216 protein-coding genes, 6 tRNA genes and 1 pseudogene (2 of these 223 running past the window's edge) are annotated in these 230,686 nt (G+C 37.4%); 98 read left to right on the forward strand and 125 right to left on the reverse strand.

The genetic code is table 11. The features are described from left to right. The 17 genes from sov to ACZZZC_RS03290 form a co-directional block, all read right to left on the reverse strand. Window positions 1–4,570, reverse strand: the 5' portion of a protein-coding gene (gene sov, locus ACZZZC_RS03210; RefSeq protein ID WP_463484810.1) for a T9SS outer membrane translocon Sov/SprA. It extends 2,627 nt beyond the left edge of the window; the window shows 4,570 of its 7,197 coding nt (coding positions 1–4,570); it begins with the start codon at window positions 4,568–4,570; the stop codon falls past the left edge of the window. A gap of 12 nt (window positions 4,571–4,582) precedes the next feature. Further along, window positions 4,583–5,167: a Holliday junction branch migration protein RuvA gene (gene ruvA, locus ACZZZC_RS03215; protein WP_463484811.1), complete on the reverse strand. Its 585-nt coding sequence runs from the start codon at window positions 5,165–5,167 to the stop codon at window positions 4,583–4,585. A gap of 81 nt (window positions 5,168–5,248) precedes the next feature. Next, window positions 5,249–7,567: an NADP-dependent malic enzyme gene (locus ACZZZC_RS03220; protein ID WP_463484812.1), complete on the reverse strand. Its 2,319-nt coding sequence runs from the start codon at window positions 7,565–7,567 to the stop codon at window positions 5,249–5,251. 336 nt (window positions 7,568–7,903) lie between these two features. Further along, window positions 7,904–10,432 carry a phosphocholine-specific phospholipase C gene (locus ACZZZC_RS03225; RefSeq protein WP_463484813.1) on the reverse strand — a complete coding sequence of 843 codons (2,529 nt, stop codon included), beginning with the start codon at window positions 10,430–10,432 and terminating at the stop codon, window positions 7,904–7,906. 118 nt (window positions 10,433–10,550) lie between these two features. Beyond that, entirely contained in the window at window positions 10,551–11,954 is a 1,404-nt protein-coding gene (locus ACZZZC_RS03230; protein WP_463486599.1) for a lytic transglycosylase domain-containing protein, read from the reverse strand. A 170-nt stretch (window positions 11,955–12,124) separates the two neighbouring features. Continuing rightward, window positions 12,125–13,546: an Asp-tRNA(Asn)/Glu-tRNA(Gln) amidotransferase subunit GatA gene (gene gatA / locus ACZZZC_RS03235; RefSeq protein WP_463486600.1), complete on the reverse strand. Its 1,422-nt coding sequence runs from the start codon at window positions 13,544–13,546 to the stop codon at window positions 12,125–12,127. Between the two features lie 18 nt (window positions 13,547–13,564). Then, window positions 13,565–13,765, reverse strand: coding sequence for a Sec-independent protein translocase subunit TatA/TatB (locus tag ACZZZC_RS03240; RefSeq protein ID WP_200926302.1), 201 nt, complete (start codon window positions 13,763–13,765; stop codon window positions 13,565–13,567). Between the two features lie 11 nt (window positions 13,766–13,776). Continuing rightward, a complete protein-coding gene (locus ACZZZC_RS03245) occupies window positions 13,777–14,139 on the reverse strand; it encodes a Sec-independent protein translocase subunit TatA/TatB (protein ID WP_463484816.1) in 363 nt (120 codons plus the stop codon). A gap of 46 nt (window positions 14,140–14,185) precedes the next feature. Continuing rightward, window positions 14,186–15,490 carry a murein hydrolase activator EnvC family protein gene (locus tag ACZZZC_RS03250; RefSeq protein ID WP_463484817.1) on the reverse strand — a complete coding sequence of 435 codons (1,305 nt, stop codon included), beginning with the start codon at window positions 15,488–15,490 and terminating at the stop codon, window positions 14,186–14,188. A gap of 121 nt (window positions 15,491–15,611) precedes the next feature. Beyond that, window positions 15,612–16,403: a lipoprotein insertase outer membrane protein LolB1 gene (gene lolB1, locus ACZZZC_RS03255; RefSeq protein WP_463484818.1), complete on the reverse strand. Its 792-nt coding sequence runs from the start codon at window positions 16,401–16,403 to the stop codon at window positions 15,612–15,614. Next, on the reverse strand, window positions 16,381–18,075 hold the full coding sequence (locus tag ACZZZC_RS03260; RefSeq protein WP_463486601.1) for a tetratricopeptide repeat protein: 1,695 nt from the start codon (window positions 18,073–18,075) through the stop codon (window positions 16,381–16,383). The genes lolB1 and ACZZZC_RS03260 overlap by 23 nt, the downstream gene beginning before the upstream one ends. A 75-nt stretch (window positions 18,076–18,150) precedes the next feature. Next, a complete protein-coding gene (dut, locus tag ACZZZC_RS03265) occupies window positions 18,151–18,585 on the reverse strand; it encodes a dUTP diphosphatase (protein WP_463484820.1) in 435 nt (144 codons plus the stop codon). A 50-nt stretch (window positions 18,586–18,635) separates the two neighbouring features. Next, on the reverse strand, window positions 18,636–20,120 hold the full coding sequence (locus tag ACZZZC_RS03270) for a lipopolysaccharide biosynthesis protein (protein ID WP_265799696.1): 1,485 nt from the start codon (window positions 20,118–20,120) through the stop codon (window positions 18,636–18,638). Window positions 20,121–20,258: 138 nt separating this feature from the next. Then, window positions 20,259–20,543, reverse strand: coding sequence for an acylphosphatase (locus ACZZZC_RS03275; RefSeq protein ID WP_463484821.1), 285 nt, complete (start codon window positions 20,541–20,543; stop codon window positions 20,259–20,261). Window positions 20,544–20,582: 39 nt separating this feature from the next. Further along, window positions 20,583–21,539: an NAD(P)H-dependent flavin oxidoreductase gene (locus tag ACZZZC_RS03280; RefSeq protein WP_463484822.1), complete on the reverse strand. Its 957-nt coding sequence runs from the start codon at window positions 21,537–21,539 to the stop codon at window positions 20,583–20,585. Window positions 21,540–21,542: 3 nt separating this feature from the next. Beyond that, complete coding sequence (locus ACZZZC_RS03285) at window positions 21,543–22,709, reverse strand: amidohydrolase family protein (protein WP_463484823.1); 1,167 nt, start codon at window positions 22,707–22,709, stop codon at window positions 21,543–21,545. 121 nt (window positions 22,710–22,830) lie between these two features. Further along, window positions 22,831–22,903 (reverse strand) — tRNA-Thr (locus ACZZZC_RS03290). A 671-nt stretch (window positions 22,904–23,574) separates the two neighbouring features. On the opposite strand from ACZZZC_RS03290, the gene ACZZZC_RS03295 reads away from it, so the two are divergent. The 3 genes from ACZZZC_RS03295 to ACZZZC_RS03305 all read left to right on the forward strand — a co-directional run bounded on the left by ACZZZC_RS03295 (window position 23,575) and on the right by ACZZZC_RS03305 (window position 25,718). Next, a complete protein-coding gene (locus ACZZZC_RS03295; protein WP_056087216.1) occupies window positions 23,575–23,889 on the forward strand; it encodes a hypothetical protein in 315 nt (104 codons plus the stop codon). A gap of 114 nt (window positions 23,890–24,003) precedes the next feature. Further along, a complete protein-coding gene (locus ACZZZC_RS03300; protein WP_265799702.1) occupies window positions 24,004–24,318 on the forward strand; it encodes a hypothetical protein in 315 nt (104 codons plus the stop codon). A 68-nt stretch (window positions 24,319–24,386) separates the two neighbouring features. Beyond that, window positions 24,387–25,718 (forward strand): sigma-54-dependent transcriptional regulator, encoded by a 1,332-nt coding sequence (locus tag ACZZZC_RS03305; RefSeq protein WP_463484824.1) that lies wholly within the window; start codon window positions 24,387–24,389, stop codon window positions 25,716–25,718. 313 nt (window positions 25,719–26,031) lie between these two features. Here ACZZZC_RS03305 and ACZZZC_RS03310 read toward each other — a convergent pair whose 3' ends face one another. Further along, window positions 26,032–28,506 (reverse strand): hybrid sensor histidine kinase/response regulator, encoded by a 2,475-nt coding sequence (locus tag ACZZZC_RS03310; protein ID WP_463484825.1) that lies wholly within the window; start codon window positions 28,504–28,506, stop codon window positions 26,032–26,034. A gap of 173 nt (window positions 28,507–28,679) precedes the next feature. On the opposite strand from ACZZZC_RS03310, the gene ACZZZC_RS03315 reads away from it, so the two are divergent. The 7 genes from ACZZZC_RS03315 to ACZZZC_RS03345 all read left to right on the forward strand — a co-directional run bounded on the left by ACZZZC_RS03315 (window position 28,680) and on the right by ACZZZC_RS03345 (window position 35,560). Next, the gene (locus ACZZZC_RS03315; protein WP_265799707.1) at window positions 28,680–29,369 is read left to right on the forward strand and encodes a helix-turn-helix transcriptional regulator; all 690 of its coding nucleotides are present in this window, start codon (window positions 28,680–28,682) and stop codon (window positions 29,367–29,369) included. Between the two features lie 59 nt (window positions 29,370–29,428). Then, a complete protein-coding gene (locus ACZZZC_RS03320; RefSeq protein WP_463486602.1) occupies window positions 29,429–30,376 on the forward strand; it encodes a stage II sporulation protein M in 948 nt (315 codons plus the stop codon). Next, a complete protein-coding gene (locus ACZZZC_RS03325; RefSeq protein ID WP_463484827.1) occupies window positions 30,376–31,260 on the forward strand; it encodes a hypothetical protein in 885 nt (294 codons plus the stop codon). Before ACZZZC_RS03320 ends, ACZZZC_RS03325 begins: the two co-directional genes overlap by 1 nt. Before the next feature lies 1 nt (window position 31,261). Next, the gene (locus ACZZZC_RS03330; RefSeq protein ID WP_463484828.1) at window positions 31,262–31,993 is read left to right on the forward strand and encodes a DUF4129 domain-containing protein; all 732 of its coding nucleotides are present in this window, start codon (window positions 31,262–31,264) and stop codon (window positions 31,991–31,993) included. Continuing rightward, complete coding sequence (locus ACZZZC_RS03335) at window positions 31,990–33,180, forward strand: DUF4350 domain-containing protein (RefSeq protein ID WP_463484829.1); 1,191 nt, start codon at window positions 31,990–31,992, stop codon at window positions 33,178–33,180. Before ACZZZC_RS03330 ends, ACZZZC_RS03335 begins: the two co-directional genes overlap by 4 nt. Continuing rightward, window positions 33,161–34,138 (forward strand): AAA family ATPase, encoded by a 978-nt coding sequence (locus ACZZZC_RS03340; protein ID WP_463484830.1) that lies wholly within the window; start codon window positions 33,161–33,163, stop codon window positions 34,136–34,138. Before ACZZZC_RS03335 ends, ACZZZC_RS03340 begins: the two co-directional genes overlap by 20 nt. Before the next feature lie 75 nt (window positions 34,139–34,213). Then, a complete protein-coding gene (locus tag ACZZZC_RS03345; protein ID WP_463484831.1) occupies window positions 34,214–35,560 on the forward strand; it encodes a DUF58 domain-containing protein in 1,347 nt (448 codons plus the stop codon). Between the two features lie 92 nt (window positions 35,561–35,652). Here the strand turns inward: ACZZZC_RS03345 and ACZZZC_RS03350 are convergent, their stop codons facing one another. After that, window positions 35,653–36,711 carry a nucleoid-associated protein gene (locus ACZZZC_RS03350; RefSeq protein WP_463484832.1) on the reverse strand — a complete coding sequence of 353 codons (1,059 nt, stop codon included), beginning with the start codon at window positions 36,709–36,711 and terminating at the stop codon, window positions 35,653–35,655. A 241-nt stretch (window positions 36,712–36,952) separates the two neighbouring features. On the opposite strand from ACZZZC_RS03350, the gene ACZZZC_RS03355 reads away from it, so the two are divergent. Next, on the forward strand, window positions 36,953–37,354 hold the full coding sequence (locus ACZZZC_RS03355; RefSeq protein WP_463486603.1) for a hypothetical protein: 402 nt from the start codon (window positions 36,953–36,955) through the stop codon (window positions 37,352–37,354). Here ACZZZC_RS03355 and ACZZZC_RS03360 read toward each other — a convergent pair. Further along, window positions 37,344–37,916 (reverse strand): TlpA family protein disulfide reductase, encoded by a 573-nt coding sequence (locus tag ACZZZC_RS03360; RefSeq protein WP_463486604.1) that lies wholly within the window; start codon window positions 37,914–37,916, stop codon window positions 37,344–37,346. The two genes, ACZZZC_RS03355 and ACZZZC_RS03360, sit on opposite strands and share 11 nt — an antisense overlap. Window positions 37,917–37,946: 30 nt before the next feature. Beyond that, window positions 37,947–39,617 carry a urocanate hydratase gene (hutU, locus tag ACZZZC_RS03365; protein WP_463486605.1) on the reverse strand — a complete coding sequence of 557 codons (1,671 nt, stop codon included), beginning with the start codon at window positions 39,615–39,617 and terminating at the stop codon, window positions 37,947–37,949. 63 nt (window positions 39,618–39,680) lie between these two features. On the opposite strand from hutU, the gene ACZZZC_RS03370 reads away from it, so the two are divergent. From ACZZZC_RS03370 to ACZZZC_RS03380, 3 genes are all read left to right on the forward strand, one after another. Continuing rightward, window positions 39,681–40,013: a hypothetical protein gene (locus ACZZZC_RS03370; protein WP_463486606.1), complete on the forward strand. Its 333-nt coding sequence runs from the start codon at window positions 39,681–39,683 to the stop codon at window positions 40,011–40,013. A gap of 126 nt (window positions 40,014–40,139) precedes the next feature. Further along, entirely contained in the window at window positions 40,140–42,458 is a 2,319-nt protein-coding gene (locus ACZZZC_RS03375; RefSeq protein WP_463486607.1) for a TonB-dependent receptor, read from the forward strand. Between the two features lie 242 nt (window positions 42,459–42,700). Continuing rightward, window positions 42,701–43,417 (forward strand): metallopeptidase domain-containing protein, encoded by a 717-nt coding sequence (locus tag ACZZZC_RS03380; RefSeq protein WP_463486608.1) that lies wholly within the window; start codon window positions 42,701–42,703, stop codon window positions 43,415–43,417. 111 nt (window positions 43,418–43,528) lie between these two features. Here ACZZZC_RS03380 and ACZZZC_RS03385 read toward each other — a convergent pair whose 3' ends face one another. From ACZZZC_RS03385 to ACZZZC_RS03395, 3 genes are all read right to left on the reverse strand, one after another. Then, window positions 43,529–44,611: an NADH:flavin oxidoreductase/NADH oxidase gene (locus ACZZZC_RS03385; protein WP_463486609.1), complete on the reverse strand. Its 1,083-nt coding sequence runs from the start codon at window positions 44,609–44,611 to the stop codon at window positions 43,529–43,531. A gap of 67 nt (window positions 44,612–44,678) precedes the next feature. Next, window positions 44,679–45,668, reverse strand: coding sequence for an aldo/keto reductase (locus ACZZZC_RS03390; protein WP_463486610.1), 990 nt, complete (start codon window positions 45,666–45,668; stop codon window positions 44,679–44,681). A 2-nt stretch (window positions 45,669–45,670) separates the two neighbouring features. Then, entirely contained in the window at window positions 45,671–46,066 is a 396-nt protein-coding gene (locus ACZZZC_RS03395) for a DoxX family protein (RefSeq protein ID WP_463484840.1), read from the reverse strand. 169 nt (window positions 46,067–46,235) lie between these two features. Between ACZZZC_RS03395 and ACZZZC_RS03400 the strand changes: the two genes are divergently transcribed. The 4 genes from ACZZZC_RS03400 to ACZZZC_RS03415 are packed head-to-tail and all read left to right on the forward strand — an operon-like array spanning window position 46,236 to window position 49,120. Next, entirely contained in the window at window positions 46,236–47,063 is an 828-nt protein-coding gene (locus tag ACZZZC_RS03400) for an ABC transporter ATP-binding protein (protein ID WP_463484841.1), read from the forward strand. A gap of 3 nt (window positions 47,064–47,066) precedes the next feature. Further along, entirely contained in the window at window positions 47,067–47,876 is an 810-nt protein-coding gene (locus tag ACZZZC_RS03405) for a hypothetical protein (protein WP_463484842.1), read from the forward strand. A gap of 17 nt (window positions 47,877–47,893) precedes the next feature. Continuing rightward, entirely contained in the window at window positions 47,894–48,268 is a 375-nt protein-coding gene (locus ACZZZC_RS03410) for a GntR family transcriptional regulator (protein WP_463484843.1), read from the forward strand. A 3-nt stretch (window positions 48,269–48,271) separates the two neighbouring features. Further along, window positions 48,272–49,120 (forward strand): hypothetical protein, encoded by an 849-nt coding sequence (locus ACZZZC_RS03415; protein WP_463486611.1) that lies wholly within the window; start codon window positions 48,272–48,274, stop codon window positions 49,118–49,120. A gap of 52 nt (window positions 49,121–49,172) precedes the next feature. Here the strand turns inward: ACZZZC_RS03415 and hutH are convergent, their stop codons facing one another. After that, window positions 49,173–50,654 carry a histidine ammonia-lyase gene (gene hutH, locus ACZZZC_RS03420; RefSeq protein WP_463484845.1) on the reverse strand — a complete coding sequence of 494 codons (1,482 nt, stop codon included), beginning with the start codon at window positions 50,652–50,654 and terminating at the stop codon, window positions 49,173–49,175. A gap of 90 nt (window positions 50,655–50,744) precedes the next feature. Here hutH and ACZZZC_RS03425 point away from each other — a divergent pair, with 90 nt between their 5' ends. Further along, window positions 50,745–51,731: an alpha/beta fold hydrolase gene (locus tag ACZZZC_RS03425; protein ID WP_463484846.1), complete on the forward strand. Its 987-nt coding sequence runs from the start codon at window positions 50,745–50,747 to the stop codon at window positions 51,729–51,731. A 36-nt stretch (window positions 51,732–51,767) separates the two neighbouring features. Here ACZZZC_RS03425 and ACZZZC_RS03430 read toward each other — a convergent pair whose 3' ends face one another. The 3 genes from ACZZZC_RS03430 to ACZZZC_RS03440 are packed head-to-tail and all read right to left on the reverse strand — an operon-like array spanning window position 51,768 to window position 54,573. Next, window positions 51,768–52,682: a DUF6263 family protein gene (locus tag ACZZZC_RS03430; RefSeq protein WP_463484847.1), complete on the reverse strand. Its 915-nt coding sequence runs from the start codon at window positions 52,680–52,682 to the stop codon at window positions 51,768–51,770. A gap of 41 nt (window positions 52,683–52,723) precedes the next feature. Continuing rightward, a complete protein-coding gene (locus tag ACZZZC_RS03435; RefSeq protein ID WP_463486612.1) occupies window positions 52,724–53,497 on the reverse strand; it encodes a M90 family metallopeptidase in 774 nt (257 codons plus the stop codon). Between the two features lie 50 nt (window positions 53,498–53,547). Then, window positions 53,548–54,573: a Gfo/Idh/MocA family oxidoreductase gene (locus ACZZZC_RS03440; RefSeq protein ID WP_463484849.1), complete on the reverse strand. Its 1,026-nt coding sequence runs from the start codon at window positions 54,571–54,573 to the stop codon at window positions 53,548–53,550. A 123-nt stretch (window positions 54,574–54,696) separates the two neighbouring features. Between ACZZZC_RS03440 and ACZZZC_RS03445 the strand changes: the two genes are divergently transcribed. Beyond that, window positions 54,697–55,041, forward strand: a complete 345-nt coding sequence (locus ACZZZC_RS03445) for a hypothetical protein (protein WP_463484850.1) — start codon at window positions 54,697–54,699, stop codon at window positions 55,039–55,041. On the opposite strand, the gene ACZZZC_RS03450 is transcribed toward ACZZZC_RS03445, so the two are convergent. From ACZZZC_RS03450 to ACZZZC_RS03480, 7 genes are all read right to left on the reverse strand, one after another. Further along, window positions 55,038–55,424, reverse strand: a complete 387-nt coding sequence (locus ACZZZC_RS03450) for a helix-turn-helix domain-containing protein (protein ID WP_463484851.1) — start codon at window positions 55,422–55,424, stop codon at window positions 55,038–55,040. The genes ACZZZC_RS03445 and ACZZZC_RS03450 overlap by 4 nt on opposite strands. A 10-nt stretch (window positions 55,425–55,434) precedes the next feature. Further along, window positions 55,435–55,644: a type II toxin-antitoxin system HigB family toxin gene (locus ACZZZC_RS03455; RefSeq protein ID WP_463484852.1), complete on the reverse strand. Its 210-nt coding sequence runs from the start codon at window positions 55,642–55,644 to the stop codon at window positions 55,435–55,437. A gap of 229 nt (window positions 55,645–55,873) precedes the next feature. Continuing rightward, entirely contained in the window at window positions 55,874–56,551 is a 678-nt protein-coding gene (locus ACZZZC_RS03460) for an OmpA family protein (protein ID WP_463484853.1), read from the reverse strand. Window positions 56,552–56,726: 175 nt separating this feature from the next. Continuing rightward, window positions 56,727–57,419 (reverse strand): ABC transporter ATP-binding protein, encoded by a 693-nt coding sequence (locus ACZZZC_RS03465; RefSeq protein WP_056848199.1) that lies wholly within the window; start codon window positions 57,417–57,419, stop codon window positions 56,727–56,729. Between the two features lie 2 nt (window positions 57,420–57,421). Next, on the reverse strand, window positions 57,422–58,894 hold the full coding sequence (locus tag ACZZZC_RS03470) for a DUF5687 family protein (RefSeq protein ID WP_463484854.1): 1,473 nt from the start codon (window positions 58,892–58,894) through the stop codon (window positions 57,422–57,424). 57 nt (window positions 58,895–58,951) lie between these two features. Beyond that, window positions 58,952–60,232 (reverse strand): replication-associated recombination protein A, encoded by a 1,281-nt coding sequence (locus tag ACZZZC_RS03475; protein ID WP_463484855.1) that lies wholly within the window; start codon window positions 60,230–60,232, stop codon window positions 58,952–58,954. A 178-nt stretch (window positions 60,233–60,410) separates the two neighbouring features. After that, window positions 60,411–61,718, reverse strand: coding sequence for an MFS transporter (locus tag ACZZZC_RS03480; RefSeq protein ID WP_463484856.1), 1,308 nt, complete (start codon window positions 61,716–61,718; stop codon window positions 60,411–60,413). A 160-nt stretch (window positions 61,719–61,878) separates the two neighbouring features. Here ACZZZC_RS03480 and ACZZZC_RS03485 point away from each other — a divergent pair, with 160 nt between their 5' ends. Then, a complete protein-coding gene (locus ACZZZC_RS03485; protein ID WP_463484857.1) occupies window positions 61,879–62,610 on the forward strand; it encodes a class I SAM-dependent methyltransferase in 732 nt (243 codons plus the stop codon). A 100-nt stretch (window positions 62,611–62,710) separates the two neighbouring features. Here ACZZZC_RS03485 and ACZZZC_RS03490 read toward each other — a convergent pair whose 3' ends face one another. The 6 genes from ACZZZC_RS03490 to ACZZZC_RS03515 form a co-directional block, all read right to left on the reverse strand. Further along, entirely contained in the window at window positions 62,711–63,697 is a 987-nt protein-coding gene (locus tag ACZZZC_RS03490) for a pyruvate dehydrogenase complex E1 component subunit beta (RefSeq protein ID WP_056848203.1), read from the reverse strand. A 254-nt stretch (window positions 63,698–63,951) separates the two neighbouring features. Then, on the reverse strand, window positions 63,952–64,509 hold the full coding sequence (locus tag ACZZZC_RS03495) for a GNAT family N-acetyltransferase (protein WP_463484858.1): 558 nt from the start codon (window positions 64,507–64,509) through the stop codon (window positions 63,952–63,954). 191 nt (window positions 64,510–64,700) lie between these two features. After that, window positions 64,701–67,622 (reverse strand): PD-(D/E)XK nuclease family protein, encoded by a 2,922-nt coding sequence (locus tag ACZZZC_RS03500; RefSeq protein WP_463484859.1) that lies wholly within the window; start codon window positions 67,620–67,622, stop codon window positions 64,701–64,703. 3 nt (window positions 67,623–67,625) lie between these two features. Then, on the reverse strand, window positions 67,626–70,889 hold the full coding sequence (locus ACZZZC_RS03505) for a UvrD-helicase domain-containing protein (RefSeq protein ID WP_463484860.1): 3,264 nt from the start codon (window positions 70,887–70,889) through the stop codon (window positions 67,626–67,628). A 118-nt stretch (window positions 70,890–71,007) separates the two neighbouring features. Then, entirely contained in the window at window positions 71,008–71,802 is a 795-nt protein-coding gene (locus ACZZZC_RS03510) for a tRNA threonylcarbamoyladenosine dehydratase (protein WP_463486613.1), read from the reverse strand. 217 nt (window positions 71,803–72,019) lie between these two features. Further along, the gene (locus ACZZZC_RS03515; protein WP_463486614.1) at window positions 72,020–72,676 is read right to left on the reverse strand and encodes a TatD family hydrolase; all 657 of its coding nucleotides are present in this window, start codon (window positions 72,674–72,676) and stop codon (window positions 72,020–72,022) included. A 109-nt stretch (window positions 72,677–72,785) separates the two neighbouring features. Between ACZZZC_RS03515 and ACZZZC_RS03520 the strand changes: the two genes are divergently transcribed. Then, entirely contained in the window at window positions 72,786–73,319 is a 534-nt protein-coding gene (locus tag ACZZZC_RS03520) for a thioredoxin family protein (RefSeq protein ID WP_463486615.1), read from the forward strand. A gap of 87 nt (window positions 73,320–73,406) precedes the next feature. Here ACZZZC_RS03520 and ACZZZC_RS03525 read toward each other — a convergent pair whose 3' ends face one another. Both ACZZZC_RS03525 and hisS read right to left on the reverse strand, forming a co-directional pair. Next, window positions 73,407–73,616, reverse strand: a complete 210-nt coding sequence (locus ACZZZC_RS03525) for a hypothetical protein (RefSeq protein WP_463486616.1) — start codon at window positions 73,614–73,616, stop codon at window positions 73,407–73,409. 79 nt (window positions 73,617–73,695) lie between these two features. After that, window positions 73,696–75,087, reverse strand: a complete 1,392-nt coding sequence (gene hisS, locus ACZZZC_RS03530; protein WP_463486617.1) for a histidine--tRNA ligase — start codon at window positions 75,085–75,087, stop codon at window positions 73,696–73,698. A 361-nt stretch (window positions 75,088–75,448) separates the two neighbouring features. On the opposite strand from hisS, the gene ACZZZC_RS03535 reads away from it, so the two are divergent. After that, window positions 75,449–75,664, forward strand: coding sequence for an addiction module protein (locus ACZZZC_RS03535; RefSeq protein ID WP_463484866.1), 216 nt, complete (start codon window positions 75,449–75,451; stop codon window positions 75,662–75,664). A gap of 553 nt (window positions 75,665–76,217) precedes the next feature. On the opposite strand, the gene ACZZZC_RS03540 is transcribed toward ACZZZC_RS03535, so the two are convergent. Beyond that, window positions 76,218–76,961, reverse strand: a complete 744-nt coding sequence (locus ACZZZC_RS03540; RefSeq protein WP_463484867.1) for a LytR/AlgR family response regulator transcription factor — start codon at window positions 76,959–76,961, stop codon at window positions 76,218–76,220. 1 nt (window position 76,962) lies between these two features. Further along, window positions 76,963–78,582 carry a sensor histidine kinase gene (locus ACZZZC_RS03545; protein WP_463484868.1) on the reverse strand — a complete coding sequence of 540 codons (1,620 nt, stop codon included), beginning with the start codon at window positions 78,580–78,582 and terminating at the stop codon, window positions 76,963–76,965. A gap of 575 nt (window positions 78,583–79,157) precedes the next feature. Here ACZZZC_RS03545 and fumC point away from each other — a divergent pair. The 4 genes from fumC to ACZZZC_RS03565 all read left to right on the forward strand — a co-directional run bounded on the left by fumC (window position 79,158) and on the right by ACZZZC_RS03565 (window position 82,578). Further along, window positions 79,158–80,555 (forward strand): class II fumarate hydratase, encoded by a 1,398-nt coding sequence (gene fumC, locus ACZZZC_RS03550; protein WP_265798624.1) that lies wholly within the window; start codon window positions 79,158–79,160, stop codon window positions 80,553–80,555. Between the two features lie 302 nt (window positions 80,556–80,857). Further along, the gene (locus ACZZZC_RS03555; protein WP_463484869.1) at window positions 80,858–81,214 is read left to right on the forward strand and encodes a hypothetical protein; all 357 of its coding nucleotides are present in this window, start codon (window positions 80,858–80,860) and stop codon (window positions 81,212–81,214) included. After that, window positions 81,201–81,770, forward strand: a complete 570-nt coding sequence (locus ACZZZC_RS03560; protein WP_463484870.1) for a fumarate hydratase — start codon at window positions 81,201–81,203, stop codon at window positions 81,768–81,770. The genes ACZZZC_RS03555 and ACZZZC_RS03560 overlap by 14 nt, the downstream gene beginning before the upstream one ends. A gap of 1 nt (window position 81,771) precedes the next feature. Further along, window positions 81,772–82,578: a S1/P1 nuclease gene (locus ACZZZC_RS03565; protein ID WP_463486618.1), complete on the forward strand. Its 807-nt coding sequence runs from the start codon at window positions 81,772–81,774 to the stop codon at window positions 82,576–82,578. Between the two features lie 81 nt (window positions 82,579–82,659). Here ACZZZC_RS03565 and aspS read toward each other — a convergent pair whose 3' ends face one another. From aspS to ACZZZC_RS03585, 4 genes are all read right to left on the reverse strand, one after another. Then, window positions 82,660–84,405: an aspartate--tRNA ligase gene (aspS, locus tag ACZZZC_RS03570; RefSeq protein ID WP_463486619.1), complete on the reverse strand. Its 1,746-nt coding sequence runs from the start codon at window positions 84,403–84,405 to the stop codon at window positions 82,660–82,662. A 395-nt stretch (window positions 84,406–84,800) separates the two neighbouring features. Next, window positions 84,801–85,205: a hypothetical protein gene (locus tag ACZZZC_RS03575; RefSeq protein ID WP_463486620.1), complete on the reverse strand. Its 405-nt coding sequence runs from the start codon at window positions 85,203–85,205 to the stop codon at window positions 84,801–84,803. Window positions 85,206–85,310: 105 nt separating this feature from the next. Beyond that, window positions 85,311–87,752 (reverse strand): TonB-dependent receptor, encoded by a 2,442-nt coding sequence (locus ACZZZC_RS03580; protein ID WP_463484874.1) that lies wholly within the window; start codon window positions 87,750–87,752, stop codon window positions 85,311–85,313. Between the two features lie 420 nt (window positions 87,753–88,172). Continuing rightward, complete coding sequence (locus ACZZZC_RS03585) at window positions 88,173–89,852, reverse strand: dipeptidyl-peptidase 3 family protein (protein WP_463484875.1); 1,680 nt, start codon at window positions 89,850–89,852, stop codon at window positions 88,173–88,175. 113 nt (window positions 89,853–89,965) lie between these two features. Here ACZZZC_RS03585 and ACZZZC_RS03590 point away from each other — a divergent pair, with 113 nt between their 5' ends. Continuing rightward, window positions 89,966–90,802, forward strand: a complete 837-nt coding sequence (locus tag ACZZZC_RS03590; RefSeq protein WP_463484876.1) for an N-acetylmuramoyl-L-alanine amidase — start codon at window positions 89,966–89,968, stop codon at window positions 90,800–90,802. Window positions 90,803–90,982: 180 nt separating this feature from the next. On the opposite strand, the gene ACZZZC_RS03595 is transcribed toward ACZZZC_RS03590, so the two are convergent. Further along, complete coding sequence (locus ACZZZC_RS03595) at window positions 90,983–92,638, reverse strand: glutamine--tRNA ligase/YqeY domain fusion protein (protein ID WP_463484877.1); 1,656 nt, start codon at window positions 92,636–92,638, stop codon at window positions 90,983–90,985. A gap of 385 nt (window positions 92,639–93,023) precedes the next feature. On the opposite strand from ACZZZC_RS03595, the gene ACZZZC_RS03600 reads away from it, so the two are divergent. From ACZZZC_RS03600 to ACZZZC_RS03645, 10 genes are all read left to right on the forward strand, one after another. Continuing rightward, window positions 93,024–93,443 (forward strand): cobalamin B12-binding domain-containing protein, encoded by a 420-nt coding sequence (locus ACZZZC_RS03600; protein WP_463484878.1) that lies wholly within the window; start codon window positions 93,024–93,026, stop codon window positions 93,441–93,443. Window positions 93,444–93,446: 3 nt separating this feature from the next. After that, the gene (locus tag ACZZZC_RS03605) at window positions 93,447–94,226 is read left to right on the forward strand and encodes an enoyl-CoA hydratase/isomerase family protein (RefSeq protein ID WP_463486621.1); all 780 of its coding nucleotides are present in this window, start codon (window positions 93,447–93,449) and stop codon (window positions 94,224–94,226) included. 160 nt (window positions 94,227–94,386) lie between these two features. Continuing rightward, window positions 94,387–95,799 carry a sigma-54-dependent transcriptional regulator gene (locus ACZZZC_RS03610; RefSeq protein ID WP_463484880.1) on the forward strand — a complete coding sequence of 471 codons (1,413 nt, stop codon included), beginning with the start codon at window positions 94,387–94,389 and terminating at the stop codon, window positions 95,797–95,799. A gap of 61 nt (window positions 95,800–95,860) precedes the next feature. After that, window positions 95,861–96,910 carry an AI-2E family transporter gene (locus tag ACZZZC_RS03615; protein ID WP_463484881.1) on the forward strand — a complete coding sequence of 350 codons (1,050 nt, stop codon included), beginning with the start codon at window positions 95,861–95,863 and terminating at the stop codon, window positions 96,908–96,910. A gap of 71 nt (window positions 96,911–96,981) precedes the next feature. Beyond that, a complete protein-coding gene (locus tag ACZZZC_RS03620) occupies window positions 96,982–97,248 on the forward strand; it encodes a YtxH domain-containing protein (protein WP_056848231.1) in 267 nt (88 codons plus the stop codon). Window positions 97,249–97,301: 53 nt separating this feature from the next. Beyond that, the gene (locus tag ACZZZC_RS03625) at window positions 97,302–97,682 is read left to right on the forward strand and encodes a phage holin family protein (RefSeq protein WP_056848232.1); all 381 of its coding nucleotides are present in this window, start codon (window positions 97,302–97,304) and stop codon (window positions 97,680–97,682) included. Continuing rightward, the gene (locus ACZZZC_RS03630) at window positions 97,669–98,103 is read left to right on the forward strand and encodes a hypothetical protein (protein ID WP_463484882.1); all 435 of its coding nucleotides are present in this window, start codon (window positions 97,669–97,671) and stop codon (window positions 98,101–98,103) included. Before ACZZZC_RS03625 ends, ACZZZC_RS03630 begins: the two co-directional genes overlap by 14 nt. A 105-nt stretch (window positions 98,104–98,208) precedes the next feature. Further along, on the forward strand, window positions 98,209–98,637 hold the full coding sequence (locus ACZZZC_RS03635) for a hypothetical protein (RefSeq protein ID WP_463484883.1): 429 nt from the start codon (window positions 98,209–98,211) through the stop codon (window positions 98,635–98,637). Then, window positions 98,618–99,073 (forward strand): low molecular weight protein-tyrosine-phosphatase, encoded by a 456-nt coding sequence (locus ACZZZC_RS03640; RefSeq protein WP_463486622.1) that lies wholly within the window; start codon window positions 98,618–98,620, stop codon window positions 99,071–99,073. Before ACZZZC_RS03635 ends, ACZZZC_RS03640 begins: the two co-directional genes overlap by 20 nt. Before the next feature lie 37 nt (window positions 99,074–99,110). Then, window positions 99,111–99,845: a ThuA domain-containing protein gene (locus ACZZZC_RS03645; RefSeq protein ID WP_463484884.1), complete on the forward strand. Its 735-nt coding sequence runs from the start codon at window positions 99,111–99,113 to the stop codon at window positions 99,843–99,845. 86 nt (window positions 99,846–99,931) lie between these two features. Here the strand turns inward: ACZZZC_RS03645 and ACZZZC_RS03650 are convergent, their stop codons facing one another. Both ACZZZC_RS03650 and ACZZZC_RS03655 read right to left on the reverse strand, forming a co-directional pair. Then, window positions 99,932–100,336: a hypothetical protein gene (locus ACZZZC_RS03650; protein WP_463484885.1), complete on the reverse strand. Its 405-nt coding sequence runs from the start codon at window positions 100,334–100,336 to the stop codon at window positions 99,932–99,934. Between the two features lie 47 nt (window positions 100,337–100,383). Then, a complete protein-coding gene (locus ACZZZC_RS03655; RefSeq protein WP_463484886.1) occupies window positions 100,384–101,073 on the reverse strand; it encodes a hypothetical protein in 690 nt (229 codons plus the stop codon). 198 nt (window positions 101,074–101,271) lie between these two features. Here ACZZZC_RS03655 and ACZZZC_RS03660 point away from each other — a divergent pair, with 198 nt between their 5' ends. Then, window positions 101,272–101,727, forward strand: coding sequence for a PA2169 family four-helix-bundle protein (locus ACZZZC_RS03660; protein ID WP_056848236.1), 456 nt, complete (start codon window positions 101,272–101,274; stop codon window positions 101,725–101,727). A 66-nt stretch (window positions 101,728–101,793) separates the two neighbouring features. Here ACZZZC_RS03660 and cphA read toward each other — a convergent pair whose 3' ends face one another. After that, complete coding sequence (cphA, locus tag ACZZZC_RS03665) at window positions 101,794–104,409, reverse strand: cyanophycin synthetase (protein ID WP_463486623.1); 2,616 nt, start codon at window positions 104,407–104,409, stop codon at window positions 101,794–101,796. A gap of 294 nt (window positions 104,410–104,703) precedes the next feature. Here cphA and ACZZZC_RS03670 point away from each other — a divergent pair, with 294 nt between their 5' ends. The 4 genes from ACZZZC_RS03670 to ACZZZC_RS03685 all read left to right on the forward strand — a co-directional run bounded on the left by ACZZZC_RS03670 (window position 104,704) and on the right by ACZZZC_RS03685 (window position 109,641). Further along, complete coding sequence (locus ACZZZC_RS03670) at window positions 104,704–105,579, forward strand: cyanophycinase (protein ID WP_056848238.1); 876 nt, start codon at window positions 104,704–104,706, stop codon at window positions 105,577–105,579. 63 nt (window positions 105,580–105,642) lie between these two features. Continuing rightward, window positions 105,643–106,485: an isoaspartyl peptidase/L-asparaginase gene (locus ACZZZC_RS03675; protein ID WP_463484888.1), complete on the forward strand. Its 843-nt coding sequence runs from the start codon at window positions 105,643–105,645 to the stop codon at window positions 106,483–106,485. A gap of 29 nt (window positions 106,486–106,514) precedes the next feature. Continuing rightward, window positions 106,515–107,198 (forward strand): hypothetical protein, encoded by a 684-nt coding sequence (locus ACZZZC_RS03680; RefSeq protein WP_463484889.1) that lies wholly within the window; start codon window positions 106,515–106,517, stop codon window positions 107,196–107,198. 274 nt (window positions 107,199–107,472) lie between these two features. Further along, window positions 107,473–109,641, forward strand: a complete 2,169-nt coding sequence (locus tag ACZZZC_RS03685) for a carboxy terminal-processing peptidase (RefSeq protein WP_463484890.1) — start codon at window positions 107,473–107,475, stop codon at window positions 109,639–109,641. A 68-nt stretch (window positions 109,642–109,709) separates the two neighbouring features. Here the strand turns inward: ACZZZC_RS03685 and ACZZZC_RS03690 are convergent, their stop codons facing one another. Continuing rightward, window positions 109,710–110,642, reverse strand: a complete 933-nt coding sequence (locus ACZZZC_RS03690) for an SPFH domain-containing protein (RefSeq protein ID WP_463484891.1) — start codon at window positions 110,640–110,642, stop codon at window positions 109,710–109,712. A 92-nt stretch (window positions 110,643–110,734) separates the two neighbouring features. On the opposite strand from ACZZZC_RS03690, the gene ACZZZC_RS03695 reads away from it, so the two are divergent. Both ACZZZC_RS03695 and ACZZZC_RS03700 read left to right on the forward strand, forming a co-directional pair. Continuing rightward, on the forward strand, window positions 110,735–112,780 hold the full coding sequence (locus ACZZZC_RS03695) for a M13 family metallopeptidase (protein ID WP_463486624.1): 2,046 nt from the start codon (window positions 110,735–110,737) through the stop codon (window positions 112,778–112,780). A gap of 155 nt (window positions 112,781–112,935) precedes the next feature. After that, window positions 112,936–113,121, forward strand: coding sequence for a hypothetical protein (locus ACZZZC_RS03700; RefSeq protein ID WP_265798593.1), 186 nt, complete (start codon window positions 112,936–112,938; stop codon window positions 113,119–113,121). 3 nt (window positions 113,122–113,124) lie between these two features. Here ACZZZC_RS03700 and ACZZZC_RS03705 read toward each other — a convergent pair whose 3' ends face one another. The 3 genes from ACZZZC_RS03705 to ACZZZC_RS03715 form a co-directional block, all read right to left on the reverse strand. Further along, a complete protein-coding gene (locus ACZZZC_RS03705) occupies window positions 113,125–113,307 on the reverse strand; it encodes a hypothetical protein (protein ID WP_463486625.1) in 183 nt (60 codons plus the stop codon). A 21-nt stretch (window positions 113,308–113,328) separates the two neighbouring features. Further along, entirely contained in the window at window positions 113,329–114,456 is a 1,128-nt protein-coding gene (locus ACZZZC_RS03710; RefSeq protein WP_463486626.1) for a CapA family protein, read from the reverse strand. A 97-nt stretch (window positions 114,457–114,553) separates the two neighbouring features. Further along, window positions 114,554–115,111, reverse strand: a complete 558-nt coding sequence (locus ACZZZC_RS03715) for a C40 family peptidase (RefSeq protein ID WP_056848253.1) — start codon at window positions 115,109–115,111, stop codon at window positions 114,554–114,556. A 1,166-nt stretch (window positions 115,112–116,277) separates the two neighbouring features. Between ACZZZC_RS03715 and pdhA the strand changes: the two genes are divergently transcribed. After that, window positions 116,278–117,273 carry a pyruvate dehydrogenase (acetyl-transferring) E1 component subunit alpha gene (gene pdhA / locus ACZZZC_RS03720; protein WP_056849234.1) on the forward strand — a complete coding sequence of 332 codons (996 nt, stop codon included), beginning with the start codon at window positions 116,278–116,280 and terminating at the stop codon, window positions 117,271–117,273. Between the two features lie 29 nt (window positions 117,274–117,302). Further along, window positions 117,303–118,967, forward strand: coding sequence for a 2-oxo acid dehydrogenase subunit E2 (locus tag ACZZZC_RS03725; protein WP_463484895.1), 1,665 nt, complete (start codon window positions 117,303–117,305; stop codon window positions 118,965–118,967). 158 nt (window positions 118,968–119,125) lie between these two features. On the opposite strand, the gene ACZZZC_RS03730 is transcribed toward ACZZZC_RS03725, so the two are convergent. Continuing rightward, complete coding sequence (locus tag ACZZZC_RS03730) at window positions 119,126–119,503, reverse strand: GxxExxY protein (RefSeq protein WP_463484896.1); 378 nt, start codon at window positions 119,501–119,503, stop codon at window positions 119,126–119,128. Between the two features lie 489 nt (window positions 119,504–119,992). Here ACZZZC_RS03730 and ACZZZC_RS03735 point away from each other — a divergent pair, with 489 nt between their 5' ends. The 4 genes from ACZZZC_RS03735 (at window position 119,993) to ACZZZC_RS03750 (ending at window position 122,983) form a co-directional block, all read left to right on the forward strand. Next, window positions 119,993–120,544: a cupin domain-containing protein gene (locus ACZZZC_RS03735; protein WP_463484897.1), complete on the forward strand. Its 552-nt coding sequence runs from the start codon at window positions 119,993–119,995 to the stop codon at window positions 120,542–120,544. A gap of 68 nt (window positions 120,545–120,612) precedes the next feature. Beyond that, window positions 120,613–121,845, forward strand: coding sequence for a serine hydrolase domain-containing protein (locus ACZZZC_RS03740; RefSeq protein WP_463484898.1), 1,233 nt, complete (start codon window positions 120,613–120,615; stop codon window positions 121,843–121,845). A gap of 103 nt (window positions 121,846–121,948) precedes the next feature. Further along, the gene (locus ACZZZC_RS03745) at window positions 121,949–122,254 is read left to right on the forward strand and encodes a YbaB/EbfC family nucleoid-associated protein (protein WP_056848259.1); all 306 of its coding nucleotides are present in this window, start codon (window positions 121,949–121,951) and stop codon (window positions 122,252–122,254) included. Window positions 122,255–122,305: 51 nt separating this feature from the next. Continuing rightward, window positions 122,306–122,983 (forward strand): metal-dependent hydrolase, encoded by a 678-nt coding sequence (locus ACZZZC_RS03750; protein ID WP_463484899.1) that lies wholly within the window; start codon window positions 122,306–122,308, stop codon window positions 122,981–122,983. A gap of 125 nt (window positions 122,984–123,108) precedes the next feature. On the opposite strand, the gene ACZZZC_RS03755 is transcribed toward ACZZZC_RS03750, so the two are convergent. Next, entirely contained in the window at window positions 123,109–123,447 is a 339-nt protein-coding gene (locus ACZZZC_RS03755; RefSeq protein ID WP_463484900.1) for a hypothetical protein, read from the reverse strand. A gap of 87 nt (window positions 123,448–123,534) precedes the next feature. Then, entirely contained in the window at window positions 123,535–126,342 is a 2,808-nt protein-coding gene (gene polA, locus ACZZZC_RS03760) for a DNA polymerase I (protein WP_463484901.1), read from the reverse strand. Window positions 126,343–126,451: 109 nt separating this feature from the next. Between polA and ACZZZC_RS03765 the strand changes: the two genes are divergently transcribed. Next, a complete protein-coding gene (locus ACZZZC_RS03765) occupies window positions 126,452–127,222 on the forward strand; it encodes a hypothetical protein (protein ID WP_463484902.1) in 771 nt (256 codons plus the stop codon). Window positions 127,223–127,268: 46 nt separating this feature from the next. Continuing rightward, complete coding sequence (locus ACZZZC_RS03770; RefSeq protein ID WP_463484903.1) at window positions 127,269–127,949, forward strand: hypothetical protein; 681 nt, start codon at window positions 127,269–127,271, stop codon at window positions 127,947–127,949. A 6-nt stretch (window positions 127,950–127,955) separates the two neighbouring features. Here the strand turns inward: ACZZZC_RS03770 and ACZZZC_RS03775 are convergent, their stop codons facing one another. The 4 genes from ACZZZC_RS03775 to trmB form a co-directional block, all read right to left on the reverse strand. Next, window positions 127,956–128,540 (reverse strand): DNA-3-methyladenine glycosylase I, encoded by a 585-nt coding sequence (locus ACZZZC_RS03775; RefSeq protein ID WP_463484904.1) that lies wholly within the window; start codon window positions 128,538–128,540, stop codon window positions 127,956–127,958. 173 nt (window positions 128,541–128,713) lie between these two features. Continuing rightward, a complete protein-coding gene (locus ACZZZC_RS03780; protein WP_463484905.1) occupies window positions 128,714–129,058 on the reverse strand; it encodes a carboxymuconolactone decarboxylase family protein in 345 nt (114 codons plus the stop codon). Window positions 129,059–129,156: 98 nt separating this feature from the next. Continuing rightward, window positions 129,157–129,486 carry an MGMT family protein gene (locus tag ACZZZC_RS03785; protein ID WP_463484906.1) on the reverse strand — a complete coding sequence of 110 codons (330 nt, stop codon included), beginning with the start codon at window positions 129,484–129,486 and terminating at the stop codon, window positions 129,157–129,159. Continuing rightward, entirely contained in the window at window positions 129,486–130,136 is a 651-nt protein-coding gene (gene trmB, locus ACZZZC_RS03790) for a tRNA (guanosine(46)-N7)-methyltransferase TrmB (RefSeq protein ID WP_463486297.1), read from the reverse strand. The genes ACZZZC_RS03785 and trmB overlap by 1 nt, the downstream gene beginning before the upstream one ends. 117 nt (window positions 130,137–130,253) lie before the next feature. Here trmB and fcl point away from each other — a divergent pair, with 117 nt between their 5' ends. From fcl to ACZZZC_RS03825, 7 genes are all read left to right on the forward strand, one after another. Beyond that, the gene (fcl, locus tag ACZZZC_RS03795; RefSeq protein ID WP_463484907.1) at window positions 130,254–131,180 is read left to right on the forward strand and encodes a GDP-L-fucose synthase; all 927 of its coding nucleotides are present in this window, start codon (window positions 130,254–130,256) and stop codon (window positions 131,178–131,180) included. A gap of 65 nt (window positions 131,181–131,245) precedes the next feature. Then, on the forward strand, window positions 131,246–132,178 hold the full coding sequence (locus ACZZZC_RS03800; RefSeq protein ID WP_463484908.1) for a LysR substrate-binding domain-containing protein: 933 nt from the start codon (window positions 131,246–131,248) through the stop codon (window positions 132,176–132,178). A 230-nt stretch (window positions 132,179–132,408) separates the two neighbouring features. Continuing rightward, window positions 132,409–134,109: a glycoside hydrolase family 3 protein gene (locus ACZZZC_RS03805; RefSeq protein WP_463484909.1), complete on the forward strand. Its 1,701-nt coding sequence runs from the start codon at window positions 132,409–132,411 to the stop codon at window positions 134,107–134,109. Window positions 134,110–134,316: 207 nt separating this feature from the next. Continuing rightward, window positions 134,317–134,892 carry a pentapeptide repeat-containing protein gene (locus ACZZZC_RS03810; protein WP_463484910.1) on the forward strand — a complete coding sequence of 192 codons (576 nt, stop codon included), beginning with the start codon at window positions 134,317–134,319 and terminating at the stop codon, window positions 134,890–134,892. Between the two features lie 134 nt (window positions 134,893–135,026). Next, window positions 135,027–137,918, forward strand: coding sequence for a DEAD/DEAH box helicase (locus ACZZZC_RS03815; protein ID WP_463484911.1), 2,892 nt, complete (start codon window positions 135,027–135,029; stop codon window positions 137,916–137,918). Between the two features lie 56 nt (window positions 137,919–137,974). Next, on the forward strand, window positions 137,975–138,292 hold the full coding sequence (locus ACZZZC_RS03820; protein WP_463484912.1) for a YgaP family membrane protein: 318 nt from the start codon (window positions 137,975–137,977) through the stop codon (window positions 138,290–138,292). Between the two features lie 67 nt (window positions 138,293–138,359). Next, window positions 138,360–139,142 carry a 3-keto-disaccharide hydrolase gene (locus tag ACZZZC_RS03825; RefSeq protein ID WP_463486627.1) on the forward strand — a complete coding sequence of 261 codons (783 nt, stop codon included), beginning with the start codon at window positions 138,360–138,362 and terminating at the stop codon, window positions 139,140–139,142. Between the two features lie 89 nt (window positions 139,143–139,231). Here ACZZZC_RS03825 and aat read toward each other — a convergent pair whose 3' ends face one another. After that, a complete protein-coding gene (gene aat / locus ACZZZC_RS03830; RefSeq protein WP_463486628.1) occupies window positions 139,232–139,882 on the reverse strand; it encodes a leucyl/phenylalanyl-tRNA--protein transferase in 651 nt (216 codons plus the stop codon). 73 nt (window positions 139,883–139,955) lie between these two features. Here aat and ACZZZC_RS03835 point away from each other — a divergent pair, with 73 nt between their 5' ends. Together ACZZZC_RS03835 and ACZZZC_RS03840 are read left to right on the forward strand one after the other, a co-directional pair. Continuing rightward, window positions 139,956–141,398 carry a DUF1800 domain-containing protein gene (locus ACZZZC_RS03835; RefSeq protein ID WP_463484915.1) on the forward strand — a complete coding sequence of 481 codons (1,443 nt, stop codon included), beginning with the start codon at window positions 139,956–139,958 and terminating at the stop codon, window positions 141,396–141,398. 23 nt (window positions 141,399–141,421) lie between these two features. Then, entirely contained in the window at window positions 141,422–142,621 is a 1,200-nt protein-coding gene (locus tag ACZZZC_RS03840; protein WP_463484916.1) for a DUF1501 domain-containing protein, read from the forward strand. 158 nt (window positions 142,622–142,779) lie between these two features. Here ACZZZC_RS03840 and ACZZZC_RS03845 read toward each other — a convergent pair whose 3' ends face one another. Next, window positions 142,780–143,133 carry a hypothetical protein gene (locus ACZZZC_RS03845; protein ID WP_463484917.1) on the reverse strand — a complete coding sequence of 118 codons (354 nt, stop codon included), beginning with the start codon at window positions 143,131–143,133 and terminating at the stop codon, window positions 142,780–142,782. Window positions 143,134–143,249: 116 nt separating this feature from the next. On the opposite strand from ACZZZC_RS03845, the gene ACZZZC_RS03850 reads away from it, so the two are divergent. Next, window positions 143,250–143,618, forward strand: coding sequence for a YccF domain-containing protein (locus ACZZZC_RS03850; protein ID WP_265798565.1), 369 nt, complete (start codon window positions 143,250–143,252; stop codon window positions 143,616–143,618). A 119-nt stretch (window positions 143,619–143,737) separates the two neighbouring features. Here the strand turns inward: ACZZZC_RS03850 and ACZZZC_RS03855 are convergent, their stop codons facing one another. After that, window positions 143,738–144,712: an App1 family protein gene (locus ACZZZC_RS03855; RefSeq protein WP_463484918.1), complete on the reverse strand. Its 975-nt coding sequence runs from the start codon at window positions 144,710–144,712 to the stop codon at window positions 143,738–143,740. Between the two features lie 60 nt (window positions 144,713–144,772). On the opposite strand from ACZZZC_RS03855, the gene ACZZZC_RS03860 reads away from it, so the two are divergent. Continuing rightward, window positions 144,773–145,627: a diacylglycerol/lipid kinase family protein gene (locus ACZZZC_RS03860; protein ID WP_463484919.1), complete on the forward strand. Its 855-nt coding sequence runs from the start codon at window positions 144,773–144,775 to the stop codon at window positions 145,625–145,627. Between the two features lie 38 nt (window positions 145,628–145,665). Here ACZZZC_RS03860 and ACZZZC_RS03865 read toward each other — a convergent pair whose 3' ends face one another. The 8 genes from ACZZZC_RS03865 to hflX form a co-directional block, all read right to left on the reverse strand. After that, a complete protein-coding gene (locus ACZZZC_RS03865) occupies window positions 145,666–146,040 on the reverse strand; it encodes a type II toxin-antitoxin system death-on-curing family toxin (protein ID WP_463484920.1) in 375 nt (124 codons plus the stop codon). Next, window positions 146,037–146,225, reverse strand: a complete 189-nt coding sequence (locus tag ACZZZC_RS03870; RefSeq protein WP_463484921.1) for a hypothetical protein — start codon at window positions 146,223–146,225, stop codon at window positions 146,037–146,039. Before ACZZZC_RS03870 ends, ACZZZC_RS03865 begins: the two co-directional genes overlap by 4 nt. A 48-nt stretch (window positions 146,226–146,273) precedes the next feature. Continuing rightward, entirely contained in the window at window positions 146,274–146,669 is a 396-nt protein-coding gene (locus tag ACZZZC_RS03875) for a hypothetical protein (protein ID WP_463484922.1), read from the reverse strand. Beyond that, the gene (locus tag ACZZZC_RS03880) at window positions 146,670–147,323 is read right to left on the reverse strand and encodes an energy transducer TonB (RefSeq protein WP_463484923.1); all 654 of its coding nucleotides are present in this window, start codon (window positions 147,321–147,323) and stop codon (window positions 146,670–146,672) included. Window positions 147,324–147,454: 131 nt separating this feature from the next. Further along, the gene (locus ACZZZC_RS03885; protein ID WP_463484924.1) at window positions 147,455–148,150 is read right to left on the reverse strand and encodes a peptidoglycan DD-metalloendopeptidase family protein; all 696 of its coding nucleotides are present in this window, start codon (window positions 148,148–148,150) and stop codon (window positions 147,455–147,457) included. Continuing rightward, the gene (gene trhA, locus ACZZZC_RS03890; protein WP_463484925.1) at window positions 148,150–148,785 is read right to left on the reverse strand and encodes a PAQR family membrane homeostasis protein TrhA; all 636 of its coding nucleotides are present in this window, start codon (window positions 148,783–148,785) and stop codon (window positions 148,150–148,152) included. The genes ACZZZC_RS03885 and trhA overlap by 1 nt, the downstream gene beginning before the upstream one ends. Before the next feature lie 5 nt (window positions 148,786–148,790). Next, entirely contained in the window at window positions 148,791–149,168 is a 378-nt protein-coding gene (rbfA, locus tag ACZZZC_RS03895) for a 30S ribosome-binding factor RbfA (RefSeq protein ID WP_056848286.1), read from the reverse strand. 85 nt (window positions 149,169–149,253) lie between these two features. Continuing rightward, window positions 149,254–150,444: a GTPase HflX gene (gene hflX / locus ACZZZC_RS03900; protein WP_056848287.1), complete on the reverse strand. Its 1,191-nt coding sequence runs from the start codon at window positions 150,442–150,444 to the stop codon at window positions 149,254–149,256. Window positions 150,445–150,825: 381 nt separating this feature from the next. Between hflX and pnuC the strand changes: the two genes are divergently transcribed. From pnuC to ACZZZC_RS03915, 3 genes are all read left to right on the forward strand, one after another. Continuing rightward, entirely contained in the window at window positions 150,826–151,383 is a 558-nt protein-coding gene (gene pnuC, locus ACZZZC_RS03905; RefSeq protein WP_463488227.1) for a nicotinamide riboside transporter PnuC, read from the forward strand. Further along, window positions 151,380–152,348, forward strand: coding sequence for an AAA family ATPase (locus ACZZZC_RS03910; RefSeq protein ID WP_463484927.1), 969 nt, complete (start codon window positions 151,380–151,382; stop codon window positions 152,346–152,348). The genes pnuC and ACZZZC_RS03910 overlap by 4 nt, the downstream gene beginning before the upstream one ends. A 127-nt stretch (window positions 152,349–152,475) precedes the next feature. Then, a complete protein-coding gene (locus tag ACZZZC_RS03915) occupies window positions 152,476–152,655 on the forward strand; it encodes a hypothetical protein (RefSeq protein WP_463484928.1) in 180 nt (59 codons plus the stop codon). 78 nt (window positions 152,656–152,733) lie between these two features. On the opposite strand, the gene ACZZZC_RS03920 is transcribed toward ACZZZC_RS03915, so the two are convergent. From ACZZZC_RS03920 to ACZZZC_RS03950, 7 genes and pseudogenes are all read right to left on the reverse strand, one after another. Then, complete coding sequence (locus tag ACZZZC_RS03920; protein WP_463484929.1) at window positions 152,734–153,411, reverse strand: Rossmann-fold NAD(P)-binding domain-containing protein; 678 nt, start codon at window positions 153,409–153,411, stop codon at window positions 152,734–152,736. A gap of 32 nt (window positions 153,412–153,443) precedes the next feature. Then, window positions 153,444–154,196 carry a peptidase associated/transthyretin-like domain-containing protein gene (locus ACZZZC_RS03925; protein ID WP_463484930.1) on the reverse strand — a complete coding sequence of 251 codons (753 nt, stop codon included), beginning with the start codon at window positions 154,194–154,196 and terminating at the stop codon, window positions 153,444–153,446. Between the two features lie 109 nt (window positions 154,197–154,305). After that, on the reverse strand, window positions 154,306–156,450 hold the full coding sequence (locus tag ACZZZC_RS03930) for a S9 family peptidase (RefSeq protein WP_463486629.1): 2,145 nt from the start codon (window positions 156,448–156,450) through the stop codon (window positions 154,306–154,308). Window positions 156,451–156,611: 161 nt separating this feature from the next. After that, window positions 156,612–156,696 (reverse strand) — tRNA-Ser (locus ACZZZC_RS03935). A 3-nt stretch (window positions 156,697–156,699) separates the two neighbouring features. Next, on the reverse strand, window positions 156,700–156,942 hold the full coding sequence (locus tag ACZZZC_RS03940; protein WP_463484932.1) for a GIY-YIG nuclease family protein: 243 nt from the start codon (window positions 156,940–156,942) through the stop codon (window positions 156,700–156,702). 193 nt (window positions 156,943–157,135) lie between these two features. Then, window positions 157,136–158,567, reverse strand: a pseudogene (gene pyk, locus ACZZZC_RS03945) (pyruvate kinase). Between the two features lie 150 nt (window positions 158,568–158,717). Beyond that, the gene (locus tag ACZZZC_RS03950) at window positions 158,718–159,137 is read right to left on the reverse strand and encodes an IPExxxVDY family protein (RefSeq protein ID WP_056848295.1); all 420 of its coding nucleotides are present in this window, start codon (window positions 159,135–159,137) and stop codon (window positions 158,718–158,720) included. A gap of 157 nt (window positions 159,138–159,294) precedes the next feature. On the opposite strand from ACZZZC_RS03950, the gene ACZZZC_RS03955 reads away from it, so the two are divergent. From ACZZZC_RS03955 to rnc, 3 genes are all read left to right on the forward strand, one after another. Beyond that, entirely contained in the window at window positions 159,295–159,531 is a 237-nt protein-coding gene (locus tag ACZZZC_RS03955) for an acyl carrier protein (protein ID WP_008508386.1), read from the forward strand. Between the two features lie 21 nt (window positions 159,532–159,552). Next, entirely contained in the window at window positions 159,553–160,806 is a 1,254-nt protein-coding gene (gene fabF / locus ACZZZC_RS03960; protein ID WP_463484933.1) for a beta-ketoacyl-ACP synthase II, read from the forward strand. Window positions 160,807–160,900: 94 nt separating this feature from the next. Continuing rightward, complete coding sequence (rnc, locus tag ACZZZC_RS03965) at window positions 160,901–161,629, forward strand: ribonuclease III (protein WP_056848297.1); 729 nt, start codon at window positions 160,901–160,903, stop codon at window positions 161,627–161,629. A gap of 127 nt (window positions 161,630–161,756) precedes the next feature. Here the strand turns inward: rnc and ACZZZC_RS03970 are convergent, their stop codons facing one another. Together ACZZZC_RS03970 and ACZZZC_RS03975 are read right to left on the reverse strand one after the other, a co-directional pair. Continuing rightward, entirely contained in the window at window positions 161,757–162,467 is a 711-nt protein-coding gene (locus ACZZZC_RS03970) for a hypothetical protein (RefSeq protein ID WP_463484934.1), read from the reverse strand. A 5-nt stretch (window positions 162,468–162,472) separates the two neighbouring features. Then, the gene (locus tag ACZZZC_RS03975; protein ID WP_463484935.1) at window positions 162,473–163,186 is read right to left on the reverse strand and encodes a hypothetical protein; all 714 of its coding nucleotides are present in this window, start codon (window positions 163,184–163,186) and stop codon (window positions 162,473–162,475) included. Between the two features lie 169 nt (window positions 163,187–163,355). On the opposite strand from ACZZZC_RS03975, the gene ACZZZC_RS03980 reads away from it, so the two are divergent. The 3 genes from ACZZZC_RS03980 to nadD all read left to right on the forward strand — a co-directional run bounded on the left by ACZZZC_RS03980 (window position 163,356) and on the right by nadD (window position 165,563). Continuing rightward, a complete protein-coding gene (locus tag ACZZZC_RS03980; protein WP_463484936.1) occupies window positions 163,356–164,219 on the forward strand; it encodes a YicC/YloC family endoribonuclease in 864 nt (287 codons plus the stop codon). A gap of 68 nt (window positions 164,220–164,287) precedes the next feature. Further along, window positions 164,288–164,857, forward strand: coding sequence for a guanylate kinase (gene gmk / locus ACZZZC_RS03985; RefSeq protein ID WP_056848300.1), 570 nt, complete (start codon window positions 164,288–164,290; stop codon window positions 164,855–164,857). Window positions 164,858–164,990: 133 nt separating this feature from the next. Continuing rightward, window positions 164,991–165,563, forward strand: a complete 573-nt coding sequence (gene nadD, locus ACZZZC_RS03990; RefSeq protein WP_463484937.1) for a nicotinate (nicotinamide) nucleotide adenylyltransferase — start codon at window positions 164,991–164,993, stop codon at window positions 165,561–165,563. 156 nt (window positions 165,564–165,719) lie between these two features. Here nadD and ACZZZC_RS03995 read toward each other — a convergent pair whose 3' ends face one another. From ACZZZC_RS03995 to dapF, 4 genes are all read right to left on the reverse strand, one after another. After that, a complete protein-coding gene (locus ACZZZC_RS03995) occupies window positions 165,720–167,120 on the reverse strand; it encodes an efflux transporter outer membrane subunit (protein ID WP_463484938.1) in 1,401 nt (466 codons plus the stop codon). Between the two features lie 12 nt (window positions 167,121–167,132). Then, on the reverse strand, window positions 167,133–170,315 hold the full coding sequence (locus tag ACZZZC_RS04000; protein ID WP_463484939.1) for an efflux RND transporter permease subunit: 3,183 nt from the start codon (window positions 170,313–170,315) through the stop codon (window positions 167,133–167,135). A gap of 46 nt (window positions 170,316–170,361) precedes the next feature. Beyond that, window positions 170,362–171,531, reverse strand: a complete 1,170-nt coding sequence (locus ACZZZC_RS04005) for an efflux RND transporter periplasmic adaptor subunit (RefSeq protein ID WP_056848304.1) — start codon at window positions 171,529–171,531, stop codon at window positions 170,362–170,364. Window positions 171,532–171,953: 422 nt separating this feature from the next. Continuing rightward, window positions 171,954–172,736 carry a diaminopimelate epimerase gene (gene dapF, locus ACZZZC_RS04010; RefSeq protein WP_463484940.1) on the reverse strand — a complete coding sequence of 261 codons (783 nt, stop codon included), beginning with the start codon at window positions 172,734–172,736 and terminating at the stop codon, window positions 171,954–171,956. A gap of 396 nt (window positions 172,737–173,132) precedes the next feature. On the opposite strand from dapF, the gene ACZZZC_RS04015 reads away from it, so the two are divergent. Continuing rightward, window positions 173,133–174,686, forward strand: coding sequence for a trypsin-like peptidase domain-containing protein (locus ACZZZC_RS04015; protein ID WP_265798540.1), 1,554 nt, complete (start codon window positions 173,133–173,135; stop codon window positions 174,684–174,686). A gap of 62 nt (window positions 174,687–174,748) precedes the next feature. Here the strand turns inward: ACZZZC_RS04015 and ACZZZC_RS04020 are convergent, their stop codons facing one another. Continuing rightward, window positions 174,749–175,096: a four-helix bundle copper-binding protein gene (locus tag ACZZZC_RS04020; protein WP_463484941.1), complete on the reverse strand. Its 348-nt coding sequence runs from the start codon at window positions 175,094–175,096 to the stop codon at window positions 174,749–174,751. Between the two features lie 432 nt (window positions 175,097–175,528). Between ACZZZC_RS04020 and ACZZZC_RS04025 the strand changes: the two genes are divergently transcribed. Next, on the forward strand, window positions 175,529–176,038 hold the full coding sequence (locus tag ACZZZC_RS04025; protein ID WP_463484942.1) for a hypothetical protein: 510 nt from the start codon (window positions 175,529–175,531) through the stop codon (window positions 176,036–176,038). 211 nt (window positions 176,039–176,249) lie between these two features. Then, window positions 176,250–176,441 carry a cold-shock protein gene (locus ACZZZC_RS04030; protein WP_010599638.1) on the forward strand — a complete coding sequence of 64 codons (192 nt, stop codon included), beginning with the start codon at window positions 176,250–176,252 and terminating at the stop codon, window positions 176,439–176,441. 116 nt (window positions 176,442–176,557) lie between these two features. Here the strand turns inward: ACZZZC_RS04030 and ACZZZC_RS04035 are convergent, their stop codons facing one another. Then, window positions 176,558–177,478 (reverse strand): hypothetical protein, encoded by a 921-nt coding sequence (locus ACZZZC_RS04035; protein WP_463484943.1) that lies wholly within the window; start codon window positions 177,476–177,478, stop codon window positions 176,558–176,560. 312 nt (window positions 177,479–177,790) lie between these two features. Here ACZZZC_RS04035 and ACZZZC_RS04040 point away from each other — a divergent pair, with 312 nt between their 5' ends. The 3 genes from ACZZZC_RS04040 (at window position 177,791) to ACZZZC_RS04050 (ending at window position 181,326) form a co-directional block, all read left to right on the forward strand. Next, window positions 177,791–178,471 (forward strand): succinate dehydrogenase cytochrome b subunit, encoded by a 681-nt coding sequence (locus ACZZZC_RS04040; protein ID WP_056848309.1) that lies wholly within the window; start codon window positions 177,791–177,793, stop codon window positions 178,469–178,471. A gap of 20 nt (window positions 178,472–178,491) precedes the next feature. After that, entirely contained in the window at window positions 178,492–180,471 is a 1,980-nt protein-coding gene (locus ACZZZC_RS04045) for a fumarate reductase/succinate dehydrogenase flavoprotein subunit (protein ID WP_463484944.1), read from the forward strand. 84 nt (window positions 180,472–180,555) lie between these two features. Continuing rightward, a complete protein-coding gene (locus ACZZZC_RS04050; RefSeq protein ID WP_056848311.1) occupies window positions 180,556–181,326 on the forward strand; it encodes a succinate dehydrogenase/fumarate reductase iron-sulfur subunit in 771 nt (256 codons plus the stop codon). A 371-nt stretch (window positions 181,327–181,697) separates the two neighbouring features. Here ACZZZC_RS04050 and ACZZZC_RS04055 read toward each other — a convergent pair whose 3' ends face one another. The 11 genes from ACZZZC_RS04055 to ACZZZC_RS04105 all read right to left on the reverse strand — a co-directional run bounded on the left by ACZZZC_RS04055 (window position 181,698) and on the right by ACZZZC_RS04105 (window position 188,808). Further along, window positions 181,698–181,994, reverse strand: coding sequence for an energy transducer TonB (locus tag ACZZZC_RS04055; RefSeq protein ID WP_463486630.1), 297 nt, complete (start codon window positions 181,992–181,994; stop codon window positions 181,698–181,700). Then, window positions 181,978–182,331 carry a hypothetical protein gene (locus ACZZZC_RS04060; protein ID WP_463484945.1) on the reverse strand — a complete coding sequence of 118 codons (354 nt, stop codon included), beginning with the start codon at window positions 182,329–182,331 and terminating at the stop codon, window positions 181,978–181,980. The genes ACZZZC_RS04055 and ACZZZC_RS04060 overlap by 17 nt, the downstream gene beginning before the upstream one ends. A 149-nt stretch (window positions 182,332–182,480) precedes the next feature. Next, window positions 182,481–182,732, reverse strand: coding sequence for an energy transducer TonB (locus ACZZZC_RS04065; RefSeq protein WP_463486631.1), 252 nt, complete (start codon window positions 182,730–182,732; stop codon window positions 182,481–182,483). Then, on the reverse strand, window positions 182,654–183,160 hold the full coding sequence (locus tag ACZZZC_RS04070; protein WP_463486632.1) for an energy transducer TonB: 507 nt from the start codon (window positions 183,158–183,160) through the stop codon (window positions 182,654–182,656). The genes ACZZZC_RS04065 and ACZZZC_RS04070 overlap by 79 nt, the downstream gene beginning before the upstream one ends. A gap of 64 nt (window positions 183,161–183,224) precedes the next feature. Next, the gene (locus ACZZZC_RS04075; protein ID WP_463486633.1) at window positions 183,225–183,884 is read right to left on the reverse strand and encodes a TonB-dependent receptor plug domain-containing protein; all 660 of its coding nucleotides are present in this window, start codon (window positions 183,882–183,884) and stop codon (window positions 183,225–183,227) included. Window positions 183,885–183,899: 15 nt separating this feature from the next. After that, complete coding sequence (locus ACZZZC_RS04080) at window positions 183,900–185,873, reverse strand: TonB family protein (protein ID WP_463484948.1); 1,974 nt, start codon at window positions 185,871–185,873, stop codon at window positions 183,900–183,902. Further along, window positions 185,870–186,247, reverse strand: a complete 378-nt coding sequence (locus ACZZZC_RS04085) for a BlaI/MecI/CopY family transcriptional regulator (RefSeq protein WP_463484949.1) — start codon at window positions 186,245–186,247, stop codon at window positions 185,870–185,872. Before ACZZZC_RS04085 ends, ACZZZC_RS04080 begins: the two co-directional genes overlap by 4 nt. A 120-nt stretch (window positions 186,248–186,367) precedes the next feature. After that, window positions 186,368–187,009, reverse strand: a complete 642-nt coding sequence (locus ACZZZC_RS04090; RefSeq protein ID WP_463484950.1) for a response regulator — start codon at window positions 187,007–187,009, stop codon at window positions 186,368–186,370. A gap of 3 nt (window positions 187,010–187,012) precedes the next feature. After that, a complete protein-coding gene (locus tag ACZZZC_RS04095) occupies window positions 187,013–187,804 on the reverse strand; it encodes a sensor histidine kinase (RefSeq protein WP_463484951.1) in 792 nt (263 codons plus the stop codon). Continuing rightward, window positions 187,771–188,418, reverse strand: coding sequence for a hypothetical protein (locus ACZZZC_RS04100; protein WP_463484952.1), 648 nt, complete (start codon window positions 188,416–188,418; stop codon window positions 187,771–187,773). Before ACZZZC_RS04100 ends, ACZZZC_RS04095 begins: the two co-directional genes overlap by 34 nt. 3 nt (window positions 188,419–188,421) lie before the next feature. Further along, window positions 188,422–188,808 (reverse strand): hypothetical protein, encoded by a 387-nt coding sequence (locus tag ACZZZC_RS04105; protein ID WP_463484953.1) that lies wholly within the window; start codon window positions 188,806–188,808, stop codon window positions 188,422–188,424. Window positions 188,809–189,094: 286 nt separating this feature from the next. Between ACZZZC_RS04105 and ACZZZC_RS04110 the strand changes: the two genes are divergently transcribed. Further along, window positions 189,095–189,325, forward strand: coding sequence for a response regulator transcription factor (locus tag ACZZZC_RS04110; protein ID WP_056848321.1), 231 nt, complete (start codon window positions 189,095–189,097; stop codon window positions 189,323–189,325). 98 nt (window positions 189,326–189,423) lie between these two features. On the opposite strand, the gene ACZZZC_RS04115 is transcribed toward ACZZZC_RS04110, so the two are convergent. The 4 genes from ACZZZC_RS04115 to ACZZZC_RS04130 all read right to left on the reverse strand — a co-directional run bounded on the left by ACZZZC_RS04115 (window position 189,424) and on the right by ACZZZC_RS04130 (window position 193,162). Further along, the gene (locus ACZZZC_RS04115; RefSeq protein WP_463486634.1) at window positions 189,424–190,992 is read right to left on the reverse strand and encodes a M28 family metallopeptidase; all 1,569 of its coding nucleotides are present in this window, start codon (window positions 190,990–190,992) and stop codon (window positions 189,424–189,426) included. A 287-nt stretch (window positions 190,993–191,279) separates the two neighbouring features. Then, complete coding sequence (locus tag ACZZZC_RS04120) at window positions 191,280–192,077, reverse strand: ABC transporter permease (RefSeq protein WP_463484955.1); 798 nt, start codon at window positions 192,075–192,077, stop codon at window positions 191,280–191,282. Between the two features lies 1 nt (window position 192,078). Next, window positions 192,079–192,987, reverse strand: coding sequence for an ABC transporter ATP-binding protein (locus tag ACZZZC_RS04125; RefSeq protein WP_463484956.1), 909 nt, complete (start codon window positions 192,985–192,987; stop codon window positions 192,079–192,081). Between the two features lie 4 nt (window positions 192,988–192,991). Then, complete coding sequence (locus tag ACZZZC_RS04130) at window positions 192,992–193,162, reverse strand: hypothetical protein (RefSeq protein ID WP_157255605.1); 171 nt, start codon at window positions 193,160–193,162, stop codon at window positions 192,992–192,994. A 487-nt stretch (window positions 193,163–193,649) separates the two neighbouring features. On the opposite strand from ACZZZC_RS04130, the gene ACZZZC_RS04135 reads away from it, so the two are divergent. Together ACZZZC_RS04135 and ACZZZC_RS04140 are read left to right on the forward strand one after the other, a co-directional pair. Next, window positions 193,650–194,459, forward strand: a complete 810-nt coding sequence (locus ACZZZC_RS04135) for a sensor histidine kinase (protein ID WP_235527254.1) — start codon at window positions 193,650–193,652, stop codon at window positions 194,457–194,459. Between the two features lie 63 nt (window positions 194,460–194,522). Next, on the forward strand, window positions 194,523–195,272 hold the full coding sequence (locus tag ACZZZC_RS04140; protein WP_463484958.1) for a LytR/AlgR family response regulator transcription factor: 750 nt from the start codon (window positions 194,523–194,525) through the stop codon (window positions 195,270–195,272). Here ACZZZC_RS04140 and ACZZZC_RS04145 read toward each other — a convergent pair. The 6 genes from ACZZZC_RS04145 to ACZZZC_RS04170 form a co-directional block, all read right to left on the reverse strand. Then, on the reverse strand, window positions 195,269–196,150 hold the full coding sequence (locus ACZZZC_RS04145) for a TraB/GumN family protein (RefSeq protein WP_463486635.1): 882 nt from the start codon (window positions 196,148–196,150) through the stop codon (window positions 195,269–195,271). The two genes, ACZZZC_RS04140 and ACZZZC_RS04145, sit on opposite strands and share 4 nt — an antisense overlap. Window position 196,151: 1 nt before the next feature. Next, window positions 196,152–196,892, reverse strand: coding sequence for a lysophospholipid acyltransferase family protein (locus ACZZZC_RS04150; protein WP_463484960.1), 741 nt, complete (start codon window positions 196,890–196,892; stop codon window positions 196,152–196,154). 35 nt (window positions 196,893–196,927) lie between these two features. Beyond that, a complete protein-coding gene (gene tnpA / locus ACZZZC_RS04155) occupies window positions 196,928–197,389 on the reverse strand; it encodes an IS200/IS605 family transposase (RefSeq protein ID WP_463484961.1) in 462 nt (153 codons plus the stop codon). 903 nt (window positions 197,390–198,292) lie between these two features. Further along, a complete protein-coding gene (locus ACZZZC_RS04160; protein ID WP_463484962.1) occupies window positions 198,293–198,847 on the reverse strand; it encodes an NUDIX domain-containing protein in 555 nt (184 codons plus the stop codon). 35 nt (window positions 198,848–198,882) lie between these two features. Beyond that, entirely contained in the window at window positions 198,883–201,249 is a 2,367-nt protein-coding gene (locus ACZZZC_RS04165; RefSeq protein WP_463486636.1) for a TonB-dependent receptor, read from the reverse strand. Window positions 201,250–201,368: 119 nt separating this feature from the next. Continuing rightward, the gene (locus ACZZZC_RS04170) at window positions 201,369–203,861 is read right to left on the reverse strand and encodes a TonB-dependent receptor (protein ID WP_463484964.1); all 2,493 of its coding nucleotides are present in this window, start codon (window positions 203,859–203,861) and stop codon (window positions 201,369–201,371) included. Between the two features lie 226 nt (window positions 203,862–204,087). Between ACZZZC_RS04170 and ACZZZC_RS04175 the strand changes: the two genes are divergently transcribed. After that, the gene (locus ACZZZC_RS04175; protein ID WP_463484965.1) at window positions 204,088–205,014 is read left to right on the forward strand and encodes an NAD(P)-dependent oxidoreductase; all 927 of its coding nucleotides are present in this window, start codon (window positions 204,088–204,090) and stop codon (window positions 205,012–205,014) included. A 9-nt stretch (window positions 205,015–205,023) separates the two neighbouring features. Here the strand turns inward: ACZZZC_RS04175 and ACZZZC_RS04180 are convergent, their stop codons facing one another. Beyond that, complete coding sequence (locus tag ACZZZC_RS04180) at window positions 205,024–205,443, reverse strand: DUF6157 family protein (RefSeq protein WP_463486637.1); 420 nt, start codon at window positions 205,441–205,443, stop codon at window positions 205,024–205,026. Window positions 205,444–205,589: 146 nt separating this feature from the next. On the opposite strand from ACZZZC_RS04180, the gene ACZZZC_RS04185 reads away from it, so the two are divergent. Further along, on the forward strand, window positions 205,590–206,066 hold the full coding sequence (locus ACZZZC_RS04185) for an OsmC family protein (RefSeq protein ID WP_463484967.1): 477 nt from the start codon (window positions 205,590–205,592) through the stop codon (window positions 206,064–206,066). Window positions 206,067–206,150: 84 nt separating this feature from the next. Here the strand turns inward: ACZZZC_RS04185 and ACZZZC_RS04190 are convergent, their stop codons facing one another. Beyond that, the gene (locus ACZZZC_RS04190) at window positions 206,151–208,031 is read right to left on the reverse strand and encodes a M1 family metallopeptidase (RefSeq protein WP_463484968.1); all 1,881 of its coding nucleotides are present in this window, start codon (window positions 208,029–208,031) and stop codon (window positions 206,151–206,153) included. Window positions 208,032–208,318: 287 nt separating this feature from the next. Here ACZZZC_RS04190 and greA point away from each other — a divergent pair, with 287 nt between their 5' ends. Then, a complete protein-coding gene (gene greA, locus ACZZZC_RS04195; RefSeq protein WP_029276724.1) occupies window positions 208,319–208,792 on the forward strand; it encodes a transcription elongation factor GreA in 474 nt (157 codons plus the stop codon). Window positions 208,793–208,867: 75 nt separating this feature from the next. After that, complete coding sequence (locus tag ACZZZC_RS04200; RefSeq protein WP_463484969.1) at window positions 208,868–209,266, forward strand: HIT family protein; 399 nt, start codon at window positions 208,868–208,870, stop codon at window positions 209,264–209,266. A 5-nt stretch (window positions 209,267–209,271) separates the two neighbouring features. Here the strand turns inward: ACZZZC_RS04200 and ACZZZC_RS04205 are convergent, their stop codons facing one another. The 4 genes from ACZZZC_RS04205 to ACZZZC_RS04220 all read right to left on the reverse strand — a co-directional run bounded on the left by ACZZZC_RS04205 (window position 209,272) and on the right by ACZZZC_RS04220 (window position 212,249). Then, window positions 209,272–209,553: a GNAT family N-acetyltransferase gene (locus ACZZZC_RS04205; protein ID WP_463484970.1), complete on the reverse strand. Its 282-nt coding sequence runs from the start codon at window positions 209,551–209,553 to the stop codon at window positions 209,272–209,274. A gap of 1 nt (window position 209,554) precedes the next feature. After that, window positions 209,555–210,445, reverse strand: coding sequence for a pirin family protein (locus tag ACZZZC_RS04210; protein ID WP_463484971.1), 891 nt, complete (start codon window positions 210,443–210,445; stop codon window positions 209,555–209,557). 389 nt (window positions 210,446–210,834) lie between these two features. Next, the gene (locus tag ACZZZC_RS04215) at window positions 210,835–211,935 is read right to left on the reverse strand and encodes an NADH:flavin oxidoreductase (protein ID WP_463484972.1); all 1,101 of its coding nucleotides are present in this window, start codon (window positions 211,933–211,935) and stop codon (window positions 210,835–210,837) included. An 11-nt stretch (window positions 211,936–211,946) separates the two neighbouring features. Beyond that, window positions 211,947–212,249: an ArsR/SmtB family transcription factor gene (locus ACZZZC_RS04220; protein ID WP_056848339.1), complete on the reverse strand. Its 303-nt coding sequence runs from the start codon at window positions 212,247–212,249 to the stop codon at window positions 211,947–211,949. A 176-nt stretch (window positions 212,250–212,425) separates the two neighbouring features. Here ACZZZC_RS04220 and ACZZZC_RS04225 point away from each other — a divergent pair, with 176 nt between their 5' ends. The 6 genes from ACZZZC_RS04225 (at window position 212,426) to ACZZZC_RS04250 (ending at window position 221,977) form a co-directional block, all read left to right on the forward strand. After that, window positions 212,426–213,004: an RNA polymerase sigma factor gene (locus tag ACZZZC_RS04225; protein ID WP_463484973.1), complete on the forward strand. Its 579-nt coding sequence runs from the start codon at window positions 212,426–212,428 to the stop codon at window positions 213,002–213,004. A 357-nt stretch (window positions 213,005–213,361) separates the two neighbouring features. Continuing rightward, a complete protein-coding gene (locus tag ACZZZC_RS04230) occupies window positions 213,362–214,534 on the forward strand; it encodes a FecR family protein (protein WP_463486638.1) in 1,173 nt (390 codons plus the stop codon). 212 nt (window positions 214,535–214,746) lie between these two features. Then, window positions 214,747–218,103: a TonB-dependent receptor gene (locus ACZZZC_RS04235; RefSeq protein ID WP_463486639.1), complete on the forward strand. Its 3,357-nt coding sequence runs from the start codon at window positions 214,747–214,749 to the stop codon at window positions 218,101–218,103. 10 nt (window positions 218,104–218,113) lie between these two features. Continuing rightward, window positions 218,114–219,622: a RagB/SusD family nutrient uptake outer membrane protein gene (locus tag ACZZZC_RS04240; protein WP_463484976.1), complete on the forward strand. Its 1,509-nt coding sequence runs from the start codon at window positions 218,114–218,116 to the stop codon at window positions 219,620–219,622. Between the two features lie 11 nt (window positions 219,623–219,633). Next, window positions 219,634–221,037, forward strand: coding sequence for a PKD domain-containing protein (locus ACZZZC_RS04245; RefSeq protein WP_463484977.1), 1,404 nt, complete (start codon window positions 219,634–219,636; stop codon window positions 221,035–221,037). Window positions 221,038–221,089: 52 nt separating this feature from the next. Then, window positions 221,090–221,977, forward strand: a complete 888-nt coding sequence (locus ACZZZC_RS04250) for a glycoside hydrolase family 16 protein (RefSeq protein WP_463484978.1) — start codon at window positions 221,090–221,092, stop codon at window positions 221,975–221,977. A gap of 253 nt (window positions 221,978–222,230) precedes the next feature. On the opposite strand, the gene ACZZZC_RS04255 is transcribed toward ACZZZC_RS04250, so the two are convergent. The 4 genes from ACZZZC_RS04255 to ACZZZC_RS04270 all read right to left on the reverse strand — a co-directional run bounded on the left by ACZZZC_RS04255 (window position 222,231) and on the right by ACZZZC_RS04270 (window position 224,476). Continuing rightward, window positions 222,231–222,818 (reverse strand): hypothetical protein, encoded by a 588-nt coding sequence (locus ACZZZC_RS04255; protein WP_463484979.1) that lies wholly within the window; start codon window positions 222,816–222,818, stop codon window positions 222,231–222,233. 127 nt (window positions 222,819–222,945) lie between these two features. After that, on the reverse strand, window positions 222,946–223,338 hold the full coding sequence (locus ACZZZC_RS04260) for a winged helix-turn-helix transcriptional regulator (RefSeq protein ID WP_463484980.1): 393 nt from the start codon (window positions 223,336–223,338) through the stop codon (window positions 222,946–222,948). A gap of 127 nt (window positions 223,339–223,465) precedes the next feature. Beyond that, complete coding sequence (locus ACZZZC_RS04265; protein WP_463484981.1) at window positions 223,466–223,690, reverse strand: hypothetical protein; 225 nt, start codon at window positions 223,688–223,690, stop codon at window positions 223,466–223,468. 342 nt (window positions 223,691–224,032) lie between these two features. After that, window positions 224,033–224,476, reverse strand: a complete 444-nt coding sequence (locus ACZZZC_RS04270; protein WP_463484982.1) for a GNAT family N-acetyltransferase — start codon at window positions 224,474–224,476, stop codon at window positions 224,033–224,035. A 230-nt stretch (window positions 224,477–224,706) separates the two neighbouring features. Here ACZZZC_RS04270 and ACZZZC_RS04275 point away from each other — a divergent pair, with 230 nt between their 5' ends. Genes ACZZZC_RS04275 through ACZZZC_RS04285 form a run of 3 tightly spaced genes read left to right on the forward strand, consistent with a single transcriptional unit; the run spans window position 224,707 to window position 227,236 of the window. Next, complete coding sequence (locus tag ACZZZC_RS04275) at window positions 224,707–225,981, forward strand: hypothetical protein (protein ID WP_463484983.1); 1,275 nt, start codon at window positions 224,707–224,709, stop codon at window positions 225,979–225,981. Between the two features lie 3 nt (window positions 225,982–225,984). Beyond that, a complete protein-coding gene (locus ACZZZC_RS04280; RefSeq protein ID WP_463484984.1) occupies window positions 225,985–226,986 on the forward strand; it encodes an SPFH domain-containing protein in 1,002 nt (333 codons plus the stop codon). Between the two features lie 10 nt (window positions 226,987–226,996). Next, window positions 226,997–227,236 carry a hypothetical protein gene (locus ACZZZC_RS04285; RefSeq protein WP_463484985.1) on the forward strand — a complete coding sequence of 80 codons (240 nt, stop codon included), beginning with the start codon at window positions 226,997–226,999 and terminating at the stop codon, window positions 227,234–227,236. Window positions 227,237–227,298: 62 nt separating this feature from the next. Here the strand turns inward: ACZZZC_RS04285 and ACZZZC_RS04290 are convergent. The 4 genes from ACZZZC_RS04290 to ACZZZC_RS04305 form a co-directional block, all read right to left on the reverse strand. Then, window positions 227,299–227,370 (reverse strand) — tRNA-Glu (locus ACZZZC_RS04290). Between the two features lie 84 nt (window positions 227,371–227,454). Further along, window positions 227,455–227,527, reverse strand: a tRNA-Met gene (locus tag ACZZZC_RS04295). An 86-nt stretch (window positions 227,528–227,613) separates the two neighbouring features. Further along, window positions 227,614–227,685, reverse strand: a tRNA-Glu gene (locus tag ACZZZC_RS04300). An 80-nt stretch (window positions 227,686–227,765) separates the two neighbouring features. Beyond that, window positions 227,766–227,841 (reverse strand) — tRNA-Met (locus tag ACZZZC_RS04305). 114 nt (window positions 227,842–227,955) lie between these two features. Here ACZZZC_RS04305 and era point away from each other — a divergent pair. From era to ACZZZC_RS04320, 3 genes are all read left to right on the forward strand, one after another. Next, window positions 227,956–228,852, forward strand: a complete 897-nt coding sequence (era, locus tag ACZZZC_RS04310) for a GTPase Era (protein ID WP_463484986.1) — start codon at window positions 227,956–227,958, stop codon at window positions 228,850–228,852. 128 nt (window positions 228,853–228,980) lie between these two features. Further along, window positions 228,981–230,282 carry a ribosome biogenesis GTPase Der gene (gene der, locus ACZZZC_RS04315; RefSeq protein ID WP_463484987.1) on the forward strand — a complete coding sequence of 434 codons (1,302 nt, stop codon included), beginning with the start codon at window positions 228,981–228,983 and terminating at the stop codon, window positions 230,280–230,282. A 177-nt stretch (window positions 230,283–230,459) separates the two neighbouring features. After that, window positions 230,460–230,686: the 5' end (the start) of a GNAT family N-acetyltransferase gene (locus ACZZZC_RS04320; RefSeq protein WP_463484988.1), read on the forward strand. It continues 283 nt past the right edge of the window; the window shows 227 of its 510 coding nt (coding positions 1–227); its start codon is at window positions 230,460–230,462; its stop codon lies off the right edge, out of view.

Genomic DNA, 230,686 nt, shown 5'->3' on the forward strand with positions numbered 1-230,686 from the left:
ACGGATTTTTAACACCCAACATGTAAACCCTTACTTTACTCATATCTGGCTGGCCCTTAACTACAATGGTTCTGTCGCCATCAGTGTAAGTGAAGGGAACGTTAATTGGCCATGGCTGTCCGCTGCTTTGTTTTGCCACGTTACGGGCAAGTTTGGCATTTTGGAATAAGGTTAAATCAATATCCATCCGGTTGGCTTCTGGCCATATCGCATCTGGATCGCTTGTGCCTGGCTGCGTAATCTTCAATGGCATCACATATTCGTAGTAGTTATCCTGATTGTCGGTACCGATTCTTAAAAACGCCGCAACATCTCTATCATTTAATATCTGATTATTTACCGCCTCAGCATGGACAAACATTTCTAAACGCTTATACGATCTGAAGTCGCTGTAAGCAGTTTTAAAGGCCGAGCGCCCGTAACCATCACGTAGGTTTTTTACCGTTACAGAAAGCGATTGTTCATTTAAACGGGTATCGCCCCTGTAGTTAGAGTAATCACGCTCACGCAAAATGCCTGGAGGAGTAACATAAGGGATTGGAGAACGTTTACCGTTTTCTTCAATGTTTACCGTAGAAACCTCGATGGTAGAATTATCTGGAGTTAAAGCCGGTAGCGATGGATCAACAATCACTTCGTCGGCTTCATTTTTGGCATTGAATTCTCTCCATTCACCACGAATTAGCTGCAATTTGGCGAAACGTAAAATGGTCGTATCAGCAAAGTTGGTCATAAACATTCTGAAAAAACGAATGGATTTGAAATCCTGAATGTTACCTACTTTCTTTTGATATTGGGAGATTGGCACACGGAATTGGTACCAGGTTGCAGCCTGCGTATTTCCGTTTGCCAGCTTAACCTGCGAGGTCACTTTATCCGTAACAAAATTCTGGCCTACCACTAAATCGTTCTGGCGCATAGAAACTTTGTATTGAAAGTACTCATCGCTCTGCGTCATGTTGTTGTCGCGATTGATATCTTCACCATCAGGCAATGCTGTTGATGCAGAATTTTCGATGCCGAGTTCTTCCTGAGATTGTTGTGAAGTTTTTGAGTTTCCTTCTGGACCATTATATTTCTCGTAACGCTTCAAAATGCCAGCATTAATGGCGTCCAATTGCGGACCTCTGAAATAGGTATAGTTATCTGATGATGGATCGGCATCGATAAGTGCTGCTGCGGTGCCATTTAATTGTGCTTTGATTTGATTGATGGCTGTGGCAAACTTTGTTTTTTCATTCGCATCTGATAAACCATCTAAACCCACATCTTGCGCCCTTCTGGCATCTGGATCGTTATCGAAAGCCTGGATTACCGGTTGTAATTTGGGTACTCTTCCCCAATTGGTTACATCATATTTAGATGGGTCTTCGCCTGCGGGCAAACCATTTTCCAATGATTTCCGTCCGTCTTTTAAAATATCTTCTGAAATATTACCAAGATTGAAAAAAAGATCGCCACCTGCGGTATTTGATTTGTTATAAATGAATGGATCAAGCACCCAAAATTCGATAAAACCTACGTTTAAGGCTTCAAAATCATTGGTTTCGATTTTACGTTGGAAACCACCCCATTTGGTTCTTGGAGCAATAAACCTTCCGTCGGGCTGAAAGCCGGTAGTAACATAGTTGTAAGGACCACGAACGGTTGGATAATAAGCCACATCCAAAGTAGTGATGTTCAAAGCCTGCCCGGTTGCGGTTTCTTTGAATGGGAACACTTCCTGCTCAATTACTTCCCTTACGTAGTGATTAGAAAGTTCGTTTCTGTTATTCCGAATGTTTGCTGGCGTGGTAGATGCTGCAGAATTATAAAACGTAGGATCGATATTATAAAAAGCGATTCTCGCTCTGTTGTATCCATATTCCAAATTATCAACCAATTGCGATTCAGCGAAATCTTGTGGCGTTCCTGAAAGCTGCCAGGAGATAGCGCTTTTCAAATCTATAATTGATCGTGATGCTTCGAAATCGTCCAGGTAACTTACCCCATTTCTACTACCAGCAAAGTTTAAGGCCCTTGGGTGGCCAGGAATAAGTTGAGCATACTCCCCATAAAAATTAACACTTGATGGTGCTTTAGTAGATAAAAACGGCAGTTTGTCTACGAGCTTGGTCAAAAATCTTGATGGTGAACTGTAATTAATATCTGCACCCCAAATGGTGTTGGAAATAGGTTCTTCGCCTAAATTTACTTTTTGCGTAAGTGGCTTTTCGGTCAGGTTCATGATCGTACCACCCAAATTCAGCTTGTTATTTACACGATAATCTAAACGCGTTCCAAAAAGCGACCGTTGTTGAAGCCCAAATAATTCGTTGTTTTCGGTTGTAATTCTTATTGGCTGGCCAGAAGTAAGCAAAGCTTGATTAATGATACTTACTCTTCCACCCTGATAATCAACAGTAAAATCTACCCCTTCAGTTAAAGGCATTGTACCAGCAAAAACCTTTACCGAACCTTCGGGAACATTGATTGCATTTAAGCTAAACTCCGATGAAATTTCTGATTGGTAATTACCTTTTAAAACATAACGATTTTGATTTTGAAAAAGCTGCTTGGCTATGGTTTGCGTTGAGTCGTAAAGTGCCGTAAACGTATATTTATCAATTAACGCTTGCTCGCTTGGCAGAAACTTCGAAGCTAAATCCTTTCCAAAAGGTTCTATTAAAGGGAAAATAATTCTACCATTTGCCGGATCGATAGTAATATAACCGGTATTGGTGTTGTTGGCTAAAACGGCTAAACCTGTGCTCGAAAGGTTTGATCCAAAAGGACTGTTTAGGTTTTGGCTGCTTGATGAAAAGTACGAGCCAAATGCATTATTGGAGGCCACGAAATCGAAAATCCCATCAGGTTTTCGTTCGTTCTGTTGATTTAATCTATCGAACTCTGTTAAGGCAATCCACTGTTTATTAGCAGTATTTTGCCCTTCAGTCATGATGGGTTTTTCTACACCAGTTTCGTTATCAATCCTAAAAATATCCAGTTTAAAATTAACCGGACTAATCTGGTATCCACCAATGGAATAGATGTTTTTCATCATCAAATCCCAGGTTGGCAAATTGATTTTGTTGATATCGTTCTTTAGCAATTTTGCGTAAAGCACCTTAGGATTCGCTGCATCGAAACTTACATCGGTAGAAAATTCACCCACTTGATATTCAACACCATTGTAGGTATAACGATAGGCAACCGCTAAAACTTCATCTCCGTTTAGGGGGTTATTTAGCGAGATGTAACCCAATTGAGGCTGGAAAGTAAACTCCCGTTCAGTTAATTTTCTGGCGTAAGTAAGTTTAGCAAAGTTATCAGTAACACCGGTAGATTGAAAGAATGAAATAACGGCATTAGAATTTGTAAATCTGGCCGCCCCACCCTGAAAAGTATTTAATTGAGCAACTAAGTTGTTTGATTGCTGTGGGAAACCTGTTGCGGTAGACCCGGCAGGTAAACCGGAAGTTCCACCGGTAAGCAAAGTATTGTTATAAGGTTGGTTTTCGCCCAAATCCAATAAACCCAAAACATCTCTCGAATCGGTTGTTGATCCCGCTTTATTAGTAATCCAAACCTCTATTTTAGTAATTTGAATAGGAGAAGTGATAATGGGTGCGTTTGCTAAATGTTTGTTGTAATTATTGCGGAAATACTGCGCTAAAAAGAAGTGTTTATTCGCTTCGTAACTATCTGCACTTACCCGAAATTCATTTTGTTGCGCACCATTTGTAATGCGAAGCTCCCTTGATTCTGATTTTTGTTGTGTGTAAACACTTGTTACGCTGAGTTTACCAAATTGTAATTGCGTTTTTAGACCAAAAAGTGCTTGCGTACCTGTAATTAATGAGGTATTTAATGGCAAACTCACATTACCAGCTTCGATTTTTTTGATGATATCATCGGCACCGCCCGTATAATCCAGTTTAATCTGGTTTTCGAAATCGAATTGGGCCTCAGTATTGTAATTGCTTCTTATTTTAAGTTTAGTACCAATGTTTCCAACCAAATCCATTTGAATTCTTTGGTTAAAATCAAAATTGGTTTGTACCCGCTGACGTTCATTAAAAAGCGGATTTTCGTTTTTATTTATCCGACCGAGGAAAGTTAATTCTGCTTCACCACGAGGTTGAATATCAATTGTAGTTCCACCGAAAAGTTTTTCGAAGGCTTTACTATTCACCTGAATTTTCGGAATGATGCCTGTATTGCGGTAATCGCTAACCTCTGCATTGGAAATACTTCTCCAGTTACCCCTTTTAATTTCGCTATTTACTAAACGTGAGTATTCATCAATCGTTAAGTACTGCGTTTGCGTAACGTATTTGTCGCCAATTAGCTCTTTAACAATGTATCTTTTGTTTTTTGCATCGTACTCTACAAGCCTTTTAACATTATTGGGTAATGGATAAAAAGGATTGGTTGATGAACCTAAACCAAGGAGTTGTTTTTCGCGTAAGCCAAAGTTATTTTTAAGCGTAGCTGTATCAGCTTTGCTCGGAACAGCTTGAGAGAAGGCGTTTTTAGTAGCAAATAAGAAAAGTGGGATGAGAAATAGGAGTGTAGAAATTCTCTTCAAAGGCCGTTAGATCTATAAATTTTTTAAAGCTTGTTTAATTAGTTGCTCTACCGAAAGTGTTCCTTCTGTCCCTTTTAAAATCTGATCAATAGTTTTTTCGGCTGTTTGTTTGGCGAATCCGAGCATTACCAATGCAGATAACGCTTCATCTTTCACTGTATTGTGTTGAGGCATAGAAATTAATGAATCTGCGCCTTCTTTTTTAAGCTTGTCTTGTAATTCCAACACCAAACGTTGCGCTGTTTTTGCGCCTAAACCCTTAATACGCTGTATTAGAGGGTAATCTGCTTTAACAATTGCTGTTTGAATTTCAATTGGAGTAATGGAAGATAAGATCATTCTTCCTGTATTGGGTCCAATTCCTGATACGGATATGAGGTGTAAAAATAAACGGCGTTCGCCCTCATCGGCGAAGCCGTATAATGTATGTGCATCTTCTTTTACATGTAGCCAGGTGTACAATTTGCACCTTTCTGCATCGCCCAAAGCGCTATATGTGTTTAAAGAAATGTTAATATGATAGCCTATACCTCCGGCTTCAACCACAACAAATGCCGGGTTTTTGAACGTCAATTTACCATCAATATAGGCGTACATTTCGATTTACAGTTTACGATTTTAGATTTAATAGCATGATCTTGTAGTTTTAGACCAAACCCGTGAGCATCCGAAATCTGTTTATTTTTTGTTTGTTTTTGTAAATATACCTTTTCGTTTTGATGAATCGGCAATTTCTTCTTTAGCCTGAACATCTACTACTGCAATAGTAACCATATTTACGATTTCTCGCACCGAACTTCCTAACTGAACAATATGAACAGGCTTGTTTAATCCAAGTAAAATAGGACCAACAGCTTCTGCACCTCCAAGTTCCTGTAACAGTTTATAAGCAATGTTACCCGATTCTAAATTAGGGAAAACCAAAGTATTTGCAGGCTCTTTAGCAAGTGTACTAAATGGGAAATTTTCTTTTAATAAATCGTTATTGATAGCAAAGTTTCCTTGCATTTCTCCATCAACTACCACATCTGGATGGTTTTTGTGAAGTAATCTGGCCGTTTCTCTAACCTTGTTTGGCGTTACACCATCATTCGAACCAAAGTTAGAATACGATAATAATGCAATACGAGGTTTAATGTTGAATTGTTTTACCGATTTATCAAGCAATAGCGTAATATCTACCAATTCTTCTGCAGTCGGATCTACGTTAACGGTGGTATCACCAAAAAAGATCGGGCCTTTTTTAGTCATCATCATGTACATTCCTGCCACACGTTTTACACTTGGATCTACACCAATAACTCGTAAAGCAGGTTTAATGGTCGATCCGTAATCTTTTGTTAAACCAGAAATCATGGCATCAGCTTCGCCAAATTCTACCATCGATGCACCGTAATAATTACGGTCTCTCAATAATTTTGTAGCATCGTTTAATGAAATCCCTTTACGTTGACGCTTTTTGTATAGTGATTCCGCGTATAGTTTCGTTTTTTCAGGATTCTGCATTTGGTCGATGATTTCTACACCTTCCAATTCTAAAGCATGTTCATCAATAATGGCCTGAATTTTTTCTCTATTTCCTAACAGGATCGGAATAGCAATATTATCATCCTTTACAATTTGAGCAGCTTTTAAAATTTTATAGTTGTCTGCCTCAGCAAATACTACCCGTTTAGGGTCCATTTTAGCTTTGGTTGTAATCGAGCGCATAATGGCATCGTCCAATCCTAAGCGTTTTCTTAATTCTTCGTTATAAGCATCCCAATCGGTAATGATTTTACGGGCTACGCCACTTTCAATTGCTGCTTTCGCTACAGCAGTAGAAACTTCAGTAATCAACCTAAAATCTACGGGTTTTGGGATAATGTATTCCTTACCAAATTTAAGGTTACGGGCATTGTAAGCTAAGTTTACCGCCTCAGGAACCGATTTTTTCGCCAATTCGGCAATTGCTTTAACGGCAGCAATTTTCATTGGTTCGTTAATGCTTGTTGCACGAACATCAAGCGCACCGCGGAAAATATATGGAAAACCTAAAACGTTGTTTACCTGATTAGGATAATCAGAACGGCCAGTAGCCATAATAATATCTTTACGCGTTTTAATTGCCAATTCGTAAGCAATTTCCGGATTCGGATTTGCCATTGCAAACACGATTGGGTTTTTTGCCATCGAGTTTAACATCTCAACAGTTACGCAATCAGCAGATGATAATCCGATGAAAACATCAGAATCTTTCATGGCTTCGGCCAAAGTATCGATTTTTCTGTCAGTAGCAAACTCAGCTTTAATCGCATCGAGCTTTTCACGGTCTTTACGGATTACGCCAGAACGATCGCACATCACGATATTCTCTTTTTTAGCACCTAAAGAAACATATAATTTAGTACAAGAAATTGCAGCGGCGCCAGCACCGTTAACCACAATTTTAATCTTGTCCATTTTTTTCTTGATGATTTCGCAGGCGTTTAACAATGCTGCAGCAGAAATAATTGCTGTACCGTGTTGGTCATCATGCATCACCGGAATGTTCATTTCCTCTTTCAAGCGACGCTCGATTTCGAAACATTCTGGCGCTTTAATATCTTCTAAGTTAACGCCACCAAATGTTGGCTCTAAAGCTTTAACGATTTTAACAAAATCATCAACATTTTTGGTATCTAACTCTAAATCAAACACATCAATATCAGCAAAAATTTTAAATAGCAAACCTTTGCCTTCCATTACTGGTTTGCCAGCTTCCGGACCGATATCGCCTAAGCCTAAAACGGCTGTACCATTACTAATTACCGCAACAAGATTTCCTTTTGCGGTATATTTATAAACATCTTCTGTATTCTCAGCAATTTTTAAACATGGCTCTGCAACGCCTGGAGAATAGGCAAGAGTTAAGTCTCTTTGCGAATTTGTAGGTTTTGTAGGTACTACTTGTATCTTTCCCGGACGGCCTTGCGAGTGGTAATCAAGCGCATCTTGCTTTCTAGTGGTTTTACTCATTACGTAACTTATTAGTGACGCCGCAAAGGTACAATTCTTTTACTAGGCAGAAAATAATATCCAAGCAAATAATTAATTCGAATTAGGCTAAAATTTTCTAACAATTTGGAACATAATAACAAACAGATAATTTGTAAAGCAACGTTACAAGCAATAATAAATAGTCAGTCCTTCTTTTCGCTTAATCTTTTTGTTCATTTCTCTGCTGAATTTGAATGTTGATGCAACAAAAAGGATATCGCTGCAATAAGGTTTAAAAACAACAGATGGTGCTATAAAACTCTGGTTTACGAGTAGCAAGCTCGCAGGTTTAAAACCTGCGAGGTTTAAAATGAGCTAAACTCTTCCCATCAGCGGATCGGTATAGGTTTCTTTGCCAGTCTCTATTCTTCCTGCAAATCGTTGCGCAAATGAATCAAATGTGTTAGCAGTCATTTCAAAGTCGTACCAGCCGAAACTCGACTTTAAATCCAACACTATTGTTTCTTCACCATTGGCTGCAATAGTTTTCTTAATCGTACCTTTTTTATAAGCAAGGTCGTTCACCTGGAAACTTATCGCCTTCAAACCCTCATTTTTTATTAGAAGCTTAATATTTCCTGTTGGCACTTTGGTAAGGCGATTCAGCTCATGGTCTGCCGAAATGCTTAAAAGTGGATCGTTTGCTGTACCCATAAACTCACGGAAAAATCCATTGGGTCCGTTTAAACGCAAGTGGTATTTTTCATCCTCATAGGCTTCCAATGGCCAATTGTAAGTGAGTTCATCATCGGCTTTGACCGCGAAATTCCAATTTCTGCAAATTTGTTCTTGCTCACCAGCTTTAAATTTTGCTGGCGAATACACCGTAAAGGGTGCACCAACAGCACCTTTACCAAATAGCTTTGTACTGGCCGACATTTTAATTTGGAAACTTTTTTTATCCGCAAGAAGTGCACCCTCACTGGCCAATTGATAAGGTAAAGCACAAGCCTTGCGGATACCTTTTTCTTGCTGCGACATTATATTGGCAAAATTCGTGTTCAATTCTACATTTTTTAAGTCGGCATCTGTTACAGCTTTTGAAATTTTAGGTTCCTCCTTAAATTTTGCGTTAAATATGGTTTCAACAAAAGCATCGCGTTGTAAAAACGGTAATTTCTCTGAAGCCGCATCGAAGGGTGTAAATGCAGAAGTCAGGTTTCCACAAATCGTTCTTCTCCATTCACTAATATTTTCAATGCGGATGTTCTTGTTGTATTTTCGGTTAACGAATTCTTCTAAAAATTGTAGCGTAGAAGTATGGTCAAAAACCTGCGAATTTACTTTGCCGCCTCTACTCCAAGGCGAAGCAATCAGCATCGGCACTCTAAAGCCCAAACCAATCGGGGCTTCTCTGGCTCCCTTTTCTGGTACTCCTTGTTTAAGCTCATTTGCCAAACGCACATGCTCCACTTCGGTATCAATGCCTTTAGAAACTTTTCCGGTTTCTGGTTTATTATTGTCGGGAATGGAAAACGGAACCACATGATCGTAGTAGCCATCATTTTCATCATAAGTTACAATGAATACGGTTTTCTTCCAAACTTCGGGGTTTTTGGTTAAGATGTCCATCACTTCCGATACCAACCAGGCACCATACCAAGGCGCACTCGGGTGATCGGAGAAATTTTGCGGTCCGGCGAGCCAGGAAACAGTAGGTAATTTGCCGCTGTTTACATCAGCTCTAAATTGATGTAAAACATCTCCTTTTGGAACAGTTACTTCTCTTTCTTTGCCGTTGTCGTCATATTTAATTGAAGAAATACTTCTATAATTAGGGTCGTTCTTGTTTACCACAAAAGCCCGATAAAAGAGACTTTTCTCCTCATCTGTTAATTTGGCAAAGTTCTTTTCATTCCATGTTTTTAAATCCGCAGTGGCATCATCCAATGCTTTCATTTTATTTTTTAAATCACTCTGGATTTTTTTCGCTGCCGCATCACTTGAGGGGCTTTCTTCTTGCAGTTTATTAATCTCCGCAGGTAGCGTATCAACAAGTTTTTGCAGGTTTTCTACATATTTATCTTTAAACTTAACATTATAAGCTTTGAAAAACTCCAATAAGTTACAGCCGAAATTGGCCAGCCAAGCCCGTTCCTCACCTTTAAAACCGCCGCCGCAACTGGTTTCATTTTGATAAAACTTCCAGGCAATTTTGTTCTCTTCCAATAATTCAGGAAAGGTTTTCCAAACATGTTTTCCGTAGGCGAAATCATCGTTTCTGATGTTTGCTTTTAAAATGCCATTTTCCTCATGGGTGATTTTTCCCGTCCAGAAGAAAGACCTGTTTGGCGTAGTGCTCGTCATGCCCGAGCAGAAGTTTTGATCACAAATGGTAAAGGCATCTGCCAAAGCGTAATTGAAAGGCAAATCTTCGCGTACATAGTGCCCTAAAGTGAGTGGCATGTGTGCATAGTTTTTATTGCCTGGCTTTTTAGCAATTAACCATTTATCGTATTTGCCTTCATTATAGGCGTCAACCTGACTGGCTCTTGAATGTGGCAATGAGCCCATCCAGGTTACCTTGGTGTCTTTAATATTTAAACGAAATGGGGCATAAGTGTTGCCCACAGCATCAGTTTGAAACCAAACTGGCTTTTGGTTGGGTAATGTAACCGCTCTCGGATCATTAAAACCGCGAACACCTTGTAAACTTCCAAATGTGTGGTCGAAAGATCTATTTTCCTGCATCAGGATCACCACATGCTCGGCATCTAGAAACGTACTTCCCGGGGCCGGATCGATTGCAAATGCTTTTTGAATTGATGAAGGCATAACGGATGCTAATCCTGTTGCGCCTGAAAGCAGTAAAGATTTACGGAGAAATTCTCTTCTGGTATCCATGATATGTTAAAATAATTTTAAGCAAATTAAAGTTATTTTAACATTGTGTAAATAAAGAGAAAGTTAATTATATGTGAATCGATGATAATGTTACAGAGATGCTTCGTTTATAATTTAACTAGCCCTTGCTGATCTTCAAAACCATACCAGCCTGTAAACCAGCTTTGCTGAGTTTATTATCACGCCTAATGCTTTGAACAGTTGCTCCGTTAAACTTTTCTGCAATCTCTGATAAGGTATCGCCGGTTTTCACCTTGTAACTCGAATAAGAAACAGGTGCTTTAAGCTGAATACGATTTTTGGCGAACACTTTGAGCCTTTGACCAGGAACGATAGTTCTACTTTTCAAACCGTTCCATACTCTTAAGTCCTGCACTTCTACGCCATATTTATTGGCAACTGTTGTAAGCGTTTGACCTGCGGAAACTTTATGGTATACCACCGTATTTGATGAAAAAGGTTTAACGGCCTTTTTACGCAAATCTCTTGCATCATCCGTACTGGCTTGTACCACTTGCATGTTGATATCTAAATCGGTGTTGTACAATACCTCATAAACATTGGCATAATCAATATCCCTAAGCTTAGGCATTATTATGCGCTTGGGCTCCTCTTCCGTACCGTTTACAATTTTCTTTTTGTACGCTGGGTTTAAGGCAAAAAGTGAGGTTTCATCAACATTCAGAGCTTGCGCCAAGCTACTTAAGGAAACAAAACGACTCGTTTGAACGGTGTCGGTTTTCAAAAACATGTTGCAAGCCTGAGCATTAATTTGGTGATGCTTCGCGTAATTCATCACGTAAACTGCAGCTATAAATGCTGGTACATAATTTCTAGTTTCTTTTGGCAGGAATTGTCTGATTTCCCAAAAATCTCTTGAGTTTGCTTTAATCATGGCCCGGGTTACATTCCCCTTGCCGCAATTGTAAGCCGCAATGGCTAAAAGCCAGTCTCCTAGTTCTTCGTACGCATCTCTAAAATACTGTGCTGCAGCATAGCTGGCTTGGATAGGATCTTTTCGCTCATCGACAAAATTATCCATTTTTAAACCGTATGCTTTTCCAGTACCGAACATAAATTGCCAAATTCCTGTCGCACCCACTCTTGATATGGCATGTGGATTCATCTGCGATTCTACAATGGTGAGGTATTTTATCTCCTGCGGAATTTCAAAATCCTTTAAGGCCTTTTCAAAAATTGGAAAATAGTAGTTGGATAGTCCCATCATTTTGCCAAACATATCTTTACGTTTAGCATAAATATCGATGTATTGCTGTACGTATTCGTTATAAGGAAGTGGTACGGTTTTAACAATAGAATCTAACCTGAGCTTGTAAATATAGTTTTGCCCCATCAACAATGGGTTTTCATATATCGAGGGAACAGCTACGGTATCTGTATTGATGAAGATATTATTTTGCTTCTTAGAGATGCTATCTAATTTTAATATTTGCTGCGCAAATGTTGGGAAGATAAATGCTGGAAGACAAAGAAGAGATGCAAAAAGTAATTTTTTAATCATGGGCTATTGGTTTATTCAGCATTGATAATAGTTAAAAACCAATGCCTGTTCTAGCGATGTGATACTGCCCGCCAGAAATTAACAATACCATTGCTTAAATTTAATTACAAGCCTTTTACCTAAACTGTAATTGCAATGATCAATTCTGAAATCGAATATTCAATGTCAGATTAATTGGATAAAAATGCCTTAGAGAAAGCCAGAAGTTTAGCTTCATCAAAATGTTTGGCTATAAATTGAATACTTAACGGTAAACCTGCGTTATTATTGCTTAAAGGCAAAGCAATTGCGGGGTTGCCACTTAACGAAGGCAAAACTGTAAAAATATCTGCCATATACATTACCAAAGCATCTTGTACATTGTTTCCGATTTCGAAGGCTGTGGTTGGGGCAACTGGCGATAAAATTAAATCGTATTCTTCGAAAAGAAGATCCAATTTTTCTCTAATTAACCTGCGGACTTGCTGCGCTTTTTGATAATAAGCATCATAGTAACCGGCACTTAAAACGAACGTCCCTAATAAAATTCGTTTCTTAACTTCTTCGCCAAAACCTTCAGCCCTAGACAATTTATAAAGTTCGGTTAATGATTTTGCTTCCGTATTGCGGTGACCATAATGAACGCCATCATAACGAGAAAGGTTGGATGAGGCTTCTGCCGTGGTTAAAATGTAATACGCAGGAACAAGATAATCTAGAAGATCAAATGAAACATAATCCACCGTATGGCCTTGCGCTTTCAAATCTTCAATTGAAGTTAATATTGCCGCTTTAATTTCCGGATCAAGTGCATCACTTTCAATGGTTTCTTTTAAAACAGCTATTTTTTGTTTTCTACTATCCGATAAATGAGCTGGATAATCGGGTACTTCAAGCGGAGAAACAGTCGAATCGTATTCATCTGCACCCGCTAATACTTCTAATAATAACGCTGTATCTTCAACAGAAGAAGTAATTGGTCCAACCTGATCGAAAGAGGATGCATAAGCAATAACGCCATATCTGGAAATTCTTCCGTAAGTTGGTTTCAAGCCAATTTGGCCACAAAAGGCTGCGGGCTGACGAACAGAACCACCTGTATCTGTACCCAATGCCGCTAAACACATGTCTGCTTGAACAGCAACAGCCGAACCGCCAGATGAACCTCCTGGAACCAATTCAGGATTGGCAGCGTTTTTCGCAGGTCCGAAATAGGAAGTCTCATTAGATCCACCCATGGCAAATTCATCACAATTTAAACGCCCTATAATTACGGCATCTTCTTGTAATAATCTTTCAACAACAGTGGCCGAATAGGGAGATACGAAACCATCGAGCATTTTTGACGATGCAGTAACGACGTGGTCTTTATAACAGATATTATCTTTTATTCCAATTACCATTCCAGCAAGTTTTCCTGCTGTTCCATTTTCGATCTTCTGTTGTACCGCTTTTGCCTGAACTTCTGCCGAATAAAAAAACACCTCGTTGAATGCATTGAGGTGTTCATTTTCATTAATTTGCTTAAAATAATAAGCCAATAAATCGGTTAAAGTTAATTGCTTCTGCGAAATGAGCGTTTGGATCTCTTTAAGAGAGCTGTATTTCTTCAAAACTTAACTTTTTTTCAATTAAATAGTTTTATCACGGTTAGATGGATCTACTTGTTCTCCATCAACGCCATCTTTACCATCTTTAAATTCTTTAACACCTTTTCCTAACCCTCTCATCAGTTCAGGAATTTTTTTACCACCAAACAATAACAAAACCACTACCGCGATAATGATAATTTCTGGTGTTCCAAGCATTGCTGCTATTGTTGTATTTAACATAACTTTTTTGTTTAAGCTTTTTGATTGTCAGTTACTGTTTCATCAATGGGATTAACTGAAGGATGATTTTTCGTCAAATTCGGACCCGCTTTTTCCTCTTCAGGAGTTTCATCTGTTGGGTGATGGCGTTCGTTATTATTGTTGGCAACGGTTTCTTCCGCTTCCTCTTTATCCAGGTCCATGGCATTTATATTTCTATGGATTTCACGCTTAACACCATCAGATGCATCTTTAAACTCTCTGATTCCTTTTCCCAATCCTCTTGCTAGTTCGGGTAATTTTTTACCTCCAAATAACAAAAGAACCACCACTAAAATGAGTATGATCTCTGATCCACCCATGTTTAAAAACTCTAATAACGTGCCTTGATACATCACTAATCTATTTTATACAAATATATACAATTTATAACTGTCTTCTTTATTTACTAATCCAGGCCTCTGGATTTAATACACTGTTGCCTCGTCTAACCTGGAATTTCAAAATTGCGTCATCACCGGTATTGGCCACCACTCCAATCGTTTGCTTGGTCTCAACGTTATTTCCGGTACTAACGGATACATTTCTCAAATTTTGGTAAACAGTAATATATTCACCGTGCATGATAATAACAACTCCTCGACCTTGAATGTACTGAACCAACAAAACTTTTCCCGCGAAAACTGCCCTTACTGCAGCGCCATCGGCAGTGGTAATATCAATACCATCATTAGTGTACGATGCCTGATCCACCTTATGCAAACCAAAACGTTCTGTAACTGTACCTGTTGCAACAGGCCATGGCAGTCGCCCTCTATTTCCTTCAAAACCTGCTGATAAACGAGCAGCTTCTGGCGTTGCCGTTAAGGCCTCGCTGGTGGTTTTTTCTTTCACTGCAGGTGCTTTAGTTGCGGCTGGTGCAGGTCTGTTTTCCGCCCGTGCCTTATCCGCAGCTGCTTTTTCTTCTGCAGCACGTTTAGCAGCAGCTACTCTCGCTTCTTCTGCTGCCTTTCTCTTGGCAGCTTCAATTGCCCGTTGAATGGCTGCACTAATGGCGGCATCAATTTGTTTTTGCTGTCTTCGTCTCGAAGCAATGTCCTGCGCAAATTGCTTTTCTTGTTTACTTAATTTCCCAAGGACGGCAGATTGTTGGCTTTTATCTTTGCCTAAACGTTCTCTCTCTCTTTCCTGTTCTTTCAGGAGCTCACTTTTCTCTCTTAAAGTTTTATCCAAAACTCTGATCTTTCCGTTAAGATCTTGTTGCGTATTTTCGATATATCCAGCCTGTTTTTTACGGTATTGACTGAATTGTTGTAAATATTTAATGCGTTTGTAAGCTTGATTGAAATCTTTTGAAGCAAAAATGAACATCATTTTATCATACGAATTTCTATTCCTTTGCGCAAAACGAATCATGCCTGCATACTCTTTTTTAAGATCGCCTAATTGACCTTGTAAAGTATGTACGGTATTTGTGTTCTGAGAGATTTGATTATCGAGGTTTTTAATTTCAGAATTAATAGTACCTATTTTCTCCTGACGCAACCGGATTTGCGCATTAATGCCGTTTATCTGCTGCAGCGTAAGCTTTTTACCGCTTGCAGTTTTGTTTAGATTTTTTTGGAGCTGTTCAATTTCACGCTGTATAGCTTCTTTTTTCCTTCTTAATTGACTTTCAGTTTGCGCAAGCGCAGAAAAGGCAAAACCGCTTAATAACAGAATAAATACGAGTTTGTGTAGCTTCATTGAGCCAAAAGTATAAAAATTTTATAGGAAAATACATTAAAATTGAGATACTTAAACCATTAAAATGGCGCATTTAACGATCTTCACTTATTCTTCATGGAATTTTGGATCACTCCAAATCCTATTTAATAACTGTGTACCTCTTTGGAACACTAAACGGAAAATCAACTGGAACATTGCCATCAATTTTCACATATTGTAAATCGATGTTGATTTTTTTCGCACCAGATAAGGTATTGATTTGAAGTGCACTTGGGAAAAGAGATTCGTTCAACTTTTGGTAGTCGGTATAGTTAACTTTTAGTGCCTGTCCATTTTTCGAATCATTTAAATTCGTTTCAGAAACCTTCAAAAGCGTATTAAAAAGCAACCGATAATCAAGTTCTTGTTTCCTGCCTGAAACTACCCAAACGCCATTTTCCTGTTTAACATCCGATTGCGGCGTCAAAAACTCGCCCATGGCATTTCCTGTTAAAATGCTTTGAAGCGTATTAAAATTAACTTGTTTGTTGGTAAAAGTGTAAATATAGCTGAAAGGCTTTTTAATATACTCACTCTTTAGCCTGTTCATAATTTTGATGCTATCTGGTGTAATTAATGCCCTTGCAACTTCTGCTAATCCACCTAAAGCCGTAATGCTTACCCAAATAGTCTCCTTGTCTTTCATTTTAAAGTTCATGGTCACATCATTTGCATCGCCAGAGATGTTTAATGTTGCCTTTGCTTTTAATGAAAGGGTATTAAATTTCAACTGTTTATCGCTGATGGCCGATAAAGCTTCCGCTTTGGTGTTGTCAGCAGGAGTTTCTACTGGCTTTGTGGGTGCTGTAATAATTTCTTTTTTAGGCTTACAAGCCGTTGCAAAACAAATTGTACTTATTATAAGTGCGCTATTTAAAATATTTCTTTTCATTAATTTTTTTTATTAGAACTTCACTTGCATTTCCGGCATCTTTTGCCTTTTGCCATTGTACTAAAGCCGCATCTTTTTCGCCCTTCATAAACAAGATATCTCCGTAATGCTCCAAGTAAACACTATTCTTATCTGTATTGTTTTGCAGGGCTTTTTCGATCCAGGTTTTTGCCAGTTCATACTTTTGCTGCTTAAATAAGATAAAGGCATAAGTATCTGCAACCGATGAATTTGTTGGCATTGCATTAGCGGCAGTTTCTGCATACTGCGCCGCTTTTGATAGATCATCATTTTTTAATGCCAGATAATAGGCATAATTATTCATGATGAGATAATTATCAGGCTCTGTAGCAATTGCTTTTTCAAAAGCTATTTTTGCCTGATTAAAATTGTTTTGGCTGATGTGGATATCACCCTGAAGCGCATAAGATTGTGCTTGTAAACTCTTGTTATCTGTGTCAAGCTGTAATGCTGTTTTAAGATTGTTCAAAGCAGCTTCGAACTTCCCTGATTTACACAAGGCATAAGCGATGTAGTAATATAAACTGGCCTGGTTTGGATAAATTGTTAATGCTTCATCACCCACTTTTACCGCTTCGGCATAGTGCCCAATTAAGGATTGAATGTTGATCACCTGTTCCCAAACAGCATAAATTTGTTCATTCAGCTTTAACGCTTCCTGGTATTGAACCAGTGCTTCTCTTAACTTATTTTGTTGATACAGTACATCGCCATATAAAGCTAATGCTTTGGCATCTTTTGGATTTTGTTCGGCAACAATTTTGGTTAAATCAGTCAGGCTTTTCGCTACGATCGGCTCATTTATTTTTTGAAAAAGTGCCGATACAATTTTTACTTTTTCTGTTAAAGGCATATCTGAACTGCCGAAGGCCAGTTTAAGAGATGAAAAAGCAGCTTCATCATTCTTTTGCTTACGATAAATATCAGCAAGGGCTAAATTAACTTCGAAATTTTCAGGCGCTAATTGATGTGCTTTCAACAAAACTTTCAATGCTTCCGGATCATTGCCTTTTTGCAGTAAGAGGCCCGCAGCATAGAGGTAGTTTTTTACATCGGCTTGGTTACCTTCCAACAGTTTAACAATATCACTTTCTGAGGTATTTCCGTTTGATTGTACTCTTCTTCTGGCGGTGATCAGATCTCTTGATTCTCCAAATTTTGTTTCAATTTGATCGTAAACTTTTTTAGCGTCCTCTGTTTTATTGGATAAATAAAGTGCATTTGCTTTATCGAAATAATAGGCGTCATTTTCGGGGTCGAGGCGAATTAATTGTGAAAATACCTCGACCAATTCGGGCATTTTGTTGCTGCGTTTATAAACCTCGCCTAAGGTGCGGTAATACCATGGGTTATTGCCATTTAACTTGATGGCTTGTTTAATATTCTGTTCTGCCTCGGCTAATTTATCCAAACGAATATTGGCATTGGCCAATTCAAAATAGGCAGCATGGTTGTTCGCATCTAAACCAACAAGCTTGTTGAAATTAGTGGCAGCGAGCAAATAATTATCCGACATTTTTTCTCGTAAACCGGCAAAAAACAATTGCTTTACAGCATTGCTATCTCTTGCCGCATTAGATACAACAGGCATCTGCCCAAAAGCATTTAAGTTTAAAATAATTGCCGCAAGAAAAAGATATGTTTTATTCATAAAATTGAATTTTGAGTGAATGAATGTTCAACTAAACTCCTGATTCACTCAATGTATCATCCTCTAATTCTATCATTAGCCTTTGCCAGTATGGCCGTAACCACCTTCGCCTCTCAAGGTTTCGCCTAATTCATTAACCGCTTGCCACTCAATTGTTTCATGCTTCGCAATAACCATTTGTGCTATTCTATCTCCATTAACGATTTTGAATTCAGTATCTGATAAATTAACCAATAAAACTTTTAGCTCTCCACGATAATCAGCATCAATTGTTCCTGGTGAATTGACAATGCTGATTCCATGTTTATATGCCAAGCCACTTCTCGGACGAATCTGGGCTTCGTAACCAACTGGCAATTCGATATACAAACCTGTCGAAATAAGCTGGCGTTGTAAAGGTTTAAGTATAATATCTTCTGTAATTGATGCTCTCATATCCATTCCCGCAGCATGAGCTGTTTCGTATTGCGGCAGCGGATGTTCGGATTTATTGATGATTTTTATGTTCATATTTATAGGTTAAAACTATACCACTAGCATATCATTCTTGATGTAATAACTTAAGCTGTCTTTCTTAAAAGCTTTTTTACATTGTCCTTTTCAAAATAGAATATTCCAAGAAGAAATAGCAATAGGATGGTGTTACCAATATAGATGTTACGATTGAATACCCAAAACGATAAGCCCACTGATACAATGGAGACCAGTATATAGATTGCCATCGACTTTAATTTATACGGGATGGGGTAATGTTTTTGGCCCAGCCAGTATGAAATAACCATGATAATAAAATAGGCGAACATAGATACCCATGCAGATCCCATATAGCTATATTTCGGAATGAGAATGATATTCATCACAATGGTGAAAACAGCTCCTACTAATGATATATATAAACCATATCGCGTTTGATCGGATAGCCTATACCAAACCGATAAGTTCATGTATATGCCTAAACATACATAACCAAATAGCAAAACAGGAACCGCATCTAAACCAGACCAATACCTTGAATTGATGAAGTGTTTTATGATTTCGATATTAGCTGTGAGCCCCAGAAACAAGATTGATAATGCCAATACAAAATAATATAAAATGGTAGCATACGTTTGTTTGGCATTTTCATTTTTAGCGTGACTAAAGAAAAACGGTTCTGCACCCAACCTGAAAGCTGTATTAAAGATGCTAATGAAAACAGCTAGTTTACATACTGCACCATAAATACCTACATCATGATTAGCAATGTTGTTGGGCAAATATTTACCAAGTAAAATCTTATCGAGATTTTCATTAATGATGAAAGATAAATTAGCCACCAAAACTGGCCAGCTATAGCCAAACATATTGTAGAAAAGTTGTTTGTTAAATTTTAACCGAAGGGCTGCGAATTGTGGTAAGAGCATAAGCAACGTAACCAGGCTCGCAATTAGATTGGCCACAAAAACATAACCAACCCATCTTCCTTTATACCAGCTGTTCAGCCATTCATCGAGTATTCCATTTTTTATCAAAAACGGAATAACAAAAATAAATACCAAGTTAAGACCGATAAAAGTACCAATATTGGTAAATTTAATCACGCTATATCTAAATGGCTTTCCATCAGCTCTCAGTTTTGCAAAAGGAATTACACTTATAGCATCAACGAATAAGATCCATGCGAATAAGTGTATATATGATTTTTGATCTGCAAAGCCTGAGATATTTCCATTTAGCGTATACTTGGCCAAAAAATCAGAGAAAACAAGTGCTGTGATTAAAAACAGCGTAGATAGGAAGGCGATGACGATAAAGCTATTGTTATAAACCTCTTCTTTTTTGTCCTCATGTTTGTTCAAATACCTAAAAAAGGTAGTTTCCATTCCAAAAGCCAAAATTGGATTAATGATTGATACATAACTGAACATTTTGGTAAAAACACCATACACGCCAGGAGCAAAAACCGTTGTGTAAATTGGCGTTAAAATGAAGTTAAACAAACGCGAGAGAATGGTACTAATACCATAAACCATGGTTTGCCCAAGAAACTTTTTATATACTGACAATTGCTTTCAGATTTTGGATTTTAGGTTTTAGATTGAAACGTTTGGTTTTCTAAAAGAAAAATCGATTAATAACTATGCGTAAATTTAGCTGATTTAGGTTTGAAATCGTAATTCGTCAATCCGAAATCGTCAATCTCCTTACCAAAGCAAATTCTTTTTAACCACTTCGAAGTTCTTAAAATTTTTAAGTTCTCCTTCACTTACTTGAACATCATCCACAAGAGATTTATCAGGACCTTCCTTACACCAATCTATAAAGGGTTCGAGGATAAACTGCTCCGCTTCTGCCTCAATATAAACCGAGCCGTCTTTCTCATTCTTAACAAAACCCTTTATTCCCATTTGGTCGGCGACTGCTTTGGTGCTTGCCCTAAAAAATACGCCTTGCACTTTTCCAGTTACCTTTATATTGATGTGTTTCATTTGATGTAAGTGTTCGAGCTGCAAAGTTAACAAAGCTTTTTAATGCTTTATTTGATTATGCAAATCATTTAATTGCTTTAATCCAACTAGAAATTCCTCCCAAATCTCCTCCAAAATCTGTTTGGCGGCTTTGATTTCATTGAGCATCGCTGATATTTGTCCGATTTCGAGCTCTCCTTTTTCCATATCGCCCTCAAACATCCCAAGTTTGGCTCTGGCTTTTCCTAGCAACTCTACCAAAAAATTTTTATCTGCACCCTCAGCCTCAGCCTGTGAAACGGCTTCAGCAAATTCATTTTTTAATAGCCTTACCGGAACGAGTTTTTTCATCGCGAGTTTGGTATCGCCCTCTGCTGCAGAGATTATTCTTTGTTTAAATGATGGATGCGCAGATGACTCTTCTGCAATGGCGAAAGCAGAACCGATTTGAACGGCATCGGCGCCAAGTGCAAAAGCAGCCAACATTGATTTTCCACTTGCAATGCCACCGGCAGCAATTACAGGAATAGCTACGGCAGCCTTAATCATGGGAATTAAACACATGGTAGTGGTTTCCTCACGACCGTTATGTCCGCCGGCTTCGAACCCCTCTGCCACGATAGCATCTACACCAGCCTCCTGGGCTTTCAAGGCAAATTTCGTATTTGAAATAACGTGTACAACGGTAATCCCTTTTTCTTTTAAAATGCTTGTCCACGTGGCAGGGTTACCAGCCGAAGAAAAAATGATTTTCACCCCTTCTTCTATTACAATATCAATAATTTGCTGAATGTTTGGGTATAATAAAGGAATGTTAACACCGAAAGGTTTGTCTGTTGCGAGTTTGCATTTCCGGATATGCTCCCGTAGTATTTCAGGATACATGGAGCCAGCGCCGATAATACCTAAACCGCCAGCATTTGAAACTGCAGATGCCAGTTTCCAGCCACTACACCAAACCATTCCGGCCTGGATAATGGGATATTTTATATTGAAAAGTTTGCAGATTGGGTTCATTAGTTAAACGAGTTTAATTACTTGATCACTTTCAATTATAAAATTATTTGACAACTGAATCAGATTAAGACCTGGCTTTTTACCAATCTCGATGCTTCCCAAGTGTGTGTTTAAATTTAAAAACTCGGCTCCATTGAGCGTTGCCCAAAGAAGTAGTTTATCAAAAGCAATATTTTTATGCTTTTGCAAGGTTTTCATTTCCGCTAAAATATTCAACTGATGGTTGCTTGCCAAACTATCGGTACCCAAGGTGATTTTTACATTTTCTGAGATGAGTAGATCAACATCAGGCAATGAATTTTCGATGTATAAATTGGCCTGCGGACAAAGGCACCAATATAAATCTGGGTGATTTTGTTTCGCAAATTCAATATCTGCTTTGTTTGAAACGGTATTGTGTACGAGAAGTGTTTTTTGCTTTTTAATGTACGGCAGCCAACTTTGCAAAGAAGTTTTTCCGGTTGCTTTGAAAAATTGAATATCTAGACCTAAAAATTTATAGAGTGACAGAAAGCCACCTGTTTTATCTTGAAAAAACGAATTTTCATTTACAGTTTCTTGGTTGTGAATGCTGATCAATGCATTCTCTTTTTCTGCGACAGTATTAATTAAAGTAAATAGTTCTGGTGAAACGGAATATGGTGCATGCGGAACAACTGATGCCGGTAATGGCGAAAACTCGTTTTTTATTGCTGTTGTATAATCCATGATGGCGTTTGCCCTATCTGGATTAAAGCCCATAGCCTCCACAAAAGTGTGGTAATAAATTTTGCTGTTTTGCTTTATTTCTTTGGAGGAAATTTGGTTGGAGATATCGCCAACGGCAACAATTCCATTTTCAAGCATTTGTTTATCGGCGTTTTCCATCGCCGTGCTCATCTGTTCGGGGTTAGCTTGCCTGCTTTTAATAATGCACTGCACAAACTCTACCAAGCCCGTATGCTCTGGAATTAGGCCCAACATGTGCGAAAGTTCTAAATGGCAATGGGTGTTGATGAACCCTGGAACGATTGTGCCCCTATGTTTTTCAATCTCTACATTAAGATTTTCGACGGCTGCTGCTGTGAAGATTCCCGTTATTTCGCCATCATGATTAACTGCAACTACTCCGTTTTTTATTGGTGGAATATTTACAGGGAAAATCCAATCGGCTGAAATGTATTTTAGCATGCAGCGAATTTAAGATTTTTGCGCTACGAATTTATGATCTAGTGATGACTAAAATGCTGTGGTGAAAAGTAAGGATTTTGACAAAGTATCATATCGTAACCTACAATTTGAAAATAAAAAGAGCCTCCTATCGGAATCGAACCAATGACCTACTGATTACAAGTCAGTTGCTCTACCAGCTGAGCTAAGGAGGCTTTTTATCGGGCTGCAAGTATAGAAAAAATATTCTTTTGATAAAAAATTTTCTGGAAAAAAAATGTTGCTTATAGATTAACCACCCCTTGCCCCTCCTAAATTAGGAGGGAAGCTGGACAGTGATTATTTTAGTTTCTTCAAAGATCTTAGTGGCGGTATGTTTCCATCATTTCATGAGCTATTAAACAGCACATCTTGGTGTCGGTATCTCTAAACTATTTCTTGAACTATTGAACAGCGCTCCCCTCCTTATTTTCAAGGAGGGGCTGGGGGTGGTTTTATTTAGTATGCACAAACAGCAGTAAAATAAACCCGATATACGCGGAAAGCCAGCGATTTAAGCATCTGTATTTATGATTACTTTATTTGTGCTTGCATGTTCGCACAGGTTTTTTCGGTGCTTGAAGCATCAGCGGGGCGAACTTTAAAAATAGCTTCTGCGCTTGCTTTCCAAATCAAATATCTACGTCAATTATACAGTTTCTCTTGATATTTATACTGGAGTTGTAGTGATTACCCCCAATGTGTGGAGAAACTCCACAACATTTATTTTACGGCACACATCTAATATTCTGAAAATAAGTGATTTATATATCTGTGCCAGCTTTGGCATCATTATGAAACAATAGCAAGTATTGTTACACATATTAAATTTTAAAAATCATATACTATGAAAAAGTTCATTTTATCAGCTACATTCTTAGCGTTCGCAGGGTTCTCAGCAGTACAAGCAAGTGAAGTAAACTCAATCAAAAACACTGCAATTGTTGCAGTTCAAGATAGCGCAGTTAAAACTCCAGTAAAATTGGAAGAATTACCTGAGCCAGTAACAACCGCTTTAAAATCTGATGCTTATAAAGGTTGGACAGCAACTGAAGCATGGTCGGTTAAAGAAGGTGCAAAAGAGTACTATTTAATTAACGTTAAAAAAGAAGCAGAAACTGGTTCTGTAAAAATCGACAAAGACGGTAAGCCAGTTCAATAATATTTGCCCTAAATAAGGCATAATCAACAAAAAGCGCAGCCTCTGGGTTGCGCATATTTAAACCAGAACCATGAAATTGCTTTTGCAGTTTCAACACATTAAAATTAAAAAACCATGAAAAAGTTAATATTATCAGCTGCGTTCTTAGCATTTGCAGGATTCTCAGCAGTACAAGCGAGTGAAGTAAATACAATTAAAAATGCTGCAATTGTTGCAGTTCAAGATAGCGCAGTAAAAACTCCAGTTAAATTGGAAGAACTTCCAGAGCCAGTTACAACAGCATTAAAGTCTGATGCTTACAAAGGTTGGACCGCAACTGAAGCTTGGTCGGTTAAAGAAGGCGCAAAAGAATATTACCTAATCAATGTTAAAAAAGAAGCAGAAACAGGTTCTGTGAAAATTGACAAAGATGGTAAACCGGTTCAATAAATCCCAATTATTACATCTACCTAGTACAAGAATGGCCAGACTTTGTCTGGCTTTTCTTATTTTTGTATATGGCGAAAATCCTGATTTTAGAAGATGATACTACATTTGCTCAATTACTTGAAGGTTTTTTAACGAAAAACAATCACGAGGTTACACTCGTAACCCATATTAAACAATCTTTTAAACTGATCGAAAATCAAACATTTGATTTGTTTTTAATTGATTATCGGTTGCCCGATGGAATTGGTTTTGAAGTGATTACACACTCCAGAAATTTGGGCTTATCTACTCCAATTGTGGTAATGACGAGTTTTAATGATGTGCGAACCGCTGTAAAATCTATGCAGATGGGCGCCTTCGATTATATTACAAAGCCTGTTAACCCTGATGAACTTTTAATGGTTATCAAAAATTCTTTAACCAAAAAGGATTTAAAAGAGACTAAAATTGAGTCAACGGATTCTGATTTTATAAGAGGCAAAAGCGCAACGGCTGATCGGTTATATGAGCACATTGCGTTGGTTGCACCGACTGATATGTCGGTAATTATTCAAGGTGAAAGCGGAACAGGTAAAGAATTTGCTGCCCGAACATTGCATCAACAAAGCAAGAGAGCCGACAAACCTTTTGTGGCTATTGATTGCGGTGCTTTGTCAAAAGATTTAGCGGCAAGCGAATTATTTGGCCATGTGAAAGGAGCCTTTACTGGTGCCTTAAACGATAAAAAGGGCCAGTTTGAAGCTGCCAATGGAGGCACTTTATTTTTAGATGAGGTTGGGAATTTGAGCTACGAAGTCCAGATTAAGTTACTTCGAGCTTTGCAAGAACGTGTTATTCAACCTTTAGGCAGTACTAAACAAATTGCAGTTGACGTTCGCATAATTACCGCCACAAACGACGATTTATTAAACAGCATTTCTGGTGGTGAATTTAGAGAGGATTTGTATCACCGCTTAAATGAGTTTAAGATTCAACTACCTGCTTTAAGAGATCGAGCTGGTGATTTGGAGCTATTCATCAATCATTTTATAAGTTTATCAAATAGAGATTTGGATAGAAATGTGAAAAGCGTTTCTACAGAAGCAAAATCTTTATTGCTGAATTACGATTGGCCAGGAAACTTGCGTGAATTGAGCAATGTAATTAAGCGCATGGTTTTATTAACGCCCGGCGATGTTGCGCAGGTTACTGCTTTGCCAGATGAAATGATGCTGGCGGTTAACCAACAAACCCTGCCTGGCAGCTCATCAGATTTGAAAGCGGTAAATGAGCAGAATGAAAAGATGCTTATCTCCGAAACTTTGATCAAGGCGAAACATAATAAAAGTAAGGCAGCAAAAATGCTCAATATCGATAGGAAAACGCTTTATGCTAAAATGGAAAGGTATGGGATTGAATAGAAGACCTCATCCTATTAAAGGTAAAGGTTTTTGTTTTTCTGTGCGGTCCTCTCCTTGAAGAGAGGGATTTAATAGAAAGTGAGTTGAACCTCATTTGTTTAGCCTTTGCCATAACTTTTTTTTTCTGGAGAAATGATTTTTGAAGAACTGATGCTTATAGCTGCCTAACCCCCCTCTCTTCTGGAAAGGGATTGTGGGGATTGTAAGTTAAACCCAGATTTACAAATTTATTTTTTACTATTCTTTTAAAAAATTATAGGTCTGTGTTGCTCACTGCCCCCTCTCTTCGAGGTGAGGGGATGAAGGGGTGAGGTTATCCTTCCCCAACCAACTCCATTTCATCCATTGCCTTAATTAATCCATCCAATTTCTTCAACTGATTAAAAACCCCGGCTATAATTTCGGAAGACAATCCTTTTTCAGCAATTTCTAACTCGAGCGTTCTAAATGCGTTTGCTAAGTTTTTTGATCCCATTTGCGCTGTTCTACCCGCAAGGCGATGAACAATTAGCCTGCTTTTATCCTGATCGTTTTCGTGTATATGATTTTTGAGTGATTCTGCATCCTCAATGCAATCTTTTTTAAATCGTGTTAATATTTTTTCCAGCATCTGCTGATCTCCGAAAGTCATTTTTTCGATGGAAGAAAAATCAAATTCAGCTTTCTCCTCTATAATTTTGATTTTATCAAAAATGGAAAGCAAATCAATGCTGCGGAAAGGTTTCATAATCAAACCATCAAAACCCTCACTCAAAACCATTTCCCGTTCTTCGGGTAAAACCTGAGCAGTAATGGCATAAAACTTAACGGTATGAGGCAGTTTTTTCTTCAAGATATGGCAAAGCTCTATCCCTGTCATCTCGGGCAAACGCATATCAACCAGCACATATTTTAAATCCTTGGGGGGATTTTCCTGTAAAATATCGGCAACGTGATTAAATCTTTGAAAGGGAATTTCATTTTTTTCAAAAATAAGGCCACATAGATCCAGTATGAGTTGATCATCATCGATAACCCAAACTGTGCCTGGGTTCACAATTTTATAATTTTCTAAATCAACATGGGCTGTACGTTCCGAAGTTTCTAGATAAGTTAAATAAATATTAAAAGTGGTGCCTGTTCCGGGCTTACTTTTTACATGAATTCTACCTCCCTGAGCTTCGATTAATGATTTTACAATTGGTAATCCTAAACCTGTGCCCGTTTGGTTCAGTACATATTGTTCTGGCGATTCGATTTGTTCGAACTCATTGAAAATTCGCGAGATGTCTTTTTCTTCAAATCCAATTCCGGTATCTTTAATCGTGAAATGAAAATGCAAATTATCGAGTTGTTTTTTGCATGATATTCGGAGGCTAATTTCTCCCTTCAAGGTGAACTTTACAGCATTTCCCAATAGGTTAAAGAGGATCTGTTTGAGTCTGAAAGCATCGCCTTTTACAAAATCAACATCGCCTAAATCTAAATCTGTAATTAATTGGAGTGATTTTTTTTCTGCTAGAGGGCGAACCACCGAGGTCACCTCATCTACAATCTGTTTGGCGCTAAAAACCTGATTTTGGAAAGTAAACTCTCCGGAGATAATGCGGTTATAGTCAAGAACTTCGTTTACAATTTGCAGTAAGTGAATGGATGATTGATAGATGGCATCGATATCTTTTTTCTTTGGATGATCTTGCTCGGAAATAAGTTCGGCATAACCTAATATAGATTGCAAAGGCGTCCTAATTTCGTGGCTCATGTTTGATAGAAAGCGTTGCTTTGCCTTTCCGTGATATTCCGCTTCATCTTTTGCCAGTTCGAGTGCTCGCCTGTACCTGTTGCTTTTGGTAATGTCAGTCAAAATGAGATAAAGTAATATTACCGTAAGCAAAAAGAAAGCAATAATGATGGCCGTGATTTGTGTAATCCCGTCGTTAACTACTTCTTTTGCCTGAATTCCGTTTAAATCTATTTGAGCCACTGCCTGGCCTTCAACCTCCCTTAAAATTTGAAGCATTTGATTGGTTAAAGCGTTGCTGGCATTTGATAGCTCGGCTTCCCGCTTTAAAAACTTCTGACTTTTCTGACGTTGTTCTTGCTCAATATTTTTAAGCGAACCCGTCATACTTTTCATAATACTATCTTCCGCTTTGGCGTTTAATGTATCACGCCGAACTTTAAATTCTTCATTAATGATTTTATAAACATCTGATTTTTTTTTCCCGAAAAGTTTACTCAAAAAGCCCCTCGATTTTTCTTCTTCCTGCGGTGCAACTGTAGTGGTAGAAGTTGTAGTTTCGGTAGTTAAAACTGCGCTATCTGTTTGCATTGCCCGTGAGGCGACAAGCTCATTCAATTTTTTTACTTCGTTTGAGAAGGACTTGGTATTTACCAGCGTTTCGCGAACTTGTAGATAAGAAACAAACTGTTTATCGCGTTGCGCAAGTAAGTTTTTGATCGATTTTATCCTGGCTAGCTGGGCCGAATCATTGGCATAAAGTTTACGCAATGTGTCTAAACTCGACCTCAGTTTTCGAGATTCTCGTAAGAAATTATAGTTGCCTTGCTTGTTAAAAGCCTCATCCCGCTGAAGCTGATCAAGTCTGGCGATTTTATGCGATAGATCATTTACGATCCTCAGGCGATCATTCGGAGCCGAAATTTCTTCAACGGTATTCAGCATTCGCGTAAAAGCAAACTTGCTGATACCCCAAGCTAAAAGCAGTGCAAAACAGGCGAATAAAAACCCAATGATCACTTTACTTTTAATTGCCCTGAAGAAACGTTTCTGTATAACGGCTGCCATTATTTGAACTTTATCTTTTACTTTAACGAAAATTTTGGTTAAAAAACATCATAACTTATTAATACAAATAATATACCAAGGAAGTTTGATGTTGAACGGCAGATTTTAAATAATCTGTTTGCCCGATCTTTTATCCGCGACAATTTTTTTACTTTTATCCGAGGCCAAAAACAATGAACCGCATAGATCGTCTTTTCGGGATTTTAACTTTACTTCAGTCTAAGAAATATATTTCTGCAGATAAGATTTCTGAACGATTTGGAATTAGTGTGCGTACGGTTTATCGCGATGTTAAGGCATTACAGGAGCAGGGAATTCCGGTTGGTTTTGAACAGCCGAAGGGTTATTTTCTGGTTCAAGGTTACTTTTTACCTCCGGTTTCTTTTAACATGGATGAAGCCAATGCATTGCTTTTGGTAGAAAGCCTGGTTAATGGTTTTGCAGATAACTCCATCCGTACGCATTATTCTGCAGCGTTAACAAAGGTTAAAGCCGTTTTAAAATACAATCAGAAAGAGAAACTCGAAGCAATGAATGCGCATATCAAGCTTCAGGTGCCCGAGCGTATGAAATTTAATTATGAATATCTTTCGCTAATTCAAACAGCGATTTCTGAAAAACGAATGGTTGCTTTAGAATATAGCAATGCTAAAGAAGAAAAAAGCAAAAGGGAAGTAGAGCCGATCGGCTTGATTTTCTATGCCTTTAGCTGGCATTTAATTGCGTGGTGCCATGTTAGAAACCAATATCGCGATTTTAGTGTAACCCGAATTGTGAGTTTAAATATCCTCGATAAATCTTTTTGCAAAACCAACCACATGCCTTTAAACGATTACATGAGCATGCTGCCAGTTAATTATTAATCGTTTTTTATATCCATAAAAATTTAGCTATTTTAAGCCACTATTTGGTTACGCCTTACATGAGAGAAGCTTTATTTGTTAAACAAAATTCGGAAAAGTGGCAGCATTATGAAAGTGTGAGGCAGGCAAACCCTGATGAAGTTGCAAATCAGTTTATCGAAATTACCAACGATTTGGCTTATGCCAAAACCTTTTATCCGAACTCCAAAACTACAGCCTATTTAAATGGGTTAGCTTCTAAGCTTCATCAGGCAGTTTATAAAAACAAAAAAGAAAAATCGAACCGCTTTATTCATTTCTGGAAAACAGAACTTCCGGTTTTATTTTTTGAGCACCGTAAGCAAATCTATTACGCACTTATATTTTTTCTAATCTCATGCGCTATCGGAGCTTTATCGGCCAAATACGATGATACATTTGTGCGCCTGATTATGGGCGATGATTATGTAAACATGACCAATGAAAATATAGCAAAAGGAGATCCGTTCGGTGTTTATAAACAATCGAATGAATTTTTAATGTTTACTCAAATTGGGCTTAATAACATTTATGTAGCCTTATATACCTTCGTTTTAGGCATCATATTTTCCTTCGGATCAATCGTTTCGCTATTTAGAAACGGAGTGATGTTGGGGTCCTTCCAATATTTCTTTTTCAGTAAAGGCCTGGGCTTGCAATCTGTATTGGTGATCTGGATTCATGGCACTCTAGAAATTTCGGCTATTGTTTTAGCCGGTGCTGCTGGCCTGGTATTGGGCAACAGTTTTCTATTCCCGAAAACCTATACCCGTATGGAATCGGTAATTAGAGGCGCAAAAGATGGCTTGAAGATCGTGCTGGGCTTAGTTCCCATCTTTATAGTAGCAGCCTTTTTCGAAAGCTTTGTTACTCGCCACACCGAAATGCCGATCTATTTAAGTGTATTCATTTTAACAATGTCTGCCATATTTATCATTTGGTACGTCTTTATATATCCAGTAAAAATTATTAAGAAGCTTAGTTTGTAATGATAGCGAAAATTGAATTCAAAAAACGGAGAGATTTTGGGCAGGTGATAAATGATACATTCACATTTATGCGCCAAAATTTTAAGCCACTATTAAAAACTTATTTCACCTTTTGTGGATTGTTCGTTTTGGCAAGCATGTCATCAATGCTGGTTTATCAATATAAAATGGTAAACATGATTAATACAGTCGGTAGTGACAAAAGCACCGGAGGCTTTTCTTTTGGCAATATCTACGGTTTAGAATATTTCTTGTCGCTGCTTTTTTCATTGGCAACTTATGCGAGTATGACCGTGGCCATCTTATCCTACATCGCCCTATATGTTCAAAAAGGGAATCAAATTCCCACCATGGAAGAAGTTTGGGGGTACTTTAAATATTACTTTTTCCGAATCTTTGGTAGTTCTATTGTATTGATACTGATGGTGTTTATTGGATTTATTTTCTGCTTAATACCAGGTTTTTACTTGTTCCCTTTTGTAGCCATGATGTTTCCCATTATGGTGATTGAAAATGGAACTTTTGGCTATTCTTTTAGCAGGAGTTTTACAATGATTAAAGATAACTTTTGGGTAACTTTTGGAACATTAATCATCGTTTGGATAATCGTTTACTCATGTATGAGCATGGTAGTTTTACCCACTACATTATTCAATATGATAGGGATGTTTACCAGCAAAAACCCCCAAATGTCTTTGACTTTGAGTATGATCACAACCGTTTTGCAGTCGCTATGCCAGGTATTTACCATTATTCCTATTATTACCATTTCACTATCGTACTTTAGTTTGTTAGAGCAGAAAGAAAACACAGGGTTAATGGAGCGCATTACAAACTTTGGCAGCGCAAACAAAACAATCGATACGCGACCAGAAGAATACTAAAATGCCGAAGTCCTTTATCAAATATCTTCTTTCGTTTTTACTGTTTTTGTTCGCTGTAAATTGTGATGCACAAATTGTTGTAAAGCCGAAGCAGGCAAAACCTGTGATGCAATTAGATAGCAGCAAAATTACGCCTGCAAAATTTGATAAAGAGGCAATTAGCAATTACAAAGATCAAAAAGAGTTTCAGTACGATGAACTTCAAGTGAGGCAACTTTCCTTATGGGATAGATTCTGGATGTGGTTTTGGAATATGATTGGCCGATTATTTTCAGGTGCTGCAACAAATCCGCTATCGCGATATTTCTTTATTGGTTTAGGTGTGGCTGTAGTAGTATACGTTCTTATAAAAGCGATTGGTACCGAAAATATTTTCAGTAAAAAATCAAAAGAAACTATTTTGCCTTACGATGTAATTACCGAAAACATCCATGAGATTGATTTTGACCAGGAATTACAAAGATTAATAGGCGAAAGAAAATATCGATTAGCCGTACGCTTACTTTATTTAAAAGCCTTAAAAAAACTAAGTGATGCCGAAATTATTCAATGGCAACCCGATAAAACGAATTACAATTACCTGATGGAAATTAGTAAGCCCGAGTTAAAGGAAGATTTTAGCAGGCTTACCCTTCAGTTTGATTATATCTGGTATGGCGATTTCCCTATCGATGAAAATAAATTTGAGCCCATAAACCAATCATTTAACCAGTTCAACGGAAAAATTAAATGAGAAGTTATAAAATTTATTTCGGTATTGGCATTGTATTGATATTGCTGTATCTGGTAGCCCAATATAATAAACCCACACCCACAAACTGGGCACCAACCTATTTAGCTACAGATAAAATTCCTTATGGTACTTTCATCATTAGAGATCGAATTAAGGATATTATTCCAAAGGCAAAAATTCAAGAATCGAAACGGCCGGTTTACAATACCTTGAAGGATCAAAACTTTAATAATGCCAGCTACTTTTTGATCGCTCAAAAGATCGATGTTTCTAAAACTGATTTCGATCAAATGAAGAAGTTTATGCAAGCGGGAAATACCGTATTTATCGCCAGTTACGATTTTGGGAAGCTTGAAAAAGAATTGAAAATTGAAACTTCTACTACGATGTCGGCAGATCGGCCTTCGCTTAATTTTACCAATCCCAATTTAAAAACCGATGCCAACTATGGTTTCGAAAGAGGTATTGGAACACAGTATTTTAGTAAAATCGATTTCAAAAAAGGTATCGTATTGGGGATAAATAATAATAAGCAACCCAATTTTGTTAAATATAATTATGGCAAAGGTGCGCTTTTCTTAATTTCAGAACCTGGTTTTTATACCAACTTTAATATGTTGGATAAATACGGTGCAGAATATGCTGCGAAAACTCTAAGTTATATCCAAACAAGTGATCAAGTTATTTTTGATGATTACTTTTCGGCGCAAAAGAACGAAACAACGGACGTTTTGAGGGTGTTTTTTAAACATCCAGAACTTAAATGGGCTTACTATCTCACCATTTTTAGTTTGGTTATTTTTGTACTCTATGAAATTAAGCGTCGTCAGCGCATTATTCCCATTGCCGATCCTCTAAAAAATGCATCTGTTGAATATGCGCATGTGGTAGGCAGTGTATATTACCACGAACGAAATAACCTGGATATTGCCAAAAAGAAAATTAATTACTTTATGGAATATTTGCGAACCAGGTATTTTCTCAAAACCAATGAGATTGGGGCAGATTTTGCCACACTCTTAATGGAAAAAACAGGCATCAACGAGCCGTCGGCAAAAACACTAACCCGATATTTTATACAAATACCACAAATGAGCACTTTAAGTGATCAGGAACTTATTAGTCTAAATCAAAGCATAGAATTTTTTCATCAAAATACCCAAAGCCATGGAGCAGGAACAATTTAACCAACGTACAGATTTAAGCACTTTAACCGAAGCGGTAGCGCAAATTAGAAAGGTGCTTGGAAATATTATCGTCGGACAGAAGCAGGTTATCGATTTTTTAATTGTGGGCTTACTTGCCGATGGGCACATATTGATAGAAGGGGTTCCGGGGGTGGCCAAAACATTAAGTGCTAAATTATTGGCAAAATCAATCGATGCCCAATTTTCAAGAGTTCAGTTTACGCCAGATTTAATGCCTTCTGATGTTTTAGGAACTCCAATTTTTAATACCAAAACAGGTGATTTTGAGTTTAGAAAAGGTCCTATTTTTGGAAATATTATTTTAGTTGATGAAATTAACCGTGCTCCAGCAAAAACACAATCTGCCTTGTTTGAAGTAATGGAAGAACGCCAGGTAACCATTGATGGGCAAACTTACATCATGGACGAACCTTTTATGGTGTTGGCTACCCAAAATCCCATAGAGCAAGAAGGAACCTATCGTTTGCCAGAGGCGCAACTTGATCGGTTTTTGTTCAAAATAGAAGTGAAATATCCTTCGTTGGAAGAAGAAACCGCAATTTTAATGGCGCAACATTCTTTGGTAAATAAAACCTTGGCTAGCGATGTGAAGCCTGTTTTATCGGTTCAGCAAATACAGGCTGCGAGAGCAGTAATTAGAAGCCTTTTTGTGGAGCCAAAGCTTTTGGAATTCATTGCCAAGATTGTAAATGAAACCCGCAATAATCCGTCACTTTATTTGGGTGCCTCCCCAAGGGCATCATTAGCTATTGTGCATAGCGCAAAGGCCCTAGCTGCTATCAATAACCGCGATTTTGTAACTCCTGAAGATATCATTACCGTTGCTGTTCCTGTATTGGCGCATCGCATTTTGTTATCTCCTGAAAAGGAAATGGAAGGTTTAACTACGAGTGATATCGTGAATCAAATTATTAAAAAAATAGAAGTACCGAGGTAGGATGTAGTCCGAAGTCTTCAGTCAAGAGTCTAAGATCTAGAGTCAATAAATTAATCGTTTAGAAATTCATAACAATTGAAAAAATTCTTTCAGCAATATTATATCAATCTATTCCTTAATGATCGTTTGTTTGCGGCTTTAGGTTTGTGTGTAGTGCTCTTTTTGCTGAAATTTTTCTTCGCTTGGCTTGGCGATATCCCTGAAATTGTCACTGGCGTAGTACTTATATTATTTTTCGTTGATGTTTTTATTCTTTATAGAATTCAGCAGGGGATTGAAGCGCTGCGATTTACTTCGAAACGCCTAAGCAATGGCGACGAAAATCCCGTTCAAATTGAAATTAAAAATCGTTATGGATTTAGTGTCAATGCCAGAGTGATTGATGAAGTACCCTTTCAATTTCAGCTCCGTGATAAAGATTTCAGGCTCAATCTAAAGTCTGCAGAAAGAAAGTCTATACACTACAATTTACGGCCAACAAAGCGTGGCGAATATGAGTTTGGTTTTATCAGGACTTACATCAGCTCTCCATTAGGTTTGGTTAGTCGACGATATAATTTTGATGGAGCAAAGGTGCTACCCGTTTATCCTTCGTTTATTAATCTTGGTCAGTATGAACTGATGGCCGTTTCTCGCCATTTAACAGAGCTAGGCATTAAAAGAATCCGAAAAATCGGAAATAGTAGCGAATTTGATCAGATAAAAAACTATGTGGGCGGCGATGATATTAGAACCATCAATTGGAAAGCAACTGCTAGAAAAGGTGGCTTAATGGTAAATACCTATACTGATGAAAGGTCACAAAATATATATTGCATTATCGATAAATCGCGGGTAATGCGTATGCCTTTTGAAGGGTTGAGTTTGCTTGATTATGCCATTAACGCAACAGTTGCACTCTCGAAAGTAGCCATGCTTAAAGAAGATAAGGCAGGCTTGATTACGATTTCAGAGCAGATCGGGTCTATTGTTCCGGCCGATCGGAAATCTGCCCAGCTGGGCAACATTATGAATGTGCTCTACAAGGAAAAAACCCGCTATTTAGAAAGCAATTTAGAAGCCTTGTACAGTAGCGTACGTGTTGTGATCAAACAGCGAGGCTTATTGGTTTTCTTTACCAATTTTGAAAGCCTTTCTGCTTTGCAACGCCAACTGCCTTACCTCAAAAGAATATCGAAATATCATTTGTTAGTGGTTGTATTTTTTGAAAATACAGAGCTTAAATCGCTAAGTACCGAGCCTGCAAAAGATGTGGAAGGAATATACCATAAAACCATCGCAGAGAAGTTTATTTATGAGAAGAAATTGATGGTTAAAGAATTAAGTAAACATGGAATTTTATCTATTCTAACGCCGCCTCAAAAGCTTACCGTAAATGTAATTAATCGCTACTTGGCGTTGAAAGCACAACAGCGGATATAGTTCAAAGTCCTCAGTCGAGAGTCTTTAGTCCAGAGTTGATGTTTTCGAAAGACGACTCATGACTAAGGATTGCCGACTTCAGACTAAAAAACTTATTCTTCTTCTCTGAAATAAACTTTATAAAAATTCATCGATTTATCATCATCGTAACCTTTCTCAATCATGTCCTTGTTGCCATGAATGTAGATATGGAAATTTTTATCCAATTTTAAAACACTTTTGTAAGCACGAGCCTGCTTTTTTACTGCCGATTCTGCAATCTCAAAGTTGTCTGCAATCGGGCTTTCGTATTCTTCTTCGTAGTTTTTCTTGTAGTTTTTAAACGATTCTATTCCTTCAGCATTGCCTATTACTTCGTTCCCGAATTCTTCAATATCAAAAGTTTCCTTCTCTTTAAAATACTTCATCGAACGATTTAAGAGATCAATTTTATCTGCTTTGCTAATTTCATAGTCATCATCCAGTTTTTGAGTTACGAAGTTCTTGTAAACACCTAAAACGTTATTGGTTTGGTTGTAGCTATCATTTCTGATCTTCAATTTCAAAAATTCATCTTTCCAATAAACAGCAGATTCGTTGCTGCTTTTTGCCTGATCCAACACCACTACTTTGTAACCTTCACTTTTATCAGTATTAAAAATCAAGCAGCCTTTATCCAGTTTATTAATGCTAATGGCGTCCTGCTCATAGCTCATATTAAAGCCGTCATCTTTAGGAAAAACTTTCAAATAAGTGTCTTTGGTTTCCGATTTGAAAATTCCAAGCACATCCATTTGTTCACCTTCAATTTGTACTTTTTCAAAGTATCCCACGTACAATTCGCCTGATTTTATTTTCGGATGGTTGGCTACATCATATAGATACTTGGCCAATTGCTGCGAATCCTCATGAAAAAGCGCATTGTTTTCAAAAATCTCGTGTGCAAAATGATAAACCTCATTTAGATTTAGGTTATCATTCGGATGGTAAAAACGGTAGACTTCATTTACCTTTTCGAAAGGCTTCAAGAAATATTGCATTAACAAATTGCTCAAAGTTTCATCATCAATCTTTAATGGCGCATCAGATAATTTATAATATTCTTCTACCAGTTTATTGCCGGTATGGTGGATAGAAAGTTGCTTTAAGTTTGCCTCGAAAAATGAAATCATGGCGGCAAAAGTAAGGAAATAATTAGCGATGTATAGTTAAATGTATATATCTTTTGAAAAGGGGATGCTGGAATCAATAGGTTAAATTAGTCCTGTCCCAAAGGTACTCCTACGGAGCTTTCTGCTATAGCTCCGATTGAAAAACCGGAGGCTGCCGCGTCAATAAGGTTTAATTCACTTAGGCTGGTGCAACTATGAAAAACCATGCAAATTGTATAACTTAAATTATAAATTATTAAACATGAAAGCTGCAGTAATCATCATTTTGTTAATAGCTAGCTTAAGCACTTTTGCTCAAAAAGCATTCGAGTTTGAATATTACTATTGCAAAACCAAAAATTTTGAAATCAAATTATCATTGGCTAATGGCTACATTTTGGGTAGTGAGATTATCAAAACTGACATCAAAACAGAAAAGGTAGTAAAATATCTTCCAAATAAAATTCAAGGAGAAAACACGCAAAGTCTGGTATTTCTTCCAGACATAAATGATAAGACAATTAAAAGAAGAAAGCGAGATAATATCATCCTGTACAAGATGAAAGATGATTATGAAATGTTGCCCGATAAAATTATTGGGAATTACGGTATCGATCTCAAGACTTACAGTTTCAAACTTTATAAACTAAAAGCTAATCACTAACTTTTAGTTTGTTTAAAAAATCGACAATCTTTTTATCGGCGTAATTTGCAATTCCCTCATGCCTGAATGATAATCTTCCTTGTTTATCGAAAATTACAGTTGTGGGAAGAGCGCCAGAAAAAATTTGATCAGGAATAGTGCTTGTTACCTTAAATACAGGCATTTCATATTTTCTGTTCGTCATAAACTTTACCGATTTCTCCAAATCTCCATCTGCATCGGCAAAAATAAATACCACGTTTTTATCATCTTTAAATTGCGTGTACAATTTATTTATAGAAGGCATCTCAGCCCTACATGGCGGGCACCAGGTTGCCCAAAAATTCAAGAAAATAACTTTACCCTTTAAGTTGCCCAAATCAATAGCATTTCCTTTTGCATCCTGAAACTTAATTCCACTCAAATTCATTGCTGCTTTTGGAGATTCAGTGATAGTGGGAGAATAGAGTCCGATTTCCATTAATCCTCTAATCAGCAAAGCTTTCGCATCGGGCACAAAAACAATTACTAACAGCAATGCAATGAAAAGTCCGTTGACGATATTTTTCTTGATGAATTTCATTTCTACTTAACTTTTTATTCTTCGTAGGATTTATTTCTTCAATCCCAATCTAAATTTTCTGGCGGTATCTTTTGCAATATCGTAACCCGCATCAGCATGTCGAATAACGCCTATTGCCGGATCATTATGCAACACTCTTTTTAATCTCGCCTCGGCTTCAGGAGTTCCATCGGCTACGATAACCATACCTGCATGAATGGAATAACCAATGCCAACGCCACCACCATGATGCAGTGAAACCCAGCTTGCGCCACCAGCGGTATTAATCAAAGCATTTAGAACTGGCCAGTCTGCTACCGCATCAGAGCCATCCAGCATAGCTTCGGTTTCCCGGTTTGGCGAGGCCACAGATCCAGTATCTAAATGGTCGCGACCGATTACAATTGGCGCTTTAACTTTCCCTTCGGCTACCAGTTTGTTAAAAGCTAAGCCTGCCTTTTCCCGCTCACCCTGGCCCAGCCAGCAAATACGGGCGGGCAATCCTTGGAAAGCAATCCGCTCTTGTGCCATTTTAATCCAGCGATGTAAACTTTTATTTTCTGGAAATAATTCTAATATCAATTTATCGGTTTCGTAAATATCCTGCGGATCGCCGCTTAAAGCAGCCCACCTAAACGGGCCTTTACCTTCGCAGAAAAGTGGGCGGATGTATGCAGGAACAAAGCCTGGAAAATCGAAAGCATTTTCTACGCCAACTTCCAATGCTCTACCGCGTAAATTATTGCCGTAATCGAAAGTAATCGCACCACGTTTTTGCAATTCCAGCATCTGTTTAACATGTTTCGCCATGGTAGCATAAGATTGCTTTACATATTCATCAGGATCATTTTTTCTTAAATCAGTAGCTTCATTTACAGTTAATCCCTCCGGGAAATAACCAATTAGAGGATCGTGAGCCGATGTTTGATCAGTCAAGGTATCCGGAACAATATTTCTATCGATTAATCGCTGTAATAGTTCCACAGCATTACAAACCACGCCGATGGAAATCGCTTTATTTTCTTTTTTATAAACTAATGCTTTATCAATTGCGTCATCAATATTGTAACTGATTTCATCAATGTAACGGGTTTCTAAACGCTTTTTAATACGCCATTCTTCAACTTCGGCGGCTAAACAAACACCTTCATTCATGGTAATGGCCAAGGGTTGGGCGCCACCCATGCCACCTAAGCCAGCGGTAACATTTAATTTTCCTTTTAAACTGTTGCCAAAATGTTTTTTTGCCAAAGCAGAGTAGGTTTCATAAGTGCCTTGTACAATGCCTTGCGAGCCAATGTAAATCCACGAACCTGCAGTCATTTGGCCATACATCATCAAACCTTTATCTTCCAGTTCATCAAAATGCTTTTGTGTTGCCCATTTGGGTACGAGTTGAGAATTAGAGATTAAAACTCGAGGTGCATCAGCATGTGTAGGTAAAATGGCCACTGGTTTTCCAGATTGGATTAGAAGTGTTTCATCATTTTCCAAATCACGCAATGCTTTTATAATCAAGCTAAGCGATTCCTTATTTCTTGCTGCTTTTCCCCTTCCGCCGTAAACAATTAAGTCTTCTGGTCGCTCTGCAACATCAGGATCAAGATTATTTAAAAGCATGCGTAATGCTGCTTCCTGAATCCATCCCTTACAACTTAGTGTAGTTCCGTTTGGAGTTTGTTTTTGGCTTAAGTTTAAACCATCGGTTAGTTTCTGGCTCATAGATAAAAGCAATGTTACTTTCCAAAGATATAGAATTGAACAACATTTGCTACTTTTGGGAAATTGAAAAAGCATAGGCAAAGCGTTAGAAAGTATTTGTCGGCATTTATGCTGATTGTTTTTGCTATTGCCCTAACCCCTTGGAGTGTTTTACACCACCATCAGGAGATCACTATTCCCAAAAAGGAAATCAATTGTCACCACGTTAGCCATGTTCAATCTCATGGCGATACCTGTTTGATTTGTAATGCCAGCTTCGAAAAGGATTACGTTCAAACACACCACATTTGCAGAATATTTCTTTCGGCAAAATTGTTGAGTTCTACTCAGCCAATTTTGAAAAGCTCATATGTAGCACTGCTCCGCACCGATTTGCGTGGGCCTCCTTTGGCATAATCTTTCCAAAATTTTGAATCCATCAAATGGATTAATCAATTGTTTTTTCGTTAAATAAAGTAAGTTATGCGCTGTATCAGTGCTAATTTATCCTTTTTGACTCATTCTGTTTTATTATAAAAAAATATGAAAAGATTACAGCTTATAGGCTTAGTAATTCTATATACTTTGTTGGGCAATACAGCTTTTGCACTTGCTTTAAAAGATATTAAAGGTAAAGTTATTGATGCCAGTAACAACCAAACTCTACCTGGCGCAACCATTTACATTCCCGATTTAAAGGTTACTGCTATCACCAATAATGATGGTGAGTTTATGCTTAATAACCTGCCAAATAAGGGGAGTTATTTGGTGGAGGTACATTATATTGGTTACAAAACGGCAACGAAAATTGTCAATTTTGCCAATGCACCAATTTTAGAATTCGCTCTGCAGCCTACTGCGATTGAAACCAAAGAAATTGTGATTACAGGTAGCATCATCAGCAGCACAAGCAAACGTAATAGTGCCTCATCGGCAGTAGTGGGGAAAGACCAGCTTCTGGCACCATCTACCAACCTCATTGATGCATTAACAAGAGTGCCTGGAGTTTCGCAAATCACTACCGGGCCGTCAATTTCGAAGCCTGTTATTCGTGGTTTGGGTTATAACCGTATTGTAACTTTAGATGATGGAATAAAGCAGCAAGGACAACAATGGGGAGATGAGCACGGTATTGAAATTGATCAGTTTAAATCCGACAGAATTGAGATCCTGCGGGGTGCGGCTTCGCTAATGTATGGGTCTGATGCATTAGGCGGCGTGATTAATATTTTAGAGCCAAGTACAGCTCCAGAAGGACAAATTAATGGCGAATTTATTACCAATTATTCTACCAACAACGGTTTAACAGCCAACTCATTAATGCTTAATGGCAATGAAAATGGTTTCGTTTGGAGGGCCCGGGGAACTTACAAAAATGCCTATTCATTTAAAACACCTACCGGATATTTCCCAAATTCTGGATTTAATGAAACGGATTTAAGCGGGATGGTTGGATTGAACAAAAGCTGGGGCTATACGCACTTAAACGTTTCGAGTTTCCGCAATAACATTGGCTTTTATGAGCCTGCGCTAGACGATAACGGAAACTTTGTTAAAGAAAATGGCGAAACTTTCATTAATTCCGATTTCAAAAATCGCGAATTAGATTATCCCCGTCAGGATATTCGTCACTTTAAAATTGCTTTAAACAATAACTTTATTCTTGGGAATGGCAATTTGAAAGCTGATTTTGGTTATCAACAGAATCAACGCAGAGAGTTGGAAGATGGTCCGGAACCTGCATTGTTTTTCGATTTGAAAACGTTTACCGGCGATTTGAAATATTATTTACATGAAACCAACGGATGGCAACCAGTTTTTGGCCTAAGCGCAGATGCTGGCCGGAGCTTGAATAAAGCTGACGATGAGTTTTTAATTCCAGATTACAATACCTACGGAATAGGTGTTTTCGCATTTGCGAAGAAGAATTGGGAGAACAACACTTTTAGCATTGGTGCCCGTTACGATTTTCGTAAGAATAATGGTAAGCAGTTGTTTAAAGATGGCGAAGAAATTTTTGCCCCATTCCAAAACAAGTTCTCTAATGTAAGTGGTGCGTTAGGCTTCACCCATCAATTTAACGAGGAATGGAATTTTAAAGCAAATGCTGGTTCTGCATTTCGTGCTCCAAACCCTGCAGAATTAGCCTCGAATGGTGTGCATGAAGGAACTTTCAGGTATGAAATTGGTAACTCAGCTTTAAGTCCGGAACGCAGTTACCAGGTAGATGCTGCTTTGGAATATGAAGGGAAAATTGTGAGTGCAAGTGCAAGCGTTTACAATAACTATGTACATAATTTTATTTATGCATCGAACAACGGCGAGATCATCAATGCTGAAGGGGATGATTATCCGGTGTACCGCTATGGCCAGGTAAATGCAAACCTTTATGGTGCAGAGGCAACTTTAACCATTCACCCGGTTCCTTTTATTCATTTTGAAAATACTTTTGGTTATGTACATGCCCAGAATACTTCATTAAGTAAGCCATTGGCATTTATTCCTGCCGGAACATTACGTAACGAGTTACGTTTCGAGCCTAAAATAAAAGGTACTAATGATGCTTATTTATCAGTAGGAATTAATTCGGCCTTCAAGCAAACTCGTGTTGATGATGTTTTCGAAACTCCAACTAGTGGATACACTTTACTAAATGCCGGTTTAGGTGCTACCTTCAATTTAGGGAAACAACCAGTTAAATTATCTGTGTCGGCCAATAATATTTTAAACCAGAAATATTATGATGCTTTAAGCAGATACAAACCCGGGCGCTTAGATTACCAAAATCCAAACTTCGGGATTTATAATGTGGGTAGAAATATCACCTTCGGGCTATATGTGCCTTTTAGTTTAGCGAAATAATTACAAGTACATTTTGATTAAACTAGCCGCAGACTCACAGATTATTTGTGAAGCTGCGGCTGGTTTTTTTGTTAGCTTTCGTCAAAGATTCCTTGTCTTCGCTTGAAATAAAGGTGGAAGGAGAATGCTATTTTGTTGGATATATACTCAAATCTACATGGTCAGGCTTCCCTTTAAAACATTTTTTCGCCTTATACGTTATTTACTTATCATCCCCAAATTATTCACGAAAATAAAGCATTATGAAACAGACTATTAAAATAGCTTTGTTGGTTACTTTCATGGGTATTGGCTTACTTTCATGTTCGAAAAGCAAAGATGATATTATTGATGTAGAGAATACAACTTTTACCGGACCAAATCCTAATCCTGCCAGTTTAACAGTAAGGGTTATCTACCTGGTGCCATCAGATAAGGCTTTGAAAAAGTCATACATCGATGCCGTTGGTAGCTGTATTAACCAGTTGAATAGTTGGTACAAAACTACATTGGGCAGCAACAAAACCTTTCGAACCAATGGAAATATGTTGGTCGAAACCATACAAAGTTCTCACCCAGCTGCTTGGTTTAACCAACAAAACGGAAATACAGGCGATGCTTCATTTTATTTTTACGGAAACGCAAAAGGTGATACTAAAGCATTACTAGGTGCAGGTTATGATGAGTCAAAATACATTTATCTGGTGTACGTTGATGCTTCAGGCACTACTGGAGCAGGCGCAATTGGCTTTACAGCTATGCCGGAAAACGATTTGAAGGGATTAACCAGTCAGATGAGTGAGCCTGTTTCTAGGTGGATTGGCGGCGCCGGACACGAATTGGGTCATGCTTTTGGGCTCCCTCACCCCGCAAATGAAAATCCTCAAGCTTTAATGTGGACAGGTTACACTATTTATCCGAATTGTATTTTGCAGGATGCGGACAAAATGATATTAAACGCCAGTAAATTCTTTTATTGATAAATAAATAGCCGCTCATTCCGTGGTCTATATCCACACACTTTATTTATCGGTTGGCAAACACCAACCGATAAATTTAACCTGCGAATCTGAGGCAACCTTTCAAAAAAATTATAACTTCTTAGCTGTCTCCCGCTTTGCCCTAACATATTGATTTGGCCATTCTGTATCGTCACCTAAAACCTGTGCCGCATGGGTTGGGAAATAAGCATCGCGAAGTGATTCGCGGGCAATGAAAATCAAATCAGCTTTATCTTCCTGAAGAATATCTTCAGCCTGTTGAGGGTCAACAATAATACCAACTGCACCAGTATAAATCCCAATTTCATTTCTGATTTTATCAGCAAAAGGAACCTGATAATTTGGCCCTGCAGGTATAAAAGCATCAGGTACATTTCCTCCAGATGAGGTATCAATTAAATCAACTCCTCTATCTTTTAAAACTGCCGACAATTGAAGCGAGTCATGTTCATTCCAACCATTTTCGGTCCAGTCTGTTGCAGAAATACGCACAAAAATCGGTAGATTTTCCGGCCAGACTGATTGCACAGCTTCCACCACATCAATCACCAGGCGAATGCGGTTTTCAAAACTTCCCCCATAAACATCGGTGCGGTTGTTGCTCAACGGACTAAAAAATTGATGTAACAGATAGCCGTGTGCTGCATGAATTTCCACTACTTTATAGCCTGCTTCTAAAGCCCGTTTTGCAGCAGCTCTAAAAGCAAAAACGATATCCTGAATTTCAGAAATGCTCAATTCATGAGGCATAACTTGTCCATTTTTGAATGGAAGTGGAGATGGCCCAACTGGTAACCAACTGTTTTCACCTTCGGCAATTTGTTCTCCGCCATTCCAAGGCAACTCGCAACTTGCTTTTCTGCCTGCATGTGCCAGCTGGATACCGGCAATTGCTCCGTTTGCATGGATAAATGAAACAATTTGCTTCAGTTTTTCAAGATGCTCATCTTTCCAGATACCTAAATCGGCATGGGTAATTCTACCCTCTGGAAGCACAGCAGTTGCTTCCTGGATAATTAAACCCGCACCACCAACAGCACGGCTTCCTAAATGTACCAAATGCCAATCATTGGCAAAGCCATCCACGGCAGAGTATTGGCACATTGGCGATATTACAATTCTATTTTTTAAGGTTACATCCTTTAAGGTGAAAGGAGAGAATAATTTTGACATGATTATTTAGATTTTACCGCACGCAAATTAACGTATTTTGACCCCATTTTGTGTACGGGTTTTATATTTAAAAACCTGCGTTTTGCAGTTCGTTATTGATGAATTGAATTTCTTCTGTACTCAATTTTACATTGATAGCCTCCGCATTTTGAACAGATTGTTTCTCATTTCTAGCACCAGCCAGGGCAATCGTAATCCCAGGTCTTTCGATTGTCCAACGTAAAACCAGTTGAGACAAGGTTGCGTTTTTTTCATCAGCCAAAGGCTTAATTTTTGCCAAAAATGCATTTGTTTTTTGAATACTTTCTGGAGTGAAGAATTTGTTTCCCTTGCGATGATCACCTTCTTCAAATTGATAATCAGAAGTCATTTTGCCGGTGAGCAAACCTCTCTCCATCGGGCTATAAGCCAAAATAGATTTGTTTTTTTCTATACAATAAGGAACCGTTTCTACTTCAACGCCACGGTTTACCATACTAAAAGGAATTTGATTGGAAATAATTTCCAACGTTTGATCTGCCTCTTTCAACTGTGCCACATTGTAATTACAAACACCAGCATAACGCACTTTTCCCTGTTCAATTAATCGGGTAACGGCTTCAAAAGTTTCGCTGATAGGAGTAGTTTCATCGGCCCAATGGATTTGGTATAGATCGATGTAATCGGTTCCCAGCCTTTTCAAAGATTGTTCACACTCATAAATTACACTTTCTTTTCCGGCATACTTATAAATGTCGATATTTTTGCCATCGTTATCTTTTGATTGCATGGCTAACTTGCCTTTTTCCAAGTCCCAGCGCATGCCAAACTTGGTAATTAGTTGAATTTTATCTCTTGAGATTTCTTTCACTGCTTCGCCCACAATCTCTTCACTTTCGCCCTGTCCGTAAATGGGTGCGGTATCTATTGAGGTTACACCCAAATCGTAACCCGCTTTTATTGCTCTAATAGCATCATTTCTATCGGTACTTCCCCACATCCATCCACCAGCTGCCCAGGCACCAAATGTAATGGCAGAAAGTTCTAAGTCTGAATTTCCTATTTTTCTGTATTCCATAATTATTTTTTTATGATTTTATCTACTGCGTAAGTATTGTATGGTAAATGTGCCAGTAACACCGCCACAAATGCAACATGTATCAATTGGGAGGGTAAGGCTTCCCAGTTTTCGATCAGAGTAGTGCCGAAAATAAGCGTTAGTGAAATTAAGCCTGCAAGTAATAATCCTTGTCGGGTAAACAAGCCCAAAATAATTAATACGCCTGCAATAAATTCGGCAATGGGTAAAATGTAGCTGAAAGGAACCACCAAAGCATTGGGCAAAAATGATTTCGAAAATTGACCAACCATCCAATTGCTAAAACCTGTAAGCTTTGGTAGCCGAACCAACCCGTGACCGAAAAAACTTAAGCCAATTGCTAAACGACTAAGTAGGTATGCCCAATTTTTATCCATTTTTTAATGCTTTCTCACAAACATACAATCCAACTGTTAAGGAAGTTTTAATGCAACGGATATTAAACTTAGTTTTTACAAAGGGGTTATAAAAAAAAATATCTACCCAAAAATTTGGAATCTAAATAATAAGCTATACATTAGTGTATTATTTAACTAATACAGTATTATGATTCAAATTGATAGTCTTAATTTTAGTTATAGCAAGCATAAGCCGTTGTTTAAGAATTTAAGTTTGCAGCTAACGGCGGGCCATATTTATGGTTTGCTTGGTAAAAACGGGGCAGGCAAATCTACTTTGCTTAAAAATTTGGCAGGTCTGGTTTATGCCCAAAGTGGTACACTAAATGTTTTGGGTTACAATCCTAAAGATAGACAGCCAGCACTTTTAGAGCAGATTTGTTTCATTCCAGAAGAATTTTATCTCCCCGCCGTAAAAATCGATGCTTATATCAAAGCCAATTCGCCGTTTTACAAAAACTTCGATCATTCTTACTTCGATGATTTGCTTAAAGAATTCGATATTCCAGTTTCGCAAAAGCTAATTGATATGAGTTATGGACAGAAAAAGAAAGTAATTATAGCTTTCGGTTTGGCTACGCAGGCCAAACTGGTTATTATGGATGAGCCGACAAATGGATTAGATATCCCATCGAAAGCACAATTCAGAAAAATTATGGCTTCAGCTTTAACCGACGATCGTTGCATTATTATTTCGACCCACCAGGTTAGGGATTTAGATAACCTGATTGACACGGTAATCATGTTAGATGAAAATGATATTGCTTTAAAAGCATCTGTAGACGAAATTACCGAGAAGCTAACCTTCAAAAAGGTTAAGGAAATAGATGCAAGTATAATTTATGCTGAGCAATCGTTATCTGGCTACAATGCCGTTATGCCAAATTATCATCAGGAAGATAGCAAATTAGATATCGAGCTACTATTCAATGCTATTCTCGCCGAAAAAATCAAATTTAAACCTTTATTTAATTAAGCCATGAACAATACATTTAATATTAATCGATTTGGCTTATTGCTTAAAAGACAGTGGCTGGATTTTGGAAAAATCTATCTTATTAGCCTGGTAGTAGTGGTTGGCGCTATTGTTGGTTTTTATCTTTATTACATTCCATCGCCAAGCAAATATAATAATTTCGACTACGATGGGAATTTAGACATGCGTTTTAGATACGGGATTTATTTAATGCTCGGTTTCCTTTTCATTAGTATTGTAGCAAGTAGTTACTTCTCTATTTTGGGTCAAAAATCCAGAGCTATATTAGAGTTAATGACGCCAGCATCAACTTTCGAAAAGTTTTTGAGTGGCGTTTTCTACACTACTTTAATCAGTTTTGCGAGTTACATTATCATTTTTTATTTGATCGATATATCCTTCGTGAAGTACTTAAATATGCATTTGAGCGAATTCAAAAGTTTAAACAATAAAGGAGCGTCGGTTGCAGCGGTAGATAGTATTTTTTCGCAAGTTTTTAATGATGCAAAATATCGGGAATACTGCATGGCTTTTTTTGGTTTCCCATTTCTGATTACTAGCATATTTTTATTGGGTTCCGCTTATTTTACGAGTTTCCATTATATCAAAACCGCGGTATCAGTAATGCTGTTCCTGGCAGCTGGTTTGTACCTCATTTATAAAGCCGCTGATGTTTTAACCACAGGTAAGTCTAAGATAACGATAGGTGGTGACAAGGAAAATATATTGCTTAGCCTTTGCTTAATTACGTTAGTGCTTACTTTAATTTTTTGGCTGATTACCTACGTTCGTTTAAAAGAGAAAGAGGTTTAATTTTAATAGGTATAGATATGGAATTTAGAGATAATAAGGCGATATACCTTCAAATAGCAGATTATGTTTGTGAACATATTTTGCTAGGGAAATGGAAAGCCGAAGAAAAAGTACCTTCAGTAAGAGAGCTTGCAGTAGCAATGGAAGTAAACCCAAATACCGTGATGCGTACCTATGAGTTGCTTCAAAATAAAAACATCATCAATAATAAAAGAGGTATTGGCTTTTTTGTTGATGAAGGTGCAATCGATCAGGTTAAAAATTATCGTAAAGTACAGTTTATAGATGATGAATTACCGGTGGTATTCAGGAACATCTATTTATTAAATATTGGCTTTGATGAATTGAAAGCTAAATATGAAACATTTGTTGAGCAAAATTTTAACGATTAGAACATGAAAACAAGTAATAAATTATTAATAGCGCTAGCATTGTTGCTCATTATTGTACCAATTTTGGTTATTGCTATCAATGTGAAGTTCAACTATTTGCCAGAAGATAAAATAATTAAGAATAGTGAAAGTTTAGATAAGTTTGATGCTGTTACTCCTTATTTTAAACTTCGAAAACTGGATAAAACATTCGAAAAAGTAAATGTAACTGCTTCGGAAAGTACAATCTTAAAAATTACGCTTGTCGAAAATCCAGAAAGTGGCATGAAGATTTCTGAAAATGAAAGCGAGAACTTGATAGCTGTTGTGGATGCAAATGGTGTACTCCAAATTTCAAGCAAAGCTTTAGGAGATAAAAAGATGGATTTTTTGAGCCTGGTTATTTTTGCTCCAGTAATTAAACAACTGTCAGTAACCAAAGCTTTACAGCTAGAAATCAACGCAAAAACTAAACAGCTTGAGTTGAATGTGAATAATCTTCAGAGTATGTTGTTCCATCCCAACACAAAAATTGGAAGGCTAAATGTAAGTGGCAATCATGTCCTAAATTTTTCGCAAAGTAATAATTACGTCGATGATCTCAATCTGAATTTAGATAATAGTGAGTTTAGGGCTAGCGGAACATCATACAAAGTTTTAACCATTGCAATCAAAGGAAATTCTCATATTGCTATTGAGGGTGATAAATCGAACCGAAATAAGTATAAAATTGATAGCCTCTCCATTACTACTCAAGGTAAATCGAGCGTGGTTTTAACCGACATGCTTGTTAACAAAGCACATGGAAATTTTTCAGATTCGACTGCGATAAATGCCTCTGCTAAAAACCTAAAACTATTGATGAAAAATTAAATCACTAAAAATATTTTCTTGTCTATCGGTTGGTGTCATCACCAACCGAAATCTAATTCTCATTCAAAAATTGAACTGTATTCCTGATATCATCAGACAGAATCCGGTCGGCATTATTAAAGCTAACCACTTTCCTGTACGCTGAAACCATATGTTCTATCGCCTTTGATGATTTTAAAGGCTTACGTAAATCCAACGCCTGGGCGGCTGTAAGTAATTCAATAGCCAGAATATTTTCAAGGTTTTTTACCACCCGATAACATTTTGTAGCACCATTTGCGCCCATGCTTACGTGGTCTTCCTGACCATTGCTGCTCACAATACTATCTACCGAAGAAGGCGTGCAAAGTTGTTTATTTTCGCTTGCAATGGATGCTGCGGTATATTGGGCAATCATTAAACCAGAGTTTAATCCAGCATCTTCAATCAAAAAGGGAGGCAAATTCCGCTGACCAGAAATAAGTTGAAAAACCCGTCTTTCAGAAATGGAACCCAATTCGGCTAGGGCAATACAAAGGAAATCCAAACTCAAAGCTAATGGCTGGCCATGGAAATTCCCCGCCGATATAATTCGATCTTCGTCTGGAAAAACATTTGGATTATCGGTTACCGAATTAATTTCCGTTTCAAAAACTGCCTTTACATAAGCAATTGCATCTTTGCTGGCGCCATGAACCTGTGGTACACAGCGAAAAGAGTAAGGGTCTTGCGTTTGTTTTCCCTCGCTTGCGATAAGCTCACTCCCATTTAACAAATCTTTGATTTTCTTTGCGGTTTCCTGTTGCCCTTTATGAGGTCTAATATCATGACTTAAATGATCAAAAGGCTCTATCCGGCAATCAAAGGCATCTATCGAAATGGCTGCAATTGTATCTGCCCAATTGCTTAAGCGTTCAGTTTTCAATAAAATATGAATACCATAGGCGCTCATAAACTGAGTTCCATTAATCAATGCCAACCCTTCTTTTGGTTTCAGCGATAAGGGCCGCCAGTCCAGTTGTTGATAAAGATCATTCGTTTTTAGCTTTTTACCTTTATGGTAAACTTCGCCTTCACCAATTAAAGGCAAAGCCAGATGGGCCAAAGGAGCTAAATCTCCTGATGCACCCAAAGAACCCTGAGTGTAAACCACTGGAAGAATATCATGATTGTAAAAATCGACTAAACGTTGTACAGTAGATAAGGCAATGGCTGAATAACCATAGCTTAGAGATTGAATTTTTAAAAGCAACATTAACTTTACAATCTCAGCAGGTACTTCATTTCCTGTGCCACAAGCGTGAGAAAGCAATAAGTTGTACTGCAATTTGGTAAGGTTTTCTTCCTCAACTTTAACATTTTGCAAATAGCCAAACCCTGTGTTAATGCCATAAATTGGCTCTTGATGCTGCTTTAATTTGTCGTCAAGGTAGTTTCTGCACTTATCAATACGAGAAATTGCATCATCACTCAAGGCAATCGACATTTTTTCTGAAGTGATATTTCTTAAAACATCCAGACTTAACGGCCTCTCACTTATTTGAAAAACAGGCATGGTTTTTAATTTATTTGGTTGGTCAAAAGTATAAATAAGTATTAAATTAGGCGGATCCGCTTTTGATAATCGCCATAAATAATTATGAACATGAAGAAGTTTCTCCTTTTATTTGCCCTTTCACTTTCCACTATCACGTATTCGCAAGCACAAAAAATTGATACGCTGTCCATCACTTTAGAGAATGTAAAATATCCATACGCGGTTAAATTTTTGCCTATATCAATTGAGGGTCAGGATGTGAAGATGGCGTATATGGACATAGCGCCTACCAAGATGGCAAACGGTAAAACCGTGATGTTATTTCATGGAAAAAACTTTGGTGGTTACTATTGGGGCAATGTAATCAAAGCTTTAACTGATATTGGTTATCGGGTTATTGTTCCAGATCAGATTGGTTTCGGCAAATCATCAAAACCATTTATTCATTATAGTTTCCATCAAATGGCCGCGTGGAATAAAAAATTGTTGGATACTCTTGGCGTTCAGAAAACAGTGGTATTGGGGCACAGTATGGGTGGCATGTTGGCTACGCGTTTTGCATTGCTTTATCCAGATAGAACCGAAAAATTATTGCTCGAAAACCCAATTGGATTAGAGGATTATAAAACCTTTGTGCCTTATGTAAACACAGCTCAGCAATATCAAACAGAACTAAAAACCACCGCAGAAAGCGTTCGAAAATATTATCAGAGTTCTTATTTTACTTATTGGAAACCTGAATATGAGTATTTGGTTAATGTTGCCGGGGGAGTTACTTTCAGCGCCGACTATCCGCGTTGGGCACAGGTTGCAGCCATGACTTTCACTATGATTTACGAGCAGCCAGTAGTGTATGAGTTTCAAAATTTAAAAGTGCCAACTGTTTTATTTATTGGCAAGGAAGATAAAACGATCGTAGGTAAAGGGCTTTTAACTCCTGATCAACAGGTTTTGCATGGTCAGTACAAATTTTTAGGAAAGCAAACGGCGGCCAAGATTCCTGGAGCAAAACTGATAGAATTTGAAGCTTGCGGACATATTCCGCACATTGAAATACCTACTGAATTTTTAGTGGCTTTAACTGGAAGTTTATAGATGTGAAGTGATTAACGAATAACTTTAGCGAAGATCTTACGGGTTTGATATAGCATTTTTCTGCATTTCTTTACCTGTCATTTTATTGATTCCCTGAAGCTCAAAATTGATTTTTTGCCCCATTGCAGACATTGTACCAGCTAATTCTATTCGTAAATGGCTCTTCAGGATTAGGCCGGTTTCCATATCCAGTTCCACATCGCCATTATTTGTGCCGGTCAAATCAGTTTGCATTTTGTTCCCCATCGTTTCAAAATCACCTTTTGAGGTTAAACTGCCAGATATATTTAGATAAGCGACTCCATTTTTAACCTCTTTCAAAGTGTATTTTGTGATGGTTTCAATAGGCATGGTCATTTGCATTTTGGTGTCAACCGTCCAGCTTTCACCAATTTTTACAGGCTTTTCTGGATAAATTTTTAAGGATGATTCCATGGTTTGTTTCATGCCTTCCGAATTGAACTGTTTGGCCAATGAGGTTTTTAAACTGCGAATCACCGATGAATCTTTTGACATTCTGAAAGTCATGTTGTTTAACATTGCATCGATTCCCGTCAGTGATTTTATACTGCCATCTGGCGCAATTTCCATCCTGAAAGATGCGCCTTTAATTCCTCTGAAGGGATTGATTTTTGTCGTATCTGGATCGTTCGAATCCATCATCATCGTATTTCCCATTCCCGATGATTTCATAAAGATGCGACTGTATACCACGTCAATATCCTTACTCATATTATCTCCATTGCGGATATCGAAAATATAATCGGTGCCGATATTTTGATTGAGATTTATTTTTCGCCCTGAAATTTCCTGATTAATGATCTGATCAGAAACCATTGAAAAGGTATACTTTTTACCTATCGGAAAATTTTGTTTCAGTACGTAGGTCTTTTGTGCGAATGCACTTAAAGTCAGGTAGAAAAGTATGGAAAATATTTTGAAAAACTTCATTGGTTACTTGATTTGTTTCTGCTAGATGCGAGGGTTGATAACTAGTTAGCAGGTTGTTGTGCAAATATTCTGCTCAATTGCTGGTATAAATCTGGGTGCTTTTCTTTCAACAAGTAAGGCTTTTCGAAAAAATATTCTGATACCACAGCGAAAAATTCTGCTTCATTTGTAATGGCATAAGGATTAATATCCGATTTATTATCTTCAATTCGTGCCATTTCCTCGTGCATCATTTTTATCCACGGCAAGGTATACTCATGCGAAATTAAATCTTCGGGTACACCATCTGTTGCACCATCTGATTTATCTAAAAGGTGCACAAACTCATGAATTGCCGTATTTTCTTTACCAGCACTTTTCGAGAAACCTTGTCGCAGTGCCGACCTAGATAAAATCATTTGACCATTCATATAACCACTGCCAACCATGCCCATTATTTGCCGTTCTCCCCCTTCAAACTGGAAATCTTTGTCAAACGTATCAGGATATAACAATACCGTACTTAAGTTTTTATACTGCCAGTCTGCAAAGCCGAAAATGGGGATAACTGCACTCGATGCAATTAAAAGCTCATCTAGAGTGGTCATTTCCAAGCCAACCGGTTCAATTTTAACCGCGGCAAAAAATTCGGCTATCTTCTGCTCAAATCTCAGCTTATCTGTCGAATCCAGTTGATGATAGTAACCCACATAATCGTCTAGTATTTTTTTATCCGTATCAGTGAGGGGATCAATTTTAAGTTTCTTTTTTTTAAGAATCAAGTAAATGGCAATTAAAAATATAGGGATGAGGTAGGCAAATGGCAATGAATTCATATTTATTAATCGGCGATAATTTAGTGAATATTTGTGTGGTGATTATTATGCTAACTTTCTAAAATCTCGAGCTGAGTTAATACATCCTCTCTGGTAACAGGATAATCTTCCTGGTTTGTTAAAGCAAGATATGCAGCTTCAAAAAGAGGTAAATAACTTCCTAATTCTGATGGGATAATTTCTTCTGTTTTTTTTCCATCAGCGTCAATTGTAGTTAATAATCCTTCTTTTCCCGCTAATTCGATGCCGTAACCTTTATCGGTGAGTTTCATTCCAGCCAAAAGCTGCTCTTCCTGGATGTCGGCTCGTTGCTTTATAAAGCTACCATTTACGCCATGTAAAACGAAAGCCGCCTGCGGATCTACAACCAACATACTCGAAGTAACAAATACAAAAACGCTGTTGGGATAGCTAAGTTGAATGCTGAAATAATCATCAACTGCTGTGCCCACTCTATTTTTACCTAATATTTTATGGTAGCTAATTGGCTTTCCAAATAAGCTAATCACCTGATCTAAAAGATGTGGACCAAGGTCGTAAATTAAGCCGCTTGCTTCTACCGCCTGTTCTTTAAAGGCTTTTGGCCCAATCACATTTCTATAGCGATCGTAACGAAGATGCATTTCGTTTAATTTGCCAAGTTTACCACTCGCTAACACTTTTTTTACCGAGGTGAAATCGCTATCCCATCGGCGGTTTTGATAAAAAATGATTTGTTTACCAACTTCATCTGCCAATTGAAATAACTCCTTAGCTTGTGCAGATGTAGCTGTAAATGGCTTTTCCACTAAAATGTGTTTTCCTTTTAGAAGTGCTGCTTTAGCATGTTCATAGTGAAGGTTATTTGGTGTGTTTACCACAACCAATTCAATCTCTTCATCGTTCAATAACTCCTCAACACTGTTGTAACTTATAATATTTGGATAATCGTTTATTGCATTTTTTTTGCTTCGCTCTACAATCGCTTTTAAATTAAATCCGTGGTGAGCATTTAAAAATGGCGCATGAAATACCTTGCCCGACATGCCATAGGCCAATAAACCTGCAGAAATTATTTTATTAGAATCTGTTTTCATAGGTTATAAATGTAATTAAAATAAGTTTTTATGCGGTATTTGTAGCAGTTAGAATTAAAGTTTTACTTTTCATCATCAAAGTTTCACTTTCAGCTTGATTCTTTTAAATCTATCTTTGCAGCTATGAAACCATCGGAGATTAATGCCAAATGGAAAGTTTTACAAGAGCGGATTGCACAGGAATTTGATTCAGATTTTCCTGATTTAAAAGTGATGCTTTTCTTAATAGGCGTGCAGGAGTTAGGAAAAGGTCCAAAGAAGTATAGCAAGCGTCAAAAAGAAGAATTGATGCATATTGCTACTTGCCGCCTTTTAAGTGAGATGGATTTTTATGAATTGGAAGGCGTTGACCAAGACGGTTGGCCGCATTGGAAGTTGATAAAAGCCATTCCACCTTATACGATGTTGGAGCAAGAAATGCTCATGAAATCATTGGTGATTGGTTATTTTGATGATATATATTCTTAAACACTTTCAAGAAGGAAATCGCCACTTATCCCTAATTTGCTATGCAATGCTTTTAAAAATGGAACATCAGGCTCACGTTTTCCATTCAATATTTGAGAAAGCTTTGGCGCCCCCAAGCCTAACATCTCGGCTAGTTTAACTTGGTTAATATTTAATTCGTTGATTTTATGCTGCACAACAGCATTTATGGTTAATGGTAAAGGCATTATTTTCAAAACATTATCCTCAAACTGCTCTGCTAACAGACTAAGGTTTTCTAATTCTGTACTTTCTACTGTAGAAAGTGAATGAAATCCACCGTTTGTGGTTGCTTTAGAAATTAATTTTTCTATCAGTTCCATTACTGAATTATATTGTGCCTGATTTCTAATCTTATCTAACATGTTGTTTAATTTAAATTAATGAACAATCAATTTTATCATATTCTGTATGGGTGCCTACAAAACGAATGTAAACGGTACGTATATCAAAAAATATCATCGCAACAATTCTGAAATCATTACCTTTTATATTAAATACATACCTATCATTACCTACATAATCTACGCTATTGAAGTCATTTTTAAGATCTGCAAATTTATTCCAATCAGCGTTTTTCGCCACTTAATACCAATTGTTTAATGCTGATACAGATGATGGATACTTTTCGGCAAATAACAAAAGCGTTTTCTTAATAAGTATTACCATATTGCAAATATAAGCAAATTTCATAAAATAAAATAAATTTCGTATTCTGAAATTATCGAAGCTTAACTAAAAACAAAAAACCCCGATGTTTTAGCATCAGGGTTGGATATATAATGACCTCATAGGTAGAGGGAATATGCAAATATTATCCTTGAGATTTTGCTGTGTTTTTCAATGCATCATTTGCAACAATTACAATCTCAACACGACGGTTAGCTGCACGACCAGCATCAGTATCGTTATCTGCAATTGGTTCTGCAAAACCTTTACCAATGGTTACTAATCTAGAAGCCGGAACACCTTGAGAAACTGCATAAGCTTTAACTGCTGCTGCTCTTCTTTCTGATAAACCCATGTTATATTGTTCTGTACCACGGCTATCAGTATGGCCAATTACTTTAATATCAGTATCAGGATATTGATTTAAAGAAGCTGCTAAACTTTGAACATTTGTTTTTGCTGCATCTTTCAAAGCTGTTTTATCAAAATCAAATAAAATACCGCTGTCAAACTTTACAATAATACCTTCACCTTCGCGAATTACTTCAGCATTTGGAATTGCTTTTTGAATCTCAGCAGCCTGTCTGTCCATCCTGCGACCAATAAAAGCCCCAGCTGTACCACCAATAGCACCACCGATTAACGCACCAACAGCTGTATTACCAGCTTTTTTGCCAATTAACGCACCTACTACACCACCTGCAGCAGCACCTATACCAGCACCTTTTTGTGTTTTAGTTAAACTATCACAACTTTGGAATGCCATCGAACCCACTGCTAACCCTATACTTAATGTTGCTATTTTTACTTTTGAAATACTCATAATAATCTAGATTTATAATTCTACAACTCGTATTCAAACACGATGCCAAAAAATAACCCAATCTTATTTTAATTGAATTTTAATGTTTTAGCACCTGTTAAAATATTATCATGTATAAAAAAAGAGCTATGTTTAATCATAGCCCTTCTTATCTGTATCATTCTTAGTACAAAATCTAAGCGGAGAAGTAACTCTCCAATTCTTTTAGGGTGTTTTCATCTGTTTTAAAATCTTTGATTACTTTGCCTTTTTCTACCAAAATGATTCTACTGCAAACATCTGTAACATGGTTTAAATCATGACTAGAAATAAAGGTAGTCATGTTGCCAGGGTAAGTTTTCAAAAGCTGTTTCAACCTGATCTGAGTAGTCGGATCGAGGTTAGCGAAAGGTTCATCCAATATCAGGAGTTCAGGTTTCTGCATCAATGCCGCTGCTATACCTACCTTATTTTGGTTTCCTTTACTAAAATCGCGGATATACTTTCCACTATTCAAAATTTCTCCATTGAAAAAATCTGCATATTGGGTTAAGTAGGCTCCAACATCTGCTACACTTAAGTTATTTAAGCTTCCAATAAAGGTGAAATATTCTTCAGGGGTTAAATAGTCTATTAAAAAACCTTCATCTAAAAATGATGCGGTATAATTTTTCCAATCATCACCGTCTGCTACGTTTTTATCTTTCGATAACACTTCACCTTCCGTTGGGCGAATTAAATCTAAAATCATTCGGAAGAATGTCGTTTTACCAGCGCCGTTATTGCCGACTAAACCAATGGTTTCGCCAGCTCTAATTTGTACATGATCAATGTTTACAACTGTTTTATCGCCATAAACTTTCTTTAATTTTTTTACCTCTAGTATCATAATTATTCTCTAAAGCCTTCGGCTATTTTATAACGTTGTTTTTCAAATTTTGCAGTAATCAGGTTAACCCAGAAACCCCTCATCAAAAGCATCAATACTCCGAAGGCGCCTATGGTAAATAATCCCCAATAGGGAAGATCTAATAAGCTAAAAGGTAAATACATCAACATGGGTGTTAGCGCATAGGGAAACATGAGTAACCATTGTGTGGCTCCTGTACCTTGATAATTAAAGCTTGCAGCTTTGGTAATATCTATTCGTTTATAATTGAATGTGGCTAAATAAAGTACTATTACTGTACCAAAACCGATGTTATACAGGTAACAAACTAAATGCATCACGACCAGTTTCCAGCTCATGAAGCCATAAAATGTAGAGAGTAAGCTGATGATGGTAGAGCCGATAGTGAATAGCAAAAACTTTGCTTTTATAAAATTTTTAAAGTTTATTTTGTTGCTTAACAATCCATCAAAATGTGAACTTTGCCAGGCAAACATAAATTGCCCGTAAATAATGATAGATACGCCTGTCATGAAAATACCTGCAAACATCATCTTACCAAACGAATCGGTGTCGATTAGTTTTTGTCTATAGAAAAAGAACCCATATAGCAGAAAAAATAAGCCAAGAATCACTGATGAACGGGAGCGTTTGTGGCGCAAAATAAGTTTTAATTCCAGGGCCGCTAACTCTCCAACTTTGCCGAAACGATTTAAGAAGGCATAGTCAGTACTCACTTTTTTCTCTTGCTTGGTGCTTAATTCTTCGACGTATAAGTTCTTTAATAAGAAGTCAGAATTAATTTTAAAAACCGCGAAAGCGAGTATGGTGAATGCGAAACCCAGGTATGGGCGTTCGCCAATGGCCCTGAAAACTGTATCGGAAACACTAATTAATGAAATGATTTTGAAATACTCTAAAGCACCGAAAATAGCAATCAATATAAAGCCGCCCAAAGTGTAAAGCACATTGGTAATTGATTTTCTTTTGATATAGAGAATTAAGTAGTTATTGAAAACGGTAATGGAAAGTATGGCTACTACATACATTAAGGCAGCAAAAGCGCCATATTCATCAATTATTTCTGTAAAGATGAAAGGGAAAAATAGAAAAATCGGCCAGAGATTAAAAGCTGAAAAAAGTGCTTTAATATTCAAAAAACCGATGATTTTATACTTCGGGACTTTTAAATGCAAGTAAGGAATAATGCTTAAGGTAGGGAGTTCTTGTAGCTGCAAACGCATTACGAAGTCAAAAGCGAAATAATACAGGATTATTCCATTAAAACTGGTCAGGATATCTACGCCTTTAAAAACTTTAGGTAGGAAGATATTCATTCCAAAACCAATTCCAACGGCAACAGCCAGGAAATACAGCATGAAAAATCCCAGTAAAATTTGAGTAGCGATACTACCGCCACGATTTCTGGATCGCCAAAAGGATTTCCTTTGATGGCTCAAAAAAGTACTCAGCATATATAAGTTTAGTATTAGTTTCTATCTATTAGTTAACGTTTTCCTTCAAATGTTACACTAATAATTGTATTTGTCTTTCCAATTTTGTTTCAGCTTTTCTCGAAGCTTTTCTTCTGCCGGGTTTTTCCCTGGGTCGTAAAGTTTTGTGCCACTTAATTCGTCCGGAAAATATTCTTGTGGCTCAAAATTCCCTTCATAACCATGCGAATATTTATAGTCTTTTCCATAACCAATGTTCTTCATCAACTTTGTTGGCGCATTGCGAATGTGTAGAGGAACAGGCAGGTTTCCGGTTTGCTTTACTAGTGCTTGTGCATGATTAATGGCTTCGTAAGATGCATTGCTTTTAGCCGAACTGGCCAAATAGGTTACGCATTGCGATAAGATAATTCTGGCTTCGGGATAGCCGATTACGTTTACAGCGGTAAAACAATTGTTGGCCAGGAGCAAAGCATTTGGATTGGCATTTCCAATATCTTCTGAAGAAAGAATTAACAATCTTCTGGCAATAAAAAGCGGATCTTCACCACCTTCAATCATTCTGGCTAGCCAGTAAACTGCTGCATTTGGATCGCTACCACGAATAGATTTTATAAACGCTGAAATGATATCGTAATGTTGTTCACCTGCTTTATCGTACAGGGCCAGATTTTGCTGTGCATGCGCCAAAACATTTTCATTTGTTAAGGTTATTTTATCGCCGCCGATACCGTTAATGGCAATTTCTAAAACATTTAAAAGCTTTCTGGCGTCGCCGCCACTTAAGCGAATTAAAGCTTCGTGCTCTTTAATAGTGATTTTTTTTGCCGCAAGAATATCGTCCTTCTTTATTGCGGTTTGTAGCAAACCTGCGAGCTCTTCTTCAGTTAAGGATTTCAAAATATAGACCTGGCAACGGGAAAGCAAAGCGGAAATCACTTCAAATGAAGGGTTTTCTGTGGTGGCGCCGATTAGCGTTACCAATCCACGTTCTACAGCACCTAGCAGACTATCCTGTTGCGATTTGCTAAACCGATGGATTTCATCTATGAACAAAATAGGCAAACCCAAAAAACTGTCTTTTAAGGCTGCGGCTTTATCAATCACTTCTCGTATATCTTTAACTCCGCTATTGATTGCACTGAGGTTAAAAAACGGTCGATCTAAAGCCTGAGAAATGATATAAGCTAAAGTGGTTTTGCCGACTCCGGGAGGTCCCCAAAAAATCATTGATGGCAATTGACTACTTTCAATCGCTTTGCGCAAAACCGCACCTGTACCCACCAAATGTTTTTGCCCTACATATTCATCGAGGTTTTGAGGGCGCATTCTTTCGGCTAAAGGGGCTTGATTCTGCATAATTGTAAATATATAAAATTTGATTATTTTGGAAACGGATTCTTACTAACAACTGATTGGCATTTAGCCGAAAGCGAACTAACCTTCATGTTTTATCTTTGGAGTATAAGCAATGCACTATCTAGATGGCTGCGGGCAAAAAATATCTCTTTCTTAATCGCGAAATTCTGCCATTAGCTTACTCCTCTATTTTTGAATGATGTTTGGTGTCTTTCATGGTTGTATACAAAATCAATGAAATTAAAATGCAACCTGTAACATACCAATAGAAGTAATTTTCGTGGCCGATATTTTTAAACCAAAGTGCAAAATACTCGGCTGTACCGCCAAAAATGGCTACGGTTAAAGCATATGGAAGTCCTACGCCCAAAGCTCTAATCTCTGCCGGAAATAGTTCAGCCTTTACTACGGCATTTATACTGGTGTATCCACTCACAATGATTAAAGCAGCAATCATTAATAAGAAAATAATAGTTGTGTTGGTTTCGCTGGCTAAACCAGTTAAAATAGGAACGGTACAAACAGAACCTAAGACGCCAAAACCAATTAATAACGGTTTCCTGCCAATTTTATCAGATAATAAGCCAAACAATGGTTGCAAAATAGCAAATACTAAAAGCGAAATAAATGATAACGTTGTTGAAGTTTCTTTGCTTAAATGAACAGTATTAACTAAGAATTTTTGCATGTAAGTACTGAAAGTATAAAAGGCAATTGTTCCACCCAGTGTTAAACCAACAACCGTAAAAACTTCTTTCGGATATTTCATCAGCACAGCAATTCCACCTTTTTTTGCTTCTTTATCTTTGCTTTTGAAAGCTGAGGTTTCGGCAATATGTCGTCTTAAATAAAGTGCAATAAAGGAAAGTATAGCACCAATAAAAAATGGTATTCGCCAGCCCCAATCATGGAGTTGTTCTGGAGTAAGCAACCAGTTTTGCAAAATTAATTGGATACCCAAAGCCAGTAACTGACCGCCAATAAGGGTTACATATTGAAAGCTCGAATAAAAACCACGGTGTTTTTTGGAAGCCATCTCACTTAAATAAGTAGCAGAGGTTCCGTATTCTCCGCCCGTACTTAAACCTTGAATTAGTCTTGCAAAAACCAAAAGCAATGGTGCTAAAATGCCAATTTGCTTATAACCCGGTGTCAACCCAATAATTAAGGAACCGATTGCCATGATGAAAACTGATAATGCCATAGCGGTTTTTCGGCCTTTTTTATCGGCAATGCTACCAAATAACCACCCACCGATTGGTCGCATTAAAAAGCCTACTGCAAAAATTCCGGCTGTATTTAGGAGTTGAGCAGTAGGATTGCTGTTAGGGAAAAAAACGGGAGAAAAATATAACGCAAAAGCAGAATAAGTATACCAATCGTACCACTCTACTAAATTGCCCACAGAGCCACCGAAGATAGATTTTAACCTGTGTTTAACGTCATTCATGTCTTCGGACGGAAAATCATTTCTGGATTTATTCATATGCTTACTGTGAAAGAATGATTGTTTTTTAAACAAACGAGTTAAACACTAAGTGGTAAGTTTTGTTTAATTTGTAAGATAGTTTTAGAATAGTTGATTTGCAAGAAAGTATTCAAAAAATTAAGTCACCAATTTCTAGCACCCACTTATTAAATTAAGCATGAAAGATAACTTTTCTACCCAGTCTGCTGAGTATGCCATCTATCGACCAACATATCCTCAAGAGCTATATGATTACCTTTTCAATTTGGTGAACAACAAAGATGCCGCATGGGATTGCGCAACAGGAAATGGACAGGTTGCCAGGGTTTTAGCACAGCATTTTAAGTCAGTATATGCGACCGATATTAGTGAGCAACAGCTTAAACAGGCGCTTAAAATGCCAAATATTGTGTACGACGTAGCGCCTGCTGAAAAAATAAATGTTCCCGATCAAAGTTTTGATCTTGTGACGGTAGCGCAGGCAATCCATTGGTTTAATTTTGAAGCATTTTATTCTGAAGTGAAACGAACACTCAAGCCCAATGGCTTACTGGCCGTAATTGGTTACGGGATCATGTTTATAGATAAAAAGGTTGATAAAGCCATTCATAAGCTTTACGAAGATATTTTAGGTAAATATTGGGATAGCGAACGGAGGTATATTGAGGAAGGATATAAAACCATTCCATTTCCTTTTGAAGAAATCATTGCACCGCATTTTCAAATTAAAACCAAATGGACTTTCAATCAGATGATTGGCTATTTGAATACCTGGTCATCTCTTCAACATTACAAGAAAGCAAATGATAGAAATCCTTTAGAATATATGTTTACGGAACTGAAAGAGGCTTGGGGAAACGATGCCACCAAAGATGTGCATTTCCCAATATTATTGAGGGTAGGGAGATGAGCATCAAGCTAAAATCGATTGCAAAAAAAAATCCTCCAAAAGTAATTTGGAGGATTTTATATTTTTAGTCTTCGGCTACGCCCAGACTGACATTTTTAAATTATTTTGTAGCGTACATTACTTCTTTAACCGCTTTAACAACTCTATCTGCATTTGGTAAACTAGCAGCAATTAAAGTTGGCGAGTATGGAAGTGGAACATCAGCGCAAGTGATACGTAAAACCGGTGCATCTAAATAATCGAACGCTTTTTTCTGAACCATAAAAGCAATCTCACCTGAAAGTGATGCCAATGGCCAAGCTTCTTCTACCACTACTAAACGGTTGGTTTTCTTAACAGATTCGATAATCGTGTCGTAATCGATTGGGCGAACAGTACGTAAATCAATTACTTCTACATTGATTCCCTCTTTTGTTAATTCCTCTACTGCTGGATTAACTACACGAGTTAACATTTTACCGAAAGTTACGATAGTTACATCTGTACCTTGTTTAGTTACATTTGCTTTACCGAATTCGATATAATATTCTTCTGCAGGAACGTCACCTTTATCGCCATACATTACTTCCGATTCCATGAAAATAACTGGATCCGGATCGATGATTGCTTGTTTTAATAAACCTTTTGCATCATAAGGAGTTGATGGAACAACAACTTTTAAACCTGGGGTATTTGCAAACCAGTTTTCGAAGTTTTGAGAGTGTTGTGCACCTAATTGACCGGCGTTACCTGTTGGACCGCGGAAAACCATTGGGCATGAGAACTGACCACCACTCATTGATAAAATTTTAGCAGCACCGTTGATAATTTGATCGATAGCTACTAATGAGAAGTTGAAAGTCATGAACTCCACAATTGGAATAAGGCCTGCTGTTGCAGCACCAGTTGCAATACCTGCGAAACCAAGTTCGGCAATCGGGGTATCGATAATACGTTTTGCACCAAATTCATCAAGCATGCCCTGACTTACTTTGTACGCTCCGTTATATTCTGCTACTTCTTCACCTAATAAAAAAACGCGGTCATCTTTGCGCATTTCTTCTTGCATGGCTTCACGTAGTGCTTCTCTAAATTGGATTTCTCTCATTGTAAATTTTAATAACGGTGGCAAATATAATTATTAATCGCTACCAAACCAAAGGGAATTAAACCTCTATATTGTAATAATTATGGTTGATAATGGTGATTTTTAAGGCTTTTTGGATCGAGCTTGTACGTCTGTTTTACATTAGCTAAAATAATATTTTGTAATGCTTCCACTAAGCTTGTTTTTGTATCAGGTTTTTGGTTTTTCTCGAAACTTCCCTATCTGCGTCTGTAATTTCGTTGTATTAATAAAGTTTAGTGATTCGGATTCAATAATCCATAAATCTCACTATCTAAAAACTGGCCTCTGAAATAAAAATCTTGTTTAAAGTGAGCCTCTTTAACAAAGCCATGTTTGATAAGCATTTGCCTGGAAGCATCGTTTTCTACATTGATATTTGCTTTAATGGTATGCAGATTGATGTATTCAAAGCCAAAATCAATTGTTCTTTTTAGCGCTTCGGATATTATTCCTTTTCTCCAGTAGTCGGGGTGTAGCATATAGCCGATTTCTGCCCTGTGATTGGCAAAATCAGTTCTCCAATATCCAATGGAGCCAATCATTTCATCAGGATTTTCTTTTAATGCGATTACCCAAGCCAAATTATCACCATTTTCGAAACCCTGATTTAATGTGGTGATAAATGTTTGAATGTCCAATAAATCTTGAGGTCTTTCTCGGTCGATGTATTTCATTACCGTTTCATTGGTACGCATTGCGAATAAAGTTTCCGCGTCAGATAGCGAATGTTCACGAAGAATTAATCGTTCGGTTTCGAGTATTGGAAATTTGGTGAAGTTGAGGGTAAGCATTTTTAAATTTAAGTGTTTAACCACAAAGGATGCAAAATATTTAAAAAAATGATCGTCATTGCGAGGCACGAAGCAATCCTAATGCTGTAGGTTTATTAGTGAACGTTTTAAGATTGCTTCGTGCCTCGCAATGACGATGAGGCTATGGATTTTTGGTTTAGACTTTCTTCTTTAGTCTTTAAGCTTTTCTTTTACCTCCCAAAAAGTGTTGTATAAATAGAATAAACATAATTTCCAGAATTTTGACTGGCTCTAAAAGGAATACTATAATCGAATAATTCTTTCAGCTTTCTCCTCAATGCATTTAAAAAGGCGTGTTTTTCTGATGCGAGAAATTCATTTCGTAACAGGCCGCCTTTGCCAGTAAAATGGATCCCATCTTTACTCATTGTTTTGACTACATAAAGATTCGGTTCCACATTTTCGTTCTTCGATATTTGCTCGTACACGTGAGTATAAAAGAGCGTTTGAATAAGCGCTTTGTTAATGTTGCCACAATCCGTATCGAAACACTCTTCTATGGAAGAATACTTGAGTTTATCGCTTCCCGTTTTATAATCCACAATTCTATAGCCACCACTTTTCAAATCAACGCGATCGATAATGCCGTAAAGCTTAATGTGTTGGTTTTTGCCATTCGCTTCAAAGCTAAATTCGACATTGCCCTTTTGCTCTAAGCCAATTAAAGTAAATGGTGCATCTTCGGTATCCTGTTTTAAAATAATATTGATATACTCGTTTACAATAGCGAACACAATTTTTTCCATCCCATTTAATTTAATTGTTTTGGCTAGTCGTTTTACATGGGTCAGGCGGATCTCTTTTGGTTCTTTTTTATCGCCGTATAAAGAATCGGCAAAGCCTTCAATAATTAGTTCGGGAATATCTTTTCGCTTCTCTTTAATTCTTTCTGCCGTAATTTCTGGCGATACGATGCGCAGCTGTTCGTAAAATTGCTCCATCGCATAATGCAGAATTAAACCAACTTTATAGGCTTCTACAGTCTCTTCCACTTCTTTTGGCTCTTCAATTCCGGCAATGTATTTATAAAAGAAATCGATTGGATTGGAGATATAGGTGGTTAAGGCCGAAGCAGAAAGGTATTTTTGTCCCGAAAGGTATTTGTTTAAAACTTCCTGAACCTTTTCCGATTTTAAAACAACCTCCTCACGTTTGAGCTCCGTTTTAACAGCAAGCTGAAGCTCCTGATGATTGAAATTAAATCCGCTTTCATATTCTAATTGCTTAATAAATCTGGAGGGTTCGCCGCTGTTACTTTCATCAGTTAAACTGTTATAAACAAAATCTAGATTTTGAGCCCGTTGAATTAAACGATAAAACATGTAAGCTGAAATGGCGTCTTGATTTTCAAGCACTGGTAAACCATAAACCCTCCTTAAGCTATCAGGAATAAAGGTAGTCGAGGTAGAAGCTTGCGGAACAATCCCCTCATTTAAACCCAAGATAATCACCCGATCGAAGTTTAGGTTTCTACTTTCCAGCAAGCCCATAATCTGAATTCCACTCAGGGGATCTCCTTCCAAGGGAACCGCAATTTCTGCCAGCGATTTTTGGATCAGCGAAAGCACAAAACTAAGCTCTATTTCCTTGTTGTACTTATCGATATGGTGCTGTAAAGTATCCTGCAAACGGTTAAGTTCCTGAATGGTTTTGCCAAATAATTCAGCATCAATCTTCTTTAAACTTTTGCTTGCGAGCTCACGATGTAAAACATAATCCAGTAACTCATTTAATATAGTGACTGTGTTAGTTGTAGAATGTATAGGCTCAAAAAACTTCGCTAACAAACCGCCTTGTCGCGTTAGGCGCTGGTATGGAATTTCTGCAAGCTGCTCCTTAATTAATGCATCGATTATTTTCGGACGCATGATTTCGCTTATTCCGGTTAACGGATGCGATAAAAAAGCTTCAGCAGTTTGATATTTAATCGTTTTTTTTGCGCTTAATTCAGATTGAACTGTTAACCATAAATCGGCCAGACCATACAATGAAGAATTGGCCAGGCCAAAACCCATGGTAATATTTACATCTATTTTTTTATCCTCAATAGTTGATGGAATGGTTTGCATTAAAGGAATTAGCAAACTTTCATCTGCTAAAATAATCGCTGTAGAAGTTATGGCTTGATTATTTAAAATCATTTCTTTTTCCTTAGCCAGCAATTCATTTACAATTTTTGCCTGTGCCGTTTGCCCTTGCACTTTAAATACATTTACCGCTCTTGGTGATGTTTTGATGAAGCCGGTTTCATTTGATAATTGGTTGATCAGGCCTATCTGCTTTAAGTTTCGTCTTAAAAACAATCCCGATTCCTGCATCTCATCTTCCAGGTAATAACTATCCGTATCGAAATAAAAGATCGCTTTATCCTCATCCTGCCAGCGTTTAAATGCCTTGGCTTCTGCTTTGCTTAGTGCATTGAACCCAATAAACACTAGTTTTTTTCCAGTGTATTTAGCCGTAAAATCGATTTCGTTTGTACCCTCGCCGATGTTTTTATACAAGCGGGCCATGGTAATAAAATCTTTGGTTTTTAACTGTTGATGGAATTCATTGTACAATAGAGGCATTCGATGCCACATCCGGATAAATAGCTCTTGCTGTTTTTTAAATTTTCCTTCGGAATAAGATTGCCAGAACTGCGATAAAAAGGCTTTTTGCTCTGCCGTTAAGAAATCGAACTGCTGGTTAATCACCGCAATATCTTCCAGTTCTGTAAACAGCCTGGTAGCGTCAACCAGATCATTATCAATCTGACTAAAATCGCCTAAAATAATTCGGGCAATGTTATGGAATTTTGCAATAGAGGGCAGTTTTTCAATGCCTTCGTTTTTTAAAAGCTGAATGTAGCAGTCGTAAAGGGTGAAAAACTGGGTATAATGATCGGCGATTTTTAGCGGTGTTGCCTCTGCAAAAAATTCAGAAACTGTGTAAAATGAAGGACTCCAAAACGGTTTCTGATAAATGTCGGCAAGGTGCTTTTGTAAATACGCAGTTGGGCGCTTATTGTTAAACACAATGGCACAATCTTGCAAATTCTGACCAAACTTAGCTACTAAATCTTTGGCAACATCTTGTAAAAATGGGTTCATATTTTAAACAGCTTTTAGTTTGCCTAAGGTGGCGTAAAACAAATACGGTTTAACATCCTGGTAGCCCATAGCCTCTATTAAGTTTTTGTAATTGGTGATTTGAGCAATATGACTTTGGCTTTCCTCAGCTGTGAATTTGTAATCGATAATAGAAACTTTTTCTCCATTTAACACCAGCTTGTCTGGCCGGTAGGTTTTACCGTCAATACCAACAATCGATTTTTCATTAATTTGATTGGCATTTTGACTTAGTAATGCGCTCAATTCTGGGTGGGCCAAAACCGATGATGCCTGTGTAATATAATCATCCTTCTCCTCTTCGAGTATCAATCCCTCCAAAATCAATTTCTCAACGATGTCTGCAATTTCATCAGCTTTATTTACTTCAGCCAAAATTAAATGCAGGTTACTCCCTTTCTTGCCAGATTTGGTAATATTATCTATGTATCGTTGTGGCCGGTTCTCGCTTTCTTCGTATACATCTTCCAACCGATCAGTTGTAGGGTAGGCTGTTAAGTTCAATGCCTTTAAACTCTCCATGCCATCGCCTTTGGTTGAAAAGGTGCCAATTGCGATTTCATCAGTATGTTCGAAATCTTGTTCATAAGCACTAAAAACAGCATCGCCAATGTGGCTTAGTGAAGGTTTCTTCTTGCCTGAAAAAGAAATGTATAGATAATCTTTAGCCCTTGTAGTAGCCACATAAAGGCTATTTAAAGCATCCATATAATTCATCAAAAGTTCTTCCAGATAGTATTTTGCTACGGATGAACCTTTTAAGCTGCTCGTAAATTGAAGCGGAACACTCTGCAAATCGGCGTAAGGCGTCCCTTCCATGGGTACCCAAAAAGCGTTGTTGGCTTTTCCACCTAATGGCCACTCGCAAAAAGGAATAAATACCGCTCTAAAAGCCAAGCCTTTTGATTTATGGATGGTCATCACCTGGATGGCATTTGCAGTTTCGGGCGACGGTAGGTTTTTGTTATGTCCTTCTTCTTCCCACCAATCTAAAAATGAGGAGATGCCTTTTTCGCCCTGACGCGATGCTTTATTGGTTAAATCTCTAAATGCCAACAGATAAGGTAAAAATGGGTTAATTCCGTTTTTATGATAGGTGTCTAATTGGAAAGCCTTAATTATTTTCTCTATTAGTTCCGAAACGGGAAGTGCCATCCAGCTTTTATAATTAAGACAAAAATCTGCAGGCAAAACATGTTGCAGGTTTTCCATCGAGGTGTCCTTCAGTCCAAAATAATGATCGCCATTAATGGGGTTTTCATGCAGTTGGGCATATAAGGCAATACAATTTGCTTTATACAAAGCAGAATTGGCTGGACTAACGACTAATAATTTCAGCAAGTTAATGATGAGTTTGATCGCCGTACTATTTGCGATTTTTAAGGCTTCGCCAGATATTACGTCCAGACCAGCTTCCATTAGTGCGTTTACCACTTCTGTTGCTTCTGCGTTAGAACGCACCAAAATCCCTATTTCGCGTTGCTGATAAGCTTTTTCATTTATTAAAAGTCTTACCTCATTAAGCATTTCTGCCAATGAGGCTTGCTTTTTGTTTTCAGGTTCTGCATCGGTAACAATGGTTTCGACGATTCCATCACTGTTGGCTTTTGGTTTATCGAATTCAATTTTTTTGATTTTGATAATGCCGCCTTTGGTAGTTTTAGGATGCGTATTTTGTTCAACACCTTTATAAATATTAGTGATGATGTTGTTGTATTGATTAGTTGGATGGTTCCAGAAACCGTTTAACAATTCATCCTCAGCTGGAATTTCACTATTGATTTTATCTTGTAAGAACACCGCCAGTTTTTGGTAAAGCTGGTTATTGAAGTTGATAATTTCTTCGGTACTGCGGTAGTTTTCTAAAAGTTTATCTTCGAAAACGTTATGTTCTTGCAAATTTGATTTGGCTTTTTGATGTAATAATTTATAGTCGCCATCTCGCCAGCGATAAATAGATTGTTTGGCATCTCCCACGATTAAATGGTCATGGAGTTTTCCGTTGTGGGTAGAAACAGCATTATCAACCAGTGGAAAAAAACTATCCCATTGGTTACTGGAAGTATCCTGAAACTCGTCGAAGAGAAAATTCCTGTACCGGTTTCCCATTTTCTCCCAAATAAAGGATGGGTTTTCACCAGCATCCTGGGCTATTCCATTTAGCAACTTTTGCGCATCGCTGATTAAAAGGGTTTCATTTTCTTCCCGATATTGGGTAAGTAAAACCGCTATTTCTTGCATTAAGCGTAAAAAATATCCATTTCTGATAAACGCCTTAGCTAAAGTATAGTCGCCAATTCCTGTGCCGTAGATGTTTGCAATTTGATGTAAAATCGGGTTGATTTCACTGTAAAGTTCGTTTGATTTTCCTTTCGGAAACCAATTTTCTTCATCATCAGTAAGTTTTAGCACTTTCTCCACGTCAGCAAAGTTGCCCGTCATAATGCTTCTAAACTTTAATAACGGTGAACGACTTTTACCCTTAAAGTCATCAGCAGAAAAACCGCTTACTTCAATAATTCCGAGTGCCGTTTCGGCCAGATCGACTAAATCGGTTTCAAATTTTTTAATGAGATTTTTAGAGAAATCGATGTATTTTTTAAAAACGATATCAGTGTTTTCAGTTCCAAAACTATTTACAGCCACTTCAAAAGATGAAAACTTATCTTTAAAAACTTCGCTTACCAGATTTAAAAGCTCTGTATTGTAATTCCATGATTTATTGTTGCTTATCCTGTCTAATGCCAATTCTACTATCCATTGCAATAAGTTATCTTTCTCATCAAGCAATTTTTCCAGTTTTGCAGTCAGTTCCTTTTTTACCTTTTCGGTATTCATTTCCAAACTGTAGCCACTTTCCAAGCCTAATTCAAAAGCAAAACCACGAATTACTTTTTGTACAAAACCATCAATTGTACTCACCGAAAAGCGACTGTAATCATGGAGGATTTTTCTATAGATGGCGTCGGCTTTGAGCTTTAAGCTTTCCGCGTTTAGTTCTGGATGCGATGCCAGAACTAGCACACGGTAGTCTTCGATCTTTCTTGATGCATCGCCTTTGGCAAAACCCAGCAATACCTCTAAAATACGCGTTTTCATTTCTTCAGTAGCCTTATTAGTAAAGGTTACAGCCAAAATTTCTCGGTATTTATTGTCGCCAGAAAAAAGTAAAGTAAGATAATGTGCGGTTAAACTAAACGTTTTACCCGAACCTGCGGCAGCTTGAAGAATTTTTACGGGTTGTGGCATGAAGTGATCTTGTTTCGAATTTTAAACTTACAACAATTTAAAATTTTCCAGAAATGAGAATATCAACAATCAAATGAAAACTGATGCCTTGGTTCGTGTCCTCACGAACAAAATAACGCTAAGAACTTTTCTTTTTCTTCTTGGCCAATGCTTTACGACTAATCCTCGCCGGCCTTTCGGCCATTTCTATTGAAAGCCCGAGTAGATCTCTAATTACTACAGATGCACAAGCACCGCCAAATGCAGCAGGAAGATAGGAAACGGTGCCATAAGCAGAACGTTTGAAATTACTTCCATCAGTCATAATCATTGAATTTTTGTCCATTTCTTCGGTAGAAAAAACGGCCTTAATTTTATCTGCGCCAACCAATTTGTTTAATCTTTTACGAACGTAACTGGCAAAAACACATTGGTAAGTGTCAGGAAGCATCGTAATGCTCAATTTAGTGGGATCCATTTTGCCACCGGCACCCATTGAACTTACAATGGGAATATTTTTTTCCAGCGCAGTAGAAAGCAAGGTGATTTTCGGCATCACGCTATCAATGCAATCCATGATGTAATCAAATTTCGACTCTAAAATTTCACGACATTTTTCTGGTGTGAGAAATGTGTTTACAACATGTAGTTTCAATTCGGGATTGATTGCCAATAAACGCTCTTGCATAATTGCGGCCTTACTCACGCCATGATTGGTGGCCAGAGCAGGCAACTGCCGGTTGCGATTGGTAGGGTCAACCACATCGCCGTCAACAATCGTCATTTCGCCAATACCAGAGCGGCAAATGAATTCTGCTGCAAAAGAACCAACGCCTCCCAAACCGATTACTAATACGTGTTTCGATTGTAATTTATCGATTCCATCATTGCCAAGTAAAAGGGCGGAGCGAGAAAGCCAGCTTGTATCAGACATTTTGCTTAATTTTTTACCACAAATAAAAAGGATGAACACAGATATTAAATCTTTAATCTGTATTGCAAATCTGCAATTAATTTATTTTTTTATTGCCACGGAAACAGAGATTAACACGGAATTTTTTCTGTGAGCTCGTGCTTCCGTGGCTGATTATTTTTAAACACTTTAAAAAAAAAACTATAATCAGTGTTTATCCGTGTCCATCTGTGGTTAGTTAAAACAGGTTCAACTTTTTCCAGTCCGCAAAAATACGTGCTTTCAATTCATCAACAGAACATTTTTTCAAATTTGCTACTGCTTGATAAATTTCTTCAATTGGAGTTTCAGCATCATCAGTTTCCAAAAAAAAGTTGTCCGTTTCTTGGATCAGCTTTTGTGCACCCGAATTTTCCTTTAAAATCGCTGAGCCAAAAGAGAGGAGAAATCCTTTAGAGATTAGCTGTTTCCCCACTTCGGCCTTCTTGTTAAAACCATGAATAATCATTGGAACTTTCACATTCAAACGACATTTGATTTCGATCAATTCTGAATAGGCTTTTACGCAGTGCAAAATAAGGGGTTTGTTTAGCGCCTCTGCAAGTGCTATCTGACTTTCTAAAATAATCAATTGATTCGCCAGGGGTTCGCCCTTCAGTTTATCTAAACCGCATTCGCCGATCAATTTCACGTTTTTCTGCCTGGCCAAAACACTTAAATATTTCATTTGGATTTCGAGCTTTTCTAACGTTGCATACCATGGGTGCAAGCCAATAGAAATTGGCTTGGTTTTAGGCATCGCCAGAAAAATATCGCTAGTAAGTGAAAGACTTTGAATGCTGGTTACACCTTTAGTCTGCGATGCTTTATGCGTATGTAAGTCTAAAAAATCCATTATTTTAACAAAGATATACAATTGAAAAATGTATTCCTTCTGTAAAGAATCTGCTGGTAATCTATTAATCCGGTCGACTTTATTATTTTTGCATTATTATATTGACATCATGAAAAAATTACTAATCATATTAACTGCTGTATTTATCTCAAGTGCAGCATTTAGTCAGGCGAAAAAAGAAGGCGTTCATATTTACAACCCTGAGTCAAATGCTTTGGCCGACCTAAAAGCTGCCACTGAAAAGGCTGCAAAAGCAAATAAACATGTTTTGGTACAGGTTGGCGGAAATTGGTGCAGTTGGTGTATTGCTTTTCATAACCTGGTTGATACATCTGCCGTGCTAAAACAAACCATCAACGACAATTATGAATATGTTTTAGTAAACTGGGATAAAGATCACCATAACGATGAGGCGATGAAATACTTAGGATTTCCTAATCGCTTCGGTTATCCAGTTTTTGTGGTTTTGGATGGCAAAGGAAAAGTGCTTCATATCGAAAACTCATCTTATCTTGAAACCGACGAAATTGGTGCTAATGGAAAGAAAAAAGTAGGACATGATGTAAAGAAAATCACCTCCTTTTTAAAGGGATGGACGGTTGCTGCGGTTAATCCAGAAACCTATAAACCGAAAGCAAAATAAAGTAGAAGGTAAGCCGGGGATAGAACTCACGTTAAAATAAAAGCCGCAGATTTGCAGATTTAAATCTGAAAATCTGCGGCTTTCTTTTTAGTCATCTAAGTCATCTTCATCCGTTAAGTCATCTACGTTTAATTCGTATGATGATCTCGATGCTTCATCTGCTTGTTCCAATAAGTCTTTATCGTGTTCTATATTGGAATCGTCGCCATCTAATTCATTGATGTTTTCTGTATCGTCCTCTCTGCGTAAAGCATCGTTCGGATCGTTCGAATAATCTTCGTCTTCTGGGTCTATCATAATTTTTGAGTTTTATAAATAGATAATGATCTGGAATAGAAAATTGTTTTAATTTTTTGAGTTTCGAAAATATTATTACTTATTTAAGTAAATCTAAGATACTCAGCACTGTCAGTTTTTTCTGCTCACCGCTTTGCATGTCCTTTAGTGTCAACTCGCCGCTTGCAATTTCATCGCCACCAATTAAAATTACATAGGGAATATTCTTAGCATCAGCATAGGCCATTTGCTTTTTCAGCTTCGCTGATGTAGGATAAAGCTCCGTTGCAATTCCTGCATTTCGGAACTGTTGTAAAATAGGCAAGGCAAACTTTTCTGCTTCAGCATCGAAATTACTGATTAAGACCTTCGTTCCAATTTCCGCTGATGCAGGAAAAAGATTCAGTTCTTCCAAAACATCGTAAATTCTGTCTGCACCGAAAGAAACGCCAACTCCAGTTAAATCTTTCAGCCCGAACATGCCTGTTAAATCATCGTATCTGCCACCACCGCCGATGCTGCCCATGGCAACTTCGTTGGTTTTAACTTCAAAAATACAGCCTGTATAATAGTTTAATCCACGAGCCAAAGTGATATCTAACTCAAGTTTTGCGGTAAGTGGTAAAGCATAAGAAATTAAGCTTTCTACATAATCAAAAACTTGTTCGATTTCTGCAATGCCTTTTAAACCAGTTTCAGAAGTAGCTAAAACTTCTTTTAAACTTCTTAATTTCTCCTCGTTTGTGCCTTCCAGTAAAATTACCGGACGAAGCTTTTCCAAATCATCCTCTGTAAAACCACGTTCTAGCAACTCTTTACTTACACCATCTAAACCAATTTTATCTAGTTTATCGATGGCGACAGTCATATCAATAATCAAATCAGGTTTACCTATAATCTCGGCGATGCCTGATAGAATTTTTCTATTATTAATTTTTACCGTAAAATCTTTTAATCCTAATTTAGCCAAAGCTTCATTGTAAATCAAAATGAATTCTGCTTCGTTTAACAAGCTTTCTGAACCCACAACGTCTACATCACATTGGTAAAATTCGCGGTATCTTCCTTTTTGTGGCCGGTCGGCTCTCCAAACCGGTTGCACCTGAAAACGCTTGAAAGGTAAAGTAAGCTCGTGTTGATGCATCACTACATAACGAGCGAATGGAACGGTTAAATCGTAGCGAAGTGCTTTTTCGGAAATTAATGGAATCAATTGATTACTGTTGTCATCCTGAGCAAAGTCGAATGATTTCTTCTTTGCATCTTTTAAATATTCTCCGCTATTCAGAATTTTAAAGATCAATTTGTCACCTTCATCGCCATATTTTCCGGTTAAGGTAGATAGGTTTTCAAAACTTGGTGTTTGAATTTCTGCGTAACCATATTTCCTGAAAACCGATTTTATGGTATCGTAAATAAAGTTGCGTTTCACCATTTCAACAGGCGTAAAATCGCGAGTGCCTTTTGCTAATGAGGGTTTAATAACTGACATAGCCGCAAAAGTACAAAAATGTAAGATGTAAACCTCGCAGGTTTTTAAAACCTGCGAGGTTTGTTAAAAGGCAACTTGATTCCTGGTATGTTTTATTGGTAAGAACTAGAGAATTCGTCATTGCGAGGCACGGTTTATCCCGATTTTTCGGGAAAGCAATCTTAACGCACTCGCTATGATTTAATTTTTATTACAGAGATTTCTCCGCTTCGGTCGAAATCAAAGGTGTTTAAAGGCAAAAACTAGGGAAATTAGATAATACTTATTTATTTCAATAATTAATTTTATCACAGAGAATGAATAGAAAGCTAACATGCTAAAAAACCAGGGGATTTCAAACTTGCTTTTTGTATATTTACCTATGATGATTAAAGAGGAAGAATTATTAAAGTTAAATGATGCTGAGAAATTAGCTGTCATTAATCTTTTGCAATCCAGTTTATTTAATAGCAACTATACGGTAACGGAAGAGCAGCTGCATATTGTAGAAGAGCGATTAGAAAAAATTGAAAAGGGGAATACTAAGTTTTATACTGCCTCCGAATTTCAAGACAAACTCAAGCAAAGAAAATCTTGATTTACAGTTTAGAGATAAGCGACGATGCGCTGACAGATGTCTTTAAAATCTTGGATTACTACGACGAAATATCTGAGAAATTATCTAACAGATTTGAATTCGACTTTAATAGTCGAATAAAATACCTTTCCGGATATCCTGAAAATTTCCAAATCAGATATCTAAAGAAAATGAGAGTAGTTCCCTTAACAATCTTCCCTTACGGAATTCATTTCTATGTTAAAGATGATACTATTTTTGTTGTGGCTGTCTTCCATTATAGCCTAAGTCCTAAGAAATGGAAACGTGGATGAGGTTGACCCTTTAACTGTTGTTCCTTTTTACAAGATAAACGATTAACCAAACGATCAATCCTATTGGTACCATTAATAAAATGCAAACCACAAGAAGTATAATTATTTCTGGAGTTCCCAACATTGCAGCATGTGCAAAGTTTATTAAGCAAACTAAACTGAAAGTTAAATAGAGCGATTTTAGCGTTTTCATAATTTAAATATAATGAAAATTTTGCTATCGGCTAATGTCCTCACCTGCCGAAACATAATTTGCTAGCTTATTTCCCCAAAATGGCTTTAACCATCTCCCTATTCGGTTTCGAGACCGGAATTTTATCGCCGTTGTTCATCAATAAAGTTCCACCATCTTCTTTCAGCCAGCTTTTTACAAACTTGGGGTTGACCAAATGGCTTTGATGCGACCTCACAAAACCTTGCGGTTTTAATAAATCAGAATATTCTTTTAGCGGTTTTGAGATTAAAATTTTCTCACTACTTGATAAATGAAAAAATGTGTAGGTATTATCTGCAACGCAACGTACAATATCATCAACAGAAACATAACGGATTTCGTGCTGCTGTGGTAAGGCGATTTTAGGAACAGCAGGCTCGCTACGTTTAATTTGATTGAGCAAAAAATTGAGTTGTTCACCGTTCACTTTATTTGAAATTCGGTTTTCCGCTTTTGAAACAGCAACCATCAATTCATCGGAATCGACGGGTTTGAGGAGATAATCCAGCGCAGCAAACTTCACCGCTTGAATCCCATAATTATCGTAAGCGGTAACAAAAATAACTTCAAAAGATTTATCGACAAGCTGGTTTAACAGGTCAAAACCAGTGGTTTTACCCATCTGAATATCAAGGAAAAGTAAATCAGGGCGATGCAGATTTATTTTTTCAAAGGCATCATTAATGTTGTTGGCAATTGCAACAACTTTCACCTTAGGGCAATTTTTCGCCAACAAAACCTGCAGGTTTTCTAAATTTGCCAGCTCATCATCTACTAAAATCGCCCTCATTTTATAACCATTGTGATAAAGTAATTGTAACTGTTGTTCCGTTTGTATCAGATTGAATATCTAAAACGAAAGCCGTGTCTTTGTAAACCGTATTCAGTAAAGATATTCTATTTTTGCTTAAAGCCAAGCCCAGGCCATCGTATGTTTGCGTGGTATCAAAACCGCTGCCGTTGTCTGTTATTTTAAGGACTAAATTCGAAACTTGCTTTTCAAAGCTAACGGCAATTTCACCATCTTTTCCCTTCTCGGCAATACCATGTTTAACTGCGTTTTCTACAAATGGTTGTAATAACATTGCTGGTATTTCGATATTCTCGGTGTCTAAATCTGCTGAAGCATTAATCTTATACCGAAACCCGAATCGCAACTGTTCCATTTGCAGGTAATCATCTAATAAGGTTTTTTCTTCAATTAAACTGATGAGTTCTTTGCTATCTAAAACATTTCTGGTAAGGCGGGCAAATTTGCTTAGATAACGATTGGCGTTATCAATCTCGTTTTTGTTCATTAAGTTTTGAATGCCAGCGAGTGCGTTAAACAGAAAATGAGGGTTGAGTTGTGAACGAACTGAATTGAGTTGGAGTTGAGCCGTTTGTTTTTGTTTAATTTCTTCATCAATTTTCTTTTTAGCTTTTCTTTTGCGATTGTTTAAAATTGCAACAAAAATGGCTCCACACAACCCGCCAATAATTATGCTGAATAAAAAAAAGTCTTTTTTAGTATAGCTTTCTTCATCTAATGTTATTGATAGCGTGTACCTTGAAGTATATTTTTCTACTTCTTTTGATGAAATATCGCAATCTAAACAATTAGTCCAATCAATTGATGGTTGAATAATAATTTCATAATCTCCAGACTTTTTAAAAACGTTTTTATCGATTTTTACATATGGATAAGGCTCATTATCTTTACTTTGATAGCCACCAAATTTCCACATCTTTGATTCGAAAACTATTTTATCCGTTAGCTTATCTTTTATCGATAAGGAGTACATATTATCAATATCTGATATGTCTTTAACAATATCTAATAAATCATCTTTTTCATCGAATTTAATATCCGTTTTTTCTTTAGGATTAGCTATATGACTATAATCAAACCCCTTATCTGTTTTAAATTGCTTAATAATATGGTTGATTTTTGATTTGAAAAAAGGTTTTCCGTAAAAAATCGTTTTATCAACATCTTGAGGTTTATCTATGCTATAACCTAATATTGTAATCATTTTGCCTTTTATAGGGAAAACGCCAAGTGATGTTGAGCTAAAAATTTCTTCGTCACCCCCTGCATGAGTGTCTTTTAGTTTCGTTTTATCAATTGATTTATTAACGGCTATGGGTGTATCATCTACTATAATTGAATACCGATATTGTTCGATATTTATATTTTTGCGAAAGTTAATTTGAATACTTAAGTTATTGACTTCGGGTAAATAATTAAATGAAGTATGAGGTTGATTAGGAAATCCTAAAGCATAGTAAACGTTTTTGGCTGAACTATCTACACACATAAGTAGCTTTCCTCCGGCTGCATAATTTTTATTGAAGTTGATGCCCTTTTGTGCATTAACTGTAAATAGTATGATAATTAAGCTGAGAAATGTTAAGATTATCTTTTTCATATATTAAATATTTTCATAAACCTCTGCTTAAAACTTGGCTTACAAAATGCCAAAATAGTAAATGAAACTATCAACTTAGTATTTGAATGGTTTGGAGCAGAATTTAGATTCCGTTGGCTAAAGCCGAACCGCAATAAATAGCGAGTGTTTTTAAAACAAATGATTAGTCTCACATAGATGAAACGATGTGTAGCATTCCATTACTTGCCGTTGGTTTCAACCAACGGAACACAAGATATACATTTGGGGCTTTAGCCAAAACCTGCACTTTGCACCTTTTATTTGCAGTAGTTTCCTAAGCTATCTAAACCCGATGGCAGCGGAAATACTTTTGCAAACCTTATAGGTTTAATAGCGCAATGTAAAATAAACCTATAAGGTTTAACAAAAAGATTGCAGCGAATCAGCGGGGCCGAACTTACCCCAAAAACCACTTCAGCATCTTTCCAAAATCTAATTAGTGAAATCTCCTCATCTGTAATTAGTCCGAAGGAAATACCTCAGTAAATATCGAAGATAATACCTTGCTTTATAGGCAAAAAACTTAAATTTGCGACAACAAAAATCAAAATATAATGAGTTTCAGAATAGAACACGATACCATGGGCGAGGTGCAAGTGCCTGCCGACAAATACTGGGGTGCACAAACCGAACGCTCACGCAATAACTTTAAAATCGGGCCTGAAGGTTCAATGCCTAAAGAAATTATTCACGCTTTTGGCTATTTGAAAAAAGCTGCAGCTTTAGCAAATACAGAGCTTGGGGTACTTTCTGCAGAGAAAGCCGAACTAATTGCAAAGGCTTGTGATGAAATTATTGCCGGTGATTTAGACGATCAATTTCCATTGGTAATTTGGCAAACTGGTTCTGGTACGCAGAGTAACATGAACGGAAACGAAGTGATTGCAAACCGTGCTCACGTAATTAATGGTGGTGCCTTGGCCGATGATAAAAAAGTGCTTCACCCTAATGATGATGTGAACAAATCGCAATCATCTAACGATACTTACCCAACTGCAATGCATATTGCGGCCTATAAATTAACGGTAGAAAATACCATTCCCGGTTTAGAGAAATTGCGCAATGCTTTGGCTACGAAAGTGGAAGAGTTTAGCAACATCGTTAAAACTGGCCGTACGCACTTTATGGATGCTACGCCTTTAACGTTAGGTCAAGAATTTTCGGGTTATGTTCAGCAAATCGATAACAGTATCAGAGCCATTAAAAATGCTTTGGTTATGGTTGCGGAATTGGCTTTGGGTGGAACGGCTGTAGGTACAGGATTGAATACGCCAAAAGGTTACGATGTTTTGGTGGCTCAAAAAATAGCTGAACTAACCGGTTTGCCTTTTGTTACGGCACCAAATAAATTCGAAGCTTTAGCTGCTCACGATGCAATGGTTGAACTTTCTGGCGCTTTAAAACGTACCGCTGTTGCTTTAATGAAAGTAGCTAATGATGTGCGTATGTTAAGTTCTGGTCCGCGTTGCGGCATCGGTGAAATTGTTATTCCTGATAACGAGCCGGGTTCTTCAATTATGCCAGGTAAAGTTAACCCAACCCAGCCTGAAGCGTTGACTATGGTTTGCGCTCAGGTGATTGGTAACGACGTGGCCGTTTCAGTTGGTGGCATGTCTGGTCATTTTGAATTGAATGTTTTCAAACCTTTAATCGCTGCAAACGTTTTACAATCTGCTCGTTTAATTGGCGATGCTTGCGTTTCGTTTACTGTTAAATGTGCAGAAGGAATTACAGCGAACCTACCAGAAATTGAGAAACATTTACAAAACTCATTGATGTTGGTTACTGCTTTAAACCCGCATGTAGGTTATGAGAACGCAGCTAAAATTGCAAAGAAAGCACATAAAGAAAATAAAACATTGAAAGCGGCAGCAGTTGAACTGGGCTTGTTAACCAACGAACAATTTGATGAGTGGGTTCGTCCGGAAGATATGGTTGGAAGTTTGAAATAACAAGCCCCACATAGCCTCCCCAGAGGGGAGGAACTTCTTTCTATAGTTTAGGTGATGGAAAGTAAAGCCCCTTTAGGGGTTTGGGGTTTTTAGAAAAGCAGGGCCATTCATTCTTCGGATTCGATAGCCCCGCTTTTTGCTACAAGTTTTTTAAACCTATGAGGTCTTAAAGACCTCATAGGTTTAATCAAAAGGTTTCCGCTTCAATCGCTTGCCCGCCGTAGGCAGGCGTTTATTTAATAAAATACAGCAATTAAAAACTCAGTTTGCATGGTGCAAATTGGAATTCAAAATATAAAAACATGGGTGAATCAATTTTGACCTCATTAATCGGCTTTGTTTCCATTATCTCGCCATTAATAATCTTCATTGCTTGTTGTTATTATATTTCGAAACAAGTAAAGGCCGATTCTATATTATTGCTTATCGGTTCGGGGTTATCGTTAGTGTTAACTGGATTTTACAGCCTTTTGATGCCTTACCTTATGCGATCAGGAAGTTTTTCGATGACCCAAACTACAAGTTACTATACCATCGGTGGGGTAATCAGTTTTTTCTCCGGGATGTGTTTTGCTGTCGGTTTGTTTATATTAATTAGCAACACGGTTAACGAGAAAAAAAGCTTTCCAAATCAATTCCCTCCGAATGAGTTTAAATAGTATGCTCACTAATATTATGTTTAATCCATTGGGAAAAATTAAAGGAGTTATTCAATTGAAGCATCTCTATTTTCTTCCTTTTGCCTTCTACCTTTTGAGTATTTTAAGCTCTTGTTCTCGTTTGCCAAACATTCAGGGCAAAGGCGAAGATTTTATGCAGGGTGTTTGGAATCAGGATTCTGTTGCCTACAGCAATAAATTGAGTAACTACACCAAACATCATTTTAAGTTTAGCTGCGATTCAGTTTACATCGATTTTGAAACCCATAGCAAAGTTAACTTTTACGAAGATTCCTGCTATAATAATGGCATTTGGAAAGAATACGCTAAGGGAGTTTATGCCGTTAAAGGCGATACGCTAATCGTTGGAGCAACCTTCACTCATGCCAATTACAAACAAAAAATATCGGGTTGTTATCGCATCGGCAGGTACGAAAGAAACTTCCTGATTAAAAGAAAATCTCCCGATAGCTTGATTCTGGAAAGTATGAGCGATCAGCGGGAAATCTTATTATCACTTAAAGAAAAAGTTACCTGCGTACAAAAAGAATTATAAAATGAAATTCAAATCAATTAAAAGAAAGTTAATTATCGCCGCAGCTGTTGGATTGTTGGCTTATTTACCAACGCAAGTTAATGCATGGGGAATGATAGGGCATAGAGTGGTAGGTGAAATTGCCGATAGTTATTTAAAGGCTAAAACCCGCAAAGCGATTCAAGCCATTTTAGGTTCAGAAACCTTGGCCATGTCCGCAAACTGGGGCGATTTTATTAAGTCGGATTCTACCTATAATTATTTATACAACTGGCATTTCGTAAACTTACCAGGCGGACAAACCAAAGAAGGAATTTTTAATTTCTTGGAAACGGAGAAATCTCCCAACCTGTACAACAAAATAATTGAATTAACTGCAGTTTTAAAAAAACCGGGCAGCACAGCTGATGAAAAAAAATTAGCATTGCGGATGTTGGTGCATATGGCCGGGGATTTATGTCAACCCATGCATGTTGCCCGTAAAGAGGATTTAGGCGGAAACCGCGTTTCTGTTTTGTGGTTTAACGAAAAATCGAACTTGCACCGCGTTTGGGATGAGCAGTTAATTGAGTATCAACAACTGAGTTATACCGAATATGCAAAAGCAATCAACCATCCTTCTGCAGTTCAATTGTACAACTGGCAAAATACCAGCTTGAAAGAAAATGTTTATGAATCTTACCTGGTTTGTAATAAAATTTACGAAACCACTAAGCCAGATTCCAAACTAAGTTACCGCTACAATTTTGATTGGGTAGAAACCTTAAATCAGCAGCTGCTAAAAGGTGGAGTTCGCCTGGCAAAAATGCTGAATGATATTTATGGATAAGAATTCCAATAAACAAAAAATGCGCTGAAGTTATCAGCGCATTTTTTGTTTATAGTATTTTGTAATTGTAATGGATTACGTCTACAAATCAGTTTTGATTTTCAATTCTTTTAATTGTTTATCGTCTATAGTGCTCGGACTGTCAATCATCACATCTCTTCCTGAATTATTTTTAGGGAAAGCGATTACGTCACGAATCGAATCCAAACCAGCAAAAATTGAAGTTAAACGATCGAAACCAAAAGCGATACCACCGTGTGGAGGTGCGCCAAATTCGAAAGCATCCATCAAGAAACCAAATTGTTTTTGTGCTTCTTCTGCACTGAAACCTAAATGTTTGAACATTAAAGCCTGCAATGCTCTATCATGAATACGAATTGAACCACCGCCAATTTCAGTTCCGTTGATCACCATATCATAAGCATTTGCACGAACGTTTTTCGGGTCGGTATCTAACAAAGCAATATCTTCTGGCTTTGGTGAAGTAAATGGATGGTGCATGGCATGATAACGTTCCGTTTCTTCATCCCATTCCAATAACGGAAAGTCCAATACCCAAAGGGCAGAAAATGTGTTTTTATCGCGTAAACCTAAACGGTTACCCATTTCTAAACGAAGTTCGTTTAACTGCTTACGTACTTTATCTGTCGAACCTGCTAAGATTAAAAGCAAATCGCCTTTTTCAGTAGCAAATGCTTCGCTCCACTGTTTTAAATCTTCTTCGTTGAAGAATTTATCAACAGAAGATTTTATAGTTCCATCTTCATTGTGGCGGGCATAAATTAATCCTGTAGCACCAATTTGTGGGCGCTTGATAAAGTCAGTTAACTCGTCTAACTGTTTACGGGTGTAACTTGCCGCACCTTTAGCATTGATACCTACTACTAATTCAGCGTTATCAAAAACAGGAAAACCTTTACCTTTAACTAAGTCGTTCAGCTCTACAAACTGCATGTCGAAACGTGTGTCTGGTTTATCAGATCCGTACAAACGCATCGCATCTGCATATTGCATACGTGGAACTTCAGGCAAATCATAATTGCGAACTTCTTTAAATAGCGTACGAATTAAGCCTTCAAAAGTGTTCAGTATATCTTCCTGTTCGACGAACGACATTTCACAGTCAATCTGTGTAAACTCTGGCTGACGGTCGGCTCTTAAATCTTCATCTCTGAAACATTTAACAATCTGAAAATACCTATCAAAACCAGAAACCATTAACAATTGCTTAAATGTTTGTGGCGATTGAGGCAGAGCATAAAACTCGCCTTCGTTCATGCGGCTTGGCACTACGAAATCTCTTGCTCCTTCTGGCGTAGATTTAATTAAAACAGGTGTTTCTACTTCAATAAAATCTAAACCATCTAAATAACGGCGAACAGATTGTGCCATTTTGTGGCGTAAAACCAGATTGTTACGGACTGGGTTACGACGTAAATCCAAATAACGGTATTTCATGCGCAGTTCATCACCACCATCAGTTTCATCATCAATCATGAATGGAGGCAATTTTGCAGCGTTTAAAATTTCTAATGCAGAAACTTTAATCTCTACATCACCGGTTGACATTTTTGGGTTTTTGTTGCTGCGTTCTACAACGGTTCCGGTAGTTTTAATTACAAACTCACGACCTAATGAACGTGCTGCTTCGCAGAGTTCACGATTGTCATCCATGTTAAAAACCAGTTGTGTAATACCATAACGGTCGCGGATATCGATAAAAGTCATGCCGCCCAAATCTCTCGATTTTTGTACCCAACCACACAGGGTAACACTTTCTCCTAAGTTATTGAGGGTAAGTGCACCACAAGTTACTGTTCTTAACATATATTGTAATCTAAATTAAGCGGCAAAAATACCAAATTTGTTTTAAAGTTTTTAAAAGAAGATGTACTTGATTTTTCGAACTGGTTAAATCATTCATAAATTACCGATACTGTTGAAAGCAATTGACATTGGCCTATATGCAGGCAACTCATTTAGGGAGATTGCCACAAATATTACCGATGAAAAATCGGAGAATATTTTCGCAATGACGCCAAGTGGAATCAATTTAGTTCAAAAAATTCTCAACAAACAAATCCAACTTATATGCCAGCCCAAATGCATTCATTTTAAATCCAATCATTTTTATAACACACCCCGTCATTGCGAAAAACGATTCTTCATCGTGTTGTGGCAATCTCATTGCAGCTATTCACTGGGGGGCAAAAGGATATAATTTAATACTTTTCTTCCAAAACCACTTCAATAGAAATCACCTTCCACTCTCCACCTAAATTTCTCCATTGGTAAATTTCTTCCGTTTGTATAGTTTGCTTTTTTGAAAAGACCAATAAGTTAGGTTTAATAATTACCGACTTCCTGGCGATTTTCTCCGTAAAAATTTCATTTTCTACAGATGATTTAATGCGGTAATGGCTCGTTTCTATGCTTTTTGCTCGTCTGAAAAAACCTTGGATCTCAGCCTTATAATCACGAAGATTTAAAGTTTTATTATCCGATCCGGTAAATTGAAAAGAAGGATCAAATACTTGGAAATAAGTATCGCCATCTTTTAACTGCATTGCCTGATCTGCGTTTTTATGTAAGGCATCAATCGCTGAAATAGTTAAATCGGTTTCCATGGCATGAAGTTAAAGGTTTGCTTTCTGTTTTCAAACATAAGATGAAAGCATAAAAGACATTCCACAAAAAAGCCACCAATATGTTGGTGGCTTACTCATCTCAATTTAATTTTTCATCCGGCCTTGTTCGGCTTCCAAACCTGTACTTCGGTTACGGGCTGGTTTAATCTCGTTTTTACCAAATCGGTAGGTAAACGTTAAACTTACCGATTGTCTATCGTTCAGTCCGTAAAGAGTGTAATAAAGTCCAGGAAATGCACTTCTGATATTATTAATCTGCGTATTGAAGATATCGTTAGCAGCTAGCTTTAAACTTGCTTTTTTCGCTAAAAAGGATTTGCTTATCCCTGCATCAAAGCCGTAACGTGTTCTAATTTCCATCACACCAAAAGTAACCGGACTATCATAGCTGAAATTAAGTTCGGCTGATAAACCTGGCTGAATCTTAAAGCTGTGTTGCGATTTAAACTGGAAAGAAGTGCTCTTGTTATCCAGCGATTGGCCGGCAATATCTGGCGTTTTAAACCTGATGTGAAACGTATTTAAATTATTATTGCTACTCCACCATTTAGTGAAATTTACAGGAGCATTTAATACCAATGAATATGCGTTTTGAGTGGCAATATTTTGGTTGGTTTGGTACAGTGCCTGCTTTTCGTTATCCGGAAGAATTACCTCTGTAATCACATCGGTAGTTTTACTATAATTCAATGTGGCCGAATACTTTTTCTTAAGCAAATAAGTGAATTCAAAATTATTGGTGTACTGCGGATTCAAAAATGGGTTACCCTGGCTGTAAGTATATTGGTCTAAAAAGTAAACAAAAGGATTCAAAGCATCGTAGCTTGGTCGGTCAATTCTGCGACTGTAGGAAAGACTAATATCATTGTTCTTGTTCAATGTTTGGTTAATAAAAACACTTGGAAAAAAATCAAGATATTCGCGTTCTATAATCTTATTGGTCGTTATTGAATTGCCTTTCGAACTGGTTTGTTCTGCCCTCAACCCGAGTTGAATACTGGTTTTTTTGAATTGTTTATTAAAATTAACGTAAGCTGCATTTACATTTTCATCGTACACAAATTGGTTGCTAAGCAAAGCATTGTTTTGCCAATTGTTGTTCAAAAATTGTTCAGCAATTAAATTGTTATCGGTAGTTACCCAACTACTTTTTAAACCCGCTTCTAACTTCATCTGTTTTTTCAGTGGCAGTGCGTAATCAACCTTGAAAGCCTTAATATTAATAACCGAAGGCGTGATGTTTCTGGTAACCACCGTTGGCCTGATCAGGCTACCGTTATTAAAAAAGTAGTCGCTTACATAATCTGCATCATCATTTCCTTTATATCTTCCATAATCCAAATCAATGGTAATTTCCTGCCCTGCGGTATCAAGAACAGATTTGTAATTTAAATTGTAGGATAGGTTGTTGTACTTATTTCTAATCACATTATTGGCTAAAACCGAAGAATCCTGTTGGGTAAATGAACCGCCAATTCGGGTTGCATTAACGGAGTTTTCAATATTACTTCCTTCGTAACCCGTTACCAAAATGCCAAGCGTATTATTTTTATTGATAAAATAATCTGCGCCTACTTTAAAATTTTGTCCATGATTTTTTTTGCTAAAATCACTGCGTTGAGAGAAATAACGGTTGCTAGGCGAAACATTTGCAATCCTGTCTATTTCCATAAAAGTCTCTCGGTCTCTCTGGTAATAGTTATAGTTTCCAAACAGATTCAATGATTTCGTACGATGATTTAAGCTGCCACCTGCACTAGATCTAAATTTTTTCCCCCTTCCCAAAGCCCCCGTCAAACTTCCGTTTGTACCACCTCCTTTATTTTTTTTGGTTTTAATATTGATAATTCCGGAGTTACCGGCTGCATCATATTTAGCTGATGGATTCGTAATCAATTCGATAGTTTCTATTTCCGAACTTTGCATTCCTCTCAACAAATTAGCTACGTCGCCGCTACTCATATAAGTCTGTTTGCCATCTATTTGAATCAGTACGCCTTGTTTACCTTGCATCGAAATGTTGTCGTTCTGATCTACATTTACCCCAGGCGCTTTCTGTAGTAACTCCAATGCGGTAGAACCAGACGCGATAGAACTGCTGGCCACATTCATTACCGTTCTATCCATTTTGCGTTCTACTAATGGAACGTTTGCGGCAACGGTAACTTCTTTCAAATTTTGAGTGGTAGATACCAGTTGAATAGTACCAAAATCAATTTGTTGATCATCGCCCAGCGTTTCTACTTTACTTTTGTAAACTTTGTAACCCATATTACTGGCTTTGTAAAAGTAATTTCCTTTGCTTGAAACCGAGAAACCGAAACTGCCATTTTGATCTGTCAAGGCAGTTTTAACAATGCTCGAATCAGTTGCTTTGTAAAGTACAACAGTTACGAAGTCAGCGGGCTTTTTTGTTTCATCAACAATTTTTCCTGTAATATTAAATTTCGTATCGGTTTGTGCATTAACGGATAACGCTGAAAACGCGGCGAAAATAAGGAATGATATTTTGTAAAAAAGTTTCATTTTTATGGTATTAGTTTTTAAAAAATCAAGACAAAGAAATTCCATGCGACTGGTTAGACGCCTTTTTATTTTGCCTTATTATTTAAAGTTTAGCTGGGGAAACGAACGGTTTCCGTTGTTTAGTTATCAGTAAGACGATGGTTTTTAAGAAAGGTTACAGGAGGAAGAAAAAAAGTAAGAATGAAGTATTTTTATTGACCATTTAATTTTAGAAAGTCAAAGGCAGAATTAGGTGGCCAATGTAGCCCTGCCATCCACTACAATCTTTTAAATTGATTGTTCACTGTAAACGAAAGTGTAATTAATTTAAAAGGATTTTTGTTTCTGTCAGGCTTAATAGAACGAAGAGCAGTGCATAAAAAAACCGCAGACGAACAGAAAAATCTGCAAATCTGCGGCTTCAACTTTAAAAATGAGTTTTTATTTTACACCCAACACATCTACACCCTGTTCAAAAACAACATCAACAGGAATGTTTTTTCTGGTTAAGCGATCTAAATCTTTTTGCAATTCTGAGGAAATTACAGCTTTCTCCTTTTGCGCTTTTTCAACAGCAACTTTATCTCCATTACCTTGCAAAGTAATAATGAATGCGCTTAATTCATTCATTGCGGTGGCAAATTTTTCGTAGTTAACTTTATAGGTTCCTTTATCGGTACGCTCAAAAGCACCTTTTTCCTGAAAGTAATTGAAACATTGCATATTGGCTTTTCCATGTGCTTCAGATACGCCAAATCTTACTGATCTTAAAATTCCAGCCATAAAGGTGGTGTAGTAATCTTTAATATCGCCAGATAACTCACCTTTTTTTAGTAAACCTGTTACCATATATAAACCTAAAACATCGGCTTTGCCTTCTTCAAGCCAGCTATATTGTTCTTTCAGCACTTCACGAACAAAACCTTTTCCAGTAACCGTTTTTTTAATACCTAAACCATGAGCTACCTCGTGAAACATGACGTTGGCGAAAAAAGCATCAAACTTGATATATTTTTGCTGGTCAGCATCAATTAATTCTTTAGAAATAGGAACCAGGATCTTATCAAATTTAGCTTGCATGGCATTTTTCAATTGCGATCTGCGTGTGCCTTTTTCTTGCTGAATTTTTTCATCGTTGGGCAGATTTACAGCAATGGTTTTCGAACCAGCATTACAATCTCCTGCATAATAAACCACATCGTAGGCGTTCAATTCTGAGTCTGTTCCCGGCGTTTCCGTTTTATATTTGGCTACAACCGGTAAGTTTTTTTGCAGTTCAGGAAGCATTTTTACATACTTAGCTAAGCGCTTGCTCCATTCTTTGTCTTTAATTAAAACGTAAGCTTCATAACTGGTGCGGGCATTAAAAAGTTTATCCTCGTAATTTTCAATAGGGCCGATAATGATGTCAAGGCCATTCGTTTTCATATCCAACCAGGCATAATCGCTGGCGGTGAAATTGTCAGTAACTAAAGCATCTGCTCGTAAATTCAAATACTTTTTTAAGCCTGCATCTTCGGCAATTAAAGCAGCTTGTTTTAAAAGAGAACTTGCCTTTTGCAATTCGGCAGCAAATAAAACATGATAAGGAACAGTGGTCAGTTTACCTGCAGTATCTTTTTGGATCACCGAATAGGCACCATACTTATCTTTCAAGTCAGATTTCTCAATTTCTTCTTTCGTGATCCCGTAAGGATAAAAAGAAGCACCTTCTGGCTTGGCGCCAACACCAGCAACAAAAGGTTTTTCATTGTTCAACCTATCCCACGGACCATAATTTATATTTACAAATTCCCTGGTTTTTTCGTCCTTAATTGTGGCCATCAAACTGTCGCGTTCCGGATAGGCTTGCTTCCAGTACAAGTCGTCCATAATTTCTGCCGCCTGAATAAGCAAAGGCAAAATTTTTCGATCGTTAACGCTTAAATCGTTAATGTTACTGGTTAGCTTAACGCGTTCGTAAATTGGAAGTCTTTGCGCTACATATTCATTTAAGCTATCTCTTTCTACCACGGTACCATTATCGGTATTGCTTTTGGTGTCACCAGTGCAACCCGACAGGAACAATGTTCCAGTAATTGCAAGCGAAAAGTATATGGTAGATTTGTATAATTTGTTCATATTTAATAGATATGGGTGCTAAATTAGTAAAATTTAAAAGCATTGTATAAAGTTTGATGCATTGGAGATAGTTTCGCATAACTTTGTAACTTCAACAATCAACAAATCAAAACATGTCATCATTTAATTTCCCTAAATATTCGCCAGTTTTAGTTACGGCACTTATAGTTTTCCTTTCTTCGTGTGGATCTAATAAATATGCAGCAACTGAAAAAGTTTATAAAACGAAAGCCAAAGATTTCTCGAAAATTATCAGCAGCACGCCACCTGCAGGGCAGCTTTACGATTCTTTAAGTGCAGCAAATCAAACCTGGGTTGGCTCTGTAAACTTTGGCATACGCAAACCCAACTTCGTAGTTATCCACCATACGGCTCAAGATAGTTTAAACCAAACCATCAAAACCTTCCACTCTACCAGGGCTGGAACAAGCGCTCACTATGTAATCAGTAGAGATGGAAAAGTTGTGCACATGGTTAATAATTATCTTCGTGCAAACCATGCAGGCGTAAGTAAATGGGGTAAGGATACGGATTTGAATTCTTCATCAATCGGTATTGAATTAGATAATAACGGTATTGGCGATGTTTGGCAAGATGCACAAATTAACAGCTTGATTAAATTGCTTGCAACCTTGAAGAAAACCTATAATATTCCAACAGCGAACTTCATCGGCCATGCCGATATTGCACCTGGCCGTAAAAATGACCCAAGAAATTTTCCATGGAAAAAGCTAGCGGATAAGGGATTTGGCTTTTGGTATGATGATGTACTGAAGAATCCACCGGCAGATTTCGATACCGAAAAAGCGCTAAAATACATTGGTTACAATACGGCAAACTTACCCGCTGCAATCGAAGCCTTTAAAATCCATTTCATACAAACGGATATCACTAAAACTTTAACACCAGTTGATATTTTGGTGTTGTACAATGTTTATACAAAGTATTAAGACATTAGCAAAAATACAAGTTGTTCGTGTCGGCAGCTTTATTTCATTTAAACTTTGCAAAGGAACTGAATAGCGTTTTATTTCTGCGTTTCTGTTGAAATTTTCGATTGCAATAAGCATAAAAAAACACGGATGAATCTGTGTTCATCCGTGTTTATGTGTAGTTAAAAAAAGCGTTGATTAATTGGGCTTCTTAAAAGTATCCTTTAGTGTCACCGTTCTATTAAAAACCAATTGATCAGCAGTTGAATCTTTATCCAGACAGAAATATCCTTTACGAATAAACTGATAACGGCTATCTAAATCGGCATCAGCAAGGGCTGGTTCGATATAAGCATTCGGCAACACCGTTAAACTTTCCGGGTTTAAATAATCCTTAAAATCACCTTCTTCAGCATCTGGTGTTTCGGAGGTGAACAAACGGTCGTACAAACGAATTTCTGCTGTTTTTGCATGTTGTGCGCTCACCCAATGGATGGTTCCTTTTACGTTAATTCCGCTGGTATCATTTCCACTTTTCGATTCAGGAATATAAGTACAATGGATTTCTGTAACGTTTCCATTTTCATCTTTCACAAAATCTTCGCACTTCACAATGTAAGCGAACTTTAAACGAACCATTGCCCCAGGTGCCAAACGGAACCATTTCTTCGCCGGAACTTCCATAAAATCTTCACGCTCAATCCAAAGTTCATTGCTAAACGGAATCACACGTGTACCGCCGTGATCTTCAGCCTCCGGATTGTTCTCGCCGATTAAATCTTCAGTACCTTTTTCATAATTGGTAATGATTAACTTAATAGGATCTAAAACAGCCATCACTCGGTTCGCCGTTTTATTTAAATCCTCACGGATACAAAACTCCAACAAGCTCAGTTCAATTAAATTCTCACGTTTCGCAATACCAATACGTTCGCAAAATTCACGCACACTTTTTGGCGTAAAGCCTCTTCTGCGTAAACCGGAAATGGTAGGCATGCGTGGGTCGTCCCATCCGCTAACTAAATTCTCATTAACCAGTTGCAGCAGTTTGCGTTTACTCATTACTGTTGAAGTAAGGTTTAAACGGGCAAATTCATATTGCTTAGATGGGAATATTTCTAATTGTTCTATAAACCAATCGTATAGTTCACGGTGAGAAACATACTCTAAAGTACAAATGGAATGGGTGATATTTTCTATACTGTCGCTTTGTCCATGCGCAAAATCATACATAGGATAAATGCACCATTTGTTGCCCGTGCGGTGATGTTCTGCATGTTTAATACGGTAAACAATTGGGTCACGCATTAACATATTCGGACTAGCCATATCGATTTTCGCCCGCAAGGTGTAAGCACCATCCGGAAATTCGCCGCTTTTCATTCTTCCGAAGATATCAAGATTTTCGGCTATGCTTCTGTTGCGATAAGGGCTATCTTGTCCAGGTTCTGTAGGTGTGCCTTTCAAAGCTGCAATCTCATCTGCCGTACTTTCATCAACATAAGCTAAACCTTTTTCAATAAGCCTAACTGCAAATGCGTATAGTTGATCAAAATAATCTGAAGCGTATAATTCGTTTTTCCAATTAAAACCCAGCCATTTAATATCTTCCTGCTGACTATTTACATATTCCGTTTTTTCCGTAACCGGATTGGTATCATCAAAACGAAGGTTGGTGTAACCGCCGTATTTTTGTGTTAGTCCGAAGTTTAAGCATATCGCTTTGGCATGGCCAATGTGTAAGTAACCATTCGGCTCAGGCGGAAAACGCGTAACCAATGTTTTATACTTGCCACTATTCAAGTCGTTCTCAACAATTTCTTCAATAAAGTTCAATGACTTCTCTTCACTCATAAAAACCTGTAAATTAGGAATGCAAATGTAAAAAGATTGAGCGTAATTAGGTAATGATTAAAAAATAGATTAGGGGAATTGGAGAATATGGAATTATATTGAGCAGTAGCTTGGGGAATAATTAATTGGAAATGGGTTGGCCGCTTGTTTCTGTTTCTTATTTGATTCGAATAAGGTTAGGGAATAGGGAATTGGAAATAGGGTGGGTGCTCGTTTCTATTTCTTATTTGATTGGATTGAGGTTGAAATTGTTAGCCTTATGCCTCTCACCTACTTCCCATTTCCCATTATCTATTTCCTAATCCCTATTTCCTCAAATCCATTTCCCTAAACCCTATTTCCGTAAAAGAAAATTCAATACATTTACCTCAACTTAATATTCATTATGAGCAAAGTATTAAACCGACCGATACGCGTCTTAGTTGCCAAAGTAGGCCTTGATGGTCATGACAGAGGGGCTAAAGTGATCGCTACTTCACTTCGTGATGCAGGTATGGAAGTGATTTATACCGGCCTGCGCCAGACACCAGAGATGGTGGTAAATACGGCTTTGCAGGAAGATGTTGATGCCATTGGAATTTCAATATTATCTGGGGCTCACATGACGGTTTTTCCAAAAATTATTCATTTTATGAAGGAAAAACAGCTTGATGATGTATTATTAACTGGAGGAGGAATTATCCCGGAAGGTGATCGGAAAAAACTTGCTGAGTTAGGTGTTGGAGAATTATTTCCTCCTGGAACAACTATGGCAAGCATTGTAGAGTATATTAAAAATTGGGTTATAGAAAATAGAAATTTTTAAGTTATGGCATATCAGAATCTAATATCAGAAATAAAAGAAAACATCCTATACGTTACCATCAACAGGGAAAAGGCTTTAAATGCATTGAATAAAGATACTTTGGATGAATTAGCCGAGGTGATAAAATTTGCGGCAGAAACTGATGAGGTAAGAGGGGTAATCTTAACTGGCTCTGGCGAAAAAGCTTTCGTTGCCGGAGCAGATATTAAAGAGTTTTCAGATTATAGCGGTAAACAAGGTGAGGAGTTGGCACGAAAAGGTCAGCAAAATGTTTTTAATGCGATTGAAAATTCTTCAAAACCGTTTATCGCAGCCATTAATGGTTTTGCTTTAGGCGGCGGATTGGAACTGGCAATGGCTTGCCATATGCGTGTTGCAGCTGATACAGCCAAACTAGGCTTACCAGAAGTTACTTTAGGATTGATTCCTGGTTACGGGGGCACGCAGCGTTTAACGCAATTGGTTGGTAAAGGCAAAGCTATTGAATTAATTACCTCAGCCAACCTAATCAACGCTGTTGATGCGGAAAAAATTGGGCTTGTTAATTATGCTGTGCCTTTGTCTGATCTCATTAGCAAATCGACTGAGATTTTGAACCTGATAAAACAACGTGCGCCACTGGCCATTGCTGCGGCAATTAAATCAGTAAATGCATCCATTACCAGTAGTAATGGTTACGATGTTGAAATTGAGGAGTTTGGAAAATGTTTTGAAACTTCTGATTTTAAAGAAGGCGTATCAGCTTTTATAGAAAAGCGGAAAGCTAATTTTATCGGAAAGTAGTTAAATTGTATGATTAATTCGATAGCGAACTAAAATAAGTGTAGAAAATATTTCCCAAATCAATTTATTTTGAGTAATTATGTACTACTATTCTACGCTCCCTAAATAGATTCTTTCTTCCGATTATAGAGCTTTAGATAGTGTAAAACGGATGATGCTCATGAAAAAAAAGATTCTGATTGTTGATGATGAAGTAAACATTGGTTTATTATTATCTAAGTTTCTTACAAGGAATGGTTTTGAGGTGGCAAACGCCATTACCGGTGCTTCCGCGTTGGATATAATGACGAATGAAGCGTTTGATTTGGTTTTATGCGATTACCGCCTGGATGACACCGATGGTAGAGAAATTTTAATTAAAATAAAAGAGAATTATCCCACAACTGGTGTAATTATCATTACCGGTTACTCAGATATCAAATTAGCGGTCGAGCTGATTAAATTAGGTGCCTACGATTATATTACAAAACCACTATATCCTGATGAGATTTTAAATACCATTAATAAAGCTCTTGAGACACAAAGAGCCCTCAACGAAAACAAAGCTAGACCGGGAAAGAAACATGAAACAGAATCTGATTATGTAAATTATACCGAGTACATTGATGGTCAAAGCGAGGTTTCGGCCACTTTGCTTAAACAAATTCAGTTAATAGCGCCAACTTCTTATAGCATTATTTTAACCGGTAAAAGCGGTACAGGGAAAGAGTGTGTAGCCAAAACTATCCATTTAAATAGTTTGAGAAGAGATAAGCCCTTTGTAGCGATGGATTGCGGTTCGTTAACTAAAGAACTTGCCGGAAGTGAATTTTTTGGCCATGAGAAAGGCTCATTTACCGGTGCACTCTACACTAAAATTGGGCACTTTGAACAGGCAAATGGAGGTACGTTATTTTTAGATGAGATAGGTAACTTATCTTACGAAATTCAAGCCACCTTGCTGAGAACAGTACAGGAAAGAAAAGTTAAACGTATTGGCAGTACTAAAGAAATTGATTTAGATGTCCGCATTATTGTGGCTACAAACGAAAATTTGGTCGATAATATTGGTAAGGGAACATTTAGAGAGGATTTATTCCATCGCTTTAATGAATTTTCTATCCATCTCCCTTCCTTAAAAAAACGAGGAAATGATATCTTAATCTTTGCCGATAAGTTTTTAGCAGTGGCAAATCAAGAACTCAATAAAAACATCAAGGGTTTTAGTGAAGGCGTTAAAAATTGTTTCCTCAATTACAGCTGGCCAGGAAATGTAAGGGAACTGAAAAATGTAATCCGCAGGGTTTCATTGTTAACCGATGGAAATGAAATTCAGGTTGACGTATTGCCATTAGAGCTTTCAAACTACGCCAAGGATTTCGATCGCGAACAGGTTTTGAAACAAATAAAATCAAAGCATAGCGATAAGCCTAAAGACTTGAAAAATGCTGCGCAAGAAGCAGAGTATGACACGATTCTTGGCGTGTTAAAAGAAACAAATTTCAATAAAACAAAAGCAGCCCAAATCTTAAACATCGATAGAAAAACACTATACAATAAAATCAAGGCGATAAAGATTGAAGATCAGGAATAATCTTTATAGGCTAAAACAAAACCTAACTTTTTGCTATTAAGAGAATACCAAACATCACTTTATGTCGGTATTTTCATTTAAGCAACGCAATAACATCAACCTCGTTATTATTATAGCGCTCGGGCTTTTAATTGCGTATTCTTTACAAGCAATTTTTAGTGCAATTCTCAGTACTTTGGTGCTATACACCATCATGCGGCCAGCTTATATTCACCTCGCTGAAGTGAAACGATGGAATAAAAGGTTAGTAGCTATTTTTCTAATCGTGATCAGTATTTTGCTGATTGTGCTACCATTTTATACATTAAGCAGCATGGTAATCAGTAAAATATCTGAGCTTAAAAACAACGAAATATTTTTCAAAAATATATTGGTTAAACTTCAGCATTTAGTTCCTTTTAATATCAATCAAGATGTGATTCAAGATGGATTAAATCGGCTGGGTAACTGGGCAACAGAGTTATTTCCTTCCTTAATTTCTAGTGCTGTAAATATTATACTAAGCCTTTTGGTGATGTACTTTTTACTATACTTCATGCTCATCGAGCGCAAAACCTTTGAACGTTCTTTAATTAAATACGCACCTCTTAGAGAACAGAATGCACTTCGCTTTGGCGATGAAATGAGAAATACAACTTATGCAAACGTATTGGGGCAGGGTTTAATTTGCCTGGTACAGGGTTCACTGGTGAGCTTATCGTTTTACATTTTAGGTTATAAAGACCCGGTATTCTGGGGGGTAATTACCACTTTTATATCTTTCGTTCCTATTCTGGGGCCGCCTGTGGTTTTTGTGCCAGCGGCTATCCTGCAAATTGCGAACGGAAATAACTTTGCCGGGTGGGCGATGCTAATTTTCGGCTTTGTTGTTATCATTAACATCGATAATGTACTTCGATTCATCATTGCAAAAAAAGTTGGCAACATTCACCCCATAATCACAGTAATTGGCGTAATTATTGGTATCCCATTATTTGGAATTTTAGGACTCGTTTTTGGTCCGCTATTATTATCTTATTTTATTTTGCTTGTTAAGATTTACGAAACCAGTACGCTCGCATCAGAAAGATTGGAAAGAATTAAAACAAATAATGAGCTTAATGAGTTATAATTTATAGCTTAACAATAATGTAATATAGTATTTCTTATATTGTGAATGTTAAACCCTTAAAATAATTAATTATGAATGATAACTCAAAAGTAGTAGTTGCTCTTTTAGCAGGATTAGCTGCTGGTGCCGCTTTAGGTATCTTATTTGCACCAGATAAAGGTGACGAAACCCGTGACAAATTAAGCCAATCGTTAAAAGATCTTGGAGATTCTATTAAAGATAAGGCTGCGGATGAGATTAATAACTTATCAAGTTTAAAGGATAAAGTTGTTAGTTCAATTAAAACGAAATTAAGAAGCGTTGAAGACGAGTACAGTGACGACGTTGAACACGCATAAAAATAATAACTAATTGGGCGCTTCGGGCGCCCATTTAAATTCCATCTAAAACTATGCAAGAAAATAAAGAAAAAAGTATTGAAGACCTTGTTGAAGACGCCAAAGGCTTTTTGGAAGCAAGAGTTGAATATACAAGACTTTACCTTGTAGAAAAGGTATCAAAAATATTTGCCGATTTAGTTACCAATACTGCTGTAATTGTATGTTTTATATTGGCATTTTTATTTGGTAGTGTAACTCTGGCTCTTTTCTTATCAGATGTTTTGGGAAGCTATACACGAGGATTTGGTTGTGTATCGGGGATATACCTTTTGTTGGCGGTTATTGTTTATTTAACTAAAGACAAATACATTGAAAAAGCTATTATTAACGTAGCCATTACAAAATATTTCGACAAACTTGCAGATAAGGAGGAAGAAGATGAGAAAGTATAACATCAGAACTTTAGCAGATTTGCAAGCAGCAAAGTTGGAGTTAAAAGTGGAGTATACACTTAAACAAAATATGCTCAAAACCGATGGCAAAATCTTTTTAAAACAGTTTACATTCGGTGCACTCATTAAGAAGTTTGCAACACCAAGCAATTTTTTTAAGGCTGATGAAAAATTGAACATCAGTGGCACAGCAATGTCGCTCCTGCTGCCAATGTTTATGAACAAAACCATTTTCCGAAGTGCTGGCTTTTTAACTAAAGCCGCTGTAGGTTTGGTATCTGGAAAAGTAGGAAAATCATTAGATGCTGAGCACTTATCAGCGATCTTTAACTCTGTTAAAGGTTGGTTTGGAAAAAAGAAGGAACAGAAATCAAAGAAATTCATAGATTATGGCATACCGCCAGATAGTGAAACTTATTAATATTGAGCCTCATATTGAAAATATGAGGCTTTATTTTTTTAAAAAATTCATACTTTTAGGTGTAGCGTAATGATGCTATCAACCGTTACCAATGAAACAAAACTGATGAAAAAATTACTACTCTTGCTCGCCATCTGCTTAACACTTTCTTGCAAAAAGGATTTGGATAAGAAACTTTCCAGTAAAAATTGGCGTGTTGAATCGGTTACGGTAAGCCCTGCCATGACATCTGGAAACAAAACCAGCACAGACTATTTGGAGCTTATGGGGCCTCAAAGTTGTGCTGCCACTACTACACTAACATTTTCTGACAAAGGCATATTTACATCAGGTTCAAATGGTGCGTTATGCGATTTATTTTACGATCCGAATAGTAAACCAGTAACGTGGACCAGGGAAGGCGAGCAAATTACTATTTCCTCTTCACCACAATCGCCATTCACATTAAAGGGCAATAAATTAACCCGAACTACAACTACCACATCAGCCGCTGGCACCGTTTATACTTTTGATTATGTCTACAAAGCCCAATAATTTAAAGGTTTTAATGGTATGCTTGGGGAATATTTGCCGATCTCCTTTGGCTGAGGGCATTATGAAACACCTTGCAAAGCAACAAGGTTTAAATTGGGAAATTGCATCGGCAGGAACTGGCGATTGGCATATTGGAAAAGCGCCAGATAAAAGAAGTGTGGCTGCTGCTAAAGTTTTGGGTTATGATATAAGCCAGCAAAGGGCGCAACAGTTTAACCACAATATGTTTAGCCAATATGATTTGATCTTGGTTATGGATCGCAATAATTTAACTGATGTAAAGCGTTTAGCCCGAACAGATGATGAGCGGCAAAAGGTTAAACTTTTCTTAGCAGAGGATGAGGTAACAGATCCGTATTGGGATAACGACCTTTTCGGCCCGGTTTGTAATCAAGTTGAAGAAAGATGTAAAGAAATTATCAAACAACTTTCTTAATTTTACAACTGAAACGAACCTAACCAAACCCATTTCTATGAAGAAGATTATTCCTTTTTTTGTATTAGTTGCCTTAATATTTCTAACTCAAAGTTTCGCCATCGATAAAAAGACAGCAAGGGTTTTAGTTTTCTCAAAAACAAAAGGCTTTAGGCACAACTCCATAAGTGATGGGAAAACTGCAATTGCAAAACTTGGCAATCAGCACCATTTTTTAGTTGATACCACCGAAAATGCAGCACAGTTTACTGAAAATAATCTTAAAAAATACGCGGCTGTAATTTTCTTAAATACCACTGGCGATGTTTTGGATGATCAGCAACAGGTAGCATTTGAGCATTATATTCAGGCTGGCGGCGGCTATGTAGGAATCCATGCTGCAACAGATACAGAATACGATTGGCCTTGGTATGGCAAGTTGGCTGGAGCTTACTTTATTAGTCACCCGGCGGTTCAGGAAGCTAGGTTTATCGTTAAAGACCGTAAACATCCAGCAACCCGTTTTCTTCAGGATTCAGTTTGGATGCACAAGGACGAACTGTACAACTTTAAAGACATCAATCCGGATATCAAGGTATTGTTAACCATTGATGAAAATTCATATAATGGCGGTAAAAACGGAAAGTTTCATCCATTTAGTTGGTACCATGAATACGATGGAGGTAAATCTTTTTATACTTCGATGGGGCATACCAAAGAAACCTGGACAGATGATATGTTTTTAAAACATCTATACGGTGGAATTTTATATGCCATGGGTAGAAAACCCTAATAGATTAATAAATACAGCCACACATTCGAAATTGATTAAACTTATATTACGAATCTGCGGCTTGATTATTTTTTGATAGTAAAACCTTAATAAAACAACTGCGATAATACATTTGTTGCTGATGGTGCTGCAGGTTTTAGTGCAGTAAATTTGGATAACTGTGCTACCGTCAAAATCGTTCCTAAATTAGATTTTAAGCCAGAAACCAGCTTGCCAATTTTTGTTTGCGCTGCAGTAGGGTTGGTTTTTTGCGTAGCTAAAACTGTTGCTTTCTGCACTAAAAAATCTTTAACAATTGAGGTAACTGTTGGCTTTTGTGCAGGCGTTAAGCTTAACGCTGGAGTAAGTTTTCCTAATATCCCAGATGTTAAACTGTTTACATCCAAACCAGAAGCCGCGGCAGCCGAACCAACTTTACTCAATATACTTTGTGCATTGGATGCAACATTCAGGCTCAACATCAGCGTAGCCAAAATCAGTAATTTCTTCATTTATAATATTATGTTTAGTGTAAAGCGAAGATATACTTTTTACACCTTCAAAGAATATTATTATTGGGTCGGGCATCTTTTTCGTTAACTAGATAGATGTATTTGAGCATACAAAAAGCGGCTACTGCTCCAAAGCTATGCCATAGAAAATGAGTACCGATTTGCAATATTTCCCATTTATCGGCTATCCGAAATGTAAGTGCAAAAATAAATGCCAATAAAGCAAAACCCACCCATTTTCCGTTTCTCCAGCCTGTCTTTAACAAATAGCCGAAAACTGGAAACAATACTAAGGCAGCCATAAAGGCATAATTAATATTGATAAAAATCTGGAAATCGCCATCAGCAAATAATTTCCGTACATAAAACTGGAAAAAAGCATATAGCAATATGATAAGTACAGCGAAATACCATTTAGTTAGTTTGGCTAAAAAATATACGCCAGCAGAAAGGCAGAGCAGCATTATCGGCATCCAATCCATCATGATAAAAATTGGCCACCGCCTAAAAGAATGATAAGTGGTGCCTCCAATTCCTCCGATGTAAAGCAAAACTAAAGCAAGACTAAGAAAAGTATTTTGTTTGAATTTACCCCAAACTTTGAAAGTCCAAAATATAGCGATGCATAAAAAGAAACAGCTTGTAAGAGCATTAAGTGGTTCGGGAAATAAGTTGTTCAAATTGGTTTCCGTATAGATGGTGCCGCCATCAGGGGGATTTTGAAAAATAGCCATCATCGTCTTTTAGTTTGATATGCAATTTGCAGTTATAAAAACAAATACTTCTATGTTTTGTGATTAGTGCTTCAGTAAAAAAAATGAGACTAAGCCTTAATCATTTGGAACTTCAGGACAGTTTTAATGCTGTTTTTTGAAAAATGACAAACTTTTTTCTTTTGACTCATGTTGAAATAGTAACATCAAATCAATAAGAACATGAAAACTACAACAGCAACCGCAGAGGTATTGAACGACCTCATTGAAATTAATAACGACCGTATTGAAGGCTATGAAAAAGCCCGTACAGAACTGAAAGATAGCGATGCAGATTTAAAATCATTATTTTTAAGTATGATTGAGGAAAGCCAGAAATATAAAATGGCTTTGGCAACAGAAGTAGCTGCATTTGGTGAAGACATTGAAACAGGAACAACTAATTCTGGAAAAATTTATAGAGCGTGGATGGATGTTAAAGCCTTATTTACAGGTCACGATCGCCAAACAGTGTTAAACAACTGTGAGTTTGGAGAAGATGCCGCTCAAAATGCGTATAAAATGGCCTTGGAAGAAGAAGACCTTCCGGCAAATATCAGAGAATTGATTTCGGATCAAAAAGCAGCTTTAAGAGTTTCACATGATGAGATCAAAAGATTACGCGATTCTCAAGCGTAAGTTAGCTTTAGTCAAATGAGAAAAACCACCTGATATTTATCAGGTGGTTTTGTTTTTTATATCTGGTTATGCTTCCAATTCCCTATCTAAATGTTCGGTAACCCGTTGAATGGTATTATCAATCGTGTTACTTAAAATGGTCAAGTACGAACCTTTCTTTGCATTATCAATCGCTATTTGTAAACACTCTGTGCTCTTGTTATTGATGATAATCTCTTTATTTGGATCAACTTCTTGAATTCCTTTTACTAACAAATCAATCAATTCCTGCTGCTGCCTTCCTCGTAAATATTTCTCCTGACAGATGTAAATTTTATCAAACATTTGCGCTGAGATACGAGCTGTTTCGATGATGTCCTCATCTCTTCTGTCGCCAGTTCCAGAAATAATACCAACATGCTCTGTTGATTCTACACTTTGTAAATAAGCCTTCACGCCGTTAAATCCATCAGGATTGTGGGCAAAATCTACCAAAACTTTAAAGTCTTTGAATCTGAAAACATTCATTCTTCCAGGGGTATGTGCAGCCGAAGGAATGAAGGTTTCTAACGATAAACGAATATCTTCTGGTTTGTAGCCCCATAAGTAAGCGGCAAGTGTTGCTGCCAAAACATTTTGGATCATAAAGTTAACAGATCCGCCAAATGTTAAAGGAATATGCGTTGCTTTATCAACCCTTAGTTTCCAATCACCCGTTTTAATGGTGATGAATCCGTTTTCGTAAATAGCCGCAATTCCACCTTTTTTGCAATGATCTTTAATAACAGGATTGTTTTCATCCATGCTAAAGTAAGCCACATTACAACGGGCATCTCTGGCAATTTTTACACAATAACCATTATCAGCATTTAAAACTGCCCAACCTTTTCGGCGAACGGCTCCGATAACCACCGCTTTTACACGGGTTAAATCATCCAGGTTATGAATATCGGAAATACCTAAATGATCTTCCTGAATATTAGTAACAACCCCAATGTCGCAAGCATTAAACCCTAATCCTGCTCTCAAGATACCGCCACGGGCAGTTTCTAAAACAGCAAATTCAACAGTCGGGTCTTTTAAAATAAATTCTGCACTCACTGGCCCTGTTGTGTCACCTTTCATCAACATCGTGTTGTGAACATAAACTCCGTCGCTTGTGGTAAAACCAACCCGCTTACCGTTACTTCTAATAATGTGAGCGATTAAACGAGTGGTAGTTGTTTTTCCGTTAGTGCCGGTTACAGCAATAATCGGAATTTGTGATAATCTGCCCTGAGGATAAAGCATATCAACCACTGAAGCAGCTACATTTCGCGGCAATCCTTCACTTGGAGCCAGGTGCATCCGGAAGCCCGGTGCCGCGTTTACTTCCAATACAACCCCACCATTTTCCGTAAGTGGTTGCGTCAGGTTTTGCGCCATGATATCAATTCCACAAATATCCAAACCAATCACCCTCGAAATTCTTTCGCAAATGAAAATATTTTGAGGATGAACAATATCGGTTACATCAATAGATGTTCCACCTGTGCTTAAGTTTGCTGTCGATTTTAAGTAAACAACCTCGCCTTTTTCTGGAATGGTTTCCAGTGTGTATTCTTTTTTAGCAAGTAAATCTAGCGTGTCACGATCTACAGAAATTTCTGTTAATACGTTTTCATGGCCATAACCACGACGAGGATCTTCATTTTCCTTATCAATTAATTCTTGAATGGTATGAATACCGTTGCCTTTTACATGGGCAGGATCGCGTTGTGCTGCGGCAACTACTTTATGGTCAATTACCAAAACACGAAAATCATAGCCGGTGATGAATTTCTCAATAATTACGCGGCGAGAATAAGTTTTGGCATACTCGAAAGCTGCTTTAGCGGCCTCCATTGTTTTTACATTTATGGTTGCGCCTTTGCCATGATTTCCATCGAGCGGTTTAAAAACCAAAGGAAAGCCAACCTTATTTACTGAAGCTTCCAGGTCATCAGGGTTAGCAATTGTAACGCCTGATGCCACCGGAATGGCTGCCTCGGTTAATAAACGTTTAGTTTCTTCTTTATTACTGGCAATATCCACAGCAATGCTGCTGGTTTTTTCGGTCATGGTAGCTCTAAAACGAACCTGATTTTTACCGTAACCCAACTGCACCAGCGAACTTTTATTTAAACGGATCCATGGAATATTTCTGCTTACCGCCTCCTGAACAATTGAGCCAGTACTTGGCCCTAAAGCTTCGAGCTCACGGATTTCTTTCATCCTTCTGATGTCGTGCTCCAGATCATACTCTTCATTGTTAATTAGCGCTTCGGCAATTCTAACTGCCGCTTCTGCTGCATAAACGCCGACTTTCTCTTCCAGATAACTGAATACGACATTGTAAATTCCTTCAGTTTTAGTTTGACGGGTACGGCCAAATCCTGTTTCCATACCGGCAATGGTTTGAATTTCCAAAGCAATATGTTCAATAACATGGCCCATCCAGGTACCCTCTTTTACTCTGGAGAAAAAGCCACCTTCCACACCTTTAGAGCATCGGTGTGTAAACATACTCGGCAATAGTTTTTCAATACGCTCGCTGAAACCTTCAATTGTATTAGTTGGCCGTTGTTCCAGCTCCTCTAAATCCAGGCGCATTTGGATAAGTTTTTTCCTGCTGATGGACCAGATATTTGGCCCTCTTAATACTTGTATGTTCGATATCTTCATGTAATATTTTGTCGTTTTTTTAGTTAGCCAAGCGTTGGGATGGCCTTTTTAAATCAATTTTAAGGAGTAAAATTGATGATTGTAAATTATACATTTATTTTGGAAATTGACAGCACAAATAGCTAAATCAAAATAAAACGCTATTTGTTTTATTTCAACGAAAAGAATAGCCAATTTTCTTAAGATTTATTTCAACGAATGTTAACAATTGAGTAATTATTGACAAAAAAAGTCGTGTTTTTTATCTTAAGCTGATATATTTGGGCTTTTTGATACATTACTAATACACAAAGAATGGTTCCAAAAGGCAAACTTATCATCATTGGTGGAGCAATAAACACGGGCAGCTTTGCAGAAACGCAATTCGGCTTACCAGAAAACATGAATTTTTTTGAGCGTGGGATTTTAAAAAGAATCACTACTGAGTCAGTTAAAGATATTGAATCACGCTTCGAAATTATTACTACTGCTTCTTTAATGCCTGAAAAAGTTGGCGAAGAATATATCAAAGCTTATGCGCAATTAGATGTGCATAACGTTGGTGTTCTAAATATTACCAATCGTGAGGAAGCAAACTCCGATGAAAATTATGCAAGAATTGCTGCTGCTGAGGTTATTATTTTTACTGGTGGCGATCAATTAAGGCTTTCATCAATATTCGGAGGAACAAAAATTCATCAAATTCTCTTAGAGAAATATAAAAACGAAGCAGTTGTAATTGCAGGTACATCTGCAGGAGCGGCAGCAAGTTCAAAAAACATGATTTACCAGGGAAGTAGTAAGGATGCGCTATTAAAAGGTGAAGTTAAAATTACGGGCGGCTTAGGTTTTATTGATGATGTAATTGTCGATACGCATTTTGTTCAACGCGGAAGAATTGGACGTTTATTGTACGCTGCAGCCAGTAATCCGGGTATTTTAGGCATAGGTTTGGGCGAAGATACCGGTCTTTTTATTTCGGATGGTCATGTAATGGAAGCTATCGGATCTGGGATGGTAATTTTGGTAGACGGCCGACAAATGGCCGATACCAATTTAACAGATGTAGAAATGGGGCAACCTGTATCAATAAAAAATATGGTTGTACATGTAATGTGTGATGGTGATGTTTACGACTTAACCGACCATAGTCTGGTGATTCATCATCCAAAAGTGATCCCGGTAGCTTAAATAAGTATTCAGTTGAGCGTTATCAGTCTTGATGCTGAATAAAAAAATCTTGATACTAATAAAATGAAACTAATTATACATGGTGGCTTTTTTAGTGAGTCATCAACCAATCAAGAAACAAAGAAAGCAAAGCAAGACGCCTTAGCAGAAATTGTTACGCTTGGTTATCAATATTTAAAAACCCATACCGCTTTAGAAACTGCTGTTTATACTGTTGCATTATTGGAAGATAATGAACTGTTTAATGCTGGCATTGGTTCGCAGATCCAAAGCGATGGAAAGGTGAGGTTGAGTGCATCTTTAATGGATGGCAAAACTGAAAAGTTTAGTGGCGTGATCAATGTGGAAGATGTAAAAAATCCGATTTACATTGCTAAAGATCTCTTGAGTTATGATGACCGTGTTTTGAGTGGAAGTGGTGCCCAAAACTTTGCCCGGAAAAACGGTCATGAGTTTTTCAGTCCAATTACCAAACAACGCCAAGCAGAATACGAAGAGAAGCTAAATCAACAAAATAACTTAGGCACGGTGGGCTGTGTAGCGCTCGATGATGATGGCAATCTTGCTGTCGCTACTTCAACTGGTGGCAAAGGCTTTGAAATTCCTTGCCGGGTAAGCGATTCGGCTACAGTAGCAGGGAATTACGCCAATCAATATGCGGGTATTTCTTGCACTGGAGTGGGTGAGGATATTGTAAGCAATGCAACCGCTTCAAAAATTGTTACCCGGGTAACGGATGGCTTTAGCTTAAAAGAAGCCTGTGACAAAACTTTTCTGGAACTGAAAGTATATGATGGGTTCGCTGGGGTAATCGGCATCACATCTTCAGGGGAAATTTACCATTGCGATTCACATCCTTATATGGTTTGGGCATCTTTCGACGTTAATTTACAGGTATTTAGCTAATATTGAATATAAAGTATTATTTTTGTTGCATGTCCAAATATTTATTCGCTTTATTTAGCCTGTTCGCGTCATTTCAACTACAAGCTCAAAATATCGATAAGGCTGATATGCAGGAACCAAATGGAGGAAGTGCAATCACTATTGCAGTATCTAAGTTCGATTTGGAAGATGGAAATTCTTTTTATGATGACGCTGAAGATTTAGAAAAAAAAGGTGATTTTAATGAAGCGTTAACACTATTTGGTAAAGCTGCTTTCGAATATAATGCCGTTAAAAACTTTTCCAAATATGGTCAGGCCATCATCAAGATGAGCAATATGCACTACCAGTTGGGTCGTTTCGGCGATGCTGAACAGATTCTTTTAAATGTTGCGCTCAAAAATTATTCTAAAATGGGTAGCAGAAGCGGTTTAATGAATACCTATCAGCTTTTAGGGAAAGTTTATCTTGCCAACAGTAAATACACACAATCGATGTGGTTTTATACCCAGCAAGGTATTTTAGCCAAGCAACTTAAAAGCAATAATTCTTACATCGAATCGGTTTTAGGAATTGTGCAGGTTAAAATAAAGAAAAAGGATTTTACCCTCGCCTTAAGAGATCTAAAAACCGCCGAATGGTTAGCTAGCTCAATCAAAACCAATCAATATAAAGTTCAGATTAGTGATGCCCGCGAGATTATCGCAAATAAAACGGCCCAAAAGAAATCGTAGTTTCCTTAAAACTGGTTTGCATACACCTTGTACTTGGGTTACAAGGTAGTTCAATTGTAAATTTCTATTCCAGAATTACTTACCGGCCTAATGGCAAAACAATTACCTCCATTTTTCGTTAAAATTTAATAATTGTTAAATAAAAAGCTTTTAGCTAGATTTGATAGCCTTTTAACAAGAGACAGTAATAATGCTGTCTCTTTTTTGTTTTTTCGTTAAAATGGTATCATATTGGCTATATAATATTGAAATGGATTTTAAATCGTTTAAAGAGATGTTGAAGAGAATATTTTTTGTAATTTTTACTGCGGCGGTACTGGCTTGCCATGCCGACCCAAAGCCACAGCCGATTGTGGAAGGCGTTACCAATGTAATGCCCGATGAGCAACAGAAGCTCGTAATCAAGGAAGTTGTAAATCTTATCGAGAGTTATAATTATAAAAAAATCCAGATTAACGATTCTATTTCATCCTTAATTTTAGATAGATATATAAAGGCCTTAGATCAGGGGAAAAATTATTTTCTTGCTTCTGATATCAAAGAATTCGAGAAATACAGAACTACTTTAGACGACGATTTCAAGAATGGTGATTTAAGCGGTCCATTTTATATTTACAATGTATATGCAAAACGTTTAAACGAATATTTCAAATACTCTTTAGCGCAAATAAAAACCAAGTACGATTTTAATCAAAACGATACTTATGTGTACGACCGTGAAAAGCTTCCATGGGCAGTTTCTTCAACTGCGTTAAATGAAACCTGGAAAAAAAGAGTGAAATATGAGTTAATCAATCTTAACTTGGCTGGTACTGCACAGGAGAAAAACGTAGAAACACTTACAAAACGTTATCAAAACCTTCAATCTCAAACTTCGAAAACTAATAATCAAGATGTATTCCAAATTTTGATGGATGCATTTACCGAATCAGTTGATCCGCACACTAACTATTTTGTACCCGCTAGAGCGACTGAATTTAACGAAGAAATGTCTCGTTCGTTCGAAGGTATTGGTGCCAGATTACAGCTCGAAAATGAAGTTGTTAAAATTTCGGAGATTATTCCAGGAGGACCTGCATTTAAAGGAAAACAACTTACCGCTGGTGACAGGATTATTGCAGTTGCTCAAGGCGATGGCGAATTTGTTGATGTAGTGGGTTGGAGATTGGATGTTACTGTTACGAAAATTAAAGGTCCAAAAGGCACAAAAGTTCGCTTGAAAGTTATTCCTGTAGGAAAAGAGATGTCTTCTAAGCCGGTAATTATCGAATTGGTTAGGGAAAAAATTATCCTTGAAGATCAATCAGCTAAGAAGAAAGTAAAAACCATCAATTCAAACGGCAAAAACTATAAAATTGGTATTATTTCTTTACCAGCCTTTTACGCAGATTTTAAAGCCGCAAATTCTGGCGATAAGAACTATAAAAGTACTACACGTGATGTGAGAAAATTAGTTGATTCACTAAAAAACATCGATAAAGTGGATGCCATTGTGATGGATTTGCGTGGAAATGGCGGCGGTTCTCTTGTGGAAGCGATTTCATTAACAGGTTTGTTTATCGATAAAGGCCCAGTTGTTCAGGTTAAAGATTTAAGAGGTAAAATTGAAGTAGATGAAGATGAAACATCTGGCGTAGCATGGGATGGTCCTTTCGGAGTCATGATTGATCGTTTAAGTGCATCGGCATCAGAAATTTTTGCAGGAGCTATTCAAGATTATGGAAGAGGAATTATTATGGGGAGCCAGAGTTATGGAAAAGGTACCGTTCAATCCTCAATTGATTTAAATAAATTGGTTAATCCTGGTATGCTGCAAAAAATTGCGGGTTTAGTTACCAGAGACAAAACTATTGGTACTTCTCCAAGCGGAGCAAATCCAGCTGATATTAATCTTGGTCAGATTAATTTAACCATGGCGAAATTTTACCGTGTAGCAGGTAGCAGTACACAACATAAAGGGGTAACACCTGATGTTGTGTTTCCATCGCTTTATCCAATGGATAAAATTGGAGAAGATACAGAGCCATCAGCATTACCTTGGGATGTAATTCCGAGCTCGAACTTCAAGGCGGTTGCTAATTTATCAGCAGTTAAAGCTGGTTTAATAAAAAACAGCGAACAGCGTATAGCAAACTCGTTAGATTTTAAATTTATTAAACAAGATATCGCTGACCTGAAAAAACGTGATGCGGAAGTATCGGTAACGTTGAATGAAAATAAATTAAAAGCTGAACGTGATGCTCAGGAAGCAAAATCTTTAGCTCGACAAAATGAATTAAGAGCGTTGAGAGGCTTGCCAGCTATTAAAAAGGGTGAAAAAGTAACGAAACAAGATACGTTTGATTTTATTGAAGATGAATCTTTAAAAGTGATGGGGGACTTTATGCAGCAATCTGGTAATTATGTGATGAATTTGGGGATTGCAACAGCACCAAAGCTATAAATCAAATGCAAAACAAAGAAGCCCGATTAGAATTATCTAATCGGGCTTCTTTCGTTAATATCAAATGTTTATGAAGGCTTAATCGGATTCTGGCTCAATTGCATAGCCATCATTTCCTTCATTGTTTTGTTCATGCCTTCGGTGCTACCATCTAAGAAAATGATATTGCCTTCGCCGTACTCTGCAAATTGTTTAATGGCTTCCGTCCACATGGTGAAGAGAATTACCGATGTGTCTAGGTTCGCTTGCTGCATTTCATGTGCCGCATTGGTCATCCCTTTTGCTACCTCTTCTCTAAACAAAGCAATACCTTGCCCACGGAGTTGAGCAGCTTCACGTTCTGCAGTTGCGGCAATTTTAATGGCATTACCATCCGCTTCTGCACCTTTTGTTTTGGTAATTAGCAAAGCCTGACCTTCATTTTCTGCAGCAGCCTTTAAGTTATTTGATGCCACCACACGACTCATTGAACGCATGATCTCTTCATCAAAAGTAATATCATTTAATTGAAGATCTTGTAAATGGTAACCCCATCCATCTAATACCTGGTCAATTTGTTCCTTTACATGCAGCACAATCTCATTACGCTGAGCCAATACGTTTGCTTGTTTTTGTGTAGCTACATAAGCACGAATGGAACCTTCAATAGTTCTGATTAATGCCTGCATTAAATTCGTTGCATCAACAAATTTAAAGGCTACGTTTTTTATTGTTTCCTCATCCTGATTAACTACAGAATATAGAAGCATGGCTTTGAAGTAAACGTTCGCCTGATCTTGCGTTACTGCCTGGAACGATAATTCTACCGAACGGTTTTGAATAGAAATACGAGAGTAAATCTGTTCAATTAACGGTATTTTGAAGTTCAAACCGGGGCGAAGCTGCCTTCGATATTTTCCGAAAACCGTTACTACAGCTATTGTTCCTTGTTTAACGGTAACAAAGGAGCTTAACAAAATAATAATTCCGATGAAACCGAGAATGTAGATCGTGTATTGCATAATAAGTTTTTTTTATGAAGTTATAAAAATTCGTAGAAACTACAGGGTTGTTTTGTAGCTTTAGTATATCCGCAAACTAAATTTATATATACATGAAAAAGAAATTGTTATTGCCAGCCGCAGCATTGTTGCTACTCGCCGCCTGTCAAAATGATAAAAGCCATCAAACCACCAGCAGCACAGATACACGAACGGTATTTTTTGACACTGCGGGGATGGACACCACCGTAAAACCTGGCGATAATTTTTTTCTGTATGCCAATGGCAAATGGATGAAAAATGTAAAAATCCCGAAAACGCAAACAGGTTGGGGGTCTTTTTATACGCTATATGATGATAACATAAAAAATCTTAAAGAAATATTAGAGAAATCTGCCAAAAGTAATGCGACAAAAGGAAGTATAGCACAAAAGGTAGGTGATTTTTATGCCAGTGGAATGGATTCATTAACCATTGAAAAATTGGGGACGACGCCAATAATGCCCTTGTTATCAAAAATTGATAATATAAAAAATGCAAACGAATTAATCAATTTCATTGCCGAGGGGTTTAAAAACGGCGAAGGCGATTTATTGGCTTTCGGAGTGGAGCCAGATGATAAAAGCAGTCAAAAAAATGCTTTGATTTTCTATCAATCAGGCATCAATTTACCAGAGCGAAGTTATTACCTTGATCAGGATGAAAAGGCTAAAAAAATAAGAGAACAATATTTGGCTTACATTTCTAAAATATTTGCCCTTTCTGGCGATTCACTAAATGGGGTGAAGTATGCCAATGATATACTTAAACTCGAAACGGCTTTAGCACAAAGTCATTTTACACCTGTTGAGCAACGCGATCCTCAAAAAAATTATAACAAGTTTGCTGTTTCCGATTTTCAAAAACAGCTTCCAAATCTCGATGTCAAGTCTGTTTTAACCAAATTAGGCGCTAACGTAGACACCATTATTGTTCGACAACCGAAATACTATCAAACACTATCAAACTTAATTAAAACACAGCCAATCCAAATTTGGAAGGAGAAATTAAAGTTCGATGCCCTAAATGAAAATGCCTATGCATTAACACAAAAATTTAGAGATGCCAGATTTGAGTTTTTTGATAAAACGCTTACAGGCCGTCAGTTACCTACGGAAAGATGGAAATCAATGGTTAATAACACCGATCTTAACCTAGGGGACCTTTTAGGGCAATTATACACAGAAGAGTATTTTAAACCAGAAGCTAAAAAGAGAATGGTAGAATTGGTTGATAATCTTCAAAAGGTGTATGAAGAACGTATTAAAAAAGTAGATTGGATGACAGCCGAAACCAAAAAGAAAGCATTGGAAAAGTTAAATGCCTTCGTAAAAAAAATCGGTTACACCGATAAATGGAAGAAATACGATGATGTAGAGATCTCTAAAACTACCTTTTTTGCAAATCTTCAGTCAGCTAAAAAACATGCGTACAAAGAAATGATGGATAAATTGGGCAAGCCAGTAGATAAAACTGAATGGGGAATGACACCTCCAACAGTCAACGCTTATTACAATCCTTCTTTTAATGAGATTGTTTTCCCTGCAGGTATTCTTCAGTTTCCATTTTTTGCCTTTAATGCCGATGATGCAATTAATTACGGAGCTATTGGCGCCGTGATTGGGCATGAAATGACTCATGGTTTCGACGACCAGGGAAGACAATATGATGCAGCCGGAAACTTGAAAGAGTGGTGGACAAAGGAGGATGCCGCCAAATTCAAAACGAAAGCAGATAAGGTTGCCGCTTTTTATGATAAATTTACACTTTTAGATAACCAACATGTAAACGGAGCGCTTACTTTAGGTGAAAATCTTGCAGATATAGGTGGTTTAAATATCGCTTATGATGCATTTAAATTAACCAAGCAAGGAAAAGGTATGGACAAGATTGATGGTTTTACCCCCGATCAACGTTTCTTCTTAGGTTTTGCCCAAGTTTGGAGAATGAAAAATCGCGATGAAAGTATGCGGGTTCGCTTAAAAACAGACCCACACAGTCCGGAAATGTTTAGAGTAAACGGCCCAGTATATAACATGGAAGCATTTTATAAGGCCTTTAATATTCCTACAACTGCAAAAATGTATGTTGCGCCAGCAAATAGGTTAGGCGTTTGGTAGGTAAGGGTTAGTTCAACAGATCATTAATCTTAAGCCACAGATTATTAGCTTTAAACGCTGAAAATTTGTGGCTTTATTTTTTTTATCCGTTGGCATAAGTAACGAATAAAACAAAAACCGCTTTATATTGTATTTACTCTGATAATTTTAAAACTATGAATATTAAACGCACTTTCGGAACTATATTAACCATTTTAGGCATCATCGGATTAATTTATGCTGGATATGGATTTGTACAACACAGTCAGCAAACCAGAGGATTGTTGGTTTACGGTATAATTGGATTGATCTTCTTCGTTTCCGGAATTGGTTTGGTGAAGAATACGAAAGACGAAGCGTAGAAGTTATTTCTGCTTCTTGCTTTTTATAATTTGATACTGGCTAAAAGCAACCAGGCATCCGGCTAAAATGATAATTCCTGCCGATAATAAATTCTTTGGATTTTGATTGATGTAGTAGGCTGCAGCTAAAACTAAAATCGCTGCGGCTATACCAATAATATAGTGGAGAATTAATCCTTTTTTCATGATTGGAGATTGAAGTTGAGACTAAGGTTGAGGTTGAGTGTCAACAGATAAGTTTTCTTTCATTACTATTTTATTGTCCTCAAATTTTAATTGATGTCCAAAAAAATCCATATCCGTTAATTCCTTTATTCGCTTAAATGCCCTGTGGTTATTATCGATAGTTAGCCTATTAACTTTATCCTGCTGTATCGAGGTTACATCAGCATAAAGAAAATCACCTTTACTATTTATCTTTAATTGTACTAATGGTGCGATTCCATTATTGCCTTTCAGGCTAAACATGCCATAAGTGCAAAAATTTCCGAGGCTATAGGCAATAAATTTATTTTTATAAACTTCCACGGCTCGGGTTACATGTGGCCCATGCCCAAGCACTACATCAGCACCAGCATCAATTACAGCATGCGCAAACTTGTAAACATTACCGCGATTTTCCCTATAAAATATTTCGTTTTTTCGTGGAACGTGTTCAAATCTGGCGCCTTCGCCACCACCATGAAAAGACACGATAACAATATCTACCTGCTTTTTCAAGCGGGCAACCAATGCTTTAGCACTATCGATTTTATTAATAGAAACCGTATTTTCATTAGGCGCAAAAGCACAGAAGCCATATTTAACGCTGTCCTTTTCAAAAATTTCGAAAGGTTTATTTACCTGTCCAGCATAATGGATTTTTAAAGAGTCTAAAACTTTTGCAGTATTTTTTCTTCCTCTGGTATCAAAATCACCAACATGATTATTGGCAATACTTAATACATTAAAGCCAGCCTTTTTATAAATACCGGCATAACGTTCTGGCATTCTAAAGGCATAACAGCTATTGGGGTTAACGCCATTGCACTTATTTGAATTACCCGAATCTAAGAAACATCCTTCTAAATTTCCGAAAACGATGTCGCCTTTCAATAAACTATCAACGGCCTGAAAACTGTTAACGGCATCATCTGGTGGTAGGTTAATTTTTGAAGGAAAAGCCGAGCCCAGCATGATATCGCCAACAGCAGTAATTGAAATGGTATCTTTTAATTTCCTGATGATGGTATCTTGTTTCGCACCAGCTGCAACCACTTGTGCTTTGTTATTGGTACAACTTAAAACAATGAATATGGTAAGAAATGATAAAATTAAGCTGCTCGAGAATTTCATTAATTAATTTATAAGGTATAAAAAAATCCTCCAAAATTGCTTCAGGAGGATCGTATGTGTTCAATCTAAAAACTTAAATTTAAGATTGTAAGTTGCTTTATTCTACTGTGAATTCCTTTTTAAACGATTCTAAGATCCGACCGCCTTTGTAAAAATAGCGGCTGTAGTAAGGTTCGTTTAAGTTGCTGATTACCACACCACGAGAACTTGATGCATGTGCAAAGCGATTATCTCCCAAATAAATACCAATATGTGAAATACTTCTGCTTTTTATTTTAAAGAAAACTAAATCGCCTTCTTTTAAATCATCTTTAGATAATGGATCTACCATGCTAAAAATATCGCGTGAATTTCTTCTGATGGTAGTGTTGAAAACTTTGTCGTAAATCGCTTTAGTGAATGCCGAGCAATCGATGCCTCTTTTGGTGTTTCCACCATAGCTATATGGCGTTCCGATCCATTCGTAAACAAACTTGTATAATTTTAAGTTTGAAGTCGCATCTACAGCAACACCCATTACTTGCGAGAAATATTGTGAAGCTAAGTTGTCGGGATCGTTTAATTCTTTACCAGATTCTTTTGTTTTTGTTTGCGCAAATGCGGCTGAGAACGTGCAAATAGCGATTAGGGATGAAAACAAAAATTTTTTAATCATGTTATACAGTTATGTTTGGGTATTCACTTACACAGTAACGTAAACCACATGGGCTTATTGTTGGTTGCCAAAAGTATTAATTATACAAATGTTATCCAAATGTAACTTGTTAAAAAGTGAAAGTTATTAACATTTCAACGTTTTCGGCTTGTTAGAAACGAAGATAAGACACCTAAAATTGTTTTGAAAAGCAAGTTTTTTTCTTCGTCGATTCCGAAAGCCCTGCTATCCATAGAATCTTTTATTGCAAAGTTACTCGCTCTAAATAGCCAGTAACATAATAGAGCTAGTAACTTTCAAAAGCAATAAAAGTATTTTCGTTCTATCAGGTTTGAACCTAGGTTGGTTCATTTGTTCTTGGTAAAATACAATGTTCCAAAATAACCACCCCCTGCCCCTCCTAAATTAGGAGGGGAGTTGCCATTGATTAACAGTCTTTTGTTCGAAGATGTTAGGTTGGTGCATCAAACCCTATTTTGTAGCAGCATATTAAGCAATAAAAGTATTTTCGTTCTATAAGGTTTGAACCTTGGTGGGTTCATTTGTTCTTGGTAAAATACAATTTTCCAAAATAACCACCCCTTGTTCCTCGTAAATTAGGAGGGGAGTTGCCATTGATTAACAGTCTTTTGTTTGAAGGTGTTAGGTTGGTGCATCAAACCCTATTTTATAGCAGCAGATTAGAATTTTCAGCATAAACCTACTCCCCTCTTTATTTTCAAGGAGGGGAGTAGGTTTAAAATCTTTAATAAAATGCACAAAGCCATGCCAACTTAAGCCCGACAGTAGCAATTATCCTTTTTTGTGGTAGATTCTTTCCTTTGATCATAAAAAATGACAAAAAAGATAATGCGAATGGCGGGGCTACTTTTACTTAAAGGCATCTGTATTTGCCTTTCAAATAAAAATTAATAAATTAGGACTTAATAGGATTTTGCAGAATTAAATTTTACCATTATTTGAAAGCGATAGCTTGATAAACTGTGATTTTAATTTCCGTAAAATCGATGATTTAGGCAAAATAGGCGGTATCAAAAACTTTTGATGAGAAAACAACTGTTAAATGTACGATTGTATTAAAGTGTATGATGTTTTTACACTTAAAAGTGCCAAAAATTACAATAAAAAAATTAGATTTGCTGTCGCAAAAAAACAAATATCCTAAAATGAGTGCAGTAGAAATAAATAAAGATACTTGGTTAAAATGGTTCGAATCGATGTTGCTTATGCGCAAATTCGAAGAAAAAACAGGCCAATTATACGGACAACAAAAAATTCGTGGCTTTTGTCATTTATACATTGGACAAGAGGCTGTAGTTGCAGGCGCCATATCTGCAATGCAAAAAGGCGATTCGATGATTACTACTTACCGTGATCACGCTCATGCTTTGGCTTTAGGTGTTAGTGCCGACAGCATTATGGCAGAAATGTATGGTAAAGCTACTGGATGCTCTAAAGGTAAAGGTGGTTCTATGCACATGTTTAGCAAAGAACATAATTTTTATGGTGGCCATGCCATTGTTGGAGGTCAGATTCCACTAGGTGCTGGTGTTGCTTTTGCAGAAAAATATAAAGGAACAGATAACGTTAATATTTGTTATATGGGCGATGGTGCTGTGCGCCAGGGTGCATTAAACGAAACTTTTAACATGGCTATGTTGTGGAAATTGCCTGTAATTTTTGTTTGCGAAAACAATGGTTATGCAATGGGTACTTCGGTACAACGTACCACCAACATGACTGATATTTATAAAATTGGTTTAGGTTTTGATATGCCATGTGCTCCGGTTGATGGCATGGACCCAGTTGCGGTACATAACGCGATGGATGAAGCAATTCAACGTGCCCGTAAAGGTGAAGGACCTACTTTCTTAGAAATGAGAACTTACCGTTACCGTGGTCACTCAATGTCTGATCCGGCAAAATACCGTACTAAAGAAGAATTAGAAGATTATAAAGCAAAAGATCCGGTTGAATTGGCAAGAGAAACTATTTTGAAAGAAAAATATGCTGACCAAGCTTGGATTGAAGAAGTAGAAGCTAAAGTTAAAGCTACCGTAGATCAAGCGGTTAAGTTTGCTGAAGAATCTCCTTGGCCAGAAGCATCTGAATTATACAAAGATGTGTATATGACGGAGAACTACCCTTACGTAATGGACTAATTTTAAAAGATTTCAATTAATTAGATATAATGGCTGATGTAATTAAAATGCCCAAAATGAGCGACACCATGACCGAAGGGGTTTTGGCGAAGTGGCATAAAAAAGTGGGCGATAAAGTGAAAAGCGGCGATGTTTTGGCAGAAGTAGAAACTGACAAAGCAACAATGGACATGGAATCTTATTGGGATGGTACACTTTTATACGTTGGTGTAAAAGAAGGTGAGGCTGTTCCTGTTGATGCTGTTATGGCCGTTATTGGTAAAGAAGGTGAAGATTTTCAGGCAGCGTTAGATGCTGAAAAAGGTGGCGAAGCTCCGAAAGCTGAAAGCGCTGAAGCACCAAAGGCTGAAGAGAAAAAAGAAGAAGCTGCCCCTGCTCAAGGTGGTGGTTTAAGCGAGGAAGAATTAGCAGCAAAAGGCGTTACCGTAATTCGTATGCCTTTGCTAAGCGATACCATGACTGAAGGCGTTATTGCTGAATGGCATAAAAAAGTTGGCGACCAGGTTAAGGATGATGATGTTTTAGCGGATGTAGAAACCGATAAGGCAACTATGGAAGTGATGGGTTATGCAACTGGTACTTTATTACACATTGGTGTAGAAAAAGGTGAGGCGGCTAAAGTAAACGGAATTATCGCCATTGTTGGTCCGGAAGGAACTGATGTGAGTGGTATTTTAGCGGGCGGTTCTGCTCCGGCTGCAAAAGCTGAAAGCAAAGAAGAAGCTCCGAAAGAAGAAAAACAAGCAACAACTGCTGATGCTGGTTCATCTGCTCCAGTGGCAGAAAGTTCTTCTGATAGTCGCGTAAAAGCATCGCCATTGGCTAAGAAAATTGCTAAAGATAAAGGAATCGATTTATCACAAGTTGCTGGTAGTGCAGAAGGTGGCCGTATCATTAAAAAAGATATCGAAAACTATAAACCTGCTGCTGCACCGGCGAAATCAGAATCAGCTCCGGCTGCTGCTGAAAAAGCTACTGCTGCTGCGCCAGTGATCCCAACTTTTGTTGGCGAGGTGAAATATACAGAACAGCCTGTTTCGCAAATGCGTAAAGTAATTGCAAAACGTTTAGCAGAAAGTTTATTTACAGCACCACATTTTTACTTAACCGTAAGTATTGATATGGATAACGCAATGGCTGCCCGTACGGCAATCAATGCTGTTGCTCCTGTTAAAGTTTCCTTCAACGATATCGTAATTAAAGCCGTTGCTGTTGCGTTGAAAAAACATCCAGCAGTTAATTCATCATGGGGTGGTGATAAAATCCGTTTCAACGAACATACTAACATTGGCGTTGCTATGGCTGTTGAAGATGGTTTATTAGTGCCTGTGGTTCGTTTTGCTGATGGTAAATCTTTATCGCACATTTCTGCTGAAGTAAAAGACTTTGGTGGTAAAGCAAAAGCTAAGAAATTACAACCTGCGGACTGGGAAGGATCGACTTTCACAGTTTCTAATTTAGGTATGTTTGGTATTGATGAGTTTACATCGATCATCAACTCACCTGATGGTGCAATTTTATCTGTTGGTGCTATTCAACAAGTTCCTGTTGTTAAAAACGGTGCTGTTGTTCCGGGTAACGTGATGAAGTTGACTCTAGGTTGCGATCACCGTGTGGTTGATGGTGCAACTGGAGCACAATTCTTACAAACGCTAAAAGGTTTATTAGAAGAGCCGATTAGATTGTTAGCGTAAGCAGTTTACAGTTTATCATTTTCAGTTTTCGAACTGAGCAATATATTAAAGCCATTCCTTTACCGGAGTGGCTTTTTGATTTGACAGCATTTTAGCCATAAATTCTCCCGCAGATTAAGGTGATTTACGCAGATCTTTGTTTGTAAGTACATTAGTATTTATAGTCCATTCACCTTTCGGAAAATGGAATTTTTGATGTCGACCGAATTGAAGTTAACAAGCAATCCCAATTTTAAACCAGAAAGTTTTAAATAAGTTAACACTTGCTTGTGGTGAACTGGAGCTAAATTTTCTACTGCTTTTATTTCGACAATAATTAATCTGTTTATTAACAGGTCGATTCTATAACCGGCATCGAGTTCGATATCATTGAAAATTATCGGCAACTGAACTTGTTGTTCAACTTGTAGGCCATTTTCAGTCAGTATATAAGCTAACACTGCTTCGTATGCAGACTCTAAAAGGCCAGGCCCCAAAGCGTTATATGTTGTAAAGATTGCTCCTCTAATTTGATAAGAAAGATCATTTTCATCCATAGTTAAATTATTTAAGTTGCCTTTGGATGATTATTCTAATGTAACTAAAAATCTGCGTGAATTTGTTCTGATTTATAGGGAAATTAAGGGTTATAGGCTAATAGTTTCAGCTGATTAACACTGATTTCGCAGATGAAAACGATTGAAGGGCACCAAATGTTGACTCTGGTTGCTTATAAAAAAAAATCTGCGAGAATCTTTTTGATCTGCGGGAGAAATCAATAGATATATGCTAATAATTTTCCGTTGATTTCGCAGATGAAAACGATTTGAAGGGCACCAAATGTTGACTCTGGTTGCTTATAAAAATAAATCTGCGAGAATCTTTTTGATCTGCGGGAGAAATCAATAGATATACGCTAATAATTTCCAGTTGATTTCCTCGAAAAATAGTAAATTTCATGAGCACCAAAATTTAACCACATAACCATCCAACAAAATCCTAAACCCTTTCTTCTTTATTTTGTTAATTAACCAAACCCCTCAATCATGGACAAAGAAAAATTAATACAAGAGGCTTATCTCGTATCACATACAATTGAAGAGAATGGAAACTTCCCTAACAATGCCAAATTACCTCTAATGATATATAAGGGTGCTTTTTTAATTCATCCAGATGATACAGATGAAGTAATTAAAAAAGTTTTTGCGCAAAATGGCTATACCAATGCCTGGGTTGATGGTATTTTCGATTATCAACATTATCATAGCAATACCCACGAGGTAATGGGTGTTTTTTGCGGTAAAGCTGAAGTACAGTTTGGAGGCGATCATGGTGTTTGCATCGAACTGGATAAAGGTGATGTTGTCGTTATTCCTGCTGGAGTTGCGCACATGAAACTGAATTCAAGTGAAGATTTTACAGTAGTTGGTGCCTACCCAAACGGGCTTGAATATAACATAAAATATGGTAAGCCTGAAGAACGACCAGAGGCAGATGATGACATTGCAAAAGTGAAAAATCCAGATAACGATCCTGTTTATGGTAGCAAGGGTCATTTATTTGAGTGCTGGTATAACCAGAATTGCGCAAATGTTTAAAACTCTTTCTATTTAACCGTCTAAAATTCTTTAATTTTCGGGTTTTAAATACACTATCCTTAATATTAATGAATTTTAGATATTTCTGTTCAGCTTTAGCGCTCTCTGTTACCCTATTTACTGCCTGCAACACCAAAAAATCGGAAGAAAAAAAAGCTGCCGATGCAAAGATCCGTGTAAAGGAAGATGATAAAGCAGATAGCCTTTTAATCGCCTACGACCCTGCCAAAGGTGATAAGTGGATCGCCGATTTTGTACAAAACCTACATAAAAAGTACGGCTTCAATGGGAATATGCTTGTTGCTAAAGATGGCAAAATTCTGTACGAGAAAGCGATAGGTTGGGCCGATTACTTGCATCGCGATAGTTTGAAAATTTCTTCTGAATTCGAACTTGCCTCCATTACCAAAACGTTCACTGGAACCGCTATTATGCAACTGGTCGAGGCCGGAAAACTTTCGTTAGATGATAACGTCAAAAAATTCTTCCCAAATTTTCCTTATGATGGAATTACAGTAAAACTATTGCTGACACATCGTAGTGGAATGATGAATTATGTTTATTTCATTGATGACATTTGGCGTAAGGAAAAACGCAACATGAAAAAAGGGGTGAGTAACCAAGAAGTAATGGATGTGATTGCAGAACGCAAGCCAAATCGTTATGTGAAACCTGATGATCGCTTTCACTATAACAACTCCAATTTTATGGTATTAGGGGCAATTATTGAGAAAGTAACAGGTCAACGTTTTTCTCAATATATGATGGAGCATATTTTCAAACCTGCAGGGATGAAAAATACTCACGTTTACAGTACGACTGAATATGAAAAAATTCCTGTTGATGTAGTCGGGCATGATCGCAATAGCTTTAGATACTCTGTTGCCCAAAACTTTTTAGACGGACCAGTTGGTGATAAGGGAATTTACAGCACTGTTCATGATCTGGTGCTTTATGATAAGTATCTAAAAAATGGAAGGTTACTTAGCAAAAAAAGTACTGACTCATCTTATGTTGGTCGCAACAAGCCTGTTAACGGGCACTTTAATTACGGCTATGGATGGCGGATGTTTGATGGGGAAAAGATGGACAAAGTAGTTTATCATACAGGCTGGTGGCACGGTTTCAGACATATCTACGTTCGCGATCTTGACAAAAATATTATTGTAATTTTTCTGGGGAATTTGACCAACGGAAGTTTAATGCATCTTGATGATTTATACAAACACCTGGGCATGCCGATAATCAGAAAAGGTGCCTACCACGGCAATGGCAGCTTGCCAGGAAGCGATGAAGATTAAATAATCTAAACCTCGCAGGTTTCAAAAACCTGCGAGGTTTTTTTTATAATAGCGTTCGAAAACAATTTTAGGTAAATTTAACTTATTAATAAAACAACAAATTATGTTCGATAAATTATTAGCAGCGCAACAAAAAGCGGAAGAAATTAAAAAGCGTTTAGATACTATTTCTGTTTTTGGAGAGGTGGAGAACGGCGCCATAAAGATTACAGCAACCGCAAACAAAGCAATAACAGGCGTTTCAATTAATGAAACATTTTTGGAAAATGCAGATAAAGAAGAGTTAGAAGAATTGTTATTAACGGCAATTAACAAAGCTCTGGCTAATGCCGAAGAGGTTAGTGCTACAGAAATGCAAGCCTCAGCCGCAGATATGTTAGGTGGTTTGGGCGGAATGTTTGGTCAATAAATTAAGTTTTTTACTACTTCTAAATTTATATTCACCTTCGATAAACGCGTTATGACATTTACTTATTACGGCCAATCTTGCTTCCTTTTAGAGGCAGATGGAAAAAAATTTCTTTTTGATCCTTTTATAAAATCAAACCCTTTAGCGAAAGATATTGATACCTCTAAAATTGAGGCTGACTATATTTTAGTTAGTCATGGTCACGGCGATCACGTTGCAGATTTAGTTGAGCTGGCCAACCAAACCGGTGCAGAGGTGATTGCAATGGTTGAAGTAGCCAAATGGATTAAAGAACAAGGGATCGAAAAGGTAACTGATATCAATTTTGGGGTTCAGAAGCTTTCTTTTGGTAAGCTGCGTACAGTTTGGGCGGTGCATAGCAGTTCAAACCCCGATGGTAGTTACGGTGGCAACCCTGCTGGCTTCGTGTTGGAGTTAGGCGGAAAACAGATCTATTTCGCCGGCGATACAGCATTAACTATTGAAATGAAACTCTTGGCTGATTTGTACAAGTTAGATTATGCCATTTTGCCTCTTGGCGGTCATTACACCATGGACGTTGATGATGCGATCATTGCAGCAAAATACATTAACTGCGATCAAATCATAGGTGTTCATTACAATACTTTTCCTCCGATCAGCATTGATGAAGATGAGGCTGTATCAAAATTCAAGAGAGAAAGCAAAACCTTATTGTTGCCAAAAGTTGGAGAAACAATAGCATTGTAAAAATAGTAAGCCACAGATTTGCAGATCTTTTATTAACTGGAAATTTGTGGCTTATTTAAATTCTGATAAAATAAAAAAGGGTTCCGATTTTACATCAGGAACCCTTTCAAATTATAAAACTAAACCTAATTCTTTTTAGCGGCAGCTTTGTTTGCTTTGTAACGCATGTCAGCTGTTCCATCTTTTTTTGTTGGACCAACAACTTTCGTTACAGCTTTTGTTTTATTTTCTTTAAAGCGCATATCTGGTGTTCCATCAGCTTTCATTTTTGCAGCGGTGGTAGTCGTTTTAGTTTCTACCTTTTTAGCTTCCGATTTTACACCTGCTTTTACAGGTGCAACAGTAGTTTTTACTTCTTTTTTAACAACTGTTTTAGCTTTAGCTGGCGTTGCTGCTGGTGTTTGTGCAAATGCTGTAGTTAAACCAAATGCTGCGATTGCGATTAAACTCAATAATTTTTTCATGTCTTTAATTTTTTTTTACTCGTTTATTTGTTGATATAAAATTGATTAATCGGGATGAAGTTTTAATGAAGATAAGAATAAAATTTCTTAATGTGCAGCAAGCCAATTATCTCCTTCACCAATTTCAACAACGATTGGAACCGTTAATTTAATCGCATTTGCCATTTTATCTTGAATGATTGCTTTCATCACCTCTTTTTCAGATTTCAATACATCAAACACCAACTCATCATGTACTTGCATGGTCATCGTTGATTGTAGGTTTTGCGCTTTCATTTCTTTGTGAATATTGATCATTGCAATCTTAATCATATCGGCGGCAGAACCTTGAATTGGTGCGTTAATGGCATTTCGTTCTGCAAAACCACGTACGGTTTGATTTGCAGAATTAATATCACGCAAATACCGCCTTCTGCCCATTATGGTTTCTACAAAGCCATTTTCACGGGCGAAGTTCATCGTATCGCTCATGTAACGCTTAATACCAGGATATTGAGTGAAATATTGTTCGATAATGTCAGCAGCCTCTTTCCGCGGAATACCTAAGTTCTGCGAAAGTCCGAATGCAGATTGGCCATAGATTATTCCAAAGTTTACGGCCTTTGCATTTCTGCGTTGCGTACTGTCAACCTCTTCAATGCTAATTCCATATACTTTTGCGGCGGTAGCGGTGTGGATATCGATATTTTTGCTGAATGCATCGAGCATGTTCTCCTCTTTGCTAATTTCAGCAATAATCCTCAACTCAATCTGCGAATAATCCGCAGAAAGCAGAATGTGGTTTTCATCACGGGCAATAAAAGCCTTCCTTACTTCGCGACCGCGTTCAGTGCGAATAGGGATGTTTTGTAAATTCGGATTGTTAGAACTCAACCTCCCTGTGGCGGCAACAGCCTGATTATAGGATGTGTGCACTCGTCCCGTTTTCGGATTTACCATTAAAGGCAAAGCGTCTACATAAGTCGATTTCAATTTTTGCAACTGGCGAAAATCCAGGATATCTTTTACGATGTCGCTTTTACTGGCTAAGGCGGTAAGCACATCTTCGCCGGTTTGGTACTGACCTGTTTTAGTTTTTTTTGCTTTAGGGTCTAATTGAAGTTTATCGAATAAAACTTCTCCCAATTGTTTTGGAGAGGCTAAATTGAATTTTATCCCTGCTTTATCATATACATTTTGTTCAAATTTAATGATATCGGTTTCCAGCTCTTTTGAGTAGGCGATAAGGGTGTCAATATCAATCCTTACACCTTCTTTTTCAATGTCAGCAAGAACATAAACCAATGGATTTTCAATTTCCTCTGCTAATTTGGCAGCATTAAGTTCTTTCAATTTCGGCTCAAAAATATGGGCCAGCTGCAGCGTTACATCGGCGTCTTCGGCAGCATAATCTACCACATCAATCACTGGAACATCACGCATGGTTAATTGATTTTTACCTTTTGCGCCAATCAATTTGGTAATGGAAATTGGCGAATAACCTAGATAGTTCTCAGAAAGTACATCCATCCCATGACGCGTATCCGGATCGATAAGGTAGTGAGCAAGCATGGTATCGAACAACTTTCCCTTTACTTGCACACCGTACCATTTCAGTACTAATATGTCATATTTTGTGTTCTGTCCGATTTTTTCTATCTGCTCATTTTCAAGCACCACCCTAAACTCATCAACTACCGCCTGTGCTTCTTCTCTTATTGCCGAAACGGGAATGTAATAGCCAGACCCTGGTTTTATGGAGAAGGATAATCCAACCAGCTCAGCCATGTTAGCGTCAGTGCCAGTCGTTTCTGTATCAAAAGAAATCCTTTTTTCAGCTAGCAAAAGCTTAATTAAATCTGCTCTTTGCGCTGCCGTTTCTACTAAAACATAATCATGCTCGGTATTTTCAATCGTTTTGGCCGGAAGTTTTTCCGCCGGTTCTTCTTCAATGGTATCGGTATATTGAATCGCTTCGCCAGATTGATTTCCGAAAAGATCAGTTTGTGTTCCTTCCTGAAACCTCGCTGTAGTTACTGAAAATTCATCTCCAAAAACCCGTCTGCCGAGTGTTCTAAACTCCAGTTCGGTAAACAATGGTTCCAATAAATCGCGACTAGGGTCGCAAAGTTCTAAGCTGGCTTCATCTAACTCGACAGGTACATCAAGCTGAATTGTGGCTAATTTTTTTGAAATTAATCCTTGCTCCGCAAAATTCTCTACATTTTCTCGCTGCTTACCTTTGAGTTCGTGTGAATGCGCAATAATATTCTCCATCGAACCATACTGCTTGATGAGTGCTTTCGCAGTTTTTTCACCAATACCAGGGATTCCTGGGATGTTATCAACGGCATCTCCCCATAAACCTAAAATATCGATAACCTGCAGTACGTTTTCTATTTCCCATTTGGTTAAAATCTCTTTCACACCCAAAATTTCCATTCCATTACCCATACGAGCTGGTTTGTAAATGAAAATATTTTCTGATACCAGTTGTGCAAAGTCCTTATCAGGCGTCATACAAAAAACCTGATAACCTTTTTGTTCTGCTTTTTTGGCCAATGTTCCGATAATATCATCGGCCTCATAACCATCGGAAGTAATTACCGGGATATTAAAGCCGGTAATTAGTTTGATTACAAAAGGCATGGCGGCTGCTAAATCTTCAGGCATAGCCTGCCGATGAGCCTTATATGCTTCGAAAGAGGTGTGTCTTTCTGTAGGGGCTTCGGTGTCGAAAACCACGGCAATATGTGTAGGTTTTTCTTTCTTTAATACATCCAGCAAAGTATTGGTAAAGCCCATAACGGCCGATGTATTTATTCCTGTGGAGGTAAAACGGGGATTTTTACTCAACGCAAAATGTGCCCGGTACATCAGCGCCATCCCATCTAAAAGAAAGAGTTTTTTATTCATATGATAAAAGTAACCAAAGTTCCCCATAACCGTAAACAGGTTTTTCAACAAAAAACAAATTCTTTTATTGAATTAATGTATTTTCAACATCATCAATAAAAAACGCTTTATGAAAACATTCCCTACGCTGATTTTTTGTCTGATTATTGGCTTTGCAAAGGCTCAGCTTCCTTCCGATTCGCTAATTACTTACATCACTTTTGAAAATTTAAAAGGCTATAGCAAAGGCTATGGAACGTCGGTAGAAAGACCGATCGCCACTGGTGCATTTACTAATCTTGCAGATAGATCTTTATTGAAATTGCGCATGGCCAAATTGGAAAGTTCGTTTAGGTGGCCAAACGGTACTGCAATTGATTTTACAAGTAGATCGAGCACCGCTGGTAAGTCTGGAATTGTAGACCGTTATACCTTAACTAATCCTTCTACCAAAGAGCAGGTTGTGCTATATGTTGATCCTTACCATACTGATTCCCTTTACTACATTCCTGAAGGATTGGTATTGGTATCGAAAGAGATGTTGGCACGGGAAATTGCACCACATTTACTTAAAATTGAAGCAATAACTAAAACAGCTGATGTTTTTGTAGATGCCAAGCAGTTGATAAATGAAGAAATGCAGTACCTCAATATGAAGGTAGGAATTGCTTCTTTTGTAGACCGAGAGAATTTAATTAAAGTATTTTCGGATACGCAGGCAGATAATGATTTGAAAAATTTTCTCTTTAATATTTACGTGCTTAATAAATTTTATGCCCTAGGTAAAAATCTATCGAATGCTAAAGGTTATGCTTATGGTAAAATGAAAGATGCTTTTTTAAACTTCCAACAAAAACACAGCGATATAAATGCTGGTAACATTAAAATTAACTTGAATTAATACATTTCAATAATTTGTAGCGTTATTTGTGAGAAGCACAGTCACGATGAAAATTTTATTAAGTATTCTTTTATTTCTCTCTGTTGGTACCGGTTCCTTCGCTCAGGATTTCATTCTTAAAAATAATGATGATGTGATCCGTGGTACTATAAAAGGTACCGATTATTTCTCTGTATTAATTAGTGCAAATGACGAAGCTGATGTTATACTTCCAGCGAAGGATGTAAAGAATTTTTTCTGGAATGGCGATAGCTACCTAAGTAAGGGCTTTGCTAATGGCCGTAATTTTGAATATCGTTTTGTGAAAGTGATTGAATTGGGAGCCGTTAACCTTTATGCTTTCGGAGGAGGAACTTTGATGCCACCGACAAAAGATAAAAAAGTAAGGTTTAGGCCTTCAGTTGGTATTGGAACTGGAACAGGTGGATTTGGAGGCATGGGAATGGGTGGAGGAATCAATATTGGTGGAGGAAGAAGTGCAGCGCCAGAGCGACCAGCCGGAGCACCTGCTGTGCGTTATTTTATTGAAAAGCCAGGTGCTGGTCCGTTACAGGAAGTACCCATGAAAGCCATTACCGATGAAGATAAAAAAGCAAGCGTGAAAACAATTTTGCTTCAAAAAATCGGAGATAATGAGAGTATAAAAGCTAAAGTGGAGAATAGTGTATCGTTTGATAGTCGCGAAGTAATTGAGTTGATCAAAGCGTACAACTCCACGAAAAAATAGCTGCTCTTATCTGGCGCAACAGTTTAATAAATGATCATTGACCATTCCGGTGGCTTGCATAAAAGCATAACATATGGTGGTTCCAAAAAATTTGAAGCCACGCTTTTTCATGTCTTTGCTAATGGCATCAGATAATTCTGTTCTGGCAGGAACGTCACTCATCTTTTCTATATTATTTTCGATAGGTTTTCCAGCAGGAATAAATCCCCAGATGTAGCTTGAGAAGCTCCCAAATTCCTTTTGTATTTCGATAAATAATCTGGCATTCGTAATCGCACCACTTACCTTTAACTTGTTCCTGATGATGCCCGGATCGTTCAATAGCCGTTCTACATCTTGATCATCAAAAGCTGCTACTTTGCCTACTTCAAAGTTCGCGAACGCATTCTTGTAATTTTCTCTTCTTTTTAGAATGGTAATCCAACTTAAGCCGGCCTGTGCTCCCTCCAACAGTAAAAACTCAAATAATATTTTATCATCATAAACAGGCTTTCCCCATTCTTCATCATGGTATTTTACGTAAAGTGGGTCGGAAGTTGCCCAGGAGCAGCGTGTTTGTGAGTTTTGAGTTTGTAGTTGGGAGTTTTGCATAAAAGTATAATTTGCCAATGATTTATTTATAAACCGATCGTCATCTCGACTGAAGCGCAGCGAAATGGAGAGATCTATCTAAGCAGATTTCTCGGCTGCGTTGCACTCCGCTCGAAATGACGACTTTGTGTATTGTGATCGTTCTAGGAAATATCACTCTAAACACCCATCTCTCAACTACCTAAAAGTTCATCCCAATACTCTACCGCTCTTCTATAATGTGGAATAACGATACTGCCACCTACCAAATTAGCGATCATGAAGATTTCGTTCATTTCATCACTGTTTACGCCTGCACCATAACATTTCCCTAAGTGATATTTAATGCAATCATCGCAGCGCAAAACCATTGAAGCCACCAGGCCTAACATTTCTTTTGTTTTGACGTCAAGGGCACCTTCGGCATAAGAAGTGGTATCCAAAGCGAAGAAACGTTTGATGTTTGTATTGGCAGTTTCCATTATTCTATCGTTCATTTTTTCACGATAGCCGTTAAATTCTTCTACTAACTTTCCCATAATAATTTTTGAATGATTGAATTTTTGAATGATTAAATTTTGATAATTGGAAATTCCAAATTGGAAACTGAGAATTGAAAACTGAAAACTGAAACTGGCTATTCCTCCAAATCCATCGGATTCCAGAATACCTTTTTAAAATTAACTACCTTATCATTTTTCACTTCTACACCTTCTTTCAACAGCAATTCCTCCATCAGTTCTGGCGGGTCGAAATGAAATTTCCCCGTAAGCAAACCACTGCTGTTTACCACCCGGTGGGCAGGTACTTTCGGATGTGCGGTGCCAGCATAACTCATGGCATGCCCAACCATTCGAGATGATTTTGCGGCGCCTAAACTCTTCGCAATAGCGCCATAAGAAGTCACTCTTCCTTTCGGAATTAAGCGGGCAATCTCATACACCATTTCGTAAAAGTTGGTATCCATTATTCGAATGAAAACTGAATGTAATTAATATTTTTATCGTGAAGCAAATACTTCTTTTCGTAATAAGTTTTAATCGATAACACGTTATCTGCTAAATCAGATGTGTACAAATGATCAGTATTTTTATGTACAACCAGGTTTAGTTCCTCCACTTTTTCACAAGTGTAGGCATAAAGCTGGTCGTTATCCGTTTTTAGATTTACCTTACCACCTGGTTTCAAAACTGTTTTGTAGCGATTTAAAAACACGGGGAAAGTTAAGCGTTTTTTCTCTCTGCTGTCTTGTGGTTGAGGGTCGGGAAAAGTAATCCAGATTTCGTCGATTTCTCCCTCAGCAAAATAATCCAGCAAATTCTCGATTTGAATTCTTAAAAACGCAACGTTGTCAATTCCTTCTTCAATGGCGGTTTTTGCCCCACGCCAGATACGGTTGCCTTTATAATCTACACCGATAAAATTTTTCTCAGGAAATAATGTTGCCAAATTTACCGTGTATTCGCCTTTGCCACAAGCCAGCTCCAGTACAACGGGATTTTCATTTTTGAAATGTTCAGCAGCCCATTGGCCTTTAAGCGCTTTCCCTTCCTCTAATTGATATACGTTTGCAAAAGTTTCTATCTCTGCAAAACGTCTAAGTTTATCTTTACCCAAAAGTTTTTTTTCGGCAAATTTACAATTAAAACATTTATCCAGAGTTGTTTTTCCTGCCATAATGATTCCTTTTCAGTTTATCAATCGTATTTTTGCAGATTATTTAAAAGCAATACATTGGAAAAGAGCGCTAAAATATACATTGCTGGCCACCGTGGTATGGTTGGTTCGGCAATTCTCCGTAAGCTGGAAGCAGAAGGTTTCACTAATTTGATCACCAGAACTTCTGCTGAATTAGATTTAAGAAATCAACATGCCGTAACCGAGTTTTTTGATGCAGAAAAACCAGATTATGTGTTTCTTGCTGCGGCCAAAGTAGGCGGTATTGTAGCCAATAATACTTACCGGGCAGACTTCCTGTATGAAAACTTAGCCATCCAAAATAATGTAATTCATAATGCTTATTTAAGTGGTGTTAAGAAATTGATGTTTCTAGGCTCAAGCTGTATTTATCCAAAATTGGCGCCACAGCCGTTAAAGGAAGATTACCTTTTAACCGGCACATTGGAGCACACCAATGAACCATATGCCATTGCTAAAATTGCAGGGATTAAAATGTGCGATGCGTATCGTGATCAATATGGATGTAATTTTATCTCGGTAATGCCAACAAATCTCTACGGCTATAACGACAACTACCACCCTGAAAATTCACATGTTTTGCCTGCGCTAATCAGGAAAATCCATGAGGCGAAAATTAATGACCATCAAAGCGTTTCGGTTTGGGGTTCGGGTACCCCGATGAGGGAGTTTTTATTTGCTGATGATTTAGCTGATGCCTGTTTCTATCTGATGCAAAATTATAGTGAGCCTAACCTGATCAACATTGGCACAGGCCATGATCTTACCATAAAAGATTTAGCGCTGCTGATCAAAGAGGTGTTGCAGTTTGAAGGTGAGCTTGTATTTGACTCTTCAAAACCTGATGGTACCCCGCGTAAATTAATGGATGTAACTAAACTGCACAATTTAGGATGGAAGCATAAAATCGAATTGAGAGAGGGGATTGAATTGGCCTACCAGGATTTTCAAAGCAGGTATTAAATCAAGCTATATTTTTTGATAGTTAAAATTGATATATTTGAAGAAATTAATCAATTTTAACTATAATGACTTTAGTTCAGCTTGAATACATTGTTGCGGTAGATACTTACAGAAGTTTTGTTATTGCTGCAGAGAAATGTTTTGTAACGCAACCGACATTAAGCATGCAAGTGCAAAAATTGGAGGAATTGCTAAGCGTTAAAATCTTCGATAGAAGCAAACAGCCAGTATCTCCAACTGAAATCGGTGCGCAAATAATTGCACAAGCCAGAATCATTTTACAGGAAAGTGGAAAGGTAAAAGAGCTCATCAATAGCCAGCAACAAGATGTACTTGGCGAATTGCGAATCGGAGTTATACCTACCGTGGCCCCATACTTATTGCCTCAGGTAATTTCAGCAATGCTGGAAAAATACCCTGAACTAAAACTCCTCATTTGGGAATATACCACCGAAGATATTATTCATCACTTAAAAACAGGTGTACTGGATTGTGGGATTTTGGCCACTCCTTTAACAGATGCTAACATTATCGAATCGCCATTGTATTACGAAAACTTTGTAAGTTACATTAGCAAGAACAGTAAGCTTTACAAAAAGAAAGCTGTGGATGCTGAAGACCTTAACGATGAAAACATTTGGTTATTAAATGAAGGACATTGTATGAGAAACCAGGTGTTGAACATTTGCCGATCAACAAAAAACAATAGATTACAGGGTTTGGAATATAATACTGGCAGTGTAGAAACATTGGTGCGGATGGTAGATTTAAACGGTGGTGCAACATTGCTACCCGAATTGGCCATTGCAGAATTAAATGCCAAACAAACTAATAAAATCCGTCATTTCAAATCTCCAGAACCTGTAAGGGAAATTAGTTTGGTTACACACAAAAACTTCATTAAAATGAGAATGTTGAATGCCTTGAAAGAAGAGATTTTAGCCATTATCCCAAAAACAATGAAGCAAAAAAAGAAAAAAGACATAGTAGGAATTTAAACATGACTTGTTTTTTGAGGTTTCGAAAATCCTTCTTCTTTCTATAAATAGCCGTTAGCGGCTGGCTCATTTAGAGAAGAGTTACATAATGCTCACTTCTAAATTTTTATTTCAAAAGCATTAATCATCTGCATAGCTTGCTACAACCTATTGTATTAAATTAATTACTTGGTTTGGTTTTTGTTTTATTCGCTTATTACTTATTAATTTAGCCGTCACAACAAAACAACGTGAAAAAGAATATATTCCTAATTGTAATATTATGTATAGCTGCATATTCAGCTCATGCGCAAAAGCCTACCTATCTAGAAATGTTAGCCAATCAGCCCAAATGGGTTGATTCTGTTTTTAAAAAACTTAATCGTAGAGAAAAGATTGCCCAAATGTTTTTCGTTCGGGCGCATACCAATCTAGGTCAGAAATATACCGATTCGGTAGGTTTGGTAATAAAAAGAGAGCAGTTGGGAGGAGTAATATTTTTCCAGGGCGGACCAGTAAGGCAAGCCCGTGCTACAAATGCTTACCAAAAAGTAAGTCGTGTTCCTTTAATCGTGGCAAATGATGGCGAGTGGGGTTTGGGTATGCGTTTGGATAGTACTATTTCGTTTCCCTACCAAATGACGCTTGGAGCTATCCAGAACAAGGATTTGATTTATAGAATGGGGCAGGAAGTGGCCAAAGATTTTAAGCGAATGGGCATGCAAATGAACTTAGCTCCTGATGCTGATATCAATAATAATCCAAAAAATCCTGTAATCAATTATCGCTCGTTCGGTGAGAATAAATATAATGTAGCAACTAAAACCGGCGCTTACATGAAAGGGATGCAAGATGGCGGTTTACTAACCACCTTAAAACATTTCCCTGGCCATGGCGATACGGATGTAGATTCGCATTACGATCTTCCTCAACTTACCTTTACAGCGGCTCGCTTGGATAGTTTGGAGATGTATCCTTTCAGAGAACTAATTAAGCAAGGTGCATCAGGTGTGATGATTGCTCACATGAATATTCCGTCTTTAGATAACACCCCAAATCTACCATCAACACTGTCAAAACCAATCGTTACGGGGATTTTGAAGCAACGTTTAGGTTTTAAGGGCTTAATTATTTCTGATGCCATGGATATGAAAGGCGTAGTGAAATATTTCAAAAATGGTGAGGCTGATTTGTTGGGCATTATTGCAGGAAATGACATTCTAGAGCTTTCTGAAAACAGCGACAGAGCCATAACCTTAGTACGTAAAGCGGTAAGGCAAGGTAGAATCGACATGAAAGCCATTGATGAAAGTGTGAGGAAAATATTAACTGCGAAATATTGGGCAGGTTTGGGCAGCAGAGATTCGGTGGTTACCCAAGGGATTGTTGCGGGTGTAAATAGAGGCACAAGTACTGCATTGGTGCAGGAATTGGCCAATGCGTCGGTTACTTTACTTAAAGGAAAAGACTACATTAAAAATATGGTGCCAATTAGAAGGACAGCCATTATCAGTATTGGTGTTCCATCGGTTACCAGATTCCAAAAAGAGATCTCAAAAGGATTTTACAACTCTGTTTATTACGTTTTGGATAAGGATGCAACGTCAACTCAAATATCTAACGTAGCTAGAGAAATTGGCGCTTTTGATCAGGTAATTGTAGGAATTCACGACAGTAGAGCCAGACCAGGAAATAACATTCCATTAAACGCAGGTGTAAAAAATTTCATTAAGGAACTTTCAACAAAGAATACCATATTTTCTCTTTTTGCAAATCCCTATAACTTATCTGCTTTACCAGGCCTGGAAAACAGCAAAGGTTTAATAGTGGCTTACCAAAAAGAAGACTATATGCAAGTTTCGGCAGCTGCGGTAATTAATAACCGTTTGGTGCCAAAAGGGAAGTTGCCAGTAAGCATTTTGCCTAATTATAAGTTTGGTGATGGATTGTAGGTTGGGATAAACGGGGATTAAAAAAATTGCTATTTCTTAATTGAACTTAACTATTGTAGATAGGATTAGTTACAGATGATTACCTGCATTACGCCGATATTCATCTTTTGACTAATATCTGCCTTAGTTTAATGAGCATTTTCTTTCATTGATTTCCCTACCAGCAGCTATAATTTTTATCTTTGTTTTGAGAAAATTTGCAATCAAATGTCAGAAAGTTACATCGCCGAACAAATCTTCAATAAAGAAGATTTTACTTTACGTTCATTATCAAAAGCAGAATACGAAAACTGTAAATTCATTGGTTGTAATTTCTCTAGCTCCGATTTAAGTGGTGTAAAATTCCTCGATTGCGAATTTATTTCTTGTAACCTAAGCTTAGCGAACTTAACCAAAACAACATTTAATGAAGTAAGCTTTAACGATTGTAAAATGCTCGGTTTGCGCTTCGAAAGTTGCAATGATTTTGGTTTAGCTTTCCGCTTTAATAATTGTAAAATGGATCATTCTTCCTTTTATAAACTCAAAATAAAAAAGACCGAATTTATAAATTCACAACTCCACGAAGTTGATTTTTCTGAATGCGATTTATCTAATTCCATTTTCGATAATTGCGATTTATTGAGCGCAACTTTTGATAAAACGATTCTAGAAAAAGCCGATTTTAAAACGTCGTATAATTATTCTATAGATCCGGATAATAATCGGATAAAAAAAGCTAAATTTTCTCAATCCGGCTTAGCGGGCCTTCTTACTAAATATGATATTTTAATCAGCCAGTAGATAAAAATAAAAGCTTCCAAAAATTAAGAAATAATTCTTCGCTAAAATGTTACACTTCTTTTGATGTAACCTGAAAATATTGTAAGTTTAAAGTTTTTTAAGCGAGGTAGCTTAGAAAAATTTTATCCCCATCAATGTTACGCGTCGATAGTTCTAAACCTTGTAAAGTGGTGTACTCTTTGTGCAAACATGAGTATTTAGGCTATTTAATTGAGCCTCATATTGTTCAATTGAATCCACAAGGTGATTTCTCATTTACCTATCAACGAATTTTTACCCATACCGCAGAAGAATTTGCAGCTTGCTTAACTGAAATCGACTATAAGCTAATTAAGATTTTGGATGATATAGAGCAAGATTCTGTAATCAAAAAATACTATAAAAAGCTAATCAGACCTACCGAGTTTTTCACCAAAATCTTCGATGTTAAATTCTATGATAGTGTTCGCCCTAAAATAGAAAAGAAACTTGCCGAAGCACTCGAGATATTAAAGGTTAAAAATGAGCTTTACGTAATGGATAAAGACGGGTGGCCAGTTGAGCGTAAAATCGAATTGGCTGCCGAACCTGCTTCAATCCTTTTTCACTTCCGTAGAAATGAAACCGAAACAAGGTATTTCCCTACCATAAAATATCAAAACCTCCGCATCGAATTCATGTTTAAGGAGGCGCAGATTATTAGTAACAAACCTGCCTGGTTATTATTAAATGATGTACTTTACTTTTTTGATCAGGATATAGAAGGAAAAAAACTACAGCCATTTTTAGCAAAACGATACATTGCTATTCCGAAAGCTACCGAGGCAACTTATTTTGAAAAATTTGTTGCTCCACTTATCGAAAAGCACCATGTTTACGCCGAGGGTTTTGAGATCAGAACAGAGCAGTTTGAGGCAATTCCAATTATAAAGGTTTTATATGTAGATGGCGGCTTATCGCAAATTCAGTTATATTTTAAGTATGGCGAATATACCTTTCCTGTCGAAAATGCACACCGAGTAACCGTTCGTTTAGAGAAGACTGATGACAACTATATTTTCCATCGTATAAAACGTTCAGCAGATTGGGAGAAGAAACAATACAACTTACTTTTATCACTAGGGTTAAAAAAAACAAGCTCGCTTTTTAGTAATTTAGAGGTTGCTATAGAAGAAGAAAACCCGAGTTATGCAGCCATAAATTGGGTGAACGAGCATATCGAAATTTTGCTTGCCGCAGGCTTCGAAATAGAACAAGCCACAGGACAAAAGCGTTTTGTTTTCGGAGCCAATAAAATTGATTTAGAGGTAAAGGAAGGTAACGATTGGTTCGATATCAACGCCGTAGTTTGGTTCGGTAAATACCAGATTCCTTTCCTTTCATTAAAACAACATATTCTACACAAACGTAGAGAGTTTTTGCTTCCCGATGGAGAGGTAGCCATCATCCCAGAAAAATGGTTTACCCAATACGGAAGCCTGTTTAGCCTTGCCGAAACTACCGGTGGGATAAAGTTAAAAAAGCATCATATTGGTTTAATAAATGATTTGGCTGAAGACAGTTTGGCGAATGTAACTTTAGAACGCAAACTACAACGATTGGTAGATTTTGAGGATATCGCCGATACACAAATGCCAGTTAATTTTAAGGGCAGTTTACGCGATTACCAAAAAGCTGGTTACAATTGGTTTAGCTTTTTAAGGGAATATAACTTTGGTGGTTGTTTGGCTGATGATATGGGTTTGGGTAAAACCATCCAAACGCTGGCTATGTTGCAAAAAGTAAAAGAAGATGATCAGGCTGCGGGATTACAATCTACTTCCTTGATTATTATGCCTACTTCGTTAATTTATAACTGGCTTACCGAGGCAAAAAAATTTACCCCAAAGCTGAAAATTTATGCCCATACGGGTAGTAATCGGAATAAAGATGTAGCCAAGTTTGCTAGCTACGATATTATTATTACCACTTACGGTGTGACCAGGGTAGACATAGAAGAGTTAAAAAACTTTTACTTCAATTATGTTATTTTGGATGAAAGCCAGAATATTAAAAATCCGGCTTCTAAATCATTCAAATCCGTTCGAAGCTTGAAATCTAAACACCGACTGATTCTTAGCGGTACCCCAGTAGAAAATTCAGTAGGCGATTTATGGTCGCAGCTTACCTTTTTAAACCCTGGTTTATTGGGTACGCAAGCCTTTTTTTATGATGAATATGTACAGGCCATCGAAAAAAAGAAGGATGAAGAAAAAGCACGAAAACTCCAGTCTCTAATAAAACCTTTTGTACTTCGCAGAACCAAGGAACAGGTGGCCGCAGAATTACCTCCAAAAACCGAGCAGGTAATTTATTGCGATATGAGCGAAGATCAGGCTGCGTATTACGAAAAAACCAAATCTGCCTACCGCAATGACTTACTGGAGAGTATGGATAATGGCACTTTTGCACAAAAACAGGTTCAGCTTCTGCAAGGTTTAACCGCACTGCGCCAACTGGCTAACCATCCGGTAATGATCGATGGAACCTACGATTCTGATTCAGGCAAGTTCGAAAACGTAATCCATACGCTTGATAATGTGTTAAAGGGAGGACATAAAGTGTTGGTGTTTTCTCAGTTTGTAAAACATCTGGATATATTTAAAAAGCACTTCGAAGCAGAACACATTCCTTTTGCGTATTTAGATGGTGCAACCCGAAATCGCGGTGAGATTGTTTCGGAATTTCAACAGAATGAAAATTTAAAAGTGTTTTTGATTTCTATCAAAGCTGGTGGGGTAGGTTTAAATCTTACTCAGGCAGATTATGTCTTCATCCTGGATCCATGGTGGAATCCTGCGGTAGAACAGCAAGCCATTGATAGAACACACCGGATTGGGCAAGATAAAAAGGTTTTTATTTATAAATTTATTGCGAAAGATACTGTTGAGGAAAAGATTCTTGCGTTGCAAAATCGCAAAAAGTCTTTGGCCAATTCATTAATTACCACCGAAGAAAGCTTCTTTAAATCGCTTAGTAAAGATGATATAAAAGATTTATTAAGGTAATCCTAAAACTCTATCAAAATCAATTTGTTATATCCTAGAATTTAAAATCTACGATCATGACAAATGAAAATTTAAATACAGCCTTGAATAATGTTAAAGAGGCTTGGAAGTACCCAGAATTATTTCAAAACACCTCACGTTCTGAGCGCATATTATCTGGGGTGGTAGGTTCCTACCTTTTGTTTAAAGGTTTAACCAGCATTTTTTCTCATCCGGTAATTGGGGCTACAGGCGCAGCAGTTGGTGCCGGATTATTATACCGCGGCATTACAGGTTATTGCCCTGCCCGCGATTTGGCAGAACAGCAGCAAGATTTGGATTTAGAATCAAATGATATCGTGATTAAAGAAACCATCATTTCTACAGAGTTGTAGTAATAAATTCAATACGAAACTTTCATTTCTTAATAAACTGGTTAACTTTAAATGTTAATCAATAACTATGAGCAAGTACGCATTATTTATTATCCCAACTTTACTAGGCATGTCAGCAATTGCACAGGAAAAGAAGATAGATCCAGCCAAAGACCCTAAAACTACCGAGGTTTGGGAACCCGTTCCTAAAGTTGTTTCACCAGGTCAACTCCCTCAAAATGCACCTTCGGATGCCATTATATTATTTGATGGTAGAAACCTGGATGCATGGCATTCGGTAAAAGACCCTACAAAACCTGCCGCCTGGACAATAGACGATGGTTTTTTTACTGTTAAAAAAGGTACGGGGAATATCGAAACGAATAAAAAGTTTACCGATTATCAATTGCATATGGAATGGAAAATTCCTGCAAATATTACTGGTGAAGGACAAGCGAGAGGCAATAGCGGAGTGTTTTTAGCGTCGACTGGAGGTGGTGATGACGGTTATGAAATTCAGATTATGGATGCTTATAACAACAAAACCTATGTAAACGGCCAAACTGGAAGTGTTTACAAACAAGGCACTCCGTTAGCCAATGCAAACAAGAAACCAGGAGAATGGCAGTACTACGATATCATCTGGAATGCACCTCGTTTTAATGAAGATGGTTCGGTTAAAAAACCTGCAAGTGTAACTGTTTTACTAAATGGTGTACTATTGCAAAACAACTTCTTACTTAAAGGAGAAACCAGGTACATTGGTGCGCCAGAATATAAAAAGCATGGTCCAGCATCAATAAAGTTGCAAGATCATGGCGATCCTAGTCCGCCGATTAGCTTTAGAAATATTTGGGTTAGAGAATTATAGACCTAGAAATTGAAACCTGCAAATGTGAACTTGCAGGTTTTTTTATTGCCTTCGTTTTGAGGATGATTAGTTCAGCATGCCGAAAATTGCTATTTCGATGGAAGGTTTCTTTTTTCCTGCAATATGTCGAGATAATCTTCCATATCGATCATTTCTGCACCCAAACTCAAAAGATGATCATTAGGGATTTGACAGTCAATTAATTCAACATTTAATTTGCTTAAATGAATTAAGGCAACTTTCGAAGCGTTACTGACATGGCTAAACATACTTTCGCCACAAAAAACATGATTAATTTTTAGGCCGTATAATCCGCCTACCAAAGTATCTTTTAACCAAACTTCAATACTGTGGGCAAAACCTTGTTCGTGTAAATTGATGTAAGCTTTTTGCATTTCATCAGTAATCCATGTGCCATCCTGGCCTTTACGTGGTGTATTGGCGCAATTTAAAATTACATCAGTAAATGCTTTATCAACAGTAATTGCAAAAGTTTCAGCAGCTAAAACTTTTCTCATGCTTTTACTGATCTTTATTTTATCGGGATAAATTACACATCGTTCATGCGGGGCATACCATAAAATAGGATCGCCCTCGCTAAACCATGGAAATATCCCATTTGAATACGCGTTGAGTAATCGATCTACACTTAAATCACCACCAATTGCCAGTAAACCATCGGGTTCAGCTAACTTAGGATCAGGGAAACCATAGTCATCTTCAAGGAGTTGAAAAAACATGTGCGAAAATAAGAAAGAAAACAAACATTAAACCCTTACGTTTATTTTATGTCATACTGTTAAATTGTCCATTATGAGCGCAAAAGATAATTTCATCAAAGTAAAGCATCTTTACAACCGTGCAGGCTTCGGTATTTCATATCCTGATTTAAATAAGCTAAGCAAAAAGAACATCAACAAAGTAGTTGATGGGTTACTTGAAGAACCTAAAAAAGACGATGCCATCACTTTGGTAAACGATGGCGAATCGAGAAGGCAAATGCTGGTTCAAGCTGGCTTGTACGCGAAAAAAGATTTAACTGATGATGAAAAGAAAATGCGTAGGGAGATTGTTCAGATGCAGAATGAGGTCAGTCGCGATTTGAATATTGCCTGGGTGAGTAAGATGATCAATACTGATAGCCCATTGCGAGAGAAGATGACACTGTTTTGGCATGGACATTTTGCCTGCCGGAGCAATAACCCGATGTATGCACAACAACTCAACAACATACAGCGTCAACATGGTTTAGGAAGCTTCAGAACACTTTTAATTGAAGTTTCAAAATCACCTGCGATGTTGCAGTATCTCAATAACCAGCAGAACAAAAAAGGTAAACCGAACGAAAATTTTGCCCGTGAATTGATGGAGTTATTTACTTTGGGAAGAGGTAATTACACGGAAAATGATATTAAAGAGTCGGCCAGGGCTTTTACCGGTTGGACCTACGATAAAGATGGAACTTTCTTTTTTAGAAAGAACCAGCATGATGATGGTACCAAAACCTTTTTCGGTAAAATTGGAAATTTTGAAGGCGAAAATATCATCGATATTATTTTGGATAAACCTGAAACGGCAACTTTCATCAGCAGAAAAATTTATAGGTTTTTTGTAAATGATACTCCTAATGAAGAACACGTTAAAGAATTGGCAAACCATTTTTATAACGCTAAATACGATATATCCGAAATGATGCGGAAATTGTTTACCGCCGATTGGTTTTACAGCCCGGAAAATGTGGGTACTAAAATTAAATCGCCTGCCGAGTTTTTGATTGGTTTAAGTCGCGAATTTTTTGTTACCTACAATAAACCGCAAGTACTCATTCAACTCCAAAGTAGTTTGGGGCAATACCTATTCAATCCACCAAACGTGGCAGGTTGGCCAGGTGGGCAAAATTGGATTGATAGCTCATCGCTGATGCTCAGAATGCGGATCCCTTCGTTGGTTTTAAATGATGGCGAAATCGATTTTAGCGGTAAAGCCGATCCGGAAGATGAAGCTGTAATTGCATTGAGCAGAACTGCTACAACCATGGCTAACAACACCAAGAAGCCAAAATCGTACGTAAATGCCCAGGCCGATTGGCCAAAATTTTTAGATACTCTACCCAAAGGATTAACTCCTGTGGAGCTTACGGAATTCTTGTTGCAACCTAAATTGAACGATAAAATAACCAGAATGGTTGCCGATAATAAGGGTTTACGAAGCACAGCTGTAGAAATTACAAGCATGCCCGAATATCAACTTTGCTAAATCATCAATTAAAAAATAAGAAGATGAACAGAAGAAACTTTTTAAGAAATACAGGTTTTGTAGCAGCAGGTTCGTTGTTTGTGCCTGCATTTATGAAACCACTTGAGGCGATGGCGCTTGATGAGCTAAGTTTATATAAAAATTTGGTGGTGGTGCAGCTTTCTGGTGGGAATGATGGCTTAAATACCGTTGTTCCATTTGGAAACGATATTTATTATCAGAAACGTAAGGGCATTGCTATTAAACCAGAAGAGGTGATTAAGCTGAATGATATGCAAGGTTTGAATCCGAATATGCAGGCACTGCAGGAAATTTACGATCAAGGCTGGATGACGATTATCAACGATGTTGGGTATCCAAACCCAGATCGTTCACATTTCCGTTCGATGGATATTTGGCAAACAGGAAGTGATAGCAATCAGTTTTTATCTACCGGTTGGATAGGAAGATACCTCGATAGCAATTGCCAAACCTGTAAATTTCCTTACACTGCCATAGAGGTTGATGACTCACTTTCTTTGGCGATGAAAGGACACACCAAGAAAGGAATAGCGCTCAAAGATCCAGCGGCTTTATATCGCAATACTAACGATCCTTTTTTTAAGGCCATGCTGAAGAGCGATAAGGAGCATTTGGATGAAGATAATTTAGGTTATTTGTACAAGACTATGATTGAGACACAATCATCGGCAAGTTACATTCAAAATACGTCTAAAATTTACCAATCGAAATCCACCTATCCTCAAAGTGGTTTTGCAAACCAATTGAAAACGGTATCCAAATTTATATCATCTGGATTGAAAACCAGGGTATATTACGTTTCTCTGAGCGGTTTCGATACACACGTTAACCAAATAAACCAGCAGGGAAATTTGCTGAAACAATACAGCGAAGGCATGGCTGCGTTTTTGAAAGACTTAAAATCGAACAATAAACTGGAAGATACTTTAGTGGTTACTTTTTCGGAATTTGGCCGTCGCGTAGAGCAGAATGCAAGTAACGGGACAGATCACGGTACCGCAAATAATATGTTCGTTTTTGGCGGAAGATTGAAAAAACAGGGGATATTTAACAGCGCTCCGAATTTAAGTGATTTAGATACTGGCGATTTGAAATATCAGCTGGATTTTAGACAGGTTTACGGCACCATTTTAGATAAATGGCTGGATGTAAACAATGCAGATATTTTAAATAAGAAGTTTAACACCTTAGATTTTATTTAAAATTTAAAAAAGTTCAGAAGAAATTTTTAAACCTAATTCATAAGCACAGCAAAAATTTCGGTCATGTTAACAAAAAGAGCTAATTAAAATTGGATTGGCTCTTTTTGCTTAAATTATGGAGACTTTAAATGACCAGAAAGCCTCAGATTTTTGGTGTGCTATTTTCTTTTAAGTACATACACGGGCCTGCTACTGTCGGCTCCAGTTTGTTCGGAAAAGACTTGAAAAAGCTCGTATCCATAAGATTTAACTTTATTCAAAAAATCCATCGCAGATTTAAATTCCATCCTTTTTCCATCATCATCTTTAATAAAACTGTCTTCTACATATTGTACATTTTGCCCATAATCTACAGCGATAAATACTTTCTCGGAGAATGTTCTGGAAATAGGTTTAAACTGAATGTAATCCGTTTTTAATTCGCTCAACCTGAGTCCACTTACAGTTTGGGCTTTTGCAATACTGGTTGCGAAGCAGGCGGCAAGTGCCGACGCAATTAATAATTTTTTCATGATTTGTTTCTTTTGTGTGTGAGTGTAAATTAATAAGAATCAATCAATGAAAAAACAGAAATCAATTTCGCAGTGTAACATTTTAGGCCAATATATATCTTAACCTAAAAAATTGAATGAACTTCTTAGGCAATATCATCTGGATTATTTTTGGCGGAATTTTTATATTTTTCGAATATATTATTGGTGGTTTAATCCTATGCTTAACCATTGTAGGTATTCCTTTCGGCATCCAGTGTTTTAAGTTTGCCATTGTTGGGTTAGCTCCGTTTGGCGTTAAAATCACCGATACTTCATCTAACACAGGTTGTCTATCTACCATCATGAATATCCTTTGGCTGGTTTGTGGCGGTTTTTGGATTGCGCTAACGCATTTGTTATTTGGCATTTTATTCTGCATTACCATTATCGGGATTCCTTTTGGCAGGCAGCATTTTAAATTGATGAATTTGGCTTTCACGCCCTTTGGTAAGTCAATTTCGTAAAAGGCTGCAGGTTTTGGTTACTAGCCCCGATTGTAATGGAATGCCCGAAGCGTAGCGAGGCATGAAATGAAAAGCGGGAACAAATTACCCAATGAAAACAAGATATTGCGCTCCAAAAACTATTGTATTAAACCAATTTTTTTAGAGTGCGCAATGGCCTCATTACTATTTTTAAATAAGCAGGCACAAACATTTTTCGCTTCTATTTTCTGAAGTAGTTCGCGGGTTTCATTTTCTTTTTCAGGACGAATATTTCGAATGTAAACCGCTTCGATATTTTTTGGATATTTTTCAACAATGGAGGCATATATGAATGGATCCTGCTGTGAATTATCGCCAAAAAAAATAAACTTTTGGTTCGGAAAGGCATCCAAAATACGCATTACCCGGAGCAATTTACCTTCATGACCAGTTTTACCGGTTTTAATTAAATCGCTCCAGCGTTTTAAAGTGTTCAGTAAAAAAGCACCATCTGGCAATTTGTTAAACTTAAATGTTTCCACCAAATAATCGTAAAGGTTCCATTCGCTGCTGCTTACATAAAAAAAAGGATTAGGCTGGTTCTTTTCGGTATGGGATAACGCTAGCTGCTGGTAATGACTGGAGGCATCTGGAAATGTTTTTCTGGTGTGCGGATTTTTGATAAAAAGTTCTCTCAACCTTCTTCCGATAGTAGCCGAGTGTGAAATCATAACGGTATCATCAATATCAGAAATGAAAGCATACTGTGTAATGTGCGGTACATAAACTTTGCCCTCGTTAGCAGCTAAAACCTGGTTATTTTCATCTAAAGCTTCAACTTTTAAAAAATGCCAGCCCGCTTCTACATCGTGTAGCGCTTCCCATTCAAATTTAAAGAAACCATCTTTTTCAGTTTTATTGTAAATGGTTTGATCGAAAAACTGCAACCTAATGTTAACTAAAGGATAGGGTTTTAAGATGAAAAGTTTCAGTAGATGAATAATATTTACGAAAATATTGTTGCTGTAAATTTGAGATGTTTTAGCCCTTTTTTTAAAAACATGGCCGTAAACTACGAGGTTATGTTTGTGGCCATAGCCATGGTAAATTTTTACGCTTACAGATTTATTCATCGAAGTTAAAACAGAGTGAATTAAAAGTTGTTTGTGAAGTAACGCATTTAAGGCTAAAACATGAAATTGCTATTTATCATTAATCCAGGTTCTGGAAGTCACGATATTAATTTAAAAGAAGTAATTTCTACTCACTTCAAAGGAGGAGATGTGAGCATCGAACTTTTTGAATTGCCAGATGATTGTTCGTTAGATAAAATAAAAGCTAAAATCGAACAGTCGCAACCCGACCGTGTGGTTGCCGTTGGCGGAGACGGAACGTTGAAACTGGTGGCCGAGTGTTTGTTAAATAAAGAAATTCCAATTGGGATTATCCCCGCAGGATCTGCAAACGGGATGGCCAAGGAGCTGGGAATACCTCAGGAAATTACCGAAGCACTTGATTTACTGAAAAATGGGAAAGCCCAAAAGATCCACGTGGTTAAAATAAATGAGGAAATATGCATTCATCTATCTGATCTGGGATTTAATGCTTACTTGGTAAAGAAGTTTGATACTTTGCCCGGGCGTGGAATGTGGGGATATGCTAAAGCGACATGGCATGCCTTATGGAATCATAAACGCATGGATGTTGAACTGAATATTAAGGGCGAGACCATTAAATCGAAAGCAGCCATGGTAGCCATTGCAAATGCGACGATGTATGGCTCGGGCTTAAAAATTAATCCTGATGGAAAGTTGGACGATGAACTTTTTGAAATCGTTTTGGTTAAAGATTATTCATACCTGGAGATATTGAAAGTTTGGATTACACGCCTTCCATTTAACCCTAAAAAAGTAGAAATTTTCCAAACATCGGCAATTAAAATTTCCTCCAAACACAAGGCTCATTTTCAGGTTGATGGCGAATATATAGGTAAAATAAATACGGTTGAAGCCCATATTTTACCCGCTGCGATAACGGTTATCGTGTAAAATAGATTAAGAAATTTTATTAATATTTTTGCGGTTTTTTATTTTTTTAAATTATTCTGGATCCAATTCCTGATATCATCAAAACGAAATTCCCCCATACTTGCAGAGATTACCAGATCATATTTTTGCTGCTGACCAGCTGTAATATCTAATCCATTTTCTAATAAGATGAGTCGCATCAAAGTATATGCAGTTCTTTTATTACCATCTACAAAAGGATGATTTATCACAATACTTTCTAAAATAGCTGAAGCTTTCTCTATTGGTGTTGGATATAAATCTTCATCGTTGAATGTAGCGAAGGGTCTAGCTAAAGCAGATTCAAGTAAACCAAAATCGCGAACTCCTTTACTTCCTCCAAACTTATCAATTAATATGTTGTGTATAATTTCGGTTTCCTTGATTGAAATCATTGAGCAAGTTTATGAAGTACCTCACTATCTTCGGATAGAATTTTTTTAAAGTTTGAAGTCAAAGTTGAATTAGAAGTTCTTTCTAGTTGAACTTCTTTAATTAAATCCAAAATATCAACAAGAAGCTTTTCTGGAACTTGATCCAAAGCCTTGTTTATCTCTTTTTTGATTTCTACTGCTGTCATAATCAAATTTAATAGTTTTATTTATTCAAAACATCATATTAGCATATTTTATGATAGGCTATTATTCCGATAGATTTGAATGGTAAAGTAGAGTCTGAAAAACTCAGCAATAAAACATATTTTAAATAGTATATCGAACCAGCGGTCGCCTAAATTTAAAATCTCGGGCAAAAAGGTTATAAAGCCAATGGAAAATATCCAAACGATTAACCTGAATGAGAATTGGATAAAGTAGGTAATAAAACCAAATTTTTTGAAAAGAAATAAGCCAACTGCCGATAGAAATAACGACAAAAACATAGGAAGCGTTAAAACAACTCTAATTTGAGATAAAAGTTGATCGGGTATTTCATTAATATGGGTAATAATTGCCCAAAATTGTTTAGCAAGGAGTAAAATGCTAATAACATCTAACAGGGCAAAAAACTTAGTGGCAGTTCTCATTTAGTTACAGTATTTGGCAAGATACTGATCTGCTAAACTACTACCCATATTTTTTACAAACAAAAAATCTTCGCAAGCACCTTGTTTATCACCTTGTTTAATTTTTTTTAAGCCGTTATCAATTCGCTCATTTAAATAATCGTCGTCAATACCCAACTGGTTTTTAATAGCAATAATCTGTGTTTCTTGTCCTGGTTTTGCCTGATCAATGTTTTTATAAAAATTAATCACAGAATTTGTCAAACCTTCTTCCGCCTGGTAACTACGAATGGCATCTTGCATATCTCTACTCGATTTACCTTCGCAATTAAAACCAGAAAGCTTAAAATTAACGGGTACTATCACTGCTGTTGTGGTATCATAACCGACAGGAACTTTCCATTTACCACTGCTTAGCCTCACCAACCGCAATGCTTCTTCGTCCAATTCGCTTAAAATGCTTTTGGTTACTCGTGAGGAATAAACATTTCCTTTTTCATCTAATTTAAAACTGATGTTTACGGTACCCTGGATACAGTTATTTTTTGAAAATGAGGGGTAAATGGTTTTTTCTCTTAAGAAATTCGTAAAACCATCCTTGCCTGTTTTAAATTGCAACTGTGCCATCGCAGCCGAACAGCAAAATATTAAAAAGATGGTAACTAGCCTTTTCATAATTACTAATTTACGGTTTTAGTCGCACTGCAGATATGCTTTCGTGGAATATAAACGTCACAATTGTAAAAAGATAACAACAGGAAGGTTAATAATGTTTAAATCAGTTATGCCAGATTATTTCGAATATTTTATTGTTGCCTGTTAAACGTAAATTTTAAGATCACGTTCGGGTCTGGGCAATTCCCCAGGTATTGGTTTCTTTCGCTAAACTTACAAACGCCAGGATAGTCGCCTTCGTAGTTTTCGATATTTTTTATCAGTTGAAAATGAAGGTGAGGTGGCCAGTTGCCATTTTCTTCTTTAATGCCGAGTTCGGCAATTTTTTTTCCGGCTAAAATCATTTTGCCTACTTTCAAATGGTTAATTGATGCTAAACTCAAGTGACCATAAAGCGCATGGAATTTGAAACCCTCGATATTGTAGCTTAAGATAATTGTGGCACCATAATCACCAAAAGCATTGTTGTTGGCAAAACTATGAACCTCGGCATCGTAAAAATTATAAATTGAAGTTCCAGCTTCGCCCCAAATATCTACCCCCAAATGTAACCGCCGGGGTTCTTCTGCACTACTAAAATGAGCACTTCGCGAATAAATCGTACGGTGCTCATTGTAACCGCCGATACCATAGCGAGCTTTAGCGGCGATGAGTTTTTGGTTAATCCACTCAGAAAAAACATCTGTATCGTTTAAAATTGCATCAGTCAATTCTAAATTCGAGTCAGTAAAATCGAGGGGTAAAAGTTGATCTTGTTTAAGATTAAAGTCGACAATTTTTTGAATGGCAGATGCATTTTCGTTAATAATTTGTTCAAAGGTTTTCATTAAAGCTGATCAAAAATATAAACGTAATTATAAATGTAATGTGACAATGCACCTCCAATAACAAAGAGATGCCACAGCTCGTGGCTATGCATCCAGCGAAACATTTGTTTATCCTTTGCGTAATAATACGTGCCACCGATGTAGAAAATGCCACCGAATAATAACCAAAAAATGGCTCCCAAGGGCAATGTGCCGAGCATTTTTTGTAGCAGTGGAACAATTAAACAGCCCATTAAAATATAAATGGCGAGGGATATAGCAGTGCTTTTGAGTTTGTTAAAAATTTTTAAAAGGCAACCAATTATTGCAATTAACCATACAATAGCAAATAAACTCCAGCGTAACCATCCATCAAAAACTAGTAGGGCAGTCGGGGTATATGATCCTGCAATCATCAAATAAATGCAGCAATGATCAAATTTTTGCCAAAAGCGAATACCATAATCACTAGCAGGAAAACCGTGATAAGTGGCACTTACGCCAAACAAAATAAATGTAGCAATGCTGTAAATCCAGGCTGCGGTGAATTGAATTGGTGTTTCGCATTTTTGGAGCAAAAAATAACCCGCTGGTATCGCTACCAATGCGGGTATAAAATGTGTAAAGAAGTTTACCGGTTCTCTTAATTTTCTCACGATAACTATTCTTCGCCTTCTTCTTTTTGTCTCGGTTCTTTAGCAATTTTATCAAACAAGTGATCCATGCGCTCTACATATTCATTTGTATCATCTACAAAAAAAGTAAGCTCTGGCACCACTCTAACCTGATGGCGGATTCTGGCGCCTAGTTTATATCGAATTTCACCAGCATGAGCATTTACCGTATTAATGGATAAAGTAGTATTGGTAGTATTAAAAAAACTCAAATATACCTTTGCTACAGCCAAATCTGGCGATACGCGAACACGTGTAATCGTTACCAGCGTATTCGGTAAAAATGCTCCACCCTCACGCTGAAAAACCTGTGCTAACTCCTCTTGTAGTACTCCTGCAAATTTCTGCTGACGTTTACTTTCCATAAATTTTATTTTTTCGTCATTGAGAGATGCCAAACAATCTTACTTGCAAATAGATTGCTGATGGCTCGCAACGACGGATTCTTAATTAATATAACAAATTGCTATCGTAAGGATACCTGGCTACATGTGCCGCTTTTACCTTATCATATAACAATGTTTTAAACTCTTCAATGTTTTCTTTTTCTGTAGCCGATATAAATAACACTGGGACCTTTCCATGGCTCATCCAGCTTTTCTTAAATTCATCAATGCTTAATTTACCATCATCGTCCTCATCTTCCACTTCTGGCGAAACGTAGGCATCAATTTTATTAAACACCAAAATCATATCCTTATCAATGGCGCCGATATCTTTTAGTGTTTCGTTTACAGTGTTAATCTGATCCTCGAAATTTGGATGTGAAACATCTACAACGTGAATCAATAAATCAGCTTCGCGAACTTCATCAAGGGTCGATTTAAAGCACTCTACCAAATGATGGGGTAGTTTTCTGATAAACCCAACAGTATCTGAAAGTAAGAAAGGCAAGTTTTCAATTACCACTTTTCTAACCGTAGTATCCAGCGTGGCAAAAAGCTTATTTTCGGCAAATACTTCCGATTTGGAAAGCATGTTCATGATAGTAGACTTGCCCACGTTGGTATATCCTACTAAAGCTACGCGAATCAGCTGACCACGATTTTTTCGCTGAGTTTCGTTTTGTCTATCTATATTTCTTAACCGCTCCTTCAGTAGCGAAATCTTATTTAAAATAATACGTCTATCACTCTCAATTTGCGTTTCTCCAGGTCCACGCATACCAATACCACCCTTTTGGCGCTCTAAGTGAGTCCACATACCCGTTAGTCGTGGCAATACATATTGAAGTTGAGCTAATTCTACCTGCGTTTTTGCTTGTGCCGTTTGGGCTCTGCTGGCAAAAATGTCGAGGATCAGATTGCTTCGATCTAAAACTTTTACACCCAACTCACGATCAATATTCCGCAACTGTGAGGGTGAAAGTTCGTCATCAAAAACAACGGTATCAATCTCTTCCGATTTTACATAAGCTTTAATCTCCTCTAGCTTTCCTGTACCCACAAATGTTGCCCGCTCAGGCTTCAGCATTTTTTGAGTAAATACTTTCTCTACTTGTCCTCCTGCTGTATCAACAAGAAAAGCCAATTCATCTAAATATTCTTTTGTTTGCTCTTCCTTTTCTCCTGGAGTAACAACGCCAACCAAAACGGCTCGTTCCTGCTTAATCGCAGTATCATAAAATTTTTGTTTTCCCATGTAATATGTACAAAGATACAAATTTTGCAAATTGAAAATTGGCTAAGCATACACAGCTGGCAACAACTTACATTCAAACAATAAGTCTGGTAAAAAGCAATAGCTTAAGCCCGTTTGCCATTTAATTGAATTATAATCTCGAAATTGATTAAGGATTCGGTTAGAACTTATCGGTTAATTAGTTTGAACAACATTTGGTTTTCAATTTTTGTTTAACCTTCAGTATCTAACTACAATATTATGTTCTAATTTAGATTGAAACTTATCTAACTTGAGGATGGATTTTTTTAGTACCAAAAGCATCTTTTTTACAGTTCTTGATTACCCGATGAGCTATCTCGAATTTTTTGCAGTAGTTACAGGGGTTATTTCGGTTATTTTATCTGCAAGGGCAAACATCTGGAGTTGGCCGGCAGGTATTGTCAATGTGTTTTTATCAGCTTTTTTTATTACCAGATACAGCTTTATCCTGATATGTTTTTAATGGGTTTCTTTTTCGTTACCAACATTCTCGGCTGGTGGCGATGGGCCAATCCGAAGCCGGAAGAAGAAGACATAAAGAAACAGTTGAAGATAAGCTTTATGCCCAGAAAGCAGTTTCTGATCTTTTTAGCTGTCGGTATAGTTGGAACAGTATTAATCGGTACACTGGCCGGACAGTTACATAACTGGTTCCCATTTGTTTTTAACCTGCCAAGCGCCTATCCCTTTGTCGATTCATTTATTCTAGTGATGAGTGTAATTACTACATTTTTAATGATTCAAAAGCGAATAGAATGTTGGATTATTTGGCTAATGATTGATGTTGTAGCGACCTATTTATACTTTTTGAAAGGCGCAATGTTTTTTGGTGTCGAATATATTCTTTTCACCATCATTGCAGCCTTTGCTTTATGGAATTGGATTAAAGAATATAAAAGCTACAGTAAAACCGAATGATAAGAGGTTTGGTAATTGGAAAATTTATGCCTATTCACAATGGACATATTCGGTTAATACAATTTGCCGCATCGCATTGCGATGAACTTATTGTTTCCATGAGCTTTACTCACCAAGATCCCATTGATGCTGAAAAAAGATTTAGTTGGATCAAAGAAATTTTTAAATCAGAACCTAAAATCAAGCCTTGCATAATTGCTGATGATTTTGATGATGAAGCATTAGCACTTATGCCTCGTACTAAAATTTGGGCAAATCGCATGAGGGAGGTTTATCCGAAAATTGATGTGCTTATTAGTTCAGAAGAATACGGAGAACCCTTTGCCTTTAATCTGGAAGCTGTGCATATTTTATGCGATTTTAAACGAATGGAGATTCCAGTTTCGGCAACGATGATTCGAACCAATCCTTTTAAATATTGGAGATTCATTCCTGATGTAGTTAAGCCGCATTTTGTAAAACGAGTTTGCTTCTATGGACCTGAAAGTACCGGAAAATCAACATTGGCAGAAAAAATGGCACTACATTATCAAACAGAATTTGTTCCTGAAGTGGCAAGAGAGCTGATATCATCGAATGATATTTCTGTTGATGATATAATTAAGATTGGCTTTGCACAAACGGAAAGAGTAAAGGGAAAAACAAAAATTGCTAACAAAGTACTTTTTTGCGATACAGATTTAATCACTACCAAAATTTATTCGCAGCATTATTTAGGTGTTGTGCCAGAAGTTTTAACGGTGCTTGAAAATGAAATTGTTTACGATTTATATTTTTTGTTGGATATTGATGTGGAATGGGTAGCCGATGATTTAAGGGATTTCGGCGATAGAAGGCAAGAAATGTTCAATTTATTTAAGGCCGAATTAGAAAGCCGAGGGATAAATTATAATCTAATTAGTGGAAATTATCAGCAACGGGAAGCAAAAGTTAAATCCATTATTGATCAATTTTTTCAACATTAAAATATAATAGTATACTTATCGGAAGTTGGATTGCCGACTCCATCCTCAAAAAAAATAAAACATAATCAGTAATAGTCGGTTAATATAATGGCGCTCGGAATAAATGTTTAACTTAAAATTTATTGCCATGAAAAATGTAAATACACCTAAGAACAATCCTACAACCCAAGGAAGTTCGATTGCAGACAGAGCAAATCACGATGTAAAAGTTGACAAGAAAATGCAGGGAATAATGAATGGTGGAGGTCAGCGTTCCGATCAAACATCGAATAAAGATAATCAACGTAAAGTTGATAATAAGAAATAGCGTAAAATTCAAAACGGAAGATTGGTACGGGTTAAGAGCCCAAAACCATCTTCCGTTTTACTTCATTAATTTTCGATTTCAAGAAAATTCTTTAGCCAGCTTAATAATATCTTTTCCTTCCAAAATTCTTCTTTCGCTTTGATAATATAATGTATTAATCATCGCATCTCCGAGTTCGGTCATCGTACAAAAACCATTCGGGAAAAATTTTCTTCCAATAGGAAACATCCAGTTGATATACTTATAAAAATTGTGGGCAAATTTTTGTCCTTTAAGTGGTTTGATAAAACCCGGGCGGAAGTGATAAACCTGCTTAAAAGGTAATTTGGTTAATTCGCTTTCTGTTTTACCTTTTACCTTCTGCCAGTTTAATCTTCCATTTATATCTGTTCCACTGCCAGAAACATAACAAAAAGTCATATTATCATTTAACTTAACCAAAGTATCTGCAACATGCATCGTAAGTGTATAAGTCATGCGATAATAAGTATCGTTATCAACCCCAACTGATGAAATACCAAGACAGAAGAAGCAAGCGTTGTAACCTTTCAGTTCATCTTCGATAGCTTTGAAATTAAAAAAATCCTGGTGAACAATTTCCTTAAGTTTAGCATGAACATAACCGCATGGTTTCCGGTTAATTACCAAAATTGAATCTATTTCGGGGTTATTTAGGCACTGGATTAATACACCTTCGCCAACCATACCTGTGCTTCCGGTAATAATAACGTTGTTAAGTGATCTCGTTTTTCCCATTTAAATTGATGTTTAATAATTAACTTTTAAAGTTAATCTTTGTTTGGCTTAATAAAATCTACGTAGCTTCGCTTCACATACATCAGTATTTCATAATCATTCATTTTTCTAATTTCGGCAGCAGAAGGACGATATATTTCAATAAAATTATTTAATGAATCATCTTCCAGTTTAGTGATGGAACTTATTTTTTCTGGTGAGAAACGATTATTGATATAATTTGTTTCCTCATCTTTTAACTGCACTTTCTTTAATTTTGAAAGTGAATTTTTATTCTTTGTGAGTAAACCAATTGTTCTTAAAACATCCAGACTTAAAATAGAGGAAGTGGAGTTGGAAACCAGGTTTGATCCTGGCGTTTTATAGCGCAAACCTTTCTTAACCAGTACATCTTTAATGGATGGGTCTTTATAAGCGAAAACCTTTGCGAAATCTTCCCGTATCTGCAACGAGTCTTTAAGGTAATCTCTTTTAGAATAAATGGTAACATCATTTAAATTGATAGCAACCGAACGCAAAAGGACGATTACATCTTTAAAGTTGTTATTTAGATTTAATTCCTTTTCTTCATAGCCTAACTTATTAATTTTTAAAATTTGGATAGACGGATTTTTCGGAAATGAAAATTTTCCGGTACTCGAGGTTATGCTTACTTCATTTCCGTATTTGACTACCGCATTTTCGATCGGAATTCTGGAAATATGATCCAACACTTGTCCGCTAATTTGTTGGGAAAATAAGCGATTGGAGATCATGATTAGCACAAAGAAGAAGAAATATTTCATTGCTAGCTAATCTAAAGGATAATTAAATGTCTATTAAAATTTTAACATAGATTAACCTTGTTTGGAAATACAAAAGGGTTTCGATACTATCAAAACCCTTTTGTATGTGTTACTTAATCACTGTGCCGACCATTTTATAATCTTTAGGCGGCTCAGCTCCTAATAAATGCTGTACAAAATAATCCCATCTTCTTCTCATCATGTAAGCAGAATACGGACCATAACCATGTGCACTATTCGGGAAAATCACTAAATCGAAACTTTTATTAGCCTTTTGTAAAGCTTCCACAACTAATAAAGTATTATAAGGTGGTACGTTATCATCCATCATTCCATGAACCAACATCAGCTTTCCTTTTAAATTTTTGGCATAAGTTTGATTGGCTTGCGCTGCATAATCTACGTTTTCTGCTAATCCATTGTAGCGTTCGCCCCAATCATCCTCATAATTTCTATTGTCGTGGTTTCCTGATTCTGATATTCCTACCTTAAAGAAATCTGGGTAGCGGAACATTGCTGCCGCTGTTGCAAACCCACCGCCAGAATGCCCCCAGATACCAACTTTGGCCGTATCAATTGGGTATTTGGTAGCCAGTTGTTTGATCGCAGTGATTTGATCCGGCAATGTATTTTCGGCCATATTGCCATAATTCATGTCGTGGTAGCTTTTAGATCGACCTGGGTTACTTGTTCCTTCAAGTACCACTACAATAAAACCTAATTCTGCTAAAGCTTGGTTATCGCCACGCGATGCTGAAAAGAACCAGCTGCCCACACTTCCACCTTGTGGACCTGGATAAATGTAATCGATTACCGGATATTTTTTAGTGGCATCCATTTTTGATGGCGTAAATACCAAACCGTAAATGTCAGTCTTGCCATCATTGGCTTTTACAGTAATTGGTGCAGGCGCTTTCCAGCCTGTTGCTGTTAATCTCGAAACATCCGTTTTAGCTAGTTCGCTAACTACCTTGCCATTTATGTCCTTTAAAACAACATTCGCTGGAACGTTAGGTTGAGAATAATTATCGATGAAAAATTTTCCTGATGGGGAGAAAGTAACCATGTGGTTACCTAGTTCTGGTGTTAAATCTTTTAAGTTTTTACCATCGAAACCAATCGTAAAAAAGTGGCCAAAATAGGGATTCAATTTATCTTGACCATTGGCAATGAAATAAAGCATACGTGTTTTTTCATCCACTTTAAGCAACCTTGTAACTACCCAATCTCCTTTTGTAATTTGATTTTTTACTTTGCCCGTAGTGGCGTCATAAAGATATAAATGACCCCAATTATCCCGTTCAGAATACCAAATTATTTCTTTGCTTGCTGGTAAGTATCTCCAATTAATGGTGCCTTGACCCGATTCGAATTGTGTTTTTGCGGTTTCTTCAAATACTTCTCGTACATCACCTGTGCTTGCATTTGCGATGCGAAATTTCTCATTTTTGTGGTCTCTCGAGGTAGATACAAAAGCAACTTCCGATCCATCAGCCTTCCAATCAATATCATCAAAAGTTCCACTGCTCGAAATGTCATCACTCAAAGTACCACGGTGCGGATCAGGTGCAATGTTTAAAGAAATTACCTTTGGGGTTTCGATATCGATAATCACACGTCTGATGGTAGGGATTTCTTTATCTCCCGGCAATGGATATTTCCAGGTCTCTAATTTTGGAGCACCAACATTGGTGGTTACCAAATACATATCTTTCGAATTTCTTTGGTCTTGCTGGAAAGTTGTAATTTTCTTAGAATCTGGCGACCAGCGTAAGATCGGCGCATCGCTATGTCTCCAACCAGCATTGTCAGTTGCGTAACCATAATCTTTCACGCCATCAGTAGTTAACTGAGTGAGTTTGCTTGATGCCACATCTTTCACATATAAATTATAATCTTTAATCAAAATGGCTTTTTTTCCATCAGGAGAAAGTACTTCATCGCCACCGCCCCTTCTTCTTGCAGTAGGAGGAGGCGAGGCCAAACCTTTTCCATATTCTGTAGTTAAGGTTTTCGTTTTCTTGTCAGGATTTACCAAAAAGGTTTGTGTACCATTAGCATTTTTAATAGTAAACCAAAAGTTATCACCTTCAAGCCAATTGGGTGTAACACCTACACTATCAATGTATTTAGAAGTGTTGTAAGCCATAAAGCTTTCCGCATGTTCATAATCTTTTTCGGTTAAAACTTTCTGCTGCGCATCTGCCGAAGTCATTATGGACAGGGCAATTGCAGTTAGCCAATATTTATTCATAATAGTCAGTTGGTTAATCTTTGGGATAAAATTAAGAGTGTTTCGTGAGATCAGATTAATTTAGCAAGAATAATACAAATTAAGGTTTCTAAAATAAGCTTAAGCTAGGTTACGCTAACAGCTTAAATAAAAAATGCCATCTTAAAAAAGATAGCATTTTGCGGAGAGAGCGGGATTCGAACCCGCGGTACCGTTAAGTACACACGCTTTCCAAGCGTGCTCGATCGACCACTCTGACACCTCTCCGGATTATATAATTTTTTCTTGTTTCAAATAACTGTAACCATTTACCGATTTGTAATATTGTTCTCTTCTAAAAGCTTCACCTCTTGTACTAAACATTTCATGAAAATGAATAATAAGAGGTCGTCTGCCTTTTGTAGATTTCACATCTCCTTTATTATGTTTAATCAGTCTTGCTTCCAAATTCTCGGTACTGCCATAATAATATCTTCCATCTTTTAAGCTTTTTAGAATGTAACTATAAAACATACTATATTTTAAAATAAGTATACAAACTATTTAAATACTATCACACGCTTTCCAAGCGTGCTCGATCGACCACTCCCCGTAGGGGTCCTTTGGACTGACACCTCTCCTCAGTGGTTTGCAAAAGTAATTTTTTTATTCAAAAAAAATGCTTCCAATTTTCACAGGAAGCATTTTTATTTGATGAGTTGTTAAATTAATCAACAACTGTAATTTTTAACATATTGGTTTTTCCTTTTGCTTCTATTGGAATTGCCGCAGTATTAATTAAAATATCGCCTTGCTTAACCAATTTTTTGCTTTTTAAGAATTCGTTCACCTCAATAATGGTGTTGTCTGTACTTTCCCATTTATCATAGTAAAAACCTCTAACGCCCCATAATAAGCTAACTGCATTTAAAAGTGCTCTATTACTCGTGAAGATGAAAGTTAAAGCCTCCGGTCTGTGGCTAGAAATTTCAAAAGCAGTATAACCACTTAAAGTCATTGATACAATACCAACAGCATTGGTTTGCTTAGCTAAGAAACAAGCAGAATCGCAAATTGCATCGCTTAAAAAAGATGCAGATTTTGGTTTCAAAAACTTATCTGGATTAAATGGATAATTGTTTTGCTCAATGTTTTGAATGATTTTCTGCATCGTTTCTATAACGATCAAAGGAAATTCTCCAACTGAAGTTTCACCACTTAACATTACCGCATCTGCACCATCTAGTACTGAATTGGCTACGTCATTCACCTCTGCACGAGTCGGGCGAGGCGTAGTGATCATACTTTCCAGCATTTGAGTGGCTACAATTACAGGTTTTGAAGCTGCTCTACATTTAGCAACAATCATTTTTTGTAATAAAGGAACTTCTTCCATTGGGCATTCAACACCCAAATCTCCACGGGCAACCATAATACCATCGGTAACCGCTATAATTTCATCGATATTGGCAATAGCTTCTGGTTTTTCAATTTTTGCAATTACACGGGCAGTTTTACCACGTTCTGCAATAATTTTTTTCAGTTCGATAATATCTTCAGCTTTACGAACGAAAGATAAACCTATCCATTCTACATCATTTTCTAAAACGAATTCCAGGTTTTCTCTATCTTCTGGAGTTAAAGATGGGATAGAAACCTTTGTGTTTTGGAAGGTTTACTCCTTTTCTTGAAGTTAAGATTCCGCCGTGAACGATCTCACAAAGCACCTCATCTTTAAGATTGGTAGAGATAACTTTCATTTGCAGTTTTCCATCATCCAAAAGGATGATTTCACCTGCCTGAACATCTTGAGGAAAGTTCTGATACGTTATATAAATACGTTCTTCGTTACCAATACATTCTTGTGTAGTGATAACGGTGGTTTTACCATTAATTAAGTTAATCCCGCCTTCTTTTACTAAACCGATACGAATTTTTGGGCCTTGTAAATCTGCAAGGATACCTACATTATAATCGTATTTTTTATTTAAATCGCGGATGGTATCTAAAACGGCCTGATGATCTGCTTGAGAACCATGCGAGAAATTTAGACGGCAAACATCCAAACCTGCGTTAAACATACTATATAATACTTCTGGTTTTGCTGATGCTGGCCCAAGCGTAGCAACAATTTTAGTTCTTGAATGAAAAGGTTTCATTTAATTATTTGATTTTAGCAATGCAGTTTCAGAAAACGCTAATTAATTATCTAAAATAATTAAACTGCATTAAATTTTATATATTTTGTTTTTTGTTCGTTGTTTATAACCGTCAAATATAGTGTATTTAATACACCAAGTATATAATTTTTATATTACCAAATTCTCTTTACTCTTTAATTTGGTTGGATCTATTTTTGCAGCAACTTGAATATCAGGCAGTTTGTTTAATCCATTAATTAAATAATTAAGATCTTCCTTGTCGATAAATTCCTTAATTATGATAAAAAAATCTACATTTCCCATTTCAGGAACCAGCAAACCATCGCTACTTCTGTTACTAATAAGGTAATATTCAATCTCGCCTTGCTCTACAAAAAAATAATATTTAGAGAAAGACCACGCCGGTTCATCAATGTTAAAAAATATTTCATGGTCTTCAATTTTCTCAAATTCGGTGTTCAACCTCGTATTAATTTTGTGGCATAGCACATAGTCTTTTAGGGGTGCTGTGATCGCAATTAGTATAAAATCAAGGTCTAACGTTAATTTCAGGTAAGTTCTATTCAAGTCGAAATAAATTATTTACAGAACGAAATTAAAAAACTAATTCTATATTCGCTTGTTATTTGAGAGCCAAATTTAGGTGTCGAAATAAAAACATTTGAAAATTGTAAGAATTTATTTTTCTTTGCACAGAATTATTTAACCATTAAATTATAAAATTATGTCTGATATTGCTTCAAGAGTTAAGGCTATTATCGTAGAAAAACTAGGTGTTGACGAAAGCGAAGTTACGCCAGAGGCTTCATTCACCAACGATTTGGGTGCAGATTCTTTAGATACCGTAGAATTGATTATGGAATTTGAAAAAGAATTTAATGTAGCTATCCCTGACGATCAGGCTGAAACCATCGGTACAGTTGGTCAAGCGATTGCTTATTTGGAAAAAAACGTTAAATAGAATTACGCTTTTTCAGTATAAATGGAATTAAAAAGAGTAGTAGTAACAGGGTTGGGTGCGCTCACTCCTATAGGCAATAATGTTCCTGATTTTTGGGAAGGATTGACTAACGGGGTGAGTGGCGCTGCTCCTATTGTGGGTTTTAATACTGAAAAGTTTAAAACCAAATTCGCATGTGAGGTAAAAAACTTCAATCCGGAAGATTTTCTGGAGAAAAAGGAAGCCCGCAAGCTAGATCCGTTTGTACAATATGCTTTAGTAGCAACAGATGAGGCTGTAAAAGATGGTGGTTTTGATTTCGAGAAATTAGATACCAACAGAATCGGTGTTATTTGGGGCGCTGGCATAGGTGGATTGAAAACCTTTCTTGATGAAATTTCGAATTTCGCCAAGGGAGATGGTACGCCAAGATACAATCCATTTTTTATTCCTAAGATGATTATTGATATCGCTCCAGGGCATATCTCTATCAAATATGGCTTACGTGGGCCAAATTTTGCAACTGTTTCGGCATGTGCTTCCTCTACCAATGCGATGATTGATGCATTTAACTATATCCGTTTGGGTATGGCAGATGTGATCATCAGTGGTGGTTCAGAAGCCATTATTAATGAAGCAGGAATGGGTGGTTTTAACGCCATGCATGCATTATCTACACGCAACGATGATCCTCAAACCGCTTCGCGTCCTTTTGATAAAGACCGTGATGGCTTTGTGGCTGGTGAAGGCGCAGGAACTATTATTTTGGAAGAACTTGAACATGCCAAAGCAAGGGGTGCAAAAATTTATGCAGAACTTGTGGGTGGAGGGATGAGTGCTGATGCAAATCACATTACTGCTCCGCACCCGGAAGGTTTAGGTGCAAGAATGGTAATGACTAACGCTTTGAGAGATGCAGGTTTAACTACTGCTGATATCGATTACATCAATGTTCATGGAACTTCTACGCCACTTGGCGATATTAGTGAAACTAAAGCCATTGCTGATCTTTTCGGAGAGGATGCCTACCGCTTAAACATCAGTTCAACAAAATCAATGACGGGCCACTTATTAGGTGCCGCCGGAGCTATTGAAGCGATTGCCGCAATTCTGTCTGTTCAAAATGATATTGTACCTCCTACAATTAATCACTTCACAGATGATCCTGCCTTTGATCCTAAATTGAATTTTACTTTTAACAAAGCTCAAAAACGCGAAGTTAGAGCTGCATTAAGTAATACTTTTGGTTTTGGTGGTCATAATGCTTCAGTAATTTTCAAGAAATACGAAGATTAATTTATTCAGCTTTGCTATATAATTTTGTATGCTAATTAAAAATAGATAACTTAGTTAAATATGCTTATTAGCCGCTAATTGTGTTATTTATTTAATGCCGATATTAAAATTATATAAACTTTATCTCTCTCCTGAAAAGGAGTTTGTTAAAAAGCTGAAAAATATTTTAGGCTTTGTTCCTGGCAATGTTACGCTTTATAAAATGGCTTTCAGGCATCGGTCTGTAGCCAAAGTTTTAAAAAATGGTAGCAGGAGTAGCAATGAACGATTAGAGTTTCTTGGCGATGCAGTTTTAGGTTCGGTTATAGCCGAACTTCTTTTTAAGCACTATCCTTATAAGGAAGAAGGTTTCTTAACTGAAATGCGTTCTAAAATTGTTAATCGAGCTAATCTAAACCAATTGGCAAAAAAAATAGGTTTTGATAAGTTAATCCAATTCGATCAACGTTCGGTTAGTATCCAAACTAAACACAATTCTATGTTGGGCGATGCTTTCGAAGCCATCGTCGGCGCCATTTATATGGATAAGGGTTACAATTTTACTAAGGAGTTTTTGCTTAGAAGAATAGTTAAGCCTCATATCGATATTCATACATTAGAACTTACGGAAACCAATTTCAAAAGTAAACTTATTGAATGGTGTCAACGCCACGGTAAGGATGTTACTTTTGAGCTTGCTCAGAATGGCGAAGGCGAAAGCGCAAAACTATTTACCATTAGCGCCATTGTAGATGGTGAAAAGCATGGTACCGGTAGAGATTACAATAAGAAAAATGCAGAGAAACTTGCTGCAGAAAAAGCCTGCGAAGCATTATCTATTTAAGGTAAAATGATTGGTCATTTAATTTGTAATCGCCAACTACGAACTAAAAACTGGCAACCTCTAACTTATTACCGGCAACCGGTAACTGGCATCTGAAAACCGGTAACTGAAAACTGGCAACTGATAACTACTTCCCTTTCCCCAACGTATCGGTAAACTTCTTTGATGACTCTTTAATGTACTTGATATAGTCGTAGCTGTTCCAATATTGAGCCTTATCAAAAGCGGGTCTGCAATCCAGCATATAACGTTCCAGCGTATCACCTCTCAATTCTGTATTATTCTTGATGATAGATTGGTTAAAATAAACATCTATTTGCGATTGTTTAATTTCATTATCTGCATAGCGTCCAAACCTTCGGGCGTTCTTAGGTTCTTTACCAATTAAGTTATAAAGACCATTTAACGGTTGAAAAATGGCTGACAAAAATGAAGACTTCCCTCCATTATAAACCCCCTTGTTCTGAAATTCTCTCTTGATTTCTGCTAAATCTTGCTTTTTGGTATTGCCGACAATAGTCACTTCGTTCAGCATGGTGCTTTCTCTCACTAAATAAATCAAAATATCTTGAGTACCTTTTATGATGACTCTTTGGTCTGTTAAATTTCTTTTAGTGATGAGTAAAGTGTCGCCAACTTTAGCTTTTAGCTGAAAAAAACCTAAATCATTGCTTCCTACACCCAAATTGGTTCGTAGGTTGGTAATTTCTGCTAGGGCAACCCGGATATTCGCTCCTTTTTCAAAAACAACACCCTTAACAATAAAGTCTTGTGCTTTTACACTAAAGTTGATCAGTATTAAAAATATTAGGAAGACATTAATTTTTATAAATTTCATTGGTATTAATTTTTCAAAGTATCTGTAAATTTTTTGGCAGATAGCTTTATATAGTTTGCAGCATCGTAATTGTTCCAGCCTTTAATCATTTCAACTGTTGGTAAATAATCAAGTATAAATTTATCTAAATTTCGGCCTTCAAGATCAGTATACTTGTTGATTAATGTTTTATTAAAAAAATGATCTACTTGCATCAATTTCAATTCATTATCATAATAACGTTTAAAACGTCGTGCTTTCGCAGGTGTTTTGCCGAATAACTCATAAAAAAAAGTTAGCGGACTTCCGCTTAAAGGGTTAAGCAATGCTAAGGGAGGTTTGCCTTCATAAAAAGATCCCTGTCGCTTAAATTCTCTTCTGATTTCCTGCATGTCTTCTATTTTTGTTTTCCCCTTTATCGTTACCTCCTCAAGGGTAGTGCTCGCCCTGATTAAGTAAATTAAAACATCTTTATTGTAATTAACCACAAATTGCTGGGATACAAAATTTCTTTTTTCAATTAATAATGTATCTCCCGATTTTGCTTTGATATCGAAAAAACCCAAATCGTTACTGCCGACTGCTTTGCCGGTATTTTTATTAGTTATAACACCTAAAGCTATCCGAATGTTAGTGCCTTTTTCTATGATAACCCCTTTAACTAAAATATCTTGTGCATAGATTCTACTACCGATCGCCATGAATATGGATGCTGAAAGTAGAATGAGGAATGCTTTCATCGACTGGATATTTTTTGTAAAATTAACATTTGTTAACCTTTAATTTGTTAAATAAACGTTAAGGCGAAATCAATAGAAAAAATTGAGAATTAATTGTCATGATTTTAAAGCATAAACCTCAATCGCAAACTCTAAACTAATTTTTCTATCTTTGCGCATGATAAAATCCATGACAGGATACGGCTTAGCAACAGCCGATTATGCAAATGCAAAATACAGTGTCGAAATCAAATCGCTCAACAGTAAATTTCTTGAGCTTAACTTAAAATATCCTAAAGCTTTTTCTGATAAAGAATTAATACTGCGCAATGTTTGCAGTAAAGATATCGAACGTGGCAAAGTGAGTTTGAGTATTAATGTAGAACGTGCCAACGGGGAAGTGACTGGTGCCACTATTAATACTGCATTACTTGCGCATTACTATAATCAACTCACTTCCGTTAATACCGAGTTAGGAGCCAACAGTACCAATCTACTTCAAACTGCTTTAACCTTTCCTGATGTAATTTCATATAAAGAGGAGAGTGTGAGTGAGGATGAATGGAACAACCTTTATCAAATCTTTAATCAAGCTTTAGCTAACTTCAACAAGTTTAGAGAAGATGAAGGAGCAGTTTTGAAAGCCGATTTAGAGCTTAGGATAAAAAATATTCTTTCTTATTTCAAATCTGTTGAAGAACTGGAACCAAAAAGAATTGCCGCCATACGCGATAAATTCTCCCAGTTTTTAGACGACGCAGTTGGAAAGGTAAACATCGATCAAAATCGTTTTGAACAGGAATTGATCTACTATATTGATAAAATTGATATCACCGAAGAGAAAACACGTTTGAAAAGTCATTGCGATTATTTCTTGCAAACTTTAGCAAGTAAAGAAGCAAATGGAAAAAAAATGGGTTTCATTTCACAAGAGATTGGAAGAGAAATAAACACAATGGGTGCAAAAGCAAACGATGCTCAAATGCAGCAATACGTTGTGGGTATGAAGGAAGAGCTAGAGAAAATTAAAGAACAGTTATTAAACGTATTATAAGGAGAAAGACTAGAGACTAATGCGTAAAGCAGCTTTGGTCTTTCAGCTTTTTGCTTTCAGCTTACAACATGAAACAAGGCAAATTAATCATATTTTCAGCGCCATCTGGAGCCGGCAAAACCACTATTGTACACCATTTATTAAGCAAGTTTCCGGAGTTAAGCTTTTCAATTTCTGCAACAACACGTGAGTTAAGGGGTGCTGAAACCCATGAAAACGACTACTACTTCATCTCGAAAGAAGAGTTTTTGCATAAAGTGGCACGCCAGGAATTTGTGGAGTTTGAGGAAGTTTACAATGGTACTTTTTATGGTACCTTACGCTCCGAAATTGAGCGTATCTGGAATGATGGGAAGCACGTTATCTTTGATATTGATGTAGAAGGCGGCATTCGTTTAAAGCGTAAATATGAGGAAGATGCATTGGCTATTTTTGTTCAACCACCATCGTTAGAAGTATTGAAAGAACGTTTAAGCGGAAGAGGAACGGATAGCCATGAAAAGCTGCAAGAGCGTTTTATTAAAGCAGAAAAAGAATTAACCTACGCTGATAAGTTCGATGTGATACTAAAAAATTACGATTTAGCTACAGCATGTGCCGAGGCTGAGAAATTGGTGGGCGATTTTATAAGGAGTTAACGAACTCTATCTTCGGTCGTCATTGCGAGGAACGAAGCAATCTCTTTTGACGGCCTAAATTTAAATGCTCGGGTAAAATTGCTTCCTGTCTCAAAATGACGATTTGGTAAACCCTCTAACTGAAAACTGCAAATTGAAAACTGGCCTATTTTTCGGTTCTTATAATCCTATTCATACTGGGCATCTGATCATTGCCAATTACATGGCTAATCATTCAGGTCTTGATGAGGTATGGCTAGTGGTTTCTCCACATAATCCGTTAAAAGATAAAAAAGGCCTAACCAACATGTATGATCGTTTGGAAATGGCACAATTAGCTACTGAAAATACAGATCACATTCGCGTTAGCGATATTGAGTTTTCCTTACCGCAACCCTCATATACCATAGATACGTTAACCTATTTGCATGAACGTTATCCAACAAAAGAATTTGTGTTGATTATGGGAGCTGATAATCTGGTTTCTTTTAAGAAATGGAAGAATTACGAAGTACTGTTGGAAAACTACCAGATTTACGTTTACCCGCGTCCGGGGGCTGATGTTACCGAGTGGATAAATCATCCATCAATCACGTTCACAGATACACCTTTAATGGAGATCTCCTCAACATTTATCAGAAAAGCAATTAAAGAAGGAAAGAACGTTCAATTCTTTTTGCCAGATAAGGTGATTGATTTTATTGATGGCAAAGGAATGTATCGTTGATTTACGATTTTAGATTTACGAATTACGAATGATAGGCAATTGCTTAACCTTTTCGCTTTTTATAAACCTTTAATTTAAGATTTTGGGTTTAAGAATTACGATTGTTGCAGACTTTCGAAAATCTAAGTCGTAATTCTTAAACCCAGAATCAATCGGTTATTTCCAACCGCCACCTAATGCTCTGTATAAATTAACTACAGACTGAAGTTTTTGTAATCTATCATTTATTCCACTTAACTGAGCAGTTAACAAACTCTGTTCTGAGGTCAAAACGTCGGTATAATTTGTTGCAGAACTGTAGCGCAATAACTCTTTAGTAAAATCAACTGCTTTTGTTAATGAAGCAATCTGTTTTGCTCTTGTTTCCTCTTTTTCAGCAGCAGTTTGGTAAGCATACAAAGCGTTTGAAACCTCTTGTCCACCAGTTAAAAGTGCTTGCTGAAAAGCATAAAATGCTATTTGCTGATTTGCCTGTGCAGTTGTTAAGCGGGCTTTATTGGCACCTTTAGCAAAAATGGGTTGGGTTAATCCTCCAACTAAATTATAGAATATAGAATTATCGAAAAAATTGCTCAGCTGTAAACTCGTTAAGCCACCTGTAGCCGTCAAAGTTAAAGCCGGATAGAAATAAGTTTTAGCTACGTTGGTATTTTCAAATGCAGATCTAAATCCGAATTCTGCTGCAATAACATCCGGACGGTTCTGCAAGAGTTGCGCAGAAACACCAGTTTGCAAATTGGTATAAGGAATTTGCTGATCTAAATTGGTGCGATTAATTGTTCCAGGTGCTTGTGCTAAAACAATGTTCAAAGCATTTTCGGCTTCTTTAATGCTTCTTTTTAAATCAGGGAGTGTTACCTGAGCGGCATAAAGATTGGCCTCACTTTGAACTACAGCCGCACCATTTACAACAGCGCCTTCTTTTAGCGCTTTCATGGTTTCTACATCCTGCGTTCTGATTTTGATCGTTTGCTCCGTAATTGCCAATTGTTTATCTAAAGCCAATAAAGTATAATAGTTATTTGCGATAGTGGCTATTAACTGCGTTTGAACGGCACGTTTTGCCGCATCGCTTTGTAGTAAGGTTGCAAAGGCAGCCCGTTTTGCGCTACTCAGTTTGCCCCAAATATCAGCTTCCCAGGCCGTGCTTAAAGCAGCTCTGTATGTTTGGGTTTCTAAGTTAATGTTGATTCCCGCTGGAAAATTCAGCGCCGCTTGAGACTGTTTTGCATCAGTAACGGAAACATCAGCTTGTAAGCTGGGTAAAAACGCTGCACGACTTTGACGTAAGGTAGCTTCAGAAATTTTGATCCGTTCAATGGCTTGTTTAAGATCCAGATTTTGATTGATTCCCTGCTGAATCAGCGATTGCAAGGTCGTATCAGAAAATAGGCTTTTCCATGGCAAATCTGCCATGGTTGTTGTATCTGTTGTATTATTATCCCGGTATAAACCTTCATTCTTAACCTGCGGACGTTCGTATTTTTGCGTTACGCAAGCGCTTAAGGTAAGAATGGAAATACCAATTAAAAAGGAATACTTATATGTGAATTTCATGTTCGGATTAAATTAATGTTTACTGTTAGCGGTTGCTAATTCGTATTCTTCAGGAGTTTGCTCTTTTTCAATTCCTTCGTCAAAAGGAGATTTATTGCTTACTCTTTCTTGCAACGACTGGAAGACAATGAACAATGCCGGAATTACAAAAATACCGAAAATGGTACCGATTAACATTCCCCCAACGGCACCCGTTCCAATTGATTTATTTCCTGATGCACCAACACCAGATGAAAGCATTAGTGGAAGTAATCCAAGGATAAATGCAAATGAAGTCATCAAGATTGGCCGTAAACGAGCGGTTGCGCCATCAATAGCCGCATTTACAATACTCATGCCTTTGCGTCGTCTATCCACCGCATATTCTACAATCAAAATTGCATTCTTCGCTAACAAACCAACGAGCATAATGAGTGTAATTTGGGTATAAATGTTATTATCGATACCGAAAATTTTATCGAAAATAAAGGTTCCCGCCAAACCGATTGGGAGTGATATTAATACTGCCAACGGTAAAATATAACTTTCATATTGGGCTGCCAACAAGAAATAAACGAAAATTACGCACAGTAAGAAAATGAATATGGTCTGGCTACCGCTGCTCATCTCTTCACGAGATAACCCCGAAAACTCATATCCATATCCTGCAGGTAAATGTTTCGCAGCTTCTTCCTGAACGGCTGCAAGCGCATCTCCAGAACTATAACCTGCATTTGGATTCCCTGTAACAGCAATTGATGTAAACAAGTTGAAACGGGAAATTGCTTGTGGCCCGTAAACTTTGGTAAGGGTAATAAACTCCGAAATTGGTGCCATTTGGCCAGAAGGATTTCGAACAAAAATACGCGTTAACGTTTGTTCATTTGAACGATACGCCGCTTCAGCCTGATACATTACCCTAAATTGTTTACCAAATTTATTAAAGTTTGATGCATAAACCCCACCATAGTAACCTTGCATTACGCCCAACACATCACTCACGTTCAGGCCTGCTTGTTTTACTTTTGCCACGTTAACATCAATTTGATATTGTGGGAAGTTAGGGTTAAAGGAGGTAGAAGCATATTGAATTTCCGGACGCTGACTTAAAGCCGCTAAAAATCCGTTACCAACTTCATTAAACTTTTTAATATCACCACCAGTTTTATCTTGCAATTGGAACTCAAAACCTCCACTGGTACCAAAACCCTGAATGGTTGGCGGTGCGAAAAAAATAATTTTAGCACCTTTAATCGTAGCCGTTTTAGCAAATAATTCACCAATAATGGTTTTAACATCACGCCCTTTACGTTCATCCCAAGGGGTTAATCGTGAAATTACCATCCCGTACGAACTTCCAGAACCACTAATCATGCTTCGGCCAACTACTCTCAAAGTGTTTTTGATTTCAGGGATTTTATGTGCGATGCTGTCGATTTTTGCAATCACAATATTGGTTTCCTCTTGAGAAGTTCCCGCAGGCAATGAAATATCAGACATAATTGTTCCCAAATCCTCATTTGGTACAAAACCTTTTGGAGTAGTATTCATTGTCCATATTAAAAGACCTGTGAAAAACAAAATACCTACGCCAACCAGCCATTTTGTTCTGGATAGAAAGCTAACAGACTTTTTATATTTTCCGGTAACGGCATCAAAGGAAGTATTAAATGCAGCATAAAAACGCTCTAAAAAGTTTTTCTTTTTCCCATGATCGTCTTTGTGTGGTTTTAAAAACAAAGCACACAATGCCGGACTCAGGGTTAACGCATTTACAGCTGATAAAATAATCGAAATGGCCAGTGTTAAACCAAACTGTTTGTAAAATACTCCTGATGAGCCTTGTATAAAACTTACCGGAATAAATACTGCAGCCATTACCAATGTGATGGAAATGATGGCACCACTAATATCATCCATTGCATCAACCGTGGCTTTTTTTGCATCAGTGTAACCTTCATCAAGCTTGGCGTGGACCGCCTCCACCACCACAATCGCATCATCCACTACAATACCGATGGCGAGCACGAGTGCAAATAGCGTAAGTAAGTTAATGGTAAAACCGAACAAACTTAAAAAGAAGAAGGTACCAATAATGGCTACCGGAACACTTATCGCTGGAATTAATGTAGAACGGAAATCTTGTAAGAAGATAAATACCACTAAGAATACCAGGATAAAAGCTTCAATCAACGTGTGGATTACTTTTTCAATCGAGGCATCCAAGAAATCATTTACGTTAACCAGGGTAGAATAATGAACCCCTTTAGGAAAAGATTTTTGAGCTTCATCCAAAGTTTTAATGGAGTTTTCAATTACTTCTTTCGCATTCGATCCTGCTGTTTGGTTGATGGCAATACCTAAAGCTTGCTTCCCATTAAATTTTACAGAACTGGCATAGCTTTGAGCACCTAATTCAATTCTTGCAATATCTTTTAAGCGAAGAATTTGTCCGCTGGCAGTCGATTTAATAATGATGTTGCCAAATTGTGCTTCATCTTTTAAACGGCCAGTATATTTTAGTGTGTATTGAAAAGCCTGATCGCCTTGTTCACCAAATTGCCCTGGAGCGGCTTCCACGTTTTGATCGGCCAAAGCCGTATTTACGTCACTTGGAACTAACCCGTAAGTGGCCATAATATCTGGTTTCAACCAAATACGCATGGTATAATCCAACGTTCCGAATGCGCTGGCATCACCAACACCGTTAATACGCTTAATTTGCGGAATGATGTTGATGTTGGCGTAATTCTGTAAAAACTTTTGATCATAAGATGGATCATCACTGTACAAACCAAAAATCAAAACGTTACTCGCTTGTCTTTTGGCTGTAATTACACCCGATCGGGTTACCTCGGCAGGTAACAAACTGGTTGCCCTTGCCACCCTGTTTTGAACGTTTACTGCTGCCAAATCGGGGTTTGTACCCAATTTAAAATTAACTGTGATGGTTGCAGTACCATCGTTACTGGCGCTTGAAGTCATGTACGTCATGTCTTCCACACCATTAATTTGCTCTTCAAGCGGAACAACAACGCTATTCATTACCACATCTGCATTGGCACCTTGGTACGAAGTGGAAACCTGTACTGTAGGTGGTGCTATCTCTGGATATTGCGAAACCGGTAAAGTAGCTAAACCTAAAACACCGAGAATAACGATGATAATGGATATAACCGTAGATAGTACTGGTCTTTCTATAAATTTCTTAAACATATTTAATATTGATTACACTGATATTTTGACTGCAGTGATGATATCTTTATTTTTTTATATCAGCATAAACTGAATCGGCACTTTGTTCTTCTGGTTTAATTTTAGCTCCATCTTTTAAAGATTGAAACCCTTCCAGAACGATTTTATCGCCAGCTTTTAAACCTTTCGTTACCACATAAAATTTATCTTTAGCTAAATCCATAATCTGAATTTCGGTACTGATAATTTTTGAGGAATCGCCTAACACGTAAACGAATTTTTTTCCCTGTAAATCGATTGTTGATTTTTGAGGAACAAGAATTGCATTTTCAACTTTTTGCGGTACACGAACCGAAGCACTTGCACCATTTTTTAATAAAGAAACTGGATTGGGGAAAGTAGCTCTTAAACTTGCAGAACCGGTAGCTGTATTAATTTGGCCATTGATAGATTCGATCTTACCATTTTGCGCATAAACAGTTCCATCAGCCAATACCAAACTAACTGCCGGAATGTTTTTCATCTGCTGTGCCAATGTGCTCCCTTTATATGTTTTAGAAAAATCTAATAATTGTTTTTCATTAAGTGAGAAGTAAGCATACACTTTAGATGTATTTGAAACTGTAGTAAGAGGCTCTGTACTTGAGCTGCTCACTAAACTTCCGGTTCTGAAGGGAAGGCTACCAACCACGCCATCAACAGGGCTTGTGATAGAAGTATAACCCAAATTTACCTGAGCATTTGCTAACGCAGCTCTTGCTTGCGCTAACGCTGCTTTTCTACTTTGCAAGGTTAACTGCGCTGCATCTAAATCGTATTTGCTAATGATGTCTTTCTCCACTAGAGGGCGTGTTTTATTAACCTGGAGTTGGGCTGCATTTACATCAGCCTCTGCACTGCTAATCGCAGCTCTCGCCGTTCTAACCTCTTGCTCATATTGTGGTGCCATTATGGTGAAAAGTAATTGCCCTTTTTTAACAACTGCACCTTCATCTACCAATATTTTTTGAATGAAACCATCAACCTTAGGGCGGATATCGATATTTTGAATTCCTTCGATGGTTGCTGGATAATCTGAATTTAGTTCTGTGGTTTGTGCGTTAACCGTAAAAACAGGGTAGGCTTGGGGACCAGCCGCTGCTGCTGCTGCGGCTTTCTTCTGTTCATCATTATTTCCGCATGATGCTAAAACAATAGCGATGCTCATGCCAAAAACGAGAGTTGTTACTTTTCTCATGGACTATTTTTGTGTGTATTTAAATTTTAATTTCCGGATTTGAAAGCGCAGTGAATGGTGGTTTTCAACTTGCCGATTTCTGCCCAAAAATAAAGCCTAAAAGAATTTAAGTCTGTCCAATTTCTGTCATTTAATCAATCGATTGATTTATTTTTTATTTGCAAAGGGCTATTTTGGGTGTTAAATGCTTGTTTTTAAGCGGGATATCGTTACTTTCTCTTCGAAATTATTGTGTAAATATCTTGAGACAGATGTTAACCGATGTTAAATAACCCTCTTCTATTAGCAGAATTGTTAAAGATTTTGTTTGGAAAAACAGTCATTATTTTATTTCCTTAGTGTGAAATATACACTTTAGAAAAATCGGGTTACTCTAGTGCGAGTAGATTAGTGCCCGAAAGGTTATTATCAATCGATTGGCGTTATCCAACTTCTCCTTCAAAAACCAATTTTGCCGGCCCGCATAAAAATACGTTTGTAAATTCATTTCCATCGTAATCAAACTCTATTTTGATATCTCCACCCAAAACTTTTATATTGGTTTTGATATGGCCGGTTTGGTTTTTGTATTTCGCCATAGCCATTGCAACAGCAGTTACGCCGGTACCGCACGCATAGGTTTCATCTTCCACGCCACGTTCGTAAGTTCTCACAAATAAATGATCGCCATTATCTTCAACGAAATTTACATTAATTCCTTTTTCGCTATAAACTTCATTGTATCTAATGTTTTTTCCCTGTGTAAAAACATCGAAATTTTTTAAATCACTTTGTAAAGCAACGTAATGTGGAGAGCCGGTATTTAAAACAAATGCTTCACCATCATTGGTAATGCTGTCAACATCAATCATTTGTAACTCTACCCAATCTCCTGATTCTGAAATTCTGGCATAATGCGGTCCGTCTACTGCCAAAAAGTTTGTTTCATTTTGAATAATACCGAGTTGTTTGGCAAATGCCACAATGCACCTGCCGCCATTACCGCACATGCTACCTAACTTACCATCCGCATTGAAATAATGCATTTCAAAATCGTAATCATCATGTTGGGTTAAAAACATTAATCCATCTGCGCCAATGCCGAATCTTCTATCGCAAAGTTGTTCAATCAACTCATTATCAATATCTTCTAATTGTTTCATGGTATGATCTATCAGAATGAAATCATTGCCCGCTCCCTGGTATTTAAAGAAATTAATTTTCATGAAACCTTCATTTTTTTATGCAATATTTGAGATGCAATTAGTAACCGCAAAGCCTGGGTTAAAGGTTTTAACATTTTTTAACATGGCTTGTGGTGCTTAACTGATACAAATATCGTTTATATGGTATTAAATTTGAATAAACTTGTTAAAGAAAATTTGAGCAGATAAAAACTGCCGGGGCAATCTGCTTAAAACAAAGTGAATATTGCTCTAGCAACCATTAAAAATAACAACGAATGTTATAAGCAAACAATTAGCTAGCATTAATGCTTGTAATAATCAGGGGATTTAAAAAACAATATACAAACACATGAAACCATCAAAAGCTAAACGAATAAAAAAAGTAATTAATTGCTTTTGATAGCTTCATGACCATTAAAAACAATATACAAACACATGAAAAAAATATTAGGTATTACGGTGTTGGCTGCTTTTATAGGTGGGGCAGCAGCAATTGGAGGTTACAAACTATTTGAACGCAATCAAACTGGCAGTACGATTTCTGAAAAGCAGAATTTATATTTCGCCAATAACCCACTTAAAGTATCATCGGCTGGCACAGCTGATTTTACCCAGGCTGCAGCCGCGGTTGCACCAGGAGTGGTACACATTAAAACAACTTATGAAGCCAAAAGTGGTGGTGGATCGAGAAACTCATCGCCATTTGATATGTTCGATGATTTCTTTGGAGGCGGCGGTCGCCAGATGCAACGCCAACCACGAGCAGCATCAGGTTCTGGTGTAATTATTAGTCAGGATGGTTATATTGTTACCAATAATCACGTGGTAGAAAATGCATCGAAGGTTGAGGTAGTATTAACTGACCGACGTAAAGTAGAAGCCAAAGTGATTGGTCGCGATCCTAACACAGATTTAGCTTTAATTAAAGTTAATGCTACTGGTTTACCTGTTGTAAAAATGGGTAATTCTGATAATGTTCAGGTAGGAGAATGGGTATTGGCAGTAGGGTTCCCTCTCGATTTACAGACAACAGTTACGGCGGGTATCGTGAGTGCAAAAAATAGAAGTATTGGCATTATCGGTCGTGAGCAACAAGGTAATGAGATTACCGAAGAAGAATATCGCGAATATCAACGTACTGGTAAAAGGCCACAGGCGCCTGCAAACACCAGTATCGAATCTTTTATTCAAACCGATGCGGCCATTAACCCAGGTAATAGTGGCGGAGCGTTAGTAAATGCAAATGGAGAATTAGTAGGTATTAACTCTGCAATTGCTTCACAAAGTGGATACAATCAAGGTTATGGCTTTGCTATTCCTGTAAATTTAGCCCGTAAAATCGTTGATGATTTTATGAAATATGGAATGGTAAAACGTGGATACATTGGTGTTAATTTTTACCCTCTAAGTGGTGATGAAAAACCAGAAGGTATTACAACATCAGAAGTAAGCGGATTATATGTAAGTGATGTGGTAGCTGGTGGCGGTGGTGCTGCTGCTGGAATTAAAAAAGGCGATATCATTAAAAAAGTAGATGGTGTTGTTATAAATGATTCTCCTGATTTGCAGGAAAGAATTGGCCGTATGAATCCTGGAGACAAAGTGAAGCTAAGTGTTTTAAGAGATGGTTCCTTGAAAGATATAACCGTTACTTTAAAAGGGGAATCTAGCATCGGATTAACAGCCAATAATGCAGCTACTAAAAATGTAGAGGTTTCTAAGTTAGGTGCAACGTTTGCTCCGGCAACCCAGGCTCAAAAAACCAAGTTTGGAATTAATAGCGGGGTGGTGGTAACATCGGTTGTTACCGGTAAGGCATTTGATAACATCGGAGTAGAAAAAGGTTTAATCATTACGAAAGTGAATGGTCAGCCAGTAAATTCGGTTGCCGATGTTCAGAAGGCGCTACCTCAGGGTAGAAATAATATGATTAGTATTTCTGGTGTGGGCGAACAAGGAACTTATAATTTTAGTTTCCCAGCTCAATAATTCAGGCAGAGCGATACATAAAAAATGTCCCGATTTAATCATCGGGACATTTTTTTTTGCAATTAATCTTGCTCAATAGGTTGGTGGTTAGCATGGCAGGCATCGGCACATTCTTCGCAAGCAACCGCACATTGTCTGCAATGTTCATGGTCGTGGTTGCTGCATTCTTCTGCGCATACACGACAAATTTCTTCACATAACAAAAGATATTGTCTACCGATTACCGAATCGCGTTGAAGCAATCGTGCTGCCTGGGTGCAAATGTCCGCACAATCTCTATTCAATTTAATGCAATCTACCATCATTGCAATATCTTGCTCTTCCTTCAGGCTTGAAGAACCGCAATGTTCGCATGCCATAGCGCAATCTAATAAGGCCTGAATTAATGCGTGGTTGTTTCTCGTTTCCATATTTTTTTGGTTAGCTATTATTGTATGTAATTAACCCATGAGGATATAAAGAGTTTTAATAAAAATGGGATTAGCAGAACGGAATGTCTATTCGCTCTTGCAGTGGTGAAAGTGCCATTCTGTAGCTTACATTTTTGGTTTATTGTATTGTTTTATGTTTTCTAAACCTGACAAGAGCGAACACGAACCCCTTTTTTCGGGTGAGTAAAGCGGATGGCAGGACTATTCTTATCCAAAGGCATAGAAACCTGCTTTTCGAATTTTTATTTTTATGATTGAAGCGAATAGTAATGATTATTCGTTTTAGCTAATGACAGTTCATTTTAAATTCATTTTTGCTATTTAGTTTCGCATATACCGATTAATAAGGAGTATTTGTAGCAATCAGATTTTTATGATTTCATATTTGACCAGAATTAAAACCGAATAATTATGGCTTTGGCTTATATCAACATTAGTGCTAAACAGTATTTTAATTTTATGTGCCGATCGGATTTCGAACGACGAATTTTTCACGATACCTATAAAGAATTTCAAGAAAAATCTAAACCATATACTTCTGGCGAGCGGTTAAATACGTTTTCTCAAATGATTTTGGCTAATAAAAAAGCCAAAGACTTACATCAGAAGCTCCACTATTCGGTAATGGATGTTATTGAGAAATTAGAACATCAGATTCCAATTTTAAAAGATGAAGATGGAAATGCAATCAAATTTGAATGGGCTGAACTTGAAATAATAGATTCAGATTTGTTAAACAAGGCTGCTCACGTGGTTTCATTAACCTATACTAGCCCAAAAATGTTATTGCATGAGATTGATAATGAACTGCTGGTTTTGAGTGAGGAAACGGCAGGCAAATCCAATTCTATATTTAAGATCAAAATGACTGAAGAGGTAAGGATCGATTATTGCGAAAAGCATGAGCTGGTGTGCAGTTAAAACAAACTATTTGATTATCTGAAAGGCTATTTTAGTTGATATAGATGTTTGAAATGGAAAATATGGCAAATGATTGAATAGGCTAATGCATCCAAATAGTGGTTTAAATAGCAATGAATCAATATAATTAGCTTTATTTGAATAAATAAAAATAAAAAATTGATTTATAGGTAATTAACATTATCTTTGAAACAAATTAAAATACAATATAATGCAACAAGGAACAGTAAAATTTTTTAATGAAACTAAAGGTTTCGGATTTATCACTCCATCTAATGGCGATGCCGAAATTTTTGTTCATGCTTCAGGCTTAATTGACAACATTCGCGAGAATGATACCGTAAACTACGATGTAGAAGAGGGTAGAAAAGGCCTAAACGCGGTAAATGTAAAAGTAGCTTAAGAAAACTCGAACACATAAATCGTAAAAAGTCCTGATGAAAATCAGGACTTTTTTTGTGCAAAATAATTTGCAGGAAGGTGGATTGATCTTTGAGGATTAATTGTTTCTTCTTGTTTTTATATCGAATCGACCAAACTCATTAGGCTGATAAAATCCTGATGGATTGATCTTATGGTAGATTGCAGTTGGTTAATCATCGCAGAGCGTGTGTGTAAATCATCAGCTCCGTAAAGCCCACCATCCCCAAACAGCAATTTTTCTTCATCGACATCTACGCCCCCATTAAACTCGAACTTTAGCCAGCGGTTTTTAATACTATTAATTAAAGTCACGTTACCGCTTGAGCTGAATTGCTTTTCATTGAGCATTTTCCATACAAAATCCGGGTAATCAGTATTCTTTTCTCCATCCCGCCAAATGGTTCTTAAAAGGTTATGTTCATGGTAAAACTCCACCTTTTTCCCCTTTGGATTAATAGTCATTGCACCAAGACCAGCGCTAACTAAGCCTCCACTTATGCCCACAATAGTTTGCGTATTATTCTTTGCTACTGCACTTACAACCGTAGTGAGGGCACCTATAACCACCGAACCGACGGTGAGCTGCCGATTTCGTTTACTGTTTAGCCCATCCAGATAGTCTGCTGCCATATCAGATCGTTCGCCTTCACAATCAAGTTCTGCGGCAACAGCCGTTAGTTGTGCTTGCGCTAAACCAATACGGCTATTTATTTTTTGTTTTAACCTGAGATAATCGCCATTATTTGTCCCTTCTTTTTTCAGGCGTAGAAGCACATTGATCTCATTACTTAAGCCAAGCAAATGACACAGCAATTGATCGTGTTTAGAAAGTGCTTCTATAGCAGATAGATCAGTGGCCGTTTTTTCCTCGAAAAATCCAGTGGAATTAATGTATGGACGCGTAGGAGTACAATAATTGTATTTAAATGCCTGAGGATTCGTTGTTTGCTTCCTCATGCTTCCGCATGAGAATAAAATCAAAGAAATTGGAGCTAACAAGATGGCGTTACGTTTCATAAAAAAAACATTTTATGAATGAATATAAGAATCTAGCGGTAAAAAATGATTCTCGATAAAAAATCGTTGACATTTCTTTTAGAATGATGATTTGATTATTTGCTGTAGCTTTTGTTAAATTATAAGATGGATTAATTTTGCTTATCCGATAATGATGTGAGGATAGTTGTTATTGAATTTCCGAAGAAAAATCTACAATGCTTTTAGAATGTTTCTAAATAAATGTTTTATCGGCGTTTTGTCATAATCGTTTATAAATTAAACTCATAATTAGATACTTTTGCAAGAAATTTAGATATAAATCCTAATCAAATGAGTGGTTTCGGAAATGCGCTTTCTTCATCAATAGGAAGAAAATACGTTATGGGTGTTACAGGAATATTCCTGATACTCTTTTTAATTGTACATGCTGGTATTAATTCGTTGATATTTCTTGACGATAATGGTTTGACTTTCAATATTGGAGCCCATTTTATGGCGACAAACTGGATTATCAGAGCTGGGGAGTACATATTGTTTATAGGTTTACTGGTTCACATTTACCAGGCGGTAAACTTGACTATTCAAAATAGAAAAGCAAGACCAGAAAACTATGCTGTTTATAATGGAAGCGCCAACAGTAAATGGTATAGCCGCTCTATGGGCTTGCTAGGTACTTTGTTGTTGATTTTCCTTGTAATTCACCTGAAAGATTTCTGGGTAGTTTCTCGCTTTACGGGTATTCCAACGGTAGATGCTAACGGTCACGAAGATCTTTATGCGGTAATGAGAGAAAAATTCCAGGATCCTGTACGTGTAGTTGCCTATGTTTTGTTAATGATTTCATTGTGTTATCACCTACTTCATGGTTTTGCTTCGGCATTTCAAACTATGGGATGGAATCATTCAAAATACAACGGCATTATTAAAAGCACAAGTGTTTGGTATTCGATTATTATATCGCTTGTTTTCGCTTTGATGCCGATTGCAGTATATACTCATTTAATTGATTAAGTTTTTAGCACAAAAGAGATATGTCAGATATTAATTCAAATATTCCAGAAGGCGAATTAACCTCCAAATGGACCAAGTATAAGTCTTCTGTGCCTTTGGTTAACCCATCGAACAAAAGAACTATTGAAGTAATTATTGTAGGTTCTGGTTTAGCGGGTGCTTCTGCAGCTGCAACTTTAGCTGAAATGGGTTACAAGGTAAAGTGTTTTTGCTTTCAGGATTCACCACGCAGAGCGCACTCTATTGCGGCTCAGGGTGGTATTAACGCAGCAAAAAATTACCAGAATGATGGTGATAGTACCTATCGTTTGTTTTACGATACAATTAAAGGTGGCGATTACAGAGCCCGCGAAGCGAATGTGCATCGCCTGGCTGAGGTAAGTGCTAACATTATAGATCAATGTGTGGCTCAGGGTGTTCCCTTAGCTCGCGAATACGGTGGTTTGTTAGATAACCGTTCATTCGGTGGTACGCAAGTTCAACGCACATTTTATGCAGCCGGTCAAACTGGTCAGCAATTATTATTAGGTGCTTATTCTGCTTTAGAACGCCAGATTGGTATGGGTAAAGTAGAAATGTATACCCGCCATGAAATGCTTGAAGTGGTTAAAATTGATGGCAAGGCTCGTGGTATTATCGCCCGTAACCTAATCACTGGCGAAATTGAGCGTCACTTTGGTCATGCAGTTGTTTTGGGAACAGGTGGTTACGGTAACGTCTTTTACCTTTCTACAAACGCAATGGGCAGTAACGTTACGGCGGCATGGAAAGCACATAAACAAGGTGCTTATTTCGCCAATCCGTGTTACACTCAAATTCACCCAACTTGTATTCCAGTTTCTGGTGATCACCAATCTAAATTAACCCTGATGTCTGAATCCTTACGTAATGATGGACGTATCTGGGTTCCTAAAAAGAAAGATGATAACCGTAAAGCTTCAGAAATTCCTGAAGATGAAAGAGATTATTATTTAGAGCGTCGTTATCCTGCTTTTGGTAACCTTGTGCCTCGTGATGTGGCCTCTAGGGCAGCAAAAGAGCGTTGTGATGCAGGTTATGGTGTAGGTGCTTCAAAACTGGCTGTTTATTTAGATTTTAAAGCGAATACTGAACGCTACGGTAGAATCGAAGCTTCTAAATCAGGTATTCATAATCCTGATAAAGAAACCTGTATGCGTTTAGGAACAGCCGTTATTAAAGAGAAATACGGAAACTTATTTGATATGTATGCTCAGATTACCGGTGAGAATCCTTACGAAACGCCAATGCGTATCTATCCAGCGGTTCACTACACAATGGGCGGGCTTTGGGTTGATTATAACTTAATGACTTCTGTACCTGGTTTATATTGTACTGGTGAAGCTAACTTCTCCGATCATGGTGCGAACCGTTTAGGTGCTTCTGCTTTAATGCAAGGTTTAGCTGATGGATATTTCGTGCTTCCATACACGATTGGTGCTTACTTATCTAAAGAGATTTCTGTAAAAGCTATCCCTACAGATCATCCAGCATTCGTAGAAGCAGAAGAGCGAGCGAAAGGAATTCTTAACAAGCTGATCAACATTAAAGGAACCAAATCAGTAGATCATTTCCACAAACGTTTGGGCCACATCATGTGGGAAAAATGTGGTATGGCTCGTAATGAAAAAGGCCTGAAAGAAGCTATTGAGGAAATCAGAGCTTTACGTGCTGAATTCTGGAGTAATGTTCGTGTACCTGGTGTAGCAGAAGAATTAAATCCGGAGTTAGAGAAAGCAGGCCGTGTTGCTGATTTCATCGAATTGGGCGAACTAATGTGTATTGATGCTTTAAACCGTAACGAAAGTTGTGGTGGTCACTTCCGTGAAGAGTATCAAACAGAAGAGGGCGAGGCTTTACGTGACGATGAAAACTTTGCTTACGTGGCGGCCTGGGAATTTAAAGAAGGTGTAAACTTTGAACTTCATAAAGAAGAATTAAAGTTTGAAAATATTAAAGTAGCACAAAGAAGTTATAAATAGTATTTAGATATTAGTATTTAGTACTTAGATAACTTCCTTCTAAATACTAACTACTAAGTACTAACTACCTAAAATCTCAATATCATGAGTACAGGAAATATGAACTTAACGCTAAAAGTTTGGCGTCAGAAAAATAACAAAACCAAAGGTGCTTTGGTCGATTATAAATTGTCTGGTATTTCTCCGGATATGTCTTTCTTGGAGATGTTCGATGTGTTAAACGAAGATCTGATTACTAAAGGTGAAGAGCCGGTGGTATTCGACCACGATTGCCGTGAGGGTATCTGCGGAATGTGTTCGATGTTCATCAACGGTCGTCCGCATGGTCCGAAAGACTTGGTAACTACCTGTCAATTGCACATGCGTTCATTCAAAGATGGTGATACTATCGTTGTGGAGCCTTGGAGAGCAGCAGCTTTTCCAGTGGTAAAAGATTTGACTGTAGATCGTTCTGCATTTGATAGAGTGATTGCAGCTGGTGGCTTTATTTCTGTAAACACAGGAAACGCACAAGATGCTAACAACTTACCGATTCCAAAAATGAAAGCAGATGCTGCTTTCGAAGCGGCAGCTTGTATAGGTTGTGGCGCTTGTGTGGCTACATGTAAAAATGCTTCGGCAATGTTGTTCGTTTCTGCGAAAATTTCTCAGCTGGCGTTATTACCACAAGGCCAGCCAGAACGTTATCGTCGTGTACAAAGCATGGTAGCACAAATGGATGCTGAAGGTTTCGGTAATTGTACCAATACAGGTGCATGTGAAGCGGAATGCCCTAAAGGAATCTCTTTAGAAAATATTGCTTTGATGAATCGTGATTTTGCATCTGCAAAATTTGTTTCAGAAGAAACGGTTTAAAATTATACTGTGCGTTCGGTTTAGTTACCGGATTCTTAAGCCTCCATATTTATGGGGGCTTTTTATTTTGTAAATTTTGCCAAGATAGAACTTGATTAGATTCGATTATTTTCGGTGCGCTGCGGTGCACGAGTAAAAAATTTGAAGAGGCGAATTCTTAAATGGGATGTGATCATCAAAATAAAAGTTTGCTAAAGTTGCAAATATTCTATGTTAGCATATTAAAAAAATATCTAATTAGAAATTTTATTTTGTATTATTTGTATATACATTAAATATTTTATAAATTTAGTGTTCCGAGACAGGAGAGAAAACATAAAACCCCGACTATTTTAGCTGGGGTTTTGTGGTTAATAGATTTGGTTCACCAATCAAAGACTAAAGTTCACATTGATGTTATACTTTACCCTCACAGGCACTCCAAAATGAATACCTGGATTCCAGTTTGGTGAGGATGAAAGCACCCTTACAGCTTCATCATTAATGTCAAAACTTAAACCTCTAATTACTTTAATGCTAGTTAGGCTGCCGTCTTTTTCAACAATGAAAGACAAGAATACTCGTCCTTGAATTTGCCTTTTTGCTGCTTCTTTAGGGTATTTGATATTTTCATTTAAAAAGCTGTAAAATGCTTTTAATCCACCAGGAAATTCAGGGCTGCTTTTCAATCGAAATAAAATCAAAAACACCATTAGGAATAGAGTCTCTGGATGGTTTTGCTAGTGAAGGAGCTTTGACTATACTGGATGTTGTCTTGAAATCGATTTTAGAAATTTTTTCTTTTATCAATACATTTTCAGCGCTATTAATTTTTGCTTTTGTAATTACGATTACAAGCCCGCCCTCATCATTAACACCAAATACTTTTTTATGCTGTTTTTCTTTAATTACAGTGAGTGTTTCTATACTATCTCTGTTAATTTTTGCCGCTTCATTTTTGCTCATGAATGTTCCGTCAACCAAAAACAATAAATTTTGATCGGGAGGCTGATTTTGCTGTGCCAATGCTGCGGTTACAAAGCAAATGAATGTGATTAGCGTTAACGAGAATTTTTTCATTTGCAAATATATCTCTTCCACTCATAACAAATAAAAAATCGCAAAATCTTAATGTTGAAATTAAGACTTTGCGATGTTGAGAGCGTTATAAAATGTTAAGACAACGTGAAATTCACCGTCATGCGGTATTTAGTTTTAACAGGATGGCCATCTGTACCAATTGCCGGATTCCACCTTGGGGCTGCTTTCATTACCCTCAATGCTTCTTCATCAGTTTCTTTGGATAGCCCTCTGGTTACAACAATATCTGTTAAGGTTCCATTTTTTTCTACGTTAAATTCAAGAAAAACTTTTCCTTGGACATTATTTTTCTGTGCTTCTTTTGGGTATTTAATTTTTTTAGCCAAATAGCTATAAAGCTTCTCTGTTCCCCAGGAAATTCAGGTGTCAACCCTGATTTATTGCTTGTTTTTTGATTTGTTTTATCTTCCGAAAAATTGAAGTTAACAGCAATGTTGTACTTCACTCTTACTGGCTTTCCGTCAAGTACGCCAGGATTCCAGTTCGTAGAATTTTTAATCACTCTTACGGCCTCTGCATCCGTTTCTTTTGATAGGCTTCTAACAACAGTCACATCAGCTAGTTTGCCATCTTTTTCAACTGTGAAGCTTAAAAAGACCTTTCCTTGTGTTTTTTGTTCTTTAGCAACCTTAGGATACTTAATTTCTTTGCTTAAGTAGTCATAAAATTTTACCATCCCGCCCGGGTATGATGGTTGTTTCTCAACAGAAACAAAATCATAAATTTTTTGTGCTTTTACCGAATTGGTAAGCATGGCAATGCTCGTTAGGGCTAAAATCATTAGCTTTCTCATGGTTAAATAGTATTAAAGTTTTTATTTAGTTTTTCTTTTGAACTTCTTTTTTAGGAACTTTTGTAGTAATAATAACTACTCCATTTGCGCCTGATTCACCATACTGTGATTTTCCAGCAGCATCTTTCAGTACATTAATTGATTCAATTGTATTTGGGTCAAGTGTTCCTATGTCGTCTACTTGCTTGCCATCAACCACATAAATTGGATTAGCTTTTGGGTCGGAATCTTTTTGCAACAGATTTCTAATAATCACTTTTGGGTCAGAATCTTTTCTCTTGTAATTTCGGATCACACCTGTAGCATTCGGGCGAAAACTTAGTCCGGTAATTTTGCCCTTAAGGCCGACGCTATTTGAATCTATGTTCTTATTATAAATTCCTGCTAAACCGTTTTTAGTTTTAATTTCAATAACACCGGCAAATCCGTCAGGGCCATATTTAGTGGTTGATGCAGCATCTTTCAAAATATTTATCGATTTGATATTATTTGGATCCACACCAGCCATCGATGCCGTTCCCCGTTGATATTGCTTATTTCCGTCAATTACAATAAGGGGCTCCGTAACAGATGTAGCTGTACCACGTAAAGTAATGCTTGGTGTTTTGGTGCTATCAGGTTTCGTTTGTGCCTTTACACTATAGGCCAAACTCAGCGCTATAACAATCGTTAATATTCTTTTCATATCCGTTGATCTTAATTATCTTATTTTAAGAGTCGGTGTGTTGGTATCTAACCTAAGTTCCGTGTCACTTGCTTTTCTAAAATCGTTATTTTTTGTCGTAATGATGAGCACGCCGTTTTTTCCCTTATCTCCGTATAAACTTGTTGCTGCAGCATCTTTTAGTACCGAAACCGATTGAATATTGCGATTATCAATCTTGGTAAAATCAAAACCGTTTTGGCTCACTTTTCCATTTAATACCACAACACCATCAAATTTCGAGTTGTTAAAAACGTTGCTCGTAGAAAGGCCTTTAATCCGAGTTGCTTTCTTCACCTCATCATCAACATTTAGTGTGAAATTCACGTTGATGTGGTATTTTACCCTAACGGGTTTACCATCCGTTATCCCAGGATTCCATCTTGGTGAACTTTTTATTACCCTTAAGGCTTCCTCATCTAATCCACTGCCTAAGCCGCGGGTTATCAAAGCATCGCTAAGCGAACCATCTTTTTCGACGATGAAGGATAGAAAAACTTTTCCCTGTACATTATTTTCTTGTGCTGATTTTGGATACTTTATGGTCTTGCTTAAATACTCATAAAACTTAGATATCCCTCCGGGAAACTCCGGCTGTTTCTCTATAGAAACGAAGTCAAAAACCTTGTCTAACTTATCCTCCTCACTACCACTTTCTATAGGCGAAGAATAGCCAATAATATTAATATTAGAAAGTTTTTGGTAGGTAGCCAGTTTAATGGTCTCTTTATTTATAAGCGGGGCCTTATTTCCGGAAAGCGTGAAACCTACTTTCAACGTGTATTTACCATTAGGCAGATTTTCAAATTTTCTGTATGACAAAATGGCTTTCATTACTTCTTCATCGCAGCCGTCGCCCAAATTCAAAACACTGCTTACGTTTGTTACCTTATTGTTTTGAAGGGTGAATTTTATCTGAGTATTGCCCTGAAGGTTGTTTTTCTGAGCTTCGGATGGATATTTTATCGATCTGGCCATGAAGGCGTAAAAGTTGTTCCAATTTCCGGCTACTTTTTCTGCTGTAGGAATGATCTCAGTGGTAGATAATTTTTCTGGAGCAAATGCTGGCTCAGGAATAATTATTTCCTGAACCATTTCAATAGGTTTATCCAGTGGTATTTGATTGCTAATCGAAATCAGCTTTTCATTTTTTCTTACCGTTGCTGAGGAGAAAATAATGAGAATTGCAAAAAGCGGAATAAAGAAGCCATACTTCAAAATGGCTATTTTCTTTGATCTTTCTTTTTGCAACATAAAGATCCGTTTCTTGATGAGTGATTTATCAAAGAAACCATTGGTAAGGCGATTGGGAGAAATTCCGAACGACTGACTTAAGATGAGCATCGCATATTCAGCTTTATCACCTTGAAATGCTGCAGCATGCTCATCTGCTAAAAATTCGTGAATATTTTTAATGGATTTTTTGTAGAAATAAATGATTGGATTTATCCAGGTAAAAACTCCAATAATCTCAAAAAACAAAATATCTGCGGTATGCCATTGTTTAATATGGGCTTCTTCATGTACATCAATCACCGCCATTAGTGGCAAATTCTGATCGACGACTTTTTTACTAAAAAAAGAAAAAGCAGAACCCGATTTCGCATTTTTTATCAGCTTCTGTACTGAGAGTAAATTGTAAGCAAGCTTGCCTAAGCAGAAGATTATACCTGCACAATAGATGTACACAAACGCATTACCCCAATTAAAGCCATTGCTGTTATCGCTTACAATAGTAGCTTTTTCCAATACGGCTTCCCAATTTACCGATGTATAAACCTGCTGTGCCGCCTTTTGCTCAGTAAGCCATTCCAGTCGGATAAATGGAATAGATAATGATAATACACCAGCACTTACCAGGTAAATTCGGTTGAGTAAAAAGTAGGTTTCCTTATCTAAAAGTAATTTATAAAAGCCATAAAAAACAATTAAGTATAAGTTCACCTGAAGTAGGTAGTGCGCAAAACTCATTTTGGCTTATGTTTAATTTTATCAATCATTTTTAAAATTTCATCCACATCACTTAAATCTAACTTCTCTTCTTTCACGAAGAAAGAAAACATACTTTCTACTGAATTCTCGAAATAGTTGCCGAGTAACTTTTCGGTGGCGTGGCGTTTATATTCTTCTTTGCTGATGAGCGGGAAATATTGATGGGCTTTTCCAAAGGCCTCATGGCCAATAAAACCTTTTGTCTCTAAAATTCTGATAATTGTTGAAACTGTATTATAGGCGGGTTTTGGCAAGGGAAGTTCATCGATAACCTCTTTTACAAATGCTTTTTCCAACTGCCACAATACCTGCATAAGCTGTTCTTCTGCTTTGGTTAGATCTTTAATTTCCATAATATTTAATAAATAGAGATAAGCTTTAGGCAAATGCCTTAACTAAAGTTAAAACTAATTATTTAGTTATGCAAATTATTTATCAAGTTTTTAATAGGTAAAGATTTTCAGCGGTGCTGATTATATGGTAATTAGGTTATTCTTGATCGCATAAACCACCAATCCTGTACGAGATCGGATATTGAGTTTGGCAAATAATGATTCCCGGTAGTTGTCAACAGTTCGCGGGCTTACATTCATCATGTCGGCAATTTCTTTGTAGGTATGTTCGGTACTGCAATGTTGCAAAAATGCAAGTTCCCTTGTGCTGAAGATTGGGCCTGAATCGCTATTTTTTAAAGCAACCAAAAGCCTGCCCGATACCAGGTCGTTGATGTAAAACCCTTTTTCAACAACAGCTTTAATGGCCATGAGAAGGTCGTTAGGTGTTGACTCTTTAAGCATATATCCGCTTGCGCCAGCCCTTAGCATTCCAATAATGGCTTTTTCATCTTCTAGCATGCTCAATGCCAATACATTTATATTAGGATGGTGCTCCTTTACCCACTTGGTGGCTGCAAATCCATCCATTACTGGCATATTAATATCCATTAATAGGAGTTTAACATCTGGATGATTTACAATTTTATGTTGTAAATCCTGACCATTTTTCCCTTCAAATACCACCTTAATTTCGTCAAATTCGTCTAATAAGCTGGCTAATCCAGAACGGAATAGGGTATGATCATCAACTATGGCAATGGATATAGGTTGAGGTAACATGATTTAGGGATATGGGATTTCGATTAGGATGTTAGTGCCTTTATTTGGAGTTGAATTTAAAGCCAATTTACCATTTATCATTTCAATGCGCTTTGAAATAGAACTTAATCCCAACCCTGCTTTATTTGCTTTAGCCTTTTCGTAATTGAAACCTACTCCATTTTCTTCAACATTTAAATATAATTTTTTATCCTCATAGTATGCATTAAAACTGATTGAAGTAGCGTTTGCATGTTTGATGATGTTGTTGATGATTTCCTGTAGCAAGCGTAAAATAATTAAGTCTTTATCTGGGGAGTTTTCCTGCAGATTATGAAGTTGATTGCTCACCTGCAATTCGTAACTACCTGTTTTTTCCAGCCAGTTTATTTCTTGTTGCAAAGCATTGCCTAAACCGTTTTCTACTATTTGCTCACCATGTAAAAGTTTGGCAAGTTCTCTTAACTCTTTGATAGATTTGTTGACCAGAGATAAGGAATTTTCTATTTTGACAGTGGCTTTGTCGCTATGATCAAGATTAATTGAATTTAGGGTCAATGTGGTTAAACTTAATAGTTGTCCTACATTATCATGCAGTTCTGTTGCAATAGCTTGCATGGTATTATCTTGCACTTCAATTCTGGCTTGAAGCATCTCTGCCTCAAACTGCTGTTGCATGTGTTGTTTCTCTAAAATGTGGTTTTTCTTATGCCGATTATACGAACGGATGTACATAATCAAAAAAACAGGCATTAGTAAGAAAATCAAAGTTGCAAGAACAACTAAGATCGCAATTTTTGTTGTTTCGCTCTGCATAAGTAAGAATAAGTCCAAACGCTATATAAAATGAAATTCAATGCTATGGTAATAGCGTACCTGAGGGTGAAACTTTTGCCGAAACGAACATCAAATACATCACTTAATAAATTACAAACCGTTCCACCAAAATAATAAAACAATACACCTGTTATCCACCAAAATTCTGGATGATATTTGATTTCAATAAATTTTTCGTCATTTAACAGGAGATAATAATAATAAAGGCAGTAGAGGCTAAAAACTACCGACATTACTGTTACAGCAGTCGAGTTAAACACCATAATCGAATCTTTGGCAATAAAGCCAAAATAAATCGAATAGACGATCCCTAGCCCTACATATATAATAGGCTTAGGGATTAAATAATTTTTCAGGCAATGCCAGATGCCAATAAAAATGAAGCTAATTTCGAAAAACACAAAAGAGTTAAATAACCAAAGATTGTTTTCTCTTTTAGAGGACATATAACTTCCTGCAGCTTCCGTTAATAACGCCAGAAGAAGATAGGCAATATTTAATTTCCAAAAAATGCTTTTATCATTTCTTAAAAATATAACTGCACCTATAAGGCACATTATTTCGGCTATAACTATCGGTGATGTAAAATTCATTCTTTAAAGTCCGGTTCCCTGGCATACGTTAGGACAAAGTTCGCCTCTGTTTTCAATATCTTCCAAATCATCTTCATGTTCTTCGGTTAATTCGCCAAGTGGGTTGCTGTAGCCAGCAGCAAAGGTTGGCACTAGTAATACCGTGTTTCTTCCTTCATATTCTTTTGGCAATCCTTCTATGGAATTGGCTGTGTATTGAGCATTATAAATTCGCAAACCATCGTGTTTTCCATCGGCAATTGTTTTGGCCATTTCTAAGATTTGTGCTGCAGGAAACCAGATTGCTTTGGTGTAAGATTTTGGATCTTTGCTAGCCTGTTCGGCATATGCGTTAACCATATCTTGTGCAACCTTCTTATCAATAGGTTGGAAATTCGAATTTTTGCTCATTATTACAGTAGGTTTGATTTTGGTCTTCTAAAGTCGTTATTTAGATAGTTTCTGGCAATAGCCACTATGAATTTTAATACCGTAAAAACACCTTTTTATTTAGGGTAAAACATACTACTCATATATAGGTACGTCGACATACTTTTGAAATGCAATAAAGAATGAGAATTTAGTGTTGCACATCCCAAAGTTGTCTATCCCATAATAAAAAGATCCCGAATTTTTGCGGGGTAACCAGGAGTCTTCTTTGTGATGAATTAATGATCACCCTACAATTTAATTTACAATGACAAACAACATCCATCTTCAAGAAAGCAATAACTTGATAACGGAAAGGGAAATTGAAATAGTAAAGCTATTATCAAAAGGTTATAACAGCAAAGAAATAGGCGATATGCTTTTTATTAGCGAGCATACCGTAAATACACACAGGCGGAACATGGTTAGAAAGCTAGATCTGCGAAACTCGTATCAGCTTATTGTGTGGGCATTTAAGCAGCGGATATTATCTTACTAAAGATTAAAATATACATATTTAACGCACCCTCTCTCTAAAAAGCAAAGCCTGCCGTTTGACTTTATGGTCAAATTAGCAGGCTTTTGCATTTTAATTAATTATGGTTTTGCGGCTTGTGCTACTGGCAATTCTTTTCTTGGAATTTGTGCATCACGTTGGGAAGTATTATAAACGAAAGAAGCGACAATAGTTGCCGATTGTTTCAGATCATCTTCCACCAATCTGTCATAAGTATCCATGTTGCTGTGGTGCGTACGGGTATTATAATCGGCGGGGTCTTGTATAAATTGGAAACCCGGAATGCCCACTGCATCAAAGGCCTGGTGATCGGTTCCGCCAGTGTTGTTAATCGTTACCGTTGTAGCTCCAAGATCATTAAACGGACTTAGCCAACTTTGGAATATAGGTCCGGCTGCTGCGTTTCCTTGTAAATAAATACCGCGAATTTTGCCTGTACCGTTATCTAAATTGTAATAAGCCGAAATTTTCTTCTGATCTGGTGTTAAAGCCATCGTTTTCGGATCGCCAAAATGTTTGGCTACGTAACCTCTTGAACCAAATAGTCCTTGCTCTTCAGAACTCCAAAGTGCGATGCGGATGGTGCGCTTAGGTTTAAAATCGATGGCTTTTAAAATTCGCATGGCTTCCATCATTACGGCAGAACCAGCGGCATTATCGGTAGCGCCAGTTGCGGCATGCCACGAATCGAAGTGGCCTCCAATCATAATCACTTCATCCTTTAATTTTTTATCGGTTCCCGGAATTTCAGCTATTACGTTGTAGCCCTGAGGGTCTTGAGCATAAAATGAAGTTTTGATATCAGCTTCTACCTCTACTGGTTTGCCAGCACGAAGCAAACGTAAAATATGTAAAAAATCTTCGGCAGCAACTTCAAGTTCAGGAGAAACTGGTTTAGCATCTAAGGCATAAGAGGCGCCATTGCTGGTGAAGAAAGTTCCTTGTCCGCCGCGGGCATAAGTTAAGATCAGAGCCACTTTTTCTTCGACTAACATGGCGCTCATGGCTGCACGCACTTCACGCATTTTCATCATTTGCGCCATACGATCGGCCATTGGCCCGGTGGCAGCACGTTGACGAGGAGCGCCAGTTGCAGGTTTTGCCGCTGCCATCTGCGCCAGCGTAGAATCGGCATATCGTGAAAAATCTGGCTTCAATCCGCTTGTAAGTGGAGCACCTTGATCCATCATTACAATTTTGCCCGCGAGTTTACCTTTATATTTCGCTAAATCGGCAACACTATCTGCTTTGATTAAAACTACTTCTGATTTTATTGGGCCATTTGTTCCTGGGGTCCATGCTTTTGGAGAGGCAATAATCGGGTGATAAAAAGGAGCGGTGGTTGCAGCGTAATATTTATCTACTTGCCAGCCTTTGCCAAATGTTCCCCAGGCTTCGAGGTGTGCATTTTTCAAACCCCACTCCGTAAGTTGTTTTACTGCCCAGTCTTGCGCTCGTTTTAAACCAGGAGAGTTAGACAAACGAGGACCGGAAACATCAGTTAAGTTGAAGGCAATATCCATCACTTTTGAATTCTCCAGGCCAGCCTTGCGTATTTTTTGTACTATGGCAGCATCTGGTGCATCTTGCGCAAACGCAGAAAAGCAAAGGCTAAAAGCCATTGCTGTGATTGTAAATCTTTTGATCATTTTAAGAAGTAGGTTGGTTTAAGTGCTAAATTACATTTTAGCTTTTCTACAATTAGAATCTCCCGATATTTTTACAAAGGGCTTTTGCGGCATAACAGTTGCCAAACTTGAGAGTAACAGCCTGAATTATCTAAACCTTATTGAAACGGAAAGCCCGTATTCCAATTGAGAACTAATAGAGGTTTCGATGCATATGCCTTACCTAAGCACAAAATTTTTGAAACGGACTTGTAGTGTAAAGAAGGACTAACATTAAAATGAAATGCAGCTATTGCTTTTCAAAAATATTATTTAATACTTTTTCTGGTTACAATAAAGTAACCCGCGATAAATAATACCCCTGCATAAATTAGACTTACCCAAATTTCTCTAGCGAAAATTTCAAAATCTAATGGATCTTTTCCTTTTTTTACCTGTGTAACTTGCAAAGCCAAGGCAGGCAGACTGTATGGAATAAGATAGGCGTACGTCCAGTTAACCATGCCTGCTACAATGCCCATAATAGTGCCTACGAAACCGATGCCAATGGGTTTAAGAAAATCGCCCCAGATTAAGCTAAAGATAAATTGAAGGGACAAAATGCCCAGGGATGACAAAAATAACTTGCTATAAGAGTTAATGAGGAAGTTGGATGGGTTGTATTGACTGAACGTATATTTTGGAACTAAAACTTGCAATAGATGGCCGAAACCATAGGTTAGCGTAGCAAAAAGAAACAAACAAATGAATATCAGCGTAATCGCAAATAGGTATTTAGCGGTATAGATAGAGAATTTGTTTAACGGTTGGGCGAAAAGGCTTTTCCATGTATCGTTTTTGTGCTCTATATTATTAACCGAAAAAGCCATAAACATTACATAAAAAGGCATTACCAATATCCCCATAACGTTCAGGGTGGCACCGGCGTATCTTATCCAAAGCATCATGCCGGGTGCGTTTAATTTCAGAATTTTATCAGCACCTGAATAAAAACCAAAACTTACCAAGCTGCATATTACAACCGGAAGTAAAATTGCGGCCCAAAAGGCAAGGGTTTTCCTGGATTTATAAAACTCGGAAACTAATGAAATGTAGATGGAGCGCATTTTAGTTGTTTTTGGTAATATCAAGAAAAAGGTTTTCCAAATCTTTGCGTTGCTTGGAGAGGCTGCTTACTGTGAATCCATTTTGGATGAGTAGTGTATTGAGCTTTCCGCTATCGGCAGGTGAAGAAAAAGGAACGGTTATTTTGTTATCTGTTTTGGAAGCGATTTCATAGCCTGCTTTAATCAAAAAAGCACTTGCATTCTCAATTTGATCTACTTCTATTTCGACCATCGGTTTGCTTAGCAGATGAAGTTCATCAATCGTGCCTTGAAATAATAATTGGCCTTTGTTAATTATGCCTACATGAGTAGCAGTTCTTTCAATCTCAGCCAATAAATGGCTAGATACTAAAATAGTTTTGTTGTGTTTGGTGGCTAATTCGATCATCAGGTTTCTAATTTCGATAATCCCGTTGGGATCTAAGCCATTGGTTGGTTCGTCAAGCAGTAGTAATTCCGGGTCTGAAACCAGGGCCAGGGCTATGCCCAAACGTTGTTTCATTCCTAGAGAATATTTACCAGCCTTTTTATCACCTGCATCGGTTAAGCCTACTAAAGCCAGCATTTCTGCGACTTTGCTTTTTGGAATCCTGAGTAGGAGGCAGCGATTAATTAAGTTTTCTTTACCAGAAAGATGGCCATAGATAGCAGGTTGCTCTACCAAGGCTCCAATTTTTTTAAGTGTGGCAATGCGATTACTGTTGATTTCTTTCCCAAAAATAAAAACCTGATCTGCCGGCGATTTTAATAAATTAAGCAGGATTTTTATTGTAGTGGTTTTACCAGCACCATTAGGGCCTAAAAAACCATAAATACTACCCTTTGGTACTTGTAAGGATAAATCTTTTATAATGGTTTGGTTACCAAAGCTAAAGTTTAAGCCTACAGTTTCGATTGCATAATTACTCATTACCTTATTTGAAAACCGCTGATACTTGTTTTGCGATAGTATTAGTGCTTGATGTAGGTTTTACCACAACTTCAGCATCATTTTGATTTGTATTTACCGTAAGCGTTAAAATAATCATCATGAATACTGGAACTAATAAAAGTAAAAATGGCGAGGTGTTTACTAACTTTTTCATTTTGTTTTCGTTTTGATGATTCAAAGGAACAGCATTCGAATTGCTTGCTAAAATGTATTATACCAAGTGTTCAAGATTCTAGATAAACAGGCATTTTTGGCGTTTATCGATGAGATTTGGAGTTTGTCGATAAAATTTGGCTGTTTGCCTGTTGGTAGAAAAAAAATGCCTGTTGGTAGATTGTGTGCGGTTTAAAAAGAAAGTTTATTTATTTTGGATGCGGAAAGATTAGCAATAAGCTGCTTCCTCTTTCAAAGTATATTAAATGAAAAAAAGCAAAGGACCATTAATACTTCACGGAATTTTCTGGGCATTTATAATATTAATAATTGCGTTAGATGTCTTTTTTGATTCTCAGGTAAAAAGTGTTAAACATTTTTTACTCTCCCTTGTGCTATTTGGTATAATAAATATTTCCCTCTTTTATATAAACTATTTAATCCTTATTCCCCAGCTCATTAAAAAAAGGAAGAAATATTTTCTATACATGTTGGCGTTTGTTCTTTTGTTAGGCGCTGCGGCATTAATTAAAACTGTTGTAGCGGTTTTAAATCCTAAAGATATGATGGATTACATCATGGAAGGAAAGCCGAAAACACTGCAGGCAGATCAATACTTTTTCGCACAATTGTTTTTGTGTGGATTCTTCTTGGTCTCAAGTTGCCTCATTAAATTTGCTGCTGATTGGTTTTCTAACGAACGCATTCAACGTAACCTGGAAAGTGAGCGTCGGGAAATGGAGCTGCAGTTTTTGAAATCGCAGCTTAATCCGCATTTTCTTTTCAACTCCCTAAATAACATCTATTCACTGGCCTATCAAAAATCAGATAAGACAGCAGATGCGATTATGAAGCTTTCGGAGATTATGCGTTACATGATTTATGAAAGCAATACCCCAACGGTAGCTTTAAGCAAGGAGGTTGATTATTTAACGAACTACATAGAACTGCAAAAAATAAGATTTAAGGATGGTGCTTTTATCGAACTTACCCTAAATGGAGAAATTGACGATCAAAAAATAGTGCCGCTGATGCTGATTTCATTTGTAGAGAATGCGTTTAAACATGGCGTGGTGAATGATCCGGAAAACCCGGTTAAAATTAATATCATTGCGAACCAAAAGATCCTACACTTTAGCGTGATCAATAAGAAAAATCAGCAGAATAAGGATGCTCAAGGCGGAATTGGTTTGCCTAACGTAGAAAGACGATTACAGCTGGTATATCCAGACAGATATAAATTAAATGTTGTAAATTCGGCTACTCATTACACCTGTGAACTAATGATCGATATTTAATTTGCCAACCGGCTTTGACGAATTGACCATTTTTGAATCCTTGAATTAAAACTAAACCTAAAAATGAACTTAAACTGTATTGTTGTTGATGATGAGCCATTAGCGCTTGATATTTTGGAAGATTATATCTCCAAAGTTCCGTTTTTAACGATGGTGAAGCGATGCGAGAATCCAATTGAAGCATTACAGGTTGTTCAGGGTGGGGGTATTGATCTGGTGTTTTTAGATATTCAAATGCCAGAGCTAACGGGGATTCAGTTTTTAAAAATCGCAGGGACTAAATGCCACTATATTTTAACTACAGCATACCCACAGTACGCGTTAGAAAGCTACGATTTAAATGTTTCTGACTATTTGCTGAAACCTATTGCTTTCGATCGCTTTTACAAAGCAGTGGAGAAGGTTCACAAACAGCATAAACCAGTAGAAGCGCCTGCCAGTGTAGCACAGCCAATTATTACCCCGGCAGCTTTCTCTGCTCCAGCCAATCCCGTTCAGGATTATATTTTTGTAAAAACAGAGCATAAAATTCAGAAAATCTACCTTCACGATATTTTGTATATCGAAGGGTTGAAAGACTACATTTCGATCTTCACCAAAGATGAACGCATCATTACGCTCCAAAGCATGAAGAAAATGGAAGAGGCTTTACCACAGAGTCAGTTCATTCGCGTACATAAATCGTACATTGTGGCTGTTGATAAAATTGAAAGTATAGAGCGCAGTAGGATTACCATTAACACCAAAATAATTCCGGTAGGAGACACTTATCGCGATGAATTTTTCAGAGTTATTGGCAACAAGAATATTTAGTTTGTTTTAATTGGTGTTACTGTATAGCCCTCTTTTTGTAGGAGATTAATTAAACCCCACTCACCAACCAAATGGCCAACGCCTACAGCAATAAAGGCGCTTTTATTTTTTATTAGGGAAGGTAGCTTTTTAATCCATGCTATATTTCTATTTTTAAGCAGCACTTCAAATTCTTCTGGTGTAAATTCGTCAGTTTCCTGGAACGATTTTTCAATCTTATTCAGGTCTTGCGCTTTAAAGGCTTCAAAACCCTCTTCGGCTAGCTTTTTGTATTTTTCGTAATTCAGGACATTATCAAGCAACTGCTTTTTTTGCCTTTCGATACTTGCTCCGAAAAGGATTTTGCCTTGCTCTTCTATAGTTTCTAATCCGATAACGGCTTTATTGTGTAAATTTCCATATTCTTGAAAATAAGCATCAATTGCAGTATTTTCTTTACTAAATGTAACCGGCGACGTGAACTGCAATATCATCACTTTCACTGCCATTGGATTTAAATACTTTAGACTATTAATATCAACTTTGGCAATTTTTATTAAATAATCGCCGACAAGTTTATACTCTTGCTCAGTCAAAATTTTATCTAAGGTATTGCCGTTCATTAACATATATTTTGACAGCTTTTTTGCCAAAAGGCTGTCTGTAAAAAGTAGTTCGCCAATAACCATATCAGAAGCATCGAGCTTATTATTTACGTTATGCATACTATCCAGAAAGTCTTTGCCAGCAAAATGGTAAGTTCCAAATAGATAAGATGGTTTTGTCAAATCCTTTCCGGTTATTTCCCAAAATAAAGAGTTAGAAAGCTTGCTGGTTTGTGCAGAAGATTGTAATCCAATGAGAAGAAATATAATAAAAAAGTATCTCACAATTTTCATGTTATATTGATTGATTTAATATTTTTCTAATTTCTGTCTCGGCTTCCAGCGTAATTTCGTTTGGCGTTTTTAGCCCTGGTTCTATCGGTTTCAAAACCGTCCATTTTAACGCATGGCCAGTTGTTAAAGGAAACATTCCAAAGCGAACAATTTTCCACGAGTTTTCGATGGCTATTGGCACTACTAATGCATTTGGAACTGCTTTCAAAATGGTCGCGATTCCTCCGAATTGAAATTGCTTTACCATCCCGTCTTTAGCCCTGGTACCTTCAGGAAAAATAACCGTGCTCCAGTTATTTTCTTTCATTCTACGGCCAAGTTTGATGATTTCTGATATGGCTTGTTTATTGTCCTTTCTGTTGATATTGGCTCCGCCACCTAAACGTAAGTTAATAGAGATAGATGGAATCCCTTTTGTGAGTTCGATTTTGGAGATAAATTTTGCACTGTACTTTCTTAAAAACCAAATCAACGATGGGATATCGTACATGCTTTGATGGTTAGCCGCAAATATGATTGGCCGATCGGTTGGGAGATCGTATTCATTCTTGAAACTGATGGAATTAAATAAAAATATCTGGCAATAGGTTAAGAAGAAATTTAAAATATCAACCGACGTTTTGTGCGCTTTATAGCCAAATAATTTATAGCAAATCCATTGAATGGGATGGAAAATGCACAGCATTAAACCAAAGAAAATGTAAAATATTGGAGTAAGTATATAGCCGAAAAATTTGCTCATCTGGTTTTAAAATAAAGCAACAAAGATAATATAAATTATTCTGGTTCCTTGAAGATGTATTTGTCCTCGAACTCAATTTCGAAATCTTTTAAAAATTTAGCGTACTCGCTTAGAAAGCTTTCTTTTTTGTGATGCTCTTTTTGATTGTGGATATATTGAATTACGTTTGGTAAGTCACTTTTTGAATAAGAGAATGCCCCATAACTTTCTTGCCATGAAAATTTCGATTTAGATAAATTTTGATCGTTAATCCATTTTGAACTTTCGGTTTTGACGTTTTGAATTAAGCTCGAAATAGATTGATGTGGACGTATTCCAACCAAAATATGGATATGATCCGGCATGTTATTGATCTGAATCATTTTGTGGTTATTGTTCTGGAAGATTCCGGTGATATATTTTTGCAAATTATCCTCCCATTCTGCCCCAATTAGTGCCGCTCGGTATTTCACCGCAAAAACAAATTGGATGTGTATTTGGGTGTAGGTGTTTGGCATATCATTTTTTAATGAATATAACCAATTTCATGATAGCTTGGGATAATATTTTGTTGTTTATTTTCATGAAACGTTCCTACGGAACGAAAATGTATGGCGCATATTTTCTACCGAGGAGATGTTCCTACGGAACATGTGACATCCGGTTTTGATATATATCATTAAAATCAAGGCATAAATTTTCATTTTTTTAAGCGCCCAAATATCCCGTAGGGATATCTCCTCGATACAAAGAATTCGTGGTTTTTCATGTTCCGTAAGGAACATTTCATGATAGCTTGGGGTAATATTTTGATGTTTATTTTCATGAAACGTTCCTACGGAACGAAAATGTATGGTGCATAATTTCTACCGGGGAGATGTTCCTACGGAACATGTGGTAAAAAGTTGGAATCCATTTTTGATATAATTATAGAACAATAATTTTCATTTTTTAAATTGCCCATGTATCGGGGTTGGTGATCCTCGATAAAATCGATATGTAAATTTCATTTTTTATAAGCGCCCAAATATCCCGTAGGGATATCTCCTCGGTAGAAAAAAAAATATGATTTTTTCATGTTCCGTTAGGAACATTTCATGATAGCTTGTGGTTAATATTTTGATGCTTATCTTCATGAAACGTTCCTACGGAACGAAAATGTATGGTGCATAATTGTTCTACCGAGGAAATGTTCCTACGGAACATGTGGTAAAAAGTTGAATCCATTTTTGATATAATTATCGAACCATAATTTTCATTTTTGAATTGCCATGAATCGGGGTTGGTTATCCTCCATAAAATCGATATGTAAATTTCACTTTTTTCTAAGCGCCCACATATCCCGTAGGGATGTCTCCTCGGTAGAAAAAAAAATGTGATTTTTCATGTTCCGTTAGGAACATTTTATGATAAAATAAACATCAAATCAGGTTTTCCATAATCATCAGCTTCGCTTTTAAAATTGCCGCCACACTCATTGAATCCGTAATTTCATTTTTCATCACCATTTCGAAAGCCTCATCAAACGAGACTTTTTTAACCACTAATTCTTCGGTTTCTTCTGGCATTGCAATGCCTTGAATTAAGCCCGTAGCTACGTAAATGATGCTTAATTCATCGCTCACTGAGTTTGACAAATGCATGCGTTGAATTTCTTTCCAATTGCTTGCGCTCATGCCTGTTTCTTCCAGCAGTTCTCTTCTGGCACTTTCTAATGGATCTTCGCCGAGTGGTCCCCCACCTTCGGGAATTTCCCAGCTATAAGCTTTTAATGGAAAGCGATACTGGCCTACCAGCCAGGTATTGTAATCTTCATCGAGCGGCAAAATGCCAATAGCTAAGTTTTTAAAGTGTACTTCACCGTAAATTCCTTCTCCACCCGATGGATTGATCACTTGATGTTCGGTGACACTAATCCAGTTGTTGTCATACTTTAAGTCACTTTCCAGCGTTTTCCAGGGGTTTTTTTCTTCCATTACGCAAATTACAAATATCCTATCCTAAATAAAATTTATCGTGGTGTTGCTGGGGGAGGTGGTGGATTTTTTTTTGCAATCTTCGTAAATCTATAGTTTAGGCTGAATATGAAATTCTGCGTATTATTCGTAGAAAAACTCTTCAATCTAAAGTTTTCACCTTCGTTATAAATGGTGTTATTTCGATTTCCAAAAATATCGTTTAGTGTAACCCTGAAATTTAATCTGTTGCTAAAAAACATTTTTCTGGCAGAGAAACTCGAAGTTACCGAACCCTTGTTTCTTCCCTGGGCACTTACGTTATTGGCATAATTTAAATTTGATTCGAAAGCAATTTTCTGTGGAAGTTGCATAGAAAAGCCAAAAGTTCCCCTAATGCTTAATCCATCTCTATTCAAGGCCGAATTTAATTTTGAAGTATAATTACTCTGAATCACACTGAAATTCCCATTGGCTGATATTTTATTCGTAGGACGATAATTTCCAATTAGAATCAAAGCCAGAGAATTGTTTGTCCCAACGTTATCGAAAGTGCTTTCCGATCGAGCTGAAGTAGAACCTGGAATTAAGGTAACTGTTCTAAATCTTTCAATTACACCCTGACTAGTGGAATAAGAAATGCGGGGCGTAAAAGACCATTTCTGCCCAAATGCCCCGAAACTAATATCCATTTGGTGTGTGTAGGAGGGCGAAAGGTTCGGATTACCATAAGAAATATTCAACGTATCTACATTATTAACCTGTGGATTCAAGGTGTTTTCTCTTGGTCTGTTGATACGAACGCTGTATGTTGCGCCAAAATTATAACGTTTGCGGAAAAATTTATTAACCGAAAGGTTGGGGAAAATACTTAGATAAGGCTTTACATTATAGTTTTCTCCTGTCGAAAGATCGAAAGCCACGTCTGTTAATTCGGTTCTAACCCCCGTTTTTACGCCCCAACCTGCATTACGATAATTGTATGATGCATATCCAGCCAGAATGTTTTCATTGTATAAAAATTGATTACTCAACCTATCATTGGTTACAAATTGCTGCGTTTGAAAATTGAAATTTTCGACCAATAAGTCGTTGTCATTTTTTCTGTAGTTATAAGCAAGACCTAACTCAACACGATCTCTTTTTTTAAATACCGGTTTATCATAGTCAAGGTTAAAAGTGATGCCATTATTTCCAATATCATTATTGTTTTTTTGCAAGGTTGCTCGCGAAATACCAATGGGTAAATAGGAGGTATTATAGGTTCGAAGATCTGAACTCCCATTGGTATTAAATGTTAACCCAATCGATAGGTTTCCGCCACTCGTATCAGTCTGTAGCTTGTAATCGGCATTAATTACGAAGTTGTTGCTGTTCCCATCGCCTGTATTGGCTTGGTTGCGCAGTCGTTTTTCAATGAGTTGATCACTTAAATAGCGCAGCTCGTTTGCTGAATTGGATGAAGATGTATTGTCGTTATAATTGGTTGATAAGCGAATATTTTGCTTTGGCGTAATGTCCCAATCAAAACCCAACCTAAAATTGGCACCTCTGCTTTTGCTTTTGTTGGCACCGCTTTGATCGTAATAAAATGTTGTATCAGGAAAGAAGTTTTCTCTATAACTATTATTTTCACCCTTGCCCACGTTATAACGATAGGCTGCACTTCCATTAATAGCATAATTTTTTCCACGGTAGGAAGCATTCGTATTGGCATTTCCATTTCCTTGCACACCACCTGCTACGCCGATATTGCCATTAAACCCTACCTTAAACCCTTTTTTCATCACAATATTGATGATTCCTTCCCCGTCGCCACTGTATTTTGCAGGTGGGTTGGTGAGCACTTCGATTTTTTCAATTGCATCTGATGGAAGTACATTCAAAAGATCGGCAATGTTCGATGTCATATAATCAGATGGCTTTCCATCAATAAAAACACGGGTGCTTTTTTTGCCGGCAATAGTTGCATTCCCATCGATATCAACCTGTACCATGGGTACATTTTTTAACACATCTGTCGCAGTGCTGCCTTCTGCTAGCAAAGTGGACCCGACGTTATAGGTTACACCATCGGCACCAAATTCTATTGCAGGTTTCTGTACGGTAATGGTTACTTCCTGCAGTGAATTTTGCTCTGAGCTGAGTTTTAATGATCCTAAGTTTTTATCAAAATCTTTGTCGGTGATGATGATCCCGTTTACCACCAAAGGTGCATAACCAACAAAACTAATTTTAATGCGATAGTTTCCGCTTTTCAGATTTTTGATGCTTAAAAAACCGTCATCATCACTTGTAGAAGTAATCAAAGGTTGTTCTGCATCTCCAAGATATACCGAAATGATAGCTGAGGGAATAGATAAACCACCAACTTCTTCTACCACTTTGCCACTAATCGTTCCTTTTTCGGCGGCAAAAGCCATGACTCCTGAAAATAGAATCAAGAAAGTAAGACAAAATTTAGGGAGACGTTTTTTCAATGTTTGGTTAGCGTTTATAAAAAAGGCGTTTAAAAATATCTTTTTAAACGCCTTTTTCAAAATTAAAATGAGCCTTCATCAGGACGATTGTCTTGCTGATCGTCCTTTTTCTTAGTTTTATTTAAATTGAATGTGGTTTTTCCGAAGCGGTAAGAAAACGTTAGGTTACCCATTGTTCCTTGCATGCGTCGGGCAAAATCGATATACGTAAAGTTATCATCCGTAGTCATGCTCCATCTGCGGGTATTAAAGACGTCTCTAATGTTGAAACTAAGCGAGGCTTTTTTATTAGGGAAATCGTATTTAGCTCCGCCATCAATACCGTACATCGCGTTCCGTTTACCTTGCGCCATCACTTCTGGTGCTCTGTAATCGGCACGAACCTGAATAGATACGTTTTTTGCAACAGTTAAATTTCCAGTGATATTTCCATTCCAGCTAAAACCACTTCTGCTGGCAATGTTAAATCTTTCATCACCTTCAAATTTCTGTTGATATAAATTTACGTTCGTAGTAAAGTTTAACGCTTTAATTAAATCGAAGCGACCAATTAATTCTAAACCACTATTTTGTTGGCGGGTTAAGTTTTGTGGTGTTGTGGTGATAATACCGTTCGCATCGGGCACACTTCTTACCCTTTGAATAACGTCGTTAGTTTGGCGGAAATATAAGCTGGATGTTAAGGTTACCTTTTTGAAATATTTGCTGTAACCCAATTCAAAAGAGTGTACATCTTCCGGATATAAATTTGGATTACCTGCTCTGTAATTTAAAGGATCGGATACATCTAAAAATGGATTGGTATCCCATGGGCGAGGACGATTTACACGGCGTGTATAGCTCAACTGAACGGTTTGCTCACCTTTTAATTTTTGCGTTAAAAATACACTTGGATATAACCTTTTGTAATGGATGTTTCCTTCACTTGCTACTAGGTTATTGCCGTTATATCCTTCCAGATGGGTATCTAAACGGGCATCTTCAGCTCTTAAGCCGATTTGGTAACCAAAATCTTTTATCTGATTTTGATAGTTTAGGTAAAGCGCATGAACCTGATCTTTGCTGTTAAAATCATTAATCAATTTGTTATTACGAATGTAAATTTCAGTATTGGTTAAAATCGAATCTGCATATTGATCGTTATCTCCTAAACGAATTTGGCTGCGGTAACCGGTTTCAATTTTACCTGCTTTACCCACTGGCAAAGTGTAATCAGCCTGGATGTTATAATTTGTGTTATCGCCAGTATTAAAAATGCGTTGTAAACTTGGATTGATGTTTACCGCATTTCCATTTTGGTTGGTAAAAGTTGTGCTGTATGCCTGATCATTATTATTCGTTCCATATGAGTAACCAAAATTGAAAGTTAATTCCTCTTTCGGTTTTTTAAATTTTTGAACGTAATCCAAATTTAAATCATAACTGCTTCCATCACCTTTATTGGTATTGCTTCTATTGCTTAGTAAAACCGGACTCAAATTAGAGCGCAATTGTCTGATGTCAACAAATTCATCGCGGTCATTTTCCCTTGAGTTAAAACCACCCGATAAACTTACAATGCTTTTAGGAGTGATGTAATAATCTAAACCTGCTTTAGCATTATGTCCCTTATCCAACGAAGTGGATGAAGTATTTTGGTTTGCAAAAGCAGTTGAAGTGGTTGGGCTTTTATAAGTAATATCCTGGAAGCCACCACCAATTCTATTGCCGTAACGATAGCTGTAGTTTCCGTAAAGGTTTACTTTACTATTTTGAAAACTTAAATTGGTATTGCCATTGTAGTTGTCGCGGTTACCGGCAGTTAAAGCCACCGAACCGTTAAACCCAAGTTTAGTATTTTTCTTTAGCACAATATTGATGATACCAGATTGGCCTTCCGCATCATATTTAGATGACGGGTTGGTAATTACCTCTACACTTTCGATAGAACTTGCTGGGATAGACTGGAGAATTTGCGCCACGTTACCACCGGCAATAAGTGAAGGTTTGCCATCAATTAAAACCCTAACGCCACTCGATCCACGTAGGCTCACATTTCCGTCCATATCTGTAGAAACGGATGGAACATTTTGTAGTAAATCGCCGGCAGAACCACCTTCGCTAATTACACTTTGATCTACAGCAAAAATCTTTTTATCAATGCCCATTTGCATACCCTGTTTCTGTCCGGTTACCGTAACCTCGCTCAAAATATTTCCTTTTGCGGTATTCATTTTAATATCGCCAAAGTTTAAAGTTCCGGTGGTTGAGGTAATGTTTACGTTATCGCGTACCATGGTTTGGTAGCCAACAAAACTAATTTTGAAAGTAAAGGTTCCTGTAGGTAAATCGGCCATTACAAAAGCGCCATTTGCATCGGTTTGAGCTATTTTAGCATTTTTAGCTGTTGCTTTATCAATTAAAACAGCCGTTGCAAATGGGATGGTTTCTTGTGTTTTGGCATCTTTAAGTACACCGATTATTTTTGCCTTGCCTCCAGTTTGGGCGAAAAGGCTAAAGGATAAACTTAAGAATAGAAGGGTAATTTGTATCGTCCTTGATTTAAAAATTCTCATTAAAATATATTATTTGTTGTGTGTTTTTGTAAAGGGAGACAAAGTAACGGCAACTAAGTTTAATTAAGGAGGCGTAACTATTTTATTACAGCCATTTTATAGTAATATTTTTGTGAGCAATTTTTGTCCACATTTAAGTTGCCAGGCATATTTCTGTTAGTGAAACAGGAAAACAATTGAACAATATTATAAATGGCCAATATCTAAATTGTTACTTTTGTTCGAGATGAAAAAAATATTAATCGTTGATGATTTACATCCCGCTTTTAAAGAGCAGGCGGTGGCATTGGGCTATCAGGTTGATGATGAACCTGAAATTACCAGACAGCAGACGTTAGAAAAAATAAAAGACTACGTCGGTATTGCTGTTCGTACCAAATTCAGGATTGATGCTGAGCTTTTCGCGGCGGCTCCAAACCTGAAATTTGTGGCCCGTGCCGGTGCTGGTTTAGATAATATCGATGATAAAATTGCTTTCGAACGAGGTATCGAGTTAATTAACGCCCCAGAAGGTAATTGCGATGCGGTGGGCGAACATGCCACAGGTTTGCTTTTATCGCTGATGAATAACTTCCGCAGGGCTGATATGGAGATCAGAAACGGGGTTTGGGATCGAGAAGGAAACCGAGGGTACGAATTAAAAGGAAAAAAAGTTGGCATTATTGGTTATGGCTTTATGGGGCAAATTTTCGCTAAAAAACTGGCTGGCTTTGAGGTTGATGTAATGGCTTACGATAAATATAAAACTGGCTTTTCTGATGCGTTCGCCCGTGAAGTAAGTATGGAAGAAATTGTCAAGCACAGCGATGTGCTCAGTTTGCACATTCCACTCACTGCCGAAACCAAACAGATGGTTGATGATGAATATTTTTTCCATTTTAAAAAGCCCATTTTCTTTATCAATACCGCCAGAGGGGAAATTGTAAACACAAAAGCCGTTTTAAATGCCATCTCATCATGTAAAATTTTAGGTGCTGGACTAGATGTATTACAAACTGAAAAATTTCCGGCCCTGGGTGAGCAAGATTGGTATAAAGAACTGGCCAAAAATGAAAAAGTGATTTTGACACCGCATGTTGGCGGCTGGACCTTCGATTCTTATCGCAAGATATCGGAAGTTTTGGCTCAAAAACTGGAGGGACTTTCTTTTTAGACTCTAGAATTATTTTTTTGAGGTACGCATGGCTTTTACTGTTTTAATTCCAGAATCGGACGATAGCTTTGTGTATTCTTCTGTTTCCATTCCATAAATAGCAATTTTGCCTTCGTGGTTGGAGTGAACGCCAAAGCCATATCGTTTTGTTAAAGGTGAAGCACGAAAACAAGGTTGTCCTTTCGAGAAAAAGCTTTTGTTGGCTTCATCTTTTTCTGCTTCGCTGATATCGTTTCTTTCTGCGAAAACTTGAAATAACACATCATCAGATGAGTATTTGTAAGGCTTTTTTGAGATCATTTCAAACTGTAATTCGGCAACCGTTTTATTGTTTCCTTTTGGTTTTGGTATTTCTCCGTGGCTAACCGGACAATCTTCTGCTACCTCAATAAAAGTATCGAAATAGTTAGTGGTGTGAGTTTTGGTCATGGGATGTGATTAAGTCTATTCAATTTCTAATTTTGGGCGGGAAATTTTTTCATTTTGATTCTAAATTAAGAAACAATTGCGATTTCTTCTCGTAGTTTCCACCCTTATTTCCTAAATTGGAATACAATTTCTAACTAAATTATATCATGCCGAAAGATCATTTATACACTACAACCGTAACCTGGACGGGCAATAAGGGTTCTGGAACAATGGATTACCGCTCTTACGATCGCGATTACGTTATTTCTGTCCAAGGAAAAAGCGATATTTCTGGTTCATCAGATTCTGCCTTTCTTGGCGATAAATCTAAATATAACCCCGAAGATTTGTTATTGGCTTCTATTTCCAGTTGCCACATGCTTTGGTATTTGCACCTATGTTCTAAAAACGAAATAGTAGTTATCGATTATAAAGATGAGGCTGTTGGCACAATGGAAGAATCGGCAGATGGAAGTGGTAAGTTTAAGGAAGTAACCCTACATCCAAAGGTTTTAATAGCAGATAAGGAACATTTTGAATTGGCAGAGTCGTTGCATGTAGAAGCGAACAAAATGTGTTTTATCGCCAACTCATTAAATTTTCCTGTTAAACACCAGCCTGTTTGTAAAGCGGAGAATAGCTAGTATTTAGTGGAAAGTATAAAGTAGATAGTGAAAAGTTTAAAGTTGGCCGTTTTCACTCTTAAACTGCCAACTTTAAACGGTTAATTATTTTACAACAAAAACGTTATCATTTGGAGTAGCATCTACATAAATACCATTATCCAAAGTAATCGACTTTATTTTACGGTTGGTGTTAATCGTCATAGTGAATTCTTTCTGATTCACTTTCCAAACTGCTGGTGTTTTATGAATGGTTTCTGTTTTACCTTCCGTATCGGTAACCAGAATATCAAATGGAATAGCAAAACCGCCAACATTTTTAATTACAAACGTTACTTTTCCTGATGAAATTTGCGGGTTACTCAGGGCCAAATCGAGGTAGTGATTGGTGAAAAACCAGTTCTGAAAGAACCAGTTTAAATTCTGGCCTGATCCTGTATTCATTGAATTAAAATAATCCCACGGGATGGGATGTTTACCATTCCAAGTGTTCATGTAATGATGAAGTGCTTTTTTAAATAAATCATCGCCCAACATATCTTTCAATGCAAGATAGCTTAACGAAGCCTTACCGTAAGAGTTATTTCCATACCCGGCACCAGAAACCTGGTCAGACATCGAAATTACGGGTTGATCTTCTTCTGCAGATTTATCGTTAATATAGCTGTTAACCCTAAATTTTTTGTAAAAATCATCAGCAGCTTTTTTGCCATGTTCGGCAATGCCGATTAAATATTCGAAAGTAGTTGCCCAGCCTTCATCCATATAAGCATAACGGGTTTCATTTATGCCCATGAAAAAAGGAAAATAGGTATGCGCCACCTCATGATCCTGAACCAGTTGAGCGAAAACCGGATCGCCGAAGTTAGAATCATTAACCATCATCGGATATTCCATATCTGCAAAGCCTTGAAAAGCAATGCTTTTAGCGTAAGGATAAGGGATGCCAGGCCAGTTATTCGAAAACCATGCCAGTGCATTAATGTTGTATTTTACCGAATTTAAAAAATCTTTTCCTGTTGTTGGGTTATAGGCTGCCTGTGCACTTGCCCTGCGGCCGCTTTTTGAATCTACCACAACACTTCCACCATCCCAAACGTAGTGATTGCTCATGGCAAAAGTTACATCAGGAATATGATTGGCCTTAAATTTCCAGGTATTCCAATCTTTTTGAACCGTTACTTTACCATTTTTCAATTCATCAGCAGTGGCAATATTAATTACTCCATCTGTATCGTATGATTTTTTCAATCGAGCGGAAATTTCCGGCTGCAATACTTCATCAGGATTTAAAAAATCGCCGGTAGCATAAACTACATAGTTTTTTGGTGCCGTTACTGAAAAAACATAATCGTTAAAATCATTGTAAAATTCCGCTCTATCTGTATGTGGAATCCTGTCCCAACCATTGTAATCATCATAAACAGAAATACGGGGATAGCTGTAAGCCACAAAGAACGAGTTTGGATCAATCTGTCCTTCGCGACCGCTTTCTTTTGATAAAGGATAATCCCATCCTATTTTAACAGATACTTTTGACTTTGGGTTTAATGGCTTTTTCAAACGCACATTGCCAACTGTTCCCCAGTTTTTTGAATCTACTTTATACGTTTCTCCATCAACAGAAAACGAAGAAATGTTTAGGCCTGTAGTTAAAAAATCTTCGCTTACAGCACCTCCACGTGGAGAAGTTGGCTTGTGTAAATTGTTCACAAAACGAATAGCCAAGGTTTTTAGCGTATCGTTGCTGTTATTGCTGTACAAAATTTCTTCTTGTCCGCTAACCATTTTCGTAGCGGCATCTACTTTAATATCCATGGTGTATTTGCCATGATTTTGCCAATAGTTGGCGCCAGGATTACCGTTCATAGAGCGGGTTCCTCTATCGTAAGCTGCCTTTATATTTCGTGGCATATATAGCTCTTGCGCCGAAAGCGTATAACTTCCTAGTCCGACAAGGAGGAGTAAAGAAAATAACTTTTTCATTTTTAAATAATTTCGACTAAAATATCATAATTGAATGAATTTTAAATGAGTATCGGTTTGAATGTTACTTTTTAATTTTAAGCGAAAGAAGATTGGTTTAGGGAGTGAAGGTTTATTAATGTGGTGATTAGTGGCAACTCGATGTTAAAATCTAAAAATCCTGATCTTTTATTTGCTTTTGTAATTTCCACAATTTATCTTCGTTATAATTGAAGCAAGACTATGTAGCAAACCAACTATGTAGTCTTGTTTGTTTTTTATAGCGTTTGAATAAAATTAATAGAGCAATGACAGAGGTAACGTATTACACACAAGAGGGGTTAGATAAACTGAAAGAAGAAGTTCATTATTTAACTACCACCGGCCGTCAGCTAATATCTAAAGCAATTGCTGAGGCGAGAGATAAGGGTGATTTATCGGAAAATGCAGAGTATGACGCTGCTAAAGAAGCACAAGGTTTGCATGAGGCCAAAATCTCAAAATTAAAGAATACATTGGCAAATGCCCGCCTGATTGATGAATCGAAATTGGATTTATCGAAGGTATTGGCATTATCAATTGTAAAAATTAAAAATGTTAAAAACGGTGCCACCATGACTTATCAGTTGGTAGCCGAAACGGAGGCCGATTTAAAAACAGGAAAAATTTCTGTAAAATCGCCTATTGCACAAGGCTTGTTAGGTAAATCTGTTGGCGAATTTGCCGAAATTGAAGTGCCTGCAGGTAAAATGCAATTCGAAGTTTTAGAAATCTCTAGATAAAAGAAGTTGGGAGTTATGGGTTACAGGTTGTAAGCCCAAACCTGTAACTCATAACTGATAACCCACAACTGACTTATGACTATCTTTTCAAAAATTGTTGCAGGAGAAATACCAGCGCATGTTGTTGCAGAAACTGTTGAGTATTTAGCCTTTTTAGATGTTCAGCCCTTAACCGCTGGCCACGTTTTAGTTATTCCTAAAATCGAAGTAGATTATATTTTCGATATGGATGAAGATTTATATGTTGGCCTTTGGATGTTTGCCAAAATTGTGGCAAAAGGAGTGAAGACCGCCTTTCCTTGCAAAAAAGTTGGCGTTTCGGTTATTGGATTAGAGGTTCCGCATGCTCATATTCACTTAATACCGATGAATAGTGTAGCCGATATGAACTTTGCCAAGGAGAAGCTAAAGCCAACCCAGGAAGAGCTGGCCGAAGCAGCTGAGAAAATTAAGCAGGCTTTGTTAGAGGAATAAATTCGCTAAAACAAAACATCGCGTATCGTTTCGTCTTTGTCGAACACACTTTTAGCGAAAGGACAAAGTGGAAGTATTTTAATTTTATTTTCGCGGGCATTTTGAACTACAGCCATTAACAGCTGTTTGCCAATCCCTTTGCCCGAAAACTCTGGATTAACTTCTGTATGATCGATAATAATTTTCGTTTCGCCAGCCCAAACATAACTCATTTTGCCTGCCTGAACATTATTTTCTATAGCTTCGAAATAGCCGTTTTTTTCGTTGTTTACTTGATTAATCTCCATATTATTTCTTCTGATAAGGGTTTTGATTTGGCAAAGGAACAAAGTCGGTTTCGCCTGGTACGGGTTTAAATTTTCGTTCTAACCAATCTTGTTTCGCTTGCTCAATCAATTCTCTCTCCGATGCTACAAAATTCCAATAAATAAATCTTTCTTCAGGAAAAGGTTCTCCTCCAAAAATATAGACAGTTGTATTTTCGAGCATGGTAAATTCACACAGCTTGGCATCGTTCGCAATTAAAATTAATCGCGGTTCGAAAAGATGTCCTTCACTTTCAATTCCACCCTCTAAAATATACAATGCACTTTCGCCAAAAAGATCGTTTCCAATACTGAGCTTTTGCCTAGTTGTGCTTTTAATTTCGATAAAGTAAAGTGGGCAATAAACCGGAACCGGAGATTTTTTTCCAAAAGCCTCGCCTGCAATAAGTTTAATATTAACGCCATCTTGCTCCCAACTCGGAATATTTGTTTCTTCTACATGGAAAAACTCGGGATCCATTTGTTCCAAAGCTTTAGGCAGCGCTACCCAAATTTGCAGACCATGAAGCATTTTATCGGTTTGTCGCAGATGTTTCGGAGTTCTTTCTGAGTGAGCAATTCCGCTACCGGCTGTCATCCAGTTTACTTGCCCTGGTTTAATAATAATATCCGTTCCTAAGCTATCGCGATGTTCTATTTCTCCTTCGAACAAAAAGGTAAGTGTAGATAAACCGATGTGTGGATGAGGCGGAACGTCCAGGTTTTCATGGTCGCTCATTGCTGCTGGCCCCATATGGTCGATAAACGCAAATGGACCAACCATTCGTTTTTCCCGGAAAGGAAGTAGTCTGCCTACCATAAAGTTGCCGATATTCGCCGGTCTTTCTTCGATAATAAGGGATATGTTTGACATGGGAGTTCCTTTGTTTATGGTGTGAATTTAAGAAAATTTTATTTGTCGAGACAAAATCTCATTGTCCTTTTCGACCGCAGTGGAGAAATCTTTGGATTTGGTTTTATTTAAACGTGAATAAATCGCTAAGCTATTTTGCGCTCGTTAGCAACGAGCGCAGGCATAAAATTTTATTTGTCGAGAACCAGATCTCATCGTCCTTTCGACCGCAGTGGAAAAACCTACGGATTTGGTTTTTACTAAGTGCGATTGTAATCGCTAAGCTCTTTTGCGCTCGTTAGAAACGAGCGCAGGCATTGAACGCTAACGAGCAAGCTCAGGCAAAATCATGGTTTAAAAAAAACACCTCATTGCTGAGGTGTTTTCCATTATATATTCAGAAAGAAAAATTACACTAATTCTGCTAATGCTTCTTTGCTGAAACCTTTCAGCTCATCCATTTGGTTGTTTTTGATTTTTTCAACCCAGTTTGGATCAGCCAATAACGGGCGGCCAACAGCTACCAAATCGAAGTCTCCACAATCCATTCTACGCACCAATTCATCCAATGAGCTTGGCTCTGAGCTTTGACCAGCGAAAGCACCAAAGAAATCGCCACTTAAACCAACAGAACCCACCGAGATGGTTGTTTTTCCCGTTAATTTTTTTGCCCAGCCTGCAAAGTTCAAATCAGAACCTTCAAATTCAGTTTCCCAGAAACGGCGTTGTGAGCAGTGGAAAATATCAATTCCCGCATCAGCCATTGGCGTTAACCATTGTTCCATTTCTGATTCATTCTTGGCTAATTTAAAATCATATGCTGAAGGTTTAAATTGTGACAAGCGAATAATTAAGGCGAAATCTTCACCTACACGTTTACGTACTTCTTTAATTACTTCAACAGCGAACCGTGTGCGTTCAGCTAAAGTTTTTCCACCATAAATGTCGGTGCGGTTATTGGTTGCATCCCAAAAAAACTGATCAATTAAGTATTGGTGAGCACCATGAATTTCTACGGTATCAAAACCTAATGCTTTGGCATCTGCGGCAGCTTGACCATAAGCCGCAATTGTATCAGCAATGGCAGCGTCAGTCATCGGTACACCGTTTTCAAAACCAGGACTGTTTAAACTTGATGGCCCTTCAAAAGGAGCACTTGGCAACCAGCCCGAAGCATGGTTTGCATGGACGCCCTGGTGCCAGATTTGTGGCCCCATTTGTCCGCCAGCGGTATGAACTTCGTTAATCACTTTTTCCCATCCCGCTAAAGCTTTTTCGCCATAAAAGTGAGGAATGTTAGGATCGGCAGAGGATGATGGACGGTTAATCACTGTTCCTTCTGAAAGAATTAAACCAACCTGGCCGGCAGCTCTTTTTGCATAGTATTCGGCAACGGCATCAGTCGGAATTCCATTCGGAGAAAACGACCTCGTCATTGGTGCCATTACAATTCTATTTTTTATGTTTAATGATTTTAAGCTAAATGGCTTAAATAAACTATCTGTGTTCATATGATTAATTTTTATAATTCTGTATTGATGATTTTGCTTAATTTTTCAATGCCTTCATGGTTACGTTTGTAGTAGGTCCACTGGCCAACCCTTGTGGCGCAAACTAAGTCTGCCCGCTGTAGAATAGACAGGTATTCGGAAATGGTACTTTGTGATAAACCGGCTTTATTTTGAATTTGTCCTACACACACGCCAACGTTTTCAAAATCGGCATTTGGTTGCTCTGGAAAGTATTCGGCAGGACTTTTTAGCCAGTTTAGAATTTGTAAACGGGTTTTGTTTGATAAAGCTTTGAAAATTTCTACCTGATCCATGATGCAAATGTATATCGACTTTTCCCGATATGCCAATTAAAACATTGAAGTTTACAATAGTGTGTATAATAACCAAATAAGCGTTAATAAAACGTTTAAGTTAGCTAGGAGTTGTTCAATTTTATTTAGGATTTAAGCCAAACAATTTCTTACATTCGTTTAATCATTCTAACCAAATGCCTGCTTATAAATCATTAACTGATCACGAACTTTTCATCCTCATGCAGGATGGAAATAAATTTGCCTTTGAGGAAATTTACGAACGCTTTAATGGTTTGTTGTATATCTATGCCTGTAAAATGGTGTCAGACAGGGAAGATGCCCGTGATATTGTTCAGGAAATTTTCGTTTACCTGTGGAGCAATCCAAATATTCAAATCAAATCTCAACTCTCTAACTATTTGTACACCGCAGTACGTTATAAAGTTTTCGATTGGTTGGATAAAAATAAATCGCGTTCGAATTATTTACAATCGCTGGAAGATTTTTCTTTAAAGGGCGATTATGTAACCGACGATTATATTCGTGAAAAGGAATTTGCCTCTTTAATAGAAAAGGAGGTTTCATTGCTGCCTCCAAAAATGCGTCAGATATTTGAAATGAGTCGCCAACAGCATTTGAGTCAAAAGCAAATAGCAGAAATTCTTCATTTATCAGATAAAACCGTTAAAAAGCAAATGAGCAATGCGCTCAAAGTTTTACACTTGAAATTAACTTCATTTTTGTTATTGGCAACCATCTTATTGATCAAATAAATTTTTGGAAAGCAAATTTCTGCTTATCGGTTTCTTCAGTCCCGCTTTTGCTTTAATCTTTTTGTTAAAGTTGGTAATCATTAACATGATTGCAACAAAAAGTATTATCGCAACAATCGCGTTTAGGAAACCTGAGTTTGTGCACATCACCTCATTTCTAAACCTGACATGGCGGATACCGGCCTTGTGGCTAAGGCCTGAAGGCGTATGAGCATGTGGCAGGAACATACGCGAAAATGAAATGCAGGACTTGCTTTTCTAAACATTTTTAAAAAAAATAAAAATATTTTCATTTTCATCTACTACCTAGGGTTTCCTCAACCTACATGTATTTAATTAGCCAAATATATTGAAGTGATGAGTAAAGAGGAAGTTGAAAAACTTTTAAAAAAATATAGCGCCGGCCTTTGTACTGAAGAAGAAAAAGCTTTGGTAGAATCGTGGCACTTAAATGAGCTATCGGGTAAACACGCTGATGTAAGCCATTCAGAATTGGCAGATGCCCGCAACCAAATGTGGGCTGCCATTCAAGAGGAAACCCAAATTAAAACCGGGCACGGTAGAAAGCTTTGGCTAAAGCTTGCTGCTGCTGCAGTAGTGCTTTTCTTTATTGGTGTAGTTGTTAATCGGGAGGTTCAAAAAAATACGGAAACCAAGCAAGCCTTAAACAAAACGGAACAGAAAATTATTAAGCCAGGAGGAAATAAAGCAACGCTAACGCTAGCCGATGGATCGAAAATTTCACTCACCGACGCTTCAAACGGTGTAATTGCAAGCCAGGCCGGAATAAATATTATCAAAACTAAAAATGGCGAATTAATTTACACAGTTGCTTCGACTTCAAGCGCAAAAAAAGATTTATATAACACCATTGAGACCCCTCGTGGTGGGCAGTATCAAATTAATCTTCCTGATGGTACAAAAGTGTGGTTAAACGCAGAATCATCGTTAAGATATCCTACGGTTTTTGATCAGACAAAAAGATTGGTTGAATTAAAAGGCGAGGCTTATTTTGAAGTGGCCAAACGTTTGGATAACAACAGCAAAAGAATTCCCTTTACAGTTAAAACGGAGTTAGCTTCTGGAAGAAACCAGGAAGTAGAGGTGTTGGGAACGCATTTTAATATCAACGCTTATAACAATGAACCAGGCAATAAAACAACTTTGTTGGAAGGTAGCGTGAAAGTCAAAAATATTCAATCCACTAGATCAGCATTACTTAAGCCAGGACAGCAGTCGCTTATCAGCCTTTCATCGCCATCAATAATGGTTTCGGCAGTTGATGCCGAGGAAGCGATAGCCTGGAAAGATGGTTTCTTTAGCTTTAATGAAGAGAATATAGAAACGATTATGAATAAAATTGCCCGTTGGTACAATGTAGAGATTGACTATCGAGGTAAAAAAATCAACAAGACTTTCGGCGGACGGATTTCTCGTTTCAACAGCGTAAATGAAGTGTTGGATATGCTTCAAACAACTGATGCGGTACATTTTAAAATTGACGGAAGGAGGATTTTAGTTATGCCATAACCTATACGCTTTTCATCATCTTTGATGGTTTTTAGAGTACGGCTTAACTAAAAAACTGGAAGCGCGGCAACGCTCCCAGCTATAATAAAGGCCTTATTCTAATCGTAAAATTGTGAGATACAACTATTCTAAACCTAATAACCAAATATATGAATTTTTATACTGAATGGCTGCCCCAACCTAAAGGGCGCCTGTTTAAATTTCTGCTGATTATGAAATTGACTTTTGTCGTACTAATCACTTCCTTTTTACAGCTCAGTTACGGAGCTGCCAATGCACAAAACGTAACCCTATCAGAAAAAAATACCTCGCTCTTGAATGTTTTTCGTAAGCTTAATAAAAGCGTAGGTTATAACTTTCTCTATGATCTCGATGTGTTGAAAGAAGCAAAACCGGTAACCATCGAAATTAAAAATACCGATATTAAAGAAGCTTTAAGACGCATTTTTAGCGAGCAACCGTTGGGTTACACAATAAAAAATAATACCATTATTATTCACCGTAAGCCTATTGAAGGCATGCCGTTAATTATTCGATCTTTTGTTGATATACGAGGAAAGGTAGTGGATGAAAACGGCCAGCCTATGGCAGGAGCCAGCGTAAAGGTAAAGGGTTCTAACCTTGGTGCAGTAACGGATGTAACTGGTGCATTTTCGTTAAAAGATGTAACTGAAGGTGCGATTTTAGTAGTGTCTTACATCGGTTATGAAAACAAGGAAGTTACGGCCTCAAATGGATTAACGATAACGCTTACCCCACAAGCAGGTTTACTGGCCGATGCTGTTGTTATCGGCTACGGAACGCAAAAGAAAAGCGTAGTAACGGGTGCCATTGCTTCAGTAAAAGCTACTGATTTGAAAGATATGCCTGTGGTGCGTATTGAACAATCTTTGCAAGGTAGAGCTTCGGGCGTAACGGTTACTACGAGCTCTGGTCAGCCTGGAGATGGCGGCGTAGTTAGAATTCGTGGTATTGCGAATATTAATAACGCTAATCCTTTATATGTAGTTGATGGAGTAGTGATTAACGGTGGGATCGAATTTTTAAATCAATCGGATATAGAATCGATTGAGGTTTTAAAAGACGCCGCTTCGGCAGCTATTTATGGTACCCGTGCAGCAAATGGCGTTATCATTGTATCTACAAAAAAAGGCTCAAATACTGGTCGTATTCGTGTAGAATACAATAATTACATTGGTACGCAAGCTCCTTCTACCAAGTTAAATTTATTAAATGCCACGCAATACGCCACCATTTATAATGAATCGCAATTGGCAGATGGTGTTACAGGAGTTCGTTTCCCAAATCCGGCGCAGTATGGTGAAGGAACGGATTGGCAGGAAGCTGTTTTTAACAACAAAGCGATGATTCAAAACCACGATTTAAACATGAGCGGGGGTAATGATAAATCAGTTTATTACGGCTCTTTCAGTTATTTCGATCAGGATGGTATCGTGGCCACGCAAAATTCGAAGTTTAAAAGATTTACAGCCAGATTTAATTTCGAGCATAAAATCACCAAGAATATCAAATTTGGAAACTCAATCGGTTATACCCGAATCAATTCAATTGGTGTAAGTACCAATACCGAGTATGGTTCGCCATTAAGCCGTGCCATCAATATGGATCCAATTACACCAATTGTGGAGACTGATCCTGCAAAATATGGTTTACCAAAGTATCTAAATAATCCGGTGGTTAGAAATGATGCAGGTTTTCCTTATGGGATATCTGACTATGCACAATCGGAAATATTGAATCCGGTAGCCGCTTTGCAGGTTGCTCAAGGTAACTCTTGGAGCGATAAAGTAGTTGGAAATGCATTTGTTGAAGTTGAATTTTTAAAAGGGTTGAAGCTGAGAAGTACAGGTGGTGTGGATTTAGCTTTCTGGGGTGGACAATCATTCCGTCCGATTTATTACCTCAATTCAATCAATCAATCTACTTTAACCGCTTACACCAGAGATAGTAACCGCGGTTTATTTTGGTCATTAGAGAATACTTTGAGTTATGATAAAACTATTGGAAAGCATGTAATTACCGCCTTAGTGGGTTACTCGGCGCAGAAAAACAAAGGCGAAACAAATGGTGGTATTAAAGAGGGTATTCCGGTTGATAACATTCGGGATGCTTCATTGCAATTTCCGGTAGCCAGAACCAATTCGGATTTTTATGGTGGAGAATATCAAAACACCTTAAACTCTATTTTTGGAAGGCTTATTTACAATTATGATGAGAAATATTTGTTCACGGGTATCATTCGTAGAGATGGATCATCACGCTTCGGTCCAAACAATAAATACGGTTATTTTCCTTCAGGATCTGCTGGTTGGGTAGCTTCGAGAGAAGATTTCTGGCCAAAAAACAACATCGTAACCTTTTTAAAATTCCGTGGTTCTTACGGTGTTAACGGTAATGATAACATTCCTGATTTTAGCTACTTAGCAACCGTAAGCGGAGGAAGAAATTACTCATTAGGAACAGCATCTGGACAGACGTTGACCAATGGAGTAAGTCCGAATGCACTTTCAAATCCTGATTTAAAGTGGGAAGAGACCTCATCTTTCGATCTAGGTTTCGATGCGACTTTGTTTGAAGGCATTACTTTATCAACCAGTTATTTCAATAAGAAAACTTATGGCATGTTGTTGCAGCAAGTGGTTCCATCTTATGTGGGCAACTCTGGTCCGTATGCTAATACAGCGGATTTATACAACCGCGGTTTCGAGATCGAATTGGGTTGGAACAAAAGAGTTGGCGAAGTAAGTTTTCGTATAGCAGGTAACGCAGCGTTCATCAAAAATGAAGTAACGCTGTTAGGAGCCGATAAAGATTACATACCAAGCAGGCAAACGATTACGCCGCAAAGTTTAGAAGTTACCCGTGTTGCGGTTGGCCAATCTGTCGATTCATTTTTCGGTTACCAAACTGCTGGCTTATTTCAAAACCAGGCAGAAATTAACAATTACAAAAATGGTGCTGGTGCATTAATTCAGCCAAATGCAAAACCTGGCGATATTAAATTTTTGGATTTAAATGGCGACGGTGTAATTAGTGATGCGGATAGAACTTTCTTAGGAAGATCTAACCCCAACTTTACTTATGGCTTAACATTTTCAGCTAAATACAAAGGCTTTGATGTTTCCATTTTTGGCCAGGGTGTTTCTGGAAACATGATATTTAATGGACTAAGAAGGTTCGATTTAAGTCCATCAAACTACACCACTAATATTTTAAACCGTTGGACAGGTGAGGGAACAAGCAATACGGTTCCTCGGGCTACATTGGCCGATGATAATAAAAATTATAGCCGTGTTTCTAATTTGTTTTTAGAGAGTGGTGCTTATTTCAGATTGAAAAACGTTCAGCTTGGATATACTTTGCCAAAAACACTTGTGAATAAGGTGGGCTTAGATAACCTTAAATTTTATGTAATGGCAAATAACCTATTTACGCTAACTAAATACAATGGTTACGATCCGGAAATTGGTGGGGGTAGTTTAGGTGTCGATCGCGGTTTCTACCCACAGGCAAGATCGTTCTTTGTAGGTGTAAATGTTGGATTTTAATAATATAGAGATGAAAACTAAACATATAAAATATTCGATAGCCATTTTGGCCATCATGCAGTTACTGGTTTCCTGCAAAAAAGACTTTCTGGAGTTAACGCCGAAAGGAACTGCGACTGAAGAAAACTTTTATCGCAATGAAACCGAAGTTTATCAGGGCTTAGTTGCCGTTTACGATGTGATGCAGTGGGGCACAAGTGGTGGTTACACCATGAAGCAGCCCTTATTAAGTGCTGCATCTGATGATTGCTGGGCAGGTGGAGGTAATGCTTCCGATCAGCCAGGCTGGGTAGCATACGATAACTTCAATATGGATTCGAGGTTGGGGCCGCAGGTTGGTTTATGGTCTAAAAATTTCACTGGAATAAACAGGGCGAATATTATTTTAGATAAAATTGAGAAAGCCACAAATTTAAGTGCTGGTTTTAAATCTAGAATAACAGCAGAAGCTAAATTTTTACGGGCATACTTCTATTTTGATTTAGTTCGGTTTTTTGGTAATGTTCCGTTAATTACCAAACAAATACCAACGGCCGATCTTTACACACAAACACAATCGGCGCCTACAGCAATTTATGCACAAGTAGAGAAAGATTTGAGAGAAGCCTTTCCTAGTTTGCCACCAACGGTAGCCGCTAATGAAAAAGGTAGAATTTCTAGAGGAACGGCAAAAGCACTATTAGGCAAGGTGTTACTTTTTCAAAATGACAATAGCAAATTGGCAGAAGCCGCAACGCTATTTAATGATGTGAATAAAACCGGAAATGAATATGGTTATGCCTTGCTTCCAAATTATGCTGATATTTTCAGACCTGATAATAAATTTAATTCAGAAGTAATTTTAGAAATTCCTCACTCTACCTTATCTGCCTGGGGCGATTGGGGTTGGGTAAATGGTGGCGAAGGAAATGTTGCACCCCAATTTATTGGCATGGATAGCTATAATGGCGATACTTACTCTGCAGGATGGGGCTTTTGCCCTGTAACGCTCGATTTAGTAAATGCCATGAAAGCTGATCCACGTTTTGCAACTTCTATTATAGACGGTACTGCGCTAAAAGCTGCTGGTGCTACTTATACCGCTCGTTATCAGAATACCAATTATTTTATTAAAAAATATGCGCCATTAAAGGCATATCGTTCAAATAGCGGGGTTGCCGAACTAAACTGGCCAATAGATGAAATTGAAATGCGTTTAGCAGATACGTACTTAATGGAAGCAGAAGCTTTAGTAAGATCAGGAGGCAATGCAACGAGAGCTTTGGAATTATTAACTGCCGTTCGGGCCAGGGTAGGTTTAACCCCGGTACCTGCAACACTTGATAATATTTACAATGAGCGCAGACTTGAGTTGGCTTTTGAAGGACATCGTTTTTTCGATTTGGTACGTACAAACAGAGCTGTTGCCGTATTGGGTCCATTGGGTTTCAAAGCGGGCAAAAGCGAATTACTGCCAGTTCCTCAACAAGAAATCGACTTGACAAAAGGCGTAATTAAACAAAATCCAGGCTATAATTAATTAGATATATCATGAAATTAAATTATATCATTAAACAAACAGCTGGGTTTTTAAGCCTGCTGTTTGTGCTAAGCTTTAGCGCTTGCAAAAAAGAAAATAACGATAAAGAGCTGGATGCTGCACCAACGGCAGATCAAGTGAAATTTACGGTTACGCCAACCACAACAAATGCCAATGTGGTTACATTAGTCAATCAATCTCCTGGTTTTAAGGCCCTGTGGGATCTTGGCAATGGCGCTACAGCTGATGGAAATACGGTGACTGCTTCTTATCCGCTCGCCGGAACTTACACCGTAAAATTAACAATTGCAACTGCAGGAGGTTCTGTTTCGAGTACCAAAACGGTAGTGATTGCAGCAACAAATCCTGCTATGCTTACTGATCCAGCCTTTACCACATTATCTGGTGGCTTATCCAATGCTGCAGGTTTCACCTGGGTTATTGATCAAAAATCTGCAGGTCATTTAGGTGTTGGTCCAATTACTTCGCAAGCACCCGATTGGTATCAGGCTGCGGCAGATGAAAAAAACGGACAGGGTTTTTACGACGACGAGATGACCTTTAACATGAATGCCTTAAAATATACCTACGATAATAAAGGAACAACCTTTGCCAATGCTGCAAATGCGCCTGGAATTGGTGGCCCGGCTGGATCAAATGATCCAACGGTAAACTATACGCCGGCAACTAACTTAACCTGGTTGGTAACAGAAACCAATGGAGTAAAATACTTAACTATTTCTGGCGGAGGTTTTATCAGTTATTATTTGGGCGTATCTCAATATCAAATTTTATCGTTAAACGAGAATGAAATGTGGCTGCGTTGTTTAGATAAAGCAAATGCTGGAAATGCCTGGTATTTGAAACTCGTTAAAAAAGGTTATGTGCGGCCTATAATTCAAAAACCATTGCAAGCGGCCAATTTAAGTGATGATTTCCAAACTACGGCAAATTTTACCTGGACTGCAGAGAATGTAGATTTTGTTAGGCCTTATGATAATCCTGCCAAGTTCCCAGTAAATACATCTGCAAAAGTGGGTTATTATGAGAAAAAAGCCGGAGGCGATGGTCAGTATGGGAATTTAAACGTAACCCTGCCATATCGATTTAACTTAGCCACTACAAATAAGGTGAGGTTAAAAGTTTTCTTCCCTGGCGGAAATGATTTTACTAAAACACCAGCAACCGTTTCAGTAAAACTACAAAACTCTTTGCTGGGTGGCAATGCCTGGCAAACTCAAACCGAAATTGTGAAAACATTAACGGCTGTTCAATATAATACATGGACGCAACTAGAGTTCGATTTTTCAGGTATCAGCGGGCAAACGCTCTACGATAAAATTGTGGTTCAGCTTGGTGGAGAAGGGCATCCAAACCCAGGGCTCTTTTACATAGATGACTTCGAATTCAAATAAAATTGTGCTAGATCAGTTGGATTTTAAGGCCAGCTGATCTTTATATATCGATATGATGATCAAGACAAGAAAATATTTCACGAAACAGATTTTTGCTGCATTTGCTTTTGCTGTAATTGGGTTAAGTTCATGTTCTAAAGGCACTGATGATAATGGTTTGGTATATGTTCCGCCAACACCTGCGGGGCCGCCGGTAGATAAAGGATGGACGTTTGAAACCTCACCAACCTGGGCCGATGAATTTACGAATACCGGAGCACCGTTGACAAGCAATTGGGATTACGATACCGGTGGAAGTGGCTGGGGCAACAACGAACTCCAGTTTTATACCAACACTACCAATAATGCCAATGTGGCGGGCGGGCTTCTAACCATCACAGCGAAGAAAGAAAGTATGGGTGGAAGAGATTATTCATCAGCTAGAATGGTAACCAGAAATAAGCTGGATGCTTTATATGGGCGTTTCGAAATAAAAGCGAAGCTGCCTTTTGGAAAAGGAACATGGCCAGCCATCTGGATGTTACCCACCGACCGTTTCTACGGAGATTGGCCAAAATCGGGAGAAATTGATATTATGGAGCATGTAGGTTACGACCAGGATATGGTTCATTTTACTACGCATACCGAAGCTTATTATTTTAAAATTAACACCCAAAAATCGAGTACTAAGAAAATTGATGACGTGAGCACTGCCTTTCATTTATACCGTGTTGATTGGACGCCCTATGCCATTCGAGGCTACTTCGATGATGTTAAAGTTTTCGAGTTTGCCAATGAGGGAACGGGATACAAAACCTGGCCTTTCGATAAAAAATTCCATTTGCTTTTAAACATTGCTGTTGGTGGCGATTGGGGAGGAGCTCAAGGTGTAGATGCTTCCATCTGGCCACAAAAAATGGAAGTAGATTATGTTCGTTATTATAAAATGATTGATAAGTAATTTGCAGGTTAGTTTAATTGTTGAAGTCGTTCCATTCGGGACGGCTTTTTTTTGTTTAGTCGGCAATGGGAATGTGTTTTAGCATTTTTCATGCTATAAAATGCCGAAATAAATTCAGCGGAACGAGTAAAAAAAATCCTGTTAAAAAAGAACGGGGATAAATCATACCGACCTATCCCCGTCATCTAAATTAACGCTCTCAAATATATAAACAGCTAAAAAGCCGATTTATTATATTGAGCAGAAAATATTTTTATTTTTTTGCTGCGGGCTTCTTTGCTGCCGCCTTAGGTTTCTTTTCAGTAGCTACTATTTCTTCCTCAACCACAACTTTTTTCTTAGCTGGCGCTTTGGTTTTTTTTACTTCTGCAACTGTTTCTTCTGCAACCTCTTTTTTCTTAGCTGGTGCTTTAACCTTCTTTGGTGCTGCAACAATTTCTTCATCAGTAACTTCTGTTTTCTTTTTTACAGGTGCTTTAGCTTTTTTTGGTTCAGCAATAGCTTCTTCGGCTGTCACGTCTTTTTTCTTAGCTGGTGCTTTACGCTCAACGGCAGGAGCCTCAACTTTCATTTCTTCTTTGGCTTCTGCAGCTTTAGGAGCATCTACATTTTGTAAGTAGTTAACTAAAATCTGTCTTAAATAAACCTCTGGCTTTGGCATATTAATGATGTGGCCAGGTTCTTTATCTTGAGATTGTTTAATGTAAGCCGATTTAATTTTGCCCCAATCCTTCGAATAAAGTCTGATAAACATCTCTACAAATTGCTCGTCTGTATATTTTTTAGGCAACCTACCCAGCACTGCCTGAATTTTTTCTTCTTTTTTATGTAATACCGCCATCGCTTTTATTTTGGGCAAAGATAACCGATATTACAGATAATCATGTAAATAGGGAATTTAAACTTTTATAAGTCCGAAAAGAGGAGAGTTTTATTGGGGTGGAGAGTATGAAACTTATCCTGTTCATTTAAGCTTCAACTTCTTCTAAAATACCATCAGTCTTTCTGCTGGCCACTAATCTTTCGCGGTGTTGCATTCCCCAATTTCTAAGTTCGTCAATCACTTTATCTAAAGATCCACTGTATGCAGTGAGTTCGTAAGTAACAGTCACAGGAGTGGTAGCGAACACTTTACGCAGTACAAATTCGTTCAGTTCCAATTCCTTCAATTCTTTCGATAAAATTTTAGGGGTAATATCACCTAACGACTTTTGAATTTCATTAAAACGTTTCGGGCCATCCTGAAGAGTTAATATCAATGGCAACTTCCATTTTCCATTTAAAACATAAAGGGCATCTCGTACTGCATTTAAACTGGTATTACAAGTTTCCCGGGTGTGAATTTCTCTGTTAAAAGCCATGGTATAAAGTTAATAACTTTCACAAAGGATGCTGCTATCCTTTGGGAAAGTAATACCCTTTTGATATCGGTGTAGATTTTCACTTTTTTAGCGCTATATTAAAATCATTTGGTACAATTCTTTTAGCTTACTTTTTCTTCCAGCCATTTTGCATTTTTTTATAAGCTTTCTTGCTAATCTTCGATTTCTTTTTTGAGCGGGATTTGCCCTTCTTTTTACGGGCATTGATGTTATTAACCAACGAATTTTTTACGCCAAGCTTATTCTTCTTCTGACCTTTTTTCTTTGTTTTTTTGTCTTTCTTCTTTCCGCCCTTTTTCTTGCTGTCCTTTTTCTTCTTTTCCTTTGCCATTATCTTCTTATTAAATGAATATGAATAACAACATTCTACAGGATTGAAAGTTCTAAGGGCCTGACTATATTTCAATGAAATAATGCTTAAGCAAATGAGGAGATCCGCCAATAATGAAAAATTAGTCACAGATTTTCAGATTGAAAACGGATGGTACTTTATCTTTGGCGTGGCTGTTAAAAGTTGTGGTTTCTAAACCAAGTTTAGAAGCTTTTGAAGATATTTTCTTTCTGGCTATCGTACAATAAGCACACTACCCGATAATTTTTTACTACCTCCTTCAGCAATAATTTGGTAATAGTAAACGCCAACAGGTAATTGCTGACCGTTTATCAAACAATTTTATTTTGCTAACTCCATAGCTAAAATAGGGTACGGTTTACCTGCATCATCGTTTTCAAAGCGTTCCATTATAACGAAGCCCAAATGTTTATAAAAGCCTACCGCTTGTTCATTTTGCTCGTTTACATCCACCTTTGTTGCCTTCTTTTCTTCGATCGCAAATTTCATCAATTCTTTACCAATTCCTTTGCCTCTTGCACTTGGATCAATAAATAGCATTTGAATATTATCATTTGATAAACCTAAAAATCCCAGGATAACATCATGCGCTTTGAAACAAAATAGATCAACTAGATCGAAATATTTGGATAAAATCAGTTGCTTATAAGTTAGAATATCCCTCTCGCTTAAAAAATGATGTGTTGCCCTTACGGATGCTTCCCATACTTTGATCAATATTTCATAATCGTTTTGGGTTGCCTCGATGATATTAATTCTTCGCATACCAGGTAATTGATGGATTGTTAATGTAGTTATTTTCAGACGAAATCTAGATCGGAAACCACATTTCTAATAAATAGCAAGCCATTAAGCTGAACATCAGAAACGAATATCAATACATACCTCACAAATAATAAACAGATATAAACACATATACATTTTGGAAACAAACATAACGATGATGGCTTTAATATTGAACATTGATGTGGAACGAATTAAATATTTTACCATAAATGGCAAAACAAATTAAAGCAATTAAATGTCCGCACTGTGGCAGCATAGGTAAAACAGAAATCAAGGCTGATCATTTTATTTGCAGCAGTTGCAACACCGAATATTTTTTGGATAATGACGACATCAACATTAACCACAATATAAATTACAATACCCCTCAAATTAATACAGGAGGAGGTAAAAAAATCGGTCTAATCATTGGCTCGGTAGTCGCTGCATTTTTCGTTGTTGCATTGATAGTTCCATTACTTTTTGTAGGCAAAAAAAGCAAAAATGTTAACGAATATGTTCGGCCAGAATTTAATTGGTATTCTCAAGAGCAGTTGGCTTATGCTGATAAAAATGGACAGCCCATTGTTGTTGTTGTTGGCGCCCGCAGGTATTCGGGTAATGATGATGAAAATGAAACAGGTACATATATTAGTTTTTACGATTTGATATCAGATAAAGAACTTAAGACACAAAAAATAGGGACTTTTAGTATTTCGAATAGTAACAATTTTAAATTAAAACAATTTAGCAACGGCGATTTATATGCCATCGTCAATAAAACAACCATCTATAAAATCGATAAAGAAAATTATTCACCAATTGATGTAACGCAAAGCTTATTTAAAAATCATACAGCGCTGGCAAGTGGTATTGCAAACGCAGAGTTTGCATATGATAGCAACGGGGAAGCCTTTAACTTAATGAGTAACGAGGGTATAAATGTTTTCTTTTTCCCATTGATTGATAAAATTTACAACAAAGATGAAATGAGCGCCAGCCAACCTGCTTTTGAGAAAGAAGAAATAAATGAAAAGCTAAAAACACAATATAAGTTTTCGTTGCATAGTGATGATTACCCTGAAGAGAAAATACAATTGTTTAAATATACCATGAAAGATAATGAGGGCGGACCTGATTATTATGTGCATTTAAGCTGGATGAATTATAGAGGTAAAAAAATACTCAACTATTTTCTTTGGGATGTCCTCCGTTCTTACACCGATCTCACCCCAGGCAGGGTGTATTTTGATCCTAAAATTCTATTTAGTGATAACGACTATGTAGTTATCGCTACCGATAAAACCCCGGCAGATAAATCACCAACTAATATTCAATGCATTGATGCAAAAAACGGTAAGTTAATCTTTAGCTATCCAGTTCCAACTCATGAAAATTTCCTTGATGGCATTCGGTATAAAGATGGATTTGTGGTCAGAGCAGGCAATTTCCTCCTCGCTATTGGGATGGATGGAAAATTAATTAAAGAATTTAAATTAAGGTAAACCATGGGAATAATAAACTTTTTCAAAAACCAGCTATCTCAGGTAATTGAGTGGGATAATCAAAATCCAGAGATTTTAGTATACAAATTTCCATCTGGTAACGATGAACTTAAAAATGCCAGTAAATTAATTCTAGGGCCAGGGCAGGGTGCCTTGTTGGTTTACGAAGGGAAGCTAACCGATGAAATTACAGCAGAGGGCATTTATGATCTGGAAACTGATAACCATCCTTTCATTACCACGCTATTGAAATTGCGTACTGCTTTTGAAAGTGAACACAAACTGAAAATTTATTTCTACCGTACATCAGAAAATGTAAACCAGGGATGGGGTACCGTTCAAGCGATTAAATACATTGATCCCGTTTATAAGATTCCAGTTGAGCTTGGTGCAAATGGTTCGTTTTCGTTTAAGATAGCTGATGCAAAACATTTATTCAGTAATGTAATTGGCTCGTCAGATCAATACACTGTTCTTGATGCAAGGCAAATGCTCCAAAGTCGTTTTCCGCAAGGCATTGCCTCTTCACTAGCACAAGGTAGCGTATCTTATCAAAACATTGATGCGCAACTGCCACTGCTTTCGCAAAATATAAAAGATCAGATTAATAATGAGGTAAGTAACCTGGGTTTCGTTTTAACGGATTTCAAACTTAATGGGACAGTGTTTGATGAGGCCACAAAAGAACGAATTGGAAAGATTGCAGATATTACTGCCGATGCTATGGCTGCAGGAGAAGGTGGTTTAACTTATGTAGAGCTTGAAAAGTTAAGAGCCTTAAGAGATGCCGCCCGGAATGAAGGCGGTTTGGCAGGAGCAGGTTTACAGTTTGGGGTAGGTATGGAGATTGGAAAAACTTTCGATACTATACGCAACGAACAGATTGACAATTCTGCTGCCGACCCGGTTGCGAAATTGCAACAGCTAAAACTTCTTTTAGATGAGGGTATTATTACGCAACAGGAGTTTGATCAAAAGAAAACAGAATGGCTAAATAAGTTTTAAAGAAACCGTTATGAAAAAGATTATTGGAATTTTTATTGTTCTTCTTGTTATCGCCTTTGTAGGCATATTGGGTTTAAGAATTTGGAATATCGAAGTGGTGAGCCTGCAAACCGTAATAAAAAGCAGTGCTACCCTGTTAATATTAGGCATCGCAATCGTGGTGCTGATTATCAGCTATGGATTTTATTTTAAGGATAATTCAAAAGATTATGATAAGTCTGTTGGTAATCGGGCGCATCCTAAAGTTTGAAGGTTGGGAAAGAATTAGTGCTCAAAATAAAAAAGCGATTTGAATGAACAAATCGCTTTCTGTAGCCCGTAGGGGAATCGAACCCCTGTTTCCAGAATGAAAATCTGGCGTCCTCACCCCTAGACGAACGGGCCATTAAAATCAGTCTTGAATCTTTAGTTCTCAGTCTTGAGTCAATAAGACTTTGGACTTGGTACTGACGACTTCAGACTACTTAGTAGCGGGGACACGACTCGAACGTGCGACCTTCGGGTTATGAGCCCGACGAGCTACCAACTGCTCCACCCCGCATTACATTGTATTTTTACGGTATTACCAACCTCAATTTTGCAGTGTTGAAACTGATAAAAAAACCGCCATTTAATTAAGCGGTTTCGTAGCCCGTAGGGGAATCGAACCCCTGTTTCCAGAATGAAAATCTGGCGTCCTCACCCCTAGACGAACGGGCCATTAAATCAGTCTTGAGTCTTTAGTTCTCAGTCTTGAGTCAATAAGACTTCGGACTTGGTACTGACGACTTCAGACTACTTGGTAGCGGGGACACGACTCGAACGTGCGACCTTCGGGTTATGAGCCCGACGAGCTACCAACTGCTCCACCCCGCATTATATACAACTCGTTTTTTCACTTGAATTAAATCCTTAACTCTGTTTCCGAATTGGAATGCAAAGATATAATTCGTTTCTTTGTGCTGCAAATTTTTTTTTAAAAATATTTCTATGGCGCATAAAGCAGGTTTTGTTAGTATAATAGGTAAACCCAATGTTGGCAAATCTACCCTAATGAATGTGCTTGTTGGCGAGCGACTTAGCATCATAACTCCTAAAGCGCAAACCACAAGACATCGTATTTTAGGTATCGTAAATGAGGAAGATTATCAGATCGTTTTTTCTGATACTCCGGGTATTATTAAGCCAAAATACTCTTTGCAAGAGAGTATGATGAGCTTTGTGAACGGATCTTTGACCGATGCCGATGTACTTTTATTCGTTACAGACATCAACGAAACGCATGATGAAGATGATGTTTTAGAGAAAATACTAAACCGTGATATTCCTACAATCGTGTTGATTAATAAAATCGACAAAGCGTTGCAAGAGCAGGTTGATGAAAAAATTGCTTATTGGCAAGAAAAGCTAAATCCCATTTCTATTTATGCCATTTCGGCCTTACATAAACATAATGTAGATGGAATTTTAGATCATGTTTTGCAGTTATTGCCTGAACATCCGGCTTATTATGATAAGGAAGAATTGACCGACCGCTCGGAGCGTTTCTTCGTTTCGGAGATCATCCGCGAAAAGATTTTCTTGAACTACCAGAAAGAAATTCCTTACAGTACCGAGGTAATTGTTAAAAGTTTTAAGGAAGAAGAACTTAAAAACGGTAAAGGTAGCATGGTTCGGATCATGGCTGAGATTGTGGTAGAACGCGACTCACAAAAAAATATTTTAATTGGTACTGGTGGCAGCATGCTTAAAAAAGTAGGTACAGAAGCCCGTTTGGAAGTAGAGAAATTTTTGGATTCGAAAGTGTTTTTAGAGTTGTTTGTAAAAGTAATTCCTGATTGGAGAAGCAAAAAGAATTACCTAAAGAGCTTTGGTTACGATAATTAACCGTACCTTTGCAGCCCGAAATAAATCGGTTAGGAGTTGATAATCAATGGCTAATTGATATAGACTTAACAATTTTTACGTTTGTGATAGAAAATCTACAATCGTAAATTTACAATCATAAATACAAAATGAGTAATATTATCGCCATCGTAGGCAGGCCAAACGTAGGCAAAAGCACCCTTTTTAATAGATTAACTGAAAGTCGCAAGGCAATTGTAGATGATATGAGCGGCGTAACCCGCGACAGACACTACGGCGTTGGCGAGTGGACGGACAAGCAATTTACCGTAATTGATACCGGTGGTTACGTAGCCAATTCTGAAGATGTTTACGAAGCGGCCATTCGCGAGCAGGTAATGATTGCTATTGAAGAAGCAAGCATTTTAGTATTCATGGTTGATGTAACGACAGGCATTACCGATTTGGATGATGATATTGCCCAGGTTTTACGCAGAAGTAAGAAACCTGTTTTTGTTTGCGCAAACAAAGTAGATAATACTGCACTGTACAATGAAATCCATACTTTTTATGGCTTTGGTTTAGGCGAAGTGTATCCACTATCATCAATGACTGGTTCCGGTACGGGTGAGTTGTTAGACGAAATCGTTAAAAATTTCGAAGATATCCCTGAAGAAGAAAATCAACTGCCAAAAATTACCATTGCTGGTCGCCCAAATGTAGGTAAATCATCTTTGGTTAATGCTTTAATCGGGAAAGAACGCAATATTGTAACTGCAAATGCTGGTACCACCCGCGATTCGATCAAAATTCATTATAACCAATTTGGGCATGAATTTATGCTGATTGATACTGCGGGATTGCGTAAAAAAACCAAGGTTAAAGAAAACTTAGAATTTTATTCGGTAATGCGTACCATCAAAGCTTTGGAAGAGGCTGATGTAGTGGTATTGATGATTGATGCGGTAGAAGGTATCGAAAGTCAGGATATTAATATTTTCCACCTTGCTGAAAAAAATAAGAAAGGTATCGTAATCTTAATCAACAAATGGGATTTGATTGAGAAAAATACACAAACAATGAAAGCTTTCGAGGAGCAAATTCACGAGCGTATTCGTCCGTTTACCGATGTGCCTATTGTATTTACTTCGGTATTAAATAAACAACGTATTTTCAAAGCAATTGAAGCTGCTTTAGAGGTTTACAAAAACCGTGGAAAGAAAATTCCTACATCGAAATTAAATGATGTAATGTTGCCGTTGATCGAAAAGTTTCCCCCTCCGGCATTGAAAGGTAAACACATTAAAATAAAATACATTACGCAAATTAACGGTACCTCGCCAATGTTTGCATTCTTCTGTAATTTGCCTCAATATATTAAAGATCCATATAAACGTTTCATTGAGAATAAATTAAGAGAGAATTTTGATTTTTCAGGATCGCCAATTCAAATATTTTTCCGACAGAAATAAGCAGGAAAGACTGAGGTTAACAGAAGTATAACAAAGTTATGATAAGATAAGCAGGGGTCGCATTCTATAGGAAAACGGCCCCTGTTTTTTTACCATCATGGTGAAGTTAGAAACAAATCACAAAGAGATATTTTTCAAATTACTGCAAGCCAAAATCAATCTTTTTACATTTACACCATGCAAATCGAAGTAAAAAATAGCCAGCTTTTAGATATAGATACCATTTTCGACTTTTACGATATGGCCGTTGCTCATCAAAAAAAAGTATTTAACAAACACTGGCAAGGCTTTAGCAGGGAGTTGGTAGAAACGGAAATTACAGATAACCGCCAATTTAAAATTTTAGTTGATGGCGAAGTAGCTTGTGTATTTGCAGTAACCTTTAATGATCAACTCATTTGGGG

The sequence above is a fragment of the Pedobacter sp. AC212 genome (assembly GCF_979258625.1).

Excerpts from the sequence above, each read along its gene's own strand:
- ACZZZC_RS03380 (WP_463486608.1), top strand. The coding sequence starts at position 42,701 with ATGAAACAGACTATTAAAATAGCTTTGTTGGTTACTTTCATGGGTATT.
- ACZZZC_RS04225 (WP_463484973.1), top strand. The coding sequence starts at position 212,426 with ATGCCTGCTTATAAATCATTAACTGATCACGAACTTTTCATCCTCATG.
- ACZZZC_RS03330 (WP_463484828.1), top strand. The coding sequence starts at position 31,262 with ATGCCGAAGTCCTTTATCAAATATCTTCTTTCGTTTTTACTGTTTTTG.
- ACZZZC_RS03690 (WP_463484891.1), bottom strand. The coding sequence starts at position 110,642 with ATGCAATACACGATCTACATTCTCGGTTTCATCGGAATTATTATTTTG.
- ACZZZC_RS03755 (WP_463484900.1), bottom strand. The coding sequence starts at position 123,447 with ATGAAAAAATTATTGAGTTTAATCGCAATCGCAGCATTTGGTTTAACT.
- ACZZZC_RS03245 (WP_463484816.1), bottom strand. The coding sequence starts at position 14,139 with ATGTATCAAGGCACGTTATTAGAGTTTTTAAACATGGGTGGATCAGAG.
- ACZZZC_RS03605 (WP_463486621.1), top strand. The coding sequence starts at position 93,447 with ATGGCATATCAGAATCTAATATCAGAAATAAAAGAAAACATCCTATAC.
- ACZZZC_RS03975 (WP_463484935.1), bottom strand. The coding sequence starts at position 163,186 with ATGAAAGCATTCCTCATTCTACTTTCAGCATCCATATTCATGGCGATC.
- ACZZZC_RS04125 (WP_463484956.1), bottom strand. The coding sequence starts at position 192,987 with ATGAGTAATTATGCAATCGAAACTGTAGGCTTAAACTTTAGCTTTGGT.
- ACZZZC_RS04100 (WP_463484952.1), bottom strand. The coding sequence starts at position 188,418 with ATGAATTTTACATCACCGATAGTTATAGCCGAAATAATGTGCCTTATA.
- ACZZZC_RS03490 (WP_056848203.1), bottom strand. The coding sequence starts at position 63,697 with ATGAGAGAAATCCAATTTAGAGAAGCACTACGTGAAGCCATGCAAGAA.
- hutU (WP_463486605.1), bottom strand. The coding sequence starts at position 39,617 with ATGAGCCAGAAACTAACCGATGGTTTAAACTTAAGCCAAAAACAAACT.
- ACZZZC_RS03495 (WP_463484858.1), bottom strand. The coding sequence starts at position 64,509 with ATGCTTACCCTCAACTTCACCAAATTTCCAATACTCGAAACCGAACGA.
- ACZZZC_RS03595 (WP_463484877.1), bottom strand. The coding sequence starts at position 92,638 with ATGAGTGAAGAGAAGTCATTGAACTTTATTGAAGAAATTGTTGAGAAC.
- ACZZZC_RS04235 (WP_463486639.1), top strand. The coding sequence starts at position 214,747 with ATGAAATTGACTTTTGTCGTACTAATCACTTCCTTTTTACAGCTCAGT.
- ACZZZC_RS03625 (WP_056848232.1), top strand. The coding sequence starts at position 97,302 with ATGCAAGAAAATAAAGAAAAAAGTATTGAAGACCTTGTTGAAGACGCC.
- ACZZZC_RS03910 (WP_463484927.1), top strand. The coding sequence starts at position 151,380 with ATGATAAGAGGTTTGGTAATTGGAAAATTTATGCCTATTCACAATGGA.
- gmk (WP_056848300.1), top strand. The coding sequence starts at position 164,288 with ATGAAACAAGGCAAATTAATCATATTTTCAGCGCCATCTGGAGCCGGC.
- ACZZZC_RS03815 (WP_463484911.1), top strand. The coding sequence starts at position 135,027 with ATGTTACGCGTCGATAGTTCTAAACCTTGTAAAGTGGTGTACTCTTTG.
- ACZZZC_RS03810 (WP_463484910.1), top strand. The coding sequence starts at position 134,317 with ATGTCAGAAAGTTACATCGCCGAACAAATCTTCAATAAAGAAGATTTT.
- ACZZZC_RS03385 (WP_463486609.1), bottom strand. The coding sequence starts at position 44,611 with ATGTCAAAATTATTCTCTCCTTTCACCTTAAAGGATGTAACCTTAAAA.
- ACZZZC_RS04185 (WP_463484967.1), top strand. The coding sequence starts at position 205,590 with ATGCCGAAAGATCATTTATACACTACAACCGTAACCTGGACGGGCAAT.
- ACZZZC_RS03505 (WP_463484860.1), bottom strand. The coding sequence starts at position 70,889 with ATGCCACAACCCGTAAAAATTCTTCAAGCTGCCGCAGGTTCGGGTAAA.
- ACZZZC_RS03500 (WP_463484859.1), bottom strand. The coding sequence starts at position 67,622 with ATGAACCCATTTTTACAAGATGTTGCCAAAGATTTAGTAGCTAAGTTT.
- ruvA (WP_463484811.1), bottom strand. The coding sequence starts at position 5,167 with ATGTACGCCTATATTGATGGTAAATTGACGTTCAAAAACCCGGCATTT.
- ACZZZC_RS03520 (WP_463486615.1), top strand. The coding sequence starts at position 72,786 with ATGAAAAAATTACTAATCATATTAACTGCTGTATTTATCTCAAGTGCA.
- ACZZZC_RS04095 (WP_463484951.1), bottom strand. The coding sequence starts at position 187,804 with ATGCAGAGCGAAACAACAAAAATTGCGATCTTAGTTGTTCTTGCAACT.
- ACZZZC_RS03395 (WP_463484840.1), bottom strand. The coding sequence starts at position 46,066 with ATGGATAAAAATTGGGCATACCTACTTAGTCGTTTAGCAATTGGCTTA.
- ACZZZC_RS03435 (WP_463486612.1), bottom strand. The coding sequence starts at position 53,497 with ATGAATTCATTGCCATTTGCCTACCTCATCCCTATATTTTTAATTGCC.
- ACZZZC_RS04020 (WP_463484941.1), bottom strand. The coding sequence starts at position 175,096 with ATGGAAACGAGAAACAACCACGCATTAATTCAGGCCTTATTAGATTGC.
- ACZZZC_RS03440 (WP_463484849.1), bottom strand. The coding sequence starts at position 54,573 with ATGAAAACAGATTCTAATAAAATAATTTCTGCAGGTTTATTGGCCTAT.
- ACZZZC_RS03860 (WP_463484919.1), top strand. The coding sequence starts at position 144,773 with ATGAAATTGCTATTTATCATTAATCCAGGTTCTGGAAGTCACGATATT.
- ACZZZC_RS03475 (WP_463484855.1), bottom strand. The coding sequence starts at position 60,232 with ATGCAGAATCAAGCCCCTTTAGCCGAAAGAATGCGCCCTCAAAACCTC.
- ACZZZC_RS03470 (WP_463484854.1), bottom strand. The coding sequence starts at position 58,894 with ATGCTGAGTACTTTTTTGAGCCATCAAAGGAAATCCTTTTGGCGATCC.
- ACZZZC_RS04035 (WP_463484943.1), bottom strand. The coding sequence starts at position 177,478 with ATGAAACGTAACGCCATCTTGTTAGCTCCAATTTCTTTGATTTTATTC.
- ACZZZC_RS03325 (WP_463484827.1), top strand. The coding sequence starts at position 30,376 with ATGATAGCGAAAATTGAATTCAAAAAACGGAGAGATTTTGGGCAGGTG.
- ACZZZC_RS03285 (WP_463484823.1), bottom strand. The coding sequence starts at position 22,709 with ATGCTAAAATACATTTCAGCCGATTGGATTTTCCCTGTAAATATTCCA.
- ACZZZC_RS03320 (WP_463486602.1), top strand. The coding sequence starts at position 29,429 with ATGAGAGAAGCTTTATTTGTTAAACAAAATTCGGAAAAGTGGCAGCAT.
- ACZZZC_RS04075 (WP_463486633.1), bottom strand. The coding sequence starts at position 183,884 with ATGAAAAGAATATTAACGATTGTTATAGCGCTGAGTTTGGCCTATAGT.
- ACZZZC_RS03995 (WP_463484938.1), bottom strand. The coding sequence starts at position 167,120 with ATGAAATTCACATATAAGTATTCCTTTTTAATTGGTATTTCCATTCTT.
- ACZZZC_RS04205 (WP_463484970.1), bottom strand. The coding sequence starts at position 209,553 with ATGGAGATTAATCAAGTAAACAACGAAAAAAACGGCTATTTCGAAGCT.
- ACZZZC_RS03980 (WP_463484936.1), top strand. The coding sequence starts at position 163,356 with ATGACAGGATACGGCTTAGCAACAGCCGATTATGCAAATGCAAAATAC.
- ACZZZC_RS03735 (WP_463484897.1), top strand. The coding sequence starts at position 119,993 with ATGGACAAAGAAAAATTAATACAAGAGGCTTATCTCGTATCACATACA.
- ACZZZC_RS04265 (WP_463484981.1), bottom strand. The coding sequence starts at position 223,690 with ATGGCAAAGGAAAAGAAGAAAAAGGACAGCAAGAAAAAGGGCGGAAAG.
- ACZZZC_RS03310 (WP_463484825.1), bottom strand. The coding sequence starts at position 28,506 with ATGGCAGCCGTTATACAGAAACGTTTCTTCAGGGCAATTAAAAGTAAA.
- ACZZZC_RS03820 (WP_463484912.1), top strand. The coding sequence starts at position 137,975 with ATGACAAATGAAAATTTAAATACAGCCTTGAATAATGTTAAAGAGGCT.
- ACZZZC_RS04080 (WP_463484948.1), bottom strand. The coding sequence starts at position 185,873 with ATGAGTTTTGCGCACTACCTACTTCAGGTGAACTTATACTTAATTGTT.
- ACZZZC_RS04070 (WP_463486632.1), bottom strand. The coding sequence starts at position 183,160 with ATGCTTACCAATTCGGTAAAAGCACAAAAAATTTATGATTTTGTTTCT.
- ACZZZC_RS03840 (WP_463484916.1), top strand. The coding sequence starts at position 141,422 with ATGAACAGAAGAAACTTTTTAAGAAATACAGGTTTTGTAGCAGCAGGT.
- ACZZZC_RS03785 (WP_463484906.1), bottom strand. The coding sequence starts at position 129,486 with ATGGATACCAACTTTTACGAAATGGTGTATGAGATTGCCCGCTTAATT.
- ACZZZC_RS03915 (WP_463484928.1), top strand. The coding sequence starts at position 152,476 with ATGAAAAATGTAAATACACCTAAGAACAATCCTACAACCCAAGGAAGT.
- era (WP_463484986.1), top strand. The coding sequence starts at position 227,956 with ATGGCGCATAAAGCAGGTTTTGTTAGTATAATAGGTAAACCCAATGTT.
- cphA (WP_463486623.1), bottom strand. The coding sequence starts at position 104,409 with ATGAAGATATCGAACATACAAGTATTAAGAGGGCCAAATATCTGGTCC.
- polA (WP_463484901.1), bottom strand. The coding sequence starts at position 126,342 with ATGAATAAAAAACTCTTTCTTTTAGATGGGATGGCGCTGATGTACCGG.
- ACZZZC_RS03745 (WP_056848259.1), top strand. The coding sequence starts at position 121,949 with ATGTTCGATAAATTATTAGCAGCGCAACAAAAAGCGGAAGAAATTAAA.
- ACZZZC_RS04180 (WP_463486637.1), bottom strand. The coding sequence starts at position 205,443 with ATGACCAAAACTCACACCACTAACTATTTCGATACTTTTATTGAGGTA.
- hisS (WP_463486617.1), bottom strand. The coding sequence starts at position 75,087 with ATGTCAGTTATTAAACCCTCATTAGCAAAAGGCACTCGCGATTTTACG.
- ACZZZC_RS04110 (WP_056848321.1), top strand. The coding sequence starts at position 189,095 with ATGACAAACAACATCCATCTTCAAGAAAGCAATAACTTGATAACGGAA.
- ACZZZC_RS04135 (WP_235527254.1), top strand. The coding sequence starts at position 193,650 with ATGTTGGCGTTTGTTCTTTTGTTAGGCGCTGCGGCATTAATTAAAACT.
- ACZZZC_RS03315 (WP_265799707.1), top strand. The coding sequence starts at position 28,680 with ATGAACCGCATAGATCGTCTTTTCGGGATTTTAACTTTACTTCAGTCT.
- ACZZZC_RS03655 (WP_463484886.1), bottom strand. The coding sequence starts at position 101,073 with ATGATGGCTATTTTTCAAAATCCCCCTGATGGCGGCACCATCTATACG.
- ACZZZC_RS04115 (WP_463486634.1), bottom strand. The coding sequence starts at position 190,992 with ATGATCAAAAGATTTACAATCACAGCAATGGCTTTTAGCCTTTGCTTT.
- ACZZZC_RS03295 (WP_056087216.1), top strand. The coding sequence starts at position 23,575 with ATGAAAAAGTTCATTTTATCAGCTACATTCTTAGCGTTCGCAGGGTTC.
- dut (WP_463484820.1), bottom strand. The coding sequence starts at position 18,585 with ATGAACATAAAAATCATCAATAAATCCGAACATCCGCTGCCGCAATAC.
- ACZZZC_RS04030 (WP_010599638.1), top strand. The coding sequence starts at position 176,250 with ATGCAACAAGGAACAGTAAAATTTTTTAATGAAACTAAAGGTTTCGGA.
- ACZZZC_RS03620 (WP_056848231.1), top strand. The coding sequence starts at position 96,982 with ATGAATGATAACTCAAAAGTAGTAGTTGCTCTTTTAGCAGGATTAGCT.
- ACZZZC_RS03695 (WP_463486624.1), top strand. The coding sequence starts at position 110,735 with ATGAAAAAGAAATTGTTATTGCCAGCCGCAGCATTGTTGCTACTCGCC.
- ACZZZC_RS03305 (WP_463484824.1), top strand. The coding sequence starts at position 24,387 with ATGGCGAAAATCCTGATTTTAGAAGATGATACTACATTTGCTCAATTA.
- der (WP_463484987.1), top strand. The coding sequence starts at position 228,981 with ATGAGTAATATTATCGCCATCGTAGGCAGGCCAAACGTAGGCAAAAGC.
- ACZZZC_RS03740 (WP_463484898.1), top strand. The coding sequence starts at position 120,613 with ATGAATTTTAGATATTTCTGTTCAGCTTTAGCGCTCTCTGTTACCCTA.
- ACZZZC_RS03660 (WP_056848236.1), top strand. The coding sequence starts at position 101,272 with ATGAAAACTACAACAGCAACCGCAGAGGTATTGAACGACCTCATTGAA.
- ACZZZC_RS03510 (WP_463486613.1), bottom strand. The coding sequence starts at position 71,802 with ATGTCTGATACAAGCTGGCTTTCTCGCTCCGCCCTTTTACTTGGCAAT.
- ACZZZC_RS03955 (WP_008508386.1), top strand. The coding sequence starts at position 159,295 with ATGTCTGATATTGCTTCAAGAGTTAAGGCTATTATCGTAGAAAAACTA.
- ACZZZC_RS03725 (WP_463484895.1), top strand. The coding sequence starts at position 117,303 with ATGGCTGATGTAATTAAAATGCCCAAAATGAGCGACACCATGACCGAA.
- ACZZZC_RS04200 (WP_463484969.1), top strand. The coding sequence starts at position 208,868 with ATGACTATCTTTTCAAAAATTGTTGCAGGAGAAATACCAGCGCATGTT.
- rnc (WP_056848297.1), top strand. The coding sequence starts at position 160,901 with ATGCCGATATTAAAATTATATAAACTTTATCTCTCTCCTGAAAAGGAG.
- ACZZZC_RS03545 (WP_463484868.1), bottom strand. The coding sequence starts at position 78,582 with ATGAAAAAGATAATCTTAACATTTCTCAGCTTAATTATCATACTATTT.
- ACZZZC_RS03580 (WP_463484874.1), bottom strand. The coding sequence starts at position 87,752 with ATGAAACTTTTTTACAAAATATCATTCCTTATTTTCGCCGCGTTTTCA.
- ACZZZC_RS03540 (WP_463484867.1), bottom strand. The coding sequence starts at position 76,961 with ATGAGGGCGATTTTAGTAGATGATGAGCTGGCAAATTTAGAAAACCTG.
- ACZZZC_RS03335 (WP_463484829.1), top strand. The coding sequence starts at position 31,990 with ATGAGAAGTTATAAAATTTATTTCGGTATTGGCATTGTATTGATATTG.
- ACZZZC_RS03845 (WP_463484917.1), bottom strand. The coding sequence starts at position 143,133 with ATGAAAAAATTATTAATTGCGTCGGCACTTGCCGCCTGCTTCGCAACC.
- ACZZZC_RS03340 (WP_463484830.1), top strand. The coding sequence starts at position 33,161 with ATGGAGCAGGAACAATTTAACCAACGTACAGATTTAAGCACTTTAACC.
- ACZZZC_RS03680 (WP_463484889.1), top strand. The coding sequence starts at position 106,515 with ATGTCCAAATATTTATTCGCTTTATTTAGCCTGTTCGCGTCATTTCAA.
- fabF (WP_463484933.1), top strand. The coding sequence starts at position 159,553 with ATGGAATTAAAAAGAGTAGTAGTAACAGGGTTGGGTGCGCTCACTCCT.
- ACZZZC_RS04255 (WP_463484979.1), bottom strand. The coding sequence starts at position 222,818 with ATGGCGGTATTACATAAAAAAGAAGAAAAAATTCAGGCAGTGCTGGGT.
- tnpA (WP_463484961.1), bottom strand. The coding sequence starts at position 197,389 with ATGCCAAACACCTACACCCAAATACACATCCAATTTGTTTTTGCGGTG.
- ACZZZC_RS03870 (WP_463484921.1), bottom strand. The coding sequence starts at position 146,225 with ATGACAGCAGTAGAAATCAAAAAAGAGATAAACAAGGCTTTGGATCAA.
- ACZZZC_RS03775 (WP_463484904.1), bottom strand. The coding sequence starts at position 128,540 with ATGCAAAACTCCCAACTACAAACTCAAAACTCACAAACACGCTGCTCC.
- ACZZZC_RS03710 (WP_463486626.1), bottom strand. The coding sequence starts at position 114,456 with ATGAAATTCTCGAGCAGCTTAATTTTATCATTTCTTACCATATTCATT.
- ACZZZC_RS03425 (WP_463484846.1), top strand. The coding sequence starts at position 50,745 with ATGAAGAAGTTTCTCCTTTTATTTGCCCTTTCACTTTCCACTATCACG.
- ACZZZC_RS03645 (WP_463484884.1), top strand. The coding sequence starts at position 99,111 with ATGAAGAAGATTATTCCTTTTTTTGTATTAGTTGCCTTAATATTTCTA.
- ACZZZC_RS04275 (WP_463484983.1), top strand. The coding sequence starts at position 224,707 with ATGGCAAAACAAATTAAAGCAATTAAATGTCCGCACTGTGGCAGCATA.
- ACZZZC_RS04230 (WP_463486638.1), top strand. The coding sequence starts at position 213,362 with ATGAGTAAAGAGGAAGTTGAAAAACTTTTAAAAAAATATAGCGCCGGC.
- ACZZZC_RS03375 (WP_463486607.1), top strand. The coding sequence starts at position 40,140 with ATGAAAAGATTACAGCTTATAGGCTTAGTAATTCTATATACTTTGTTG.
- ACZZZC_RS03610 (WP_463484880.1), top strand. The coding sequence starts at position 94,387 with ATGAAAAAAAAGATTCTGATTGTTGATGATGAAGTAAACATTGGTTTA.
- ACZZZC_RS04240 (WP_463484976.1), top strand. The coding sequence starts at position 218,114 with ATGAAAACTAAACATATAAAATATTCGATAGCCATTTTGGCCATCATG.
- ACZZZC_RS03390 (WP_463486610.1), bottom strand. The coding sequence starts at position 45,668 with ATGGAATACAGAAAAATAGGAAATTCAGACTTAGAACTTTCTGCCATT.
- ACZZZC_RS03560 (WP_463484870.1), top strand. The coding sequence starts at position 81,201 with ATGAGTTTAAATAGTATGCTCACTAATATTATGTTTAATCCATTGGGA.
- ACZZZC_RS03280 (WP_463484822.1), bottom strand. The coding sequence starts at position 21,539 with ATGAACCCAATCTGCAAACTTTTCAATATAAAATATCCCATTATCCAG.
- ACZZZC_RS03220 (WP_463484812.1), bottom strand. The coding sequence starts at position 7,567 with ATGAGTAAAACCACTAGAAAGCAAGATGCGCTTGATTACCACTCGCAA.
- ACZZZC_RS03225 (WP_463484813.1), bottom strand. The coding sequence starts at position 10,432 with ATGGATACCAGAAGAGAATTTCTCCGTAAATCTTTACTGCTTTCAGGC.
- ACZZZC_RS03460 (WP_463484853.1), bottom strand. The coding sequence starts at position 56,551 with ATGAGTATTTCAAAAGTAAAAATAGCAACATTAAGTATAGGGTTAGCA.
- aspS (WP_463486619.1), bottom strand. The coding sequence starts at position 84,405 with ATGTTAAGAACAGTAACTTGTGGTGCACTTACCCTCAATAACTTAGGA.
- ACZZZC_RS03880 (WP_463484923.1), bottom strand. The coding sequence starts at position 147,323 with ATGAAAAGGCTAGTTACCATCTTTTTAATATTTTGCTGTTCGGCTGCG.
- ACZZZC_RS03640 (WP_463486622.1), top strand. The coding sequence starts at position 98,618 with ATGTCTACAAAGCCCAATAATTTAAAGGTTTTAATGGTATGCTTGGGG.
- ACZZZC_RS04175 (WP_463484965.1), top strand. The coding sequence starts at position 204,088 with ATGAAAAAAATATTAATCGTTGATGATTTACATCCCGCTTTTAAAGAG.
- ACZZZC_RS03260 (WP_463486601.1), bottom strand. The coding sequence starts at position 18,075 with ATGAATAAAACATATCTTTTTCTTGCGGCAATTATTTTAAACTTAAAT.
- ACZZZC_RS03480 (WP_463484856.1), bottom strand. The coding sequence starts at position 61,718 with ATGAATAAATCCAGAAATGATTTTCCGTCCGAAGACATGAATGACGTT.
- ACZZZC_RS03445 (WP_463484850.1), top strand. The coding sequence starts at position 54,697 with ATGAAACCATCGGAGATTAATGCCAAATGGAAAGTTTTACAAGAGCGG.
- ACZZZC_RS03925 (WP_463484930.1), bottom strand. The coding sequence starts at position 154,196 with ATGAAATATTTCTTCTTCTTTGTGCTAATCATGATCTCCAATCGCTTA.
- ACZZZC_RS04150 (WP_463484960.1), bottom strand. The coding sequence starts at position 196,892 with ATGAGCAAATTTTTCGGCTATATACTTACTCCAATATTTTACATTTTC.
- ACZZZC_RS03405 (WP_463484842.1), top strand. The coding sequence starts at position 47,067 with ATGAACAATACATTTAATATTAATCGATTTGGCTTATTGCTTAAAAGA.
- dapF (WP_463484940.1), bottom strand. The coding sequence starts at position 172,736 with ATGAAAATTAATTTCTTTAAATACCAGGGAGCGGGCAATGATTTCATT.
- ACZZZC_RS03650 (WP_463484885.1), bottom strand. The coding sequence starts at position 100,336 with ATGAAGAAATTACTGATTTTGGCTACGCTGATGTTGAGCCTGAATGTT.
- rbfA (WP_056848286.1), bottom strand. The coding sequence starts at position 149,168 with ATGGAAAGTAAACGTCAGCAGAAATTTGCAGGAGTACTACAAGAGGAG.
- ACZZZC_RS03555 (WP_463484869.1), top strand. The coding sequence starts at position 80,858 with ATGGGTGAATCAATTTTGACCTCATTAATCGGCTTTGTTTCCATTATC.
- ACZZZC_RS04145 (WP_463486635.1), bottom strand. The coding sequence starts at position 196,150 with ATGAAAATTGTGAGATACTTTTTTATTATATTTCTTCTCATTGGATTA.
- ACZZZC_RS03835 (WP_463484915.1), top strand. The coding sequence starts at position 139,956 with ATGAGCGCAAAAGATAATTTCATCAAAGTAAAGCATCTTTACAACCGT.
- ACZZZC_RS03230 (WP_463486599.1), bottom strand. The coding sequence starts at position 11,954 with ATGATTAAAAAATTACTTTTTGCATCTCTTCTTTGTCTTCCAGCATTT.
- ACZZZC_RS04285 (WP_463484985.1), top strand. The coding sequence starts at position 226,997 with ATGAAAAAGATTATTGGAATTTTTATTGTTCTTCTTGTTATCGCCTTT.
- ACZZZC_RS03920 (WP_463484929.1), bottom strand. The coding sequence starts at position 153,411 with ATGGGAAAAACGAGATCACTTAACAACGTTATTATTACCGGAAGCACA.
- lolB1 (WP_463484818.1), bottom strand. The coding sequence starts at position 16,403 with ATGAAAAGAAATATTTTAAATAGCGCACTTATAATAAGTACAATTTGT.
- ACZZZC_RS03485 (WP_463484857.1), top strand. The coding sequence starts at position 61,879 with ATGAAAGATAACTTTTCTACCCAGTCTGCTGAGTATGCCATCTATCGA.
- ACZZZC_RS03750 (WP_463484899.1), top strand. The coding sequence starts at position 122,306 with ATGACATTTACTTATTACGGCCAATCTTGCTTCCTTTTAGAGGCAGAT.
- ACZZZC_RS03865 (WP_463484920.1), bottom strand. The coding sequence starts at position 146,040 with ATGATTTCAATCAAGGAAACCGAAATTATACACAACATATTAATTGAT.
- ACZZZC_RS04025 (WP_463484942.1), top strand. The coding sequence starts at position 175,529 with ATGGCTTTGGCTTATATCAACATTAGTGCTAAACAGTATTTTAATTTT.
- ACZZZC_RS03465 (WP_056848199.1), bottom strand. The coding sequence starts at position 57,419 with ATGATACTAGAGGTAAAAAAATTAAAGAAAGTTTATGGCGATAAAACA.
- hutH (WP_463484845.1), bottom strand. The coding sequence starts at position 50,654 with ATGCCTGTTTTTCAAATAAGTGAGAGGCCGTTAAGTCTGGATGTTTTA.
- ACZZZC_RS03575 (WP_463486620.1), bottom strand. The coding sequence starts at position 85,205 with ATGGAAACCGATTTAACTATTTCAGCGATTGATGCCTTACATAAAAAC.
- ACZZZC_RS03350 (WP_463484832.1), bottom strand. The coding sequence starts at position 36,711 with ATGATTTCATTTTTCGAGGCAAACTTAAAGCAACTTTCTATCCACCAT.
- ACZZZC_RS04050 (WP_056848311.1), top strand. The coding sequence starts at position 180,556 with ATGAGTACAGGAAATATGAACTTAACGCTAAAAGTTTGGCGTCAGAAA.
- ACZZZC_RS04085 (WP_463484949.1), bottom strand. The coding sequence starts at position 186,247 with ATGGAAATTAAAGATCTAACCAAAGCAGAAGAACAGCTTATGCAGGTA.
- aat (WP_463486628.1), bottom strand. The coding sequence starts at position 139,882 with ATGTTTTTTCAACTCCTTGAAGATGACTATGGTTTCCCTGATCCTAAG.
- ACZZZC_RS03250 (WP_463484817.1), bottom strand. The coding sequence starts at position 15,490 with ATGAAGCTACACAAACTCGTATTTATTCTGTTATTAAGCGGTTTTGCC.
- ACZZZC_RS04170 (WP_463484964.1), bottom strand. The coding sequence starts at position 203,861 with ATGAGAATTTTTAAATCAAGGACGATACAAATTACCCTTCTATTCTTA.
- ACZZZC_RS03565 (WP_463486618.1), top strand. The coding sequence starts at position 81,772 with ATGAAATTCAAATCAATTAAAAGAAAGTTAATTATCGCCGCAGCTGTT.
- ACZZZC_RS04130 (WP_157255605.1), bottom strand. The coding sequence starts at position 193,162 with ATGAAAAAGTTAGTAAACACCTCGCCATTTTTACTTTTATTAGTTCCA.
- ACZZZC_RS03670 (WP_056848238.1), top strand. The coding sequence starts at position 104,704 with ATGGTTCCAAAAGGCAAACTTATCATCATTGGTGGAGCAATAAACACG.
- ACZZZC_RS03765 (WP_463484902.1), top strand. The coding sequence starts at position 126,452 with ATGAAAACATTCCCTACGCTGATTTTTTGTCTGATTATTGGCTTTGCA.
- greA (WP_029276724.1), top strand. The coding sequence starts at position 208,319 with ATGACAGAGGTAACGTATTACACACAAGAGGGGTTAGATAAACTGAAA.
- ACZZZC_RS04015 (WP_265798540.1), top strand. The coding sequence starts at position 173,133 with ATGAAAAAAATATTAGGTATTACGGTGTTGGCTGCTTTTATAGGTGGG.
- ACZZZC_RS04270 (WP_463484982.1), bottom strand. The coding sequence starts at position 224,476 with ATGCGAAGAATTAATATCATCGAGGCAACCCAAAACGATTATGAAATA.
- ACZZZC_RS04105 (WP_463484953.1), bottom strand. The coding sequence starts at position 188,808 with ATGAGCAAAAATTCGAATTTCCAACCTATTGATAAGAAGGTTGCACAA.
- ACZZZC_RS03360 (WP_463486604.1), bottom strand. The coding sequence starts at position 37,916 with ATGAAATTCATCAAGAAAAATATCGTCAACGGACTTTTCATTGCATTG.
- ACZZZC_RS03970 (WP_463484934.1), bottom strand. The coding sequence starts at position 162,467 with ATGAAATTTATAAAAATTAATGTCTTCCTAATATTTTTAATACTGATC.
- ACZZZC_RS04045 (WP_463484944.1), top strand. The coding sequence starts at position 178,492 with ATGTCAGATATTAATTCAAATATTCCAGAAGGCGAATTAACCTCCAAA.
- ACZZZC_RS03940 (WP_463484932.1), bottom strand. The coding sequence starts at position 156,942 with ATGTTTTATAGTTACATTCTAAAAAGCTTAAAAGATGGAAGATATTAT.
- ACZZZC_RS03635 (WP_463484883.1), top strand. The coding sequence starts at position 98,209 with ATGAAAAAATTACTACTCTTGCTCGCCATCTGCTTAACACTTTCTTGC.
- ACZZZC_RS03850 (WP_265798565.1), top strand. The coding sequence starts at position 143,250 with ATGAACTTCTTAGGCAATATCATCTGGATTATTTTTGGCGGAATTTTT.
- ACZZZC_RS03430 (WP_463484847.1), bottom strand. The coding sequence starts at position 52,682 with ATGAAGTTTTTCAAAATATTTTCCATACTTTTCTACCTGACTTTAAGT.
- ACZZZC_RS03300 (WP_265799702.1), top strand. The coding sequence starts at position 24,004 with ATGAAAAAGTTAATATTATCAGCTGCGTTCTTAGCATTTGCAGGATTC.
- ACZZZC_RS03600 (WP_463484878.1), top strand. The coding sequence starts at position 93,024 with ATGAGCAAAGTATTAAACCGACCGATACGCGTCTTAGTTGCCAAAGTA.
- ACZZZC_RS03515 (WP_463486614.1), bottom strand. The coding sequence starts at position 72,676 with ATGGATTTTTTAGACTTACATACGCATAAAGCATCGCAGACTAAAGGT.
- ACZZZC_RS03855 (WP_463484918.1), bottom strand. The coding sequence starts at position 144,712 with ATGAATAAATCTGTAAGCGTAAAAATTTACCATGGCTATGGCCACAAA.
- ACZZZC_RS03705 (WP_463486625.1), bottom strand. The coding sequence starts at position 113,307 with ATGAAAAAAGGATTAATTCTCCACTATATTATTGGTATAGCCGCAGCG.
- ACZZZC_RS03675 (WP_463484888.1), top strand. The coding sequence starts at position 105,643 with ATGAAACTAATTATACATGGTGGCTTTTTTAGTGAGTCATCAACCAAT.
- ACZZZC_RS04215 (WP_463484972.1), bottom strand. The coding sequence starts at position 211,935 with ATGAACACAGATAGTTTATTTAAGCCATTTAGCTTAAAATCATTAAAC.
- ACZZZC_RS03355 (WP_463486603.1), top strand. The coding sequence starts at position 36,953 with ATGAAAGCTGCAGTAATCATCATTTTGTTAATAGCTAGCTTAAGCACT.
- ACZZZC_RS03800 (WP_463484908.1), top strand. The coding sequence starts at position 131,246 with ATGACTTTAGTTCAGCTTGAATACATTGTTGCGGTAGATACTTACAGA.
- ACZZZC_RS04120 (WP_463484955.1), bottom strand. The coding sequence starts at position 192,077 with ATGCGCTCCATCTACATTTCATTAGTTTCCGAGTTTTATAAATCCAGG.
- hflX (WP_056848287.1), bottom strand. The coding sequence starts at position 150,444 with ATGGGAAAACAAAAATTTTATGATACTGCGATTAAGCAGGAACGAGCC.
- pdhA (WP_056849234.1), top strand. The coding sequence starts at position 116,278 with ATGAGTGCAGTAGAAATAAATAAAGATACTTGGTTAAAATGGTTCGAA.
- ACZZZC_RS03715 (WP_056848253.1), bottom strand. The coding sequence starts at position 115,111 with ATGATTAAAAAATTTTTGTTTTCATCCCTAATCGCTATTTGCACGTTC.
- ACZZZC_RS04090 (WP_463484950.1), bottom strand. The coding sequence starts at position 187,009 with ATGTTACCTCAACCTATATCCATTGCCATAGTTGATGATCATACCCTA.
- ACZZZC_RS03450 (WP_463484851.1), bottom strand. The coding sequence starts at position 55,424 with ATGTTAGATAAGATTAGAAATCAGGCACAATATAATTCAGTAATGGAA.
- ACZZZC_RS04005 (WP_056848304.1), bottom strand. The coding sequence starts at position 171,531 with ATGAGAAAAGTAACAACTCTCGTTTTTGGCATGAGCATCGCTATTGTT.
- ACZZZC_RS03240 (WP_200926302.1), bottom strand. The coding sequence starts at position 13,765 with ATGTTAAATACAACAATAGCAGCAATGCTTGGAACACCAGAAATTATC.
- ACZZZC_RS03885 (WP_463484924.1), bottom strand. The coding sequence starts at position 148,150 with ATGAAAACCTTTGAACAAATTATTAACGAAAATGCATCTGCCATTCAA.
- ACZZZC_RS03780 (WP_463484905.1), bottom strand. The coding sequence starts at position 129,058 with ATGGGAAAGTTAGTAGAAGAATTTAACGGCTATCGTGAAAAAATGAAC.
- ACZZZC_RS03410 (WP_463484843.1), top strand. The coding sequence starts at position 47,894 with ATGGAATTTAGAGATAATAAGGCGATATACCTTCAAATAGCAGATTAT.
- ACZZZC_RS03685 (WP_463484890.1), top strand. The coding sequence starts at position 107,473 with ATGTTGAAGAGAATATTTTTTGTAATTTTTACTGCGGCGGTACTGGCT.
- ACZZZC_RS03415 (WP_463486611.1), top strand. The coding sequence starts at position 48,272 with ATGAAAACAAGTAATAAATTATTAATAGCGCTAGCATTGTTGCTCATT.
- ACZZZC_RS03585 (WP_463484875.1), bottom strand. The coding sequence starts at position 89,852 with ATGAACAAATTATACAAATCTACCATATACTTTTCGCTTGCAATTACT.
- ACZZZC_RS03930 (WP_463486629.1), bottom strand. The coding sequence starts at position 156,450 with ATGAATAAATATTGGCTAACTGCAATTGCCCTGTCCATAATGACTTCG.
- ACZZZC_RS04140 (WP_463484958.1), top strand. The coding sequence starts at position 194,523 with ATGAACTTAAACTGTATTGTTGTTGATGATGAGCCATTAGCGCTTGAT.
- ACZZZC_RS03875 (WP_463484922.1), bottom strand. The coding sequence starts at position 146,669 with ATGAGAACTGCCACTAAGTTTTTTGCCCTGTTAGATGTTATTAGCATT.
- ACZZZC_RS04165 (WP_463486636.1), bottom strand. The coding sequence starts at position 201,249 with ATGGCTTTTGCCGCCGAAAAAGGAACGATTAGTGGCAAAGTGGTAGAA.
- ACZZZC_RS04000 (WP_463484939.1), bottom strand. The coding sequence starts at position 170,315 with ATGTTTAAGAAATTTATAGAAAGACCAGTACTATCTACGGTTATATCC.
- ACZZZC_RS04190 (WP_463484968.1), bottom strand. The coding sequence starts at position 208,031 with ATGAAAAAGTTATTTTCTTTACTCCTCCTTGTCGGACTAGGAAGTTAT.
- ACZZZC_RS03730 (WP_463484896.1), bottom strand. The coding sequence starts at position 119,503 with ATGGATGAAAATGATCTTTCTTATCAAATTAGAGGAGCAATCTTTACA.
- ACZZZC_RS03770 (WP_463484903.1), top strand. The coding sequence starts at position 127,269 with ATGAAAATTTTATTAAGTATTCTTTTATTTCTCTCTGTTGGTACCGGT.
- ACZZZC_RS03825 (WP_463486627.1), top strand. The coding sequence starts at position 138,360 with ATGAGCAAGTACGCATTATTTATTATCCCAACTTTACTAGGCATGTCA.
- ACZZZC_RS03275 (WP_463484821.1), bottom strand. The coding sequence starts at position 20,543 with ATGAAACACATCAATATAAAGGTAACTGGAAAAGTGCAAGGCGTATTT.
- ACZZZC_RS03535 (WP_463484866.1), top strand. The coding sequence starts at position 75,449 with ATGATGATTAAAGAGGAAGAATTATTAAAGTTAAATGATGCTGAGAAA.
- ACZZZC_RS03700 (WP_265798593.1), top strand. The coding sequence starts at position 112,936 with ATGAATATTAAACGCACTTTCGGAACTATATTAACCATTTTAGGCATC.
- ACZZZC_RS04250 (WP_463484978.1), top strand. The coding sequence starts at position 221,090 with ATGATGATCAAGACAAGAAAATATTTCACGAAACAGATTTTTGCTGCA.
- ACZZZC_RS04245 (WP_463484977.1), top strand. The coding sequence starts at position 219,634 with ATGAAATTAAATTATATCATTAAACAAACAGCTGGGTTTTTAAGCCTG.
- ACZZZC_RS03525 (WP_463486616.1), bottom strand. The coding sequence starts at position 73,616 with ATGATAGACCCAGAAGACGAAGATTATTCGAACGATCCGAACGATGCT.
- ACZZZC_RS04210 (WP_463484971.1), bottom strand. The coding sequence starts at position 210,445 with ATGTCAAACATATCCCTTATTATCGAAGAAAGACCGGCGAATATCGGC.
- ACZZZC_RS04220 (WP_056848339.1), bottom strand. The coding sequence starts at position 212,249 with ATGGATCAGGTAGAAATTTTCAAAGCTTTATCAAACAAAACCCGTTTA.
- ACZZZC_RS04160 (WP_463484962.1), bottom strand. The coding sequence starts at position 198,847 with ATGGAAGAAAAAAACCCCTGGAAAACGCTGGAAAGTGACTTAAAGTAT.
- ACZZZC_RS04260 (WP_463484980.1), bottom strand. The coding sequence starts at position 223,338 with ATGGCTTTTAACAGAGAAATTCACACCCGGGAAACTTGTAATACCAGT.
- ACZZZC_RS03400 (WP_463484841.1), top strand. The coding sequence starts at position 46,236 with ATGATTCAAATTGATAGTCTTAATTTTAGTTATAGCAAGCATAAGCCG.
- ACZZZC_RS04040 (WP_056848309.1), top strand. The coding sequence starts at position 177,791 with ATGAGTGGTTTCGGAAATGCGCTTTCTTCATCAATAGGAAGAAAATAC.
- ACZZZC_RS03615 (WP_463484881.1), top strand. The coding sequence starts at position 95,861 with ATGTCGGTATTTTCATTTAAGCAACGCAATAACATCAACCTCGTTATT.
- ACZZZC_RS03590 (WP_463484876.1), top strand. The coding sequence starts at position 89,966 with ATGTCATCATTTAATTTCCCTAAATATTCGCCAGTTTTAGTTACGGCA.
- ACZZZC_RS04280 (WP_463484984.1), top strand. The coding sequence starts at position 225,985 with ATGGGAATAATAAACTTTTTCAAAAACCAGCTATCTCAGGTAATTGAG.
- fumC (WP_265798624.1), top strand. The coding sequence starts at position 79,158 with ATGAGTTTCAGAATAGAACACGATACCATGGGCGAGGTGCAAGTGCCT.
- ACZZZC_RS03630 (WP_463484882.1), top strand. The coding sequence starts at position 97,669 with ATGAGAAAGTATAACATCAGAACTTTAGCAGATTTGCAAGCAGCAAAG.